This window comes from Pseudomonas sp. MDT2-39-1 (genome assembly GCF_054898085.1).
This window is the reverse complement of the sequence record NZ_CM142716.1, coordinates 112,426-341,360: the sequence shown is the minus strand read 5'-3', so window position 1 is coordinate 341,360 and position 228,935 is coordinate 112,426. Positions and strand designations below refer to the sequence as shown.

Annotated in this window: 212 protein-coding genes, 1 tRNA gene and 5 pseudogenes (2 of these 218 only partly in view); 112 read left to right on the top strand and 106 right to left on the bottom strand. The window is 58.2% G+C overall.

What is annotated here, in order from left to right:
- From ACYZTM_RS01685 to ACYZTM_RS01510, 36 genes and pseudogenes are all read left to right on the top strand, one after another.
- Positions 1-309 carry the 3' portion of a hypothetical protein gene (locus tag ACYZTM_RS01685; RefSeq protein WP_461986612.1) on the top strand. Its footprint begins 237 nt before the window's first position, so only the last 309 of its 546 coding nucleotides appear in the window; the start codon falls outside the window, past its left edge; it ends in the stop codon at positions 307-309.
- 194 nt (positions 310-503) lie between these two features.
- A pseudogene (locus tag ACYZTM_RS01680) lies at positions 504-695 on the top strand (hypothetical protein); the annotation flags it as partial.
- Positions 696-1,564: 869 nt separating this feature from the next.
- Positions 1,565-1,882, top strand: a complete 318-nt coding sequence (locus ACYZTM_RS01675; protein WP_461989282.1) for a phage holin, lambda family — start codon at positions 1,565-1,567, stop codon at positions 1,880-1,882.
- Positions 1,879-2,256 carry a hypothetical protein gene (locus ACYZTM_RS01670; protein ID WP_461986610.1) on the top strand — a complete coding sequence of 126 codons (378 nt, stop codon included), beginning with the start codon at positions 1,879-1,881 and terminating at the stop codon, positions 2,254-2,256. The genes ACYZTM_RS01675 and ACYZTM_RS01670 overlap by 4 nt, the downstream gene beginning before the upstream one ends.
- Positions 2,225-2,419 carry a hypothetical protein gene (locus ACYZTM_RS01665; protein WP_461989297.1) on the top strand — a complete coding sequence of 65 codons (195 nt, stop codon included), beginning with the start codon at positions 2,225-2,227 and terminating at the stop codon, positions 2,417-2,419. Before ACYZTM_RS01670 ends, ACYZTM_RS01665 begins: the two co-directional genes overlap by 32 nt.
- A 58-nt stretch (positions 2,420-2,477) precedes the next feature.
- The gene (locus ACYZTM_RS01660; RefSeq protein ID WP_461986608.1) at positions 2,478-2,666 is read left to right on the top strand and encodes a hypothetical protein; all 189 of its coding nucleotides are present in this window, start codon (positions 2,478-2,480) and stop codon (positions 2,664-2,666) included.
- Positions 2,667-2,831: 165 nt separating this feature from the next.
- The gene (locus ACYZTM_RS01655; RefSeq protein WP_461986606.1) at positions 2,832-3,305 is read left to right on the top strand and encodes an Ntn hydrolase family protein; all 474 of its coding nucleotides are present in this window, start codon (positions 2,832-2,834) and stop codon (positions 3,303-3,305) included.
- Entirely contained in the window at positions 3,271-3,894 is a 624-nt protein-coding gene (locus ACYZTM_RS01650) for a putative metallopeptidase (RefSeq protein ID WP_461986604.1), read from the top strand. The genes ACYZTM_RS01655 and ACYZTM_RS01650 overlap by 35 nt, the downstream gene beginning before the upstream one ends.
- A gap of 31 nt (positions 3,895-3,925) precedes the next feature.
- Positions 3,926-4,387: a DUF2280 domain-containing protein gene (locus ACYZTM_RS01645; protein WP_461986602.1), complete on the top strand. Its 462-nt coding sequence runs from the start codon at positions 3,926-3,928 to the stop codon at positions 4,385-4,387.
- Positions 4,374-5,675 carry a terminase large subunit domain-containing protein gene (locus ACYZTM_RS01640; RefSeq protein WP_461986600.1) on the top strand — a complete coding sequence of 434 codons (1,302 nt, stop codon included), beginning with the start codon at positions 4,374-4,376 and terminating at the stop codon, positions 5,673-5,675. The genes ACYZTM_RS01645 and ACYZTM_RS01640 overlap by 14 nt, the downstream gene beginning before the upstream one ends.
- Positions 5,672-7,132 carry a DUF4055 domain-containing protein gene (locus ACYZTM_RS01635; protein ID WP_461986598.1) on the top strand — a complete coding sequence of 487 codons (1,461 nt, stop codon included), beginning with the start codon at positions 5,672-5,674 and terminating at the stop codon, positions 7,130-7,132. The genes ACYZTM_RS01640 and ACYZTM_RS01635 overlap by 4 nt, the downstream gene beginning before the upstream one ends.
- A complete protein-coding gene (locus ACYZTM_RS01630; protein WP_461986596.1) occupies positions 7,107-8,198 on the top strand; it encodes a minor capsid protein in 1,092 nt (363 codons plus the stop codon). Before ACYZTM_RS01635 ends, ACYZTM_RS01630 begins: the two co-directional genes overlap by 26 nt.
- A gap of 20 nt (positions 8,199-8,218) precedes the next feature.
- Positions 8,219-8,536: a hypothetical protein gene (locus ACYZTM_RS01625; RefSeq protein WP_461986594.1), complete on the top strand. Its 318-nt coding sequence runs from the start codon at positions 8,219-8,221 to the stop codon at positions 8,534-8,536.
- An 86-nt stretch (positions 8,537-8,622) separates the two neighbouring features.
- Positions 8,623-9,330, top strand: coding sequence for a hypothetical protein (locus ACYZTM_RS01620; RefSeq protein WP_461986592.1), 708 nt, complete (start codon positions 8,623-8,625; stop codon positions 9,328-9,330).
- A gap of 11 nt (positions 9,331-9,341) precedes the next feature.
- Positions 9,342-10,310: a major capsid protein gene (locus ACYZTM_RS01615; RefSeq protein WP_461986590.1), complete on the top strand. Its 969-nt coding sequence runs from the start codon at positions 9,342-9,344 to the stop codon at positions 10,308-10,310.
- 53 nt (positions 10,311-10,363) lie between these two features.
- The gene (locus tag ACYZTM_RS01610) at positions 10,364-10,579 is read left to right on the top strand and encodes a hypothetical protein (RefSeq protein ID WP_046047652.1); all 216 of its coding nucleotides are present in this window, start codon (positions 10,364-10,366) and stop codon (positions 10,577-10,579) included.
- Between the two features lie 3 nt (positions 10,580-10,582).
- Positions 10,583-11,083 carry a DnaT-like ssDNA-binding protein gene (locus tag ACYZTM_RS01605; protein WP_461986588.1) on the top strand — a complete coding sequence of 167 codons (501 nt, stop codon included), beginning with the start codon at positions 10,583-10,585 and terminating at the stop codon, positions 11,081-11,083.
- Between the two features lie 356 nt (positions 11,084-11,439).
- The gene (locus ACYZTM_RS01600; protein ID WP_461986586.1) at positions 11,440-11,808 is read left to right on the top strand and encodes a hypothetical protein; all 369 of its coding nucleotides are present in this window, start codon (positions 11,440-11,442) and stop codon (positions 11,806-11,808) included.
- The gene (locus ACYZTM_RS01595) at positions 11,805-12,401 is read left to right on the top strand and encodes a hypothetical protein (protein ID WP_461986584.1); all 597 of its coding nucleotides are present in this window, start codon (positions 11,805-11,807) and stop codon (positions 12,399-12,401) included. The genes ACYZTM_RS01600 and ACYZTM_RS01595 overlap by 4 nt, the downstream gene beginning before the upstream one ends.
- Positions 12,398-12,814 carry a phage tail terminator-like protein gene (locus ACYZTM_RS01590; protein WP_461986582.1) on the top strand — a complete coding sequence of 139 codons (417 nt, stop codon included), beginning with the start codon at positions 12,398-12,400 and terminating at the stop codon, positions 12,812-12,814. The genes ACYZTM_RS01595 and ACYZTM_RS01590 overlap by 4 nt, the downstream gene beginning before the upstream one ends.
- A 69-nt stretch (positions 12,815-12,883) precedes the next feature.
- Positions 12,884-13,531, top strand: coding sequence for a phage tail protein (locus ACYZTM_RS01585; RefSeq protein WP_461986580.1), 648 nt, complete (start codon positions 12,884-12,886; stop codon positions 13,529-13,531).
- A gap of 9 nt (positions 13,532-13,540) precedes the next feature.
- The gene (locus tag ACYZTM_RS01580) at positions 13,541-13,924 is read left to right on the top strand and encodes a phage tail assembly chaperone (protein ID WP_461986578.1); all 384 of its coding nucleotides are present in this window, start codon (positions 13,541-13,543) and stop codon (positions 13,922-13,924) included.
- 47 nt (positions 13,925-13,971) lie between these two features.
- Entirely contained in the window at positions 13,972-14,244 is a 273-nt protein-coding gene (locus ACYZTM_RS01575) for a DUF1799 domain-containing protein (RefSeq protein WP_461986576.1), read from the top strand.
- Positions 14,245-14,271: 27 nt separating this feature from the next.
- Positions 14,272-17,286: a phage tail tape measure protein gene (locus tag ACYZTM_RS01570; RefSeq protein WP_461986574.1), complete on the top strand. Its 3,015-nt coding sequence runs from the start codon at positions 14,272-14,274 to the stop codon at positions 17,284-17,286.
- On the top strand, positions 17,286-17,624 hold the full coding sequence (locus tag ACYZTM_RS01565) for a phage tail protein (protein WP_461986572.1): 339 nt from the start codon (positions 17,286-17,288) through the stop codon (positions 17,622-17,624). Before ACYZTM_RS01570 ends, ACYZTM_RS01565 begins: the two co-directional genes overlap by 1 nt.
- A 9-nt stretch (positions 17,625-17,633) precedes the next feature.
- Positions 17,634-18,383: a phage minor tail protein L gene (locus ACYZTM_RS01560; protein WP_461986570.1), complete on the top strand. Its 750-nt coding sequence runs from the start codon at positions 17,634-17,636 to the stop codon at positions 18,381-18,383.
- Positions 18,384-18,385: 2 nt separating this feature from the next.
- Positions 18,386-19,141, top strand: coding sequence for a C40 family peptidase (locus tag ACYZTM_RS01555; RefSeq protein ID WP_461986568.1), 756 nt, complete (start codon positions 18,386-18,388; stop codon positions 19,139-19,141).
- 32 nt (positions 19,142-19,173) lie between these two features.
- The gene (locus ACYZTM_RS01550) at positions 19,174-19,518 is read left to right on the top strand and encodes a hypothetical protein (RefSeq protein WP_461986566.1); all 345 of its coding nucleotides are present in this window, start codon (positions 19,174-19,176) and stop codon (positions 19,516-19,518) included.
- 82 nt (positions 19,519-19,600) lie between these two features.
- Complete coding sequence (locus ACYZTM_RS01545) at positions 19,601-20,161, top strand: tail assembly protein (RefSeq protein WP_461989280.1); 561 nt, start codon at positions 19,601-19,603, stop codon at positions 20,159-20,161.
- Positions 20,162-20,218: 57 nt separating this feature from the next.
- Positions 20,219-23,785, top strand: a complete 3,567-nt coding sequence (locus tag ACYZTM_RS01540; RefSeq protein WP_461986564.1) for a TipJ family phage tail tip protein — start codon at positions 20,219-20,221, stop codon at positions 23,783-23,785.
- 8 nt (positions 23,786-23,793) lie between these two features.
- Entirely contained in the window at positions 23,794-24,105 is a 312-nt protein-coding gene (locus ACYZTM_RS01535; RefSeq protein WP_461989278.1) for a hypothetical protein, read from the top strand.
- Positions 24,105-24,782 carry a hypothetical protein gene (locus ACYZTM_RS01530; protein ID WP_461986562.1) on the top strand — a complete coding sequence of 226 codons (678 nt, stop codon included), beginning with the start codon at positions 24,105-24,107 and terminating at the stop codon, positions 24,780-24,782. Before ACYZTM_RS01535 ends, ACYZTM_RS01530 begins: the two co-directional genes overlap by 1 nt.
- Positions 24,783-24,805: 23 nt before the next feature.
- On the top strand, positions 24,806-25,762 hold the full coding sequence (locus tag ACYZTM_RS01525) for a phage tail protein (protein WP_461986560.1): 957 nt from the start codon (positions 24,806-24,808) through the stop codon (positions 25,760-25,762).
- A complete protein-coding gene (locus tag ACYZTM_RS01520) occupies positions 25,762-26,097 on the top strand; it encodes a hypothetical protein (protein WP_461986558.1) in 336 nt (111 codons plus the stop codon). The genes ACYZTM_RS01525 and ACYZTM_RS01520 overlap by 1 nt, the downstream gene beginning before the upstream one ends.
- On the top strand, positions 26,094-26,459 hold the full coding sequence (locus ACYZTM_RS01515; protein ID WP_461986556.1) for a phage tail protein: 366 nt from the start codon (positions 26,094-26,096) through the stop codon (positions 26,457-26,459). Before ACYZTM_RS01520 ends, ACYZTM_RS01515 begins: the two co-directional genes overlap by 4 nt.
- 63 nt (positions 26,460-26,522) lie before the next feature.
- Entirely contained in the window at positions 26,523-26,948 is a 426-nt protein-coding gene (locus ACYZTM_RS01510) for a cell wall hydrolase (protein WP_461986554.1), read from the top strand.
- A 37-nt stretch (positions 26,949-26,985) separates the two neighbouring features.
- Here the strand turns inward: ACYZTM_RS01510 and ACYZTM_RS01505 are convergent, their stop codons facing one another.
- The 3 genes from ACYZTM_RS01505 to ACYZTM_RS01495 all read right to left on the bottom strand — a co-directional run bounded on the left by ACYZTM_RS01505 (position 26,986) and on the right by ACYZTM_RS01495 (position 28,620).
- Complete coding sequence (locus tag ACYZTM_RS01505; RefSeq protein ID WP_461986552.1) at positions 26,986-27,348, bottom strand: hypothetical protein; 363 nt, start codon at positions 27,346-27,348, stop codon at positions 26,986-26,988.
- A gap of 254 nt (positions 27,349-27,602) precedes the next feature.
- Entirely contained in the window at positions 27,603-28,190 is a 588-nt protein-coding gene (locus tag ACYZTM_RS01500) for a hypothetical protein (RefSeq protein ID WP_461986550.1), read from the bottom strand.
- A 220-nt stretch (positions 28,191-28,410) separates the two neighbouring features.
- The gene (locus tag ACYZTM_RS01495) at positions 28,411-28,620 is read right to left on the bottom strand and encodes a hypothetical protein (RefSeq protein WP_282314828.1); all 210 of its coding nucleotides are present in this window, start codon (positions 28,618-28,620) and stop codon (positions 28,411-28,413) included.
- A 192-nt stretch (positions 28,621-28,812) separates the two neighbouring features.
- Here ACYZTM_RS01495 and fleN point away from each other — a divergent pair, with 192 nt between their 5' ends.
- Positions 28,813-29,634 (top strand): flagellar synthesis regulator FleN, encoded by an 822-nt coding sequence (fleN, locus tag ACYZTM_RS01490; RefSeq protein ID WP_461986547.1) that lies wholly within the window; start codon positions 28,813-28,815, stop codon positions 29,632-29,634.
- A gap of 527 nt (positions 29,635-30,161) precedes the next feature.
- Positions 30,162-30,239, top strand: a tRNA-OTHER gene (locus tag ACYZTM_RS01485).
- An 84-nt stretch (positions 30,240-30,323) separates the two neighbouring features.
- Here the strand turns inward: ACYZTM_RS01485 and ACYZTM_RS01480 are convergent.
- Positions 30,324-31,160 (bottom strand): NAD(P)H-binding protein, encoded by an 837-nt coding sequence (locus tag ACYZTM_RS01480; RefSeq protein WP_461986545.1) that lies wholly within the window; start codon positions 31,158-31,160, stop codon positions 30,324-30,326.
- 180 nt (positions 31,161-31,340) lie between these two features.
- On the opposite strand from ACYZTM_RS01480, the gene ACYZTM_RS01475 reads away from it, so the two are divergent.
- Entirely contained in the window at positions 31,341-32,006 is a 666-nt protein-coding gene (locus tag ACYZTM_RS01475; protein ID WP_131058713.1) for a TetR/AcrR family transcriptional regulator, read from the top strand.
- A gap of 150 nt (positions 32,007-32,156) precedes the next feature.
- Here the strand turns inward: ACYZTM_RS01475 and ACYZTM_RS01470 are convergent, their stop codons facing one another.
- The 8 genes from ACYZTM_RS01470 to ACYZTM_RS01435 all read right to left on the bottom strand — a co-directional run bounded on the left by ACYZTM_RS01470 (position 32,157) and on the right by ACYZTM_RS01435 (position 38,228).
- Positions 32,157-32,441, bottom strand: coding sequence for a hypothetical protein (locus ACYZTM_RS01470; protein ID WP_131058712.1), 285 nt, complete (start codon positions 32,439-32,441; stop codon positions 32,157-32,159).
- A 307-nt stretch (positions 32,442-32,748) separates the two neighbouring features.
- A complete protein-coding gene (locus ACYZTM_RS01465; protein ID WP_010460746.1) occupies positions 32,749-32,979 on the bottom strand; it encodes a hypothetical protein in 231 nt (76 codons plus the stop codon).
- A gap of 115 nt (positions 32,980-33,094) precedes the next feature.
- Positions 33,095-33,316: a hypothetical protein gene (locus ACYZTM_RS01460; RefSeq protein WP_131058711.1), complete on the bottom strand. Its 222-nt coding sequence runs from the start codon at positions 33,314-33,316 to the stop codon at positions 33,095-33,097.
- A gap of 73 nt (positions 33,317-33,389) precedes the next feature.
- Positions 33,390-34,430: a DNA topoisomerase IB gene (locus ACYZTM_RS01455; protein ID WP_131058710.1), complete on the bottom strand. Its 1,041-nt coding sequence runs from the start codon at positions 34,428-34,430 to the stop codon at positions 33,390-33,392.
- A gap of 77 nt (positions 34,431-34,507) precedes the next feature.
- On the bottom strand, positions 34,508-35,587 hold the full coding sequence (gene modC, locus ACYZTM_RS01450) for a molybdenum ABC transporter ATP-binding protein (RefSeq protein ID WP_461986542.1): 1,080 nt from the start codon (positions 35,585-35,587) through the stop codon (positions 34,508-34,510).
- Positions 35,588-35,590: 3 nt separating this feature from the next.
- Positions 35,591-36,271: a molybdate ABC transporter permease subunit gene (gene modB, locus ACYZTM_RS01445; RefSeq protein ID WP_461986540.1), complete on the bottom strand. Its 681-nt coding sequence runs from the start codon at positions 36,269-36,271 to the stop codon at positions 35,591-35,593.
- On the bottom strand, positions 36,272-37,039 hold the full coding sequence (gene modA / locus ACYZTM_RS01440) for a molybdate ABC transporter substrate-binding protein (protein WP_461986538.1): 768 nt from the start codon (positions 37,037-37,039) through the stop codon (positions 36,272-36,274). It lies immediately after the preceding gene.
- A gap of 124 nt (positions 37,040-37,163) precedes the next feature.
- On the bottom strand, positions 37,164-38,228 hold the full coding sequence (locus ACYZTM_RS01435) for an NAD(P)H-dependent flavin oxidoreductase (RefSeq protein WP_461986536.1): 1,065 nt from the start codon (positions 38,226-38,228) through the stop codon (positions 37,164-37,166).
- Positions 38,229-38,467: 239 nt separating this feature from the next.
- Here ACYZTM_RS01435 and acuI point away from each other — a divergent pair, with 239 nt between their 5' ends.
- Positions 38,468-39,451: an acrylyl-CoA reductase (NADPH) gene (gene acuI, locus ACYZTM_RS01430; protein ID WP_461986534.1), complete on the top strand. Its 984-nt coding sequence runs from the start codon at positions 38,468-38,470 to the stop codon at positions 39,449-39,451.
- Here acuI and ada read toward each other — a convergent pair whose 3' ends face one another.
- The 6 genes from ada to ACYZTM_RS01400 form a co-directional block, all read right to left on the bottom strand.
- On the bottom strand, positions 39,452-40,516 hold the full coding sequence (ada, locus tag ACYZTM_RS01425; RefSeq protein ID WP_131058704.1) for a bifunctional DNA-binding transcriptional regulator/O6-methylguanine-DNA methyltransferase Ada: 1,065 nt from the start codon (positions 40,514-40,516) through the stop codon (positions 39,452-39,454).
- Positions 40,517-40,603: 87 nt separating this feature from the next.
- Positions 40,604-41,284: a DNA oxidative demethylase AlkB gene (alkB, locus tag ACYZTM_RS01420; RefSeq protein ID WP_461986532.1), complete on the bottom strand. Its 681-nt coding sequence runs from the start codon at positions 41,282-41,284 to the stop codon at positions 40,604-40,606.
- A complete protein-coding gene (locus ACYZTM_RS01415) occupies positions 41,274-41,978 on the bottom strand; it encodes a 2OG-Fe(II) oxygenase (RefSeq protein ID WP_461986530.1) in 705 nt (234 codons plus the stop codon). The genes alkB and ACYZTM_RS01415 overlap by 11 nt, the downstream gene beginning before the upstream one ends.
- Positions 41,975-42,481 (bottom strand): methylated-DNA--[protein]-cysteine S-methyltransferase, encoded by a 507-nt coding sequence (locus ACYZTM_RS01410; protein WP_131058701.1) that lies wholly within the window; start codon positions 42,479-42,481, stop codon positions 41,975-41,977. The genes ACYZTM_RS01415 and ACYZTM_RS01410 overlap by 4 nt, the downstream gene beginning before the upstream one ends.
- Positions 42,482-42,612: 131 nt before the next feature.
- Entirely contained in the window at positions 42,613-42,789 is a 177-nt protein-coding gene (locus ACYZTM_RS01405) for a hypothetical protein (RefSeq protein ID WP_165557411.1), read from the bottom strand.
- A gap of 29 nt (positions 42,790-42,818) precedes the next feature.
- Positions 42,819-43,121, bottom strand: coding sequence for a DUF1883 domain-containing protein (locus ACYZTM_RS01400; protein WP_007946189.1), 303 nt, complete (start codon positions 43,119-43,121; stop codon positions 42,819-42,821).
- A gap of 212 nt (positions 43,122-43,333) precedes the next feature.
- Here ACYZTM_RS01400 and ACYZTM_RS01395 point away from each other — a divergent pair, with 212 nt between their 5' ends.
- Positions 43,334-43,690 carry a hypothetical protein gene (locus ACYZTM_RS01395; RefSeq protein ID WP_131058700.1) on the top strand — a complete coding sequence of 119 codons (357 nt, stop codon included), beginning with the start codon at positions 43,334-43,336 and terminating at the stop codon, positions 43,688-43,690.
- A 72-nt stretch (positions 43,691-43,762) separates the two neighbouring features.
- Entirely contained in the window at positions 43,763-43,993 is a 231-nt protein-coding gene (locus ACYZTM_RS01390; RefSeq protein WP_109631864.1) for a hypothetical protein, read from the top strand.
- Between the two features lie 11 nt (positions 43,994-44,004).
- Here the strand turns inward: ACYZTM_RS01390 and ACYZTM_RS01385 are convergent, their stop codons facing one another.
- Together ACYZTM_RS01385 and ACYZTM_RS01380 are read right to left on the bottom strand one after the other, a co-directional pair.
- Positions 44,005-44,286: a hypothetical protein gene (locus tag ACYZTM_RS01385; protein ID WP_165557410.1), complete on the bottom strand. Its 282-nt coding sequence runs from the start codon at positions 44,284-44,286 to the stop codon at positions 44,005-44,007.
- Positions 44,287-44,430: 144 nt separating this feature from the next.
- A complete protein-coding gene (locus ACYZTM_RS01380) occupies positions 44,431-44,619 on the bottom strand; it encodes a hypothetical protein (protein ID WP_094467303.1) in 189 nt (62 codons plus the stop codon).
- A gap of 258 nt (positions 44,620-44,877) precedes the next feature.
- Here ACYZTM_RS01380 and galU point away from each other — a divergent pair, with 258 nt between their 5' ends.
- The 3 genes from galU (at position 44,878) to gorA (ending at position 48,943) form a co-directional block, all read left to right on the top strand.
- Positions 44,878-45,717, top strand: coding sequence for a UTP--glucose-1-phosphate uridylyltransferase GalU (gene galU / locus ACYZTM_RS01375; protein ID WP_010460715.1), 840 nt, complete (start codon positions 44,878-44,880; stop codon positions 45,715-45,717).
- Positions 45,718-45,948: 231 nt separating this feature from the next.
- Entirely contained in the window at positions 45,949-47,478 is a 1,530-nt protein-coding gene (locus ACYZTM_RS01370; RefSeq protein ID WP_461986525.1) for an MFS transporter, read from the top strand.
- Positions 47,479-47,584: 106 nt separating this feature from the next.
- Positions 47,585-48,943: a glutathione-disulfide reductase gene (gene gorA, locus ACYZTM_RS01365; protein ID WP_461986523.1), complete on the top strand. Its 1,359-nt coding sequence runs from the start codon at positions 47,585-47,587 to the stop codon at positions 48,941-48,943.
- On the opposite strand, the gene ACYZTM_RS01360 is transcribed toward gorA, so the two are convergent.
- Entirely contained in the window at positions 48,940-49,959 is a 1,020-nt protein-coding gene (locus ACYZTM_RS01360) for a DNA-binding protein (protein ID WP_461986521.1), read from the bottom strand. The genes gorA and ACYZTM_RS01360 overlap by 4 nt on opposite strands.
- Positions 49,960-50,137: 178 nt before the next feature.
- Between ACYZTM_RS01360 and ACYZTM_RS01355 the strand changes: the two genes are divergently transcribed.
- The 3 genes from ACYZTM_RS01355 (at position 50,138) to ahpF (ending at position 53,489) form a co-directional block, all read left to right on the top strand.
- Positions 50,138-51,076, top strand: a complete 939-nt coding sequence (locus tag ACYZTM_RS01355) for a site-specific integrase (RefSeq protein ID WP_461986519.1) — start codon at positions 50,138-50,140, stop codon at positions 51,074-51,076.
- A 150-nt stretch (positions 51,077-51,226) separates the two neighbouring features.
- Entirely contained in the window at positions 51,227-51,790 is a 564-nt protein-coding gene (gene ahpC, locus ACYZTM_RS01350) for an alkyl hydroperoxide reductase subunit C (RefSeq protein WP_010460707.1), read from the top strand.
- A 136-nt stretch (positions 51,791-51,926) separates the two neighbouring features.
- A complete protein-coding gene (gene ahpF, locus ACYZTM_RS01345) occupies positions 51,927-53,489 on the top strand; it encodes an alkyl hydroperoxide reductase subunit F (protein ID WP_461986517.1) in 1,563 nt (520 codons plus the stop codon).
- 88 nt (positions 53,490-53,577) lie between these two features.
- Here the strand turns inward: ahpF and gloA are convergent, their stop codons facing one another.
- Positions 53,578-54,099, bottom strand: coding sequence for a lactoylglutathione lyase (gene gloA / locus ACYZTM_RS01340; RefSeq protein ID WP_461986515.1), 522 nt, complete (start codon positions 54,097-54,099; stop codon positions 53,578-53,580).
- A gap of 145 nt (positions 54,100-54,244) precedes the next feature.
- Here gloA and ACYZTM_RS01335 point away from each other — a divergent pair, with 145 nt between their 5' ends.
- Positions 54,245-54,769: a DUF4946 domain-containing protein gene (locus ACYZTM_RS01335; RefSeq protein WP_461989276.1), complete on the top strand. Its 525-nt coding sequence runs from the start codon at positions 54,245-54,247 to the stop codon at positions 54,767-54,769.
- Between the two features lie 176 nt (positions 54,770-54,945).
- Here the strand turns inward: ACYZTM_RS01335 and ACYZTM_RS01330 are convergent, their stop codons facing one another.
- From ACYZTM_RS01330 to ACYZTM_RS01320, 3 genes are all read right to left on the bottom strand, one after another.
- Positions 54,946-55,308 (bottom strand): histone-like nucleoid-structuring protein, MvaT/MvaU family, encoded by a 363-nt coding sequence (locus ACYZTM_RS01330; RefSeq protein WP_461986513.1) that lies wholly within the window; start codon positions 55,306-55,308, stop codon positions 54,946-54,948.
- Between the two features lie 233 nt (positions 55,309-55,541).
- Positions 55,542-57,077, bottom strand: coding sequence for an EAL domain-containing protein (locus ACYZTM_RS01325; RefSeq protein WP_461986511.1), 1,536 nt, complete (start codon positions 57,075-57,077; stop codon positions 55,542-55,544).
- 115 nt (positions 57,078-57,192) lie between these two features.
- Positions 57,193-58,065, bottom strand: coding sequence for a LysR family transcriptional regulator (locus ACYZTM_RS01320; protein ID WP_461986509.1), 873 nt, complete (start codon positions 58,063-58,065; stop codon positions 57,193-57,195).
- A gap of 76 nt (positions 58,066-58,141) precedes the next feature.
- Here ACYZTM_RS01320 and ACYZTM_RS01315 point away from each other — a divergent pair, with 76 nt between their 5' ends.
- Together ACYZTM_RS01315 and hppD are read left to right on the top strand one after the other, a co-directional pair.
- Positions 58,142-59,080, top strand: a complete 939-nt coding sequence (locus ACYZTM_RS01315) for a DMT family transporter (protein ID WP_461986507.1) — start codon at positions 58,142-58,144, stop codon at positions 59,078-59,080.
- A 249-nt stretch (positions 59,081-59,329) separates the two neighbouring features.
- The gene (gene hppD, locus ACYZTM_RS01310; protein ID WP_131058682.1) at positions 59,330-60,406 is read left to right on the top strand and encodes a 4-hydroxyphenylpyruvate dioxygenase; all 1,077 of its coding nucleotides are present in this window, start codon (positions 59,330-59,332) and stop codon (positions 60,404-60,406) included.
- A 140-nt stretch (positions 60,407-60,546) separates the two neighbouring features.
- Here hppD and rarD read toward each other — a convergent pair whose 3' ends face one another.
- From rarD to ACYZTM_RS01275, 7 genes and pseudogenes are all read right to left on the bottom strand, one after another.
- The gene (gene rarD / locus ACYZTM_RS01305; protein WP_131058681.1) at positions 60,547-61,434 is read right to left on the bottom strand and encodes an EamA family transporter RarD; all 888 of its coding nucleotides are present in this window, start codon (positions 61,432-61,434) and stop codon (positions 60,547-60,549) included.
- Between the two features lie 110 nt (positions 61,435-61,544).
- Positions 61,545-62,498 carry a D-2-hydroxyacid dehydrogenase family protein gene (locus ACYZTM_RS01300; RefSeq protein WP_131058680.1) on the bottom strand — a complete coding sequence of 318 codons (954 nt, stop codon included), beginning with the start codon at positions 62,496-62,498 and terminating at the stop codon, positions 61,545-61,547.
- Between the two features lie 13 nt (positions 62,499-62,511).
- The gene (locus ACYZTM_RS01295) at positions 62,512-63,537 is read right to left on the bottom strand and encodes an alpha/beta fold hydrolase (protein ID WP_131058679.1); all 1,026 of its coding nucleotides are present in this window, start codon (positions 63,535-63,537) and stop codon (positions 62,512-62,514) included.
- Positions 63,538-63,621: 84 nt separating this feature from the next.
- Positions 63,622-64,056, bottom strand: coding sequence for a YqaA family protein (locus ACYZTM_RS01290; protein WP_131058678.1), 435 nt, complete (start codon positions 64,054-64,056; stop codon positions 63,622-63,624).
- On the bottom strand, positions 64,056-64,502 hold the full coding sequence (locus ACYZTM_RS01285) for a DUF411 domain-containing protein (RefSeq protein WP_131058677.1): 447 nt from the start codon (positions 64,500-64,502) through the stop codon (positions 64,056-64,058). Before ACYZTM_RS01285 ends, ACYZTM_RS01290 begins: the two co-directional genes overlap by 1 nt.
- A 147-nt stretch (positions 64,503-64,649) precedes the next feature.
- Positions 64,650-65,174 (bottom strand): annotated as a pseudogene (locus ACYZTM_RS01280) (methyl-accepting chemotaxis protein); the annotation flags it as partial.
- Between the two features lie 336 nt (positions 65,175-65,510).
- A pseudogene (locus ACYZTM_RS01275) lies at positions 65,511-66,641 on the bottom strand (HAMP domain-containing protein); the annotation flags it as partial.
- 319 nt (positions 66,642-66,960) lie between these two features.
- Between ACYZTM_RS01275 and ACYZTM_RS01270 the strand changes: the two are divergent.
- On the top strand, positions 66,961-67,494 hold the full coding sequence (locus tag ACYZTM_RS01270; RefSeq protein ID WP_131058675.1) for a hypothetical protein: 534 nt from the start codon (positions 66,961-66,963) through the stop codon (positions 67,492-67,494).
- Positions 67,495-67,540: 46 nt separating this feature from the next.
- Here ACYZTM_RS01270 and ACYZTM_RS01265 read toward each other — a convergent pair whose 3' ends face one another.
- A complete protein-coding gene (locus ACYZTM_RS01265) occupies positions 67,541-68,536 on the bottom strand; it encodes an aldo/keto reductase (RefSeq protein WP_461986503.1) in 996 nt (331 codons plus the stop codon).
- Positions 68,537-68,653: 117 nt separating this feature from the next.
- Between ACYZTM_RS01265 and ACYZTM_RS01260 the strand changes: the two genes are divergently transcribed.
- Positions 68,654-69,580, top strand: coding sequence for a LysR family transcriptional regulator (locus ACYZTM_RS01260; RefSeq protein WP_131058673.1), 927 nt, complete (start codon positions 68,654-68,656; stop codon positions 69,578-69,580).
- Here ACYZTM_RS01260 and ACYZTM_RS01255 read toward each other — a convergent pair.
- From ACYZTM_RS01255 to ACYZTM_RS01230, 6 genes are all read right to left on the bottom strand, one after another.
- Positions 69,569-70,504 carry a GNAT family N-acetyltransferase gene (locus tag ACYZTM_RS01255; RefSeq protein WP_461986501.1) on the bottom strand — a complete coding sequence of 312 codons (936 nt, stop codon included), beginning with the start codon at positions 70,502-70,504 and terminating at the stop codon, positions 69,569-69,571. The two genes, ACYZTM_RS01260 and ACYZTM_RS01255, sit on opposite strands and share 12 nt — an antisense overlap.
- Positions 70,504-71,793: a phenylacetate--CoA ligase family protein gene (locus ACYZTM_RS01250; protein ID WP_461986499.1), complete on the bottom strand. Its 1,290-nt coding sequence runs from the start codon at positions 71,791-71,793 to the stop codon at positions 70,504-70,506. Before ACYZTM_RS01250 ends, ACYZTM_RS01255 begins: the two co-directional genes overlap by 1 nt.
- 52 nt (positions 71,794-71,845) lie before the next feature.
- Entirely contained in the window at positions 71,846-74,248 is a 2,403-nt protein-coding gene (locus ACYZTM_RS01245) for an aldehyde dehydrogenase family protein (RefSeq protein ID WP_461986497.1), read from the bottom strand.
- Position 74,249: 1 nt separating this feature from the next.
- On the bottom strand, positions 74,250-75,380 hold the full coding sequence (locus tag ACYZTM_RS01240) for a LuxE/PaaK family acyltransferase (RefSeq protein ID WP_461986495.1): 1,131 nt from the start codon (positions 75,378-75,380) through the stop codon (positions 74,250-74,252).
- 16 nt (positions 75,381-75,396) lie between these two features.
- Positions 75,397-76,638, bottom strand: coding sequence for an MFS transporter (locus ACYZTM_RS01235; protein WP_461986493.1), 1,242 nt, complete (start codon positions 76,636-76,638; stop codon positions 75,397-75,399).
- A gap of 276 nt (positions 76,639-76,914) precedes the next feature.
- A complete protein-coding gene (locus ACYZTM_RS01230; protein ID WP_165557409.1) occupies positions 76,915-77,052 on the bottom strand; it encodes a hypothetical protein in 138 nt (45 codons plus the stop codon).
- Between the two features lie 157 nt (positions 77,053-77,209).
- Between ACYZTM_RS01230 and ACYZTM_RS01225 the strand changes: the two genes are divergently transcribed.
- Positions 77,210-77,398, top strand: coding sequence for a hypothetical protein (locus tag ACYZTM_RS01225; RefSeq protein WP_131058667.1), 189 nt, complete (start codon positions 77,210-77,212; stop codon positions 77,396-77,398).
- Between the two features lie 20 nt (positions 77,399-77,418).
- On the opposite strand, the gene ACYZTM_RS01220 is transcribed toward ACYZTM_RS01225, so the two are convergent.
- Entirely contained in the window at positions 77,419-77,790 is a 372-nt protein-coding gene (locus ACYZTM_RS01220) for a fe2+ zn2+ uptake regulation protein (RefSeq protein ID WP_461986490.1), read from the bottom strand.
- A gap of 244 nt (positions 77,791-78,034) precedes the next feature.
- Between ACYZTM_RS01220 and pvdQ the strand changes: the two genes are divergently transcribed.
- Positions 78,035-80,380 (top strand): bifunctional acylase PvdQ, encoded by a 2,346-nt coding sequence (gene pvdQ / locus ACYZTM_RS01215; protein ID WP_461986488.1) that lies wholly within the window; start codon positions 78,035-78,037, stop codon positions 80,378-80,380.
- 56 nt (positions 80,381-80,436) lie between these two features.
- Here the strand turns inward: pvdQ and ACYZTM_RS01210 are convergent, their stop codons facing one another.
- Positions 80,437-81,438: a FecR family protein gene (locus ACYZTM_RS01210; protein ID WP_131058664.1), complete on the bottom strand. Its 1,002-nt coding sequence runs from the start codon at positions 81,436-81,438 to the stop codon at positions 80,437-80,439.
- A gap of 96 nt (positions 81,439-81,534) precedes the next feature.
- Entirely contained in the window at positions 81,535-86,403 is a 4,869-nt protein-coding gene (locus ACYZTM_RS01205) for a dermonecrotic toxin domain-containing protein (RefSeq protein ID WP_461986486.1), read from the bottom strand.
- Between the two features lie 223 nt (positions 86,404-86,626).
- On the opposite strand from ACYZTM_RS01205, the gene ACYZTM_RS01200 reads away from it, so the two are divergent.
- Entirely contained in the window at positions 86,627-87,667 is a 1,041-nt protein-coding gene (locus ACYZTM_RS01200) for an Ldh family oxidoreductase (RefSeq protein ID WP_461986484.1), read from the top strand.
- A gap of 79 nt (positions 87,668-87,746) precedes the next feature.
- Here the strand turns inward: ACYZTM_RS01200 and ACYZTM_RS01195 are convergent, their stop codons facing one another.
- Positions 87,747-88,064 carry an ElaB/YgaM/YqjD family protein gene (locus tag ACYZTM_RS01195; protein WP_131058661.1) on the bottom strand — a complete coding sequence of 106 codons (318 nt, stop codon included), beginning with the start codon at positions 88,062-88,064 and terminating at the stop codon, positions 87,747-87,749.
- 163 nt (positions 88,065-88,227) lie between these two features.
- Here ACYZTM_RS01195 and ACYZTM_RS01190 point away from each other — a divergent pair, with 163 nt between their 5' ends.
- Positions 88,228-88,479 (top strand): hypothetical protein, encoded by a 252-nt coding sequence (locus ACYZTM_RS01190; protein ID WP_461986482.1) that lies wholly within the window; start codon positions 88,228-88,230, stop codon positions 88,477-88,479.
- Between the two features lie 8 nt (positions 88,480-88,487).
- Here the strand turns inward: ACYZTM_RS01190 and ACYZTM_RS01185 are convergent, their stop codons facing one another.
- The gene (locus ACYZTM_RS01185) at positions 88,488-89,396 is read right to left on the bottom strand and encodes a LysR family transcriptional regulator (RefSeq protein ID WP_461986480.1); all 909 of its coding nucleotides are present in this window, start codon (positions 89,394-89,396) and stop codon (positions 88,488-88,490) included.
- An 85-nt stretch (positions 89,397-89,481) separates the two neighbouring features.
- On the opposite strand from ACYZTM_RS01185, the gene ACYZTM_RS01180 reads away from it, so the two are divergent.
- Positions 89,482-90,405: a carbon-nitrogen hydrolase family protein gene (locus tag ACYZTM_RS01180; protein ID WP_461986478.1), complete on the top strand. Its 924-nt coding sequence runs from the start codon at positions 89,482-89,484 to the stop codon at positions 90,403-90,405.
- A gap of 176 nt (positions 90,406-90,581) precedes the next feature.
- On the opposite strand, the gene ACYZTM_RS01175 is transcribed toward ACYZTM_RS01180, so the two are convergent.
- The 3 genes from ACYZTM_RS01175 to ACYZTM_RS01165 all read right to left on the bottom strand — a co-directional run bounded on the left by ACYZTM_RS01175 (position 90,582) and on the right by ACYZTM_RS01165 (position 93,603).
- Positions 90,582-91,055, bottom strand: coding sequence for an LEA/WHy family protein (locus ACYZTM_RS01175; RefSeq protein WP_461986476.1), 474 nt, complete (start codon positions 91,053-91,055; stop codon positions 90,582-90,584).
- Positions 91,056-91,113: 58 nt separating this feature from the next.
- Positions 91,114-92,586 carry a nucleobase:cation symporter-2 family protein gene (locus ACYZTM_RS01170; protein ID WP_131058655.1) on the bottom strand — a complete coding sequence of 491 codons (1,473 nt, stop codon included), beginning with the start codon at positions 92,584-92,586 and terminating at the stop codon, positions 91,114-91,116.
- Between the two features lie 123 nt (positions 92,587-92,709).
- Positions 92,710-93,603, bottom strand: coding sequence for a LysR family transcriptional regulator (locus ACYZTM_RS01165; protein ID WP_131058654.1), 894 nt, complete (start codon positions 93,601-93,603; stop codon positions 92,710-92,712).
- A 101-nt stretch (positions 93,604-93,704) separates the two neighbouring features.
- Between ACYZTM_RS01165 and ACYZTM_RS01160 the strand changes: the two genes are divergently transcribed.
- The gene (locus tag ACYZTM_RS01160; RefSeq protein WP_461986473.1) at positions 93,705-94,796 is read left to right on the top strand and encodes a polyamine ABC transporter substrate-binding protein; all 1,092 of its coding nucleotides are present in this window, start codon (positions 93,705-93,707) and stop codon (positions 94,794-94,796) included.
- A gap of 17 nt (positions 94,797-94,813) precedes the next feature.
- On the top strand, positions 94,814-95,773 hold the full coding sequence (gene speB, locus ACYZTM_RS01155; protein ID WP_461986471.1) for an agmatinase: 960 nt from the start codon (positions 94,814-94,816) through the stop codon (positions 95,771-95,773).
- A gap of 78 nt (positions 95,774-95,851) precedes the next feature.
- Here the strand turns inward: speB and ACYZTM_RS01150 are convergent.
- Together ACYZTM_RS01150 and ACYZTM_RS01145 are read right to left on the bottom strand one after the other, a co-directional pair.
- Positions 95,852-96,274 (bottom strand): annotated as a pseudogene (locus tag ACYZTM_RS01150) (aldo/keto reductase); the annotation flags it as partial.
- Complete coding sequence (locus tag ACYZTM_RS01145; protein ID WP_461989295.1) at positions 96,228-96,362, bottom strand: hypothetical protein; 135 nt, start codon at positions 96,360-96,362, stop codon at positions 96,228-96,230. The gene ACYZTM_RS01145 and the pseudogene ACYZTM_RS01150, both read right to left, overlap by 47 nt.
- A gap of 262 nt (positions 96,363-96,624) precedes the next feature.
- Here ACYZTM_RS01145 and ACYZTM_RS01140 point away from each other — a divergent pair, with 262 nt between their 5' ends.
- The 6 genes from ACYZTM_RS01140 (at position 96,625) to chrA (ending at position 101,287) form a co-directional block, all read left to right on the top strand.
- A complete protein-coding gene (locus tag ACYZTM_RS01140; protein ID WP_131058651.1) occupies positions 96,625-97,341 on the top strand; it encodes a helix-turn-helix transcriptional regulator in 717 nt (238 codons plus the stop codon).
- A gap of 52 nt (positions 97,342-97,393) precedes the next feature.
- Entirely contained in the window at positions 97,394-97,735 is a 342-nt protein-coding gene (locus tag ACYZTM_RS01135) for a nuclear transport factor 2 family protein (RefSeq protein ID WP_131058650.1), read from the top strand.
- A 27-nt stretch (positions 97,736-97,762) separates the two neighbouring features.
- A complete protein-coding gene (gene zapE / locus ACYZTM_RS01130; RefSeq protein WP_131058649.1) occupies positions 97,763-98,881 on the top strand; it encodes a cell division protein ZapE in 1,119 nt (372 codons plus the stop codon).
- 18 nt (positions 98,882-98,899) lie between these two features.
- Positions 98,900-99,481 carry a DinB family protein gene (locus ACYZTM_RS01125; protein WP_131058648.1) on the top strand — a complete coding sequence of 194 codons (582 nt, stop codon included), beginning with the start codon at positions 98,900-98,902 and terminating at the stop codon, positions 99,479-99,481.
- Between the two features lie 96 nt (positions 99,482-99,577).
- Complete coding sequence (locus tag ACYZTM_RS01120; protein WP_131058647.1) at positions 99,578-100,075, top strand: GNAT family N-acetyltransferase; 498 nt, start codon at positions 99,578-99,580, stop codon at positions 100,073-100,075.
- Between the two features lie 42 nt (positions 100,076-100,117).
- Complete coding sequence (chrA, locus tag ACYZTM_RS01115; protein WP_461986467.1) at positions 100,118-101,287, top strand: chromate efflux transporter; 1,170 nt, start codon at positions 100,118-100,120, stop codon at positions 101,285-101,287.
- Positions 101,288-101,343: 56 nt separating this feature from the next.
- Here the strand turns inward: chrA and ACYZTM_RS01110 are convergent, their stop codons facing one another.
- From ACYZTM_RS01110 to ACYZTM_RS01095, 4 genes are all read right to left on the bottom strand, one after another.
- The gene (locus ACYZTM_RS01110; RefSeq protein ID WP_131058645.1) at positions 101,344-101,553 is read right to left on the bottom strand and encodes a hypothetical protein; all 210 of its coding nucleotides are present in this window, start codon (positions 101,551-101,553) and stop codon (positions 101,344-101,346) included.
- 97 nt (positions 101,554-101,650) lie between these two features.
- Positions 101,651-103,888, bottom strand: a complete 2,238-nt coding sequence (locus ACYZTM_RS01105; protein WP_461986465.1) for a TonB-dependent siderophore receptor — start codon at positions 103,886-103,888, stop codon at positions 101,651-101,653.
- A 298-nt stretch (positions 103,889-104,186) separates the two neighbouring features.
- Positions 104,187-105,932 (bottom strand): phosphoethanolamine transferase CptA, encoded by a 1,746-nt coding sequence (locus tag ACYZTM_RS01100; protein WP_131058643.1) that lies wholly within the window; start codon positions 105,930-105,932, stop codon positions 104,187-104,189.
- A gap of 201 nt (positions 105,933-106,133) precedes the next feature.
- Complete coding sequence (locus tag ACYZTM_RS01095; protein WP_461986463.1) at positions 106,134-106,316, bottom strand: DUF6026 family protein; 183 nt, start codon at positions 106,314-106,316, stop codon at positions 106,134-106,136.
- Positions 106,317-106,586: 270 nt separating this feature from the next.
- Between ACYZTM_RS01095 and gnd the strand changes: the two genes are divergently transcribed.
- Genes gnd through ACYZTM_RS01080 form a run of 3 tightly spaced genes read left to right on the top strand, consistent with a single transcriptional unit; the run spans position 106,587 to position 109,908 of the window.
- The gene (gene gnd, locus ACYZTM_RS01090; protein ID WP_461986461.1) at positions 106,587-107,567 is read left to right on the top strand and encodes a phosphogluconate dehydrogenase (NAD(+)-dependent, decarboxylating); all 981 of its coding nucleotides are present in this window, start codon (positions 106,587-106,589) and stop codon (positions 107,565-107,567) included.
- Positions 107,564-109,087: a glucose-6-phosphate dehydrogenase gene (gene zwf / locus ACYZTM_RS01085; RefSeq protein WP_131058641.1), complete on the top strand. Its 1,524-nt coding sequence runs from the start codon at positions 107,564-107,566 to the stop codon at positions 109,085-109,087. The genes gnd and zwf overlap by 4 nt, the downstream gene beginning before the upstream one ends.
- On the top strand, positions 109,084-109,908 hold the full coding sequence (locus ACYZTM_RS01080) for an HAD family hydrolase (RefSeq protein WP_461986458.1): 825 nt from the start codon (positions 109,084-109,086) through the stop codon (positions 109,906-109,908). Before zwf ends, ACYZTM_RS01080 begins: the two co-directional genes overlap by 4 nt.
- 154 nt (positions 109,909-110,062) lie before the next feature.
- Here the strand turns inward: ACYZTM_RS01080 and nhaB are convergent, their stop codons facing one another.
- The 3 genes from nhaB to ACYZTM_RS01065 all read right to left on the bottom strand — a co-directional run bounded on the left by nhaB (position 110,063) and on the right by ACYZTM_RS01065 (position 113,473).
- Positions 110,063-111,565: a sodium/proton antiporter NhaB gene (gene nhaB, locus ACYZTM_RS01075; protein ID WP_461986456.1), complete on the bottom strand. Its 1,503-nt coding sequence runs from the start codon at positions 111,563-111,565 to the stop codon at positions 110,063-110,065.
- Positions 111,566-111,618: 53 nt separating this feature from the next.
- On the bottom strand, positions 111,619-112,932 hold the full coding sequence (locus ACYZTM_RS01070; RefSeq protein WP_461986454.1) for an NHL repeat-containing protein: 1,314 nt from the start codon (positions 112,930-112,932) through the stop codon (positions 111,619-111,621).
- Positions 112,933-113,206: 274 nt separating this feature from the next.
- Positions 113,207-113,473: a hypothetical protein gene (locus ACYZTM_RS01065; protein ID WP_131058637.1), complete on the bottom strand. Its 267-nt coding sequence runs from the start codon at positions 113,471-113,473 to the stop codon at positions 113,207-113,209.
- A gap of 343 nt (positions 113,474-113,816) precedes the next feature.
- Between ACYZTM_RS01065 and ACYZTM_RS01060 the strand changes: the two genes are divergently transcribed.
- Positions 113,817-115,142 (top strand): sigma-54 dependent transcriptional regulator, encoded by a 1,326-nt coding sequence (locus ACYZTM_RS01060; RefSeq protein ID WP_131058636.1) that lies wholly within the window; start codon positions 113,817-113,819, stop codon positions 115,140-115,142.
- A 168-nt stretch (positions 115,143-115,310) separates the two neighbouring features.
- Here ACYZTM_RS01060 and ACYZTM_RS01055 read toward each other — a convergent pair whose 3' ends face one another.
- From ACYZTM_RS01055 to ACYZTM_RS01015, 9 genes are all read right to left on the bottom strand, one after another.
- Positions 115,311-116,591 (bottom strand): coiled-coil domain-containing protein, encoded by a 1,281-nt coding sequence (locus ACYZTM_RS01055; protein WP_461981991.1) that lies wholly within the window; start codon positions 116,589-116,591, stop codon positions 115,311-115,313.
- 42 nt (positions 116,592-116,633) lie between these two features.
- Positions 116,634-117,404, bottom strand: coding sequence for a hypothetical protein (locus ACYZTM_RS01050; protein WP_131058634.1), 771 nt, complete (start codon positions 117,402-117,404; stop codon positions 116,634-116,636).
- 33 nt (positions 117,405-117,437) lie between these two features.
- Positions 117,438-118,118, bottom strand: a complete 681-nt coding sequence (locus ACYZTM_RS01045; protein WP_461986451.1) for a C39 family peptidase — start codon at positions 118,116-118,118, stop codon at positions 117,438-117,440.
- 61 nt (positions 118,119-118,179) lie between these two features.
- Positions 118,180-119,601, bottom strand: coding sequence for a heme utilization protein (locus ACYZTM_RS01040; protein ID WP_461986449.1), 1,422 nt, complete (start codon positions 119,599-119,601; stop codon positions 118,180-118,182).
- Positions 119,602-119,653: 52 nt separating this feature from the next.
- Entirely contained in the window at positions 119,654-120,226 is a 573-nt protein-coding gene (locus ACYZTM_RS01035; protein ID WP_461986447.1) for an adhesin, read from the bottom strand.
- Position 120,227: 1 nt separating this feature from the next.
- Positions 120,228-120,665 (bottom strand): hypothetical protein, encoded by a 438-nt coding sequence (locus tag ACYZTM_RS01030; protein ID WP_131058630.1) that lies wholly within the window; start codon positions 120,663-120,665, stop codon positions 120,228-120,230.
- Between the two features lie 331 nt (positions 120,666-120,996).
- Positions 120,997-121,521 (bottom strand): AAA family ATPase, encoded by a 525-nt coding sequence (locus ACYZTM_RS01025; protein ID WP_131058629.1) that lies wholly within the window; start codon positions 121,519-121,521, stop codon positions 120,997-120,999.
- Positions 121,518-122,081 carry a nicotinamide riboside transporter PnuC gene (pnuC, locus tag ACYZTM_RS01020; protein WP_131058628.1) on the bottom strand — a complete coding sequence of 188 codons (564 nt, stop codon included), beginning with the start codon at positions 122,079-122,081 and terminating at the stop codon, positions 121,518-121,520. Before pnuC ends, ACYZTM_RS01025 begins: the two co-directional genes overlap by 4 nt.
- 125 nt (positions 122,082-122,206) lie before the next feature.
- Positions 122,207-123,841: a methyl-accepting chemotaxis protein gene (locus ACYZTM_RS01015; RefSeq protein ID WP_461986445.1), complete on the bottom strand. Its 1,635-nt coding sequence runs from the start codon at positions 123,839-123,841 to the stop codon at positions 122,207-122,209.
- Between the two features lie 289 nt (positions 123,842-124,130).
- Here ACYZTM_RS01015 and ACYZTM_RS01010 point away from each other — a divergent pair, with 289 nt between their 5' ends.
- Together ACYZTM_RS01010 and ACYZTM_RS01005 are read left to right on the top strand one after the other, a co-directional pair.
- The gene (locus ACYZTM_RS01010; protein WP_131058626.1) at positions 124,131-124,961 is read left to right on the top strand and encodes an undecaprenyl-diphosphate phosphatase; all 831 of its coding nucleotides are present in this window, start codon (positions 124,131-124,133) and stop codon (positions 124,959-124,961) included.
- Positions 124,958-125,377 carry a DUF1294 domain-containing protein gene (locus tag ACYZTM_RS01005; RefSeq protein ID WP_131058625.1) on the top strand — a complete coding sequence of 140 codons (420 nt, stop codon included), beginning with the start codon at positions 124,958-124,960 and terminating at the stop codon, positions 125,375-125,377. The genes ACYZTM_RS01010 and ACYZTM_RS01005 overlap by 4 nt, the downstream gene beginning before the upstream one ends.
- Positions 125,378-125,388: 11 nt before the next feature.
- Here the strand turns inward: ACYZTM_RS01005 and ACYZTM_RS01000 are convergent, their stop codons facing one another.
- Together ACYZTM_RS01000 and ACYZTM_RS00995 are read right to left on the bottom strand one after the other, a co-directional pair.
- Entirely contained in the window at positions 125,389-125,748 is a 360-nt protein-coding gene (locus tag ACYZTM_RS01000; RefSeq protein WP_131058624.1) for an MmcQ/YjbR family DNA-binding protein, read from the bottom strand.
- The gene (locus ACYZTM_RS00995; RefSeq protein ID WP_461986442.1) at positions 125,745-126,653 is read right to left on the bottom strand and encodes a LysR substrate-binding domain-containing protein; all 909 of its coding nucleotides are present in this window, start codon (positions 126,651-126,653) and stop codon (positions 125,745-125,747) included. The genes ACYZTM_RS01000 and ACYZTM_RS00995 overlap by 4 nt, the downstream gene beginning before the upstream one ends.
- Before the next feature lie 129 nt (positions 126,654-126,782).
- Here ACYZTM_RS00995 and ACYZTM_RS00990 point away from each other — a divergent pair, with 129 nt between their 5' ends.
- On the top strand, positions 126,783-127,394 hold the full coding sequence (locus ACYZTM_RS00990) for an FMN-dependent NADH-azoreductase (protein WP_077747806.1): 612 nt from the start codon (positions 126,783-126,785) through the stop codon (positions 127,392-127,394).
- A 169-nt stretch (positions 127,395-127,563) separates the two neighbouring features.
- On the top strand, positions 127,564-128,601 hold the full coding sequence (locus ACYZTM_RS00985; RefSeq protein WP_131058623.1) for an alpha/beta hydrolase family protein: 1,038 nt from the start codon (positions 127,564-127,566) through the stop codon (positions 128,599-128,601).
- A 119-nt stretch (positions 128,602-128,720) separates the two neighbouring features.
- Here ACYZTM_RS00985 and ACYZTM_RS00980 read toward each other — a convergent pair whose 3' ends face one another.
- Together ACYZTM_RS00980 and ACYZTM_RS00975 are read right to left on the bottom strand one after the other, a co-directional pair.
- Complete coding sequence (locus tag ACYZTM_RS00980; RefSeq protein ID WP_131058622.1) at positions 128,721-129,908, bottom strand: MFS transporter; 1,188 nt, start codon at positions 129,906-129,908, stop codon at positions 128,721-128,723.
- Positions 129,909-130,437: 529 nt separating this feature from the next.
- Positions 130,438-132,027, bottom strand: a complete 1,590-nt coding sequence (locus tag ACYZTM_RS00975) for an ABC-F family ATPase (protein WP_010460520.1) — start codon at positions 132,025-132,027, stop codon at positions 130,438-130,440.
- A 495-nt stretch (positions 132,028-132,522) separates the two neighbouring features.
- On the opposite strand from ACYZTM_RS00975, the gene lpxO reads away from it, so the two are divergent.
- A complete protein-coding gene (lpxO, locus tag ACYZTM_RS00970; RefSeq protein WP_131058621.1) occupies positions 132,523-133,422 on the top strand; it encodes a lipid A hydroxylase LpxO in 900 nt (299 codons plus the stop codon).
- A gap of 120 nt (positions 133,423-133,542) precedes the next feature.
- On the opposite strand, the gene ku is transcribed toward lpxO, so the two are convergent.
- A complete protein-coding gene (gene ku / locus ACYZTM_RS00965; RefSeq protein WP_131058620.1) occupies positions 133,543-134,403 on the bottom strand; it encodes a non-homologous end joining protein Ku in 861 nt (286 codons plus the stop codon).
- Positions 134,404-134,596: 193 nt separating this feature from the next.
- On the opposite strand from ku, the gene ACYZTM_RS00960 reads away from it, so the two are divergent.
- The gene (locus tag ACYZTM_RS00960; protein WP_131058619.1) at positions 134,597-134,956 is read left to right on the top strand and encodes a hypothetical protein; all 360 of its coding nucleotides are present in this window, start codon (positions 134,597-134,599) and stop codon (positions 134,954-134,956) included.
- Between the two features lie 50 nt (positions 134,957-135,006).
- Positions 135,007-136,158, top strand: coding sequence for a PQQ-dependent sugar dehydrogenase (locus tag ACYZTM_RS00955; protein ID WP_461986438.1), 1,152 nt, complete (start codon positions 135,007-135,009; stop codon positions 136,156-136,158).
- A 130-nt stretch (positions 136,159-136,288) separates the two neighbouring features.
- On the opposite strand, the gene rimI is transcribed toward ACYZTM_RS00955, so the two are convergent.
- Positions 136,289-137,383 carry a ribosomal protein S18-alanine N-acetyltransferase gene (rimI, locus tag ACYZTM_RS00950; protein WP_131058617.1) on the bottom strand — a complete coding sequence of 365 codons (1,095 nt, stop codon included), beginning with the start codon at positions 137,381-137,383 and terminating at the stop codon, positions 136,289-136,291.
- A 92-nt stretch (positions 137,384-137,475) separates the two neighbouring features.
- Here rimI and ACYZTM_RS00945 point away from each other — a divergent pair, with 92 nt between their 5' ends.
- Positions 137,476-139,050 carry a RimK family protein gene (locus ACYZTM_RS00945; RefSeq protein WP_131058616.1) on the top strand — a complete coding sequence of 525 codons (1,575 nt, stop codon included), beginning with the start codon at positions 137,476-137,478 and terminating at the stop codon, positions 139,048-139,050.
- A 7-nt stretch (positions 139,051-139,057) separates the two neighbouring features.
- Positions 139,058-139,981 carry a magnesium transporter CorA family protein gene (locus ACYZTM_RS00940; RefSeq protein WP_131058615.1) on the top strand — a complete coding sequence of 308 codons (924 nt, stop codon included), beginning with the start codon at positions 139,058-139,060 and terminating at the stop codon, positions 139,979-139,981.
- 118 nt (positions 139,982-140,099) lie between these two features.
- Here ACYZTM_RS00940 and ACYZTM_RS00935 read toward each other — a convergent pair whose 3' ends face one another.
- Positions 140,100-140,435: a DUF2834 domain-containing protein gene (locus tag ACYZTM_RS00935; RefSeq protein ID WP_131058614.1), complete on the bottom strand. Its 336-nt coding sequence runs from the start codon at positions 140,433-140,435 to the stop codon at positions 140,100-140,102.
- Between the two features lie 248 nt (positions 140,436-140,683).
- On the opposite strand from ACYZTM_RS00935, the pseudogene ilvA reads away from it, so the two are divergent.
- A pseudogene (gene ilvA / locus ACYZTM_RS00930) lies at positions 140,684-141,679 on the top strand (threonine ammonia-lyase, biosynthetic); the annotation flags it as partial.
- Positions 141,680-141,709: 30 nt separating this feature from the next.
- On the opposite strand, the gene eco reads toward ilvA, so the two are convergent.
- Positions 141,710-142,192 carry a serine protease inhibitor ecotin gene (eco, locus tag ACYZTM_RS00925; RefSeq protein WP_131058612.1) on the bottom strand — a complete coding sequence of 161 codons (483 nt, stop codon included), beginning with the start codon at positions 142,190-142,192 and terminating at the stop codon, positions 141,710-141,712.
- A 385-nt stretch (positions 142,193-142,577) separates the two neighbouring features.
- On the opposite strand from eco, the gene ACYZTM_RS00920 reads away from it, so the two are divergent.
- A complete protein-coding gene (locus ACYZTM_RS00920) occupies positions 142,578-142,847 on the top strand; it encodes a DUF1652 domain-containing protein (RefSeq protein WP_131058611.1) in 270 nt (89 codons plus the stop codon).
- On the opposite strand, the gene ACYZTM_RS00915 is transcribed toward ACYZTM_RS00920, so the two are convergent.
- Together ACYZTM_RS00915 and ACYZTM_RS00910 are read right to left on the bottom strand one after the other, a co-directional pair.
- Entirely contained in the window at positions 142,844-143,239 is a 396-nt protein-coding gene (locus tag ACYZTM_RS00915) for a hypothetical protein (RefSeq protein ID WP_461986433.1), read from the bottom strand. The genes ACYZTM_RS00920 and ACYZTM_RS00915 overlap by 4 nt on opposite strands.
- A 90-nt stretch (positions 143,240-143,329) precedes the next feature.
- Positions 143,330-143,596, bottom strand: a complete 267-nt coding sequence (locus tag ACYZTM_RS00910; RefSeq protein WP_461986431.1) for a DUF2790 domain-containing protein — start codon at positions 143,594-143,596, stop codon at positions 143,330-143,332.
- A 512-nt stretch (positions 143,597-144,108) separates the two neighbouring features.
- Between ACYZTM_RS00910 and ACYZTM_RS00905 the strand changes: the two genes are divergently transcribed.
- Positions 144,109-144,405, top strand: coding sequence for a hypothetical protein (locus ACYZTM_RS00905; RefSeq protein WP_131058608.1), 297 nt, complete (start codon positions 144,109-144,111; stop codon positions 144,403-144,405).
- Between the two features lie 139 nt (positions 144,406-144,544).
- Here ACYZTM_RS00905 and ACYZTM_RS00900 read toward each other — a convergent pair whose 3' ends face one another.
- The 17 genes from ACYZTM_RS00900 to ACYZTM_RS00820 all read right to left on the bottom strand — a co-directional run bounded on the left by ACYZTM_RS00900 (position 144,545) and on the right by ACYZTM_RS00820 (position 168,297).
- A complete protein-coding gene (locus ACYZTM_RS00900) occupies positions 144,545-145,438 on the bottom strand; it encodes a hypothetical protein (RefSeq protein ID WP_461986429.1) in 894 nt (297 codons plus the stop codon).
- Between the two features lie 542 nt (positions 145,439-145,980).
- Positions 145,981-146,796 carry a hypothetical protein gene (locus ACYZTM_RS00895; protein WP_131058605.1) on the bottom strand — a complete coding sequence of 272 codons (816 nt, stop codon included), beginning with the start codon at positions 146,794-146,796 and terminating at the stop codon, positions 145,981-145,983.
- 74 nt (positions 146,797-146,870) lie between these two features.
- The gene (locus ACYZTM_RS00890) at positions 146,871-147,866 is read right to left on the bottom strand and encodes a DUF2515 family protein (protein WP_131058604.1); all 996 of its coding nucleotides are present in this window, start codon (positions 147,864-147,866) and stop codon (positions 146,871-146,873) included.
- On the bottom strand, positions 147,863-150,073 hold the full coding sequence (locus ACYZTM_RS00885) for a type VI secretion system Vgr family protein (protein WP_461986426.1): 2,211 nt from the start codon (positions 150,071-150,073) through the stop codon (positions 147,863-147,865). The genes ACYZTM_RS00890 and ACYZTM_RS00885 overlap by 4 nt, the downstream gene beginning before the upstream one ends.
- Before the next feature lie 393 nt (positions 150,074-150,466).
- Entirely contained in the window at positions 150,467-151,411 is a 945-nt protein-coding gene (locus ACYZTM_RS00880; protein WP_461986424.1) for a carbohydrate kinase family protein, read from the bottom strand.
- A gap of 13 nt (positions 151,412-151,424) precedes the next feature.
- A complete protein-coding gene (xylB, locus tag ACYZTM_RS00875; protein WP_461986422.1) occupies positions 151,425-152,921 on the bottom strand; it encodes a xylulokinase in 1,497 nt (498 codons plus the stop codon).
- A 156-nt stretch (positions 152,922-153,077) separates the two neighbouring features.
- Positions 153,078-154,550, bottom strand: coding sequence for a mannitol dehydrogenase family protein (locus ACYZTM_RS00870; RefSeq protein WP_461986420.1), 1,473 nt, complete (start codon positions 154,548-154,550; stop codon positions 153,078-153,080).
- Between the two features lie 15 nt (positions 154,551-154,565).
- Positions 154,566-155,669 (bottom strand): ABC transporter ATP-binding protein, encoded by a 1,104-nt coding sequence (locus tag ACYZTM_RS00865; RefSeq protein WP_461986418.1) that lies wholly within the window; start codon positions 155,667-155,669, stop codon positions 154,566-154,568.
- 148 nt (positions 155,670-155,817) lie between these two features.
- Positions 155,818-156,648: a carbohydrate ABC transporter permease gene (locus tag ACYZTM_RS00860; protein WP_131058594.1), complete on the bottom strand. Its 831-nt coding sequence runs from the start codon at positions 156,646-156,648 to the stop codon at positions 155,818-155,820.
- A 10-nt stretch (positions 156,649-156,658) separates the two neighbouring features.
- Positions 156,659-157,558: a carbohydrate ABC transporter permease gene (locus ACYZTM_RS00855; protein WP_461989274.1), complete on the bottom strand. Its 900-nt coding sequence runs from the start codon at positions 157,556-157,558 to the stop codon at positions 156,659-156,661.
- 171 nt (positions 157,559-157,729) lie between these two features.
- A complete protein-coding gene (locus tag ACYZTM_RS00850) occupies positions 157,730-159,040 on the bottom strand; it encodes an ABC transporter substrate-binding protein (protein ID WP_461986416.1) in 1,311 nt (436 codons plus the stop codon).
- A gap of 343 nt (positions 159,041-159,383) precedes the next feature.
- Positions 159,384-160,289: a helix-turn-helix domain-containing protein gene (locus tag ACYZTM_RS00845; RefSeq protein WP_461986414.1), complete on the bottom strand. Its 906-nt coding sequence runs from the start codon at positions 160,287-160,289 to the stop codon at positions 159,384-159,386.
- 81 nt (positions 160,290-160,370) lie between these two features.
- Positions 160,371-161,258: a phospholipase gene (locus ACYZTM_RS00840; protein WP_461986412.1), complete on the bottom strand. Its 888-nt coding sequence runs from the start codon at positions 161,256-161,258 to the stop codon at positions 160,371-160,373.
- Positions 161,259-161,415: 157 nt separating this feature from the next.
- Positions 161,416-162,315, bottom strand: coding sequence for a phospholipase (locus tag ACYZTM_RS00835; protein ID WP_461986410.1), 900 nt, complete (start codon positions 162,313-162,315; stop codon positions 161,416-161,418).
- Positions 162,316-162,452: 137 nt separating this feature from the next.
- Complete coding sequence (locus ACYZTM_RS00830; protein WP_131058588.1) at positions 162,453-163,754, bottom strand: glycosyltransferase; 1,302 nt, start codon at positions 163,752-163,754, stop codon at positions 162,453-162,455.
- A gap of 161 nt (positions 163,755-163,915) precedes the next feature.
- Positions 163,916-167,755, bottom strand: a complete 3,840-nt coding sequence (locus ACYZTM_RS00825) for a hypothetical protein (protein ID WP_461986408.1) — start codon at positions 167,753-167,755, stop codon at positions 163,916-163,918.
- Between the two features lie 182 nt (positions 167,756-167,937).
- Complete coding sequence (locus ACYZTM_RS00820) at positions 167,938-168,297, bottom strand: response regulator (protein ID WP_131058587.1); 360 nt, start codon at positions 168,295-168,297, stop codon at positions 167,938-167,940.
- A 258-nt stretch (positions 168,298-168,555) separates the two neighbouring features.
- Between ACYZTM_RS00820 and ACYZTM_RS00815 the strand changes: the two genes are divergently transcribed.
- From ACYZTM_RS00815 to ACYZTM_RS00795, 5 genes are all read left to right on the top strand, one after another.
- The gene (locus ACYZTM_RS00815; RefSeq protein WP_461986406.1) at positions 168,556-172,047 is read left to right on the top strand and encodes a response regulator; all 3,492 of its coding nucleotides are present in this window, start codon (positions 168,556-168,558) and stop codon (positions 172,045-172,047) included.
- A gap of 17 nt (positions 172,048-172,064) precedes the next feature.
- Positions 172,065-172,880 carry a CheR family methyltransferase gene (locus tag ACYZTM_RS00810; RefSeq protein WP_131058738.1) on the top strand — a complete coding sequence of 272 codons (816 nt, stop codon included), beginning with the start codon at positions 172,065-172,067 and terminating at the stop codon, positions 172,878-172,880.
- Complete coding sequence (locus tag ACYZTM_RS00805; RefSeq protein WP_131058585.1) at positions 172,877-173,470, top strand: chemotaxis protein CheB; 594 nt, start codon at positions 172,877-172,879, stop codon at positions 173,468-173,470. Before ACYZTM_RS00810 ends, ACYZTM_RS00805 begins: the two co-directional genes overlap by 4 nt.
- A complete protein-coding gene (locus ACYZTM_RS00800; protein ID WP_131058584.1) occupies positions 173,464-174,645 on the top strand; it encodes a hybrid sensor histidine kinase/response regulator in 1,182 nt (393 codons plus the stop codon). The genes ACYZTM_RS00805 and ACYZTM_RS00800 overlap by 7 nt, the downstream gene beginning before the upstream one ends.
- 77 nt (positions 174,646-174,722) lie before the next feature.
- Positions 174,723-175,100 (top strand): response regulator, encoded by a 378-nt coding sequence (locus ACYZTM_RS00795; RefSeq protein WP_131058583.1) that lies wholly within the window; start codon positions 174,723-174,725, stop codon positions 175,098-175,100.
- Positions 175,101-175,131: 31 nt separating this feature from the next.
- Here the strand turns inward: ACYZTM_RS00795 and ACYZTM_RS00790 are convergent, their stop codons facing one another.
- The 8 genes from ACYZTM_RS00790 to ACYZTM_RS00755 form a co-directional block, all read right to left on the bottom strand.
- Positions 175,132-176,784 (bottom strand): ATP-binding protein, encoded by a 1,653-nt coding sequence (locus ACYZTM_RS00790; RefSeq protein ID WP_371928398.1) that lies wholly within the window; start codon positions 176,782-176,784, stop codon positions 175,132-175,134.
- 14 nt (positions 176,785-176,798) lie between these two features.
- Complete coding sequence (locus ACYZTM_RS00785; RefSeq protein ID WP_461986403.1) at positions 176,799-178,301, bottom strand: ATPase domain-containing protein; 1,503 nt, start codon at positions 178,299-178,301, stop codon at positions 176,799-176,801.
- A 127-nt stretch (positions 178,302-178,428) separates the two neighbouring features.
- Positions 178,429-179,484: a HEAT repeat domain-containing protein gene (locus tag ACYZTM_RS00780; RefSeq protein WP_131058580.1), complete on the bottom strand. Its 1,056-nt coding sequence runs from the start codon at positions 179,482-179,484 to the stop codon at positions 178,429-178,431.
- 167 nt (positions 179,485-179,651) lie between these two features.
- Positions 179,652-179,792: a hypothetical protein gene (locus ACYZTM_RS00775; RefSeq protein ID WP_461989293.1), complete on the bottom strand. Its 141-nt coding sequence runs from the start codon at positions 179,790-179,792 to the stop codon at positions 179,652-179,654.
- 238 nt (positions 179,793-180,030) lie between these two features.
- On the bottom strand, positions 180,031-181,452 hold the full coding sequence (locus ACYZTM_RS00770; RefSeq protein WP_131058579.1) for an efflux transporter outer membrane subunit: 1,422 nt from the start codon (positions 181,450-181,452) through the stop codon (positions 180,031-180,033).
- A complete protein-coding gene (locus ACYZTM_RS00765) occupies positions 181,449-184,631 on the bottom strand; it encodes an efflux RND transporter permease subunit (RefSeq protein ID WP_131058578.1) in 3,183 nt (1,060 codons plus the stop codon). Before ACYZTM_RS00765 ends, ACYZTM_RS00770 begins: the two co-directional genes overlap by 4 nt.
- Positions 184,632-184,646: 15 nt before the next feature.
- Entirely contained in the window at positions 184,647-185,900 is a 1,254-nt protein-coding gene (gene mexE, locus ACYZTM_RS00760; protein ID WP_131058577.1) for a multidrug efflux RND transporter periplasmic adaptor subunit MexE, read from the bottom strand.
- Positions 185,901-186,210: 310 nt separating this feature from the next.
- Positions 186,211-187,128, bottom strand: coding sequence for a LysR family transcriptional regulator (locus tag ACYZTM_RS00755; protein ID WP_257605177.1), 918 nt, complete (start codon positions 187,126-187,128; stop codon positions 186,211-186,213).
- 268 nt (positions 187,129-187,396) lie between these two features.
- Here ACYZTM_RS00755 and ACYZTM_RS00750 point away from each other — a divergent pair, with 268 nt between their 5' ends.
- The 4 genes from ACYZTM_RS00750 (at position 187,397) to pgm (ending at position 193,692) form a co-directional block, all read left to right on the top strand.
- Complete coding sequence (locus ACYZTM_RS00750) at positions 187,397-188,419, top strand: zinc-dependent alcohol dehydrogenase family protein (protein WP_131058575.1); 1,023 nt, start codon at positions 187,397-187,399, stop codon at positions 188,417-188,419.
- A gap of 558 nt (positions 188,420-188,977) precedes the next feature.
- Positions 188,978-190,456, top strand: a complete 1,479-nt coding sequence (locus ACYZTM_RS00745; protein WP_461986400.1) for a hypothetical protein — start codon at positions 188,978-188,980, stop codon at positions 190,454-190,456.
- A 67-nt stretch (positions 190,457-190,523) separates the two neighbouring features.
- A complete protein-coding gene (locus ACYZTM_RS00740; protein WP_461986398.1) occupies positions 190,524-191,924 on the top strand; it encodes an aminotransferase-like domain-containing protein in 1,401 nt (466 codons plus the stop codon).
- A 121-nt stretch (positions 191,925-192,045) separates the two neighbouring features.
- Positions 192,046-193,692 (top strand): phosphoglucomutase (alpha-D-glucose-1,6-bisphosphate-dependent), encoded by a 1,647-nt coding sequence (pgm, locus tag ACYZTM_RS00735; RefSeq protein ID WP_461986396.1) that lies wholly within the window; start codon positions 192,046-192,048, stop codon positions 193,690-193,692.
- Between the two features lie 187 nt (positions 193,693-193,879).
- On the opposite strand, the gene ACYZTM_RS00730 is transcribed toward pgm, so the two are convergent.
- A complete protein-coding gene (locus ACYZTM_RS00730; protein ID WP_461986394.1) occupies positions 193,880-194,575 on the bottom strand; it encodes a pirin family protein in 696 nt (231 codons plus the stop codon).
- A 280-nt stretch (positions 194,576-194,855) separates the two neighbouring features.
- Between ACYZTM_RS00730 and ACYZTM_RS00725 the strand changes: the two genes are divergently transcribed.
- Entirely contained in the window at positions 194,856-197,330 is a 2,475-nt protein-coding gene (locus ACYZTM_RS00725) for a UvrD-helicase domain-containing protein (RefSeq protein ID WP_461986392.1), read from the top strand.
- A gap of 58 nt (positions 197,331-197,388) precedes the next feature.
- On the opposite strand, the gene ACYZTM_RS00720 is transcribed toward ACYZTM_RS00725, so the two are convergent.
- Positions 197,389-197,664 (bottom strand): DUF1652 domain-containing protein, encoded by a 276-nt coding sequence (locus ACYZTM_RS00720; RefSeq protein WP_109631085.1) that lies wholly within the window; start codon positions 197,662-197,664, stop codon positions 197,389-197,391.
- Positions 197,665-197,925: 261 nt separating this feature from the next.
- Between ACYZTM_RS00720 and ACYZTM_RS00715 the strand changes: the two genes are divergently transcribed.
- The 15 genes from ACYZTM_RS00715 to ACYZTM_RS00645 all read left to right on the top strand — a co-directional run bounded on the left by ACYZTM_RS00715 (position 197,926) and on the right by ACYZTM_RS00645 (position 219,750).
- A complete protein-coding gene (locus tag ACYZTM_RS00715; RefSeq protein WP_461989272.1) occupies positions 197,926-198,741 on the top strand; it encodes a helix-turn-helix domain-containing protein in 816 nt (271 codons plus the stop codon).
- Between the two features lie 50 nt (positions 198,742-198,791).
- Positions 198,792-200,198, top strand: a complete 1,407-nt coding sequence (locus tag ACYZTM_RS00710) for an NAD(P)/FAD-dependent oxidoreductase (RefSeq protein WP_461986390.1) — start codon at positions 198,792-198,794, stop codon at positions 200,196-200,198.
- Positions 200,199-200,241: 43 nt separating this feature from the next.
- Complete coding sequence (locus tag ACYZTM_RS00705; RefSeq protein ID WP_131058566.1) at positions 200,242-200,583, top strand: cupin domain-containing protein; 342 nt, start codon at positions 200,242-200,244, stop codon at positions 200,581-200,583.
- A 95-nt stretch (positions 200,584-200,678) separates the two neighbouring features.
- On the top strand, positions 200,679-201,764 hold the full coding sequence (locus ACYZTM_RS00700) for a polyamine ABC transporter substrate-binding protein (protein ID WP_131058565.1): 1,086 nt from the start codon (positions 200,679-200,681) through the stop codon (positions 201,762-201,764).
- Between the two features lie 71 nt (positions 201,765-201,835).
- Positions 201,836-202,282, top strand: a complete 447-nt coding sequence (locus tag ACYZTM_RS00695) for a hypothetical protein (RefSeq protein ID WP_461986387.1) — start codon at positions 201,836-201,838, stop codon at positions 202,280-202,282.
- Between the two features lie 380 nt (positions 202,283-202,662).
- Positions 202,663-204,120 (top strand): serralysin family metalloprotease, encoded by a 1,458-nt coding sequence (locus ACYZTM_RS00690; RefSeq protein ID WP_131058563.1) that lies wholly within the window; start codon positions 202,663-202,665, stop codon positions 204,118-204,120.
- A 75-nt stretch (positions 204,121-204,195) separates the two neighbouring features.
- Positions 204,196-204,621: an AprI/Inh family metalloprotease inhibitor gene (locus ACYZTM_RS00685; RefSeq protein WP_461989270.1), complete on the top strand. Its 426-nt coding sequence runs from the start codon at positions 204,196-204,198 to the stop codon at positions 204,619-204,621.
- Positions 204,622-204,795: 174 nt separating this feature from the next.
- On the top strand, positions 204,796-206,583 hold the full coding sequence (locus ACYZTM_RS00680; protein WP_131058562.1) for a type I secretion system permease/ATPase: 1,788 nt from the start codon (positions 204,796-204,798) through the stop codon (positions 206,581-206,583).
- Positions 206,580-207,929 (top strand): HlyD family type I secretion periplasmic adaptor subunit, encoded by a 1,350-nt coding sequence (locus ACYZTM_RS00675; protein ID WP_131058561.1) that lies wholly within the window; start codon positions 206,580-206,582, stop codon positions 207,927-207,929. Before ACYZTM_RS00680 ends, ACYZTM_RS00675 begins: the two co-directional genes overlap by 4 nt.
- A 2-nt stretch (positions 207,930-207,931) precedes the next feature.
- Positions 207,932-209,299 carry a TolC family outer membrane protein gene (locus tag ACYZTM_RS00670; RefSeq protein WP_461986384.1) on the top strand — a complete coding sequence of 456 codons (1,368 nt, stop codon included), beginning with the start codon at positions 207,932-207,934 and terminating at the stop codon, positions 209,297-209,299.
- A 105-nt stretch (positions 209,300-209,404) separates the two neighbouring features.
- Entirely contained in the window at positions 209,405-212,362 is a 2,958-nt protein-coding gene (gene eprS / locus ACYZTM_RS00665; protein WP_461989268.1) for an autotransporter serine peptidase EprS, read from the top strand.
- A 75-nt stretch (positions 212,363-212,437) separates the two neighbouring features.
- Positions 212,438-215,509 carry an autotransporter domain-containing protein gene (locus tag ACYZTM_RS00660; RefSeq protein WP_461986382.1) on the top strand — a complete coding sequence of 1,024 codons (3,072 nt, stop codon included), beginning with the start codon at positions 212,438-212,440 and terminating at the stop codon, positions 215,507-215,509.
- 24 nt (positions 215,510-215,533) lie between these two features.
- Complete coding sequence (locus tag ACYZTM_RS00655; RefSeq protein ID WP_461986380.1) at positions 215,534-217,222, top strand: polyurethane esterase; 1,689 nt, start codon at positions 215,534-215,536, stop codon at positions 217,220-217,222.
- 96 nt (positions 217,223-217,318) lie between these two features.
- Positions 217,319-219,172 carry a polyurethane esterase gene (locus ACYZTM_RS00650; protein ID WP_461986378.1) on the top strand — a complete coding sequence of 618 codons (1,854 nt, stop codon included), beginning with the start codon at positions 217,319-217,321 and terminating at the stop codon, positions 219,170-219,172.
- A 215-nt stretch (positions 219,173-219,387) separates the two neighbouring features.
- Complete coding sequence (locus ACYZTM_RS00645) at positions 219,388-219,750, top strand: hypothetical protein (protein WP_131058556.1); 363 nt, start codon at positions 219,388-219,390, stop codon at positions 219,748-219,750.
- 117 nt (positions 219,751-219,867) lie between these two features.
- On the opposite strand, the gene ACYZTM_RS00640 is transcribed toward ACYZTM_RS00645, so the two are convergent.
- Positions 219,868-220,092, bottom strand: a complete 225-nt coding sequence (locus ACYZTM_RS00640) for a YgdI/YgdR family lipoprotein (protein ID WP_109631133.1) — start codon at positions 220,090-220,092, stop codon at positions 219,868-219,870.
- 235 nt (positions 220,093-220,327) lie between these two features.
- On the opposite strand from ACYZTM_RS00640, the gene ACYZTM_RS00635 reads away from it, so the two are divergent.
- The 3 genes from ACYZTM_RS00635 to ACYZTM_RS00625 all read left to right on the top strand — a co-directional run bounded on the left by ACYZTM_RS00635 (position 220,328) and on the right by ACYZTM_RS00625 (position 225,233).
- Positions 220,328-221,932 carry a VRR-NUC domain-containing protein gene (locus tag ACYZTM_RS00635; protein WP_461989266.1) on the top strand — a complete coding sequence of 535 codons (1,605 nt, stop codon included), beginning with the start codon at positions 220,328-220,330 and terminating at the stop codon, positions 221,930-221,932.
- The gene (locus tag ACYZTM_RS00630; RefSeq protein ID WP_461986376.1) at positions 221,929-224,208 is read left to right on the top strand and encodes an ATP-dependent DNA helicase; all 2,280 of its coding nucleotides are present in this window, start codon (positions 221,929-221,931) and stop codon (positions 224,206-224,208) included. Before ACYZTM_RS00635 ends, ACYZTM_RS00630 begins: the two co-directional genes overlap by 4 nt.
- Before the next feature lie 128 nt (positions 224,209-224,336).
- On the top strand, positions 224,337-225,233 hold the full coding sequence (locus tag ACYZTM_RS00625) for a zeta toxin family protein (RefSeq protein WP_461986374.1): 897 nt from the start codon (positions 224,337-224,339) through the stop codon (positions 225,231-225,233).
- On the opposite strand, the gene ACYZTM_RS00620 is transcribed toward ACYZTM_RS00625, so the two are convergent.
- Positions 225,214-225,624: a hypothetical protein gene (locus ACYZTM_RS00620; protein WP_461986372.1), complete on the bottom strand. Its 411-nt coding sequence runs from the start codon at positions 225,622-225,624 to the stop codon at positions 225,214-225,216. The two genes, ACYZTM_RS00625 and ACYZTM_RS00620, sit on opposite strands and share 20 nt — an antisense overlap.
- A 160-nt stretch (positions 225,625-225,784) precedes the next feature.
- Here ACYZTM_RS00620 and ACYZTM_RS00615 point away from each other — a divergent pair, with 160 nt between their 5' ends.
- A complete protein-coding gene (locus ACYZTM_RS00615) occupies positions 225,785-227,707 on the top strand; it encodes a hybrid sensor histidine kinase/response regulator (RefSeq protein ID WP_461986370.1) in 1,923 nt (640 codons plus the stop codon).
- 12 nt (positions 227,708-227,719) lie between these two features.
- On the opposite strand, the gene ACYZTM_RS00610 is transcribed toward ACYZTM_RS00615, so the two are convergent.
- Complete coding sequence (locus ACYZTM_RS00610) at positions 227,720-227,953, bottom strand: hypothetical protein (RefSeq protein ID WP_131058551.1); 234 nt, start codon at positions 227,951-227,953, stop codon at positions 227,720-227,722.
- 163 nt (positions 227,954-228,116) lie between these two features.
- Between ACYZTM_RS00610 and ACYZTM_RS00605 the strand changes: the two genes are divergently transcribed.
- Positions 228,117-228,653 carry a hypothetical protein gene (locus ACYZTM_RS00605; protein WP_131058550.1) on the top strand — a complete coding sequence of 179 codons (537 nt, stop codon included), beginning with the start codon at positions 228,117-228,119 and terminating at the stop codon, positions 228,651-228,653.
- 129 nt (positions 228,654-228,782) lie between these two features.
- Here the strand turns inward: ACYZTM_RS00605 and ACYZTM_RS00600 are convergent, their stop codons facing one another.
- Positions 228,783-228,935 carry the 3' end of a hemerythrin domain-containing protein gene (locus tag ACYZTM_RS00600; protein ID WP_461986367.1) on the bottom strand. It continues 324 nt past the right edge of the window, so the window shows 153 of its 477 coding nt (coding positions 325-477); its start codon lies off the right edge, out of view; the stop codon is at positions 228,783-228,785.

Here is a 228,935-nt window from a genome sequence, read left to right as displayed (position 1 = left end):
AAGCACGTCGCCATTGCCGAGCTGACGAAGGTCATGCGCTCGCCGGCGCCTGAGCGGTTCCTGCATTGCGCCATTGTCACTTGGGCGATGCCAAAGCTGCCGGGGTCGGACGGGAAGCGCTCGACCAACGTGCTGCCTGCTGGGTGGTATGAAATGGACAACTGGTCGAACGAGCCTCATCCGATCAAGACGCAGGAGCGGTGGCGGAGGGATATTCGCAAGGCTCTAGAGAGCAGTGTGGACATGGCTCTGATGGAGGCTCAGCACATACTTGAGCATGAAGGCCTAATGATGTCAGAAGTCGCTTGACTGGCATTGAGCCAATGAGCCATTATCTACCCATCCTGTCATCCCTGCGCACGTAGAAGGTGACAACGAAAAGCCTGGCCTAACCGCCGGGCTTTTTTGTTCCTGCCATTCGTCCATTGCTCGGCACTTGCAAATCCTTTGCCCTCTCTCATGTACAAGCACGGACTTCCCGCGCATCAGAACGGAGAGCCAGCATGGACATTGACGAGAATGCCCCTGGAAACAAATCTCAGCAGGGCGTAACGGGCGGCACTGATAACGAAACAGGCCATAATCCTAAGGGGAATGAACCTGAGGTTCCGCTGCCTGCGGACGACGAAGCGCCTGTCGATGAAGATATGACAGACGTGGATGCCAACAACTCGGTGTCGAGCGAGCATCCAGAAGCTGGAAAAAGCGGTCGCGTCGATGATCCGGACGCTGACCCACAGATGAACGATCAGGGCGAAGATGATAAGGAGCCTCGCGGCATGCCTGCGAGCGACCCTGAATCAGGCGCCTGAACAAGTTCGAATCGTCCTATAGCCCGCACAGCGCGGGCTTTTTTACACCTCGAATTCACCTGTAGCCAGGGCAGCCTTCGGGAAGGCCTGGACGTCGATAGCCGGACAGTGCGACGTACGGAATCAACACCGGCAGCCCGCGCAACCTGACCATCAACGCTTACAGGTGGCGCGAGACTGAATCTGCGAGATCGATGCAATAGGGTGTCGACGCAGTGAAGGTCTTTGGCGGACAGCGGGAAAGACTGCGAACCTATTCAGGGCCTCGCATTGAGCGAGGCCTTTCGCGTCAGTCAAAATCTACAAAGATCGGTGCCAAGTAACTTCGGTGACGCCGCTTGATCTCACGAAATCTCGCATCGCTCTGATTGTTCCGCCGCATGGCGGACCTGAACCAAAATTGCTGCCAGAGTGAAGCAAGGAGAGGTAGCAAGCATCCGCCTCTGTCATGGTTGTCGAGGGATGGGCGAACACGACGCGGTACCCGTTGAAGCTGTAGCAGATAATAAAATTCGAGAGCTTCACGGCGGACCTCGTGGCTACTGGCCATCACCTGCTGACCTTAGTATGGGTGCGAGTAAATTGCCCTTGCCTCCGGTCTGAATGATTCAAAACTCTTTATTTGAGCCTCGCCATCGTGCCGGGCTTTTTCGTTTTCGGCTCCACCACACCCATCGCTCTGAGCTGGGAGTGCTGCTGGAGTCGGACCTATCACGCTCCCCGAAAGGGAGGACAGCCGGATGTCCAAAAACATGCCTGATAAAAACCCCGACTTCTGGGCCCAGGTTTGGCTTGTCCTGAGCAATCCGCTTTGGCAGGGCGCAATCATGGCCTCTACTGTCTCGTTTTTGCGCGTGCTGTATGAGGGCAAAGAAGCCAACAAGTGGCGCGTAGTCCTTGAGGCGCTCATCTGCGGATCATTAAGCCTTTCTGCCAGCAGCGTAATTGAATGGATGGCTTGGCCCTCCAGTCTGTCTGTCGCGGCCGGCGGCACTATCGGATTCATCGGCGTTACAGCGATTCGAGAGCTGATCATCAAGTTCCTCGGACGCAAGGCGGACTCAGCATGAAAGCGTTCGCTGCTGCAGCAATCATCGCGCTCGTTGCCTGCCTATTGCTGGGCATCCAGCACTACCAGGTCATTGCCCTCGAAGGGCAGGTGACGATCGAGGCCAAGGGCAAGCAAGACGCCGTCGACGCCAATAAAGAAAGCCAGGCGACGATCACCACCCTTCGCGCCGAAGCCCAGCGTAACGCCGCCTACACCGCCGACCTCAACAAGCGAATCAAGGCCAGCGAAGACAAAGCCAAAAAGGCGAGGAAAGACTTTGAAGATCTCAAGCGCAACAGCAAGCCTGTTCGTGATTGGGCTGCTCAGCCTCTGCCTGACGGCCTGCGCGGGAAAGCCGGCAGTGGTAACAAAGACCCAGGCAGTAAGAACTGAAGCGCCCGAACTGATCCCCTGCGAGCGGATCGACGCGGCTGAATCTGAGGCTGGCCTTCGCCTGAATGGCGATGTGTGGGAGCTCAAGGACCAAGCCATCAAGCTGCTGGACACGTGTGCCGACCAGGTGGACGCCCAGATCAAGCGCAGTCAGAGCAAGTAACCGAATCCGCGACACGTTTCGCGAATCAGCAAATTGTGTCGCGACATTGGAGAGGGGCATGACCAGCGTCACCCGCCTGCATCACGCATTATCGCTGAGCCCCGCCATCAATCAGGCGATTACTGAGCTTGATAGCGCCATCGCCAAAGCGGTAGACGCTGCCAAGGCAGCCGGCCTTCCTCAAGGGTTGGTCGTGTCTCTCTTGCACGGGCACGCCCAGGTGCAGACCAACATCATGGTGAGTTGAAGCGGGAAACAGCAGCAGGGTGATGAAGATGATTGCTCGAATGGAGTTCCGCATAGGTATTGCCTGAAAAGTGGATTCCTATTCAGCATCTAGCATCATGGTTTTCAGTTCAGCTCAAGTCGGTGTAGTTCCCCTCACCACCCCGAATTTAAAGGGCTCCAGCGCATGACAACCATTGCCTACAAAGACGGCGTAATCGCCTACGACTCCCGAGTAACTCGCGGCTCTCTTATCGATCACGATGATTTCGAGAAGCTTATCCATAGACAGGGGCATCGCTTCCTCTTTACTGGATCTGGCCCCGATTTCTCGGCCCTGATCGATGAATTCCTCGGCGTGAAGCTTGGCGATAAGCCGCTGGATGCGAATGGCCTAGTTGTCACCAATGGCAGGCTCTGCCAGATAGGTCACGACGCCGAGAGCGGATTCTGGATGGATGATGTCTGGGCTGAGCGTCCATTCGCTATAGGTAGTGGGCGTGACTTCGCACTCGCTGCCATGGATATGGGCGCAACTGCAAAGGAGGCTGTCGAGATGGCGGCCAAGCGCGATATCTACACTGGCGGAACGATCCGCACGGTGATCATTGACGAGGGAATGGCTGATGCAAAGACCACTCCCTCCGCCGTCACTGCTTGAGCTGTCTGAGCTTTCCAGTTTCGGTATCCGGCTCACTCCAGCTCCAGACGTGTGGGAGTGGCTACAAGCTGAGATCCTTGCCGACACCGGCAGCATTCACAACGAAGACCATGCCCATCTGATCGACGCTGACATCCGTGTGATGTGGGCATCGGCCGCATTCAGCAAGAAGGGTCGCACGGTCGTAGGTCAGGCCGAGCAAGTGGCGTTCCGTGCGGGTGGTTGGCAGAAGGCCCGGATGGAGCAGCAGATGATGGATTGGTTCGGCGATGTGCCGGCTTACATCATCACGCTGGCAGCTGATTACTGCACACAGTGCTCCGATGCAGACTTCTGCGCGCTGGTAGAGCATGAGCTGTACCACATCGCCCAGGCCAAAGATCCGTACGGCGCTCCCAAGTTCACACAGGAAGGATTGCCCAAGCTTGAGATGCGCGGCCATGACGTCGAAGAGTTCGTCGGTGTGGTACGTCGCTACGGTGCGAGCCCTGATGTGCAAGAGCTGGTGGATGCTGCAAACAAACCTGCTGAGGTAGGGAAATTGAACATATCGAGGGCCTGCGGAACCTGTCTGCTCAAGTCGGCCTGATTCTGGACAGGCATTGGACGGATGAGAATTTATGGCTGCCCTTCAAAATGACGTGAAGGCCTTTATCGTTCAGGCCCTGGCGTGCTTTGACACGCCCTCACAGGTTGTTGAGGCTGTCCAGAAAGAATACGGGGTATCGATCACCCGCCAGCAGGTTGAAACACACGATCCCACGAAGACCTCAGGGAAGTGCCTGGCAAAGCGCTGGGTGACGATGTTCGAAGACACTCGGAAGCGTTTCCGCGAAGAGACGGCTGAGATCCCGATCGCCAATCGTGCCTTCCGTCTCCGCGCTATGAACCGCTTCGTGGAGAAGGCCGAGACGATGAAGAACATCGGCCTCGCCATGCAGATTCTGGAGCAGGCCGCGAAAGAAACCGGCGACATGTACGTCAACCGTAATCGGAAGGATGAACCTGACGATGAGCCGGCGATCCCGACCCGCATCCAGGTCGATGTAGTGGATGCGAGGAAGCCGAATGCCGAGCCTTAACGTTCCGCAGGCTCACTTCCTCACGCTGCCTCACAAATTCCGCGCATTCGTTGCAGGGTTCGGCTCAGGTAAGACCTGGGTTGGATGTTCGGCACTGTGCAAGCACTTCATGGAGTGGCCCGGCGTCAACGCTGGCTACTTCGCTCCGACTTACCCGCAGATCCGGGACATCTTCTATCCGACAGTGGAAGAAGTGGCCTTTGACTGGGGGCTGAAGACCAAGATCAACCAGGCGAACCATGAGGTTCACATCTACAGCGGCCGGCAGTATCGCGGCACTGTGATTTGCCGGTCGATGGAGAAGCCGCAGACGATTGTCGGTTTCAAGATTGGCCATGCTCTGGTGGATGAGCTGGACGTGCTGACGTCGATCAAGGCGCAACAGGCTTGGCGCAAGATTATTGCCCGGATGCGTTACAACTTGCCGGGGCTGAAGAACGGCGTGGACGTAACCACGACGCCGGAAGGCTTCAAGTTCGTCTTCCTCCAGTTCGTGAAGCAACTGCGCGACAAGCCGAAGCTGAATGAGATGTACGGTCTGGTACAGGCCAGCACGTTCGACAACGAACTGAACCTGCCAAGTGACTACATTGAATCGCTGATGGAGTCGTATCCGCCGCAGCTGATCCTCGCTTACCTGAACGGCCAGTTCGTCAACCTGACGTCCGGCTCGATCTACCACACGTACGACCGCAAGCTGAATCAGTGTTTCGACACTGTGCAGGCGGGCGAGCCCCTATTCATCGGCATGGACTTCAACGTCGGCAAGATGGCGGCGATAACGCACGTCAAACGGGAGCAGGGTCTTCCTCGGGCAGTCGATGAGTTGATGGATGGCTACGACACGCCGGACATGATCCGTCGCATCAAGGCACGCTACTGGGAGCACACCGGCAACGACTACAAGAAGACCTGCGAGATCCGGATCTATCCGGACGCCTCTGGTGATTCGCGCAAGTCGGTCAACGCCAGCGTCACCGATATCGCCATGCTCAAGCAGGCGGGCTTCACAGTCATCGCGCCGGCGGCCAACCCGCCAGTCAAGGATCGGATCAACGCCATGAACGCCATGTTCTGCAACGCGCAGGGCGAACGGCGTTACCTGGTCAACCCGTTCACATGTCCGACCTATGCCGACGGCCTTGAGCAACAAATCTGGGCACCCAACGGCGAGCCGGACAAGAGCCAAGGCAACGACCACGCCAACGACGGCGGCGGTTACTTCATCCATCGCGAGTACCCGATCATTAAACCGGTCACCTCAATGAAAATGGGAGTCGCCCGATGACGGACGTCACTTTTACCCGCCCCGAGTACACAGCGGCGCGATACCGCTGGCGCTTGGTGCGCGACGTCTGCAAAGGCTCGGAAACCATCAAGACTGCCGGTGATTATTATCTGCCGCGGCCGAACGCATCGGACACTAGCCAGGACAACAAGGATCGCTACGACGCGTACAAGAAGCGCGCCGTGTTCTACAACGCAACGGGCCGGACGAAACACAGTCTGGTGGGGGCAGTGTTCCGCACCTGGCCGACGCTGACCATCCCCGGCGCACTCGACTACGTGTCGAAGGACATCGACGGCCAAGGCGTGAGCATCTACCAGCAGTCGCAGTCGGTCATCGGGCATCTGCTCGAAGTAGGTCGTCACGGATTGCTGGTGGATTACGCGGCTGTCGTTGCCGGCTCGGTGAGCAAGGCAGATGAACAAGCAGGTCGGGCCCGGGCGAACATCGCCAGCTACCCGGCCGAGGCGATCATCAACTGGAAGACTCGCCAAGTCGGCGGCCAGCATCTGCTGAGCCTGGTCGTGCTGCGCGAGACGGTCGATGTCGACACCGATGACGGGTTTGGCAGCGAACAGGTTGTTCAGTTTCGAGTGCTGCGCTTGGATGCCGCCGGAGTCTATACGCAGGAAGTGTGGGAAGAGGGCTCCAGCCAGACGGCAATGATCATCGCGCCCTTCACTCCGCTGAATGGTCTCGGTCAGCCTTGGCGGGTGATCCCGTTTCAGTTTCTGGGTAGTGAGAACAACGACACCAGCATCGACGATTCGCCGCTGTACGACATGGCCGAAGTGAACATCGGCCATTACCGCAACAGTGCTGACTACGAAGAGGCGGCCTACCTGGTAGGTCAGCCTCAGCCGTGGATGGCGGGACTCGATGAGCAGTGGCGCGATCACATGGAGAAGGGCGGCATCTTCCTCGGCTCCCGTGCGCCTTGGCTGCTTCCGGTCAACGGTTCTTGTGGCGTGTGGCAGGCTCAGCCGAACACCGTTGCCAAAGAGGCAATGGACGGCAAGAAAGAGGACATGGTGTCGCTCGGCGCGCGGCTGATTGAGCGAGGCAGTGCGGTGAAGACCGCGACCCAGGCCGACAACGACAGCGCCGCGGAACACAGCGTCCTTTCTCTGGTTGTGAGCAACGTCAGCGAGGCTTACAGCCAGTGCTTGGTCTGGATGGCTGAGTTCGTGAACGCTCCCGGCGAAACGCTCTACAAACTCAATCAGGACTTCAGCCAGGTCAGCCTGGACGCGACGATCCTTTCCGCACTGTTCAACGCAGTGCAGGGCGGCAAGCTGCCGGCGGGCGACTTCTGGCAGTACCTGCGCGATCGCGGGGTTATCGATCCCGAGAAGACCGACGACCAGATCCGCGACGAGCTGGAAACGGAGAGCCCATCGCTCGACCTGGATGACGACGAGGTAATCCCGAATGGCGGCAAACCAAGCGATCCTTGATGCCACTATTCGGCACGCCGTTTTCCTCGAGCAACTGAAGTCGGGAGAGGTCGCCAAGTTCGGGCCTTTCCTCAAGGAGATCGACCGCTCGATCCGTGAGCGGCTGACCCGGACTGATCTGACGGATTACACCGTCGCTCGGTTGGAGCGGTTGCTGAGTGAGGTCGATAGCCTGCTGCTGGGCATCTTCAACCGCTACAGCGACAAGCTGAACCTCGACCTAATCGACATTGCGAACTACGAGGCCGAGTTCGAAGCGACGAGCCTCACACGGGCGGCACCGCCGGGGGTCTCGTTTGATGCGGCGGTGCCTGGCGCTACCGCGATCAGGGCGGCAATCCTCACCAACCCGCTCAGTGTGCGCGGTGCGGATGGCGGCAAGCTGCTCAAGTCGTTCATTGATGGTTTCACCAGCACTGAGCGGCAACGCCTCACTGGCGCGATCAGGCAGGGCTTCTTCGAAGGCCAGACGAACTTCCAGATCATCAAGAACATCCGGGGCACCAAGGCGCTTCAGTACAACGACGGCATCCTGGCCACGACCAACCGGAACGCCGGCGCCGTGGTGCGAACCGCAGTGCAGCACGTTGCCACCCAGGCGCGCATGGAGACGCTGAAAGTGAACTCCGATGTCGTGCAGGCGGTGGAGTGGGTCAGCACCCTAGACACGAAGACCACCAGTCAGTGCCGAACTCTCGATAAGCGCCGGTTCAAACTGACGGAGGGGCCGAGGCCGCCAATCCACATCAACTGTCGCTCTACGGTGGTGGCAGTGACTCGCTTCAGCGCTCTGTTCGCCAAGGACGCCACTCGGGCATCCATCGGTGACGGCGGCGCCCAGCAGGTGAGGGCAGACCTCAGCTATTACGACTGGCTCAAGCAGCAGCCAGCGGCATTCCAGGACAAGGCCATCGGCCCGGTCCGCGCCAAGCTGTTCCGCGAAGGCGGCCTGAGCATCGAACGATTCTCCGAGCTACAGCTTGATCGCAACTTTTCACCTCTGACCCTTGTGCAGATGAAAGCGCTTGAACCCCTTGCATTTGAAAAGGCAGGATTGTCCTCCTGATTATCACGGAGGGATTTTGCATGCTGGGCCAGATGAGCGCGAGCGAGACCATTGCCATATCTGCGCGCTACAAAGAGGCCGCTGTTGCGGTGAATGAAAAACAGGATCCAGCGCCATTCATGGATCGGTTACTGCGGATTCTTGTGAACGCGAAGGAAGGAGGGCGGCTTCAAGATCCTCAACGTCTGTATCAAATCCTTGATTTGATTCTTCACGCCGATAAAGCTGCGCCCCACATAGCCAGTACTTCCGAGCCAATCTCCTTGGCGCTTGAACTTAGTGCGATGGATCCACGTCGACAACGAGGCAAACTTCTTGAGTTTGCTATGGGCCTCTAAATTAAAGCCAAACAGAAACCTCGGTTAATCCGGGGTTTTTTTATGTCCGCAGACAGGGTCTGCACCAAGTCTCTGGGAGACAACAAATGCTGAAATTCCAACTGGACAGCCTGGATGGTGTCGACGAAGCCGTGCGCGCTCTTTACACCGAGAAGGACGGCAAGTTCGTGCTCGGCATTGAAGGTCTGCCTCAACCTGAAGACGTTTCGGGCTTGAAATCCAAGGTTCAGGAACTGCTGGACGAGAAGAAGGCCGCCGACAAGGCTCGCAAGGACGCCGAAGACCAGGCCCGCTTGGAGCGCGAAGAGAATGCCCGGAAGTCCGGCAACGTCGAAGAGCTCGAGCGCTCCTGGTCCGAGAAGTACAACCGCCGTGAAGCTGAGCTGAACGGCACGCTGGAGCAGGAGCGTGGAACGCTGAGCGCGCAGATCCGGGATCTGACCGTCGGCCGTACCGCTACTGACATCGCGTCTGCCTTGGCAATCCCAGGCAGCGCCAAAGCCCTGTTGCCGCACATCGAACGCCGTCTGAGCGTCGAGCAGCGCGACGGGAAGCCTGTTGTGGTCGTACTCGACCAGCAGGGCAAGCTCTCGGCGGCAACGCTGGATGAGCTGAAAGCAGAATTCGCAAACGACACGGCGTTCGCGCCGTTGATCGCGGGTAGTAAGGCATCTGGCGGCGGGGCCGGGGGTGCTGGAGGTGGCGGCGGGGCCGCAAAAGGCAATATCGGCGGCACCAAGGAAGAACGACAGGCAGCGATCGCTAGCCGGTTCTCTGATCTCCCTCTCAAGTAAGGAAATAATACATGTCCCTGTCTCAAATGCAGGTTTTCAACGATTACATCATGCCGGCGACTCTCGAGACGCTGGACCAAATGCTGGAGGCGTTCAACGCAGCCAGCAACGGCGCGATTGTGCTGTCGCCAAACGGCTTCACCGGTGACTTCCTGCAAGAGTCGTTCTTCCAGAACCTCGGTGCAGCTCAGCGTCGCGTGAATCGCTACGGTGCCAACGCCGCGGTGACTCCGGTCGACCTGACCGAACTGCAAGACACCACCGTGAAAGTGGCGGGTGGCTTCGGTCCGATTCGCTACGAGCCGTCCCAAATGACCTGGCTGCAGCGTCCAACCGCTCAAGGCGTTGAAGTCGCTAGCCGCGCGTTCGCTGAAGTGCTGCTGAAAGATCAGCTCAACACCGCGATCGCTGCGCTGGTGGCGGCCATCACTGCGCAGGCAGGTGCGGTGAACGATGTGTCGGCCACTCTTGGAATCTCCCAGGCCGGCCTGAACAGCGCGCATGCGAAGTTCGGCGATGCCAGCCAGAACCTGGTGGCGCAAGTCATGCAGGGCACCACCTGGCACAAGCTGGTCGGTCAGGGCCTCGCGAACCCGAACAACCTGTTCCAGGCCGGCAACGTTCGTGTTGTCGACATCCTCGGCAAGACCTCGATCGTCACTGATGCGCCGGCTCTTGCTCAAGCCGGTACGCCGAACAAGGAGATCATCCTGGGTCTGGCGGCTGGTGCCGCGCTGGTGCACGACAACCGAGACATCATCTCGAACGTGCAGACCAACAACGGTAACGAGCGCATCACCACGACCATCCAGGTGGATTACACCTTCGGCCTGGGCATCAAGGGCTACACCTGGGATGTCGCGAACGGCGGTAAGTCTCCATCCAGCGCCGCGCTTGCCACCGGCACCAACTGGGACAAAACCGCAGCCAGCATCAAGGACACCGCCGGTGTTGCTCTGATCGGCGACGCCTCCAAGTAACCACCTGATGACTGCTCCGGGGCATAATGCCCTGGCGCAGCGGAGTGACAGTGATGACTGATAACATCTGGTATCTGCCGGGCCCGTTTCACCGCTACGAAGATGACGTGAAGGCAATCGCCAAAAAGGAAGGCCTGATCATCATCGATGCCAATGTCACGGAAGACCGTGGCGGCGAAGTTGAGAAGCCGCCGAAGGCTACGCTGAAGGCTGAGTACCGCGCTGCACCTGCGAAGGCAGGCGCTGACCTGAACAAACCCAAGGACTGACCCATGCTCATCATCGAGGACGGTACCGGCAAGCCAGACGCCGAAAGCTACGCGAGCGCCGCGGACCTGGTCATGTACGCCGGCAAGTTTGGCGTGACCATTCCTGCGGGCGAGCCAGCACAAGAGGCACTGCTTCGCCGGTCCGCCTTGGCGATGGATGGCATGACCTGGAAGGGTCGCAAGATGGACAGTGATCAGGCTTTGGCCTGGCCGCGTCGAGGGGTTGAGCTGGATCAGCAGATCAAGCCCGACAACTACCTGCCAGCGCGGATTCAGTACGGCCAGATGGCGTTGGCAGCTGAAATCCACACCGACGACATTGACCCGATCGACCAGCGCAAGGGTGCAATCACCCTGGACCGTGTTGAGGGCGCAGTAACTCGCGAGTACGCGACGATCTCGAACACTTGTGGCCGACTGTTACCGGCGGCGCCTGATCGGCCAAGTGCCACTCAGTTTGCTGACTATTTGCAGAAGCGCGGATTGTTTGCTGTTCGTGCCTGACCTAGGCTCACCTTTTCTCACGGGTACTCACGAATGCGCGGGCTAGGGCCAATTGGTGATTTAGTTTTACTCGTACTCGCCGGTTTGAGCATGCTTGGCTGGATGTATCTCTGGTACTTGTGTGTGTTCGGAGCGGAGAAGTTTCTATCGCGGATATTTGGCGACTACGCTCTCGCGATATCCGCAATCGGTTTTCCCTTCGTTGCGTGCTTTGCTCTTGCACTGGCTCTGAAAATATTCGGTCGTCATAACTTCGGATGGGCGATGCTCTTATTCGGCATTGCGTTGCCATTAATGGGCATCCTGTATCTTCGAAATGAGTCGGGCGGTAAGCGACACTAATCATTGGAGCCCTCATGGCCTTCTACGACGAAATGGCCTTGATGGCTCTGGAGATGATCACAGAGTTCGGCCAGCCCGTGACCATTCGGGCGTTCACTGTCGGTGAATACGATCCCGACACAGGAACCGCACCGCCTGACACCGTTATCGAGCAGACCGCCCAAGGCATCCTGCTCGACTTCACTGGCCAAGAATTCCAGAACAACAGCCTCATCAAGCAGGGCGACAAGAAGCTGAAGATCGCCGCGCAGGGGCTTGAGTGGGCGCCCAGTCTCCTGAACAAGGTGTTCGTTCAGAATCGCACCTGGTCAATCGTTCCACCGCTGAAAGAGATCAACCCGGCCGGCACACCGATTTTGTATGAGCTGCAGGTGCGGTCATGAGTCGCGCCGGCGCCGGCCAGTCTGGAAGCTTCGCGCTGAGCCTCGCCGAGTTCGCGGCTCAAGCCACGGAAGCCATTGATGCAAGCTTGCGCGAGATCATCATCGAGGTCGGTAGCAGCGTTATCCGGATGTCACCGGTGGGAAACCCTGAGATCTGGGCGCAGAACACTGTGGCCCATCAGTACAACAAGGCCGTGGACGATCACAACAGCGATTTGCGCAGCGATCCGGCCAACCTGACTAAGGCGGGACGGCTCAAACCTGGGCGCAAGCTGAACGACGGCATGGATATCGCTGCCCCTGAAGGCTATGTAGGCGGGCGGTTCCGAGCGAATTGGCACCTCTCGATCGATGTGGTGGAGAACGTGACCTTTGATGAGGTTGATCCAGGCGGGCAAGCAACAATCGCTGCATTGGTTTCGGCTGTCAGCGACTTCACCGCCGGACAGACTGCCTACCTGATCAACAACCTGCCGTATGCCATCCCGCTCGAGTTCGGACATTCGACCCAGGCGCCGGGTGGCATGGTCCGCATCACCGTGGCCCGCTTCCAGCAGATCGTGCAGGAGGCCATCAGGAACAACCAGATATGAGCCACAACATCATCGCCTCGATCTATGAGGCCAAGCTGATCAACTGGGCGAAAGCCTTGCCGGTGCCATTGAAGGTCGTCGTCGAGAACGAGGCCTATACACCTGTGAACGGCGCGACCTACCTGAAAGCATTCACTCTGCCAGCGGACACCGCCAGCAACACGCTTGGCGGTGACCATAAGCTGTACACCGGCGTTTTTCAGGTCAGCATAGTGACGCCTTCGGGCAAGTACCGCGGTGCGGCCGGCGCGCTGGCCGATCAAATCGCCGCACTGTTCCCGCTGTACGAGCGGAACACCAAGGGTGCGCTGACCGTCGTGACCATGACACCGGTTGACCCGGGCCCCGGCATTCCAGACGACACGACCTTCACTGTGCCGGTCTCATTCCTGTACCGCTCTGACACCAACTAATTCGCCCGTTGGGCAAACCCAGAACCCGCCATTGAGCGGGTTTTGTCATTTCTGCAAAGAGGAAAACCCATGAGCGTCAAGATTCCCAACGGCACTACGTTCGAGATCGCGGCCATCCTGAGCACTGCCAAAGCGTTCACTGCTATCAGTAACGCCAAACCGGCGGTGCTGACCGCTGCCGCCCATGGCCTGGCCGATGGCGACGTGATCGTAATTGATTCCGCCTGGGCGAAACTGAACGGTCGACCGGCTCGCGTCGTCGACTCCGAAATCGGCACCTTCGCGGCTGAAGGAGTGGATACCACCAGCGTGAAGAACTACCCGGCCGGTTCTGGTGCGGGCACTGTCCGTGCCGCTTCTGGCTGGACGCAGATCGCGCAGATCACTGAGCCCGCTGCCAACGGCGGCGAACAGCAGTTCCTCACGTACGGCTTCCTCGAAGACGATGATGACCGTCAACTGCCCACCACCAAGTCGGCCAGCAGCATGACGCTGCCGGTTGCTGATGATCCGGCTCAAGCCTATGTGGCTCTGGTCGAGGCTGCCGACGAAGACAAAGAGCCGCGCCTAGTCCGCGCAAACCTTCCGGGCGGCGCAACCATTTATTACTACGCGTACGTGTCGATCACCGCGACTCCGACGCTGAGTCGCAACAACATCATGACGCGGACCATCACTCTGTCGTTCGCCTCCCGCCCAACTCGCTACAACGCCTAAGGGGTTCCCATGGCAAAGTTTTCGATTGCGCCAAAGCCGACGTTCACCGTCGATGTGGCCATCCCGCAGGTTGGCGACAGGCCGGCAATGGTGCCGTTCACGTTCAAGTACCGCGACCGCACCGCACTGGCTGAGCTGTTCGATGCCTGGAAGGCAAAAGCGGAAGAGCTCGGGGAGCGCTTCAAAGGGACTGAGCCAACACTCACGGAAATCACTGCGGCTGAGGTCGAGCAAGGTGTCGACCAGATCAGGGATCTGGTTGTTTCGTGGGGCTTTGGCGAAAAGCTCAACGATGAGTCGATCACTGCTCTGGTGAAGAGCTGTATCGGCGTGTCAGATGCCGTGGTGAAGGCCTACAGCGAAGCCTTCGGCAAGGCCCGCCTGGGAAACTAACCGCCGCTGCCCGTGCGCTCTATGAGTCCGACGGTTCCGCCGAACAGATGGCATTGTTCGGGTTTTCGCCCGAGGACTACGACAAAACAGTCGAAGTCTGGCCGGACAACTGGAAGTCGTTCCTCGTCATGGATTCGATGTGGACTCAGTGGCGTACAGGTGTAAGCGGCGCGACCGGCCTCGATTACGGCGTGCTGCCGAACGTGATGAAACTCGTCGGTGTTTCGGCGAAGGATCGCCCCGGCGTGTTTCAGGATATCCGCATGATGGAATCGGAAGCCATCGCGGTCATGTCCGAAGCCCGCGAAAAACGCCCGTGAAGACGGGCACTTATTCAAGGTGAGTCGATGAACATTGCAGAACTCGGCATTAAGGTCGACTCCGCTGATGCTGCCCAGGCTGCGACCGATCTCGACAAGCTGACCAAGTCCGGCGAGCGGGCAGAGCAGTCTGCCGTCGGCCTAATGAAAGAGATGGAGGCGCTGGAGAAGTCGCTGTCGAAAGGCGCGACCACCACGCAGGAACTGGCCAAGCAGCGCGAGAGTCTGGCGAAACTAACCAAGACCGGCGCTTATGGCGAGGCCGAATTCACCAAGATCACCGCGCAGCTCGATAAGCAGCAGGTGGCCCTGGCCAAGTCGACGCTGGATGAGCAGAAGGCTTTGAACAGCCTGCTCGGCGCAATTGACCCTGCTCGCGCGGCCATGGGCAAGCTCGACACCCAAATCGAGCAGTTGGGCAAGCACCTCGACGCCGGCCGGATCAGCCAGGACCAGTACAACGCGGCCCTGGGCAAGATCGACGGCAACTATGCGGCGCTGGAGAAAACCGCCACCGGATTTGACCGACTGAAGCTGGGTACCCGCCAGGCGCAGGAAAACGTCGTACAGCTCGGCAACGCGTTGTCGTCCGGTGATTGGGGCAGTGGCGTGCGCGCCGTCGCTCAGCTGGGTGCAGGGGCTGGCGCTTCTGCTGCCGGCCTGCTTGCTATCCTTGCCCCGATCGCCCTGGCCACTGCGGCCGTCGGCGCCTTGGGATACGCCTATTACAAAGGCAGCGAAGAGCAGGATGCGTACAACAAGTCACTGGTTCTGACCGGGAATTTCGCTGGTGTGAGCTCTGAGCAGTTGGGCGAAATGGCGCGGCAGGTCAGCGCGACCGTGGGGACTACAGGCCAAGCTGCTGCTGTCCTCGCGCTGCTGGCTGGCAATGGCAAGATCGCAGGCGAGAGTTTCACCGGCATTACCCAGGCCGCCGTTTCCATGCAGGAAGCGACCGGCAAGGCTGTCAGCGAAACCGTCGCCGAGTTCTCGAAGCTGGCTGACGACCCGGTAAAGGCATCTGCCGCGCTGAACGAGCAATACCACTACCTGACAGCCTCGGTTTACTCGCAGATTGCCGCATTGGAAGAGCAGGGCGACCACGCGGGCGCCGTGAAGCTGGCGACCGAGCAGTACGCGGACGCGATCAATGAGCGTACGCCGAAGATTCTCGAAAACCTGAGCTTCTGGGAAAAGGGTTACAACGCTGTCGCGCGTGCGGCTGATAACCTGAAAAACATCGGTCGCAACAACATCGGCTCCGATATTGAGCAGGCTCAACGTGATCTGACCCGGGCCGAGTCTGGGGACGTTGGCCTGTTTCAAAACAAGCAGGAAATGATCGACCTCTACCGCAACCGGCTGAATATGCTGGAGGACCAGAAGGCCGCTGAAGCAGACATTGCCAAATACGACGGTGAGCAGGCAAAGGCACAGCAAAGCGCAGTTGTTGCGATGGCAAAGGTCGATGCGCTCACAAAGTCTTCTTGGACGAATGAGCAAAAGCGCGCAGATGCGCTGAAGGAATATCGCCGGCAACTCGACGATATCCGTAAGGCTGACCCCAAGGACAAGCGTCTTGATCAGTCAGTCGTTGACAAGAACCTGGCGAACATCAACGACAAGTTCAAGGACCCGAAGGCCGCCGCAGGCAGCGCTGATCTGACCGGCTTCAACAACGCGAAGAACGCCTTGGCTGAGACCCTGGCCTACTACAAAAACGCTGACAAGGAATTGGAAGCGTCTCAGCGTGCGGGCGTGATCAGCCAAGCCAGCTACACCGAGCAACGCATCAGCCTACTGAAGCAACAGTCGGAAGAGGTTGCGCAGAGTTACCAGTCGGAAATCGATTCGCTCGAAGCGGCCAAGGCCAAAAAGGGCGCGACCGCGGCGCAGGTCATCCAGATAGATCAGAAGATTGCCGATGCCCGCAGCGCCATGGTCAAGGCGCAGCAGGATAGCGATAGCGAACTGTCGATCATCGCCACCAACGAAGAAGGCCGCCTGCGCAAGCAGACTCTGGCGGTCAGCACGTACACCAGCGCACTGCAGCAACAGGTCGAGACACTTCGGCAGCAGGGCCTGCGTGCGGCTTCAGGCCTTGGTCAGGGTGATCGCCAGCGCGGGCTGACGGATCAGCAGAACGGCATTGATGATCGCTTCAACCAGCAGAGCCTTGAACTGGCCAACCAGTACGGTGATGGCTCGCGAGGCATGAGCCTTGACGAGTACACCCAGAAGCTGGCGGCACTGAAAACCACCCAGCAGGATCTGCACGACACCGTGCAATCCAACTACGACGAGATGACCGCTGCTCAGGGTGACTGGAGCGCAGGCGCATCGTCGGCGTGGCAGAACTACCTGGAATCGGCGCGGGATGTTGCCGGGCAGACCAAAAGCCTGTTCACCAACGCCTTCAGCTCGATGGAAGACGCAATCGTCAACTTCGCCATGACTGGGAAGGCCTCGTTCGGTGATTTCGCGAAGTCGATCATTGCCGACATGGCGCGCATTGCTACTCGGCAGGCCAGTTCGGCGCTGCTGGGTAGCTTGGTCGGGGCCGCCACCAGTTATTTCACTGGCAGCGGTACCGCCGCTTCGGCGGGGTCTACCCAGGCGGGCTACAGCGGCGACCTTTCGGGCTTCACGCCGGTCGCTAGCGCCAAGGGCAACGTCTTCGATACGCCCGGTCTGAGCGCCTACTCGAACAGTGTGGTCAGTTCCCCGACCATCTTCCCGTTCGCCAAGGGCGCAGGACTGATGGGCGAGGCCGGACCGGAGGCGATCATGCCGCTGACCCGGACTTCCGGCGGTCAGCTCGGCGTGCGAGCACTGAGCAGTGGTAGCGGTGGATCAAGCATCAGTATCAACGCACCGGTCACCGTAGCGATTCCGGATCGCAGCTCTGAAGGGATGCAGATCGACCAGCAGGCACTGTCGCAAAACCTCAAGACGCAGATGAAGGCAGCGGCAGAGAGAGCTGTTGCCGAGTCCTGGCGCGCTGGCGGTGTCAGTTTCCGCAACGTTAACGGGAGGGCCTGATGGCGATCGAGACGTTCACTTGGCCAACGCAGCACGGCGACTCTCCCGAGATTACCTATCGGGTGCGCACCGCGCAGTTTGGTGACGGCTACAAACAGGAGTCCGGCGACGGGCCGAACAACAAGGTGGACGCTTACCCGGTTACCTACAGCGGGTCACAGGCGCGCGTAACGGAAATAATGGCGTTCCTCGATCGGCACGCCGGGGCCAAGGCTTTCGCCTGGACAACGCCGCTCGGCCAGCTCGGACTGTTCACCTGCAAAAATCCAGTCCCCACTCCGGTGGGCGGCGGTGTATTCAAACTCACCGCCACCTTTAACCGTGCTTTCCAGCCATAAGGAACACCCATGCCGCTGATCAGTGACATCCAGGTCCTAGAGCCTGGCAGCGAAGTGCTGCTCTTTGAATTGGACGGTACGGATTATGGCGCGGACATTCTGCGCTTCCACGGGCACGCCATCCCGCATACGCCGGCCGAGATCATTGCCGCCGGTGGCGATGCGGAGCTGTTGCCGGCCAAGGCCATTTGGTGGCAGGGCAACGAGTACGGGGCCTGGCCGATGCAGATCGACGGCATCGAGGCGAACGGCGACGGCACAGCGGTACGGCCTTCGCTGTCGGTCGGCAACGTCAACGGACGCATCACCGCGCTATGCCTGGCGTTCGACGATCTACTCGAGTTCAAGCTGACCATGCGCCACACCTTGGGCACGTACCTGGATGCGCAGAACTTTCCGAGCGGGAACCCCGCGGCTGACCCAACCCAAGAGACGATTGAGGTCTGGTACATCGACCAGAAAACGAACGAGGACGGGGAGACGGTCAGTTGGGAGCTGGCCAGCCCGGGCGACGTCGGTGGTGAGTCCATCGGTCGTCAGGCCACAACCCTGTGTCACTGGTGCCTCACGGGCGGTTACCGGGGGCCGAGCTGCGGCTGGACTGGCCCATATTTCACCAAGGACGGTGTGCAAACCGATAACCCGGAACTGGACGAGTGCGATGCCACGCTGGGTCGGGGCTGCATCCCGCGCTTCGGTGAGGGCAGTCCGCTGCCGTTTGGTGGCTTCCCTGCTGTTTCCCTGATCGCTCGGAGTTGACCATGCGCAAGCACATCTTGAACGCGATCCAGGCTCATGCAGCCGCCGAGTACCCGAAAGAGTGCTGCGGGCTGCTGCTGGGCATTGGGCGCAAACAGCAGTACTACCCCTGCCGCAATATCTCGACCGAACCGAATGAAGAGTTTCGAATCGATCCGGAGGAGTACGCCGCGGCGGAGGACATCGGCGAAGTGATCGGCATCGTTCATTCGCATCCGGACGCCACCAGCCGACCTTCCCCGCGCGACCTCGCCATGTGCGAGGCGACCGCGATGCCGTGGCATATCCTCAGCTGGCCCGAGGGTGACCTGCGGACGGTGATGCCGACCGGCGCCGTTCCGCTGCTAAAGCGCCCATTCGTGCACGGCGCCTGGGACTGTTGGCAGGTCTGCGCCGATTGGTACAAACGCGAGTGGGGGTTGGAGTTCGAAGCCTTCAAGCGCGCTGATGGCTGGTGGGAAAGCACCGAAAACACCAGTCTGTACGAGGCGAACTACGAGGCGGCCGGCTTCTATAAGGTCGACCAGCCGCAACGCGGCGATATGATCGTCATGGAAGTAGGGCGGACGGTTTACCCGAACCATGCTGGGATTTTCCTCGGGGCTGATCCCGTACTGCCAGGTGAAGATGCCGCAACCTTCGGCCCAGGGCCTTTCCTGCTGCACCACCTGTACGGAAGGCCAAGCGAGATCATTGTCTTCGGCGGGCCCTGGCTCCAGCGCACCCGCTTGGTGCTGCGCCACAAGGATGCTCGGTGATATCGTGCGGTCTTTCCACAGGAGTGACCTGCATGAAATTATTCGTAGGGGCGTTGGCTGTTGCGCTATTGGCTGGGTGTGTTTCACCTGGCGACTTGCAAAAGAACGAGCCAAGCCTAAAGGCATCGACTGCGAAAGACCCGAAGCGTTATGCGCTCTGCGTCTTCCCGAGGTGGCAGGATGCACGCAGTGACGCTTCGATGTCAGAAACCGAGAACGGCTACCGCCTTGTTGTTGCCAGTAACAATATGACCGACGAACTGCTCGACATCCGTAAATCGTCGAAGGGAAGCACGGTCACGCTGTATCAGCGAATGGCCTGGTCGCCCGGATATGGTCGTGGTGATATGAAGCAGGCGATAAACGAATGCCTCTGACCATGATCAAGTGAGCCGCCTTCGGGCGGTTTTTTTATGCCTGGAGAAAACTGTGACAGCACTCGCACACGCTAATCAATCGATGACAACCATTTTGCTGTCTGGCCCGCTGATCAAATTATTCGGGCGCGAGCACTACAGAGATCTGGGCAGCAAGTCAGTCGGCGAAGCATTTAAGGCCTTGAAATGCACGCTCGAAGGTTTCGAGACCGCAATCAAGGACCTAGAACGACGCGGCATGCGTTTTGCTATTTTCCGCAACCGGAAGAACGTGCCCGAAAAGGACTTTGCACTCGGTGGCGCACAGGAGATTCGTATCGTACCTGTGATTTCTGGCAGCAAGCGGGCAGGGATTCTTCAAACCGTCATCGGGGCCATTTTAATCGCCGCGTCTTTCATCCCAGGCTTTCAAGTATTGTTACCAGTTGGTATTGCTATGGTCGCCGGCGGGGTTGTTCAGCTGCTCAGCCCGCAGGCATCAGGCCTGAAGCAAAGCGCATCACCTGAGAACTCCCCGTCCTACGCCTTCGGCTCCGCCAAAAACACCACTGCCAGCGGCAACCCGGTACCGATCTGCATCGGCGAACGCCGGTGGGGCGGCATGATCATTTCCGCATCGATCCTCGCCGAAGACAAAGCGTAAACCGCACGTAGCAAGCAGGCCGCCCATGAGGCGGTTTTTTTTCGCCTGGAGGAAAGCATGGGCGCAGCACAGAAAATCGACATCCACGGCGAGAAGGGCGGCAGCAGCAAGCCGAAGTCGCCGACCGAGGCCAGCGATAGCCTGCGCTCGACCAACCTGGCCAAGCTGCTGATCGCCGTGGGCGAGGGTGAGTTCGACGAAGTCCCAACCGATTACGACATCTATCTGGACAACACCCCGATCCGGGATGCGAGCGGTAACTACAACTTCCCCAATGTGAAGTGGGACTGGCGCTCTGGTTCGGTCGACCAGACCTATATCCCTGGCATTCCATCGGTAGAAAACGAAACCTCGCTGAACGTTGAACTGCGCAGCGATGCACCCTGGGTGCGCTCAATCAGCAACATCCAGCTGTCTGCCGTGCGCGTGCGCCTGGCCTGGCCGGCGATTCAGCAGCAAGACGATGAAGGCAACGTCGGCGGTTACCGTATCGAGTACGCCATCGACGTGGCCACTGACGGCGGAGCCTATCAGCAGGCGCTGGTCGACGCCGTGGACGGCAAGACGACCACGCGTTACGAGCGCTCGCCCCGAATCAACCTGCCGGACGCCACCACTGGCTGGCAGATCCGTGTCCGTCGCCTGACGCCGAACCAGAACAGCAACAAGATCGCTGACACCATGTTGATTGCCGGTTACACCGAGGTGATCGACGCCAAGCTTCGCTACCCGAACACCGCGTTGCTCTACATCGAGTTTGATGCCGAGCAGTTCACCAACATTCCCGCCGTCACCGTGAAGTGCCGTGCGCGCAAGTGGCAGGTGCCGAGCAACTACGACCCAATCGCCCGGACCTACACCGGCACTTGGGACGGCTCCATGAAACAGGCCTGGACCAATAACCCGGCCTGGATCACGTACGGCATCTGCACTGAAGACCGTTTCGGCCTGGGCAAGCGCATCAAGTCGTTCATGGTCGACAAATGGGAGCTCTACCGGATTGCGCAATACGCTGACCAGTTGGTGCCGAATGGCCTCGGCGGGGTAGAGCCGCGCTTCCTCTGCGACATGAACTTGCAGGGCAAGGCCGATGCCTGGTCACTGCTGCGCGATATCGCCGGCATTTACCGGGGCATGACTTACTGGGCGCAGGGCCAGCTGGTGATGCAGGCCGACATGCCGCGCGCGCAGGACTTCGACTATGTGTTCACTCGGGCCAACGTCATCGACGGGAAGTTCTCCTACGGCAGCGCCTCGGCGAAGACCCGCTACACTCGAGCTCTGGTCAGCTACGACAACCCGGTGAACAACTACGACACCGACGTCATCCCATTCGCCGATCTGGATCTGCAACGTCGCCTGGGCGACAAGCCGACCGAGCTCAGTGCCATCGGTTGCACGCGCGCTTCCGAAGCCCAACGTCGGGGCAAGTGGGCGATCCTTAGTAACAATCAGGACCGCACCGTTTCGTTCAAAACAGGCATGGAGGGCGTGATCCCGCTTCCTGGTCACATCATCCCGATAGCGGATTCGCTGCTGGCTGGCCGCGAGGTCGGCGGGCGCATCTCTGCTGTCGCTGGCCGTGTCGTGACGCTGGACCGCGACACCCAAGCCAAGGCTGGTGATCGTCTGATTATCAATCTGCCAGGCGGGCGGGCCGAAGGTCGCACCGTGCAGAGCGTGAATGGCCGCGCTGTGACCGTCACCACCAATTACAGCGAGGCGCCGCAGCCCCAATTGCAGTGGGCACTGGACGCTGACGATCTGGCGATCCCTCTGTACCGCGTGTTGCGCACCAAGCGCACCACGGAAGGTGATTTCGAGATCAGTGCGCTGCAGTACGACCCGAGCAAGTTCGCCTACATCGATACCGGAGCGCGCCTGGAAGAGCGTCCGATCAGTGTGATTCCGATCACCGTGGTTCCGGCACCGGCCAGCGTCACCGTTACGTCAAACTCGGTTGTCTCTCAGGGCATCGCCGTCGCCACCATGACCATCACTTGGCCTGCGGTGAACGGCGCAGTCGGGTACGACGTTGAGTGGCGCAAGGACAGCGGCAATTGGATCAAGCTGCAGCGCACCGGGATGACCAGTGTCGACGTGGTGGGCATCTACGCCGGCGCTTACGTGGCCCGCGTCCGTGCGGTGAGTGCTTTCGATATCTCGTCGATCTGGCGCAACTCGATCCTGACCAACCTGAAGGGCAAGGAGGGCCTGCCGCCGGCGCTCAGCTATCTGACGGCCACGCCGCTGCTGTTCGGCATCTACTTGAAGTGGGGCTTTCCGGCTGGCGCTGAGGACACGCAGCGGACAGAGGTCTGGTACGGCCCGACGACCAGTCTGGAAGCCGCGACCAAGCTGTCAGACTTGTCGTACCCGCAAAGCGATTTCTCGATGCTGGGCCTGGCCGCAGGCGTGACCTTTTACTTTTGGGCGCGCCTGGTGGACCGGATCGGCAACATCGGCCCGTGGTACCCGATTGGTATCGGCGTTATGGGGCAGTCGAGCGCGGACGCATCGGACATCTTGGAACTGATCGCTGGCAAGATCACCGAGACGGAACTTGGCCAGGACCTGCTGGACGAGATCAACAAAATCCCCGGCCTTCAGGAACAGATCGACGCGCTGGACGGACTGACCGCTTACAAACCGGATCAGGTCTACGAGAAAGATCAGATGGTTGTGGAGGACGGTCATATCTTTCATGCAAAGGGCGAAGTGCCAATCAACACCCCGCCGCCGAACACCGTCTACTGGCTGGATGTCGGCGAGTCGCTCGAGACGGCGAACGGGCTGGCGCAGCAGGTAGCGTTCAACACTGCCGATATCACTGAGCTCGACGGCGTGGTAACCGCCCAGGCCACCGCGTTCGAGGCGTTGCGAGCGTCTTCCCGGGACGACAACGGAGAAGGTGACCTGGCGGATGCGCTGAAAGGCTGGACCAGCACCGCTGCTATCGCCTCGGAATCGAAGGTGCGCACCTCCGAAAATGAAGCCATGGCGCAGCGGATAACCACCTTCGACGCGAAGATCGGCGAGAACGCGGCAAACATCACTGAGCTGGAACAGGTGGTGGCCACGAACGAATCCGCGACGGCCACGAAGATCGATCAACTGAATGTTTCGGTGGGACAAAACACCGCCGCGATTCAGCAGACGTCGACGGCCTACGCCGACACCGCCGGCAAGCTCTCGACCATGTGGTCGGTGAAGATGCAGATCACCGCGGGGGGGCAGTACGTCGCGGCCGGCATTGGCCTTGGGATCGAGAACACAGGCGCCGGCCTGCAAAGCCAGTTCCTGGTCAGTGCGGACCGTTTCGCCATCGTCAATACCATTGCAGGCGGTGCCATCTCGGTTCCGTTTGCGGTGCAAGGTGGACAGGTGTTCATGAACTCAGCGTTTATCCAGGACGGCAGTATCACCATGCTGAAGATCGGTCAGTACCTGCAATCCGACAACTACATTGCCGGAACCTTGGGCTGGCGATTGGATAAGGCGGGGAATCTGGAATTCAACGGCCCGGCGCCTGGCGGCGGACGACTAACGATGACGAACCGAGCCATCAAGGTCTATGACGCCAGCGGTGTGAAACGCGTTCAACTGGGGGATCTAGACGCATGAGTTGGGGTATGCGGATATGGGGCGGTGATGGAGTGCTTCAGGTAGATGAGAACTCCCTCACGATGCGCGTGGTGCTATCGACCTTGGTCACCTTTGCAACCAGCGACAAGACGAATCAGGACTTCTCTGTCACGGGTAGCGATGCGTCGAATTCAGTCGCCATCGTGATTCCTACTGGCCCTTACGCCGAAAGTACTGCTCGGCAATTTGAAACCGAAATGCTGTCGGGGGTTGCGCGTGTCTACAACTACACACGCACCTTCGCCGCCAGCCTCTCCACCAACGGGACCATGCGACTGATGGTCATAAGGTTCGCCTGATGAGTTATGGACTGACCTTCATCAACAACAGCAACCAGGTTGTGATCGATTCCGAGTTCGCCCGGCTGAACGTCATTTGCAGTGGCCGTTACGCGCCGACGCAGGAGTCGGGACTGGGGTCCACAACCTCTTTCCCTCGCGTTATCACCAGTCAGGAGCCGCCTTTGGTGTTCTGTCGGCCAGATACTGGCGGTGTGGCGGGGCTCACTGCAATGCAAGTAGTTGGATCGGCAGGAAGCTGGACGGGTTTCTATGTCAGGGCTTACGACGTGAATACCAATCAACCGAACGGCCGTTACTTCGCGGCAACGTTCGGTGCACAACCGGTCGCCGCGTTCGGCCTGAGATTGTGGGACGGCGCTTCGAAGTTGCTGTTTGACTCCGGGACGCCGACGGCTTTGTTCACCAGATCATTTCAGAATTGGTCCTATGTCCGATCCGAGACGACAACTACCGGCAGTACCCGGAGTTTCTACACCGTTCCATTCAACTTCCCTGAAAACGAATACCTGCTGATCAACACCTTTGGCATGAACATGCTGACAGGCGCCGGGTCTGGTCGGCTCGTTAAAACGCTGTGGGACTTCTCGACCGGTACTTTGTACGCCGTCACTGACGGCTTCACGAACCCATTTGCTTTCTTTATGCCGGCCGTCTTCGCAAAGCTCGCCGTCTAATCCACCTCAATTAGGGAGTTGTCATGCCTTGGTATAAAGCCGGGACGGTTTCTGTTACCCAAAATTCCAATGCCGTGATCGGCACGGGTACCGCATTCATTGCCAACAGCCGTGTCGGTGATGCGTTTCGCGGACCTGACGGCGGCTGGTATGAAGTCACAAACATTGCCAGCGACACGGCGTTGTCGATCTCGCCGAACTACCAAGGTGCGACGAATGCAGCCGGGGTCTACGCGCTGGCGCCGATGCAGGGCTACGTCAAGGACTCGGCCGACGCACTTCGCGCGTTGGTTAACACTTACGGGACAAAGCTGGCAGCATTAGGCACCACCGGCAACTACGACGTGCTGCCAGCGAGTAAGGGCGGCACGGGAATCTCTGATCTGTCCGTATTCATCCAAACCCTGCTGAATGATCAGGATGCTGCGGCTGGTCGCGGCACCTTGGTCGCTGCGCGCAGCGGTCCGAACAGCGATATCACTTCCCTTGCCGGATTAACGACAGCGCTCAGCGTAACGCAGGGTGGCACTGGGGTTGCGACGATTGCAGCGCTGCTGGCAGCACTACAAGCAGCAGGCGCTTACGGAAAGTCCAATGTCGTCGGCACAGTTTCACAGAGCGGTGGAGTTCCGACCGGTGCGATCGTAGAGTCAGGAAGCAATACGAACGGAACTTATACAAAATTTGCAGATGGCACCATGATCTGCAAACACGACTTATATGTAACTGGAGCCTGGGCCATTAACGCCGCGATCGGGCCGTTGTTTTATAATTCGACACCGCTGGGTCTAAGCTATCCAATTAACTTTAGTACGCCACCAATCGTTCAAATGACGTTATCGACATCTGGCGGCGCGCAATGGTTATTTGTAGGCTCTGCCGCCACAACAAGCAGCACGCCTTCGTACCACACGATCTCCGCAGTGTCCACTACGGCGGCCGTTCGGCTTTCTTATATCGCAATCGGCAGGTGGTATTAATGATAATCAAACTTTCGCCTCAGCGCCGTGACGACTCATTGCAAGTGATTAAAGCAGGAAGCGTTCTAACGGTGAATGGGCAGGTCTTCGACTTCTCAAGGATGGGCGATGGAGATACCTTGCCTAATTCGGCAATCAACTCCGAATGGTTCGCGGGCGACGTAGACAAAATGGAAGGTGAACTTACGCTCACGCTCTTGCTCCCAAACCCGTGGAACTTCAGTCCGGAACAGGCATTTCCAGCTCCGCTGGAAAACGTCCCGGATGGCCCGGTGGCTTTCCCCGGCCCTCTACCTGATTTTGGATTCGATATGGTATTGGAGGGTGAAGCATGAACATCGACTGGTCCAAGCTCATTACCAAGGCCATGAAGGACGCCGCTGCGCAAGCGGTGCAACTTGCCGCAGCGAAGGCAGAGTTATCCGCCAGGAATCTGAAGGCGGTGACGCAGATTGCCCGTATTCAGGATCGAATCGACACTCTCGGCTACGGTATCGATGCCGGCGAGGCGACGGAAGAAGACGAGGCGGAGCAAGCAGCTTTGCTGATCAATCTCAAAGCGTGGAAAACCTACAAGTTTGCGCTGGGCAAAGTCACCGTACAGCCGACCTGGTACGCCGCGCCGGTTTGGCCAGTTGAGCCGGTGGTGCCGGTAATCGTTGCAGACCCCCAAACTGTGGCTGTCGAACTGATCTGACGCGCCACCGCAGCACAACGCAACCCGCCATCGAGCGGGATTTTTTTTGCCTGGAGAAAAGCGATGCCAGTTACCGACAAAGACCGAGACATCCTCGCGCGCACGCTATGGGGTGAGGCGCGGGGTGAATCCCTGGCTGGCCAGATTGCCGTGGCCTGGACGATCCGCAACCGTGTAAACGACGGCAAGGATCGGTCATGGTGGGGGGAGGGCTACGCGGGCGTGTGCCAGAAGCCGTACCAGTTCAGCTGCTGGAACAGGAACGACCCGAACTTTGCTTCCCTGAGCGGTGCAAAGCCGATTCCATTCCGGGAGATTGCCCAGGCGCGGATCGCTGCTGACCAGGTGATCGGCGGAAAAGTGCCGGATCCAACCGGCGGCGCCACGCACTACTACGCGACCACCATGCCGCGACCACCAGCTTGGACTGTGGGTGCCAAGCAAACGCTGAAGCTTGGTCACCACGTCTTCTTCAAGGATGTGCCGTAAGCGCGCGGCGAGGCGGATATCCGCCCGTGGCTGGCGCTCATTGAGAGGCTGTAAGTGAGCTAGAAACTTCCTGGCATACTTCGGACCAGATGAGCGTACTCAGAGTCGTTACATCGACGCTAGAGAAATATTTATCCTCCTGGCGAGAATCAAATCGGATTGGATTGTTGCTTGAGCCAAGATAACGAACCTTTGAATTCAAACAGTCGAACTCTCTTTTGACGTAGGTAGTGAATGAAGTGCGCGCAATTTTCAGAACAACGATACGGTTGGGGCTGACGCCTTCAACCGACACTATTGAATACTCTGCTTCTAAATCGGCTGGATACGCTACTTTTATTTCAGCTGCATTACACGTCAGGCACAGAAGCGCCGCCGCAAAAATAAATAGAACCTTCATTTTTTCACCGTCCTTGGCCCACATGGGCGTTGCGAATTGGATCGTAAGGCAAATGTTGCCTTCCTGATACACCTTTAGGTGTTACAGCTTTATTTAGTCGAAGACATCGGGCTTATGCTCGGGGATGTGTTCTGTCGGCAGGACGCCGGAGGAAGAGCGGTTTGCTGATTGATCTACCAGTGCAAGCCGCTTAACTACGGGCTGGACAAAGTCAAACTGGTGATGGCTTACGAAGCATCGCCCGTCGCTGAATATTATGGTTTCGAAAAGAACGTTCTTTCCACATCCTTCACGAAATCCAGATAGAACCTCAAGCCGAGGGTAGCGAGTTCAGTAGGATGTTGGGTTACCAAAGTCAGCCCGAGATGCGAGGTGGGCGGGTTGTACCAATCGCCGTGATTTTTTACTGGAAGGGCAACAGGCTGAGGCGGCGTATTCGTCACGACTAACGGATTATCAGTGTGGATGACTACCTCGCCGTCCTTGATTTGCATTCGGCAAGAGCGAATTCCTTCATCCTCGGCGAAGGATACTGATAGAGATCCATCCCGCATTGTTGCGAGGTCTTGGATTGAGTGATTATCGGCATCGCGCGCAGCCTTCAGGTAGCGCAGCAACATGTCTTTTCGCCTCAGAGCCTGAAACTTACCTTGCCATGGTTGAAATTTTGCTTGAACGGAGACACAGGCGCGCTCGGTTTTGACCCATACCTTTTCGATGTGAGTAAGGTAGTCCCTCCATTCCGATTCGTACCCCTCGAATGTTACCGAATTTTTCATCGCTTCGATTGCCTGCCCGGCGGCAATGAGATTCGATTTAGGGTGCTTCAAGTTATCGATCATTTCGCACCTGCTGGCTGGCTGTCCTTGGATCGCCATTCTCCCATCCTTCATTCTCGCGCGCAAAACTACCTCTGCAAGCCACGGTTTCCCGTTTGCATAAGCAAAAAAACGTATGTTTTGCCACGCTTTAAAGTGGCTGTATCCGTTACAAAACAATAGGTTAGTTCGCTACAGTCCCCAGCATGGGGTGCTAGGGACTTAGCGTGGCGATCGATTGCTGTCACTCAGGAGTCATCAGCACTGCAAGCGTAAGCTTGATGAACTCCTCGTTCTTGTCGATGGTGTCCAAGGCACCGCGCACGTTGTCGGCGACGTCAGCTGAGCCGCGGGCCTCGACCCAATTGGAAAGCTCCAGGATGGCGGCCTCAAGGGCGAGCTGGTTTTCGTTGATCTTGAAGAGCAGGGAAGGGAGCAGGTCTGAGTTTGGCATAGCGATTCCTCCGTGGAGAGGTCAGCGTAGCAGTGGCAGTTCTGGTTCGCGTGATTGCCATGTAGTGGGTTACAGCGTTTCTGGTGATCCTGCGATATGGCTAGGGGCCATGCGTCTGCACTTTCAGTTACCATTACGCATCTAGGATTAACTACTACTCGCAAGCGCGGCACATGGAAGGGAATCAACAACATGGATGATGTGCATTCTGTACAAATTATCGCCGTGACCGGCGGTAAGGGCGGCGTCGGCAAGACGACTGTGGCTGTGAATCTTTCAGTGGCGTTGGCGAAACTTGGAAGGCGAGTCGTATTGCTTGATGGCGATCTTGGCTTGGCGAATATCGACATCCTGTTGGGGCTTTCCCCGCAGTACACACTTGCCGACTTAATCGAAGGTCGCTGTGAGCTATCCGACGTACTTGTGCACGGTCCGGGCGGGGTACGAATCGTCCCGGCCGCGTCCGGCACACAGAGCATGGTTCATTTGTCTCCGGCTCAGCTCGCCGGCCTGATCCAGGCCTTCAGTGAAATCGGTGACAGTCTCGATGTGCTGGTGATTGACACGGCTGCGGGCATCGGCGCATCGGTGGTCAGTCTCGTCCGGGCGGCCCATGAAGTCCTGCTGGTGGTCTGCGACGAACCGACCTCGATCACCGATGCCTACGCACTGATCAAACTGCTGAACCGCGATTACGGCATGAACCGCTTCCGCGTCCTGGCCAACATGGCCCAGAGCCCGCAGGAAGGGCGCAACCTGTTCGCCAAGTTGACCAAGGTCACGGATCGCTTCCTTGACATCGCCTTACAATACGTCGGCGCGGTGCCTTACGACGAAAGTGCGCGCAAGGCTGTGCAGAAGCAGCGAGCGGTCTACGAACACTTTCCGCACTCGAAGTGCGCCCAAGCATTTCAGAAAATCGCTTTAAAGGTCGACGCTTGGCCTTTGCCGGTTACCCCTAGAGGGCATATGGAGTTCTTCGTTGAGCGACTTGTCCATAATTCGAGAAGGTGACATGTCTCAGGCCTTATAAATGGTGCGATTGGGCGTCCGCTTACGCCTGGTAAGCATGGAGGCGCTCATAGGGAGGCCACTTCATACGTCAAGATCTTCGTGCTGATCGGCGTTGAGGAAATCGAAGGCTGCCCGTATGCGCAGTCGTGTTGGTGCAGGGAGGTGTGATTGTCGGCAGGACGCCGGGGGGGGAGGGTGCGTGACTTTTGCGTGACTCTCTCATGCACGTGTAAGCACTTGTGGGCATTCGATTGCAGCGAGCGCCAGTAAAAACGGCCATTTCACAAGGACTTACAGGGGTACTGCGTGCATGGGGTGCTAGGGGTCGTTGCGATACCAGTAGAGCGCGTGGATGTATGCATTATTGGCATAGTGTAAATTTGTTTCGACTCGCGCTGAGCGGGCATTTTTTCGCTTTGAACATGGGTTTTTCCGGGCCGCAATCATTTAGAGGTATGCGGAAACATTGGGTTGCATGGCACCCTTTTTTGCATGATTGCGACCCGGAAAAGCTATTGGAAGGCACGGCCTGATTGATTTTCCCTTGGGACTTAAAATCCCCCGCTCGTAAGGGCGTGCCGGTTCGATTCCGGCTTCGGGCACCATATATATCAAAGGCCTGCATGAGGAAACTCATGCAGGCCTTTGTCGTTTCTACTCCGCAATTTGGCAGACGATCCTCGTCGACCTCAACCCTGGTTCTGCCAGACCCCCGCAGCAACCGTACGCCGAACATAATCGCTGAAGTCTCGCGCGGGCCGACCTAGTGCACGCTGAACGCCATCAGTCAGTGGCGTGTTGCGACCATCGAGCATCGTTGTGAAGAGATACAGCACCAGGTCGATAAACTCGGCAGGAAGTTGTGCCTGTTCCAGCGCCTGACGATAGTCTTCCGATGGCACGGCAGTGAAACGGATATCGCGCCCGGTCCCCTTGGCGATCTCCTCGACCGCTTCGGCAAACGTCAGCGCCCGTGGCCCGGTCAATTCATAGAGTTGGCGTGAATGGCCGGGTTGGGTCAGCGCCTCAACGGCGATTTCGGCAATGTCCTCCGCATCGACGAAGGGCTCCGCGATACTGCCGACGGGGAGGGCCAGTTCTCCCTGAGCAATGGGCTCCAGAAAATGCGCTTCGCTGAAGTTCTGGAAGAACCAACTGGCCCGCAGGATCGTCCAGTCAACGCCGCTGTTCTGTATGACGCGTTCGGCTTGTTCCGCTTCGATCTCGCCGCGCCCGGACAGCAGCACCAGTTTGCTGACGCCACTTTTGACGGCCAGGTCGGTAAACGCCTGAACTGTCTCGAGGGCGCCCGGTACGGCAAGGTCCGGTTGATAGGAAATATATACGGCGTGAACGCCATCAAGCGCTGCATCCCAGGTCGTCCGGTCTTCCCAGTCAAAGAGTGGATTCGCCTCGCGCGATCCAAGGCGCACAGGCAATCCCGCCGCTTTGAGATGTTGAGTGATCCTGCGCCCTGTTTTTCCGGTCGCACCGAGAACGAGGAAAGTGTCTTGAGCGGTTTTCATCGCGTTCATCTTCATCGGGTTATGTGAGTGATGCTCACGTTTAAAAGATGATAAACGCTCATGTTGTGCCGTCAACCAACGTAGTGACGGAAACCGACGTACGGACGCAACCTCTTGGGGGCGTACGTTGGGGGGTGCTAAGGTGAGTGCTTGTCATGTTACTAATCGGGAACCACTCCAGTGCGAAAGAAGGCCGCCGCCGGGCTAGAGCAACCTGTTTCAGAGCCGAGCCGACGCAATCCCACGCAACAGCGCAGTCGCGAGCGGCAGGAGCGAATTCTTGCCGTGGCGACTCAGTTGATCGCGACCAAGGGCAGCGATCAGGTCAAGATGAGCGAAATCGCTGAGCGCTCTGAGATCTCGATCGGGTCGCTTTATCAATACTTCCCAGACAAGAGTTCAGTCATTCGCACGCTGGCCGAGCGCTATAACGCTGCAAGCCGTCGCTGTATCGAAGAGGCTCTGGTCGCGGTGCAGGATGCCCAAGGGTTGGCTGATGCCTATTCGGACTTGCTGGATCAGTATTACGAGATCGTTCAGGCCGAGCCTGCGATGCGCGATATCTGGTCGGGCATGCAGGTAGACAAGCAGCTGCTGGCGTTGGAGCTGGAGGAGAGTCGTGTGGCGGGCGGGTTACTGGCCGATGCGATGCTTCGGGTGTATCCAGGCAGCGATACGCAGCGGGTTGCTGATTCTGCCTTTCTGATCTGGCAGCTCGGTGAGGCAACCATGCGGCTGGCCACTTCTTGTGCGCCCGAAGAGGGGCGGCGGTTGTTTGAAGCGTTCAAGCGCATGTCGCTCGCGGAGATCATGGAGCCCATGTGCATGAAAGCGTCCGAGTCATGACAGGAACGGGTTGAGCTGAGCAAGTCGCCCCAAACGCAATCCACTGTGGGAGCGAGCCTGCTCGCGATGGCTGAGTATCAGTCAAATCAATGTTGAATGTACCGCCCTCATCGCGAGCAGGCTCGCCCCCGCATTGGCTCTTCATCGCCTTTAAACAAAAGGCTGACCGGTAAAGCCACGAGGTAGTCTTTGCAACCCGGCCATGGCAGTAAGCCGTTCTACCCAGGCTGCGCGCCAGTCATTGGCGGTGTGGGTGACTTTGGCCTTGCGTGCGGCACGGCGTGATGCGTTGCGTTCGGCTTTTCGCGCGTCCTTGAATGCGTCGGTGTTTCGGCAGCTTCTGCACTTTACGCGGGTCAATTCGGTGCTTGAGGTGAGATTGCTGCCTTTGTGGCCGCAGGCCAGATGCCCGCTGACTTTGAAGTGAGTGACCATGGAACGTCTCCTTCGCGACGTGTGATCGTTTGACCTCCCAAGAGCGATGGCGTTCGCTGGCTGCCTGGCGGGCAAAAAAAAAGGCCTGCATGCGGGCAGGCCAGGGGGTGTTTCTCAAAGGAGTGACTCACTGTAAGGCGTGGGTTGTGAACGTTACGTGAAAAGAGGGCGGCAAAAAAAGCCCAGCGCCAGGCCGGGTGGGTGTGTAACGCAAGATAATCAGGCAGGCACAGGCGCGGTGACGATGGAGTCGCCGTTCATGCGTCCTGAATCAGGCCCTGTTCTCGAATCGCGCGTCCAGATGGGATCATCTGAACCGCGGAAGAGGCGGGTCGACAGGTTTTAACGAAGACAGGGTGTTTCGAATCAGTGGCGCGTCTTTCTCGATGTCGTTCAGGCGGTCACGGATTCTGAGGGCTGTCGGGTGCCCTCCTTGATGATCTACCCAGTCGGCAATCTCTTTGCAAGCAGCGGCAAGTCGAGCCTGGCGGGAGTCGAGCAGGGTGAGCAGGGTGGTGATGGACTCTTTTTCGGACATGGCAAACACCTCCGTTCAAGAAACCTGACAAATAGCAGCAAAAAGCCCGCGTGGTGCGAGCTTTCTGCCGATGGGGTCGCTGGTCCTTCAGCTGTTTTCAGTATAGACCCGGACTTCAGGCTTGTCGGGCCGTCACTTGTGAGGTGAGATTGAGCCGCAGGCATTCACGCTGGGCATCTTCTTCAAGATCATAACCGTCACCGATGAAACCATGGGTGCGGGTATCGAAGATTCGATACCAGACTTCGGCTTCAGGTGGCGGGTGACTAACTTCTCCGGCCCGACGGCCATGAATGATGATCTTGTTGCAACGTTGCACAACGAAAATGTCTTCCATGGCGTCACCGCGGCTGATTCATGTCCACATCAACTATAGAAGTTCTTTGTGATCGTGCAAAAAAATGGACGGGTCATTTCGTCGATTCGGCCGCCGCGATCATTTTCTCCAGATACATGGCGAGCCCGACTTCCTCTGCCCTGAGCCCTTTACGCAGCCTCGGCCGAGGCAATTGGGCCAAGGCGCCGAGCATGAAGCCTTCAAGCACCGCCGGGTGGATGTAGCACTTGCGGCACACCGCCGGGGTGTTGCCGAGTTGCCTGGCGACGTTCTTGACCATCTCCACCACATGCCGTTTCGCATCCGACTCCGGTTCCCACTGCAATTCGCGCAGCACCGACAACGCCAGAGCGCTACCCGCCCAGGTGCGGTAATCCTTGGCCGTGAAGTCGGCGCCGGTGAGGGTTTGCAGGTAGGCATTGACGTCTGAGGAGCTGACGGTGTGCCGCTCGCCATTTTCGTCCAGGTACTGAAAGAGGTCTTGTCCGGGAATCTCCAGGCAGCGCTTGATGATTCGCGCCAGGCGTCGGTCTTTTACGGTGATCTGGTGTTCGACACCACTCTTGCCGCGGAACTGGAACAGGATCGCACTGCCGTTGACCTCTACGTGACGGCTGCGCAGAGTCGTCAGGCCGTACGAGCGATTTTCCCGCGCGTATTGAGTGTTGCCGACCCGGATCAGCGTTGCATCGAGCAAGGTAATGACGGTGGCCATGACTTTGTCTCGGCTGAACCCCGGAGCGTCCAGCAGTGCTTCAAGCTGTTTGCGCAGTTTCGGCAGTGCCAGGCCAAAGTCCCGCAGCCGCGAGTATTTGTCGGCATCGCGTACTTCGCGCCAGCGCACGTGGTAGCGGTATTGTTTGCGACCGCGAGCGTCACGTCCGGTGGCTTGCAAATGGCCGCGCGGGTCGGCGCAGATCCACACATTCGTATAGGCCGGCGGCACCGCAAGGGCGTTGAGGCGTTTGATTTCGTCGGGATCGGTAATGCGCTGGCCCGCGGGATCGAAGTAGCAGAATTTGCCACGCAATAGTTTGCGGGTGATTCCAGGCTGCGTGTCATCGACATAATGCAGGTCGGGTGGCAGCACATCGGGCAGCGCGGAGTCGGACATGGCGAAAATCCTTGGCGTTCAAGTCAGGGGGCCTGTACAGCCATTGACCGCGGCCATTCGCCGTGGTGCCGACGAATTTACGCCAGAACGGCCACCGCTTTGATCTGCGCCCAGAGTTGCTGGCCGGGGTGCACACCCAGTTGATCCCGGGAGTAGCGGGTGATGCGTGCCAGCAGCGGCGTGCCGGCAGCATTCAGGCGGATCAGCACGTGGGCGGCGTTATCGGCGCCAATTTCACTGATCACCGTCACCGGCAAGCGATTGAGAATGCTGCTTTGCTCCACGCCTTGCAGGCTCAGGCTGACATCACGTGCCTGGACCTTGCAGCGCAGCGCCTGGCCTTGGGTCATCGGAGCGTGCGCCACGCGAATGCTCAGGTCGGTATCGGGCAGTTGCAACGTCAGCAATTGATAGTGGGAGTCGTAGGCGCTGACCTGTCCTTCAATCACCACGCCGGCATCGTCGCCCAGCGCCAGGGGCAAGTCGAGACGCGCCAGCGTTTCGCCGATAGGGCCGCTGGCCAGCGCCTTGCCGTTGCTGAGCAGGACGATGTGGTCGGCCAGACGGGCAACCTCATCCTGAGAGTGGCTGACGTACAGCACCGGGATGTCGAGTTCATCGTGCAGGCGTTGCAGGTAAGGCAGGATTTCGTTTTTGCGCTGGCTATCCAGCGCCGCCAGCGGTTCGTCCATCAGCAACAGCTTCGGGCTGGTGAGCAGCGCGCGCGCGATGCCGATTCGCTGCCGTTCGCCGCCGGAGAGGTGCTGCGGATGACGGTCCAGCAGATGACCGATTCCCAGTAGCTCAGTGGCATGCGCCATGTCGACCCGTCGTTGCTGCTTGGGAATGCGCTTCAGGCCGAATTCCAGGTTGGCCAGCACCGACAGATGGGGAAACAGACTCGCTTCCTGGAAGACGTAACCCAGCGCGCGTTTATGCGGGGGAACGAAAATCTTCTTGTCGCTGTCCTGCCAGACTTCATCGTTGACCTGAATAAAGCCCTGTTCGGCCTGTTCCAGACCGGCAATACAGCGCAGGCATGTGGTCTTGCCTGAACCGGAATGACCATAGAGTGCGGTGACCCCACGGCCGGGCAATTGCAGATCCACCTCCAGGGCGAATCCCGAATAACTCAGTTTCAGACGCGTATGAATCATTGATCAGCTCCAGCCCGCTTTGGTTTTACGGCTGGAGTAGAGCGCCAGCAATACGGCGAAGGAGAACACCAGCATCGCCCCGGCCAACCAATGGGCCTGTGCGTACTCCATGGCTTCAACGTGATCGTAGATCTGCACTGAGACCACGCGGGTCTTGTCGGGAATGTTGCCGCCGATCATCAGCACTACGCCGAACTCGCCGACAGTGTGGGCAAAACCGAGAATGGCAGCGGTGATGAAGCCGGGTCGAGCCAGCGGCAGGATCACGCTGAAAAACGTGTCCCAGGGATTGGCGCGCAAGGTAGCGGCCACTTCCAGTGGGCGAGTGCCAATGGCGGAAAAAGCGTTTTGCAGCGGCTGGACCACGAACGGCATTGAGTACAGCACCGAACCGATCACCAGCCCTGCAAAACTGAATGTGAGCGTGCCGAGCCCCAGCGACTGGGTGAAATGGCCGATAAAGCCGTTAGGGCCGAGCGCCAGCAGCAAATAAAAGCCGATTACCGTGGGTGGCAAGACCAAGGGCAGGGCGACAATCGCCCCGACCGGGCCGCGCAACCAGGATTGGGTGCGCGACAGCCATAACGCAATCGGAGTGCCGATGATCAGCAGGATAACCGTCGTCAGGGACGCCAGTTTCAGGGTCAGCCAGATGGCGGAAAAGTCGGCGTTCGTCAGCGACATTTAGAGTTGGTAACCGTAGGATTTGATAACAGCGGCGGCTTTCGGCCCCTTGAGGTAGTCGACCAGCGCCTTGGCAGCCGGGTTGTCCTTGCCCTTGTTGAGGATCACCGCGTCTTGTTTGATCGGGTCGTGCATGTCGGCCGGAACGATCCAGGCCGAACCGCCGGTGACTTTGCCGTCTTTGTAGATCTGCGACAAGGCCACGAAGCCCAGTTCGGCATTGCCAGTGGAAACGAATTGATAGGCCTGGGTGATGTTCTGGCCTTCAACGATCTTGTCTTTGACCTTGTCGGTCAGGTCCAGCTTGGCCAGCACTTGAGTGGCGGCCAGGCCATAAGGTGCGGCCTTCGGGTTGGCGATGGAGAGATGCTTGTAATCGTTGTTTTTCAGCACATCGCCCTTGGCATCAACGTAACCCTCCTTGGCTGACCACAGCGCCAGCGTGCCGATGGCGTAGGTGAAGCGCGAACCCTTGACGGTATCGCCCTCGGCTTCGAGTTTTTGCGGGGTGGTGTCGTCCGCCGAGAGGAACACTTCGAACGGCGCGCCATTCTTGATCTGGGTGTAGAACTGGCCGGTCGCACCAAACGAAGTGACCAGTTTATGCCCGGTGTCTTTCTCGAAAGCTGCAGCGATGGCCTGAATCGGCGCGGTGAAGTTAGCGGCAACAGCGACCTGGACTTCGTCCGCCTGAGCGGACCCGAAAGCGAACACAGCGAGAAGACTTGCGAGGCAAGTGGGGGCAAAACGTGAGGCACGAATGGTCATGAAACGGCTCCGTTATAGGCAAATGCAACGATGGGGGGAAACGCTATATATCGGAATATATAGCGAAATGCCTGCAAGCGGAATGTGTTGGTACTGGGTTTGCGCACGGCTACAAAAGCGTGCGTTAGCGACGGAGCAACTTGGCCAAACCTTCCTCCGCCAAGCGCCGAGTCAACTCCGCCGTGGTCATTTCAGCGCCCAGCGTGAACGCCTGCCCAGCCCAAAGATTGCTGAAATCCGCTTCACCCTTGGCGCGCAACGGCATCAACGCACCGCCGGCCAATGGGAAGGCCGGGGCTTTATCGCTCATGGGCCCGAGTTCACGCATCACCCGATTGAGAATCCCCCGCGCCGGGCGGCCGGTGAAAAGGTTGGTCACCGCGGTCTCGCTTTCCTTGGCCGTGCGCAACGCTTTGTGGTGAGACGCGCTGACCTTGGCTTCCGGCGTGAACAGGTAAGCCGTCCCCACCTGCACCGCCGAAGCGCCCAGCAGAAAGGCCGCCGCAACGCCCCGGGCATCACTGATCCCGCCCGCTGCAATCACCGGCACTTTCACCGCATCCACGATTTGCGGCACGAGGGCGAATGTGCCCACCTGGCTGCTCAAGTCATCGCTGAGAAACATCCCGCGATGGCCGCCCGCCTCGTAGCCCATGGCGATGATCGCGTCGCAGCCATGTTGTTCCAGCCAGATGGCTTCTTCGACCGTGGTCGCCGAGGAGAGAATTTTCGCCCCGGTGGCTTTTACTCGATCCAGCAGCGATTTGTCCGGCAGGCCGAAGTGAAAGCTCACGACTTCTGGGTGAAATTCTTCGAGCACTTCGCAGGCGGCGTTATCGAAAGGCGCGCGATTGGACACCAGCGTGGGCGCCTCGAAATCGACACCCAGTTCCCGGTAGTACGGCTCCAGCAAATTCTTCCAGTCCCGAGCGCGTTGCTCATCGGCGGCCGGTGCCTGATGGCAAAAATAGTTGATGTTGAACGGACGCCGGCTGTGTTGACGGATCGTCTTCAGCTCTTCGCGCAACTGTTCGATGCTCAGCATTGCGGCGGGCATCGAGCCCAGGCCGCCGGCGTTACTCGCCGCGATGACCATGGCCGAGCCGGTCGCGCCGGCCATGGGAGCCTGGATGATCGGCAATTCGATGCCGAACAGGTCAAGAATGCGGGTGTCTGGCCATTGGCTCATTTGAATGATTCTCCGACGGGTAGAACCGGTTTTTTACCAGCAATGGCTGCCGCATGGCCAGCCGACTTTTGTATCCGGGACGTTTTCCAGTGTTCCAGAAACGCGAAAAAAAAGCGTAGCCGCACATCATGGAAACGCTCGGCGCTTTGGCGGATTAGCTTAAAGTCTTGTACGGCGAGATGTTTCTTTGTGGTATTTCAATAGCCCCACCACGTGATTGATTCCATTGAGAGGCAATGATGTTCAAAGGTATTTTGATCGACAAAGACGACAGCGGTTACCGGGCCACACTGCGAGAGATCAATGACGATCAACTGCCTGAGGGCGATGTGACGGTGCGCGTGGCGTACAGCACGCTGAACTTCAAGGATGGCCTGGCGATCACCGGCAGCAGCCCGGTGGTCAGGAAATTCCCGATGGTGCCGGGGATCGATCTGGCCGGTACGGTCGAAGTCAGCGGTCATCCGGACTATAAGGTCGGTGACCAGGTTCTGCTCAATGGCTGGGGCGTGGGCGAAGGCCATTGGGGCGGACTGGCGCAAAAAGCGCGCCTCAATGGCGACTGGCTGATCCCGCTACCCAAGGAATTCACCGCGGCCCAGGCCATGGCAATCGGCACCGCCGGTTACACGGCAATGCTGTGCATCCTGGCGCTGGAACATAACGGCGTAACGCCTGAGCAGGGCGAAGTCCTGGTCACCGGTGCCAATGGCGGTGTAGGCAGTTTCGCCATCGCGCTTTTGAGCAAACTCGGCTATCGAGTCGTGGCGTCCACGGGCCGTACCACCGAGCACGATTACCTAAAACAACTGGGTGCCAGCGAGATCATCGATCGCGCCACGCTTTCCGAGCCGGGCAAACCGTTGGCCAAGGAACGCTGGGCAGCGGTGATCGACTCGGTCGGCAGCCACACGTTGGCCAACGCCTGCGCCAGCACCAAGGCCAATGGCACGGTTGCCGCGTGCGGTCTGGCACAAGGCATGGACTTTCCGGCCTCCGTCGCGCCGTTCATTTTGCGCGGCGTGACATTGGCCGGGATCAACAGCGTGACCCAGCCCAAAGCCAAACGGGTACAGGCCTGGAGTCGCCTGGCCAAGGATCTGGACTTCGCGTTGCTGCCGTTGATCAGCCATGAAATCGGCTTGAGCGAAGCCATCGACGCTTCGCCGCGTTTGCTTGCCGGGCAATTGCGTGGGCGGGTTGTGGTCGATGTGAATCGCTGATTAGCGAGTCTCGCGCTCCAACAACTGGCGCTTGCGCTCCACCCCCCAGCGATAGCCCGACAGGTTGCCGTCGCTGCGCACCACGCGGTGGCACGGAATCGCCACCGCAATACTGTTCGCGCCGCAGGCCTGGGCCACGGCGCGCACGGCTTTGGGAGCGCCGATACGCAGAGCGATATCGGCGTAGCTCGCGGTACTGCCCGCAGGAATCTCCCGCAGCGCCTGCCAGACCCGTTCCTGAAACGCCGTGCCGCGCACGTCCAGCGGTAAATCCAGGCCAATCGCGGGGGCTTCGATAAAACCCACAACCTTGGCAATCAACTGTTCGAACTCGTGATCGGCGCCAATCAGATTGGCGCGCCGAAACTTGTCCTGCAGATCACAGACCAGTTGATGCGGATCATCCCCCAACAGAATCGCGCAAACGCCGCGCTCACTTTGCGCCACCAGAATCGCCCCCAGGGAACACTGGCCGACGGCAAAACGGATGTCGTTGTTCTGGCCCGCCGCGCGGTAATCGCCAGGCTTCATGCCCAGCAACTGATCGGCCGATTCATAGAAGCGACTGTTGGAGTTGAAGCCAGCGTTGTACAGGGCGTCGGTGACCGAGGCGCCATCGGCCAGGCGTTCGCGAACCTTGCGTGATCGATGGGCGCTGGCGTAACCCTTGGGTGTCAGCCCGGTCACGGCTTTGAACACTCGATGAAAGTGGAAGCTGCTCAGGCCCGCAGCGTCTGCCAGTTCGGTCAAAGCAGGTAGATTTTCGGCGGACTCAATGTAACGGCAAGCGGCGGCCACGGTTGCCGCGTGCTGTGCGGCGACGTCGCTTTGATCCTTTGTGGCCCGTTTGCTCGGACGATAACCCGCCGCCTCGGCTTGTTCTTCTGTGTCGAAAAATTCGACATTCTGCGGGTTCGGCAGACGCGCCAGGCTACTGGGGCGGCAATAAATTCCGGTGGTTTTCACGGCATAGACAAACTGCCCGTCGGCGCCGGGATCCCGTGCAACGACGGCGGCCCAGCGAGGATCGTTCTCGGTGGCAAGTTTTGTCGAATGAGTTGTCATGGCTTCATGTCCGTTGGACCGTTTCCTTCAGATTAACCAGCCCGCAAACCCGCTGCACCCCGAGTCTTGCGGTTGAATTCGAGGGCTTCATCCGGCGGTTCGAAAGGTGAAGTTGATCCGTTGTTCGCCCAGGCGCGGGTGATGGCCGTCCTTGATTGGCAAGACGCCGTGATAACGCAAGCGATCAACGCCGCCCCAGACCACGATATCGCCATGTAGCAGCGGTACGCGTTGGCTTTTATCGCTTCGTTCAAAACCGCCGAACAGGAAGGTGGCAGGCAACCCAAGCGACACCGAAACGATCGGTGCTGCGTAGGAACCTTCGTCCTTGTCCTGGTGCAATGACATTTTGGCCCTGGGGATATAGCGGTTGATCAGGCAGGAATCCGGAACAAAATCCGCAAATCCTGCTTCCTGTGCCGCCGCCTGTGCCAGTTCGAAAAACACCTGGGGCATCTCGGGCCAGGGTTGCCCGGTCTGTGGGTCGTTGCGCGTGTATTTGTAGCCGCTGCGGTCAGTGGTCCAGCCCCAAGTGCCGCAACTGCTCAGGGCCACCGACATGGTAAAGCCACCGGGCGTGACCATCTGCCGAAACGGCGCGGCCGTCAGAACCGCTTCCAGTGCGGGCAGCAACTGATCCAGCCGGGGCAGGGCAAAGCCGCGCAAGACGTAGGACTGTTCGCCGATCTGCTCGCGCCTGGGCGCTTGCTCGGGCTCGGCGTCGGCAAACAGATCGAAGGGGATCGGGCTCATGGGGTCATAACGCATCGTGAAAGATGATTCCAAGGGTATGCCGTTTTCCGCTGTGCAGGCGACTCACGCCATGACGCATCGTCACTCGGTAATAGCCGCGAACGCCTCTGACCGGGCGTTGGCTGACCGCAAAGATCAAGCCATCACCTTTTTTCAGGCCGACAACCTGAGGGCGTGACTGCATCCGCGGGCGTTGTTCAGTCAACACAAACTCGCCGCCGGTGAAATCTTCGTCCGGTTCTGACAGAAGAATCGCCACTTGCAGCGGGAACACGTGTTCGCCGTACAGGTCCTGATGCAAGCAGTTGTAGTCCAGCGGGCCATATTGCAGCAATAACGGAGTCGGGCGCTCCTGACCAGCGGCATGGCAGCGTTGCAGAAACGCTTCATGGGTGTCGGGGAAACGGGTCGGCATGTCCATGCATTCGTACCAGCGATTGGCGATCGGCACCAGGCGAGGGTAGAGCGCGCTGCGCAAACGGGCGACCGGTTCAGGCAACGGGTATTTAAAGTACTTGTACTCGCCACGGCCAAAACCGTGACGCGCCATCAGCACTTGAGATCGAAAGGGCGCTGGCTGGGCGTAGAGGGCGCTGAGTTCGTCGCACGCCTCCACGCTTAACAGCGACCTGATGACGGCGCAGCCATCCTGATCGAGCTTTTGTTCCAGGGTTGCCCAGTCCAGCGCGTCGAAGGTTTGCTCGCTCATCGTTGAACCTCACGATCCAGCAACTGCCGTTTGCGCTCCAATCCCCACCGATAACCGCCAAGGCTGCCGTCCTGTCGCAGCACCCGATGGCAAGGCACGACAACGGCCACCGGATTGGCACCACAGGCATTCGCCACCGCCCGAAAAGCGCTGGGCTGACCGAGGCGTTGGGCGATATCGCGGTAACTGGCGGTTTCGCCGACGGGGATTTGCCGCAGGACTTCCCAGACCCGCCGTTGAAATACGCTGGCGGTCAAATCCAGTGGCAGATCGAGCGCGGTGTTCGGGTCTTCGAGGTGGCGCAGTGTTTGCTCCAGGGCCGGCATCAAACCTTCATCGCGCTGCCGGGTGGGTTGGCCAGGGAAACGCCGTGCCAGATCCCGCTCGAGCGTGATCAAGTCGTCACCGAGCAGCAACGCGCACACGCCCTCGGCGCTGAACGCCAGCATCAAGACGCCAAGGCTGGAAGTGCCGCTGATGTAGCGAATCGGGGAAGTAAGCATGTTCTGACTCCTTAACCAAAGGTCGAGGTGGCCAGACTAGGGAGCGCCAAGGGAGTGAACACTCCGGCGCTTGCGGTCGAACTCAAATCGGGCGCGGAGCATGACGTCCTTGTTGTCGCTCCGGGTCGCGTTTACAGCGCTTTGCTGACACTGATTTCGCTGATGACGTCTTCACTCGTACCATGAATGGCGTCCAGCGCGGCTTTGGCTTCTTCTTCGGTGCCTTTTTCGAGCTGGGCAAATTCGAAGCGGCGTTCGCCGTTGAGTTTGTATTTGATGACGTACTTGGTCGTCTGGGCCACGGTCATACCTGCCTTTCTTGGTGTGAGAAGGTCACTCAGCTCAGTTTCGTGCTGGAGCGACGGATGATCTTGATCGAGTGCGTCAGGGTCGGTTTGCGGGTCACGCTGATCGGCCGGCGGTTGACCGTGTCGATGGTGATGTTCCAGAAACCGGTGCTTGGCGCAGTGATCCGGGCCGGGAAGGTGTCGAAAGCACCGCCGTGATAAGTGTGACGGCCGCCGTTCTTGAAGCTGCGGAAGTTGGCGTCGTTCATCAAGCGGATGTTGCACGTTTGGGAGCACTGGATGACGACGATGTCGTCTTCGTTGAGGTGCTCGCGCTGGTGGATAAATTTCATGAGGCGCCTCCAGAAGGGCTTTTTCTACAAAATCAAAACGATAGCATGGGCGATTGGCGCAGTTTATCAGCCCGAACAGGTTATTATCCGGTCGTCGGGGTTCGCTTTGACAATTTAAAACAGTTATTCGGAATTCTATGAGCGATAAACGCAGTGAGCCTCGGAGAAAATTGGCATTTGTGCTGTCGGAGGGTCTTTATCGGAGGTTATATATGAAGTGGGGTTCGTTGGTCTTGCCGTTGGCATTGGTAGTGAGTGGTTGTGCGAGTGTCTCGGAGATTAACGAGACGCTGCCTACCATGAACGTGATCTCAGGCAAAAAGCCCAATGAGTACGCGCAATGCCTGGTTGAAAAACTGGCCGACAGTCGTGGTGCCCTGCAAGTGGAGTCGCACAAGGACGGGATGCGCGTGATCGTGCCGGCAAAATTCTCGACGGCCCCGGCAGCCGTGTTCGACATCGAAGATCGCTCGGGTGGCAGCGGTATCAAGCTGCATGAGCGTATGTCCAATGTGCCGGTCCGTCCAAAGGACGTACAGAAAGCCGCCAATGCGTGCATTTCCGGCTGATAGGCTGGCCACCGTTCATACCGATGCCGTCAAAGTCATGCTTTGGCGGCATTGTCATTTCTGGAGTCGAGCATGAAGCGAGAGCAGGTACGGGAACGCCATGCAGAGGGTCTGATCTCTGCCACCCACGTCATTCAAAATCCGGCGAACCCCGGGGAATGGATTGTGTTTTTCAAGAAAAGCGCCGGGCGCAGTTATTTCCTGGTGGATGATAATGACGAGGTCGAATCGTTTGGTCGTCTCGACGATTTGATCGAGACCGTGCGCGGCCTCGGGATCAAATTCGCGGAAATTCACATGTAGGGCAGGGCGTATTACTTGCAGACCACCACGACGCTGCGGTTCTTGAAGTTGCCGACATCGACGCCTAGGGTCTTGTCGCTTTCCTTGGTGGAAGGCGTGCCGTCGGTGCCAACGATCCGGTAGCCGGTGCCGGCGCAAGAGGCATCGGCTTTTTCATAGCACGTAGCCCAGGAGTTGGCTTCGCCGGAGCAATCGATCGCCAGGCCTTGTTCGCCGTTGTTCAGGACCGTCTTTTCGGAAGTGGCGCAGCCGCTCAGGGCCAGGATCGCAATCAGGGGCAAAAATCTGTTCATGTTCATAGTGTCGTCTTCAGCGAGGGGGGGGCTAGACGCTCTGACAGCGCCAGTGTGAAAAGGTTATAGCGATTGGCCACTTGTTTGCACCCGACCACAAAAAAGCCCTGCTCGATGGCAGGGCTCTGCGAGTGCCGCAGGAGATCAGTCCTGACTCTTGCCGCGTCGCTTCGGCGCGGGAGGTGTGTAGTCGAGCACCGACGCCACTTCAATCGCCATCGCTTCGCTGGGTAACGGCCCGGAAACATCTTCGCCATTGGCGGCGGTAATGTGCCACTGGCCATCTTTTCCTTTGTCGACCGTGTACCCGTTGATGATTTTTGCTACGGTCATCTATCTGTCTCGTTCACTGGTTCAAAGTCGCCATGATACCGGCAAATGCTCGCATCGGGGGACGATAAGCGTATGGTAGTCCAGTTTGCCGGCCTCTTTGAGCTACGCTGATTTGACCGCGCAAAAATGCGGATGGAACTATCCGCGGGAATATTTCTCTATGATGGCATCGGTTAGCCAGCGCGGGGCATTGTAAGGTGCACGCCGCCTGATTAGACTGCGCCGAAACTCGTACACACAGCCCTTTCAAGGACTTATATGATCAAGAAATGCTTGTTCCCAGCAGCCGGTTACGGTACTCGCTTCCTGCCAGCGACTAAAGCCATGCCCAAAGAAATGCTGCCGGTGGTAAACAAGCCACTGATCCAGTACGGCGTCGAAGAAGCACTGGACGCTGGTTTGACTGAAATCTCCATCGTCACCGGCCGTGGTAAACGCGCCCTGGAAGACCACTTCGACATCAGCTACGAGCTGGAAAACCAGATCAAAGGCACCGACAAAGAGAAGTACCTGGTCGGTATTCGCAAGCTGCTCGACAACTGCTCGTTTTCCTACACCCGCCAGACCGAGATGAAAGGCCTGGGCCACGCAATTCTGACCGGTCGCCCACTGATCGGTGACGAACCGTTCGCCGTGGTACTGGCGGATGACTTGTGCGTCAACCTCGAAGGCGACGGCGTACTGACCCAGATGGTCAAGCTGTACAAGCAGTTCCGCTGCTCAATCGTTGCCATCCAGGAGGTCGATCCGCAAGAAACTCACAAGTACGGCGTTATTGCCGGTGAGATGATCCGCGACGACATCTACCGCGTTCACAGCATGGTCGAGAAGCCAAAGCCAGAAGATGCACCGTCTAACCTGGCGATTATCGGCCGTTACATCCTGACCCCGGACATCTTCGACCTGATCGAACAAACCGAGCCAGGCAAGGGTGGTGAAATCCAGATCACCGACGCCCTGATGAAACAAGCCCAAAACGGCTGCGTCATGGCCTACAAGTTCAAAGGCAAGCGGTTCGACTGCGGTGGCGCTGAAGGCTACATCGATGCGACCAACTTCTGCTTCGAGAACTTCTACAAGACTGGCAAGGCTTACTGATAGTGCTTGGCTGACTTGTACTCAAATGAAACCCCGACTTGTTCGGGGTTTTTTTTGATCAACGTAAAGGCAGATTGTTACCGCCAGGAAATACTTTTCCTGTTGCTCGATTGATTCGGCATTGTCATTAATAAAACTGACTAAATCTTGGTAAGGGAGTGCGCAAGGTGGTCCGCGGCAGCATTGCTGAATGCTCCGTGAATTTTTTTGCGGTGACAGGGAGTTTGGCTAATGAGTTTGATGGATGAGGGAATTCATAGCGGCGCAAGATCAAAGCGTTGGTTAAGCCTAAGCGTGCTGATGCTGCCTGTATTGCTGGTGACAGTTGACAATACGGTGCTTGGATTTGCGTTACCAAAAATTGCCGAGGCCCTGCATCCGAGCGCTAGCCAGCAGTTGTGGATGATCGATGCTTACTCGCTGGTATTGGCGGGATTGCTGGTGTCGATGGGTAGTCTGGGAGATCGAATCGGTCATCGGAAGTTGTTGCTGGCCGGGTCCTTGGGGTTTGTCATTGTGTCGGTGCTAACCGCGTATTCCGATACCGCCACGCAACTGATTGCCGGGCGAGCTTGTATGGGCGTTTTCGGTGCAACGCTGATGCCCTCAACATTGGCGTTGATACGTTCGGTGTTCGAGGACAGAGAAGAACGCAGACTAGCAGTCGCGATCTGGGCAACGACTTTGACGGTCGGCTCTGCACTCGGTCCTTTGGTAGGCGGGGTGTTGCTGGAGTTCTTCAGTTGGGGGGCGATTTTCCTGTTGGCGATGCCCGTGTTGGTGCCACTGCTGGTATTGGGGCCACTGTTGTTGCCCGAATCCGAGCGAGATGCTTCAGGATCGTTGGATCCGGTAAGCATCCTGCAATCGATGGTAGCCCTTGGTGCCATTGTTTATGGCATTAAACACAGCGCCAGTAGTGGTATCGACTGGATGGCGCTGACAACATTTGCAGTAGGCGCAGTTGCAGGCTGGATGTTTGTGCGTCGACAGTTACGACTGCCAGTGCCGCTGATGGACCTGAGTCTGTTCCGCAATGGCACCTTTAGCGGGTCTGTCGCGATCAATTTGATGAGTCTTGCGTTCCTCGTCGGCTTCGTATTTTTTACCACTCAGTTCCTGCAGATCGTTCTTCTGATGTCGCCCTTGAGTGCTAGCCTCGCGTTGGTCCCAGGTCAGATCATGGCGATTGTAGTGGGGATGGCGGTCGTGCCTGTTGCACAGCGATTACAGGTGCATGTGCTGATTCCGATGTTGATGGCGTTTGCTGGAGCGGCGTTTTTGCTGGTCGCCAGCATTGGCAGTAGCCTGACCGTTCTAGTGGTGTCTTTTGCCTTGCTGAACATTGGCGTGGGCGCGATCGCGACGGTGTCCAATGATGTGATTTTGTCAGCCGCACCACCGACAAAGGCGGGCGCTGCGTCGGCCATTAGCGAAACGGCCTATGAAGTGGGCGTAGTTTTGGGGACGACAGTGCTCGGCGGTCTCGTCACTGCCTACTATCGCGGTGCATTGCAGCTTCCGGGGTTTCTGAGCGAAGTGCAGATGATGCTGGCGAGTGAGACGCTAGCTGGCGCTCATCATGTGGCGGCAGACTTGTCGGGTGATCAAGCAAGAGAATTGATGACGCAGGCGGGAAGGGCATTCGAAGGTGGAATCGGTTTGGTTTCGTGGGTGACGTTCGGCTTGGCACTCATGGCGATTTTGATTGCTCGGCGCACTCTCCGGACACCGAAAACGCAATCTGCAAAGGGGCATTGAAAAAAACGCAGGTTGGGCTGCGTATCGCACGGCCCGAACATTTCAGCGTAATGCTTGCTCAACGGCAGCCCGCAGGTATGCTGGTTGCCTGCCGAGGAGATTGAAAATGGCCTACGATTTTGACCTTTATGTGATTGGCGCCGGTTCCGGCGGTGTGCGGGCTGCGCGTTTTGCCGCTGGTTTTGGCGCGAAAGTGGCGGTGGCCGAAAGCCGTTACCTGGGCGGTACGTGTGTGAACGTCGGCTGCGTGCCGAAGAAGTTGCTGGTCTATGGCGCGCACTTCGCCGAAGACTTCGAGCAGGCTTCGGGCTTTGGTTGGACACTGGGCGAAGCGAAGTTTGATTGGGCAACGCTGATCGCCAACAAGGATCGCGAGATCAATCGACTGAACGGTATTTACCGCAACCTGCTGGTCAACAGCGGTGTAACCCTGCATGAAGGTCATGCCAAAATCGTCGACCCGAACACGGTCGAGATCAATGGCGAGCGCTACACCGCCAAGAACATCCTGATTGCTACCGGTGGCTGGCCGCAGATCCCGGAGATTGCGGGGCACGAGCACGCGATCAGTTCCAACCAGGCGTTCTTCTTAAAAGAACTGCCGAAGCGCGTTGTGGTTGTGGGCGGTGGTTACATCGCTATCGAATTTGCCGGGATCTTCCACGGGGTGGGTGCCGAGACCACATTGTTGTATCGCGGTGAGTTGTTCCTGCGCGGCTTCGACGGTGCAGTGCGCAAGCATTTGCAGGAAGAGCTGACCAAGCGCGGCATGAACCTGCAGTTCAACGCCGACATCGAGCGCATCGACAAGCAGTCCGATGGCAGCCTGAAGGTGACGCTCAAGGACGGTCGCGAGCTGGAGGCGGATTGTGTGTTCTACGCCACCGGTCGCCGTCCGATGCTCGACAATCTCGGGCTGGAAAACACCGGCGTCAAACTTGACAAGAAAGGTTTCGTCGAGGTCGATGACCAATATCAGACCGCAGAGCCGTCGATCCTGGCGCTTGGCGATGTGATCGGCCGTATTCAGCTGACCCCCGTCGCCCTGGCTGAAGGCATGGCTGTGGCGCGTCGTTTGTTCAAGCCTGAGCAGTATCGCCCGGTGGATTACAAGATGATCCCGACCGCCGTGTTCAGCCTGCCGAACATTGGCACTGTCGGCTTGAGCGAGGAAGAGGCGCGCGAAGCCGGCCACGACGTGCAGATTTTCGAAAGCCGTTTCCGCCCGATGAAGCTGACCCTGACCGAATGCCAGGAGCGCACGCTGATGAAGCTTGTCGTCGATGCCAAGACCGACAAGGTTCTGGGCTGCCACATGGTCGGGCCGGATGCCGGCGAGATCGTTCAGGGGCTGGCAATTGCCTTGAAGGCTGGCGCGACCAAGCGCGACTTCGACGAAACCATCGGCGTGCATCCTACTGCCGCCGAAGAGTTCGTCACCATGCGTACGCCGGTTGCCGGTTAATCGCTCTTTTCGCTCTCTGATGCGTCTGGTGCTGTTGCAATGACAGCCGCCAGGCGCAGGCTTTCATCGAGGCTCGCCTGAGTCTTGAGCAATTCCATCTTCAGCATTTTGTTTATCTGCGACTGCTCGTCGACGTTCTGCTTGAGCGACTGACTTTCCAGCAGGGCGGCGCGCAAGCGTTCCTGGAGGAGGGTGCGTTCGCTGTCGATGCGGTTGACCTGCTCCAGCAGTTGATCCTGACGGCCGTTAGTGTGTTTCAGTTGCTCCTGCAATAGCCCCAGCTCTCGTAGCGTTCCGCGGTTCTCGGTGAGCAGGCGCTCGTTGTCGCGGTGCAATTGAGTAATCTCATCCTGACGCACCAATGCGCTTTGCTGGGCTTGGCGCAGTTCCATCTGAATTTGCTGCACCTGGCCTTCGTGGCGACTTTGCTCCTGCTCGCGTTGTTCCTTGACGGCGTTGCGGTAGTGTTCCAGGGCATCGCGCGTGTGCAGGTGCTTTTCTTCCAATGAGCGGATCTGCTCATCCTTGTCTTGCAAGCGCAGTTCGAAATCGGCCAGCGCCTGGTTCAGTCCGGCGTTGCGGGTTTGCTCGGTCTGCAGCATGGAGCGGGTTTCTTGCAGGGCCTCGGACTCTTGAGTCAGTGCCAGGCTTTGAATCTCGTATTGCTGGTGCAATTCAGTATTGGCTTGCCGGGCTTCGGTCAGCTGGATTTCCAACTCTTTTCGTTGCTGATCGAACTGCGCGCGTGCCTGGTCGATGGGTTCTTGCGCCTGCTCCTTGAGGCGTTGCGCCAAGCGCGAAACCAGCCCTGCCAGCTCATCATCGATGGGCTCTGAAGGCGTTTCGGTGCGTTCGCTGCCGTCATCCAGCTCCTTCAGGTAGCGGTGGATGGTGGTTTTCGAGCCGGTATTGCCCATTTCGATCCGTACTGCATCGATGCTGGGGTTTTCGCCACGGGCGAGGATTGCCAAGCGTGCCGCCTGCACCACTGCTTTATTTACGCCGCCACGAGCCATGTGTTCTCCTACGATTTCGTACTGTGGTACATGCCACCAAAGTACGCAGTGTACCATCTTGTTTGAGAAGATAAAAATTGTGAGTTATTGATACGGGATATACTGGTACTACCCCGTGTGATACGCCGTGCGGCAGGTTTTATCCCGCGAAAGCGGTACGTTTTAGAGAATTGAGCCCATGACTGATCTGGATCGCTACCTGCAAGCCGCCACCCGCGACAACACTCGTCGCAGCTACCGGGCGGCCATCGAGCACTTCGAAGTCAGTTGGGGTGGTTTCCTGCCTGCAACGAGCGACAGCGTGGCGCGTTATCTCGTGGCCCATGCGGGCGTGCTGTCGATCAATACGTTGAAGCTGCGGTTGTCGGCGTTGGCGCAGTGGCATAACAGCCAGGGTTTTGCCGATCCCACCAAGTCGCCGGTGGTGCGCAAGGTCTTCAAGGGCATACGGGCGCTGCACCCGGCTCAGGAGAAACAGGCCGAGCCTTTGCAGCTTCAGCATCTGGAGCAGGTGGTTGCCTGGCTGGAACTGGAGGCGCAAACCGCCAAGGCGCACAATGATCAGCCGGGTTTGCTTCGCGCCAGACGCGACACCGCGCTGATCTTGCTGGGTTTTTGGCGTGGCTTTCGCAGTGATGAGTTGTGCCGCGTACAGATCGAACACGTGCGGGCGAGCGCCGGTTCAGGCATCACCCTTTACCTGCCGCGCAGCAAGAGCGATCGCGAGAACCTCGGCAAGACTTACCAGACCCCGGCCTTGCAGCGACTCTGCCCGGTGAACGCCTACATCCAGTGGATCACCGAAGCCGCGCTGGTCCGCGGACCGGTGTTCCGCGGTATCGACCGTTGGGGCCATTTGAGTGAGGAGGGCTTGCACGCTAACAGCATCATCCCCTTGCTGCGCCAGGCCCTGGAGCGTGCCGGCATTTCAGCTGACCACTACACCAGCCATTCCCTGCGACGCGGTTTTGCCAGTTGGGCCCATCAGAGCGGTTGGGATTTGAAATCGTTGATGAATTATGTGGGCTGGAAGGATGTGAAGTCGGCCATGCGCTATGTTGAAGCCAGCCCGTTTCTCGGGATGGCCCGAGTCGCTGAAAAGCCATTGGCGCGCTAGATACCGTTTTCTTCTATTAATACTGTCCGCTAATAGCGAAAACCAATCAGCAGCATGAGCTTTGCCAATGAGCCAGGCGGCGATCGAGTGGGTAGGATTCACCCCATCAACTTCTCAACCGAACTTTTCAACCCTGACGGAGAGTCATCGATGCCTATCATCAACAGCCAAGTTAAACCGTTCAAAGCAGACGCCTTTAAAAATGGCGACTTCGTAAAAGTGTCGGACGCTGACCTGAAAGGCAAGTGGTCTGTCGTGTTCTTCTACCCAGCCGACTTCACCTTCGTTTGCCCGACCGAACTGGAAGACCTGGCTGACAACTACGACGCGTTCCAGAAACTGGGCGTCGAGATCTACAGCGTTTCCACCGACACCCACTTTGCCCACGCTGCCTGGCACAACACTTCGCCAGCCATCGGCAAAATCCAGTACACCATGATCGGCGATCCTACTCACGCCATCTCCCGTAACTTCGACGTGCTGATCGAAGACGCTGGCCTGGCTGACCGTGGCACCTTTGTGATCAACCCTGAAGGCCAGATCAAAATCGTTGAACTGAACGATGGCGGCGTTGGCCGTGACGCTTCCGAGCTGCTGCGCAAAATCAAGGCTGCTCAATACGTCGCTGCTCACCCAGGCCAGGTTTGCCCAGCCAAGTGGAAAGAAGGCGAGGCCACTCTGGCGCCGTCCCTGGACCTGGTCGGCAAGATCTAAGTCTGTGAAAGCATCATCAGGGCGGGTTTCCGCACCTAAGTAAGCTGCTACCGCCCTCAAAAACGCCCGGGCGAGATTCGCTCGGGCGTTTTTTTATGTCTACGTCTCTTCACCAAACTGCATGGAAATCGCCCGTATGTTGGACGCCAATCTTAAAGCCCAGTTGAAATCGTACCTGGAACGGGTCACCCAGCCGATCGAGATCGTTGCCTCCCTTGACGACGGTGCGAAATCCGAGGAAATGCTCGCATTACTCAAAGACGTTGCCAGTCTTTCTACCCAAATTACCTTGCTCGATAACGGTGACGATGCACGCAAACCATCGTTCTCGATCAACCGCCCGGGTGCCGATATCAGCCTGCGTTTCGCCGGCATCCCGATGGGCCATGAATTCACTTCGTTGGTGCTGGCATTGCTGCAAGTCGGCGGCCACCCATCGAAAGCCAGCGTTGAAGTGATCGAACAGATCCGTTCGCTCAAAGGCGAGTTCAGCTTCGAGACTTATTTCTCGCTGTCCTGCCAGAACTGCCCGGACGTGGTCCAGGCGCTTAACTTGATGGCGGTACTGAACCCGAACATCCGCCACGTCGCCATCGACGGCGCGCTGTTCCAGGCTGAAGTCGATGATCGTCAGATCATGGCCGTGCCAAGCATTTACCTGAATGGCGTTAACTTCGGTCAGGGCCGCATGGGCCTGGAAGAAATCCTCGCCAAGATCGACACCAGCGGCATCGAGCGTCAAGCCGAGAAGATCAGCGCCAAGGACGCCTTTGACGTATTGGTCGTCGGTGGTGGTCCAGCGGGTGCTTCGGCCGCGATCTACGCTGCTCGTAAAGGCATTCGCACCGGTGTGGCGGCTGAACGTTTTGGTGGTCAGGTCCTCGACACCTTGGCCATCGAGAACTTCATCTCCGTGCAGGAAACCGAAGGGCCGAAACTGGCGGTGGCGCTGGAAGAACACGTCAAGCAATACGACGTCGACATCATGAACCTGCAGCGCGCCGACAAGTTGGTGCCGGGTAAAAGTGGCGAGCTGCACGAAATCCACTTCGCCAGCGGCGCGACCCTGAAAGCGAAGACAGTGATTCTCGCGACCGGTGCGAGGTGGCGTGAAATGAACGTCCCGGGCGAGCAGCAATACCGCAACAAAGGCGTGGCGTACTGTCCGCACTGTGACGGTCCGCTGTTCAAGGGCAAGCGCGTGGCGGTGATTGGCGGCGGTAACTCCGGTGTCGAAGCGGCCATCGACCTGGCGGGCATCGTGTCACACGTCACCTTGCTGGAGTTTGACGTGCAGCTGCGTGCCGATGCGGTGTTGCAGCGCAAGTTGCACAGCCTGCCGAACGTCACCGTGATCACTAGCGCGCAAACCACTGAAGTGTTGGGCGATGGTCAGAAGGTTAACGGCTTGCGTTACAAAGATCGCCAGTCTGATGAACTGCGTACCGTGGAACTGGAAGGGATCTTCGTGCAGATCGGTTTGCTGCCCAACACCGACTGGCTCAAAGGCACCATCGACCTGTCGCCTCGCGGCGAGATCATCGTCGATGCCCGCGGTGAAACGTCGATGCCGGGCGTATTCGCTGCCGGTGATGTCACCACCGTGCCGTACAAGCAGATCGTGATTGCGGTGGGCGAGGGCGCCAAGGCTTCGCTGAGCGCATTCGATCACCTGATCCGCACCTCCGCGCCGGCATAAACGTCGTCGCTGAAAACACAAAAACCCCATGAGTGATCATGGGGTTTTTTGTGCCTCACACCTTCCCACCGGGGAATGGTGGTGGAGGTTACATCGGGGCTGGCTGGATGATCTCAACCCAGTACGCATCCGGGTCTTTGATGAACGCCAGGCTCTTCATGCGACCGTCGTTCAGGCGTTTCTGGAAATCGCAGCCCAGCGCTTCAAAGCGTTCGCAAGCGGCACGGATGTCCGGCACAGAGATGCAGATATGGCCGAAGCCGCGCGGGTCGGTGTTGCCGTTGTGGTAGGCGAAATCTGCATCGTTCTCGGTGCCGTGGTTGTGGGTCAATTCCAGAATGCCCGGGATCGATTTCATCCATTCGGTACGGGCGGCAGCGTCGGCCGGAATCTGGGCTTTATCGACCCGCGCCAGGAAGTACAGGCTGAATTCGGCTTCCGGGAAGTCGCGTTTTTCCACCAGCGAAAAACCCAGGATGCGCGTGTAGAAATCCAGGGACTTGGTGATGTCTTTGACCCGCAGCATGGTGTGGTTGAAGACGAACTTCTGGGTGGCGGTGTCAGGTTGCGCGGTCACGCCGGGGAAAGTGTTCAATTCGTGCAGGCTCATGGGCCCTCCGGAAAATAAGTGGGGCTAACGAATGGCGACAATGATACGCAAGGGCTGGGACATCACCAAACGCAAACAGTCGGCTATTGCCTGACGGACGGGCGAGGCTCAGACTTTACGGTTCAATCCGTGAGTGTTCATTGCAATGATCCGATTCTGTAAATCGACGCTGGTCCTGTTTTGCCTGCTGTCAGGTGCTACTAGCGCTCATGCGGATGCGCCGGTGGTGACCTGGCCAAATGGCTGGGAGGTTGAAGCCGTGCCGCAAGATGACGCCAAACCAGAGGTTGTCCGGCAGCGCGCGGTGAAAGTCGACCAGGGCGGAACACCGGTGCTGGTAATGGAATTGACCATGACTCCAGTAGAAAGCAGTCATCAGGTCAATCTGGAAGGCGTGATGCTGGAAATGCGCAAGTCGGTGCAGAAAGACTTTTTTCAAAGCGGCTATCAAAGTGTCTGCAACAAAATTCATCCAGCGCCCTTGAGCCGCTTATCGGGGTTGGAAACTACCTGCACGATTACACAGAATGGTCGACATGTGCTGTCGCAAACATTGGTCGCGGCGGTGGATGCCGATAAGGCCTATGTTCTTTCCTACGCGGGGCAGTCCGAGGCTTATAAGGCAAGTCAGGACGAAATAGCAGCAGCTCGTAACAGCTTGAAACTTTAGCTGACGGTTTGCATGACTGCAGATTTCAGCGCGATCCGAAATTTTTAGATACCCAAACGGATTAAGCACAAAGTTGAGTCGGCAAGTAGCGAGTTGATCGTCTCCTTTCGTTGCATTTAGAAGGCGTTTATAAAAAAGCCATGCATTGGCAGGGCTTCTTTTATCACCGCGAGTGCTTAGCCTCGCAGCCAGGAATCAACGGTAGCGGCACCGTACTGTTCCTTCCAGGCTTTCAAACCGCGGTGGTTGCCACCCTTGGTTTCAATCAGTTCGCCGGTGTGCGGGTTATGGTAAACCTTGACCACGCGAGCGCGGCGGGTTTTAGGGGTTGCTGTCTGCAGGCCGGATTTTGCCGGGTTCGGATCGAGGATGGCGATGAGGTCGCGCAGGCTTTTGCCGTAGGTTTTCATCAGCCCCTGGAGCTTTTCTTCGAACTCGATTTCTTTCTTGAGCCCGGCATCATTCTTCAGCGATTCCAGCTGCTTGAGCTGTTCTTGAAGGGCCTTTTCAGCGGCACGAAATTCAGCGAGTCTGGACAAATTCATTACTCCAATAGTGTGTTTGGCTGATACCAACCGCAAACAAAGCTATAAGCCAAGAGCCTTGAAGCGACTCGGTGATAGTGGCTCACCTGCCAATCTTGCACAGGCATGAAAAATTGTAGTAGTTAATTGGCCAAGAGTAAATCCTGTCTTTTTCTTCATGTAACAACAGTAGACTTTTGATTCAATTTGGTGCGCTGTTTCGTTGTCTCGTCGCTTAAAACCGCCGGTTAATGGTGCCTTAATGCATTAATGAACTCTGCACCGGGCATCGGTCGACCGAACAAATAACCTTGCAGGAAGTTCACGCCATGGGCGGCCAGATAGTCACTTTGCGCCTCGGTTTCCACGCCTTCGGCGACGATCCCCAGATCAAGCTTGGCCGACAGTTCGATAATGCTGTCCAGAATGTGCCGGGAAAGCGCGTCAACGCCGATCATCGCGACAAAACTCTGATCGATCTTTAGGAAGTCCACATTGAACTGACGCAGGTAACCGAGGCTTGAGTGGCCGGTGCCAAAGTCATCGATGGCGATCATCACGCCCAATGCGTGGAGCTGCTCGAACAATTGGTGCGTGATGGCTGTCGGCTCGATCAGTTCGCGCTCGGTCAACTCCAGCACCAGATTGATGGCGCCCGGCGCAAAGGCACTGAGAAACTCACGGCAGTCCTCGACCAGATCCAGGTCCTTGCAATGGCTGGCAGTGATGTTGATGCCGATGTGGAACGGACCGTCGAACGACGACGCAGCAGGCGCCAACAATGCTGCGGTCTGTCGCATCAACGAGCGGGTCATCGGCACGATCAACCCGGAATGCTCGGCAAAAGGAATGAACAGGTCCGGGCGCACCAGGCCTTCCTTCGGATGGTTCCAGCGCATCAACACTTCGGCCCCGGACCAGGTTTTAGTATCGCCATGCACCACGGGCTGAAAATACGGAACGAACTCGGCAGACTCCAGCGCACGCTGCATTTCGTGACTGGGGGATGACGAGCGTTTCTGCAGGACATGTCCGATAGCGCCCGACACCATCCCGAAGAAGATAAGCAAACTGAACAGCGGTGGATACTCGCTGCTCATGTAGCGCCAGGTTTCACCCTCGGGGAAACCGGCGGCGACCTCAAAGGCATAACGCGAAGATGTCAGTTCAATTGGCGCCACTGGCGAGGCCATCAGAACACCTTCATGAAACGCGCCATCGGCAGATAACCAGCTGGGACCGACTTGCAGCAACAACACGGTTTTGCGGCCGATCATGCGCAGCACGTTGCTCAGGTGATAGCCGTCCAGGGTACTCATCGCGCCCTGTTTTCCTTCACTGAGTCGATACACCAGTAACGCAGTATCGGGCGTGACCGGGTTGCCTTTCATCAGCAGCAACTGGCCTTTGGGGTAGTCGCCGGCACTGATCTTTTCCTGGTAGTCACCGAACAACGAACTGCAATAAATGTTGTTGTCCCACACCAGGTTCGTCGAGCGCACGAACGGTCGGCGGGTAACCTGCTCGCGCAGGGCCAGTTTGACGTCATTGCAAGGTTGGCCGGCCAGCGGCAGCAGTTCGCGCGCAGCCTGGGCGGTATTGTCGAGTATCAACTCGAATTGGCGGACGGCTTCTTCGGCCGTCAGCTCGGTACTTTGCTGGAGCGTGCGCTCAGCCTGCATATAGAGGATGACGCCCCCCAACAATACTGGGAGCAAGCCGCTCAGCAGCGTTACAACCAGTCGTTTGCCGCGCTTGCTGCGGGTTTTGGCGTTCAGTGGCATTTGCGAAGCCTGTGACGATGAGGTACGGCTCTCAAATGCTGGGAGGATAACGGCACGTCCCCCAAAAAGAGTTCATGTAGTGGGCATGATAGATGGTCGTCGATCCTTTTGCCGCTCAACGATAGCTCAGGCTTGAAGCCAGTTGAATAAACGCCAGCGTTGCGGGCGACGACTGACGCTGGTCGAGCACCGCCAGGCACACCTGCCGAGTAACGGGTGGCGACAGCGGTTTTTTCACGTAGCGGCTGTCGTTGTCGTCGGGCAACGAGCCTTCGGCGACAACGGTCACGGCATCGCCACGGCCCACGGTGTCGAGGGTGCTGAGTAGCTGCGAGCAGCGATAACGGATGTTGGGTGTCAACCGGGCAGCACTGAACAGCCGTGAAACCAGCTCCGAAGATCCGGCTTCGGTCAGCACGAACGGGTCGTGACACAAGTCGCTCAAGCTCAGGCTGTCGCTTTCCGCCAGCGGATGACCGGCTGGCAGCAGCGCGACCATCCGGTCTTCGATCAGTGGGAAGGTGTCGAAACGATCTTCGGGCAGCACCACGAAACCGATATCGATTCGCCGCTCTTCCAGCCACTGGAGAATCTGCCGGTCCGGACCTTCGTCGATGTGGACTTCAATACCGGGGTGAGCGGGGCGGTAGTGCTGCAGGATCTGTGGCAGCAGTTTGATCGATGAAGTCGGGCCGAACGAGCCGATACGCAGGGTGCCATGCTTCATTCCGCGGGCGTCGGCGGCTTCCTGGCGCAAGGTGTTGGCCAACCCGAGCATCGCCCTGGCGCGCGATAAGAGCTGTTGGCCGATGTCGCTCAGTTCGATTTGAGACTGGTGGCGCCTGAACAACTCGACCCCCAATTCCTGTTCCAGCGACTTCAGGGCGTGAGACACCGCCGATTGGGAAATCCCCAACCGATTGGCCGCCATTGTGAAGCCGCGCAGTTCGGCGACCAGCGAGAAAATCTCGAGTTGTGTCAGGGTCATGAGTCTTTACTCATTTTACGATGATCGCGCATTAATCCAATGATACATCTACCCCCGATTAAAGTCCTGACGCCTTATGAATAGCTATGCGCAAACCATGTCATCGGATGTCCCGGTGTATCTGAAACTCGCTGCCGTCACCATGATCTGGGGCGGGACGTTTGTGGCCGGCCGGTTTCTCGCCGACAGCCTCACCCCGTTGTTCGCCGCCAGTCTGAGATTCCTGCTGGCCAGCGTGGCGTTGCTGGTGTTTTTGCTGCTGGCCCGCGTGCCATTGGCGAAACCGAGCCCCAGGCAATGGCTGCAACTGACACTGTTGGGGTTCTTCGGGATCTTCTTCTACAACCTGTGTTTTTTTTACGGGCTGCATTACATCAATGCTTCGCGAGCGTCGTTGATCGTGGCGCTGAACCCCGCCGTGATCGGACTGGCGTCATGGCTGCTTTTCAAGGAGCGCTTGAGCCGGACGAAGGTCGTCGGGATCGCGGTGTGCATAGCCGGGGCGAGTCTGGTGATCGTCAGCCGAAACCCGCAACTGCTGGCCGGCAATGCTAACGCCTGGATCGGTGACCTGCTGATTTTCGGATGCGTGCTCGGCTGGGGGATTTACTCGCTGTTCTCCAAGGACCTGAACCAGACGCTGGGGCCGGTGCAGACGGTGACGTATTCGATTCTGCTGGGCACGCTGATGCTCTGGGTGGCCAGTGCGGTGCGCGGTGAACTGAGTGTCAGCGCGCTCCTCGGCCTTGGTCCGCAACAATGGCTGAGCCTGATGTACCTGGGCGTGTTGGGCTCGGCGCTGGCCTACATCGGCTATTACGACGGCATTCGCCAAATCGGCGCGACACGTTCGGGGGTGTTCATTGCCTTGAATCCGCTGACTGCCGTGATCCTCGGCGCGTTGCTGTTGGGCGAGCAGTTGACGCTGGCGATGTGCCTGGGAGGAGGGCTGATTCTCGCCGGGATTTTCCTGTGCAACAAACCCCTTGCGCGAGCAGGGAAAAAGGGGATTTGATACAGAAGGCGGACAAACCTATTTACGCTGTGTAGAATCGGGTTACGCATACAATAATAATCGTCTTCTGGAAGCAGAAGCCTCGCCCGCATCAGCCTTGGGTCGACAATGAAAAGTTTCGGGTTTCAATTGATCTACGGTGACTTCCTCGCCCGCAGCGTGCGGGGCATCTCCTGCGCGCCACCCGCCGGCTTCAGCATTATTAGCAACTAACGTTCCGTTAATTCTAAAAAATGATGAGGCGCCAAAATGGCAGATTTATACGAAAACCCAATGGGCCTGATGGGCTTTGAATTCATCGAGCTCGCATCGCCGACCCCGAACACCCTGGAGCCGATCTTCGAGATCATGGGCTTCACCAAGGTCGCGACCCACCGCTCCAAAGACGTGCACCTGTATCGCCAGGGCCAGATCAACCTGATCCTCAACAACGAACCGCACAGCGTCGCTTCATACTTCGCGGCCGAACACGGCCCGTCGGTGTGCGGGATGGCGTTCCGCGTCAAGGATTCGCAGCTGGCCTACAAGCGCGCACTGGAAATCGGCGCCCAGCCGATCCACATCGAAACCGGCCCGATGGAGCTGAACCTGCCAGCGATCAAAGGCATCGGCGGCGCGCCGCTGTACCTGATCGACCGTTTCGGCGAAGGCAGCTCGATCTACGACATCGACTTCGTGTTCATCGAAGGTGTGGACCGTAACCCGGTCGGTGCTGGTCTGAAAATCATCGACCACCTGACCCACAACGTTTATCGCGGTCGGATGGCGTACTGGGCCAACTTCTACGAGAAGCTGTTCAACTTCCGTGAGATCCGTTACTTCGACATCAAGGGTGAATACACCGGCCTGACCTCCAAGGCCATGACCGCGCCGGACGGCATGATCCGCATCCCGTTAAACGAAGAATCGTCCAAGGGTGCCGGGCAGATCGAAGAGTTCCTGATGCAGTTCAACGGTGAAGGCATCCAGCACGTGGCCTTCCTCAGCGATGACCTGATCAAGACCTGGGATCACCTGAAGAGCATCGGCATGCGCTTCATGACCGCGCCACCGCAAACCTACTACGAAATGCTCGAAGGCCGTTTGCCGAACCACGGTGAGCCGGTCGATCAGCTGCAATCGCGAGGGATCCTGCTGGACGGTTCGTCCGAGTCGGGCGACAAGCGCCTGCTACTGCAGATCTTCTCGGAAACCCTGATGGGCCCGGTGTTCTTTGAGTTCATCCAGCGTAAAGGCGACGATGGTTTCGGCGAAGGTAATTTCAAGGCGCTGTTCGAATCGATCGAACGTGATCAGGTTCGTCGTGGTGTACTCGCCACCGAATAAGCCGCATCAGATGTAAGAAAGCCCGGTCAGCAACAATGCTGGCCGGTTTTTTTTGGATCATGCAAAACCAATGTAGGAGCGAGGCTTGCCCGCGAAGGGGCCGATGAAGACGCTAAAAGCTTCGCGGGCAAGCCTCGCTCCTACATTGGTTTGCGTCGTTGTCGCACCAGGTGTTTGAAGCCTTCAAACACCAGCACCACTACCGCCAACCAGATCGGAATATAAGTCAGCCATTCCCCAGGCTTGATGCTTTCCCCGAGCAGCAACGCAACGCCCAGCAGCAACACCGGTTCCACATAACTCAACAGCCCGAACAGGCTGAACGGCAACAGCCGGCTGGCGATGATGTAGACCACCAGCGCCGACGCACTGATCACCCCGAGTATCGGGATCAGCAGCGACAACCACGGATGTTGATCAAACACGCCGAAACCCTGCTCACCACTCTGCACGAACCAGAACGCCACCGGCAGCGTCAACGCCATGTCCAGCCATAAACCGCCAAGGTTGTCGGCTGCCAGACGCTTGCGCAGGATGAAGTACAGGGGATAGCCGATGCAGACCAGCAAGGTCGCCCAGGAAAAACCACCGACCTGATACACCTCGTTGATCACGCCGAGGCAGGCCAGCATCACGGCGATTTTTTGCAAATAGGACAGGCGCTCGCCATAGGCAATCCGCCCGGTCAGCACCATGGTCAGCGGCAACAGAAAATACCCGAGCGACACATCCAGGCTGTAGCCGTTGAGTGGCGCCCACATGAACAGCCAAAGCTGTACACCGAGCAGGGCCGAAGAGGCGACCAGGCCGGCGATCAATTTCCGATTGCCAGCGATGCGCCGGAAAATTTCGAGCACACGCTTCCATTCGCCGGAGACCACCATGAACACGGTCATGCACGGCACGGTCAGCAGCATGCGCCAGCCGAAAATCTCCACGCCGCTCAGGGGCGTGAGCAACGAGGTGTAGTAATACATGACGGCAAACAGCACCGAGGCCGAGACCGATAAAGCGATACCTTTAGACAAACTGCCCTCGCGAGGTTGGACGTGAAACGGGCGCAGAGGATACGTGGTTTTCGCGTTCAGTATTGACGAACTGATCAACATTGATCGAGTGCGAGAGCGGCGCTGCGGTCTTAGCTCAGAAGCCGAATCGGCTCACCGGCAGACCACGCCTGGACATCCTCGATCATCTGCGAAAAGAACTGATGGTAGTTCTGTCGACTGACGTACCCGACATGGGGCGTCGCCAACACATTGTCCAGCGTTCTGAACGGATGATTCACCGGCAATGGCTCGACGTCGAACACATCCAGCGCAGCCCCCGCCAGCCGATTCTTCTGCAACGCCTTGATCAGCGCGGCCTCATCGACAATCGGTCCGCGGGCGGTGTTGACCAGCAGCGCCGAAGGTTTCATCCAGTTCAGCGCTTGGGCGCCGACCAATCCCCGGCTGCGATCACTGAGCACCAAGTGAACCGACAGCACATCGGCCTGCTCGAACAGTTCCTGCTTACTGACGTAGGTCACGCCCACCTCGGTGGCACGTTCGGCCGTGAGGTTTTCGCTCCACGCGATAACCCGCATCCCGAACACCTGACCGAACTGCGCGACGCGTTTGCCGATGCTGCCGAGGCCGAGGATCGCCAGCGTCTTGCCGTGCAAGTCGCCACCCAGGCCTTGCTGCCATTTTCCTGCGCGCAAGGCATTGGTTTCGACCACGAGATTGCGGGTCGCGGCCATGATCAGCGCCCAGGTCAGCTCCGGAGCGGCATGTTTGTAGCTGTCGGTGCCACTGACCTGGATGCCCAGAGCAGCAGCGGCCTTGAGGTCCAACGCGGCATTGCGCATGCCGCCAGTGACCAGCAGTTTGAGCTTGGGTAACTGGCGCAGCAGGTCTTCATCAAACCGGGTGCGCTCGCGCATAACGCAGATCACCTCGAACTTGCCCAGACGCTCAGCCAGGGTTTCGTTGTCGGCAGGATAGTCATGGATAAAACGCACTTCGCCGAGGCTGTCCAGCACTGACCAATCGACCACGTCACGGGCCACGTCCTGCCAATCATCGATCACCGCAATCTGCACAGCCATCAGCCTTACCTCATCAACGAACGGGATTGGATTTGTTCAGCCAGTCGAGCAGTGCCTGGTGGAATTGCGCCGGTTCTTCCATCTGCGGCGCGTGGCCCATGCCAGGGAATTCAACCAGTGTGGACTGCGGAATCAGTTTCGCCACTTGCTTGCCGAGCACGTCGTAGTGACCGAGCTTCGCCTTGACCTCCGGTGAGGCAATGTCACTGCCGATGGCCGTGGTGTCGGATGTGCCGATCAGCAAAAGCGTCGGCATCTTCAGGTCCTTGAATTCGTAATACACCGGTTGGGTGAAGATCATGTCGTAGATCAACGCCGAGTTCCACGCCACTTGCGTGTGCCCCGGGCCTTTATTCAGGCCGGCAAGCATATCGACCCAGCGATCGAATTCAGGCTTCCAGCGGCCACCGTAATAGGTGTTGCGTTCGTATGTGCGGATGCCGTCGGCGCTGAGTTTCAGTTCGCGCTCGTACCATTGATCGACGGTGCGATACGGCACCCCGAGGGCTTTCCAGTCTTCCAGGCCAATCGGATTGACCAGCGCCAGTTGCTCGACCTGATCGGGGTATTGCAGCGCATAGCGCGTGGCGAGCATGCCGCCGGTGGAGTGCCCGAGCACGCTGGTCTTCTGGATGCCAAGGGCTTTGAGCAGTTGCTGGGTATTGGTCGCCAATTGCTGGAACGTGTATTGATAGTTGTCCGGTTTGCTGGAGGTGCAGAAACCGATCTGGTCCGGCGCAATGACCCGGTAACCGGCTTCGCTCAGGGCTTTGATCGAGCTGTCCCAGGTGGCGCCGCAGAAGTTTTTGCCGTGCATCAACACCACGCTGCGCCCGTTGGCCTTGCCGTGGGCGGCGACGTCCATGTAACCCATCTGAAGGGATTTACCCTGGGACTCGAACGCGAAGTGCTTGACCGTGTAGGGGTACTCGAACCCTTGCAGTTCCGGCCCGTATTCCGGGCCTTCAGCATGAGCCAGAACCGGCAATGCCGCTGTCAGAAACAGGCCGGGCAACCAGCGCGAAAGAGCAAGGGGCATGGGTGGACTCCGTTGGAAAACAGCGATGCTGGATCGGCATGATTAGGGCGACATTAAACACAGGCAATTGCCGCACCTGATCGTTCAACCGATCCAGCCCAGCGTGGCTAGGGCCAGCACCCCATAACGAGCACCCTTGGCGAGGGTTACGATCAGCAGGAACCGCCCAAACGGCTCGCGCATGACGCCTGCCACCAGCGTCAGCGGGTCACCGATGATCGGCACCCAGCTCAGCAGCAATGACCAGTGACCATAGCGTTGATAGTGTTTTCGGGCCTGTTCGAGATGGCGCGGGCTGACCGGAAACCAACGCCGGTCGCGAAACCGTTCGATGCGACAGCCGAGCCACCAATTCACCACTGAGCCAAGGACATTGCCCAGCGTCGCGACGGCCAGTAGCGACCAAAGCCAGTATTGCCCGCTGAGCAACAGCCCTACGAGCACCGCTTCGGACTGCAACGGCAGCAAGGTCGCGGCACCGAATGCCGAAAAGAAAAGCCCGATGTACGCACCGCCCATCAATGGGCAGGGTAGTCCGCCACCACCACATCAGTGCCGTCCTTTTTCAGGCCGATCACTTGATAAGCATCGCTCATGCCGTCCATTTCCATCCCGGGCGAGCCCATCGGCATGCCCGGTGCCGCAACACCCAGCAGGTCATCGCGTTTGCTCAAGGCAAGGACTTGATCCGCCGGAACATGGCCTTCGACGAATTTGCCATTGATGAGGCCGGTGTGACATGACGCCAGGCGCGGAGGCACGCCGTGCTGTTGCTTGAATTCGCTCATGTTGGATTCGACGTGGTCTTCAACCTTGAAGCCATTGGCCTCGAGGTGGCTGATCCATTTTTTGCAGCAGCCGCAGTTGGCGTCACGGTGGACTTCGATCGGGATCAGGTCGGCGGCCTGGACCAGGGAGGAGATAAAAAGGGCGCTCAGGGCGACCAGACGCAGGTGGGTTCGCATGGGGGGCTCGTCTCGGGGTTGCGGCCAAAAAGATACATTTTGACCATTTTTTGCCCCGGAGAGATACGAGGTTGTTTCGAAGTAATACCGCCAGCTCCTCACCAGACCAAGTTCCCTCGCCACAGGGAGCTTGTCAATCAGCAGCGGTCAACGCACCTTGAACCGCCCCATGATCGCGCTGACGCGAGTGTTGGCTTGCAGCAGTTGCTGAGTATTGAGCTCGCTGGCCTGACCGCTTTTCACCAGCTCATCCACCATGTGGCGGATCTGCACCATGCTGCGGTTGATCTCTTCGGTCACCGCGCTTTGCTGCTCGGCGGCGGTGGCGATCTGCGTGCTCAGGCTGTTGATGTGGCTGACCGAACCGGCCATTTCATCCAGGCCCGTGTTGACCCGCGCCGTGGCATCGGCAGCGGACTGGCAGCTGGCCTGGGTGTTTTCCATGGCGCTCACTGACGAACTCACGCCTTGGGTCAGGCGCTTGAGCATTTCATTGATTTGCGAAGTGCTGGCCTGCGTGCGGGCGGCGAGGGCGCGGACTTCATCGGCGACCACTGCGAAACCACGACCTTGCTCACCGGCCCTGGCGGCTTCGATGGCGGCGTTGAGTGCCAGCAAGTTGGTCTGCCCGGCAATGGCGCCAATTACCCCGAGAATCTCGGTGATGCGCTGCGCATCCTCCTGCATGCTTTCAACTTTATGGGTGGCGCTTGCCACTTCGTCGATCAAGGCGATCACGCTACTGGACGCTTCACCAACGACGACGCGCGAACGGTCAGCGTTTTCGTTGGCGCGCTGGGTGAAGGCAGCGGTTTCTGCGGCGTTCTGCGCGACACTTTCGGCGGTCGAGCTCATCTCGGTGATCGCCGTGACCGTCTGATCGGTTTCAGACGCATGGCGGACCAAAATCTGGCTGGTGTGGGCGGAGGTGCGCTGCAAGTTGTCGAGGCTGGACGCCATCGCGCCGGTGGCCTGGGTGACTTCGCCGATCATGTTCTGCAAGTAGACGATGAAGGCGTTGACCGAGTGCCCGATGGCGCCCAGCTCGTCTTCGGCGCGGATGGTGATGCGCTTGGTCAGGTCGGCATCGCCAGCGGACAGGGCGTCGATGTTGGCCTTCAGAATTCTCAAGCGCTGAACCAGTTGGCGAATCGCGTAGATCTGCAGCAACACCAGCAGGATCACCATCGGGATTTGCAGCAGACTCAAGGTGCTGAGCACATCGTCACGCTGGGCGGTGATCAGCTTGGTCGGCAGGGCAGTGGCGAGGAACCACGGTGTGCCCTCGATCGGGCGCATGAAGAAGGTGCTGGCTTCACCGTTGTTATCGAACTCGCCCCGCTGCGACTGATCACGGTTTTGCAGGCCGGCCTTCACTTGGCTGGCGAAGGGCGAGTTGCTGGCCAGTTCACTGATGCTCTTCAGCACGATCGGCCCGCTGATCCGCGAGCTGTTGCTGATGATCTTGCCGTCGGCCTCGACGATCAGCATTTCTGCGCCGAGGTCTTTTTCCTTACGCGCGATCAAGTCGTTGAAGAAACCCAGGGTCACGTCGATGGTCGAGACACCATACGCCGCGCCATTTTTCTGAATGGCCATGGCGCAGTTGGTCCGCGGCTCGGCGCTGGCGTCATCTTTATAGGCAGCAGCCCAGGCGCATTGGCCGCGCGGGGTTTGCATGCCGCCCTTATACCAGGTCTGGTCGTAATAGTTGGGGGCCGCATCACTGTTCCAGAACGTATTGACCGCGAGCTTGCCCGAGGCGTCGCGGTGCCAGAAGGTGCTGAACTTGTTGCGTCCGGCCTCACGCTGGCCGGGCAACGGCCAGATCCCGCCACCGAACACTTTCAACTCGCCGTACTGATCGACCAGGCCTGGCAGCACCGTATCGATGGCGGCGCTGTCGAGTAATGGGATGGTCTGGGTGATGCTGCGCTGTTGCGCCTGAACTTTGTTCAGCTCGCCCTGGATTTGCTCGGCCACTTCGGCGATGCGGTTGAGGGCCACCTGTTCTTCGGTGTGGCGAAGTTTAGGCGCGACCAACTGGCTGATGCCGACCACTGTCAGAACGAACAACAGCAAGATGAACAGGACCAGAAACAGCGTGTAGCGAGCCTGGATAGTGCGGAATGCGGGCATGGGACCGGTCCTTGTGCAGCGTTTTTATTGTGGTTTTCGATCGAAAGATCGGCGCTTCAAAGGGCTATCGGCCCGCAACAGGCGAGCTTTAGGTACGAACGTACAAGAATGGAGCTGGGTGACGGACGGTCAGCCCCTGAAGGGTGTCAATGTGGATACAAATGCACTGTTCAGGACGCATTACGAGCCGAATCAGTTGTGTCGACCAATGTTGGAAAGTTGGTCTAGACCAATGAATAAAGGCACTTGGTGCTTTGTATCTTAAATGTACGAAAATTGTAAAAACCGGAAATGGTTGTAGGCAGTCGGGAGTGCAGTCATGACTATCGGCTATGCCGGGGCTTGGACGTCCAAGGCAGGTTTACTGGTTAAAGATACGGGCGGCGGCAAGCCTGTAACGCAAAGCGCCAGGATCAAGCAGATGCTGGCACTGGTGTGGACCAATCCAAACGCGCTGAGCACGGCGAAAATGGATGCAATGAAAATCCACCGAAACGTAAAAGGTTTCGACCCGGAAAATGTCTCCGCCAAACAACTGGGCAAGCTCAGTGCCTTCCTTAGAGGTAAAGGCCTGATTTCCGATACTACGTGGATGACGTTAATGAATGCCGGTGACAAGTTTGACCGGTTCGGGGTTCAGAATGACCCGGATGCAAAATTCAATGCGCTGGAGTATTTCGCCACGCAACTGGACACCATCCAGAACAACAGTATCAGGGGCGACAAGTACGCCACTGGCCTGATCCCGGAATACAAGACGGCGATCTACGTATTGCAGAACTTGCAGACTTACGGCAAGGGCAATGGGACGACGGTGCCACCTACCGATGGTGGGGTCAGCGCCAAGGCCTGACATTCGGTAGTGCTGGCCCACTCAGACCGGGTGGGCCAGGCGTCGGTTACTGGTCAAGCAACTTCATCACGTCCTCTGGATAGCGCAATCCTGCGGTGGCATTGGCCGGGAAGATCGCTTCCAGCGCGTGCAATTCGTCGCGGCTGAGCTTTACCTCCAGTGCGGCAACATTCTCCTCAAGGTATTTACGCTGCTTGGTCCCTGGAATCGGGATCAGGTAGTCACCCTGCGCCAGCACCCAGGCCAATGCCAATTGGCCTGCCGTCACACCTTTGTCGGCTGCCAAGGCCGGAACTTGCTGCACCAGCAACAGGTTTTTCGCGAAGTTTTCCCCTTGAAAACGCGGGCTGAAGCGACGGTAATCGTCGGCGGCGAAGTCATCCGGGCTTTTCAATGCACCCGTCAGAAAGCCTCGACCCAATGGGCTGTAAGGGACGAAGGCAATGCCCAGGCGCTGACACGCGGCCAGGCAACCGTTCTCTTCCTGATCGCGGCTCCACAGCGAATACTCACTTTGCAGCGCGCTGATGGGATGGACCTTGTGCGCACGTTCCAGCGTGGTCACCGACGCCTCACTCAACCCCAGGTAACGCACTTTGCCGGCCTTCACCAACTCGGCCATGGCGCCGACGGTTTCCTCGATGGCCACCTGCGGATCGATCCGGTGCTGGTAATACAAATCCAGGGTTTCAACGCCCAAGCGTTTAAGCGTGCCGTCGATAGACTTGCGAATGTAGTCCGGTCGACCGTTGACGCCCCGTGCGTCGGGGTTGGACGGATCGCGGACGATGCCGAACTTGCTGGCCAGGAACACCTGCTCGCGCTTGCCGACAATCGCCTTGCCGATCAGCTCTTCGTTGGTGTGCGGGCCGTACATGTCAGCGGTGTCGAGCAGGTTGATCCCCAGTTCCAGCGCCCGATGCAGGGTGGCGGTGGCTTCGCGGGTATCGACACCGGTCGTGTAGAAATCGGTCATGCCCATGCAGCCCAGACCGATGGCAGAAACCTGCGGGCCATTTTTGCCCAATTGACGTGTTTGCATGAAATCAACTCCCTGTGGTGTAAGCCCCGAGTGTTGACCTCGACAGAAACAAGATAAACCGGCTAAAACTGCTTTCACTGTTCGTAATTTCTAAATAATCACTTGGATCACCTGACAATGGACCGTTTTAACGCCATGCGCGTGTTCACCCGAATCGTCGAGCTGGGCGGCTTCGCCAAAGCGGCGGACAGCCTGCAGTTGCCCCGCGCGTCGGTGAGCATCCTGATCAAGCAACTGGAGGCGCATCTTGGTGTGCAACTGTTGCAACGGACCACGCGGCAGATCAGCCTGACCCTCGACGGTGCCGCCTATTACCCCCGTTGCGTGCGATTGCTTGCTGACCTGGAGGAAACCGAAGCGGTGTTTTCCGCCGCCCACCACAATCCCAAAGGCTTGCTGCGAGTGGACATGCCGTCCGGGATCGGCCGCTTGATCGTGATCCCGGCATTGCCGCAATTCACCCGTCGTTATCCACTGATCGAGCTGGATATTGGCTTGAATGACCGACCTGTCGACCTGATCCGTGAGGGCGTCGATTGTGTGTTGCGCGGCGGTTCGGCGCTGGATGATTCGCTGGTGGCGCGGCCGCTGGTCATGCTGGACCAGGTGACCTGCGCGAGCCCGGAGTACCTGCAACGCCACGGCTCGCCTCAACATCTGGCCGACCTTGAGGGCCATCTGATGGTCGAGTATTTCTCCAGCACCACCGGCAAGCGTTACGGGCTGGAGTTCGTTGTCGACGGCCAGATTCAGTTGATCGATCTGCCCAAGCATGTGTCGGTTAACAGTGCCGACGGCTATCTGGCGGCGTGTGAGGCAGGCTACGGACTGATCCAGACGCCTTACTACCACGTTGCCCGACAGTTAAACGAAGGCCGTTTGTGTGAAGTGCTCAAAGCGACTCCGCCACCCGGGATGCCATTGACGGCGCTCTATCCCCCACACCGCCAGTTGTCCCGGCGGGTGAGGGTGTTTGTCGACTGGCTCGTGGAGCTTTGCGCGCAGCCGGGCAATGACTTTCACAGAAAAGACTCAAGCGGCTGAGCGCGCGCTGCCCAGTGATTCGGTGTTGCGCTGCAAGTCGTCGTGCAACTGTTGCATGTAGGGGCAATGCAGGTTGAGGTGCCGAGGCTGTGCCCCTCGATGAAACAGGGCGAACCATCCATGACTGCCGGGCTTGGGCATCAACCCGGTGAAGGTGAAACCAAGCCGCGTCAAGCTGTGCAGGTCCTCGGCAAAGTGCTGCGACAACGCCAGTTGGGTCGAGATCATCCAGTGTCCGGGTAATTGCCGTATCTGTTCGAGCAGGCGCTTGGTCAGGCGGTGAATGACTATGTCGAAACGGTGATGGTGTTGCGTGATCTGTAAGGGCATCGCAGGTGGTGTTGTCGTTCCCGGATGGGTCCCGAACAGCGAACACAGGTGTTGCATAAACCCCCGGTAACGCTCGGGCCAGGGAATGTCGGGGAGCGGGTGCGCGTGGCCTTCGACCAGGTAGCAACCCATCACGATGGTTTCCGGGTGCGGCTCGGCGAACGGCGAAGGAACGTAGTCGGGAAGCACTCCCGTGCTGTGGAAGCCAATGTTTGCGGCCATGCGTTGCGTGTAGGGATGGTGGGTCACTTGTTTTATCAAGACGCTTGTAAACCCCAGCGGCCCTGCCTGCAACAGTAACTCTCGGCCCAGCCGGGTCGCGATGCTGTGCCCCTGCGCGGCGGGATGCACCACGCTGAGGGCCAGTTCCGCATTCTGCGGGGACGCTTCACTGCACAACGCGGCATGCCCGAGAACCCGTACGTCGTCCACCGCCAGCATCGATTTCCAGCGGCCGTCGGCAATGTGCTGGCTGATCATGCTTGGCAGGTAAACATCCGGTTGAACGTAATGATCGCCATAGACCTCGCGAAACAACTGGCTCACGGCGCGGGCGTCGCAAGGACGATAGCGTCGAAAAATCAGATGAGACATCACGCAGTCTCCAGCGATGAAGCGTCATAGGTGCGCAAGTCTAGGACCCGCATCTGCTTGCCCGAACGAGGGTGAAGCTTCAGTTCGGTGACGGTGCAGGACAGCACTCGTAACTCCAGCAGCCCTTCGCGATTCAGATGCTCAAGCGCGGGGTGGTGCGCCACAAGCGCTTCATACAGCGCCAGGCACATCGTAGCGGTGGTCGCGACTTTAGCGTCAGGCACCCATTTCACACTCACGATGTCCTTGTAGCCGTCATGTTCGATGCGCAATTGCCATTGGTCAGTGTCAGCAACGCGCTGGACAATCTGCTGTATTTCGTCGATCAACAACGACATCGACCCCACCCGCACTCGCTGACTATGGGCACTGCGCCCCTTGAGGGCGAATTTGCGCATCGGGGTGGTTTCAGGCTCACGCCAGCAGGCGCGGTCGCCCACGGGATAACGCAGCAGTGGCATGAGCCGGCGTGTCAGATTGGTCACTACCAGCAATCCGGTGCGGTCGCATTCGTCGATGATTTCACCGGTGAGCTCATCGACGATTTCCAGCAGGGTCTGAGGTTCAAACACCCGATGCTCGCCCAGAGCGCAGTCGCGGCCGGTGGCCCCGATCAGGCCCGCATCGACGCTGGCATAGCCGATTGAGGCGATGCGCACGTTGGGAAACACCTGGTTGAGAATTGCCAACTGCGGGGCGAACAGGCTTTCGCCGCCGTACAGCAACGTATCAACCCCGCACAGCACCCGTTGATGCTGAGTCAGGTACGCCGCAAAGCGTAATAACTGAGCCGGTACGCCGACCAGCACATTGATCCGGTGCTGATCAATCGCATCGGCCAGGACGTCCATGCTGACTTCGCCGGTGAACGGAAACTCACAGATGGACCGTTTGACGTGCGCGAGCGAGTCGTGGATGAACAGAAAACTGGCGTAAAGATCGCCGGAAAAGAACAGGTTGGCGACCCTGTCGCCGTTCTCCAGTTGAGAGGAGACACTGTATCCAAAGGTACTGACCAAGGCCTGCCACTCGCTGGTCGAGTAAACCGTCAGTTTGCCGTGGCTGGTCGATCCGCCGGTTTTAAACACCAGCGCGTCATCGACATTGCCGGTCAGCACAGGCCAATGATTCAGGTCGTTACTGTCAGCCCAATAGTCGGCCACGTTGGTCAGCGGCAGGTCTTTTAAAGTAATACCCGCTGCCGGTAAGTGGCTCAGGTGTGTGCGGTAAAAGTTTGAGTGTTGCCTTATGTATGGCACGAGTTGTTCAAGCGAATAAGTTGTTTTCACTGTGATCTCTTTTTTATCAGGCGAGTTGATAGTTGAAAGACAAACGAGCTGTTTATTTTCTGTTGTCGATCACCAAAGGTGTTTTTCCGCTGTGTTTGTTTCTGGTGAACCCGGATTCAGCACACTCATGAACTTCCACTGTTAAAAGCGCAGCGTTCACGGCATTGGCCAGTGCTTCATGGGTCAATAACTTTTCATAAACCTTTTCGGCCGCAAGGCTCGCTAAAACCTTCAGCCGTTCCCTGCCATCGGGGGCGTGGTCCAGGACCAGTTGAACAGGCATTCCGACGCAATCCTGCAGCGCCAACGGTGAGATGAATTCCGTGCCCATGCGTATCAGCTTGCCGTGGCGCTGCAGCAATTCGAATCGCGGAGAGTCGAGTCCACAAGGGCAGGCTCCGGGTATCCAGCGCCCGGTGTCGCCAACGTCATACCGGCGCACGGCCTGGCCTTGCCGGGCCCGGGAAGTAAACAGCAGTCTGCCGATCTCATTGGCTTGCACTGGCACATCGTGTTCGAGATGGACGATTTCCAGATGCTGGGTATCGCACATCAAATGAAAGACGCCGTCTGCCGTTGCCGTGCAGGCATGCCCCAACGGGCCGGCGTCGACCGAGCCATAGATCGCCGAGCGGATCGTCGAGACTCCGCAGCTTTCCATCAGGCGCAGGCTGGCCTGGCCGGGGTGCTCCCCGCCAAGGAACACTTTGCCGATGCCGGCGTACGCGCGAAGTCGGCTTTGTTCGTTGAAAAACAAGCGATGCAACGTACTTGGCATGCCGATCAGCACGGTGACGCGGTGATCAACGATCATCTGCGCAATTTCGCTGAAGTCATCATGGTGCGGCGCCCCCATGGGGAAATGCGTGACGCCCATCTGTTCCAGGACCTTGGTGAAGCTGGAGAAGCCTCCATACAGGCTGCCGCCGTAAAACAGGTTCATCACCCGATCCGTTGACGGGTCGAGGCCGGCGGCAAACATCCCGTCAGCCGCAGCGCGCATCTGCTGTTGAAAGTCGAGATAGCTGAACCCGGCGAGGGCTGGCGTACCGCTGCTGCCCCCGGAGCGAAAATACAACTGTGCCGCGGCGTTGATCGGCTGGGTCGTGAACGCGTTTTTGTCCATGATCGGTTCATGACGTGTATCGGGCGCGGAGGGGAGCGCATCGAGCGTAGCCCGGCCAGATACAACCTCCGGTGCCAGACTCACCGAGAGGCGGCGACTGAAGCGTGACAGCGCGTAGACGCCGTCGTGGGGCTCGCCGGGGTAGCCGTCATGAATCAACCCGCACGGCGCGATACGCGTGACGCCGGCGTTGACCAGCGTCCGCACCAGCCCAGGCGTCTCTGCCGGAGCGCAAATCAACGCGCAGCTTTGCAGGACCGTGCGCCAAGGCAATAGCGTCTCGGCGATCAAGTGTTGCGGCACGGGTTTGAGCAGCAGCGTACGAAACAGCGGTGACGGTGCGAGCGTTTGGTGGTGATCCCAGATGACTCGCCATCCTTCGCCGGCCCAGACCTGGCCGGTCTGGTTCGCAAAGCAATGTTCCAGTTTCGCCATGGCGGTGCGGGTGGTGATCTCCGACGCTTCCTGGTCTGTCGGTACCAGCGCTGGCCATTGTGAGGCACGGCGTGTGAAGGCTTCAGCCAGACGTTCACCCATGTCCCGCAAAACCGCCGGATCGCTGCTGTCCACCAACAGCCATTGCGGGCTGGAACACGCTTGCTGATCGAGACTGCACACCTCATCCACCAACGCGTCCAGCGTCGAAGGACTCGCCGCGTCGGGCGACAGGTAAGCGAAACTGATCCTGTGGCCCCAATCGATCCAGCGACACCCGGCCGGGATTTGCTGACGAATCGCCTTGAGGGCCTTTTCACCGCCCCAGGCGGCGACGCCATCGGCGTGGGTGCAGAGTTGCGCGATCTGAGCAGTGCCGACTGGCAGCACCGCAATGAAATCAGCCAGCTTGCCGCTGGTGTCGCAGTGCACCAGCGCCGCGAGTAACCGGGCGGTCAATCCTTCATCGCTGGAGCTGGGGCGCAGCCAGTTGATGTTGCCGGCCAGCAGGCTTTCCAGGACTGCGCAGAACGCCAGCATCGGCGCATTGCCCGGCGTCACGTGCAACACCAGACCCAGCGGGTGCCAACTTTCAAAACGCGCTTGCCGGTAATCGATACGCCGCAGCGAACGCGGTTGCACACCCAGCTCTCGGTCAAGCTTGGTGCCAAGGTTGCTGCGCTGGCAGAACTCGACAAGCCCCAGTCGTTGATCGTTGTCGAGGGGCACATCCAGCCTGCCAGCCTGCAATTGCAGGATGAAACGGGCCGCTGCGTCGATCACGGTGTCGCTGTCGATCGGTGTATTCAGCAGTCGCGGCAGTTGTCGGTGCAGCTCATCGAGCGCTGCTTCGAGGGTGATATCGTCACGCAGTTCGCCATTGATCAGGTACATATCAGATCCCTCCAATCAGTTCAGACGCGGCCATTGCGCAGCTTCGGCTGGCGGTCGTGCCGGCGCGTCCATGCAGTTCAAACCAGTCGGTCTTCAAGCCGCACCCGCAGCTTGCACCGGGGTGCAACGTCGCCAGATCCCCCATGACCACGGCGTGCGCGGGGCTGGACGAAATGTAGGGCGACACGAACTCCAGCAAGCCGCGCCGGCCGTAGGGCTGGACGGTGAAATCGGCTGGATTGCGCACGAAGACCTTCGAATAAACCGGCACATGAAAATGCTGGTGAGCGCACTGGATGTAAGGCACTGCATGCTCGACAGCGCCGTAGCCGTCCCGGCTGCGGGCCAGGTCGATGCCCAGTTGGCGGTTGATCCGCTCATACAATTGCGACAATGGAATTTCCTGCGCCGCCTGGGTTTTCCAGCCGCCACCGAGAAACACCAGTGACTCGGCCGGCAGCTTCAGGTCCGCTACGCCGGTGTCTTCCATGTGCTGCAACGCGTGGGAAAGGAAGGCAGGGAAGCCAAGAATGCGAACGGGTAAACCTTCTTCGGCAAACGCCTGCAAGGCGTGGATCACCCCAAACAGATCAAACTCATGACCGTTGCCGGTCAGGCGCAATCCGTAGGCGATACGGTTGACCGGCGCATAGCTGCACAGAAACTGGTCGGTGTAGGCGGTGCCCAAGGTAATCGCAGCCTTGGGTTCATAGCTCAGGAGCAAGTAATTGCAGGGACTGTGCGGAGTGTCCCAGCCGTAATGGCGAAAAATGTGGCTCACCATGCCTTGGGCAGCGGCCATGCTGCGCGGGTCATAACGCAGGCGACTTTTCTGGCCGCTGGTGCCGGACGATGTCAGTTCCAGCGCGCCTTCGCCCGTGGGGCCGTACAACAGGTGACGCTTGAAATAGTTGGCGAAAATCGGCGGCAGTCTTGACCAGTCATCCAGCGTCTCCAGGTCCTGTGCATCAAGACCGTTGCTGTTGAGCCAGCGCTCATAGCCAGGCGTGTGGTGACAATGAAACAGGCTGATTTCCGCCATGGCCCGGTCGAACAGGCCTTCAGGCACGGAATCCAGGCAATAGGGTTGCGTTAACGCGCAAAGCGCATCGGTGTGGGGTAACTGGATCATCAAAGGACCTATCGGGTCAGGCAGCAAGCGGGAGGTGGGAACGCCGCAGAAACAGGCGCAAGGGCAGCAGGCACATGAGCCCTGCGATACCCGCCATCAGGGCGAAGGATTCGTGGCTGTCGCCGGCGCCGGCCGCCGCAATCAGTGACCCGCCGCCGCCCATGACGGCGATGGAAATCATGCCGATCATGGCCGAGACCAGCCCTTTACTGTCGTCACTTGAAAACAGCGCGAGCCGGTAGAGAGCGGCATTGCTCATGCCCAGGCCGACGGCGTACAGCGCCAGGACGCTGATCAGTACGGGTGTTGCAGCGCCATAGAAACCGATGACAAGCAAGGTGATGAGCCCGCCACAAAACGGCCAAAGCGCGTATCGAATCAGTTGCGGCAGTTCAGTGTTGGCAATCAGTCGGTTGAGTATCAAATTGCCGAGAATGACCGCTGCAAACACCGGGATTTGCCACAGGCCGTACTGCAGGGGTGAAAGTCCCTGATTGTGGATCAGCAGGAGCGGCGCCAGTCCGATCCAGGCAATCAGGGGCAGGCTCATGACCCCCAGCGCAACAGAGGCGCTGAGGAATCGCGGGTTGCCGAGTAACGCAGCATAACGGCGTAGGGTGCCGCGCCATTCAAACGGCACCGCGGTCAGTCGCTGGCCGTCATGGCGCAAAGTCCCCACGGTTTCTGGCATGAACACGTAAAGCCCGAGCCAGACCAGCATGCCGCCGATGCCCAGCAGCAAAAACAGCTCCCGCCAGGAGAGCCATTCCAGCAACAGGCTACCGAGCAACGGTCCCAGCAACGGAGAGAGCAGCGCAACGTTCCCCAGCAACGCCATGATTTTTACCGCGTCGGCTTCGCAGAACACCTCTTGCAAGGCCGGATAACTCACCGCGATAACAAACCCCAACCCCATGCCCTGAATCAGTCGCAAGCCGTTAAACGCATAGATGCTGTTCACGCTAAACGCTGCGCCACAGGCCAGGGCGAATACCGCGCAACCGATGAGCAGCATCGGGCGACGACCGAAGTGATCCGACAGCGGGCCAATCAGCCATTGCAGGAGAATGCCGCCCGCCAGATAGAGATTGAAGGCGTAGGGAACATGACGCGCGCTGGCATTCAGTTCATCCGTGACGGTCAACATCGCGGGCATGATCATGTCGCTGGCCATATAAGTCAGAAGTTCAAACAGCGTAATGGCAAGGCAGAAGCCGAACACATGATAGGAACTGATGTTTATTAGAGGTTTGTGCATGGCATCCCTGTTCTTCTTCCTGAAGTTAAATAACGGGTCTTATTGCGATGCGCCAAGATAATCAAACGAGTATGAATACCTCAAACAGACTATTAAGACTGAAAGCTTCAATAGTTTTCGCCAGGTTTCGATGTGGAGAGGGAAGAAAAACAGAAGTGAAATTGCACGTACGAAAATGCCCGCAACAGGGCGGGCATTTGTTCAGCTGTGATTGGATAAGTTTCTTTTCTTACGAGTGGATGTTCAATTAATTACGCTCTATGACCTGAGCAACCGTTATCGATGCTGGTAGTAACCCGGTCCACCGCGATCGTAATGGTGGTCGCCGTGCCAGCCGCCGTGGGGGAAAACGATGCAGCCGCTCAGGGTCAGCAGAGCGAGCAGGGGAATCAGCAGTGTGATTCGACGGAACATTTGAAAATCCTCATGGTTATCGCCGCAATAAAGCCAAATCTCTTCATCGGCTGTAACATGAGACCCCGTTTGCAGCGTCCCATTCCCGCACACAGGTAGGGGCTTGGCATGCTTTCGGATACAAGCCGGATACATTTTTCAGGTTCAGGAACTCGCAATGACTCAATCGCAACGTTTGAAATACTCGATTCTGATCTCCCTGGTGGTATTGGGGATCATGTTCGGTCTTTCGTATCTGCAAAACACAGGCGTCATCAGCGAGAAGCTGTTTCAGTACATCGCCATCGGCGTGGCGGTGGTCGTGGTGGTGATCAATGGCGTGATGCGTCGCAAGGTCAAAGCTTGAGCGACGCACCTTTGAGCTGATCAGTCGCGATGAAGCATGGCTACAGCGTCTGGATGCAGGCTGTAGCTTTTGTCCGCATTGAGCGTGATCACGCCTTCGCTGCACAAGCGTTTCAACACTTCTCGCACACTGAGAAAGGACAGGGGAATATCCAGGTCCAGCAAATGGCCGTGCACCCCACGCACGCCCAGGCTGCGCTCGCTTTCGGCGGCGGTCAGCAAGGCGTCGATGACTTTGAGGCGAATCAGGCTGGTTCGCAGACCAAAGCTTTTGAGCAGCAATCTGATCCGTTCGTTGCCATTGCGCTCGCCCCGTTGACTGAAGACGCCGGCGCCCATGGCTGAGCCCTTTGGCGCGTTACCACCGTCCGTTGGCAGTTGCGAGTTGTACATGCAAAAACTCCTTTTCCGAGCCGGCCAGGAAATGTGATGGGTGCTCTCATTCAATAAGACGTACGAGCACGACAAATAATGAAGGCTCGAATGTAGAAAATTCGTCACCGTCGCGTCACAGGCCTGTGAGATGGCCGGATAAAGCGCCTTTGCGGGCCTAAATTTTTGTCGTGGGTTTCGTTCCTAGGGGGAGGCGCGGTGCGTGTTTGACGCAGGGTGTTTGTCTTTTCGATCAGGAGCGAGCGTGATTATTTCCAGGCAATTAACCAGGTTGAGCCTTGCGGGCATGTTGGTGGGGCTGAGTCTTGGGGCAAACGCGCGCAGTACGCCCGAGCAGGCGAGCGCCGACATTCGCCGCACCAGTTTCGGTGTACCGCATATTCGTGCCGAAAACGAGCGTGGGCTCGGTTATGGCATCGGTTACGCCTACGCGCAGGACAACCTGTGCTTGCTGGCCAATGAGATTGTCACCGTCAATGGCGAACGTTCGCGCTATTTCGGCCCGGATCAGCTGACGGTCGAGGAGCGCGAGAACCAGGTCAGCGATCTGTTCTTCACCTGGCTCAACACCCATGAGGCCGTCGCCGGATTCTGGAAGGCGCAGACCCCGCAAGTGCGTGACCTGGTGGAAGGTTATGTCGCGGGGTACAACCGCTCGCTGCGCGAACGTCGCGCACAGGGTTTGCCGCAGCAGTGTCAGGGCGAATGGGTACGGGACATCACCTCGCAGGATCTGGTCAAGTTGACTCGCCGTCTGTTGGTCGAAGGCGGAGTAGGGCAGTTCGCCGAAGCACTGGCCGGCGCCACGCCACCACAAGACGTCGCCCAAGTGGCCGGCGACGCGTCGTCATTTGAGGTAGCGGCTTCGCGCATGCAGCGCTTTGCCCTGGATCGCGGCAGCAATGCGGTGGCGGTTGGCAGCGAGCGTTCGTTCAATGGCCGCGGGATGTTACTGGCCAACCCGCATTTCCCGTGGATTGGCGGGATGCGCTTCTATCAGATGCACTTGACCATTCCCGGCAAGCTGGATGTGATGGGCGCAGCGTTGCCGGGGCTGCCGATGATCAACATCGGTTTCAACCAGCACCTTGCGTGGACCCACACCGTGGACACGTCCAAGCATTTCACCCTGTATCGCCTGCAACTTGATCCCAAGGATCCGACCCGCTACCTGCTCGACGGCAAGTCGCTGCCGATGGACAAGCAGACCGTGACGGTGAGCGTGAAGCAACCCGATGGCCAGACCCAGGCGTTGTCCCATGTGGTCTACAGTTCGCAATTCGGCCCGATCGTGCAGTGGCCCGGCAAACTCGACTGGGACAAGCAATACGCCTACAGCCTGCGCGATGCCAACCTGGAAAACGACCGGGTGTTGCAGCAGTGGTACGCCATGAACCAGGCCGCCAGCCTCAAAGATTTGCAGGCCTCGGTGCAAGAGCTTCAGGGCATCCCGTGGGTCAACACCCTGGCGGTAGATAATCAGGGACAGACGCTGTACATGAACCTGTCGGTGGTGCCGAACGTCAGTGCCGACAAACTGGCCAAGTGCAGCGACCCGCACGCCGGGGTGCAGATGATCGTCCTCGACGGTTCCAACAGCGCCTGTGCCTGGGACAACGACCCGAACGCGGCGCAAAAAGGTATTTATGCGGCGGACCAGTTGCCGCAACTGCTGCGCAAGGACTACGTACAACACTCCAACGACTCGGCGTGGATGGCCAACCCGGCGCAACCGCTCACCGGTTTCTCGCCCCTGATCAGTCAGGAAGGCCAGCCACTGGGACTGCGCTCACGTTTCGCCCTGGACCGGCTGAGCACGCTGAGCAAGGCTGGCCCGGTCTCGGCGGCGGATTTGCAACGGATGGTGATGGATGATCAGGTGTACCAGGCCGGGCAGGTGATGCCGGACCTGCTGCAAGTTTGCGCCGGTGATCTGGGCGCCGATGCCGCAGCGCTGGCTCCGTTGTGTGCGAGCCTCAAAACGTGGGATCGCAGCGCGAATCTGGACAGCGGGCTCGGTTTTGTTCACTTCCAGAATGTGATGGAACCGTTGCAGCAAGTCCCGGGCATCTGGCGAGTGGCGTTCGACCCGAAAGACCCGCAGCACACGCCACGTGGGCTGGCGCTCGATAATCCGCAGGTCCTCAAGGCGATTCGCGAGGTGATGCTGGCGTCGGTGGAACAGGTGAAAAAACTGGGGCTCAAGGATGACAGCCGCTGGGGCGACATTCAGGTGGTCAGTAGCGGCGGCCAACAGACGCCGATCCACGGCGGGCCGGGCACGCTGGGCGTGTACAACGCTATCCAGAGTGTGCCGAGAACCGATGGCAAACTCGAAGTCGTCAGCGGCACCAGCTATTTGCAGGTGGTGACCTTTGATGACAAGGGGCCGCACGCTCAAGGTCTGCTGGCCTTCTCGTTGTCCAGCGACCCGACGTCGAAGTATTCCCGGGACCAGACCCTGGCGTTTTCGAAGAAGCAGCTGAGCCCGTTGCCATTCACCGAGCAACAGATCACCGCGGATCCGCAGTACCAGGCGCAGACGATCCGCGAGCAGGATGAAAAAGCCGGGAAGGTGGCCGCTCAGTAAGAAGAGTGTAGTTCAAGCAATAATAAGGCCGCATCCCGCTGAGGGTTGCGGCCTTTTCAGCTTTTGGGGGTTTGTTGCGGGATCGAATTGAGCACCGGATTACCTTCCTTGTTACGGGTCAGGTAGACCGGCAACACTTTGGGCAGGGAAGCCACCAGGTTGTTCAGTTCTTTGATGTTATAGATGCCACCCAGACGAATCGTGCCAGTGCTGTAGTCAGCGACCATTATCGGTTTGTTCAGATAACGGTTGATCAACGGCAGTGCGTCGTTCAGCGCCAGATCATCGAGCACCAGTTTGCCGCTGCGCCAGGCCAGGGAATTGTCGTTGGGGTAGGTCTGGTTGATCTGCGGCGTGAAGTCGCCGTGTTTATAGCGTGCCTGCATCGCCGGCCCGAGACGCAAGCCGTCGCCCGGAAGATCGTCGTTGCTGCTGACCAGCACCGACCCTTCAATCAGGTTAACGCGCACCTGATCTTCATACATCCAGACGTTGAATTTGGTCCCGGTGACCCGAATCCTGCCGTCCGCTGCCCTGACAATAAATGGGCGAGCCATGTTGTGGCTGACGCTGAAGAAGGCTTCGCCTTTTTCCAGCGTGACCCGGCGCTGATCCTTGTAGTTGCTGAAGGTCAGCTCGCTGCCCAGGTTCAGTTCCACCTGGCTGCCATCGCTCAGGGTGACCTGACGAACCGTGTCACTTGCGTCGAAGTGCTGATACGAATTCGGTAGCCAGCCCATGTTCCAGCCGCTGTACGCCGCCAGCGGCAACGCCAGGGCGCAAACGGCGGCGGCAATGCCGACCGTACGCCACGGCGTGGCAGGTTTGAAGCGGGCAACCGATGGGAAGGCTTCGGGGCGCGGCAAATCCCCCGCGACTTCCCAGATCTCCAGCATGGCCTCGTACTCGAACGCATGCAGCGGATGAGCTTCACGCCATTGTTCGAAGGCGATCCGCTCTTCGGCGGTGCAGTCGACGGCGTGCAGACGCATGCACCAGTGCGCAGCGGCATCGGTGATGGCGTCATATTCGGCTTGCGAGAGAGAATTGTCGGTCATTGACTCATCCTGATTTCCTGCATTCTAACCTTGAGGGGAAGCATGCGAGAACAGCCGTCATGGCAATTAACCATCAATTGAGAATTATTTTTGACATCAGGGCGTGCTGACGTGCAGTTGGCGCCCCAATTGACTGACCAACCAGGAGACGCTGTCAGCATTACTTAGCTGCACGGCCAGCCTGACCAGTGGATCTTTCTTGAAAGTGTGGCGGGCACCGCTCAGGTTTTCTGAGCCAGTCAACGCCAGAATATGCGCCTTCACCCGATCCGTATCTTCATAAGACGTACTGCCTGGATCCTCCCACACACCGGTATCAGGATCCTGGGTCATAAACAGCTGGGTCAACGGCGTCTTGATCGAGAGTGCCGTGGTCTGAGCGTCGGTTAAGGCGCGTTTGAGTTCAGTTGCCGGGGGAGTGGCTGTTCCAATCAGCTCGGTGAACGGTCTGCCGGGATCGAGATAAGAAATGTCCTCGGTTTTACAGGCCATGTGCGACAGCTCATGAATCAAGGTCACTGCTCGGGCATGGGTGTGGATAGGGAAGGCCGCGTCGGTCAGGTGTTGGCGGTAAAGTTCGAATCCGGGATCGAAGAATCTTTCCGCGAGGTGAATTCTCCGGTTGGCGTCTGAAGCCACGATGAAGGCAAATGTGTTATGTGCGTCTTCGGTCAGTCTGCCGACCGCAAAACGACTGGACTTCGGTTTTCTGAGTGATGGCTCCAGCAGCGCGGTGAAAACGTCGCCGACGACTTTTTCAATCTTCTCGACATGCGCCGGCAGCACTTCCTGCACACCCATGAAATCCATGACGAGTTGATGCACGGGAGTGACCTTGCCGTCGGAAGTCTTCAGCAGTTGCAGATTTCGATAGCTGTTCCACGCATAAGTCGTTGCCAGGTCCAGCGCTTCGTCGATCTGGCGGGCCTTTTGCGGAAACTTGCGACGAATGGCGGGCATTCCTGTGGCATCGACGTTCATGCCCTCAAAAACTGATCGCGCGGTCTCCCATCGTCCGAACAAGCTGAAGCGGGGCGCGGATTTCGGCCCATCAAGCACCCATTGTTTCGATCCGTTCTGGCGCAGAAGCGGGCCACGGGTGTTCGTGTCGCCGATGCGCCAGTGGGTACCGCACTTCATGACCGGATACACCTTTCCTTCAACCGGCCCGTACTGTTTTTTTGTCGTTGGATGGGTGTAGAGCCCAAGCTTTGCGTCTGATGTCAGCGAACCCAGATCGACATTAATACTTTCATGGCGTTTCAATTTCGTGCGTTCGGGGGCGGTGACGTCGATGTCCTGCCATTTGAGCCTGGTATCGGGTGTTTTTGTCTCTGTCTCTGTCTCCGGTGTGGCGGGTGTCGAAGGCAGCAATGTCTCATTCCCCAGTGATTGGCGCAGCGTAGAGAGTTCGGCCATGCCGCTGATGAACTCTTTAATGGCGCCGCCCCATTTATGGGTTTGCAGGTCTTCGGCGGATTGCTTGATATCGCGGTAACTGCGCCACACCGTCTCCGGGTAGGCGAGTTTGCCCATGAAATACGAATAGGCCGCGTGCAGGTCTTCGCCCAGTACATGCTTGATGGTTGCCCATTCTCCCTGTTTGTTGTCATCGGACTGGCAACCGAGCAATCGGCCCAGCAACGCGGCGTTGTCATTGAGCAGATGTTTGAACAGGTTCCCCTTGATCGGATTGGAGGCCAGCGTAGTCACGGTGGAGAGATGACCCGTGTTCTTCGGCTCGGCTCTGGCAACACGGCGATGGGTGGTCGCCATGCGGGTCTCCAGCAGTATCCGCTCGGGCTGCGGCAGATTCAGCAGTAGCCAGTCGAGCAACGGTCCGCGGGTCTTCAGTTCTGCCAGCAGTTGCGCTTCATTTTCATATTCCTTAACCCCGTGTCGAGGGCTGTGAGGTGCAACAAGCACCTGGGGTGCCGCGCGATCAGCCGATGAGCCGATCAGATAAACACCGGGCACTTTGATTGTCTGGTCACTCTTGATCCCCAAAAACTCAAGCGGACGGATGATCGCGTGAGCACCGTCGACGGCTGCGCGGGCAATAGCGTCTGGCATGTCCATGACTTGCCGGATCAGATCAAATCCGGTCTTGCTCAGACGTTCCTGCAGATGTTCTGCATGGGCGTAATGCATCAACTGCCAAGGTAATTGAGTGTAAAACCGCTTCCTGCGGTCCGCGTTCGCCTGGGTGTCAGCCAAGGCGTCGCTTACTAGTTTCTGCTGATGCTCGCCCGGTTTCAGATTTCGTATCAGGTCCTTGATGTAGCGTTCGTCCATGCCCTCGGGAATCACGGTGGTATCCAGCGACACCAGTTTGAAATGGAGGTGATCCAGCTCATTGAGGTGAGTCAATGCAAAGTCAGTCAGGGTTTGGGTTCTGGCGGCAGACGTGGGGCGAGCGCTGATCTGGACCTGGACGTTGTCCGGATTGATGTTGAAGGTGGCAGCCTTGAGTTGTTTTTCAAGTTCGTGGTGTGCCGTGCGTTGCAGTGACCGTATTCCGGTCAGGTAATCCTGGTCGTCTTTAACGTTGTTGAGGTATTGCTGAAGCAGCTCGGCATGCAGAATCAGATCGTTGACGGGCGCCTGGGCCAGCCATGCCGGCAGTTTTTGTTGCGTCGTCAGTGACCGCGCAATGTCTACCGCACGGTCGAGCCCTGTCATCGGCTTACGCAGCGCCACCAGATTCAGGAGACTGGTCAGCGGCGTGGCGGAGAGCTTGGTCGCCAGCGCGTTGGTCAGGCACGACTGGTCCAGGTGCACATAGGGTTTTTGCAGATAGTCAAGAAAATGCCCATAGACCCGCTGCAGGGGCGCCAACGTGTAAGTCTTGCCAGGCAATCGCTCGCTGCGGCCAAGGTTCTCCAGGAGCGTTGAGCGAAGGTTGACGTCTGCGAGGCGTCCTCCGAGTTCGGTCAGCAACGGTGTCAACGCCTTGAAGGCTTCAAACCCTAGCGCTGGCGTCCACAAAATCGCCTTGCCCGAATGCACCGGGTCCAGGCCACCTCGCTCAGTCAGCACAAAACAACTGGCCAGTTTCAACGGGGCCGTTGCGTCGCCGGCCTTCAGCACTAGGGAAAATACCTCCGGCAAAAAGCCGTTCAATGCCGCTCGCTGCAGGTGTATCGGGCTATCAAGCACGGTTTTGATGATGGCCTGTTCCGTCGCACCCAAGGTGCGCGTGACGGCACGCAGCTTCAATTCACTGCGCAATGCGGTTGACAGGGTGTGGGTGAAACTCGATTGCAAGCTCGCCACGGAGTGGCCCAGTACGCGCTGCGCGTCGGCGATCGAGCGGGTTGCCGTGGAGATGGCCGGGTGTTTTTCCAGAAGGAGATCAAGCGCCTGCTCGACAGCATTGAGCAGCGACAGCTCCTCTTTGGCCGACTCGGCACGCACGGTGGCCGGTCGTGCGCTCCCGCCCCGGTCCACGCGTATACTCCAGCGCCCCGAAGGTTCGGGAGTCAGCAGTCGATCATCGATCAATCCCCGTACATCCAGTGCGCTGTCGAGCAAGGCATGGGGGTTGATCGTACCTGCGCTTTCGCGCAAGCGGCTCAGCGCATGGGACAGGTTGTCCTGCTGCTTGCCAAGAATGTCGACCATCAAATGTTTAAACACCGGGCCGATGACCGGTTTGCCTTCAATCAGGCGCTCAACCGGCTCCAACGCAAGAAAGGTGGCGCGTTCGTCCAGCGACATGAAATTGAGTAGCGTGTCTTCATGCCCTTCGGTTTTCATCATCTCCAGCACGATTTTTTTGACCGCCGGCAGATTGCTCGTCGCTTCGATCCCTCTGGAGGGGGTGTAGAGAAAATCCAAGGTGTTGGTGCCCCCGATCATCAAGGTCGAGGCCAGCTCGGCAAAGTGCTTGAAGGGCGCAGTCACACGCACTTTCTCGACGCGAAGCGGATCGTGCGCGTCAGGCGAGAGGCTGACTTTCATCAGTTGCAGGTAGTCCTGCGTCGTTAAAATACCGTTCTGGCGCTGGTGTAGAAGCTTTGTGTGAAAGGTGTCGCGCAAGCCTTCGGTGAAAAAATCCAGACGTGACAAGCCAATGCTCATTGAGGTGTTCCAGAACAAGGCGAGCAGGCTGTGCAGATGAGGCGTAAAGCTTTGCGCGATCTCCTTCACCGCGCTTTCCCATGCCTGGTTATCAGCGTCGCTGCTCACGTTATGCTCGGGATTGGCGAAGACTCTTGAATCGCCAGCGGGCCAGTGGTTGGTCAGGTAGAAATGCAGAAGCGCATCGCTCAGCGGTATCGACGAAATCGTGTGCTGGTCTTCGTTGCCGTCGAAGGCTGAGACGGTCTTCATGAAGCTCTTCAATTTGGTCAGGCGCTGGTCCAGTGTGGGGAATGCTTTGTGCAACGCGTGCTTGAGGGTGTCGTCCAGCAACGATTGCAGCGTTGGCGTCTTGAGCAGCTCATCCTTCATCGTCTTGATGTTCTGTTCCTGATTGCGATCGAGGTTCTGTTGCTGGTCTTGAAATACCGCACCTTCGATATCTTTGGTGGAAACATCGGGTGCGGTGGCGGCGGGTAAAACGCTGCGTTGTTCGATGGAGAGAAAGCGCAACAGCTCCCGCTTCGCTGTAGCCTGCGCCAGCCATTCCTTGAGCTTGTTTTTGAGGTCGGTCATGTCCGCAAACTTGATCAAGCCTTTCCTCGGTGTGTAGAGCGTGACCTCTGCATCGTCAGGCCGGCTCATGGCAAAGGCGCCGGCCAATTGAATATCCGGTGTGCCCGTCACCTTCAGCAACAGTTGGTAGACGTGCATAGGGTCTTTTTGCGCAATGCGGGCAGCGTGGGTGGCCAGGTAAACGTGCTTCAACCATTTCAGGTCGGCGAGTGTGAAATTCAGTGCTTTTTCTCGGTCACCGGGCTGTTTGGCAGTGGACGCACGCTCCGCCTCGTCGAAAAAGTAAGGCTTTACAGGTTCAGTCATGGTTTTTCCTCATGTGCTGCGATCAGCGGCCTGGCGCAGGCTATTGCTTGAGGAAAAACACTAAGGTCAGTGGAGTGCTTCGGTGCGGTACATATTGCTTGAGCCGAACAGGCGAGACTTGACAGGACGCCGGTAAAACAGCGCTTAATCGACGTCTGCTTCAGGTTGCACTGCAACCTCGTTTCCCTGGTGCCCGTACTCAATAATAAAACTGGAGCTTCAGATGACCGCAACGCCCGAAGTGGCCGTCAGTTCGACCACCCCATCGCTCGATTTCGATGAGCTCGTTCTATTGCTTGAGCAAATTTTCCTGCGCCATGGCACTTCATCCGATGTCGCTAAAACCCTGGCTTTGAACTGCGCCGGCGCTGAACGCGATGGCGCCCACAGCCATGGCGTGTTTCGTATTCCAGGGTATGTATCGACGCTCAAGAGCGGCTGGGTCAATGGCCAGGCCGTGCCAGTGGTCGAGGACGTTGCCTCGGGTTTCGTCCGGGTCGATGCCGGCAATGGTTTTGCCCAGCCCGCGCTCGCGGCGGCCCGTGCACTGTTGGTGGAGAAAGCCCGCAGCGCCGGGATCGCGGTGCTGGCGATCCGTAATTCTCACCATTTCGCGGCACTGTGGCCGGATGTCGAGCCTTTCGCCTATGAAGGGCTGGTGGCGTTGAGCGTGGTTAACAGCATGACCTGTGTTGTGCCCCACGGCGCCGACCGGCCGTTGTTCGGCACCAACCCGATCGCCTTCGCTGCGCCCCGGGCTGACGGTGAACCGATTGTGTTTGACCTCGCCACCAGCGCCATTGCCCATGGCGATGTGCAGATTGCCGCACAAAAAGGTGAACGCTTGCCGACGGGCATGGGCGTGGACGGCCTTGGCCAGCCGACTCAGGACCCGAAGGCGATTCTGGAAGGGGGCGCGTTGCTGCCGTTTGGGGGGCACAAAGGTTCAGCGTTGTCGATGATGGTGGAACTGTTGGCGGCGGCACTGACCGGCGGCAATTTCTCTTTCGAGTTCGATTGGTCGAACCACCCGGGAGCCAAGACGCCCTGGACCGGTCAGCTGCTAATCGTGATCGACCCGAGCAAGGCGGCCGGGCAGAATTTCGCCGAGCGCAGCCAGGAACTGGTCCGGCAGATGCACGGCGTAGGGCTTAAGCGCCTGCCGGGCGATCGACGTCACCACCAGCGAGCCAAGTCCAACGCTCAAGGCATTCAGTTGAATGCTCAGACGTTGGCAAACCTGCGAGAACTGGCAGGGCTCTGAGACCTGCACCATACGCGGGCATGAAAAAGGCGAGCATTGAGCTCGCCTTTTTGCTGTGTTGCCAGCGAAGCGTGACCGTTTAACGGCGACCCAGCAACAACCCGACCACCAGGCCGAAACCGGCGGAGATGGCCACGGTTTGCCATGGATGACCACCGATGTACGTCTCGGTCGCGTCGACCACAGGTTTTGTGCGGTCGCGAACACTGGTGACCGAGTCCCGGGCCTGCTGGAGTTTCTGAGCGATTTGCGCGCGAAGGGTCTCTGCTTCCTCACCCACCAGTGAAGCACTGCTCTTGAGCAGTTTTTCCGACTCTTCGATCAGGGACTGAAGTTCGCTGAATGCCTGATCCTTGATCTGGTCATTGGCGATTTGTGTAGCGGTTTTCCGGGCCATTGGGTACTCCTTGCAGGTAAATGGGCAGTGAACAATGGAGTCTTGCACGACTGAAAAAGTTGCAGCGGGTTTGCGTATCGACTGTGCGCCGAGGAAAAATCCGGAGTCGGACATTTCCTCCTACAGTGTAAGATGTCGCCTATTTTACGCGCAGGTAATTCCCATGAGCTTCAATCTGGCCGACAAATCCCTGGCTGAGCGCGCCGCGCTTGAAGATGAGAAATCCCGTCTGTTCGACCTCTGGCAAAGCAACCTTGGCAAATCCAAGGGCGAGGCCGCGCGGTTGTTTGGTGAGCGCGCCAAGCGCAAAGGCAAATGGGCAGAATGGGTTCGCTCGGAACTCGACGGCATGTCGCCCCCGGAATTCGCGAACATGGTACGCAGTGAAGTGAATCGCTTGATGGCCGCCAAGTAAGGCCAGCCTCAGGCAAAACTTGCGACGATGGCCTCGCGCACTTTCAACACCACTGGATCGAGCTGCGTGCTGGTGCGCCAGCCGAGTTCGATCGGGTAGCGCGGCAAGGCCAAAGGGCAGGGCAGTAGCACCAGTCCGCAGAGCGCCGCAATACTTTCAGCGGCGTGGGCCGGAATGGTCGCCACCGCCTGACTGCCTTTAAGCAAGTACGGCAACGCCGCAAAGTGTGTCGTCGAGGCGCACACCCGCCGATTCAGACCCAGCGCCGCCAATCCTTCATCGGTGATCCCGATGAAACCGCCCGACGACACCAGAATGTGTTCGCGGGCCACAAATTCTTCAAGACTGATTTCCGTTTGCCCCGGTGTCAGGCTGAGCGGGTCCACCAGGCACAGATAACCGCCTTCACCCAGTACCTGACGGCTGAGCAACCGCTCGGTAAACCCGCCTGCGGTGATGGCCAGATCGATGCTGCGTTCCATCAACGCCTGAGCGACGATCTGGCTGTGAGTCTGCCGGAAGATCAGGCGCAATTTCGGCGCACTGAGCGCAATCGCCTCGATCAATCGCCGCCCGTAGGCAATCTCGAAATCATCCGACAACCCCACTGTGACCGAACGTCCGTCGTAATGATTGGCCGCCGGATCGACCATCGCCAGGCTCTGACGGCATTTGTTCAGCGCGTCGCTCACCACCGGTTTCAACTGGTTGGCCCTGAGCGTCGGTGCCAGGCCACGGCCGGTGCGCACAAACAACTGATCGCCATACATCTCGCGCAGCCGTCGCAGCGCCGCGCTGACGGCCGATTGCGTCACGCTCAGGCGCAGTGCCGCGCGGCTGGCGCTGGATTCTTCATGCAGCGCTTCGAAGACTTTGAGCAGGTTGAGGTCAACCGTGGCGATATTCATATGGCTCATATCATTCAGCAGTGAATCGGGCTTTATTCATGATCCCGTGGCGCATGAGAATGGGCAACACCTCATTGCTTTCGGAGTGACCGCCATGCCCAAGTCCATGGTTGCAGCGTTGCAAATCGGCGCCTTGCCCGGTGGCAAGGCCGAAACCCTTGAACAGATTCTCGCCTGGGAAAACACGATTATCGAATCCGGCGCCGCGCTGGTGGTCATGCCTGAAGCGTTGCTCGGTGGTTACCCAAAAGGCGAGAGCTTCGGCACGCAACTGGGCTATCGTCTGCCGGAAGGTCGCGAGGCGTTTGCCCGGTATTTTGCCAACGCCATCGACGTGCCCGGCGCCGAAACTGAAGCACTGGCTGGATTGTCAGCGCGCACCGGGGCCAACCTGGTGATCGGCGTCATCGAACGCGCCGGCAGCACGTTGCATTGCACGGCGCTGTATTTCGATCCGCAGGCCGGACTGGTCGCCAAGCACCGCAAGCTGATGCCCACCGGCACCGAACGTCTGATCTGGGGTAAGGGTGATGGCTCGACACTGCCGGTGATCGACAGCCAGGTCGGGCGAATCGGCGCGGTGGTGTGCTGGGAAAACATGATGCCGCTGCTGCGCACCGCGATGTACGCCAAAGGCATCGAGGTCTGGTGCGCGCCGACGGTGGATGAGCGGGAAATGTGGCAGGTCAGCATGCGCCACATCGCCCATGAAGGACGCTGCTTCGTGGTCAGCGCGTGCCAGGTCCAGGACTCACCGCAGGCCTTGGGCGTGGAGATCGCCAACTGGCCGGCGGATCGGCCGCTGATTGCCGGCGGGAGTGTGATTGTCGGGCCCATGGGCGACATTCTGGCGGGGCCGTTGCGAGACGGGCCGGGGTTGCTCACCGCTGAAATCGACACCGACGACTTGATCCGCGCGCGCTACGACTTCGATGTGGTCGGTCACTACGCGCGCCCGGATGTGTTTGAGCTGAGCGTCGACGAACGAGCCAGACCTGGCGTCCGTTTCAACACATAACCTCTCCCACAATTGGAATTGGGTCCATCACAATCTCCCGGCCGGCCAGGAACCCTGTGGGAGCGGGCTTGCTCGCGAAGGGGCCATAACATTCAACATCTATGCTGGATGTGCCGGCCTCTTCGCGAGCAAGCCCGCTCCCACATTGGGATCTCCAGCGTCAGGATCTTTCGGGATTACCAGGTGCCGGCAGTAGCCCCCGGCAAGCTCAGTTTGCCAGTGTCCACAAACCTCATCGTGCCAAACAAACCGCCGGCCAGTTTGCCGCGCAGCACGTAAGGCAGATTGTTCAGAGTTTGCGTCTGGCTCAGGCCCAGGGTCTGGCGTATCACCGAGAACGCCGAAACGCTCACCGGCACGGTCAGCACGGTTTCGGAAAAGCGTGCAATCGAGCCCGACTGATCGCTGACGCCGGAGGCAAGCGGCTGGCCATTGACCTCCAGATTCAGCGCCACGCCGTTGTAGTCGATCGGCGTTTCGTTGGGGTTCTGCACGCGTATCTTCACCGCAAAGCGCACTTCCATGTCCTGGCTTTGCAGCGGCTCGATGCCGACCACATTGATGTTCAACGGATCGCGATTGGGGAAGAGGGCGCAGGCGCTCAGGGAGAGCAACAGCAGGGAAAGGATTGTCGCGTGGACGCTGCGCATGGACAGGCTCTCGTGTAGAAAAGGGCTGAACCGCCAGCGGCTCAGCCCTTGAGCTTTTCTAGCGGTTCAACTGTGCGACCGCCGCAGGCCGTGCGGGTTCACCCTTGGCCGGGACATCCGGATTCTCCATGACCTGGAGGATCGAGGCTTCCGGATCGAAATCGTCCTCTTCCAGCTCGATGAATTCTTCGGGCAGGAAGATGTTCAGCACGATAGCGCACAACGCCCCGACGGTGATCGGTGATTCGAAGATGTTGTGCAGCGCCTTCGGCAGCTCGCGCAACACTTCCGGCACCGCGGCGACACCCAGGCCCATACCGATGGAAATCGCCACGATCAGCATGTTGCGTCGATGCAAACCGGCTTCGGCGAGGATCTTGATCCCGGCCACCGCCACGGTGCCGAACATCACCAGTTCAGCGCCGCCAAGCACCGGTTTAGGCATCAACTGCAGCACCGCGCCGATCATCGGGAACAGCCCCAGCAGCACCAACAAACCAGCAATGAAGAACGCCACGTAACGGCTGGCCACGCCGGTGAGCTGGATCACGCCGTTGTTCTGGGCGAAGGTCACCATCGGCATGCTGTTGAACACCGCCGCCATGGCCGAGTTGAGGCCATCAGCCAGCAGACCGGACTTGATCCGGCGGATGTAAATCGGGCCCTTGACCGGCTGCCGGGAAATCATCGAGTTGGCGGTCAGGTCACCGGCGGCTTCCAATGGCGACACGAGGAAAATCACCGCCACCGGCACAAACGCCACCCAATCGAAATTGAAGCCATATTTAAACGGCACCGGCACGCTCATCAGCGGTACGTCGGGCAGGCTGGCGAAGTTGACGTCGCCCATCAGCCAAGCGACGACATAACCGAGGGTCAGGCCAATGACAATCGCCCCCAGGCGCAGGAAGGGCACATCGACCCGGTTCAACACCACGATTGTGCCGAGCACCAGCGCCGCCAACGCCAGATGACTGGCCGCGCCAAGGTCCGCCGCGCCGAAGCCACCAGCGATGTCGGTCATGGCGACCTTGATCAGCGACAGGCCCATGAGGGTAATGATGGTGCCGGTCACAACGGGGGTTATCAGCATCCGCAGCTTGCCAATGAACTGGCTCAACACCACTTCGATGAACGCGGCGAAAAAGCACACACCGAAGATCGTCGAGAGGATTTCATCGGTGCCGCCACCCCGGGCCTTGACCATGAACCCGGCGCTGAGAATCACGCTGATGAACGAGAAGCTGGTGCCTTGCAGGCACAACAGGCCGGAACCGATCGGGCCGAACCGCCGCGCCTGAACAAACGTGCCCAGGCCCGAGACAAACAGCGCCATGCTGATCAGGTACGGCACTTCGCTTTGCAGCCCGAGGGCGCCGCCCATGATCAGGGTTGGCGTGATGATGCCGACGAAACTCGCCAGCACATGTTGCAGGGCAGCGAAGACCGTGGCGGTGAGATGCGGGCGATCGTTAAGGCCGTAAATCAGATCGTTGTGGCGCGGGGCAGGGGCTTTTTCAGAGGCGGTCATGGTTGTTTGCGGGCCGAAAGGCAGGCCGGGTCAGAAAATGGAGGCGCAGGATGCCAGAAAGACTATTTCGAGGCGAGCGATGAGCCCGATACCCAGGTCGCTCCCACGAGAATGTCGCTGGTCTCAGGCAAACGCCGCGAGTAGATCCTCTTCAAACGCCTTCTGCGCATCCCCCGGCACTTGAGCGCGATGGCGCGCCAGATGAAACGCCACGTCGAAGCTCATGTCATCCCGGCGCACAGCGCGCAGCAAGCCTTTGTCTTCCCAGCCGCGGGCAAAGTGATTGGGCAAATACCCGACGTGTTTACCGGACAGCACGAAGGCGAGGGTGCCTTCGACCTGCTCGGACCTTGCCGAACATAGCTTCCCTTGGAAGGGCTCATCCATGCGCAGAAAGCGATAAGGATGATCAACCCGGTCACACGCCTGCAACGCCAGATCATCCGGCGCATCGTCGGTGAACAGCGGATGCCCGGGGGCGCAGTACAGGTGTTGGGTTTCGGTGAACAGTTCGCGGTAGTCAAACGCGCTTTGCACCTGGGAGAAATAGCCGATCGCCAGGTCCAGTCGCTGTTGCAGCAGCAGGCGTTCCATCTCGCCGGGCATGGCGCTCATCAACTCGATGCGCACCGATTCGTCACGTTCACGAAAACGCCGGATGGCATCGGCCACTTTTTGCAGCACCGATTGATCCAATGCCTCGGACAAGCCCAGGCGAACTTCGCCGATCAAACGACCCGCCACGCCGTTGGATTGATGGCGGAACGCTTCGATGGATTCAAACAGCCCGCGTGTTGCGCTCAGCAACTGTTCGCCCTTGGGCGTGATCCTGAATCCACCCTTGCCGCGACTGCACAAGCGATAGCCGAGCCGGGTTTCGAGTTTGGCCATTTGCTGGCTGATGCTCGACTGGCTCAAACCCAGTTCACCTTGCGCCGCGCTGAAACCGCCGCACTCCACCACGCGGACAAATAAGCGCAGCAGTTGCAGGTCGAGGTCGTGGAGTTGACCGAGCATCAAACATTACTCCGCAATAAAGTCAGGTTAACAAACTTGATATTTCGCCAATGTATCCGAGCGCGCACGCTGCAACCACTTCCTCTGGTCAGGTGTTCGTCATGGCTCCCGCAATCAAGCTGTGTTTACCCGCGCTGTTCCTCACCATGGCCGTGTCGGCCCAGGCTGAGGAAAAGACCCTCAACCTCTACAGCTGGGCCGATTACGTGGCGCCTGAAACCTTGCAGCGTTTCGAAAAGGAAACCGGCATTCACGTGCGCTACGACACGTTCGATTCTTCGGAAGTGCTGGAAACCAAACTGCTCACCGGCGGCAGCGGCTATGACGTGGTGGTGCCGTCATCCAGCGTGTTGGCCCGTGGTTTGGCGGCCGGGGCGCTGAAGGAGATTGCTCACGAAGGGCTCAAGGGTTACGCCAACCTCGACCCGGACCTGTTGGAAAAACTCGCCGCCGTCGATCCCGGCAATCGTTATGGCGTGCCGTATACCTGGGGCACGCTGGGGTTGGGGATGAATGTCGAAGCGGTGCAACAACGCTTGCCGGGTGTGCCGCTCAACAGCCTCGACCTGCTGTTCAAGCCGCAATACGCCAGCAAGCTGAAGGACTGCGGCATTGCGATTCTCGATTCGCCGCAAGAGGTGATCGGCCTGGCATTGCACTATCTCGGTAAAGATCCCTACAGCACCGACAAGGCTGATCTGACAGCCGCCGAGGCGTTGTTGCATCAGTTGCAGCCCAATGTGCTGTACGTCGCCACCGGGCGGCAGATCAGCGATCTGGCCAATGGCAGTGTTTGCCTGGCATTGACTTACAACGGCGATGCCAGCATGGCCGCCGACCAGGCGCGCAAGGCCAACAAACCGTTTGAGGTGGCCTACCGGATTCCCAAGGAAGGCACGCTGGTCTGGCAGGACAACCTGGCGATTCCCAAGGACGCACCGCACCCCGAAGCGGCCCGGGCGTTCATCGAATTCATGTTGCGCCCCGAATCCGTGGCGGCGCTGACCAACACGTTGTTCTTTGCCACGGCCAACCAGGCGGCGACCCCGCTGGTGGATGAAGCCGTGCGCACCGACCCGGACATCTACCCACTGGCGGACACCCGCGAACGGCTGTACGCCGACCGCAGCATGAGCCTCAAGGACATGCGCTTGCGCACTCGTCTGTGGACCACTTTCCGTAGCCGCCAATAAATAATAAGGAGATCACCATGGACGTCCCGATGCAAAACGATCAGGCCATGACCCGCGACAGCCTCTTTGGTACTGCCGCCGAAAGTACCTACGCCGGTATCACCAGTTTCATGCGTCGTCGCTACAGCCGTGATTTGCGCGGCGTCGACGTGGTGGTCAGCGGTGTGCCCTTCGACACCGCCACCAGCAACCGCCCGGGTGCGCGTTTTGGACCGCGTGGCATTCGCGCCGCCTCTACGGGAATCGCCTGGGAACGCCACTGGCCGTGGACCTTTGATCCGTTCGATCATCTGGCGGTGATTGACTACGGCGATTGCGACTTCGATTACGGCTCGCCGCACTCGGTGCCGGAAAGCATCGAGGCCCACGCCGAGCACATCCTCAACGGCGGTTGCGCGATGCTGACGTTCGGCGGTGACCACTTCATCAGTTACCCGCTGCTCAAGGCCCATGCACGCAAACATGGCCCGCTGTCGTTGATCCACTTCGACGCCCACAGCGACACCTGGCCGGACGAAGAGGGCAAGCGCGTCGATCACGGCACCATGTTCTGGCACGCGGCCAAGGAAGGTCTGGTGGATCCGTCGCGCTCGGTGCAGATCGGTTTGCGCACCACCAATGACGATCACCAGGGCTTTGAGGTGCTGGATGCGCGGCAAGTGCATCGGCAAGGGTGTGAGGCGATTGTCGAGGCGATCCGTGCGCGGGTGGGGGATAACCCGGTGTACCTGACGTTCGACATCGATTGTCTCGACCCCGCTTTCGCACCCGGCACCGGAACGCCGGTATGCGGCGGTTTGAGCACGATGCAGGCGCTGGAAATACTCGGCGGGTTGCGCGGGATCAATCTGGTGGGGATGGACGTGGTGGAAGTGGCACCGGCCTACGACCATGCGGACATTACCTCACTGGCGGCGGCGACATTGGCGATGGAAATGCTGTGCCTGTATGCGGCCAGACATAAGGTCAACCGGTAAGACGCCTTCGCGGGCAAGCCTCGCTCCTACAAGGATCACATCGAACCTGTAGGAGCGAGGCTTGCCCGCGAAGCTTTTTCAGGCTACCGGGATAATTGGCAGATCGAGGGCCTCAGCCCCGGTATAGCGCGCCCCCGAACCGGTAATCGTTTCATGCGGAACACCCTTCGACACACCACTGACCTCATCAAGCCGCGACAATTGCTCAGCACTCAATTGCACGTTCAACGCACCCAATGTCGCATCCAGTTGCTCACGAGTACGTGAACCAAGAATCGGAATCAGCGCCGTCGTCGAACGCTTGGCCTTTTCCCGCAATCAGGCAATGGCCACGTGGGTCGGTGTGGCTCCAAGTTCAGCCGCCACCGCGAGCAACGTGTCGAGCAGGGCGGTTTCGTGGGCGCTTTTCTCAGTGTGAATCAGCATGCCGAGTTTGGCGGCGCGGTTGTTCTCATCATTGCTGCGGTACTTGCCCGTGAGGAACCCACCACCCAGCGGCGACGCCCCAGCCGGTGCCGAAGTTACCGGCGCCCAGCGCCAGTTCCGAAACCCGCAAACCGGTTTTGCGGCCGAAGACTTTGTAATGCACGAGGTAACTCCTGAAAAACGACGCCGGGGAGAGGATATAAATGTCCAGCAACATGTATTTAATATTATGTGAGCATTATGAGCCGTCAAGGCGCTTTTTCATTCGGGGCAAAAGGTCCGACCTGCGGGGCAATGCTTCTTCAGTCGACCCCTCGCCACAAAGTAGGTGTGACTGAGCGTCCGCGCAGCCTTTTGCTCCTGCCAGTTTCTGACAGCAGCCTCTGCTAAGCTCCGACGACTTTTCAGGAAAGAGCCTGCCGATCGTGTCGCGTACCACTCGTTTACTCACGTTGCTGCAAGTGCTGCGAGGTAAAAGTCGTCCGGCCACTGCTGCAATGCTCGCCGGTGAACTGGAGATTTCCGAACGCACGCTGTACCGCGACATCGCCGAACTGACCGCGCTGGGCGCACCGATCTTCGGCGAGGCGGGGGTCGGTTATGTGTTGCGCAGCGGTTTGTTTCTACCGCCCCTGATGCTCAATGCTGACGAAACCGAAGCCATCGTGCTGGGTTTGCGTTACGTGGATCAGCGTGGCGACGAGGTGTTGAGCAAAGCCGCGGCCGACGCTCTGGCGAAGATTGCGGCCGTGTTGGCCCCTGAAGCTCAAGATGCATTGCGCAATCCGACAGTGCTGCCGGGCCCGCGCGGTTATGGTTATCCGCAAAATGCAGTGCCGTTGAGCGTCTTTCGTCAAGCTATCCGCGATCAGTCCAAACTGAATATCGACTATGCGGACGCCCATCAGGTGCCCAGTCAGCGGTTGATCTGGCCACTGGCGCTGGGCTTTCTCAATGAGGTGCGGATCATTGTCTCCTGGTGTGAGTTGCGCAGTGCCTATCGCACCTTTCGCACCGACCGGATTTCCGCTGCCCATGAGCAGGGCGAACGCTATCCGGGGCGGCGCAGCGACTTGTTGCGCACCTGGCGCAAGCAAATGCAACTGGATGAGGCCGGGCGTTTCACTCCTGACAAGAACTGACACAGACCTGTTCTAGCATGGCTCCAGAATCAATAAACAAGGAGCCGCACCCATGTCCAATCCAGCCTCTTCACTGGCACCCGCCATCGCCGCTTACATTGCCGCCGCCAATGCTCGCGACACCTCGCGTGTTGGCAGTTTTTTCGCTGAGGATGCCAACGTGTTCGATGAGGGCCAGCACCGGATCGGCACGCAAGCCATCGCCCAATGGATGCAAGACACTGCGCAACGTTACGAACCACGGGTCGAAGTGCTCGACGTTCAGCTGCGCACCGGCAAAGTCCTGGTGCACAACCTGATTTCCGGGACATTTCCCGGCAGTCCCCTGGAACTGAGGTACATGTTCCGCCTCAATGAACAGGGCAAGATCGCCAGGCTAGACATCTCTCTGTAAATCCTGACGCGTGGCATACTCCCGCGCATGAATGTCGACTCTCCCTTAAGTGCCTGGCAACACGCCATCGAACAGAAGGGTTTCGTCCAGGACGAAGCCCAGGAACATGCCGTGTGGGCGCTGCAAAAATGCCACGAAGCCTTGCATGAAGGCCGCGCGCCGATCACTGGCGTTTACCTCTGGGGGCCGGTCGGACGGGGCAAGACCTGGTTGATGGACCAGTTCTACGAAAACCTGAAGGCCCCGGCCCGGCGTCAGCACTTTCACCATTTCATGGGCTGGGTGCATCAGCGTTCGTTTCAGTTGACCGGCACCGCCGACCCGTTGAAGGCATTGGCCCGTGAATTGAGCGAAGAAGTGCGGGTGTTGTGCTTCGATGAATTGTTCGTCAACGACATTGGCGACGCGATCATCCTCGGGCGTTTGTTTCAGGTGATGTTCGAGCAGGGCGTGGTGGTGGTCTGCACTTCCAACCAGCCGCCGGACCAGCTGTACGCCGATGGCTTCAACCGCGACCGTTTCGTCCCCGCCATTGAAGCAATCAAAAAGCACATGCAGGTGATCGCGGTGGATGGCGGCGAAGACCATCGCCTGCATCCCGGCGCTGCTCTGCAACGTTACTGGGTGACGGCGCCCGGGCAGCCCAGCGCGCTCGGTGAAGTGTTCAAGGCACTGACCGTTGGGCAGTCGCTGTCCGACGAGCCGATCACGGTCGGTTACCGTTCAGTCAACGTGGTGCAGGCCAGTGCCACCGTGCTCTGGTGCCGTTACGCCGACCTGTGCGAACAGCCGTTTGCCGCCATGGACTTCATGGCCCTGTGCGACACCTTCAGCGCTATTCTGTTGAGTGACGTGCCCAATCTCAGCGCGCAGAAACGCGAAGGACGCATCGCCCGAGGCACCGAAGACGGTGCCGAGCGGGTCGTGGCCGGTGATCGCGAGCTGCCGCAATTGTCAGTGCATGACGACGGTGTCCGGCGTTTCATTGCCCTGGTGGACGAGTGCTACGACCGTAAGGTGCCGCTGTACCTCGAAGCGCAGGTGCCGATGGCCGTGCTGTACACCGAGGGGTACCTGGAATTTCCGTTCCGCCGCACGTTAAGCCGTTTACAGGAAATGCAGCTGCAACGTTTCGCCGAAGCCTAATTACCGGGAGCCGCGAAGATGAATCAGCCCCTGTCTCATCATTTGCTGACCATGGCTTATCAGAATGCCTGGGCCAATTACCGACTCGCCAAAGCGTGGAATCGGTTGACCCCGGCCGAACTGGCGGCACCGCGCGTCAGCTTCTTTCCCAGCCTCATAGCCACCCTCAACCACATCCTGACCTGCGACTGGTTTTACGTGGATGCGCTGGAGCGGGAGTTGCGCGGCCACGACCCGCACCCTGATTGCTATGTGTTCTTCACCGAGGACGAACCGTTCACGACGGGCGACGAGCTGCAGCGCGAACAAGCGTATGTCGACCGCCGCCTGATTGCCTACTGCGAACAATTGCGCGACACCGACCTGGGGCGAATCGTGACCATCGCCCGGGACACGCCGCAACATGACAGCCGTTTGCGCTTACTGTCGCACCTGTTCGAGCACCAGCTTCATCATCGCGGTCAGGTTCACGCCATGCTCAGCGGCACTTCGGTCAAACCGCCGCAACTGGACGAATTTTTCTGCGCCGGTGAATCGCGGTTGAGGGCCGAGGATTTTACCGAACTGGGCTGGACCGAAACGCTGATCTGGGGCGTTTGAGAAAGGTTCGGGTTGTCGAAGACGGCGCCTCGCGATAATGTCCGTCGACCTCCCGGTGCGACAGACGTGCCGGGACAACTTGACGGGACGTTGACGATGGAAAAGGAATCCGCAGAAATTCTGGTACTTCAGGCCAGCTACACCAATCCACTGCATGCCGAAGCCATCGGCGTGGTGCTCAATGCCTACGCCGAAGACCCGATGGGCGGCGAGCAGCCATTGCCCGAAGACCTCCTGCAACAACTTCCGGGGGAGCTGGCCAAGCGTCCTCATGCGTTCAGCGTACTGGCGTTTGTCCGCGGCGAGCCAGCCGGGCTGGTCAATTGCTTCGAAGGTTTCTCGACGTTTGCGTGCCGGCCGCTGGTCAACGTGCACGATGTGTCGGTAGCGCCGAAGTTTCGCGGCTTGGGGTTGAGCCAGAGGATGCTGCAAAAGGTTGAAGACATCGCCCGTCAACGGGGTTGCTGCAAGATCACCCTGGAAGTCCTCGAAGGCAATGCTGTCGCGCAGGCGTCATATGGCAAGTTCGGATTTGCGCCCGGCATGATCGACCCGGCCCATGGCCGAATGCTGTTCTGGACCAAGAACCTTTAACGCCCCATGAATAGCCTCGATGGCACGCAGGGCAGGGCGCCCATGGCAGACAAACCGTGGGTGATTTTCCTGATCTTCCTGCGTCTGGGGCTGACCTCGTTTGGCGGCCCCGTCGCGCATCTGGGCTATTTTCGCAGTGAATTCGTTCAGCGTCGGCGCTGGTTGAGCGAAGCCGCTTACGCCGAATTGATTGCCCTGTGCCAGTTTCTACCGGGCCCGGCGAGCAGTCAGGTGGGCATGGCGCTGGGCTTGTCCCGTGCCGGCTATTCGGCGGCATTGGCGGCGTGGGCGGGTTTCACTTTGCCTTCGGCACTGATCCTGACGCTGTTGGCGTTCGCCATCACCCACGGTGGCTGGGCATTGCCGACCGGTTTGATTCACGGGCTGAAAATCGTCGCCGTCGCCGTGGTAGCCCACGCCGTGTGGGGAATGGCCCGTACGTTATGCCGAGGTCCGGTGCGCGTGGGCATCATGCTGGTGGCGACTGTCGGGGTGTTGCTCTGGCCTACGTCTGCCGGGCAGATGACGGTGATGGCCGTGGCGGCGTTGATCGGGTTGGTCTTGCTACAGAACGCAAATGGAGCGCAGCAGGAGGGCCTGTCGATTCGAGTCAGTCGACTGGCAGGCTGGCTGGCGCTCGGCCTGTTCGTGGCTCTGCTTCTGGGTTTACCGCTGATTTCGCACCGCTGGCCGGACTCGCTGATCAGCCTGTTCGACGGCTTCTACCGCACGGGTGCGCTGGTGTTTGGTGGCGGCCACGTCGTGTTGCCGCTGTTGCAAAGTCAGGTGGTGGGCACGGGATTGCTGAGCAACGACGTGTTTCTCGCCGGTTACGCCGCGGCTCAAGCGATGCCGGGGCCGTTGTTCACGTTCGCGGCGTTTCTCGGCGCGTCCATCAGCGGCTGGAGTGGTGCGCTGGTGTGCGTACTGGCGATTTTCCTGCCGTCGCTGCTGTTGGTGATCGGCGTCCTGCCGTTCTGGCAGCGCTTGCGTGGCAATGGCCGGGTGCAAGCGGCGCTGGCCGGGGTGAATGCCGGGGTGGTCGGATTGTTGCTGGCCGCGTTGTATCAGCCGTTGTGGACCACCTCGATCCTCGGCCCGCTGGATGTGCTGTTGGCGGTGCTGGCATTGATGGCGTTGCTGTTCTGGCGATGCCCGCCGTGGTTGCTGGTGCTGCTCGGCGGCTTTTGCGGTGTACTGCTGGGCGCTTGAAGCTTTTCAATCGGGCATGAAAAAGGGCGTCCATCAGGACGCCCGTCAGTCATCGTTTAGTTCGGCCGATAGGTTTCGGTCACCTGTGCCGTTTGATCGTTCGGAACCCGCAGTTCAATAGATCTGGTTTCGACGCCATTAGCCTGCTGTTGTTTGAGTCGCAGGGTTTCGAAGTAGTACCTCATTCGTTCGGCGCCGCCTTCGGCAAAGGCAGCGGTGGAACCGAACATCATCAGACTGGCGAGGATCAACGCGGTACGTTTCATGGTTTGCCTCCCACTACGGATATCGGGTGCCTTTCATCCATGAACCAATGTTGCCGGGACATTATCCGCCGATTCCGTTATTTGGGAATTAACCACCTCAGAGCTTCCAGTCCAGGCTCAGGGTGACCGTGCGCGGGTCGCCCCAATAGACGCCGTTGTAGAACCCGACGTTGTCGTAATACTTTTTGTCGAACAGGTTGTCGACGTTCAGCGAAGCCGACAGGTGCTTGTCGAACTGGTAACGCGACATCAGTTTGACCACGGTGTACGCCTCCTGGCGGATGTTGGTGCTGGCGGTGATGATTTCGCCATCGGCGCCACGGCCGACCGGGCGTCTGGCGGCGCGGTAGACGTCGCTTTGCCAGTTCACCGCGCCGCCCACGGTCAGTGCCTGCCAGTCGCCGGGCAGGCGATAGGCCGTGGAGAAGCGGAGCATGTTCAACGGCTGGTTGGTGTTGTTGCGCTGCTTCTCGCCATTGGCCGAGTGGGTGTAGGTGTAGCCAGCCGTCATGTTCCAGCCCGCCATCACCTCGCCGGATACCTCGGCTTCAAAGCCCTGGACCTTGTTGCCCTTGCCCCCCGATTTGAAGAATTCCTCGCCGGTGACCGGGTCCGGTGGCACCGAGTCGTCGCGTTCGGCGACGTTGTCCTGCTTGCTCCAGAACACCGCGGTGGCGAGGTTGAGTCGTTCTTCCAGCAGGCTGCCCTTGAGCCCCAGTTCATAGTTGCTGCCAACCACCGGCTCCAGGTATTGGTGATTGCTGTCGCGATCCTCCTGCGGCTTGAAAATGTCGGTGTAGCTCACGTACACCGTGTATTCAGGCGTGAGGTCGTAGAGCAGCCCGGCGTACGGCGTCCACATGTCGTTGTGCTGCTGGCTGATGGCTTCAACACCGGTCCGTTGCAGGTTGCTGTCGTATGTGTAGGTGTTTTTCGAGATCTCCCAACTGCCGTAGCGACTACCGAGTACCGCGTGCAGGTCGTCGGTCAGGGTCAGGCGCGTGGCCAGGTAACCGGCCTTTTGCCGGGTGCTTTCATCGGACCCTTTCAGGCTGGTGACGGTGTCGGGGAATTTGGGAATGCCGCCCATGTACTTCCAGTCAGGGACTTTCTCGTAATCCGACGACCGTGCGCCGTCTACCGTGTAAGGGTTGTCTTCGCTGCGTTCGGCTTCGCCATAGCCAATCATCATTTCGTGCTCGCGTCCGAACAACGAATATGGGCCGGACACGTTGAAGTCATAGGCCTTCATTTTTTGCGTGCCGACCATGTGGCTGACGTTGGCGAACATGCCGCTGCGATCCGCCTCGGGGAAACCGCCACCGCCATAGTAAATCTTGCCGTCGGTGTCACTCTCGCGGTGGGTGTAGGCCGCCTTGAGCTGCCAGCCGGCGCCCAGTTGCTGGTTCAGCGTGGCAAACGCGGTCTTGTCCTTCAGCGGCCACGAACTCCACGGCGTGGCCATGTTGGTGGAGCGTCCCAGGTTGGCTTTGCTGCCGTCAGCGTTCCAGTAGGGCACGGTGCCCCAGGAGGTGCCTTGCACCTGCTTGTCCTGATAGTCGTAACCCACGGCGAGCACGGTGTCGTCGGTCAGGTCGGCTTCGAGAATCCCGTAGCCGACTTCCCGTTGCTGCTGGTACTTGTCACGGTAGGAACCGCTGTCGCGATAGGCCAGTACACCGCGACCGCGCAGGCGCCCGTCGAAAGCCAGCGGTCCGCCAACGTCCACATAGCTGTAGTAATCGTCATAGCTGCCGCCGCTGACACCGGTCTGGGCTTTCCATTGCGCGGTCGGCCGTTTGCGCACCATGTTGATCGTCGCTGAAGGATCGCCGGCACCCGTGGTCAGGCCGGTCGCGCCGCGAACCACTTCGATGCGGTCGTAAATGATGGTGTCGGAATCAGACTTCATGTAGCTGAAGGTGTTGAGCATCCCGTCGATCTGGAAATTGTTGATCGAGTAACCGCGGGACGAATAGCTGACGCGGTCCGAGTCGTTGTGCTGAACCACCACGCCGGTGGTCTGGCTTATGGCTTCGGAGAGCGTGCCGAGTTTGAAATCGTCCATCTGCTGGCGCGTGACCACGGACACCGATTGCGGCGTTTCCTTGATCGACAGGTTCAACCGCGTCGCGGTGCTCATGGCGCCGGTGGTGTACGACTCGGTGTTTTCGGTGGTGCTGCCCAAACCCTGGGCGGTCACATTGGTGATGCCCAGTTCAAGGGTGCGGCTTGGCTCTTGATCGGGGACGGTTTCAGCCAGCAGATCGGGGCTCAGTGCAGCACTGCACAGGCCCAGGGTAAAGGTCATGGAACGGGTGATAGGCGCGAACATCGCGGCCGACTCCTTGTCTTCGAGGGAAAAATTCCGTTTGTTCAAAGACGAAGGGGGAGGAGGGGATTTAGTTCTAAACGAGAATAATTGTTATTTTAAGATGTTTCGGAGGTGGCTTTCATGCAGAAGAAAGCTGGAAACACTAGACCTGTGGCAGCTGGCGAAGCCCTGTGGGAGCGGGCTTGCTCGCCAAAGCGGTGTGTCAGTCAACGATGATGTAGAAGCTGGCGACCCCTTCGCGAGCAAGCCCGCTCCCACAGGGCTTCGCCAGCTGCTAGGTGTGCGCTGGAGCCATGGATTAATTATGCGCAACCTCCGGATCGCCAGGCTTGCCCTTGGGCTTCATCAGGCTGAAGTCGATCAACGGCCGCGACTGACGCTCGTACGGATTACCGATCATCAACGGACGCGGCTTGAAGCTGTCGCTCACAAGGCTCTTGCTGCGGTCCAGTTCGTCAAAACTCAAACCCGCCAGATCCGCCCAGGTGTGGATCAGGTGAGAGCTGCTGTACGGCCGCGCCAGGTCACCGGCAAAACTCCAGTCGTGGGTTTCACGCCATTTCGGCGAAGCCCAGGCCATGAACGGAATGGTATACATCGGCGACGTCGGCTTGGCCTCGTTGCGCCCCAGCGTGCTGTGGCCCGGGGAGTCGAAGACATCTTCACCGTGGTCCGAGAGGTACATCAGAAAGCCGTTCGGATCGGACTTGGCGTAGTCCTTGATCAGGCTCGACACCACGAAGTCGTTATACAGCACCGCGTTGTCGTAGCTGTTGTAGGTCGGCACCTGGTCGTCACGCACGCCCTCGGGCACACCTTTGCGATCGGTGAACTTGTTGAAGGTTGGCGGATAACGGTACTGATAGCTCATGTGCGTACCGAGCAAGTGCACAACGATCAGCTTGCGCGGCGCGGCGTCTGCCAGTGCCTTGTTGAACGGCGCGATGACGTCGCCATCGTACTGCGCGGCGTTCTGGTTGCGGTTGTTGTTCAGGTACACCTGCTCGTCGGCCTGTTCGGAGAAGGTCGTGAGCATGGTGTTGCGCTTGGTCATGGTTTGCTGGTTGGTGATCCAGAAGGTCTTGTAGCCCGCCTGTTTCATCATGCTGACCAGGGACGGCGTGGACAGGTAAAGGTCCGGGTTTTCTTCGTCGGCGAAGGTCAGTACCTGCTGCAACGCCTCGATGGTGTACGGGCGCGGGGTGATGACGTTGTTGAAGACCGCCATCTGATCCTTGAGCTTGTCCAGTTCCGGCGTGGTTTCACGCGGGTAGCCGTAGAGGCTCATGCGCTGACGGTTGGTGGACTCTCCGATCACCAGCACCAGGGTCGCTGGCTGGTTGGCCATCGTGTCCTTGAGGTTCTTCAGTGGTGGAATCTTGCTCGCGCTGTCGAGCATGTCTTGCATGCCGGCCAGCGTGTCTAGGTAACGGTGATACGCCACCGCCATCTGCCAAGGCACCGCCGGCTCGATACGGGTTTCGAATTTCTCGAAGCCGCCGGCCAGGCTACCGGTGCGCGCGGTTTGCTTGATCAGCGGGTAACCGACCACGGCTACCAGGATGGCGGTCGCGGCTACCAGCGCTCGACCGCGGGGCATGTACACCGGACGCAAGCGAGTCCACAGGAAATACGCGAACAGCGTGTGGGCGAGGAACGCCGCCACCATCCACCAGGCGAAATACTGGGTCATGTACTCGCCAGCTTCAGAGATGTTCGATTCGAACATGATGAAGATGACGCTCTGGGAAAATTCCTGCTGATAGATGAAGAAATAACCCAGGCTGGCCATCGAACAGGCCCACAGCACCACGCCAATCAGCGCGGCCAACACTCGTGTCTGTCTAGGGAACAGCAGCATCGGCGCGAGCCAGATGGCACTCATCACAAAGGCCTGGCGGAACCCGGTGAAACCCGAGGTGCCCGTCAGTTGAATCAGCAGTTGGGTAATGCCGGAAAAATACCAGAAGAACAGGAACAGCCAGAGAAATCCTGCCCAATCGAAACCTTTCGCAGTCGTAGTGCTGCGTTTAAACACAGTCATTCAGCGCTCCAGCCAAGAAATCGTCGACCCGTCGGGAGCCTCCATGTTGCCGACGAACGAAAACCGCGCGGATACCGAGCGGCCATAATGAGCCGGAGTATCAACAGGTCGGTGTGAAAACTTTGTGAGTTGCCGCAAACGGCAAGGCAGGGAAGCGGTGTCGGAAACAGCAGAGGGCTGTTTCCGAATCAAGCGAGGGGATCAGGCGTGGGGAGCACGCTGGGTGACGGGCAAAGGCTGAACCGAAGAGCTTTGTGTGAGTAAGCGCAGCCGCGCGAGTTCCTGCTTCAACAGGTCGCGCTCTTCTTTCAACTGGCGCAATTCATCACGACGGATCGTGACGTAAAGGGTTTGTGCTGGCCGTGCTGCTTGTACTGTGCCCATTGCTCACCTCGCAAATGGCTGTCTCAACTGTAAATCCGCCCCGACATCGGTGCTTATTTACTATCGGCGCCAATTTTGATTTCTTTTGCCCCTGAAGGGAACTTTTTTATTTTTCAGGGTCGTTGTGTCTTCAGTTCGATTTCTGACGTTATCAGTCAGGATCGGGCACAATGCCCGGAAACTTCACGCCAGCGCTCTGGACTAACCCACATTAGTCGCGTTGGGCTATAACCTTTGACACATTTTATTTGTAGTAGGGAGCATCAGCACATGCAACTCGGGATTATTGGACTGGGCCGCATGGGCGGAAATATTGCGCGTCGCCTGATGCTCAACGGGCATACCACCGTTGTTTACGACCGCAATACCGCCTTCGTCGACGCTCTGGCCGCAGAAGGCGCCAAGGGCGTCATCGACCTGCCGGCGCTGGTCGCAGGCCTGGCCAAACCACGTGCGGTGTGGGTCATGCTGCCGGCCGGCGCGCCGACCGAAGACACCATCGACACCCTGAGCACCTTGCTCGAAGCCGGCGATACCATCATCGACGGCGGCAACACCTTCTATAAGGACGACATCCGCCGGGCGAAAACCCTGTCGGAGAAAGGCCTGCACTACATCGATGTCGGCACGTCCGGCGGCGTCTGGGGCCTGGAGCGTGGTTACTGCATGATGATCGGCGGCGAAGCCGAGGTGGTGAAACGCCTTGATCCGCTGTTCGACAGCCTGGCACCGGGCATGGGCGATATCCCTCGCACCAAGGACCGCAAGTCGGAAGACGATCGCGCCGAGCGCGGTTACATTCACGCCGGTCCAGCAGGCTCTGGCCATTTCGTGAAGATGATCCATAACGGCATCGAATACGGAATGATGCAGGCCTTCGCCGAAGGCTTCGACATCCTCAAGACCAAGGCCAGCACCAACCTGCCGGAAGATCAGCGTTTTGACCTTAACGTGGCCGACATTGCCGAAGTCTGGCGCCGTGGCAGCGTCGTGTCGTCCTGGTTGCTCGACCTGACCGCCGACGCACTGGCCAGCGATCCGAAACTCGACGGTTACTCAGGCTCGGTCGCTGACAGCGGTGAAGGTCGCTGGACCATCGAAGCCGCCATGGAACAATCGGTGCCCGTACCCGTGCTGTCGAACTCGCTATTCTCCCGCTACCGTTCGCGCGGTCAAGGCACCTTTGGTGACAAGATCCTTTCGGCCCAGCGCTTCGGCTTCGGCGGCCATGTGGAGACTGCGAAAAAATGACCCGTCTGATCCGCAATAAATCCAAGGCAGAACCCGCACCACCGACCACGCTGTTTCTGTTCGGTGCCCATGGTGACCTGGTCAAGCGCTTGCTGATGCCGGCGCTGTATAACCTGAGTCGCGACGGTCTGCTTGGCGATGGACTGCGGATCATTGGCGTTGACCACAACGCCATCAGTGACGAAGCCTTTGCGCAGAAGCTCGAAGATTTCATTCGGACCGAAGCGGCCACCAAAGTCGGCAAGGGCGACGCAGCCCTTGACCCGGCGCTGTGGGCCAAGCTTGCCAAAGGCATCAGCTACGTCCAGGGCGACTTCCTGGACGACAGCACTTATCAAGCGCTGGCGGCAAAAATCGCCGCCAGCGGCACCGGCAACGCGGTGTTCTATCTGGCCACCGCGCCGCGTTTTTTCAGTGAGGTGGTGCGCCGTCTCGGCGCCGCCGGCTTGCTGCAAGAAACACCCGAAGCCTTCAGAAGGGTGGTGATCGAAAAACCATTCGGCTCCGATCTGCACACCGCTGAAGCGTTGAACGCGTGTTTGCTCAAGGTGATGTCGGAAAACCAGATCTACCGGATCGATCACTACCTGGGCAAGGAAACCGTGCAGAACATCCTGATCAGCCGGTTCTCCAACAGCCTGTTCGAAGCGTTCTGGAATAACCATTACATCGACCACGTGCAGATCACGGCCGCCGAAACCGTCGGCGTGGAAACCCGTGGCAGTTTTTATGAACACACCGGCGCCCTGCGGGACATGGTGCCCAATCACCTGTTCCAGTTGCTGGCGATGGTGGCGATGGAACCGCCGGCAGCCTTTGGCGCCGATGCGGTCCGTGGCGAGAAAGCCAAAGTGGTCGGCGCGATACGTCCGTGGTCCACGGAAGAGGCGCGGGCCAACTCGGTGCGTGGCCAATACGCGGCCGGCGAACTCGATGGCAAACCCTTGGCCGGTTATCGTGAGGAAGGCAACGTAGCGCCGGACAGCAATACCGAAACCTACGTCGCGCTGAAAGTCATGATCGACAACTGGCGTTGGGTCGGCGTGCCGTTCTACCTGCGCACCGGCAAGCGCATGAGCGTGCGCGACACCGAGATCGTCATTTGCTTCAAGCCTGCGCCGTACGCGCAGTTCCGCGATACCGAGGTCGATGAGTTGCAACCGACCTACCTGCGCATCCAGATTCAACCCAACGAAGGCATGTGGTTCGACCTGCTGGCCAAGCGGCCCGGGCCGGCCCTGAAAATGGCCAATATCGAGTTGGGTTTTGCCTACAAGGATTTCTTTGAAATGCAGCCGTCCACCGGCTACGAAACGCTGATCTACGATTGCCTGACTGGCGATCAGACGCTGTTCCAGCGCGCCGACAACATCGAAAACGGCTGGCGCGCCGTGCAGCCATTCCTCGATGCCTGGCAACTGGACGCGAGCGTGCAGCGCTATCCGGCCGGCGAAAACGGCCCGAAGTCGGCTGATGAGCTGCTGGCCCGCGACGGTCGCGTCTGGCATGGTCTCGGATGAGTGACGTCACGCAACAACCCATCCGTTTTCTGCTGAGCGACATGGATGGCACATTGCTGCTGCCCGATCACACGCTCAGCCAGCGCACCATTGAGGCCGTCCGATCCTTGCGCGAGGCTGGCGTGCTGTTCAGCCTGGCCACCGGGCGTCCACCGAAAGCCATGTTGCAGCAGATCGAAGCCCTCGGCGTCGATCTGCCAACGGCGGCGTTCAATGGCGGCACGATCGTCAATCCCGACGGCAGTTTGCTGGTCGCGCATTATTTACCGGCAACGGCTGCGCTGACGGCGTTGGCACTGTTTGCCGATCAGCCGGACGTTGAAGTCTGGGTGTTCAGTGGCGGCGACTGGTTGCTGAAAGACCCGAGTGGGCCGATGGTCCCGCGCGAGCAGCACGGCCTCGGTTATCCGCCGGTGGTGGTCGAGAGTTTCGAGCCGTTTCTGACGCGCATCGACAAGATCGTTGCCACCAGCAGCAACACACAACTGTTGATCGAACTGGAAGCGCAGTTATTGCCGAAAGTGGAGGGCCAGGCACAGGTCTCGCGCTCGCAACCGGTGTATCTGGACGTGACGGCAATGCAGGCGAACAAGGGCGCTGCGTTGGCGACACTGGCCGAGTTTCTCGGTGTGCCGCTGGAGCAGACCGCTGCGATGGGCGATGGCGGCAATGACCCGGCGATGTTTCATCGCGCCGGATTGTCAATTGCCATGGGGCAGGCGGAAGAAGCGGTGAAGCGCCAGGCCGATGTGGTGACAGGCACCAACACCGAAGACGGCGCGGCCCAGGCGATTGAGCGGTACATCCTCAACGCAGGTTAAACCGCGTTATCGTTCTTCGCGGGCAAGTCGGATCGCCGCACCGCTCGCTCCTACAGGTCTTGTGTCGATTGCAACATTTTCATCCGACATGGACCCTGTAGGAGCGAGCGGTGCGGCGATCCGACTTGCCCGCGAAGGCGTCAAACCTGTCGACTCAAAGCCAGAAACTCACCGCGTACCAACCCAGCACACCCATCACCACCGTATACGGCAACGCCATCCACACCATCCGCCCATACGACAGGCGAATCAGCGGCGCAATCGCCGACGTCAGCAAAAACAGAAACGCCGCCTGGCCATTAGGCGTCGCCACGCTCGGCAGGTTAGTGCCTGTATTGATCGCAATGGCCAGCGTTTCGAAGTGCTCACGGCTCATGTGGCCGGAGATGAACGCCTGTTTCACTTCGGTGATGTAAATGGTCGCCACAAACACGTTATCGCTGATGGCCGACAGCAATCCGTTGGCAATGAACAACATGCCTGGCTGCTGATCGGCCGGCAGCGCCAGCACCCACTGGATCAGCGGCGTGAACAACTGCTGATCGTGGATCACCGCGACCACCGCGAAGAACACCACCAGCAATGCCGTGAACGGCATGGCGTCCTTGAACGCGTTGCCGATACGGTGCTCGTCGGTGATGCCCGTGAAGGCGGTGATCAACACGATCACCATCAAACCGATCAAACCCACTTCAGCCACGTGAAACGCCAGGCAGCCAATCAGAATCAGTGCCGCCAACCCTTGAACGATCAGGGCTGCACGCTGGCGCGAGGTGCGTTTGACGTTGTCTTCGGCAGCGTAATTGGCCAGTACGGTGCGCACGTTGTCCGGCATCAGCGTGCCGTATCCGAACCAGCGCAATTTCTCCAGCAGGACGCAGGTCACCAGACCTGCGACCAATACCGGCAATGAAACGGGCGCGACTTTAAGAAAGAACTCGAAAAAGTGCCAGCCCATTTCGTGGCCGATCAGCAGATTTTGCGGCTCGCCAACCAATGTGCAGACGCCGCCCAATGCCGTGCCCACGGCGCCGTGCATCAGCAGACTGCGCAGGAACGCACGAAATTGTTCGAGGTCGTCATGATGCAGTTTGGGTAGGTGCTGATCATCGCTGAACTCACTGTCCTGACGCGGATCATTGCCCGAGGCGACGCGGTGATACACCGAATAAAACCCCACGGCAGCACTGATGATCACCGCCGTCACCGTCAAGGCATCGAGGAACGCCGACAGAAATGCCGAGAGGAAGCAGAACATCAAGGCCAGCAGGGCCTTGGAGCGAACCCCCAGCAACAGGCGCGAGAACAGAAACAACAGCAGGTCTTTCATGAAGTAGATGCCCGCTACCATGAACATCAGCAGCAGGATCACCGGGAAGTTGTGCACCAGTTCGTCATAGAGCGCTTGCGGCGTGGTCATTTTCAGCAGCAGCGCTTCAATCAGCAGCAACCCGCCGGGCATCAGCGGATAACATTTGAGGGCCATGGCCAGGGTGAAGATGAATTCCAGCACCAGCAGCCAACCGGCCGCCACCGGACCTACTGTCCACAACACCAGGGCGTTGAGTATCAGGAAGCCGACAATGCTCGCCTTGTACCAGCGGGGTGAGTGGCCGAGGAAATTGTGCGCGAAGGCGTGGGCCATTGAACCGGACATCGGCTACTCCTTGTATTAAGAAGCGCGCAACTTGCCGTAAGCCGAAGGGAAGATCAAGTGTGGGAAAAGTGGTTGTCCTGACCGAGATAGCGCACCACAACCGCCCGATAGTTGCCATCCAGCGAATAACCGCCTACGACAATCCCTCCATCCGCCTGAACGGCCATCGAGGTGGCGGTGTCCAGGCTGCGGCCCAAACGGGTGCGAACCCAGCAGGTGCCCTCGGCAAAGCCGGGATCCAGCTGCCCGCCAGGTAAGTACCGGGCCAGGAGGAAGTCGGCTTCGACTCCGCCAATGGTGGCGCCAACCGTCAGCACGCGGCCGTCTGGCTGGAGTTGGGCGGCGGTCCACTGACAGCCGCTGAGACCGACTTTCAGCAGATGTGGCTGGCCACCGTTGCAACGAGCGTCCGGGCGACCGTTGCTTTGCAGTTTCAGCGCCAGGCAATGCATCGGGTCGCGGCTGGTGCCAAAACACTGCAAGTCGCCATTGTCCTGCTGGACGATCTGGCTGACTTGGGCGCTGTGCCCCTGAACGCTGAAGGTCATGAATCCATCCACGGCGAAGCTATCATCCAGGCTGCCGTCGGGCAGGTAGCGCGCCAGCAAGCCTTCTTCAGGGAAATTGATCGAACCGCCGACCATGATCCGACCGTCCCGCTGCACCATCAGGCTGCTGAGCCAGGAGTTCATCAGCAAATGCCTGACGATGACAAAGCCGCGGCCATTGAAGGCGCTATCCAACTCGCCATTGCAGGTAAGGCGAATCAGCAGGCCAACGTGATCGGCCAGTTCGAAATGGTGATTGGCCAGTAGGAGGATTCGGCCGTCAGCCTGAACCTTAACGTCGCAGGCTTCGGCCCCCGGCACCCCGGGAGGGAGCCAGGCGTCGCGCATGCCCAGTGACAGATTTCCCGGCAGGCGTATGACGCAGCGTCCATTGTCGCCAAAATCCCTGACCGGGTGACCTTGAGAGTCGAACAGCGCCAGGGCCGGCAACGTCTGGTGAGCGTCTTGATAGTGCAGGCCGGCGACCAGAATATTCCCGTCGGCCAGGACAAGGACTTTGCCCGCCATTGCCTCATAACCGCGCTGGAATTGCCCGATGACGCTGCCGCGAGTGCCGAATGCCAGGTCCGCCGAGCCGTCTTCAAGCAAGCGGGCCAGGCCAAAGCAATGGCCGTCGCGAGTGCCGACCTTTGCCGCCACCAGCACGCGACCGCTCGAGTCGATCGCCACGCTGTTGGCGATGCTCGACGTACTGCCGGCGAAATACACTTGGGTTTTGCCGTTGGAGGCAAAACTTTTATCGAGATGACCGGCCGTGTACTGCGCTGCAGGTCGGGCAAAAGCAGTCTGGTCTGGCATGCGCGCATCTCCTTGCGAGCTGACCGAAACCCGGGTACCGGGAGGGCAACTGCGTGTGCAAAACATTCAATCCCTGAATGATCGATTGCACAACTGTCACAACTAACGGATGGAGGGTCGTTTTGTGCCAGAACAGTGTCTTTTCGAACCATTGACAAGCCTGCCAAGTAATTCGTGGCAGGCAAGCTGGAAGACGGGGGCAATGACTACCGAAAACAGCCACTAAAAGAATGGCGAGGGGGGCGGATCACACTTGAGTAATCCGCCAAAACCCTTAGTGCGGCATGGACCAAGATTGCAGCGTGTAACCATCCTCGCTCAGTACGGCGCGAGCTTCTTCCAGGATGTGTTCAAGTTGCTCAGGATCAGAGTACGCACTGCTTGGAATCTGTGTGCGGCCGATGTGGGCATTGGTGCGATCGATAATGGTCAGGCTAAGTTCGCCATTGCCGTCTTGTGGGGCCCAGGCCACGCATTGGAAAGGTTCAAATGCACGGCCGGCAATCAAAAGAGCTTCGTTGATACGGAGCGGGGCGGTCATGGGGTCTTCTCTCTTTATGCCCAATCAAGTGACAGGCCGTCGGTTGGGCTTACCGTTCGGCTGGTTACTTGTACTGATGCCCTCAACCGGGGGTCAGGTCACACACAATCAAAAGAAATTTCAACTTTCTTTCATATACTCAATGCAGGGGCAGGTTTTGAAAGCTGAATGAAAGGTTGAACTCGTTAGGTAACTAACAAACTTGTTCTTATAACTAATAACGCGACGTTCCTATAGTCAAACGGTACAAGGGTGCGTCAAATTCTTGCTAATGTTACAGCCAGATTCGCCAAACGACTGTTTTTTAATAATATTTCCTAAAGTTTGGCGTCAAGGAACAGTCATGATCGAAACGCCTGCGTTACGACGTCTGTTAGTAGTTGACCCCTGTGATGACTGCCATCGTCTGTTGCCGGGTCTGCGCTCTGTGGGCTGGGATGTTGACAGCTGTTCCCTGGAGAATGCCGCCGACCGAACGTGCGACGTTGGCCTCTTGCGATTACAACCCTTTCATCTGGAACGCCCGGAAGCCGTCAAAGAGTTGATCAGCCGCAGCGGCACCGAGTGGATTGCCGTACTCAACCAGGAAGTCCTGCGCCTGCAAAATGTCGGTGATTTTGTTTGCGAATGGTTTTTTGACTTCCATACCTTGCCGTTTGACGTTTCCCGGGTACAAGTCACGCTGGGACGAGCGTTCGGCATGGCGCGCCTGCGTGGGCAGGGCACCGTTCACATTGATCAGCCTGAGCACGAGCTGCTGGGCGACAGCAAACCGATTCGTGAACTGCGTAAGTTACTCAGCAAACTGGCGCCCACCGAATCTCCGGTCCTGATCCGGGGCGAAAGCGGTACCGGTAAAGAACTGGTCGCCCGCACGCTCCATCGACAATCCCAGCGTCACAGCAAACCTTTCGTAGCGATCAATTGCGGGGCCATTCCCGAACACTTGATCCAGTCCGAACTGTTTGGCCACGAGAAAGGCGCCTTTACCGGCGCCCACCAACGTAAGGTCGGCCGGATCGAAGCGGCAAATGGCGGCACACTGTTTCTCGATGAGATCGGTGACCTGCCACTGGAGCTGCAAGCCAATCTGCTGCGCTTCCTGCAGGAAAAACACATCGAGCATGTCGGCGGCAGTCAGCAGATTCCGGTGGATGTGCGGGTATTGGCGGCGACTCACGTCGACCTTGAGGCGGCGATCGAGAAGAAACGCTTTCGTGAGGATTTGTACTATCGCCTGAACGTACTGCAAGTTGTCACCGCGCCCCTGCGTGAGCGTCATGGCGACTTATCGATGCTGGCCAATCACTTTTCTCACTTCTACAGTCATGAAACCGGCCGCCGTCCTCGCAGCTTCAGCGAAGACGCCTTGATTGCCATGGGCAAGCACGACTGGCCGGGCAACGTTCGCGAGCTGGCCAACCGGGTACGTCGCGGGTTGGTGCTGGCCGAAGGGCGGCAGATCGAAGCGCGAGACCTGGGGCTGATCAGCCAACAGCCCTTTGCCGCGCCGATGGGCACGCTGGAAGACTACAAGACCCGCGCTGAACGCCAGGCCTTGTGCGATGTTCTTAACCGCCACAGCGATAATTTGAGCATCGCCGCCAAGGTGCTGGGGATCTCCAGGCCTACCTTCTACCGTTTGTTGCACAAGCATCAGATACGATGAGCGATTGCAGACCCGTAGGAGCGAGCGGTACGGCGATCCGACTTGCCCGCGAAGAACGCTACGCAGTTTAACTGAATCACCGCGCTATCGTTCTTCGCGGGCAAGCCTCGCTCCTACAGGATCAACAAAAAAACCCGCCGAAAAAGCGGGTTTTTTGTGGGTGCCGGATCAGAAGTAGTACGGGAATTTCAGACTGAAGGAAAAGTCTGGCGAGTCGTCGGTCAGGCCGATGGCCAGGTTGGGCACGATCGTCAAGTTATCGGTTGCTGCCAGGGTCATGCCGATGTTGAAGTTGGCAGAGTTGTAATCGCTGTTGGTGATCGATTGCCAGTCGCCACCGTCAGGCCTGATCTTGCTCTTGCGGGCGAACTGATCGGTGAACGAGAACGACATACTCATCTTCTCGTTCAAGGCGAATGCAATGCCGGCGCCGACCTGCCAGGAATCGCCCAGCTTCACGTCCCCTTTCACCTTGGAGCCGACCTGAGGGCTGATGTCGCTGAAAGAGTCCTGCACGTTGTAGGTGTAGGACAGGCTGCCGAACAGTACGGCCGGGTCGAACGTCTTGACCAGCGAAATCCCCGGGGTGATCGACCAGATACCATTGCCGGTAGGCAAGTCCTCGGGTACCGCGAGGTTGTCGTTGTTCGGGTCTTCGATCAGCTTGATGCCGTAAGGGTCGTCACCGGTTGGTGCCTTGACGCGCAGTGTAACGACCGCGTCGGGCAGATTTGCCGACTCGTCCAGAAACTTGTAGGCAATGCCAACGTTCACGTCGCCGATGGTCGGATCCCGCGTAACGGTTGCGTCCGACGTCACCGGACCTGCGCCTCCGGCGCCACCGGAGGAATACGTCGATTCGCGATAAACCACGGGGACGTTAATGTCGAACTGCCAGCGTTGCGCCACGTTGTAGCGGGCGGTCAGGTCCAGTGTCCAGTTGTCGGCCTTGATGCGGTCGAGGTTGATGTTGCCGAGAAAAATCGAGTCCAGTGCCAGAAAGCCGTTGAGCGTTAATGCACGGGTATCGTAATGCGTGTAGGTCAGGCCGGTTTCGACGCTGAACTTGCCGCCACCGAAGAAGCCGCTGGCTTCGTCATAAAGGTTGGAAACGCTTTGCGCAGGCTCCGAATCATCCTTGAGCGATTGGCCATAGGAACTGCCTGTGGTTCCCGGCGCACCGGCGGCCACCGCCTGGCCACCCCTGGCCGGTTCGGCGGGGGATTTGGTCAGGCGTTTGGGAGCGGGTGTCGCCGGTGTTTCTTCGACTTGGCGAACGCGTTGCTCAAGGACCATCAGCGCGTTCTGTTGTGCTTCGTAACGCTGTTTCAACTCCATGAGTTCTTGTTTTAGGATTTCGACCTGGGGGTCCGGTGCTGCGTATAGCAAAGTGGCCGGGGCCAGACTACTCAAACAGACAAAAGCTCTGAACGTTAAAGATCGGTGCATGGGTTAGTCGTCCCTTCTGACTCTGATGAGACTGAGCGTAGATCAGAATCCGATAGTGCGAAGACCTTTAAGCTGGTCCAGGTTGCCGCTCACCGATCCGGCTGTCGGCACGTTGTCACGCAGCACGACATTGAAGGAAGTGAGGTTGCGGACCTGATTGCTACTGCCGAGCAAAGTCGTATTCTGCATCAGCCCACCCTGAGCCAGGCGTTGTACGGTACTGCCCTGATTGTTGTTGGCTACGATGTTGAGTTGCACACCAGTCCCGGTTGAGGAAATGCTCAGCGAGCCGGCGCCATTGTTGCCAACCAACGTTGAGCCTGCGGTCAATGCCTGGCCCTGCTGTTGCGTTTGTTGTGGTTGTTGCGTGGCTGTCCCCTGGCTAGCCTTTGAGACGTTGATATCAACGTTGTTGTAGGCAGTATTATTGTCGCCGGCAGCACGCACGACTTGAGTGACGCCCTCGGTGGTGTTGAGGCCGCTGCCGCCAGTGACGGTGCCCGTGCCCGTGCTCGCGCCTTGCGAGCGCGCTGAGCCATTACCTTTTTCGTCGATCATTGACACATAGAACTGTGGCTTGATGGTCGATTGTTGAATTTGCATCGTGGACGTTGCGCCGATCACTTCACCGTTGGCATTTTGCCAAGTGCTGGTCATCGCAATGCCGAAGCTGACAATCCGTCCCGGCATGACATAGCGGCCACGCAGGGTTGCCAATTCCTGGTCTTTCAGTTCGATGGGTTTGAATGTCTGTGCCTCGGTCGGCAGGCTGGCGGCCAGGCAAAGCACGGCCAGCCAGATTGGAGTCTTCATGGGATGCTCCCGGAGCGTCGTGCTCCTTTGTTATTAGAAGAAGTCGCTTTGGATGAATCCGAAATCCATCAACTCTGCGTCTTGCACCGGGCTGAAGGCGTTTATGCGGTTCCTGGCGGTCAGCGGCATGGGTGGGTCGAGCAATGCATTGGTTTTGTCGTAGCCCTGGCCGATGACGGCAAAGATGATGCCGTTCCAGCCTTTGACGAAGTCATCGACTTTGTAACGTTTATGACCGAGTACCGGATCTCCGATATAGACCCAGCCGTTATGGATTCTTTGCATGACCACAAAGTGTTTGTAGCCACGAATATCCATGAGTACCACCACCGGAATTCTGATGTCGCTCAACGTTTCCGGCGCTACCCGATAGCCACGGGCCCGCATGCCGATACTTTCCACGTAACGCTTCATGTCGAGCATGGAGAAGCCCTGTACGCGGACGAGATCTTGATCGGAGTGTGCAAGCATGCCTTCGATGATCTGCTCTTCATTCACGTCCAGCCAATAGGCTTGGCGCAAGATGGTCGCCAGCGCAGCCGCGCCGCAACTGAAGTCGGTTTTCTGTTGTACCAGGTCCTCAAATTTACGTTCGCGAACGCTCTGGATCGGCTTGTACACCAGCGCGCCACCCGGCAGGACGGAAAGCGGCATTTGTGCAGCCTCGATCACACTGGCCACGCAAAGCAAAAATGCCAAGGCAATAATGCGCATGATGGGACGCCCCAAGAGGTGTTGAAAAAGGCCCCCGTAAGGGGGCCTCCAAAGACAGCCATTAGAACGAGTTGTTGGAAATGGCCAGCGAGTTGCTTTGTTGGTTGCCCACACCAGCAGCCACGTTGACGCCCAGGTTGCCGCTGCCGCCATTCACCGAACCACTCAGGGTTGCAGTGTTGGTCACAGGGTTGGCCCAGCCAGTTGGAGTCAGCACTTGATAGGAGTAGGTGTTGCTCAAATCATAAGAGCTGCTTTCACTGTAGCTTTTCGCTTTGTCGTATGCAGACTCGGACGATTTACTGCCCGATTCTTCGTACGAGGAGTCAGACGACTTCGTATACGATTTATCGTACGATTTTTGGAACGAGGAATTGCGCGATTTGTCATACGACGAGTCGCGAGATTTGTCGTACGAGGACTCGTGCGATCTGTCATACGATTTGTCTATCGATACATCAAGCGTTGCGTCGAGCGATGCGTTAAACGATGCGTCGGAAGAACTGCTGCGGGTGCGGTCGCCCCAGCCATTATTGACGGTAGTGGAGTTGGAAGCCGCCGCAGCAGCGTCCAGCGTAGCGCTCAAGGAAGCACTCAAAGAAGCGTTCGAAGAACCGCTAGCACTACTGCTGTTGGAACCGCTGGCATTACTGCTGTTGGAACCGCTCGCATTACTGGCGCTAGAACCGCTTATATCAACGCTTTTGGAACCGCTGGCGTCATAGCTCTTGGCGCCGGCCGCGTTCCAGCTCGAAGAAGCGCTTTGACTGCCGCTCGCCTCAAATGACTTATCTTTAGAGAAACTGCCGCTCGCCGTATTGGTAACGGTGATTGTATCCACGCGATAAGTCCGATCGGCGGCGTTGTTCACAACCAGGCCAGGACCGTTTTGATCTGCAGAGGCGGTGGCTGTTGCGTTACCGAGTGGAGCATTGGTATTGGCAATTGCCATGGTGTTTTTCTGCTGGTTCAGGTCGCCGCCAGCAATGTTGATGCCCATGTTGCCGCTGCCGCTATTACCCGATCCACTCATAACGGCAGAAGATGTGCTGCCGTAGTTGTCGACCCGGTTATTGTTGCTGTATTGCCGCACGCTAGCGGTAGCGGAAGCAGTGCCGAACACGAAGCTGTTGTCGATACTGGAGTCAGAAGCAGCGTTTGCAATGGCGGCCGCGTTGTCTTGTTGGTTGCCATTGCCTGCAGCCACGTTGACACCAACGTTGCCACTGGTGCCTGTGGCAGAGCTGGTCATCTCGGCTTCGTTGACAGTCCCTTCGTTACGGATGCGGTTGTTGGTACTGCTTTGGTTATCCCAAGCATTGGCAGTCGCGTAAACAGGGATCTTTGTTGGAGGAGGGGTGTGATGACCACCGTTGTGGTGGCCCCCATTGTAGTGGTTGTCACGCTCCCCAGCTTGTACAGCAACAGCCATGACCGCAGCAATTGCGAATACCAGAGGCTTTATTGCCATCGAAGGTTTCATGGTGATTCTCCGTGCTTATTTTAGGTTAAGTGTTGTTTCTTACCTTTTTGGGTCAATTCGCGACCCGTACGCTCAGGGTGTTGGCCGTTCGGTTTCCCACCCCGGCGCTCTGATTCAACTGAATCACCCCACGGCTACCGGTGAAAGCCTGGTCACTGGTAGTGACCTGGCGATAGCCTGGTGCAGAGTCAGTCGGATCGGAGTTGTTGAGCAGCGCCACGTTCTGTTGCATGAGGACGCTGTCGTCGATACTTTGCGGCTGTGTACTGATGCTTATCCGCAGGGCATTGGCTTGCTGGTTGCTCGCGCCCGTGCTCTGGTTGACACCCAGTACGCCATTGCCGTGACTGAATGAGTCGCCTTGAATGCTGGATCGGGCATCGATCCCTGGGTCGACTTGCGTACGCAGCCGTTGGCGAATCTGTGTGGTTGCACTGGCGTTGGTGCCAATGGCGATGGCCCGGGCATTGGCCTGTTGCTGATAATCGCCCGCCGCCTGGTTGACCGTGAGGTTGCCTTGGTACTGCATGCCCGAACCGTCGATGTCGGCGTTATTGATGACGGGAGGTTGGGCAAAGATCGATGCACTGCAAAACATGGCGATAAAGAGCAGCGTACGATTCATCTTAACGGTCTCCCGTTATGATTTTCAGAGCACCCAGGCCCTGCTGGACGTTTGAATTGACCATGTTGGCAATACCGTTGCCCGAGTTTCCGGAACGTCCAGCGGGGAGGTTGGAAAGCTGGGTCTGGTTGCTGACATTGCCGCCCATGTTGTTGGTGTTTTGAGTGATCAGGCGGTTGATGCCTGCACCACTGGCGACGTTGGCAAAGTCGCCGTCGCTCAACTCGTTCGTTTGCTTGAGGATTTGTTTGGACGGGTTGGCATTGACGGTCGTGGGGTTAGGATCGGGAATCAACGGTGGAATCGTTGCGTTGCGCGGTTGGACATCACGTTTGATAAGAATGATGCCGTTTTCAGCCTGTACAGGCAGGCAGACACTTGAGCCCAGTGCGCATCCGATCAGCAGGAGGCTATAGATGCGTTGATCAAATTTCCCCACGGCGGCAATTCCTTCTGTAGTTGGAACGCTGGCCCTTATCAGCGTTGTGAGGTAGAGAGCAGAAGGTGTGCCGCTTTTGGTTTTTCGTTTAAAAACAGTGGGTTGGATTTAATTGTCGAGTTAGTCAAAAAAAAATTGTAACGCCACTGAGACAGACCCACGCCAAAGCGCAGCCCATGCGGGCGGCATTGCTCGTCGAGGGCACTGAATGCAGGTTGTATCAGTGGCTTAACATATTATTGCAGGAGTGCTCGGGCCGCTTTAGCTTGCGGCTCTGCACAGGGGAGGGTGTTTCAGGAATGGAACATCGGTGACGGGTAGGGCAACCCTGTCAGGCCTTGAGCAAGCGCGTGACAGCCTCGAATGCCGCGTCCCTTCGCTCTTGCCAATCACCTTGCACTACCTGGCAAGGCTGGCGGTGCAGGTCAAGCCATTGGCGGCTGGCCTGGAAAAACGCCTGGCGTTCTGCCAGTTGCGGTTGGCAACGTTGCCCGTCGTCATGCCAGGCTACGGTTTCAGGGCTCAGCAGCAAATGCAGGTCGTAGTGACGTGACAGCAATGCTTGCTCGATCCATGTCGGGCAATCGCCAAACAACGTGCGACTCCAAAGGATGTTGCTCAAGAGGTGTGTATCGAGAATCAACAGTGACGGTTGTCTGGCGCGTGCTTCATCCTCCCAAGTCAGCTGGCCATTGGCAATGGAGGTGATGTCATCGTAGCGAGTTTCGCGGGCTTCGCTGTCGATGAAATGCCGAACGTACTCATTGACCAATATGCCGCCAAAGTTGGCGTGAATCTCGTTCGAAAGCCAGCTTTTGCCGCTGGATTCCGGACCTGTTAGCACCAGAACTTTCATGCGCGCAATGCCGGGTCGGCGCGCCACTCACGCCAGCCTTGCACGGCCAGCAACAAGAACAGCGCGTAGAGGGCGGCGGTCAGGTACATGTCCTTATAGATGAACAGCCCGACGAAAATCACATCAACGGCGATCCACAGCGGCCAGCATTGCACGCGTTTTTGCGCCATCCATAATTGCGCCACCAGGCTGAACCCGGCCAGCGCAGCGTCGAGCCATGGCTGGGCGGCATCCGTCCAGTGCGCCATGGCGGCGCCCAGCAGCAGACTGCCAATGGCGCCGGCCAGAAGGCCCAATGCGATCGATTTTCCATCGAGCCGGCTGACCTGCCGACCGGTATTCGCCTCGCCCGCGCGGGTCCATTGCCACCAGCCGTAGAGCTGCAGCCCGGCGTAGACCACTTGCAGGAGCATGTCCGAATACAGCTTCACTTCAAAAAAGATCCAGCTGTAAAGCAGCACCATGACCAAGCCGATCGGCCAGCACCAAGGGTTCTGTTTGACCGTCAACCAGACGGCAATCACGCCGAGGGTGGCGGCAAACAGTTCAAGCCCGGACATGGAGGTTCCTTGGGAAAACGAAAGAGGGGGGCGGATTGTACCGGCAGGCGCCGCCAAGTAGAACCGGCTCGCGCGGCCCGTAGCAGCTGCCCCTCGCCACGGGGCAGCTGCTACAAGAGGGGGTTTTACACGCGGAACTGTTTGAGAAGGCCGTTCAACTGCTCGCTCAAGTCCTTGAGCCGGACACTGGCCACGCTCGACTGCTCCGCCGCCAGCGCGGTGCTGTGGGACAACCCCGCGGCCTGGGTGACGTTCTGATTGATGTCTTCCACCACATGGGCTTGCTGCAGGGTCGCGCTGGCGATAGACGCGTTCAACCCGTTGAGGTTGCGCAACGCCTGGCCGATTGCATTCAGGCTGGCGCCCGCAAGACCGGCCTGTTCGATGGTCAGTTGCGAGGCTCTGCTGCTGTCGCCGATCACTTTGACCGCCGCTTCGGAGTGCGTTTGCAGGCGTTCGATCATCGACTGGATCTCCGCCGTGGACTTCTGGGTGCGTTGAGCCAACAGGCGTACTTCATCGGCCACCACCGCAAACCCTCGACCTTGCTCGCCGGCCCGAGCGGCTTCAATAGCGGCGTTGAGCGCCAGCAAATTGGTTTGCTCGGCGATGGAGCGGATAACCTCCAGCACGCTGCCAATCTGGTTGCTTTCAGCCGCCAGGGTACGAATCACTTCAACGGCTTGATCGATGGTGCCGGACAGTTTGTCGATCTGCTGCAAGCTGCCATCAATGTTGACCTGCCCCTGTTGCGCCTGAGATTCGGCATCGCGCATTTCGCTGGCCGCGTGCTCGGCATTCTTGGCGACATCCTGCACGCCGTAAGTCACTTCGTTGATCGCGGTCGCCACCAACTCCATTTGCTGGGACTGTTGCTGACTGCGTTGCTGAGCCTGGGCGGCGTCGTTCCCCAGTTCGCTGGAAGACTGGCCCAAGGCGCTGGCGGACACTTGCAGCTCGCTGATCACCCCGCGCAGTTTGGCGGTGAAGGCATTGAAGTGACGGGCCAACTGAGTGACTTCATCCTGGCCATGGGTGTCGAGGCTGCGGGTCAGGTCGCTTTCACCGCTGGCGATATTGGCCATGGCGGTCACGGTAGCCTGGAGCGGACGCACGATGCTGCGAGCGATCATGATCACCAGCAGCGCCATGATCAGCGCAATCACCAGGCCGACGAAAGAAGCCTTCCACACCTGACCATAGAACTCGGCCTGCATGTCATCGATGTACACCCCCGAGCCAATCACCCAACCCCAAGGCTCGAACAATTTGACGTAGGAGGTTTTCTCGACCGGGGCGCTGGCACCCGGTTTAGGCCAGCGGTAGTTGACCGTGCCGGCACCCTTGGCCTTGGCGACGGCCACCATTTCGTTGAACAGTGCAAAACCGTCCGGGTCGCGGATTGCCGAGAGGTTCTGGCCATCGAGTTTAGGGTTGGCGGGGTGCATCACCATCACCGGCGTCAGATCGTTGATCCAGAAATAATCGTTCTGGTCATAACGCAGACCGCGCACGGCCGTCAGTGCCTGCTTCTGTGCGGCATCGCGGGTGAGTGTGCCGGCGGTTTCCAGGCCGTGGTAGTAATTCAGAATGCCGCTGGCGGTCTGCACCACGTGCTGGGTTTTCTGGGCCTTTGCCTGGTAAAGGTCGTCATGGATCTGTTTGAGCATCAACACGCCCAACGTCAATAACATCACCACCGACACGATCAAGATGAGCCACAAGCGTCGGCTGATCGACACACTGCGCAAGCTGTTCATAACGCTGTCACTCCGATTTCTTTTTCTTGTAATAAACGATTGCCAGCATCCAACCACGCTTTGCCGGTCGGGCATATGCGACCCAAGTCTCATTACGCGGCAGCGTTATCGAGGCTTGTCTGATAGGATTTCGGCCCCGCGCGGAAAAACCTGAACCCAAGTTGATTTTTCACGGAGTTTTTACGGCTCCGTCTGGATCCTTTGCGCGCGGGACTTCAGCTACGCTTGGCGCGATGAACGCTTAAAAAATTAATGGGGCATGCCTTGGCGCATCGCCTTTGGGGGATTGATGGAACTTTGGACCGCCTTGCAGGCATTGATTCTTGGAGTTGTAGAGGGGCTGACGGAGTTTTTGCCCATTTCCAGTACCGGTCACCAAATTATCGTGGCGGACTTGCTCAACTTCGGTGGCGAGCGAGCCATGGCGTTCAACATCATTATCCAGCTCGGGGCGATCCTGGCGGTGGTATGGGAATTTCGCCGCAAGATCTTCGACGTGGTCATCGGCTTGCCGACGCAACCGAGTGCCCGACGCTTTACCGCAAACCTGTTGATCGCTTTCCTGCCTGCGGTGGTTTTGGGGGTGATTTTTGCCGATCTGATCCACGAATATCTGTTCAACCCGATCACCGTCGCCACGGCATTGGTCGTGGGCGGGATCGTGATGCTGTGGGCGGAACAGCGTCAGCATGAAGTGCATGCCCACACCGTCGACGAGATCACTTGGAAAGATGCCCTGAAAGTCGGCTTTGCCCAGTGCCTGGCGATGATTCCCGGGACCTCTCGTTCCGGCTCGACCATCATTGGCGGTTTGCTGTTCGGGTTGTCGCGCAAGACGGCCACCGAGTTCTCGTTCTTCCTGGCGATGCCGACCATGGTCGGTGCAGCGGTGTACTCGGGCTACAAGTACCGCGACCTGTTCGTGCCGGCTGATCTTCCGGTGTTTGCGATCGGCTTCGTCACCGCGTTCATCTTCGCGATGATTGCCGTCAGAGCCTTGCTGGTGTTCATCGGCACTCACAGCTATGCGGCATTCGCCTGGTATCGCATCGCGTTCGGTCTGCTCATTCTGGCCACCTGGCAGTTCGGTTGGGTCGATTGGGCAGCAGCACGTCCATGAATGACTCCAGCGCGCGCAACAATCCCGGACGCGAGAAAATCCAGCATCTACGGCTGAAACTGCTGGTGCTGGCGATCCTGTGCGCGCTGCCGCTGACGGGCTCGGTGTCGTTGTGGCTGCGCGGGATTTCGCTGATTCCGCTGGCGGCCTATGGCATCGTCAGCGTGCTGGCGTTCTTTCTGTACTGGAGCGACAAGCGCAAGGCTCGCGCCGACAGCTGGCGGACCCCGGAGAACGTCCTGCACGCGGTCGAACTGGCGGGCGGCTGGCCCGGCGCCTTGCTGGCCCAGCAAGTGTTTCGGCACAAGACCCGCAAGCTTTCGTTCCAGCTAGTGTTCTGGCTTATTGTGCTGATGCACCAGGTGTTCTGGATCGATCAGCTGTTTCTTGGCGCGCATCTGTTTGCATTGTTCTAAAACAAAGAGTTTTAAAGCAGCAAACTGATCTGGGTGCGCTTGGGCAGCTTGCTCACCACCAGTTGGTGAGAGCGTTGCAACAACCCTTGCAACTCTTCGCTGCCCAGCGGGTAGGGCGTTTGCATGATGATCCACTGAGCCCGCGCCAGATATGGCGCCGGGTGAATGCCCGGGCGGTCGCAATGTCCAAGGAACAGATCCTTGTCGACCTTGAAGGCCAGGGAATCGCCGCGCAGATTCTGCAAGGCGAACATCTTGTTCCCGGCAATCGAAAACACCCGAACGCCTCCCCATTTATAGTCTTCCCGCGCGCCGGGCAACGCGAGACAGAATTGCGCGACGTCCTCTTCGCCCATGCGTCCAGCCTTCATATCAATCGGTCCCCACAGGCATTGAATGATTCGATCAAATGGTCGATCCAGGCGCGCACGGCCGGCATCACCCCGCGCCGATGAGGGTAGACCGCTTGCAGCCAGCCGCCAGGCAATGACCAGTCGGGCAGCAACTGCACCAGCGAGCCATTCTCCAGTTCCGTTTCGCAATACATCATCGGCAGCATCGTAAAGCCTTGGCCGGCGAGCGTGCAGGCCTTGCGCACAATGAAATCGTCGATGCCCAATCGTGCTTCCAGGCTCAAGTCATAGCTTTTGCCCTGTTGATCGAGCATGCGGATGTGCACCATTCGGTCGGCTTCCAGCGCGCCGAGCACCGGCAAGGCTTTCAGGTCTTCGGGGTGGTTGATCTCACGTTCGTGCAGGAAGGCCGGGCTGGCGACCATCGCCATCTGCGCCTGGCGCAAGCGACGGGTCACCAGCAGCGGATCCTCATCGCCCAAATCACGGACCCGCAGCGCGACATCGACACCTTCAGTGACCAGATCAACACGGCGATTGATCAGCATGACTTCCAGTTGAACCTGGGGGTATTTTTCAAGAAATCTGCTGATCACCATCGGCAGCATTTCGTGGGCCAGGCCGACGGGGCAGGAAACCCGCAAGCGTCCCCGGGGCTCGCTGGACATACTGGCCACGGCCTCATCGGCCATCTCGGCTTCCAGCAGCATCGCCTGACAGTGCCGCAGGTAACGTTCACCCACCGCCGTCAGCTTGAGCTGTCGGGTGGTGCGTTGCAGCAGGCGCGCGCCGAGGCGTTCTTCCAGTTCGGCAATGCGGCGTGACAGCCGGGACTTGGGAATCCCCAGCAAACGCCCGGCCGCTGCGAAGCCGCCGGCTTCGACCACCTTGGCGAAATAGTAAAGGTCGTTGAGGTCTTGCATGATGGGAATCCGATTGTTCTATCAGTGGGACGAACTATCGCATTGTTGCGGGCTAATCAGCTATTGGTTTCATCTGTAGGATCCTCCCCATCAGATCGCCCGGTGGCGATCCTCACCTGGAGATCCCTTATGAAACTGTTGCATATCGATTCGAGCATTCTTGGTGACAACTCGGCTTCCCGTCTGCTGAGCAGCGAAGTCGTCAAAGCCTGGCAAGCCGCCGAGCCAACCGCCGTGGTGACATACCGCGACCTGGCCGCTGATGCCATCAGCCATTTCTCCGCCACCACCCTGGTTGCCGCCGGCACCACCGCTGAACTGCGCAACGCCGCGCAACAGCACGAAGCCGAGCTGAGCGCCACCACCCTGGCCGAATTCCTCGCTGCCGACGCCGTTGTGATCGCAGCGCCGATGTACAACTTCACCATCCCGACCCAACTCAAGGCCTGGATCGACCGCATTGCCGTTGCCGGTCAGACCTTCCGCTACACCGAAGCCGGCCCTGAAGGCCTGTGCGGCGGCAAGAAAGTCGTGATCGTCTCGACTTCCGGCGGTCTGCATGCCGGTCAGGCGACTGGCGTTGCGCATGAAGAGTACTTGAAAGTGCTGTTCGGCTTCATCGGCATCACCGACATTGAGTTTGTTCGTGCCCATGGCCTGGCCTACGGTGACGAAGTGCGCACCAAAGCCATGAGCGACGCTCACACGCAAATCAGCGAGCAGTTGTTCGCCGCTGCGTAAAGACTTGCGTAAAGAGTTCAAACAGCTCAGGCACCACCCAAAAAACTCTGTATTCTGATCACGCAAGGGTCAGATACGGAGTTTTTTGTTTCTGGCTATTTCGTATTCTGGCCCGAGTTATGCAGTCGAGGGTTACCGTCTCCGGTCAAGTAACAAGGTGGGGCATCCCATGGTGCGTCTTTGTGCAACGTTACTGATTTGCCTGCTCAGCAGCCTGAATTCAGTGCACGCCGCGCCTGCGCCGCATCCTCACTGGAGCGTCGGCTTCCATGAGATGAGTTTTCTCGACCCTCTGGATTTGCAGCCGATGCGCGCCATCGCGTTCTATCCCTCCAGCGACCGGGAGCACACCAGCAAAATCGAGGGTTACACCGTCGAAGCCGGCGAAGACACCCGAGTTGCCATGGGGCGTTTCCCGATGCTGATGCTGTCTCACGGCAACACCGGAACCCCGCTGGCCCTGCACGACCTTGCCACCTCGCTGGCACGCAAAGGGTTTGTGGTGGTGGCGGTGATCCACCCTGGTGACAACTCCAAAGACCACAGCCGCCTCGGTACTTTGAGTAACCTTTACGGCCGGCCCATCCAGATTTCCGAAGCCATTACCGCGACCCTGAGTGATCGCATGCTCGCGCCTTTCGTCAATGCCGATCAGGTCGGCGTGATTGGTTATTCGGCGGGTGGCGAAACGGCGCTGATCCTGTCCGGGGCGACGCCTGACCTGGATCGTCTGCGCCGCTACTGCCAGGAACGCCCGGACGACCGCGATGCCTGCAACACCAAAGGCGAGTTGATCGTCGACCGTGATGACTTGCAACCCGTGGCGGATCCCCGTGTGCATGCGTTGCTGCTGATGGCGCCGCTTAGCCTGAAGTTCGGCCGCCACACACTGGCCGACGTGCATGTGCCGGTGCTGCTCTACAGCGGGGATGGCGACAAACTGGTGGCATTCGACAAAAACGCCGCCGCCCTGGCGCGCAAACTGCCGATCGCACCGGACTTCAAATTGCTGGCCGGGGCAGGGCACTTCGTGTTCATGGCGCCTTGCAATGAAGAGCAGATCGCCGCCATGCCGGCGCTGTGCACCGACGCTGACGGCGTCGACCGCGAAGACATCCATCGCAACATGGTGTCCGAGGCCGGGCGGTTCTTCTCTCATGCGCTGGGCAAGCCTACCCGGGCCGGGATGCAAACCGCTGATCAGTGATTCCACCCGAACCCTTGTGGGAGCGGGCTTGCTCGCGAAGGCGGCGTTACTGTCGATACTTTAGTCGTTTGACACACCGCCTTCGCGAGCAAGCCCGCTCCCACAGGGGATCACACGCGTCAGGCTGTAGCGCGGCGTTTCAGCAATAAGGTCAAACCGAGTCCAGTCACCGACAACATCGCCGCGCTGAAGAAAATCCACGAATACCCCAGATTCAACGCGACAGCGCCCATCAACGGCCCGGCAATCGCCAGTGCCAGATCGAAAAACACGGCATAGGCGCTCAAACCCGCGCCACGACTGGAGTTGGGCACCTGCTTGATCGCTTCCACCCCCAGCGCCGGGTACACCAGCGACAGACCAAACCCGGCCAGGCCGGCGCCGATCAGCGTATAAGCGGTCGAGGGCGCAAGCCACAGTAGCACCAGGCCCACGGTTTCAATGCTCATGCAGGCAATCGCCGAGGTGAAACCGCCGAAGCGGCTGATCGCGGAGATAAACAGCAATCGCGACAAAATAAAGCAGATGCCGAAGACCGTCAGGCAGTAGGCCGCGCCGGTCCAGCCACGGCTGACGTAATACAAGGTAATAAAGGTTGTCAGGGTGCCGTAACCGATGGAGGCCAGGCTCAAGCTCGCACCAAACGGTGCAATGCGTCCGAACACCGCCCAGAATGGCAGGCGCTCACCGCGAATCACCGGCACCGAGGGTTTATTTCGGATCAGCAACAGCGCGGCCAGGGCCAGCAGTGACAGCGCGATGCCCAGGCTGGCAAAGCCGTATGCGGCGACCATCACCACGCCCAGCGGTGCACCGATCGCAATGGCGCCATAAGACGCAATGCCGTTCCACGAAATCGAGCGCGCGGTGTGCTCCGCACCGACCTGGCCCATGCACCAACTGATCGTGCCCACGCCGATTAAGCCCTGGGCGACGCCAAGCAACAAGCGTCCGACAATCAGGATCGACAGGCTCAGCAGTGGAAAGCTTTGCAGCATTGTTGAAATCAACGTCAGCACGCCACTCAGCACGATCCCCGACAGGCCGTAGACAATCGCCCGTTTGGTGCCAATGGTGTCTGACATGCGCCCAGCCATGGGGCGGCTGAGCAGGGTGGCCAGGTACTGGGAACCGATGGTCAGCCCGGCGACGATCGCGCTGAAACCCAGCTGCTCATGGACATAGCCCGGTAACACCGCAATCGGCAGGCCGATGCAGAGGAACGCAATAAAGGTATAGAAAACGATGGAGACGATCTGCAGGGTAATCGCCATGGAGCTTTGCGGTGGCAGTTGCTGCGCAGACATGAGGGCTCGTTCGCGGGCGGCGGTGGGAGAGCTGCATCATGGCGTGGGTTGGAAATAAAAGGAAGCAGGCTAACTATGCTCGTCGAGTTTGAGGGCCTCTTCGCGGGCAAGTCGGATCGCCGCACCGCTCGCTCCTACAGGATTTGCGTCGTGCGCAATGATTGTGGACGACATCGATCCCGTAGGAGCGAGCGGTGCGGCGATCCGACTTGCCCGCGAAGAGGCCTTCAGCACCAAAACATCCCTCGGCCCTGAAATGCAAAAGCCCCGTCACAAGGACATAATGCTGTTCACTTAAGCGCGGGCACTCATTTGTGGCGAGGGGATTCAGCGAAACGTCGCACCGCCCCGTTCGGCTGCGAAGCAGTCGTAAATCCACACAACTCGGTCTGTCTGAACGGGCGCAGGGGGCCGCTTCGCAGCCCAACGGGGATGAATCCCCTCGCCACAGGTTCTCGCTCGACTGATGATTGTCTTAAGTGAACAGCATTACGTCACAAGGACAGGGCTTTTCATTTATAGCGAACGCTTAGAACACAACGCCCTGGCTACGCAGGTAGTCATCATAAGTACCGCTGAAGTCGATCACGCCGCTAGGGCTCAACTCGATAATGCGGGTGGCCAGGGACGATACGAACTCACGGTCATGGCTGACGAAGATCAGCGTGCCCGGGTAGTTTTCCAGCGCCAGGTTCAGTGCCTCGATGGATTCCATGTCCAAGTGGTTGGTCGGTTCGTCCATGATCAGCACGTTCGGCTTTTGCAGGATCAGCTTGCCGAACAGCATGCGACCTTGCTCACCACCGGAGATGACCTTGACCGACTTCAGAATCTCGTCGTTGGAGAACAGCATCCGGCCGAGGGTACCGCGAACGATTTGCTCGCCGCCCTGAGTCCATTGGCCCATCCAGTCGAACAGGTTGCAGTCGTCTTCGAAGTCGTGTGCGTGGTCCTGGGCGTAATAGCCCAGTTCCGCGGCGTCGGTCCACTTCACGGTGCCGGCATCCGGGGTCAGTTCGTTGACCAGGGTGCGCAGCAGGGTGGTTTTACCGATACCGTTCGGGCCGATGATCGCCACGCGCTCGCCAGCTTCAACCTGGAAGCTGAAGTCCTTGAACAGTGGCTTGCCGTCGAAGCCTTTGGCCATGCGCTCGACGATGACCGCTTGACGGTGCAGCTTCTTGGTTTGTTCGAAACGGATGAACGGGCTCACACGGCTCGAAGGCTTGACCTCAGCCAACTGGATCTTGTCGATCGCCTTGGCGCGGGACGTGGCCTGCTTGGCTTTCGAGGCGTTAGCCGAGAAGCGGCTGACGAACGATTGCAGTTCCGAAATCTGCGCTTTCTTCTTGGCGTTGTCCGACAGCAGTTGCTCGCGGGACTGGGTCGCCACGGTCATGTACTCGTCGTAGTTGCCCGGGAACAGACGCAGCTCGCCGTAATCCAGGTCAGCCATGTGAGTGCACACGCTGTTCAGGAAGTGACGGTCGTGAGAGATGATGATCATCAGGCTGGAGCGCTGGGTCAGAATGTTTTCCAGCCAGCGGATGGTGTTGATGTCCAGGTGGTTGGTCGGTTCGTCGAGCAACAGCACTTCAGGATCGGAGAACAATGCCTGCGCCAGCAATACGCGCAGTTTCCAGCCTGGGGACACTTCACTCATCGGGCCGAAGTGCTGCTCGATGCCGATACCCAGGCCCAGCAGCAATTCACCGGCGCGGGATTCGGCGGTGTAGCCGTCCATTTCGGCGAATTCGGTTTCCAGCTCGGCCACAGCCATGCCGTCTTCTTCAGTCATTTCCGGCAGCGAGTAGATACGGTCGCGCTCGGCTTTGACCTTCCACAGCTCTTCGTGACCCATGATCACGGTGTCGATGACGGTAAATTCTTCGTAGGCGAACTGGTCCTGGCGCAATTTACCCAGACGCACGTTCGGCTCGAGCATGACCTGGCCGCCGGACGGCTCGAGGTCACCGCCGAGGATTTTCATGAAGGTCGACTTGCCGCAGCCGTTGGCGCCGATCAGACCGTAGCGGTTGCCCGCGCCGAATTTTACCGAAACGTTTTCGAATAGCGGCTTGGCGCCGAACTGCATCGTGATGTTAGCTGTAGAGATCAAAGGTTTTTCCTGCGAAGCATTCAGAGTAGCTAGGGTTGCGGCAGTACCGATTCAGTACCCGTTTCCGGTATCCGAACCACGGAAAATGCATCCCGGTCAGAAGCGGAAGGTCCATCTGGCAATAAGTGGACAGCAGCATATGGAGCGCTTGGCCCGAGTCGAAGTGCGCTGAGGCGGGTTCATTCCCGTCATCAACCAAGGGGGGCGCGTAATGTTTGGCGGCGATTGTACTGGTCTGGCTCTTTAAACGATAGGGCGTTGAGGCCACGCGGGCGCTTTGGCGGCACCAGCGGACAGATTTTCACATTTGAAGGTTAACTATTGGTTACAAAATGAGACTAAAATCCCACTTTTTCACCTGACGCCGACTATCGGCACAGGCTCAAGGACGCGCCACCGGGACCGCTGTTTCGTATTCAGACACTGCACTAGACCCCTGGGCCGCTGGGTTGGCGGGGGAAACAGTTTGTTCACTTCTGACATGTGACGATTTCTGTGAAACTGATTATTGCCGCTATATATGTAATATCCATTGCCTACGTCCACCTGCGCGGTCGGGTGCGTCACAAGCTGGGCCGCCAATTGAGCGATCACTCGTCCTTTCTGGCGCCAATCAATTGCTTCCTTTATATGTTCTCGAAAATCCCCAACAAGCCTTACCTCGACCCGGCCGATTTCCCAGACCTGAGTCCGTTGCAGGAGCATTGGGAAGAAATTCGCGCGGAAGGCCAGAACCTGCTTCGGGCCGGGGAGATCAAGCGCTCGAACCAATACGACGACGTCGGTTTCAACTCGTTCTTCAAGACGGGCTGGAAGCGCTTCTACCTGAAGTGGTACGGCGACAGCCATCCCTCGGCGACGAAACTCTGCCCGCGCACCACTGAACTGGTGCAAAGCATCGGTTCGATCAAAGCCGCGATGTTCGCCGAGTTGCCGCCGGGTTCCAAACTGGTCCGCCACCGCGATCCGTATGCCGGCTCTTACCGTTATCACCTGGGCCTGGAAACGCCGAATGAGGCCGGTTGCTATATCAACGTCGATGGTGAGAACTACCACTGGCGCGACGGTGAAGCGGTGATGTTCGACGAAACCTTCATTCACTACGCCGAAAACACCACCCAGCAGAACCGCATCATTCTGTTCTGCGACGTCGAGCGGCCGATGAAGTACCGCTGGGCGGCGGCGTTCAACGGCTGGTTCAGCCGTAACGTGATGTCGGCGGCGGGCGCGCCGAATAATGCGGGGGACAAGACCGGTGGCATCAACCGTTTGTTCGCCAAAATCTACAAGATTCGCCTGCGCGGCAAGGCGCTGAAGAAGCGTAATCGCAAACTTTATTACCTTGAGAAGTGGGCGATTTTTGGTGGGTTGCTGGCGGTTTTTGTTCTGATCTGAATGTTGTGTTGTTACATATGGCCCCATCGCGAGCAGGCTCGCTTCCACATTAGAACTCGGTCAACTGTAGGAGCGAGCCTGCTCGCGATGGGGCCCTGACAGACACCGCAGAACCATCAATCAGCCACGAGAAGTCTTCGTGGCTTTTTTCTGCGCAGCGGGTTTAGCCGCCGGTTTGGCCTTAGCGGCACCCTTGCCCCCAAGGCTACGTTTAAGCAACTCAGTCAAATCAATCACATCAGCGGTTTTACGTTCCTCTTCGCCCGTCGCCGTTTCCACATCCTCAATCTTGCCTTCATTCGCTTTCTTCTCGACCAGCGCCATGATCTTGTCTTCAAAACTGTCGCGGTAATCCTCGGGTTTCCAGTCGGCGCTCATGTCTTGCACCAGACGCTTGGCCATGTCGAGTTCGCCTTTGGCCAGTTCAGGCTTGGTCACTTCAGTGCCCAGCTCCAGCGTCTCCAGACTGCGCACTTCGGCGGGCCAACGCAGCATCACCAGCACCATCGCCGATTCGAGCGGCATCAACGCAGCCAAATGCTGACGGGTATGCAGGACAACATGGGCGAGTGCGACCTTGTTGGTCTTGCTCAGGGTTTCGCGCAACAGCGCATAGACCTTGCCGCCGCGTTTGTCCGGCGCCAGGTAATAGGGCGTGTCGATGTTTTGCAGGGGGATCTGTTCGGCGTCGACAAAGGAAAAGATGTCGATGGTCTGCGTTGATAATGGGTGCGCCGACTTTATTTCGTCCTCGCTGAGCACCACGTAACGGCCTTTTTCGTACTGCACACCTTTGACGATGTGTTCCTTGGTGACTTCCTTGCCGGTGACCTTGTTGACGCGCTTGTAACCCACCGGGTCCATGCTGCGGCTGTCGAGCCAGTCAAAATCCACGCCTTGCGAGGAGGTCGCCGAGACCAGCGCCACAGGGATATGCACCAGCCCGAAACTGATTGCGCCTTTCCAGATTGCCCGTGCCATGGTCGTCTACTCGCAAGTGATGTGTTCAGGTGACCCGCGGCGCGGCGCAAAAGTTTCAGCGGGCTGCGGCCCGGTCCTGCGGGGTGGTCAACTGGTGTTACATCTTATGAAAGAGGTTTTAGTTAACAAATCCGAACCCCGGGCGTAGCGTGCTATCGAAGACCCTATCCACGCTGACGCCCGGAGGCCTCCCATGAACAGATTCGTGCTCGCCTGCACCGTACTGGCATTCAGCGGCCTGTTAAGCAATCTGGCCCAGGCCGACGTCGCAGTGCCGTCGTCTTCTTTACTGCTAGCCCAAAGTCCAACGGGCAGTAGCAATAACAACCCTTACAACAGCCCGATTCGCCGGGCCAATCCCAATAGCATGCAAGGCACGCAACCGAGTGCCCCGGCCATTCGCGGGCCGAACACGGTGCCGGTACCGCGTCCACCGACCCTCGATAATGGCGGCATCGGCAATCGCTATCCGCAGGACCGAACCGCTCCCGCCACTCCACCCAAATTCATTCCCAATCCGCCTCATCGAGACGCAGACACCAGCAACCGTTGAACGGCAGGACAGGTTCTTGCCAGCCATTCGAACGACAAAAGGAATCGTGCATGTTGCGTAAAACCCTCTTGGCCACCTTCTGCGCCAGCGTACTGATCACCGCCACGGCACCCGTTTTCGCGGCACCGCCCCAGGACATGAACAGCGAACAGGGCACCCTTGAGGTCTGGCAAGTTGCCAAGGGCCTGGAACATCCTTGGGCCTTGGCGTTCCTGCCCGACCGCAAGGGCATGCTGATCACCGAACGGCCCGGCAATCTGCGGGTGGTCGATTACGACGGCAAACTGTCGGCGCCGATCAATGGCGTGCCAAAGGTCTGGGCCAAGGGGCAGGGCGGCTTGCTCGACGTGATGCTGTCGCCTGACTTCAAGCAGGACCGCACGGTTTATCTGGCATACGCCGAGGGCGGTGGCGCGGGCGACAAGGCCGGCACAGCGGTGGGGCGAGGGCAACTGTCCGAAGACCTGAAAACCCTCAAGGATTTCAAAGTGATTTTCCGTCAGGAACCCAAGCTTTCGGTCGGCAACCACTTCGGCTCACGATTGGTGTTTGATCGCGACGGCTATCTGTTTATCACCCTTGGCGAAAACAATGACCGAGCCACGGCCCAGGACCTCGACAAGTTGCAAGGCAAGGTCGTGCGGATTTATCCCGACGGCAAGGTGCCGGACGATAACCCCTTTGTCGGGCAGGCCGGTGTGCGCCCGGAAATCTGGTCCTATGGCCAGCGCAATCCGCAAGGCGCGGCGCTCAATCCGTGGACTGGTGTTCTCTGGGGGAACGAGCATGGCCCGCAGGGCGGTGACGAAATCAACATCATCGAACGCGGCAAGAATTACGGCTGGCCGCTGGCGACCCACGGCATCAACTATTCCGGCCAACCGATCCCGGAAGCCAAGGGCAAGACCGCTGAAGGCGCCGTAGCGCCGCACCATTTCTGGGAAAAATCCCCCGGCCTCAGCGGCATGGCGTTCTACGACGCTGATCGCTTCAAGGTCTGGCAACACAATGTGTTCATTGGTGCGCTGGTCAGCCAGGAGTTGATCCGCTTGCAGTTTGATGGCGACAAAGTGGTTCACGAAGAACGCTTGCTCGGCGAACTCAACAAGCGCATTCGCGATGTGCGCCAGGGGCCGGATGGGTACTTGTATGTGCTGACCGATGAGGACGAGGGCGGGCTGTACAAGATCGGCTTGAAGTAACTGGTTCCTGAAACCACCACTTCCCCTGTGGGAGTGAGCCTGCTCGCGATAGCGGCATATCAGTCACCAACAGTGTCGGATGTGAAACTGCCATCGCGAGCAGGCTCGCTCCCACCCAAGATAGGTGGCGTCACCGGGCATACAGGATAACCGCCGCCCGAAGCTTGCCCCGGCCAAAGCTGCACATCTTGTCGAATTCCCCATGGCTGACCGGCAAATGCTGGCAGTCCATCGGTTGGCGATGTTGGCTGTGGTCCACGTCCGGGTCGTGCAGGTAAACGAACTCGTCATCGCAATCGGTGACGATCACCCAATGGGGCGCCTTGGAGCGGGTCAGTCTATAGCTGCTGATCAGCACCAGCGGCTGTCCGCCATCGCCCAGTAACCGTGGAAGGTTCAGCGGGCCGCCGATGACTTGCTCCACATCAGTTTCGAGTAGCTGCGCGGTGAACTCTTCGTGCACCAAGCGCATTACGTCTTTTTTATGCTCATCGCGCACGCCATCGAGAAACAACGGCCCGTCCATGCTCAGTTGCAAACGCACTCGAAAACCCCGGCGCCATGCCGCCAGTGCCAGGCCTTGAGGGCTGCATCCACCATGGCCTGCGGTCATGAACACCGTCGTCGCCTCACGCCATATCTGCAATTCCTCGCGGCGTTCCAATACCCGGTCCGCTTGCAGCGCCCCCATGGCCATCAGCAGGCAGGCCGGGCCGCAGGTGAAATCGGTGGTTTGCCGATACCAGGGCACCTTGATGCTGCGCGAATCGCGGTGCTCAAGGATGCGTTTTTCCAGGCGCAGCGCGTCGGCATGGTCCTGGTAATAGTCATGGATCAGCGCGAAACGCCGGTAGCCGTTGCGCTCATACAAGGCAATCGCCGCCGGGTTGTCGATACGCACTTCAAGCCGCAGGTAGGCACAATCATGTTCAAGGGCGCAGGACTCGACGCGTTCGAGCAACTGCTTGCCCAGTCCGCTGCCGCGCGCCCCGGTCGCGATCGCAATCGAATAAAGCCGCGCCAGCGAAGTGCCCCGGTGAAACAGCACCACCGCGTAACCAACCAATTGCTCGCCACGCTGGGCCACCAGCAGCTGACCGTGAGCCCGCGTGATCATCCACAGAAAGCTGCGACTGTTGAGCCGGTCCGTGGTGAAACATTGCTGTTCCAGTTCCAGGAGCGCGGGTAAGTCTTCAACTACCGCCAAGCGAAAGACAGTATTCATATGACCGCCGTAAAAGTTGCGTAACGAAACGGGACTTTCGAAAAAGTTCGTGCTTAATAGGAAAGGTCTTGTTCTCCAACGGATCAATCACTATGTCAGCGGTACAAGGTCATTGGCGCGAAGTATCCGAGCAAACTTTGCCGGCAGCAACTTATTTAAATGACGCAGGCAGAACTTCAAGTCAGTTGATTATCATCGTCGAACGCAAGGAAGACTGGGCCTCGTATTTCCCCAGCGAGGACATTGTCAGCGCTCAGGAATACCTTGAGCAGACGCGGGACAACGAACAGGGCAAACGGGTCCAAGTGATCAACCTGTGCCGCAGCTACAAGTACCTGGGGCACGGTTATTACTGCTCATTGCTGGCCGAGGCCCGGGGGCACAAGGTCATTCCGTCGGTGCGAACCATCAGCGAACTGACAAAAAAATCCCTGTACGGCCTGGCGCTGGACGACCTGGATAAACCCCTGGAAAAAGCCCTCAGCAATCATCTTTACAGCGACACCGAAGGCTTTACCCTGACGTTGTACTTCGGCAAAACCAATATAGAACCCTTGCAGGATCTGGCGCGTCAGTTATTTGAAGTTTTTCCGTGTCCGATATTGTTAGTTGAGTTTCGCAGAACCAATGGTTGGCACATCGAAGGTATCAAGTCCGGCACCTTGCACAAGTTGCGCGAAGACCAGGAAGATCAATTCGCCAACTCCTTGGACAGTTTCAGCCGCAAGATCTGGCGTGTGCCACGCTCACGGCGCCTGGCCCGTTATGACTTGGCCATCCTGCATGACCCGCAGGAAGCCTTACCGCCCTCCAACCCGAAGGCACTGGATAACTTCGTACGTGTCGGCAAGACCTTGGGCATTGATGTCGAGCTGATCGAGCGCAAGGACTACGCGCGCATTGCCGAATACGACGGCCTGCTGATCCGCGAGACCACAAGTGTCGACAACCACACCTATCGCTTTGCGAAAAAAGCCGAGAGCGAAGGGCTGGTGGTGATGGATGATCCGGCGTCGATCCTGCGCTGCACCAACAAGGTGTACCTGACCGATCTGCTCAAGAGTCATCAGCTCGGCATGCCCGCCACCGAAATTCTCTACAAGGATCGACCGGAAGATTTCGAACGGGTCGGCGAACGGCTGGGCTTTCCCTTGGTGTTGAAGATCCCCGACGGCTGTTTCTCCCGGGGCGTGATCAAGGTCGAAAGCCAGCAGGCCTTGCTCGAAGCGACGGCCGAACTGTTCGAACACTCGGTGCTGCTGCTGGCTCAGGAGTTCTTCTACACCGAATACGACTGGCGCATCGGCGTACTTAACCGCAAACCGATCTTCGCCTGCCAGTACTTCATGTCCAAGGGCCATTGGCAGATCTACAACCACAAGGCCAAGGGCCAGGACATCAACGGCGAATGCCGCACCCTGGCAGTCCACGAAGCCCCGCGAGCCGTGGTCGACCTGGCCGTGAAAACCGCCAACCTGATCGGCGATGGCCTGTACGGCGTGGACCTCAAACAATCCGGCGACAAGGTGGTGGTGATCGAAGTCAACGACAACCCCAACATGGACGCCGGCATCGAAGACGCCTACTTGCAGGACGATCTGTACTCGCTGGTGCTGGAAGAGTTCGTCCGTCGGCTGGAGCTGAAACGTCGCGGTCAGGCCTGGTGAGCGGCCGATGATCAAATGCTTTCAACTGGCCGGCGGCGCCCTGCAATCGGTCGAACGCCTGGATGCCGAGGTGATGCTGTTCAGCAACCCCGATGCCGCCGAGCGAGATTTGCTGCACAGCCACTTCAAGCTCGATGAGCATGCCCTGGCCTCGGCCTTGGACCCTGACGAGGTGTCGCGCATCGAATTCCACCCCGACAACCTGTTCCTGATCTGGAAGCGCCCGGAAAACTATTCCGGCGCGGGCAGCCTGGCCTTTGAAGTGTCGTCCTGTGGCTTGCTGTTTTCAGCGGATCGCCTGCTGGTGATCGCCACCGACGATGCGCCGCTGCACGGGCTCGGCACCCGGCAGCGGTTGAACACGCCGCTGGATGTGTTGCTCGACCTGCTGTCCAACAACATCCATCACTATTTGGGGCACCTGAAGGTGATCAAGATGGTTGCCCGGGAGTTGCAGCAGAAATTCAACGCATCGATGCAGAACCAGCATCTGATCCAGATGTTCAACCTCAGCGAAAGCCTGATCTATTACATCAATGCGATTCACAGCAACGGCGCGGTCCTGACACGGCTGCGCAACCACGCGGCCAAGGAACACTTCAGCACCGAAGCCATCGGCCTGATCGACGACCTGATCATCGAAAACAACCAGTGCTACAAACAGGCGGAAATCTACTCCACGGTGTTCTCCGGGCTGATCGACGCCCGCGGCAACCTGATGAACAACAGCATGAACAACCTGCTGCGCAAACTGACGTTAATCAACGTGGTGTTTTTGCCGCTGAACCTGATTGCGAGCATTGGCGGCATGTCCGAGTTCAGCATGATGACCGGGGACACGCCTTGGTGGGTTTCGTATCCGTTGTTTCTGACGGCGATGATGATCGGGGCGGGGGGAATGGTGCTTGGGCTCAGGCGCTTGGCGAAATAGTTTTTGCGGTTGTCAGATCGCTTTCGCGGGCAAGCCTCGCTCCTACATTGGAATGCATTCGATTGTAGGAGCGAGGCTTGCCCGCGAAGACTTAATCAGCATCACAACAACACCTGAATCAGGCTTGCTGCCGTGCATCAACGCAACTCTTGCGGTCTTTAAGCCCACGGACCACGAGGTACAACAATGGCCCGACCGACACGAAAACCGCTGTGATCAACAAATACGGAATCACCGACACCCCCGACTGTCCACGCTTGCGCGCATCCTGATACATCCAGATTCCCGCCAGCGTCGCCAACAGGTAAAGATCAATCACCACCTGCGCAGTATCCGGGCGCGACATCAGGCTGATGCCGAATTCGATCAGCGACTGCTCCGCCTGAAGCATCACTGAAACGGTGTAACCGGCAAAGGCGATCAAGGCAACGAGGGGCAGGGCGACAGACTTCATGGTTTCCTTCCTTGGGACAATGAGTGGTGTCGCCAGCCTACAGACGCCGAAAAAAAATGGCCATTGACTTGCCATCAATGCCCGGCTAATTTCCAGCCATGACTTCCACCGTATTGCGCTGCCAGCCAAGCATTATTACCGCCATTCCTTATCTGGCGGGCTAGCTCACGACTGCAGCACCCAACCCGCCCTAGAGGCGGGTTTTTACTTTCTGTCTCCCGGGCTCCGATCAACGTCAGGAGACGACCATGAGCAGCACCCCCGCCCAGCAGGCTTTGCTTGAGCACTACGTGAAAAAAATCCTCGCCGCGCCGGTGTATGAACTGGCCGTGTGCACACCGTTGCAACCCGCGCCAGCGCTGTCCGAAGCCTTGGGTAATCAGATCCTGCTCAAGCGCGAAGACTTGCAGCCAACCTTTTCCTTCAAGATCCGCGGCGCTTACAACAAGCTGGTGCAACTGAGCGATGAGCAAAAGGCTCGCGGCGTGATCACGGCGTCGGCGGGCAATCATGCCCAAGGCGTGGCGTTGGCGGCGCGTGAATTGGGGATCGCCGCAACCATCGTCATGCCCTGCACGACGCCAGAATTGAAGGTGCTCGGGGTACGCAGTCGCGGTGCTGACGCCGTGCTGCACGGCGAGAGTTTTCCGTTCGCCCTCGACTACGCGCTGCGTCTGGCCGAGCAAACCGGTCGCACCTTCGTCTCGCCGTTCGACGACCCGGACGTGATCGCGGGGCAAGGCACCGTCGCCATGGAGATCCTTCGCCAGCATCAAGGCCCACTGGACGCAATTTTCGTCCCGGTGGGTGGCGGAGGTTTGATCGCCGGCATCGCGGCGTACGTCAAATACCTGCGACCTGAAGTGTGCATCATCGGCGTCGAGTCAGAACATTCCGCGTGTTTGAACGCCGCGTTGCAGGCAGGTGAGCGTGTTGTACTGCCCAATGTGGGCACCTTCGCCGATGGCGTGGCCGTTGCGCAGATCGGCGCTTACGGTTTTGAGGTCTGTCGGTTTTGTGTCGATGAAGTGCTGACCGTCAGCAACGACGAACTGTGCGCCGCGATCAAGAATATCTACGACGATACCCGCTCGATCACCGAACCCTCCGGCGCCTTGGCGGTGGCCGGAATCAAGAAGTACGTCGCTCAGACCGGTGCGCGCGGTCAAACCCTGGTGGCGATCGATTCGGGCGCCAATATCAATTTCGACAGTTTGCGGCATGTTGCCGAGCGCGCCGCGTTGACCGGCGCTTCAGCATGAGGAGGGGCGAGGTTATTCCTGGACCGCTTTCTCGACCTTGCTCGACGCCGACCAGATCCGATAGCGGACTTCGACGTCCTTGGGCACGTAGAGCACGATCGGCAACTTGCTGTTGTAACGAAGCATGAAGCCGTCACCGACCACCGGCACGAACTCCTTTTTACCCTTGCCGTCGGGGCAGGCCATCATCGTGCTCATCGGGCCGATGACTTTTTCCAGGCGGTAGAAGGGATAGCCCCAGCCTTCAAGGTTTTTTTCTTCAAGGATACCGCCAAGACGCTGGCGATTGCAGTCCACGATCAGGGTCTTGCCGGCCAGCACCTCAACCTCGAAGTTTTCTTCCTGTGGCTGCGGCGCCACATGAATGACCTGGCGGGTAAAACCGCTCTCAGGCTTGGGAAATGGCGCGACAGTTTCGAGCTTTGCGGCATGAGCCACGCTCGAAAGACTGGCAACAATCAGCCCGACGGTAGTGACAAAGGTCAATGAACTCATGGTGCCTCCTTGCGTGTGAGTAGGGTCAGCGGATACTGGAATGACAGGCGCATTCTTACTGTCGGTCTCCGCTAATGCAAACCCGCTCGGGTTGTATGCAAATTGCAGGGCTGAAGCGGCCCTTTGTTGCAAATTGCATGAGGCCGTTTATAGGCATGTCCGTTAAATCGTTGATTTACCGATGAGCTGCACGGCGAAATTTGCGGCATGTTTTATGCTCATTCAGGTCTTGAGTTGACCGGGACAGTATTGAGTCAGCTTGGAACGCGAGGACGGTCTAGTGTTTGAGACGTAGAAACCCCGCCTGAGGAACAAAAGCGGGTGATTTCAGCACGGACCAACGCTTGAATTTATTTGGCAATCTCACAATTAGGAGAGGGTCGCCATGTTTCTTTCTGCCCTGGAACTTCGCAATATCGTTGAAAGCAGTTTTCTCCCGAAACGCTGCCAGTGCACGTTGTCACCGGACTTGTCGATGACGGTCAAGGTGTATTCCGACCGTAGAACCGATCATCTCGATCTATCCGTGACCGGAATAGATGCCAAACAGCTCAATGGATGCCGGGAAATCAGCGACCTGATTGCAGGTCTACGCTCTGAGATGCAGCATCAGGAAGCGATTCAGACACTGCATCCCGACAAAAAAGCGCTTTAACCCGCAGTTTCGAGTTCCACTGAAACGCGCCGGGTCTGGACAAACCCCAGTCCCAGCGCCGACTCGACCACCACAGCCAGCAAAATGCCTGGCCCGGCATGGCCGTTGAGCCATTCGCCAAAACCCAGAATGGCCAGTCCGAAACAGCCGACGATAAACCCGGTGCTCAGCGCATTGCGGGTGCCGGACGGCGCCTCGTTTCGAACCAGATAAAACATCACGCCCAACGCCGCGAACAGCACCGCACCGCGCCGCGCAACAAAACCTGCCGCAGACGAATACTCAATACTCCAGAGCGCCAGCAATACGTCCGGCATCAAACCCCAGACCAGGGCCAGTAAAAAACACAAAAGGGAAGTGAAGGTCGACAGGGTGCGAAACGATAACTGCATGGCGGATCCTTGCGGCAGTGAGGGACGCGCCAAAGCATAGCGCCTGATCCCTCACAGGAATACCGTAAAGTGCAAAATCAGACCTATCCGTCAGTTCTGATAACTGCAAGCGTCAGAAAGCTTCCGGTAGCTGATTTCTTCAGGCTTGCCTGACGTATCGATGTACTTCATGTCGGCCGTGATCACTTTGCATTCCAGCGTGCTCGGCTCAGTCAGGGCGACCACTTTGTCGATGTTCAGCGGCATGCCGTAGTGATAGGGCACGGCCTGCGAGGGCGAAGTGTCGTTGGCCTGGGCAAGCCCGGTAAACGCGGTGCAGGCGAGGGCGGAAGTGATCAGCAGCGTGCGGATGTTCATGTGACGATCTCCAGTGCAGACGTAAAGTCAGCTCGACGGATTGGGCGTCGAACCTGCCGCACTGGGCGTCAGAGGAACCTGAGGGCGTGCGGTCCAGTAAAGTTTTGGACCGCGGGGTTAACGTTTGGTTAACCCGGCTGAACGCCGCCTGTCGCGAGGGCGTTTCTGTCAGAAGTTTCATGTGGGAAACGATCTACGGGATCTTCGGCCTGGTCCTACAAGGTCAGATGCCTTGTCGACTTTCGCCTGATGGGGGGCAGCGTTTACTGTTTGGGCTCGCTGCAAAATCAGCGGACAGGTTTGGTCACCTGTAAGAACAGTGCACATATGTGTGCCATGATTCGCCCTGCGGACATCTACGTCCTTTCGGCGCATTGTTATGGCGGCTGTGTGCAGGACGCCTTCGGGCGAGCTGAGTTACTGTTCTCGGTTGACCAAGCCTGTATACAGTCCGCCTCCCACCGTTTGGTCACGGTGGCGGTGGTTACTTCAAAACAGATGAGTAACTTACTATGCCTACGCTTAACCCGTTTCCCGATCGCTACCGTTCAATCAACAGCAGCGTTGCCGACTCAAGTCCTTTGGTGATCGACACCGAAGCCAATCCCCAAGACATTCTCGAAGCCGCCTTACAGCGAGTCCGGGCCGCCAGCCAGTTACTTGAAACTCTTCATTGCCAATGCTTCAAGCACGGCGACGTTCAAGACATTCCGCACATTACCCATGCGCTTTACCTGCTGACTCAGGATGGTTTTGATCTGTTGCAGGTGGCTCAGCAGCGGATGATGGGGTGGAAGGCGCCTGCTTGATGTTTCATCTTCTTTACAGAAAATCCAGCGTCACTTGACGCTGGATTTTTATGTTGAAGTGTTCTAATAGTAATAAAAATTTGAAAGCGTTATCGTGTCATGTGTTAGACCGCATAACGCTATGCGAGCAAGCGTGAGGTTACTGCTCAAAAGCTTTAATCGATGGGTCATGATAAGATTCGTCGATTTCGATCCCCGCGGCGCGGGCTTTTTGCTCGATAATCAATCTTGTTTGATGAAAACTGTTTAATTTTTCCGGTAACAAGTCTGTCCCGCGATTCCTCTCATTCTCAGGGATGCTGGACTTCCAAAATTCTCTTTCTGATAGAAATTCCAGCGTAATCAGATAAGTTCCTGTCTTCGTAGGGTTATCTTTTGAATCATGGCGCCACGCTTTTAGATTTAAGTGAACCCCGTCATTGTAGAAGTACCAGTTGTAGAAAGGGCTGATTTTTAGCCAGCAGTCGATATCTATAGGGTACTCAGGGTCTAGCCAAGGGTGACTTGAAACATGGTAGCCCAATACGTTGTCTGGGGAGTCTATCTTAAGAACTTGTGATCCAGGGATTCGTGGGTCTTCTACAAAGTAATAATGTTCCCAGCCTGATGATTTGATGCTTTCGATTAGCTGGTAAATAAATGTTTTGTATTGTTCGTGCGTGCTGTTGTCTGGGAGGCCTCGAAGTGTGACGTCGATATCTTCGACCTGATTTCCAACTCTTTCATCGACAACAATAGTGATATTGGTAGTTTGGTTGAGGTGGAGTGAGCTGGAGTCGGTTGTAATGATAGTGTCAGGAAGACATTTGTCGTTTGCCGATTTGTTTATTTTGTACCAGCACAGCTCAAGATCTTTCATACATGCTGATGAGAATTTATTGCTGTTTTTATCTAATGTATTTTGAATGGTTGCATTAAGAGTTATTTCAGTTGGGGGTATTTTATTATTCATGTTTGAGTCGCTGTCATTGCAGGCAGAAAGAAAAACACAGGCAATGATAAGCCAATTAAATTTCATTGGGCGTTCGCCCAAGTCGAAATCGTGCGTATTTTTCCTTCCTTGTAGGATTTACGTGTCTTCATAAGTCCGTGATATCCGTTAGCAATATTGTCGATAAATTTCATAAGGTCGACCTCGTTTTAAAGTTCGCCCTCTGTCATTTGTACCTTGAGTTCCAAATCGCAGTCAGGGAGGCTGACGCTTCTGGTGCGGGTTTCCAAGCGCAGATTGAAGCGCTTGATGACCGGTTTTGTGACGGCTATGCCGGAGTCTTGCTGGTGGGGCACGAACGAGAGTTTGCGGAATATTGTGTGGTGAGTTTGGCGTGCATGCGAGTACGGAGGTAGCGCAGCATCCGACCTGAGATACACCACCAGAACAGGACGAAACCACCCTGAATAGAATCGTCAAGATGACTTTTTCGGCAGTGAGTTACCGTTTGGGGAAGATCGCCACCGCGCCTGCTACCAAGCACATTGCAAATAGCAACGTGGGTAGCAGACCATCCTGCATATGGTAGCCCGGTAATTGGGCCAGTAGATAATTCAGGTACAGTCATCATGCTCAAACATGGGCTATTGTTCTAGTGCGTGAATCGGTGGATCCCGATAGGACTCATCGATTTCGATCCCTGCGGCGCGGGCTTTTTCTTCCAGTTCAAGTCTAGTCTTGTGGTAGGTATTCAACCTTCCTGGCAAGAGCTCCTTCCAATGCTGCCTCTCTTTATTGTCTGTAATGCCGTCGAGCCAGAACTCACTCTCTGATTGAAAATTCAGCGTAATAAGGTAAGTCGCCTTTTCGGTTGGGGCTTCTGAATCGTTTTGCTTCCACGCTTTAAGGTTGAGATAGATGCCGTCTTTGTAAAAATACCACCTGTAGAAAGAGCCAACCTGAAGCCATCTCTTCAGATCCAGTTGGTAATTAGGGTCCAGCCAAGGGTGGCTGCTGACGTATCGCCCGAACACCTCGTCAGGACTACTGATTTTTCCCGCCTGCGAGCCAGAGATCCTAGGATCTTCTGGAAAATAAAAGTGTGACCAGCCAGATTTTTTTATTTTTTCTATCAGACTGAATATCAAGTCCCGATATTGTTCGTGTGTGCTTCCTTTTGGGAGCCCACGTAATATTACGTTTAGGTTTTCGATGTTTTCTGTCGTGTCTTTGTCTAATGCAACTGTAATATTTACAGCCTGCTCCAGGCTCAAAATGCTGCCGTTATTTTTTACGTTGATCGTTGGTAGGTCGGTGTCATTTGCCGATTTTTGTATTTTATACCAGCAGGTATTTACCTGGGGCATGCAGCTTTCCGTGAATGGAGTCGGTGTGTTTGTTGTGATATTTTTTATAGAAGATAAAAGTTCGATTTCAATGATTTCTGATTGATTGGTCATGGTAGGGGTCTCTGTCGAGTTGCTAACGTCATCGCATCCACTGATCAATATTAAAATGGCGATTAGGATTTTTTTCATTGTTGATTTGACCAGCTTGAAATCTTTTTGATCTCGCCTTCCATGTATTCGGCTTTTTTACCCATTAGCAAGTGGTACTGATTGGCTATTTCAGTGATAAAAACCATTCTGTCAGTTTCGTCATAAAGATCACCTTTCTTCATTTGAACTCGTAATTCAGGCTGTTCAACGTCACAGGCGGTGCTAAAAGCGGCTACTCTGACCGGAACAAATGGAGCCCACTCAAATCCAGCTTGCATCTTAAGCGTGGTTTGAAATGCCTTGCCATCATAAATAAGGGGCTGAAGAATTTTTCGTTGCTCATGGTTTGCAATATCCATTAGTGACGAAAGTTGCATTTCGCGCCTAGCCGTGCCTTTAGATAGATTTTCCGTGTTTTGAATGGATTTGAAACCTGATTTTATTTCGTCGGTAACATGCAAGTTTCCAAGTGTACTGAGCGCATCATCCGCCCAAGGCAGACTATCAATATTTGTCTTTATCTGCCCCTCACAACTACGCGCATTACGCTCCGGCGCGCACTCATCGAATTGATCTTTATATTTACTGTAAAACCAATGCCAGACAAAAATATCCTGAAACAGCCAGAAATTGCCTTTGCCCAGTTCGTTCTTACCAATACGCAGAGGGGGCTGAATGGCGAGGGGGGTCAGTGTCAGGTAGGGTTCACTCGGAATAAAATCCAACCCGCATTTGACCTGCTTGCTGGCAAATGCCGCAAGCCCCATCCAATAGAAGCGACCCTTGAGTTCCGGTTTTCCATCTTCACCTTGTTCGAGATAGAAACTGGCGTAAGCGGCGGCAATTCTTGCGGCGCGAGCGCCAAAGTCAGAAATCAGTTCATATTTGCTAGAGGCAGATGAGCGTTTTTTGCTCAAGCGGCGTATGGCTTCTTCCTGGCCCATGGCCCACAACTTGTCGCAGCCGAGGACAACCTCGTGGACGGAGCATTCTTTGGCATTTGTTTTAAAGGTTGTTATTGGCGCACTCATTTCTTTCTGCTCGCTTCATAGTCGTCCGCACCGGAAGGCACGACCAGTTCATCCCAGACAAGGTGAGCTTTTACCGGCTCTTCGGCTTCTGTCTGGACTCGCGGGTGGAGGCCCTCAGCATTACTTCTCGATATTTGGGGAGCGGTTTCCGATGGCACGATCAGTGCCGCCTTGACTGACTTAACAGGTTGCCCACGCCGTGTAACAAACTTGAGTTGTTCGTCATAGCTTTCACTGATTTTCTTCGCATTCAGCAAGCTTCCTGCCCGCGCTTGATCTGCAATGACTGGAATAAGGGGAACGAGAATACCAATCCCGGAACCGGCCCCCGGCGAGCCCCCGGTGTTCACTTTCACCTCAGCCCCACTAATCGTCACCCCCCCCGCATCAACCTTGACGAAACTCCCGCCAGCCTTGGCCGTCAGTTCCATCCCGCCTTCAACCACCACCTTCTCGCCAGCGTGGTAATGAATCTCCTGACCCGCCTCGACAAACTGCGCCGTCCCCACTTTCACATGCTGGGTCACCGCCACCGTCAGGTGATCATCCGCACGCGTTTCAGTCTTGCGATCCAGTTGCGTAATCCGATGTTCTTCAACCTTGAACTCGCTGAAAACATTAGCCTCGACCGTGTCATGGCGTTCATTGCCGATGCGGATCTTCTGGTCGTGTTCGATGTTTTCATCCCAGTCGCGCTGGGCGTGCAGGTAGATTTGTTCCGCGCCTTTCTTGTCTTCGATGCGGAACTCGTTGTAACCCTTGCCGCCCGGTGAGCTCAGGGTCTTGAAGGTGCTGCGGGTCTTGTTCGCCGGTAGGTCGTAAGGGACGACGTTTTCCTTGTGGAACAGGCAACCGGTGATCAGCGGTTGGTCGGGGTCGCCTTCGAGGAAGGTGACGAGGACTTCCATCCCGACGCGCGGGATGGCGATGCCGCCGTAGGCACTGCCGGCCCAGCCGGTGGCGACGCGCAGCCAGCAGCTGGTTTTGTCGTTGGCTTGGCCGTCGCGGTCCCAAAAGAATTGCACTTTGACGCGACCGTATTCGTCGCAGTGGATTTCTTCGCCCGGCGGACCGGTGACGATGGCGGTCTGGCTGCCCAGGACCTTCGGTTTCGGGTGTTCGAGGGCCGGGCGGAAGTGCGCGTCCCACGGGGTGGCGAGGAAGGTGTTGCGGTAGCCCTGATGGAAATCGTCTTTGTTGTGGGTGACGTCGCTGGTGACGTTTTTGCCGAGCACTTGCGGCTGCTTGCCTTCGTGCACGACTTCGAGCAACAGCCAGAGGTCGTTCCACTCGGCGCGCGGGTGTTCGCTCAGGGCCATGAAGTGGCCGCTGACCAGGGTGGGCTCGTCGCCTTTGCCTTCGGCCAGTTGGTAATCGCTGCGATGGCGTTCCAGCGCGCGGGTCGCCAGTTGTTTACCGCGTGCGCGGTCGGTGAAGCGGCCAGGGTAGTCGTAGTCTTCCAGGTCCGGCGTGAAGGTACTCTTGGCGGCGCCTTCGGGCAGGATGCGCGGTTTTTCGAAGTCGTAATCGCGGCGGCTGACGCGGGAGGTGCGGGTTTCCAGGCGCAGGTTGAAGCGCTTGATCACCGGTTTCGTGGCGGCCATGCCGGAGTCTTGCTGGTAGGCCACGGGCGAGAGTTTGCGGAACACCGTCTGGTCATCGCCGAACACCAGTGTGTGGTCGCTGGCGCTGTGCTGGAAGTGGAAGTGAATGCCTTCCTCTTCACACAGGCGCTGGATGAAATGCAGGTCGGATTCGTCGTACTGCACGCAGTAATCGCGCTCGGGGTAGATCGCGCCGAGCTGGAAACTGTAGGCGTCAGCCAGGATGCCGCGCGCCTCAAGTACCTGAGCGATGATTTTCGGCACACTCAAATGCTGGAAAATCTGCTGGTCATGGTTGTGACGCAGGTAGGCGAGTTGCGGGACCAGGCTGATGCTGTAGCGCGTCAGGCTTTTGCCGGAATCGCCTTGCTCGATGCGATAGACCAGACCGTGGATGATGCCCTTGCCGGTAGCGCCGAAGGTCAGGCAGCCAGGCTTGTGCAGCAACTCTTCGAGTTTCAGGTCGGGACGGGCGCTGACCAGTTCGATGTCGAAACAGAACGGCTGGTTGAGGGTTTCGCGACCGACGAAGCTGAGCACTTGCAGGTCAACGGAAACGCCTTCCAGCGTCAGGGAAATATGGGTTGCGTTCGCGTCCAGCATGCCTTTAATTCCGTCCTTTGAATAAGCTGGTGCGGATGGTGCAGGATTAAACCGCCTCGTTCAAGGCGCAAATGCCGTAGGCGTGGATGCGTTGTGCTATCGGGAAAACCCCTAGATATGGGGTTTCGGCTAATGAATGCGGGGGATGCTTCGTCATCCTTTGCAGAACTTCACCGCGTCACACCCTTGCGGTGACCAGGAATCCATAGTCATTTTCAGACTCCAGTCGTTCAAAGCACTTAAAACCCCTTAAAACCCCTCTGCCGTCATTGCCTACTGATCGTTCCCACGCTCCGCGTGGGAATGCTTCATTGGACGCTCCGCTTCCGCTTTTGGGCCGCAGAGCGTCCCGGGCTGCATTCCCACGCAGAGCGTGGGAACGATCTGTCAGATTCAGCGCATTTCCAACTGCTGCCGATACGGCAAATCCGGCCCGGTCTTGCTGCACGTCAGCGCCGCCGCCTGCACCGCAAATTTCAACATCCCGTCGATTTGCTCGCGCTCCAGCGATTGCACGCCCGCAACCGAATCCAGCCGCTGCTCCGTCAACCAGGTAATCAACGCCGCCTGGAATGTATCGCCAGCGCCCACGGTGTCAGCGATTTTCACTGAGCTCGCCGGCACCGACCACGAACCATGAGTGCGGCTGAACACCGTCGCACCCTCGCCACCAAGGGTCAAAAACACCAACTGGCAGCGATGTTGCAGCCAACCCTCGATCACCCGCTGCGGATCCTGCTCGGGGTACAACAGGCTCAAATCCTCATCACTGACTTTGATCAGGTCAGCCAACTCAACCAGCGTCGCAATCCGCGAGCGCCACAGGTCGATATTCGGCTCAGGATTGAGTCGCACATTCGGATCAAGGCTGATCAAGCGTTTACCGCTTTCCCGCTGCACCAACGCCAGCAGCGTGTCGGCAATCGGCTGCACCACCAGCGAATACGAGCCGATGTGCAAACCGCGCACTTCAGGCCCCAGCTCAGGCAGATGCTCAGGTTTGAGCTGCCGATCCGCACAACCTTCACCACGGAAGCTGTAGTGGGGCGAGCCATCGGCACCGACGGCAACCATCGCCAAGGTCGTCGGCGCAGCGAAATCGACCAAATAGTCGGGACGCACGCCTTCATCTGAAAGCACTTGCTGCAAACGTCGGCCAAGGTAGTCGGTCGATAACCCGGCAAACAGCGCCGACTCGACTCCCAACCGCCGCAGTCCAACCGCGACGTTGAACGGCGAACCACCGGCAATCGCCTTGAAATTCACTTTTGAAGCCAGGCCGCTGGCGTCGTCTTCACTGAAGAAATCGAACAGCGCTTCGCCACACACCAGGTACATAGTTGTTCACTCTTTAAAGGGTTGCGACATGCTGTTGATAGCGTTCATAGGCCTGCTGACAGGCCGCTACATTGTCGGCAATCGGCAAGGTTTCACTGGCTGGATCGAATTTTACGCAACGCTCGCAAAGGTCCGCCAGACTGTCCTCGTGGCCGTTTGCCCAGGACTTGCACCACGCCGCCTGTATCGCCGCGCCGAGGGCGGCGGCTTCGCTTTGTTCGGTGCAGATGACCGGGGTGTTCATGATGTCGGCGACCATCTGCCGCCACACCGGGCTTTTCGAGCCGCCGCCGATCAGGCAAATGCTGCGGCTTTGTAAGCCATTCTGGCGCAGCAGGTCCAGTCCGTAACGCAAACCGAAGGTCGTGCCTTCCACCACCGCGCGGCACAGGTTGGCCTGGGTCAGGTTGGTCATCGTCAAGCCTAGCAGGCTGCCAGTGGCGTGGGGCAGGGCGGGGACGCGCTCGCCGTTGAGAAACGGCAGCATGCACACGCCTTCGGCCCCGATGGGCGCTTGTGCCACCAGTTTGTTGAACTGCTCGATATCGAGGTCGAACAGCTCGCGGATGCCCCCCGTGGCGTTGGTCAGGTTCATGGTGCAGATCAGCGGCAGCCAGCCACCGCTGGAGGAGCAAAACGTCGCGACCGACGCATCCGGGCTGACTTTCGGCTGGTCGGAATAGGCGTACACCGTCCCCGAAGATCCGAGGCTCATGGTGATCGCGCCGGGCTTGATGTTGCCGGTGCCGAGGGCGCCCATCATGTTGTCGCCGCCTCCGCTGGAGACCAGCGCCTGCGGGTTGATGCCCAGGTGTTCGGCGATACCCGGCAGGATCGTGCCGACCGCTTGATGCGCATCGATCAACTCCGGTAACGCGGCTTGCAGGCGTCCGCTCGGGTCGATGTCGCGCAGCAACTGCCAATCCCACTGGCGGCTGCGCACGTTGAAATACCCGGTGCCGGACGCATCGCCGTACTCGCTGCAACTGCGGCCGGTGAGCCAGAAGTTGAGGTAGTCGTGGGGCAGGAGGATGCGGGCGATTCGGGCGAAAATGTCCGGGTGCTGTTCTTTGGTCCATAGCAGTTTGGAAACGGTGTAGCCCGGTGCAATGACCACGCCGAGGCGCTCCAGCGAACCCTTTTCGCCGCCGAGGTGGTCCAGCAGACGGTCGTTTTCCGGCGTGGACTCGGTGTCGCACCAAAGCTTCGCCGGACGTAGCACCTGGCCCAGATCATCGAGCAGCACCAGACCGTGTTGCTGGCCGGAGACACCGATGCCGAGGATGTCCTGACCTCCGACTTTCGCGGCGAGCAACGCACGGCGGGTGGCCAGGGTGAACGCTTCCAGCCACTGATTGGTGTCTTGCTCGCGACGACCGTTTGCGCCGCTGAACAAGCTGTGCGTCGCGGCGCCCTGACCGAGGACCTGGCCGCTGTGGGCGTCGAGGATCACGGCTTTGGTGCCTTGGGTGCCGCAGTCGATGCCGAGGAAGAGGTGTTGGTTTGTCATGGAAAATCCTTGGATCGTCAGGTCAATCTAGGTGAAGCCATTCGCGGGCAAGCCTCGCTCCTACAAGGTTAGTGTCGAGCGCGGATCAGATGGTTGACCCCGGACCTGTAGGAGCGAGGCTTGCCCGCGAAGACGGCGGTGGTCTCACCGCCGCACTTACGCCAAAACCCGCTCCAACGTCCGCGTCACACCCACTTCCCGCAAGCTGTTGCAGCACCATTCAAACGCCGCCACAAACTCCGGCGAATTCGGAATTGCCGTGCCAAAGATCTCCTCAACCTCCAACAACCGCTGCGTAATCAACACATCATCCGCCACCAGTGCCTGGCAGAACGTCGCCCGCGGATCAGGAATCGAGTAGGTGTCCCCGTTCTCATCCACTGCCTTCAAATACAACGCCCAGGCCGCCACCACCAGCGCGGCACGCTTGGGATCCCGGCCATCGGCAATCAGGCGATTGATCGTCGGAATGGTGAACTTGGGAAACTTCGACGACCCGTCCGAACACACGCGTTCCAGCTGATCGGCAATCGCCTGATTGGAGAAACGCGCGACCAGCGTGTTCTTGTAATCCGTCAGGTCAATCCCCGGCACGGGCGACAGCTGCGGCGTGACATCCAGGTCCATGTAGGCACGCATGTAACGCACAAACAGCGGGTCATTCATGGTCTCGTGCACGAAGCGATAACCCTTCAGGAACCCCAGATACGTCAGGGCCAGATGACTGCCGTTGAGCAGTTTGATCTTCATCTCTTCATACGGCGTGACGTCGTCGGTAAATTGCACGCCAACCTTTTCCCAGGCCGGACGGCCGTTGACGAACTTGTCTTCCAGCACCCACTGCACAAAAGGTTCGCAGACCACTGGCCAGGCATCATCCAACGCATGTTTGTCGGCCAGTTGCAGGCGATGCTCGGTGCTGGTTATCGGGGTGATACGGTCAACCATGGCGTTGGGGAAGCTGACATGGCTGTCGATCCAGTCGCGTAGATCGGCATCGCGTAAAGCGGCGAAGGCCAACAAGGCTTTGCGGGTGACCGCGCCGTTGTGCGGCAAGTTATCGCACGACATCAAGGTGAAGGCCGGCGTGCCGGCGGCGCGGCGTTTGGCCAGCGCGGCGCAGAGAAAGCCGAACACGGTTTTCGGTGCGTCCGGGTTCGCCAGGTCATGCTGGATTTGCGGCAGGTGCGCCATGAACTCGCCGTTGCTGTCGTCGATGCAATAACCGCCCTCGGTGATGGTCAGCGAGACGATGCGGATCTCCGGGCTGGCGAGTTTGTCGATCAAAGCCGCCGAGCTGTCTTCGGCCAGCAGCATGTCGCGAATCGCGCCGATGACCCGGACTTCGGTGTCGTCGGTGTCGCCCAGCTCGAACAAGGTGAAGAGGTAATCCTGCTCTTTCAGATCGTCCCGGGCGCGGCGGTCTTCGGCGCGCAGGCCGACCCCGCAGATCGCCCAGTCCAGGCCTTCACCGGTGTTCATCAGTGCGTCGGTGTAATACGCCTGATGGGCACGGTGAAAACCGCCGACGCCGATGTGTGCAATGCCCTGGCGCGTATCGCTCAGGGTGTAGGCGGGCAGGACCACCTCGGGGGCGAGGCGGTTGAGGTTCTGCTTATTGAGTTTCATCACAGGCTCTCTAAATCAGGCCGCTGCGCGCAGCGGACGCGTCAGCGCCACGCCGTCGGCATCGAATAAATGGCAGTGTTCGGCGTCAAGGTTCAGGCTCAAGACTTCGCCGTAACGGCTGGCCAGGTCGCCACGAACCCGCATGGTCAGCGCTTCACCGGAAGAGGTCACGACGTGGCAGAAGGTGTCGCTGCCCAGGCGTTCGCTGACGTCGGCGGTGACCTGCAAGGTGCAGTCGCCGGTTTGCGCGAGGTTGAGGTGTTCCGGACGAATGCCCAGGGTCACCGCGCCGCCGACGTTCAGATTGGCGCCGGTTAGTGGCAGCGTGATGCGGGTGCCGGCGTCCAGCATGACTTCACAGCTTTGAGCCTCGACGCGGGTAACTTTGCCCTTGAGGAAGCCCATTTTTGGCGTGCCGAGAAAGCCTGCGACGAACAGGTTGGCCGGCTGGTGGTACAAGTCCAGCGGCGAGCCGACTTGCTCGATTTTTCCACCGTTGAGGACGACCACTTTGTCGGCCATGGTCATGGCTTCGACCTGGTCGTGGGTCACGTAAATCATCGTCGCTTGCAGGTCTTTGTGCAGACGCAACAGTTCCAGGCGCATCTGCACCCGCAGGGCGGCGTCGAGGTTGGACAGCGGTTCGTCGAACAGGAAGATTTTCGGGTTACGCACGATGGCGCGGCCGATGGCGACCCGTTGACGCTGGCCGCCAGACAGTTGCTTCGGCTTGCGCTCCAGCATCGGCCCCAATTCAAGGATGCGCGCCGCTTCGCCGACTTTTTTCTCGACTTCAGCTTTCGGCACACCGGCGAGGTCGAGGGCAAACGACATGTTTTTGCGCACGCTCATGTGCGGGTACAAGGCGTAAGTCTGGAACACCATCGCCAGGTCGCGTTTGGCCGGGCTCACTTCGGTGATGTCGCGACCGTCGAGTTCGATGGTGCCGCCGCTGACTTCTTCCAGCCCGGCGATCAGCCGCAGCAGCGTGGACTTGCCGCAGCCTGATGGGCCGACGAAGACCACGAATTCCTTGTCGTTCACTTCCAGGTCGATGCCTTTGATGATGGAAAAGCCTTCGAAGCCTTTTTGCAGATTCTTGATTTTCAGGTTGGCCATGATGATGGGCCTCCACTTGTTGTTATTCAGTTGAGCCTGGCGGGCTTTTCTGTAGGAGCCAGCGGTGCGGCGATCCGACTTGCCGGCGAAGGCGTCCGGGAGATCGCCTTCGCCGGCAAGCTTGGCTCCTACAGGGGTTGTGCCCGTTTTATTTCACGGCACCGAACGACAGGCCGCGGACCAATTGTTTCTGGCTGATCCAGCCGAAGATCAGGATCGGCGCACAGGCCAGCGTCGACACCGCCGACAACTTGGCCCAGAACAAGCCTTCGGGACTGGAGTACGAAGCGATCAACGCGGTCAGTGGCGCGGCTTTCGACGAGGTCAGGTTCAGCGACCAGAACGCCTCGTTCCAGCACAGGATCAGCGACAGCAACACCGTGGAGGCCAAGCCACCCTTGGCGATCGGCAGCAGCACCCGGACCATTTCCTGCCACAGCGTGGCGCCATCGAGGCGCGCGGCTTCGAGGATGTCCTTGGGGATGTCCTTGAAGTAGGTGTAAATCATCCAGACCACGATCGGCAGGTTGATCAGCGTGTAGATCACGATCAGCGCGATGCGTGTGTCGAGCAGGCCGAAGCTCTTGGCCAGCAGGTAGATCGGCATCAACACGCCCACCGGTGGCAGCATCTTGGTGGAGAGCATCCACAGCAGCGTGCCCTTGGTGCGCTGGGTTTCGTAGAACGCCATCGAGTAGGCCGCCGGCACCGCGATCAACAGGCACAGGGCTGTGGCGCTGAACGAAATCACCACCGAGTTCCAGGCGAAGCTGAAGTAATCGCTGCGCTCATTGATGTGCAGGTAGTTCTCCAGCGTCGGGGGGAAGATGAACTGAGGCGGCGTGGCGAAGGCGTCGATTTCGGTTTTGAAACTGGTCAGCACCATCCAGAAGATCGGGAAGAAGATCAGGATCGCGATGGCCCAAGCCAGGGTGCCGAGCAGCAGACTTTGCAGACGGCGGGATTGTTGAAGAGTCATGGCGCAGGCCTCAGGCTTTGTCTGTCAGGTTTTTGCCGATCATGCGCACCAGCACGATGGCCGCGATGTTGGCGATCACCACCGCGATCAAGCCGCCGGCGGACGCCATGCCGACGTCGAACTGCACCAGCGCCTGGTTGTAGATCAGGTAGGCCAGGTTGGTCGAGGCATAGCCGGGACCACCGTTGGTGGTGGTGAAGATTTCTGCAAACACCGAGAGCAGGAAGATGGTTTCGATCATCACCACCACCGCAATCGGCCGCGCCAGGTGCGGCAGTGTCAGGTGCCAGAAGATCGCGATCGGACCGGCACCGTCGAGGCGCGCGGCTTCCTTCTGTTCCTGATCGAGGGACTGCATGGCGGTCATCAGGATCAGGATCGCGAAGGGCAGCCATTGCCAGGACACAATGATGATGATCGACAGCAACGGGTAATGCGCCAGCCAGTCCACCGGCTGCGCGCCGAACAGCTTCCAGACGTAGGCGAGAATCCCGGATACCGGATGGAAAATCAGGTTCTTCCAGATCAATGCACCGACGGTGGGCATGATGAAAAACGGTGAGATAAGCATCACCCGCACGATGCCACGACCGAGGAACTCACTGGCCTCCAGCAAGGCGCTGATCAGCACACCCAGCACCACACTGATCAGCAGAACGCTGCCGACCAGCAACAGGGTATTGGTGGCGCCGGGCATGAACCCGGAGTCAGTCAGGAAGTAAGTGAAGTTCTCCAGCCCGACGAACTGGTTTTCGCCGGGGTACAGCAGGTTGTAGCGGATCATCGAAAAGTAAACGGTCATGCCCAGCGGCACGATCATCCACAGCAGCAACAACGCCACCGAGGGGCTGACCAGAAACCAGCCGGGATTGGCCAACCGGTTTTTACGCACCGGTTGGGGAATGTCCATGTGAGCTTTAACAGTTGAAATATTCATGGCATTAAACCGATTAGGACAGACAGACGAAGATCAACATGTGGGAGCGGGCTTGCTCGCGAAAGCGGTGTTCCAGTCACTGAAGATGCATCGGATGTACCGGCCTCTTCGCGAGCAAGCCCGCTCCCACATTGGTTGCGTGGGTTACTTGGGATAACCGGCGCGCTTCATCTCACGTTCGGTGGTTTGCTGGGCGGCCGTCAGGGCCTGGTCGACCGTGGTCTGGCCGATCAGCGCCGCCGAGAACAATTTACCGACCTGGGTCCCCACCGCCTGGAATTCAGGAATGGTCACTAACTGAATGCCGATGTAGGGCACGGGCTTGAGGGTCGGCTTGCTCGGGTCCGCGGCTTTCAGCGATTCAAGGGTCACCTTGGCGAACGGCGCAGCCTTCATGTACGCCTCGCTGTAGGTCGAGGCCCGAGTGCCGGGCGGCACGTTGGCGATGCCGTCTTTCTCGGCAACCAGCGCACCGAATTCCTTGGACGTGGCCCAGGCACTGAAGGTTTTAGCCGCATCCTTGGCCTTGGAACTGGTCGGGATCGCCAGCGCCCAGGAGTAGAGCCAGGCCGAACCTTTGTCGGTGGTCTCGTGGGGGGCGTAGGTGAAGCCGATGTGCTCGCTGACCTTGCTTTGGGTCTTGTCGGTGACGAAGGAGCCGGCGACGCTGGCGTCCACCCAGATCGCGCATTTGCCGCTGTTGAACAGCGCCAGGTTTTCGTTGAAACCGTTGCTGGAAGCACCCGGCGGGCCGGATTTCTTCATCGTGTCGACGTAGAAATTCAGGGCGTTTTTCCACTCGGGGCCGGTGAACTCCGGTTGCCACTGCTCATCAAACCAGCGCGCACCGTAGGCGTTAGCGACGGTGGTGATCAGCGCCATGTTCTCGCCCCAGCCGGCCTTGCCACGCAGGCAGATGCCGTACTGTTCTTTGTCTTTATTGGTGAGTTTGCTGGCGAATTCGCCGATCTGCGTCCAGGTCGGGTGCTCAGGCATGGTCAGCCCGGCGTCCTTGAACAGGTCGATGCGGTAATAGGTGATGGAGCTTTCCGCGTAAAACGGCAGGGCATAGAGCGAGCCCTTGACCGACAGGCCTTCACGCACCGAAGGGAAGACATCGTCGAGGGCGTAGGTGGCCGGCAAGTCCTTCATCGGCTCCAGCCAGCCCTTGCCCCCCCAGAGTGCGGCTTCGTACATGCCGATGGTCAGCACGTCGAACTGCCCGCCTTGTGTCGCGATGTCGGTGGTCAAGCGTTGGCGCAGGACGTTTTCTTCCAGTACCACCCAATTGAGCTTGATGTCCGGGTGCTCGGCCTCGAAGGTTTTCGAGAGCTTTTGCATGCGGATCATGTCGCTGTTGTTGACGGTGGCGATGGTCAGGGTTTGAGCGCCGAGGCTGACGCTACTGAGGGTCATGCAGGTGAGGGCAAGCAGAGCTTTTACAGAAGGTTGCATCGTGCACTCCTTTTCTGCACCCGATGGGGGACAGAAGGACGGTTATTGTTTTTGTGTCTTCCGAGGGCAGGAAGAATGTGCACTGATTACAGCGTTCAATTGCGGTTCAGACAAATCATCCGTCGCACTTGAATCGATACTATTTTGCACTGGGATTAAAGGAGGGAACTGCAAGGACAGGCTTCGCGGAGGTGAATGGTCATCGAATTTGTACAGGTTTTCGGGCCTCTTCGCGGGCAAGTCGGATCGCCGCACCGCTCGCTCCTACAGGGATATACGTAAACCTGTAGGAGCGAGGCTTGCCCGCGAAGGCGTACTCAAGATCACCCCATGACCAAGACGATCAACCCAGATTTTGTTCGGTCAACCGCTGCACCGCCAGCCGCCGGTAATGCGAAGGCGTCATGCCCTTGAGCTGCTGAAAACGTCGATTGAAGTTGGAAATATTGTTGAAGCCCGATTCGAAACACACATCGGTCACTGGTTTGTCGCCATCGGCCAGCAACTCGCAGGATTTACTGATGCGCAGGCGATTGACGAACTCAATGAAGCAACGCCCGGTGGCCTGTTTGAACACCCGGCTGAAGTAAGTCGGTTTCATGCCCAGATGCTCAGCGACTTCCTCGAGCGGCAGATCCCGGGCGTAATGCGCAAAAATGTAATCCACCGCCCGGTTGGTGCGATCGATATTGTGTTCATCTGCCAGTTGCGGCGTGGTGGCACCCGACAGCAATTGAAAATCGTCTGAAGCGGCGAGCAGCTCCAGCAGAATAAAAAAGTGACCCAGCCGGGTGATGCTTTTGGTATCGGCGATGCGTTGCATCAAGGTCATGGCCTGGCGGATGGTGCGCTTGCAACGAAATTCGATGCCGTACTGCGCGCGCTCCAGCAGTGGTGCCAAGGTCTTGAGTTCCGCGAATACCTGATGACCGCTCTCGAACAACTCATCGGTGAAATTGACCAGCATGTCGCGTTTGGGCACTACCTCGTCTTCGGCCACCTGGCTGATCCAGTTGTGGGGCAGATTGGGGCCGGTCAGGAACAGGGATTCCGGGTAAAAGTTGCCGATGTAGTCGCCGATGAACACCTTGCCGGAACTGGCGACGATCAGGTGCAGTTCGTATTCCTTGTGGAAATGCCAGCGTACCAAAGGGCAGGGGAATCCATGCTGGCGATAGATGATCGACAACCCGTTGTGGTCGTCCATCAGTTCGTAGGAAGGATCGGTGACTCTGGCGGTTCGGGTCATGTCAGGGCGCTTTTTATTGTCATTGCACCCTGATCATGCCTCTTTCCTGGCCTGTAATGCCAGCTTGCAACGCTTCGGGCGTTACGCCGGTTCCCGAGTATGCAAGGCATAACCGTAAACGGCTTTCATGCTGGTGGCCGTCCAGCAGTAACGTACGATCTCTGACTCATCAAAAAAGTCGGTACTGATGATGCAGCAGCGCGTCACCCAGTCCCGGGTGGGATTGAACCAGTCATTGATCTGGTTTTTGATGTCTTGAGGACCTCCCAGAAACGCGTAGCTGGTGGCCGATAATGACCATAGAAATGTTCCGAAAGGCGGGTTTTCGAGTGTGTTGGAAACATGGGTCTTCAGATCCTCAGTGTCGGTAAATCGCCTGCTGCTCCACTTGTGTGTAATGCGTGGCCAGAAGTAATCCTCATTCAGTTCCCGATGTGCGAGTGCCGACAACACCACCCTGCGGCGAGTGCTGATCCGCTTGAGCTCGCCGATGGTTTTTGTGTCGTTGTCGGGCGGTATGACCCGCTGTCCGAGTCGACTCACCAGAAGATCATTGAGTTTTCGATAGTCAAAGGGTTTGGACCCGTCTGCGAGTTGGTGAAAATCCAGCACAATGAATTCATCCGGATTTCGGTCAAGGAACGCTAATACCGCCGTGATCAGTTCATCGAGGACGCGATGGGACTGGTGTCCATTGTGATGAAAATAGAAGATCGACTGGTCAGCACCCTCGGTATAGCCCAAGCGGATATCAAAGGCCCGTGCGCCATTGGACAGTTGCCAGGCAAATGAACCGTTTTGACACGTCGTCCAATTGCCGATGACCACTTCATAATTAGGTGCTTGTTTATCCATGCCGGCGTTATGGGCACCAGGCCAGACGACATCGGTCAGTTTTATACGATCGATGTCGAGGACATTACTCATCCACTTCTGTTTATCGAGATTCCCTTCTATAGGTCGTGTCATGTCTATTCCCGTCGGTTACCTTCGCCCCATCCATGAGGTGAGTTAATTGATATGTATGGCAAAGCATAGAAGGGCATCAGGACAATGCCAGCAACGGAAATATCTTCATAAATATAGCTAATTAATGGCGCGCGACAGTTGCACTTTGATCCAGGTATTAGCGGCGCTTGGCGTTCGCCTTGATGGTGTTGGCGTTTCGACAATGGTGCACCAACTTTGATGCTTCCAAAAAGTCAATATTGATAATGCTGCTCTTTAGTACCCAATCGTTAACAGCAGGATCAAACCATTGATCAAGGTATTCCGCGATATTCACTGGCCCTCCCACTGCATGGTAACTGGTGGCGGACAGTGACCATGGCGAGCCACCAGGCGGGTACTTCATCACCTGTGTGATATGGGCGTCCAGTTCGCTTATGCTGGTGGTCGCGATACCGCTCCATTTGTGTTCAATTTGCCGACAAAACCAGCGCCAGTCGAGGTCCGGATCGCTGTTGGTGGCCACCAGCACTCGCTGAGCATCACTGACCTGCTTCAGTTGCCCCAGTGTCAGATGAGCATTGCCAGAAGGGATCATCCGATCACCCAGATGGGTCAACAGGAGCCTGCTGAACTCCTTGAAATTGAAAGGTATGCTGTCGGACTTCAGCTCATGAAAATCGAGCAGGATGAATTCGTCAGGATTCTCCTGAAGAAAACGGATAACGCTCGTGATTACATTCTCCAGTGAACGAGAGGACCTGAAACCATTGTGTTGAAACCAGAATACAGAGACGCCGTTACTTTTGACTTCATACTCCAGTCTTAAATCAAGTGCGCGAGCGCCTTTGGTTAGCTGGAAGTAAAAGGAATTGTTTTGGCAAGCTGCCCAATGACTCACGCCGGGTGCCACGTAAGAGGCTTTTTTGTCGACGCCTGCATTGTGAGCGCCTGGCAGGGTAAGTTCCGCGAGCGTTAAATGATCCAGGGCGGGCGTGTTGCTCATCCAGTTATTAAGTGTGAGGTCTTGGTTTTCGTATGGAGAATATTTCAGATTGTTTATAAGGGCGTTAGGCATGGTGCATCCTTGCATGTTTAGTAAGTAGTTAGTGCAATAATCGCTTGTGCGTAAAGTTAAGCGATTCAGTGCCTATTTATAAACATGCGCCCATAAAAAACAACTAAGGGTTGATGCAAAACGTATCTTGCTTAGTGTCAGGCGTCTTCTTGGTAGCGATTCTTCGCTTCAATCCATTGCGACATGTACTGAGTGCTCTTGTGCTGATGATGCCGCAACATGCTGCCGGTGAAATTATCTCGGCGAACAGTGGACAGACGTTGTCGGCAGTCCTCGAGCCTGGCAATCAGCGCCGGACCATGAATGCCTTGCTGGTAACGATTCGTCAGTAATTCCAATCCAAGCGTCTGCGCCTTCAACCACTGGGTTTTGTCCGTATAGAGTTGCACTGCGCAATCAGCGAACACCTGGGCCGATCGGGTGACCGATCCCGGCCACGGCTCGTTGCCGTGCATGGCCTCCGCGCCTATCGGTGTGGTGACGTTCGGCGTGCCGCAGATCATTGCATCAATGATCTTGCCTTTGATCCCGGCGCCGAACCTTAGCGGCGCCAGACACACGCGCGCCGCCGACATTACTTGCAAAGCATCTTCCGCCCAGTTCATGACATGAAAACCCTGGGCCGGGTTATGCAGTGCAGTGGCCTTGGGCGGCGTGTAGGCGCCATAGATGTGCAACTGAGCGCTGGGCAGCTGCTCGCGGATCAACGGCCAGATCGCTGTTTTCATCCAGAGCACCGCATCCCAGTTCGGTGCATGTCGAAAATTACCGATGCTGAGAAAATGTGCCCGATCTTCAAAGGCGACCGGTGGCACGCTCGGCGGTTCGACCATCAGCGGACACCAATGCAGCAAGTTGCGCGGCATTTTGAACTGCTCGACCAGCAACTTGATCTCCACTTCAGAAATCATCAGGTTCAAATCGCAACGATACAGCGCAGCAATCTCCCGTTTAGCCAGATCGGTATCGGCCATCAAATCGAACTCTTCACGCAACGCTGGCGCGAACAGGTCGCTGAAATCATTGTTGTCATCACTGGCCTTCAAGCGGTCCTTGAGGCGCTGATGCCGGGCATGTCGCAAGCTTTGCAAATCAGAGGTTTCAAGCACGCGCAACGCGTCAGGACAGTGCTTCTCTACACGCCAGCCGAACTGCTCTTCCATCATGAACTGGTCAAACAGCACGATATCCGGCGCCAGTTCACTGATAAACGCGTCGAAACTGCTGTTGTTCAACTCGATCGGCACTTCGCGGATGCCCAGTGCCGTCAGGTCAGCCCGATGTTCACCGGTGCCGGCCGGGCTGCTGAAAGTAATGTCCCAGCCCTCTTGCAAAAACGTATCCAGAATCTGCATCACATGCCCACTGGCGGCGGAAGAACGAGGCTCGGGCCAGACGTAACCGATGACCAGGACTTTGGTGGCGGGAGGAGGAGTCATGAAGGGGATCCTTTGCTGCAAGCGGCAGGGCGCGAAAAGGGCGTAATTAAACCACAGCGCTAGATAGTTTTAATCGGTGATGCATAAATGCCAGCCCTGAGCGGGACTGGCATTTTTTATCTGCCAATCAATTTAATTGATCTTTGCATTGAGAGCAAAAATCAACTCGATCCTCTGCCAAGATTGATTTCCAGTGAGCCTAGGAATTGGTCGGCTGCGGTGTTGTTTAGCGCCGTCTCGATGGTAGTCATGTTTTTGGCAAATCCAGCAGGGTCGGATTTGATTTGGTCAATCAAGGAAACTGCTACTTCATAAGAATCCGCGTTGTATAAGGCTGGATGCTTCTGAACCAACGTCGGAAGGCTGGGGCGAATGGATTCAAACTGGTGCAGATGGGTAAATTTTTGCGTGTCCACTGTCTTGTAAGGGTTCGAAAAAGACGGGTCAACCATGCGAGGGTTACGCGCGAGATCAATTAACGGTGCAGCGTCGAATTCAACGCGATTCAGAGTTTTTCCGTAATACAAATCGAGCGTGCCAGGCGCGCCATGTGACATCTCATGGATCAAAACATCCGCAATTCTGGATTCATCGTATTTGGTTGTGCGAAAAAAATCATCCAGGTGTTCGGGGTAAATCTTGATGAATCTCTTGATTGATTCTTTATGTGCAGTCCCATTAGTTACCGCCTGCTTCCACCGCTTGTAATCAGGCACGTCCAGTGCCGCCACCGCGCTGACATCGGCTTTTCGGAACGACACATTAGTGAGCGTGAAGGCATCGAGATCCTTGCGTATGGCTCGCAGTTTAAGCCCGATATGTTGAGCGGCTTCGTCGGATCCCGTCCCAAACAGATAGTTGAGAACCTTGCGAACTTCGTTGTCTGACTCTATATCGGCCAACAAATGGATGGCACGGTCCAGTTTGGCTTTGGCGGCGGGAATAGCTTTCTTGATGTAACGTTGGGTGTAGCTTTTCGGCATGATCCTGTGCCACGGCAGGGTAGGCAGTTTGAATTTGTAATTGAAATTTTCCAGTTTGGCTCCCCAAGGCTGACCCAATCGGTTCAGGGCGTACCATTCGTCATTGTGGCGTATTCCCCATACCTGGAAGACATCCTGGGAAGTTTGCGCGGGACGCCAGGTTCCCAGGCGAATAGTGTCAGGGTCGACGGTTGCGGCCAGTTGGCTGTGTGGCGTTACGCCCGCCCATTTGCGCGCATCGACAATCGCGTTATCCAATGCGACCACGCTGTTGCGCCACGTTTTGCGCAACAGTTTTGCGCCATGTAAAAATAGGTCGGATGCTCCGTCCAGCGGATTGATCAGGCTGCCCACCAATCCGAGTCCCGTCGAAGCGAACTTGCCGGCCTTGGTCGCAAGGCTCATGCTTTTGGCGGCAAGACTGGCAATCTGAGCAACGGCTCCGACGACTAACAGAACGGTCATCGTGGCTTCTAACGTACAGGCCGCTACCCCTTGGAATTGTCGATCCAGATCGTCTGAGTTCAGGTCTTCGATGCAGGATTTGAAGGGCACGACAAAGTTGAGAAAGGTATCCAGATCCTTTTCCCGTTTTGCGCGCAATGCCTCCAGTTTTGTCTGTCCCCAGCACTCTTTCACCAATTCATCGAAGGTCGCGACGGGTCTGTGCTTGAGTACGAAGTTCACCAATGGGTCGAACTCTGTGGAATAGAAACTCTGGTAGTAACCGTTGATACCAAGCGCCGGTGGAGGCGCTGACAATTCACCGAGTTTTTCGATCACACCCGGACTGACGTTGACGAGGCCGGGTGTAACCCCATGGGTATAACACTCGATGTCCGTGGGCAGCTGAAGCACCTTCGCCGGAGGAGAGTAGTTTTTTATTTCACTGCTGCGAACGGTTGTGTTTAAAAGGTTTTCCTCTTGGATAAGCCCTGCCAGCCTGGTGTTCTCGCGACAGGTTCCGTGCAAGGTGAATAATTCGTAACACGTCACTCGGCCTTCATAGTGTGAACAGATGACGACACCGTAGCGACCCTTTGCCTCATCGATGTCCTTATGACTTTCAGTGGGTTTGCGCCCGGTCACTTTCAGGACCGTTTCAATGGTCGACGCTATGGGATTCGTGGGAAGGCTGGTGATCGAGTGGAGTTTCGCGACTGGCGGTCTTACCGTGAACATCGTCACCTTGCCTTTTAGCAGGCGTGTCCGATCAGGCAGTGGCATTGATGAAAAAGCCTGCTTCAAATGCATGTTCATTGCTTTTACATGCGTCACATAGTCGCGATTGAACTGACGGTGGAACTCACCGTCAGGAGGAATCAGGTTGGGGAGCATTTTGGGAAACGCTTTGTAAATACTTTCGCCATTCTTCAGATCCCAGTCACCGGTCCGCAGATCATTGGACATGTGCAGTTCTACAGGCGATACGGGAAACGGGTCGGCGTAAGCGTCCTCCAGCGGTCGATTTTTCCGTTGGTGAAGGACGTCACTTTCAAGATAGGTACATCCTTTGGCGACCTGTTTGAGCATGTCCAGTGCGACGCTTTTGCGAGTCGGCAGGGGGCGAGACAATGTTTCAGCGGTTTCGGCAAGCGTCTTGGCATGTCGGGCGTACGCGCCTAATGCCACTTCAAGCGAGTCCGTGACCGACTTCTCTACGTCATCCGGCGTGATGATTTTGTTGAGCAGCCCCCAATCAATCACCGGGTCCACGGCAGCCAAAGCGTCAAGCGTCTTTCGCGACTCGGAGACCGAGTCAAACTTCGACAGATGGTGTAGCTCTGCATAAGTCATCGAGCGCGTCGATCCCGGCGCAATGATTTCATGCACCGAGACGATCCGGCAAAATTCGACCCATTGCGGCGTGCCCAGTAACAGGGTGGAAGGCAGATCTCTTAGCAGAAATTCCGGAGCGGCCTCTGCCAACAACAGGTGAGCGGCCAGTGCCGCATTTCTTTCGGTAATCCGGTGGTTCTCGATCAGGTGCCTTTCGAATTCCGTTTGAATGTCGGCGAAGGATTTTTCCATGTGCTCGACAGCATACAAGTTGAAACCTGCCACATGATTGCGAGGCTCTTGTTCGCCGACGCCCGGATGCAGATCGAGCAAGAGCGAAGTCAGCATTATTTGCTTAAGCGACTCATCTGATTGGGGTTGGTTTTCTTGCGCCCCATACCAGCCCAGATCCCGCACGTAAGCGTTGGCCCAGTCAAAAGCGATGGGACTGGAAACAAGTTTTTCAAGAACGCGCTCAGCCTCCGAGCGTTTGAAAGGGGTAGACCGTCCGCCCAAAATGCTATTGACCAGATGCTCCAGTAACGACTGATCCTTGATGTAACTGGTGATGAGTTTGCGGAATTCGCTGCGCTGAACGGCAGAAAGAGTGACTGAGTTGTCTCCCCCGTCTTTGATCATTTCCCAATAGTTACCAAGCGGTGGACTCACTGGAGGCTTCAGTTCCATGAATTTTGTCAGCCTGGAACCTTCGGCGGCGGTTCGGGGAATGATGTAACCATGAAATTTCAGCCATTGCGCCAACTCGACATGATCAGCGAGAGAGATGACGCCACCGGTCAATTGCGCCATTTCAACCAATGCATGAAGATCATCTGTCAGATCCGGTGCAAGTTTGAATGCGTTCGCAAAGCCAACTGTTTTGCCAGAGTATCTTGCGTTTACTTCGCCTTCGGAAGTTACTTCGAACAATGAGTGCTCGGGAATATTGAAGGTGGCCATTAAGTTTTTGAAAGAGTTTTGTTCGGACATTTTCTGCAGCAGGTCCCTACCGGGTTGCAGAGCGTCATCAAGCGTCGACCCTGATTCCAGGGAGATGACGGAACCTTTCAGGTTGATGGCTTGCGAAGGGCTAAGTTCTTCTCCTCGCTGATTTAGTTTGTATACAACTTCCATTTGTTCATTGAGGTCGCATTGAGCATGGCGATATTGAATGGTGGTGTCGGGGACGGCTCGGGATAAGTAACGTTGAGCTGGAAAGTTTGCATATTTGAGGGTCATGATTAAATTCATCGTTTTTGGTTGTTGTTTGAGAGATCCTCTTTTGTTATCTTGCATTAATCAAGAGTTGGTATGTAAGTGCGTTTTGCTAGTGTTGTTAGTTCTGAGCTGTGTTATTTATAACTTGCCCATGGAAGACAATCCCTTCATTGCCATTTGAAGGGGTTTTATTGTCGATATACTTATTTAATAATGCTCTTTACTTTGTCCCGCAACTGATCAATGGAAAACGGCTTGCCGATCACCTGCATGCCCGCCGGCACATCAATGCTCTCTGCATACCCACTGGCAAACAGAATCGGCAATTCAGGACGCAGCATCCGGGCCTGTGTCGCCAATTCACGGCCGTCCATCACCGGCAAACCCACATCGGTCATCATCAAATCGATGTGCTGGTCTTCATCGTTGAGAAACTCGAGCGCCTGTTCGCTGCCATCGGCCTCAAGGACCTTGAACTCCAGTTCCTCCAATACGTCGACGATCAGCATGCGCACGATGGCATCGTCTTCTACTACCAGGATGATGGACGGGGCGGAGGACATAAGAGGGCTCTCAAGTGAAATTCAGGGTCGCCGGTCGATCGAAATCGCCGGGCTCTAGCATGAGTAAGTGGCAGATCCCGACAAGTTCCCAACGCTGTGCAAAAAAGAATAGCTGTACAAGAGGCGGCAGGATAACCGCTCCTTTGACCGAGAGCAGCTAAATGCAGGGATTTGCCCGTATCCACGTCAGAAAAATGGATCAATGTGCCAGTTTTGGGGCAAACTCCTTGGTTTTGAACAGTTCGACAAGGCCTTCCCATGACCCCTGCGTCTTCGGTTGATGAGCAACGATTCCGTAAACTCCTGAGCCGCAATATCAGCCTGCCGTTGGGTGTCGGTGTGCTCAGTGCAGTGTTTTTTGTCGCGCTGATCACATACCTGCTGTCGGTGATCCAGTGGGTCGAACACACCGACCGGGTGATCAATAACGCCAACGAAGCCGTAAAGCTGACCGTTGATCTGGAAACCGGGATGCGCGGTTTTTTGCTCAGCGGCGACGAGCATTTCCTCGACCCCTATGAAACGGCCAAGCCGAGAATCGCGGTCGCCCTCAAAACCTTGCTCGAGCTCACTGCCGACAACCCGGTTCAAACCGACCGTCTGCACCGGCTCCAGGCCTTGCAGCAGGAGTGGGCCAACTACGCGCAGTCGCTTATCGATCTGCAGCGCGCCAGCGGCGATTATCGCAGTGTCGTCAAGGCCGGGCGGGGCAAGCGGCTTACCGATGAGATCCGCAAGCAATTCGAAGACGTGATCGACATGGAGCAGCAGTTGCGTACCACGCGCAACGAGGACGTGCGCCGCACCACGATCTGGAGCATCACCCTTTACCTGTTGTTCATTCTCGGTATCAGCGGTTTGCTGGCCTATATCGGCCGTCGTGATTTGCTCAACCTTTCGCAAAATTACAGCGCCAACCTCACTGCGCAACTGGCCAGCGCCTCGCGTCTGGAACAGCAAGCTTGGTTGCGCAATGGCCAGACCGAATTGGCCGAGCAAGTGTTGGGGCAACTGTCCCTCAATCTGTTGGGGCGCAACATCCTGCAATTCTGTGCTCAATATCTGGGCTCGGCCGTCGCTGCTATTTATGTGCGTGAAGAACATGGTGGCCTCAAACGTGTGGCGTCATACGGTTTTTCTCGCGAGCAGGAAGAGCGCGACCAGCAGATTTACAGTGATGAAGGAATTGTCGGTCAGGTGGCGCAACAGGCTTGTCTGATTCGTCTCGATAACGTGCCAAGCGACTACTTCAAAGTCAGTTCCGGCCTGGGCGAAGGCCTGCCGCATAGCGTGCTCGTGGTGCCAACCAGCGACGATGACCGTGTCAACGGTGTGATCGAACTGGGCTTCCTGCGCCCCCTGAGCGACCGCGACATCGAGTTGCTTGAGTTGATTGCCGGCAACATCGGTACGTCGATCGAGGCCGCTCGTTATCGTCAACGTTTGCAGGAAGTACTGGCCGAAACCCAGCAACTCAACGAAGAGCTGCAAGTTCAGCAAGAAGAACTCAAGACCGCCAACGAAGAACTCGAAGAGCAGTCGCGGATTCTTAAAGAGTCACAGGCTCACCTGGAAACCCAGCAAGTCGAGTTGGAGCAGACCAACGAACAACTCGCCGATCAGGCTCAGATCCTCGCCGACCAGCGCGATGCGATGGACCTGAAGAACACCGAGCTCAATCAAGCCCAGGTCCAGCTTGAAGAACGCGCCGAAGAACTGCAGCGCTCGAGCAAGTACAAGTCCGAGTTCCTCGCCAACATGTCCCACGAACTGCGCACGCCGTTGAACAGTTCGTTGATCCTGGCCAAGTTGCTGGCAGAAAACCCTCAGGAAAACCTCAGCGCCGAGCAGGTGAAGTTCGCTGAGTCGATCTACTCCGCCGGCAATGACTTGCTCAATCTGATCAATGACATTCTCGATATTTCCAAGGTCGAGGCCGGCAAACTGGAGATGCGTCCTGAAAACACCAGCGTTGCGCGCCTGGTGGACGGGCTGCGCGGGATGTTCGAACCAATGGCCGCTGACAAGAAGTTGAAGTTCGAGGTCGACCTCCAGCCAGGTTCGCCGATGATGCTGTTCACCGACCGTCAGCGTCTGGAACAAGTCATCAAGAACCTGCTGTCGAACGCGGTGAAATTTACTGAAAAAGGCACGCTCAGCCTGACGGTGGCGTCCCAGCCAAACGACGGCATCGCCTTTATCGTCCGCGATTCCGGGATCGGCATCGCCGCCCACCAGCAGGAAAGCATTTTTGAAGCGTTCCGCCAGGCCGACGGCACTACCAATCGCCGTTATGGCGGCACGGGTCTGGGCTTGTCGATTTCCCGGGATCTGGCAGCGTTGCTAGGCGGTTCGATCAGCGTCACCAGCGAACCGGGGCAGGGCAGTGTGTTCACCCTGGTTCTGCCGCAGCAATACGTTGAACCGGGCGATGTGCCGGTTGCGCCGATGCTGGTCACTCCGGTCGCCTTGGCGCCGAGAGCGGCAACGCCCGCGCTGGTGCCATTGATTGCCGAAGTCGACATACCGCGTTTCGACGATGACCGCGGCAAGGCGCCATTTACCACCCGTTGCATTCTGGTGGTGGAAGATGAGCCGAACTTTGCACACATCCTCTACGATCTGGCGCACGAACTGGGTTACCAGTGCCTGGTTGCCCATGGCGCTGATGAAGGTTACGACCTGGCCAAAGAGTTCATTCCCGACGCTATTCTGCTGGACATGCGCCTGCCGGATCATTCCGGGCTGACGGTCTTGCAGCGTCTGAAAGAGCATGCCGAAACCCGCCATATTCCGGTTCATGTGATTTCCGTCGAAGACCGGGTCGAGGCCGCCATGCACATGGGCGCCATCGGTTATGCGGTCAAGCCGACCACGCGAGAAGAACTCAAGGACGTGTTTGCCCGCCTCGAAGCCAAGCTGACCCAGAAGGTCAAGCGGGTGCTGCTGGTGGAAGACGACGATTTGCAGCGTGACAGCATTGCTCGCCTGATCGGCGACGAAGACATCGAGATCACCGCCGTCGGCTTCGCCCAGGAAGCGCTCGATCTACTGCGCACGACCATTTTCGATTGCATGATCATCGATCTGAAGCTGCCGGACATGCTCGGCAACGACCTGCTCAAGCGCATGTCGACCGAAGATATTTGTTCGTTCCCGCCGGTCATCGTCTACACCGGACGCAACCTGACCCGGGATGAAGAGGCCGAACTGCGCAAGTATTCACGATCGATTATCATCAAGGGCGCTCGCTCACCGGAGCGCTTGCTGGATGAGGTCACACTCTTTCTGCACAAAGTCGAATCCAGGTTGTCCCATGAACGCCAACGGATGCTCAAGACCGCGCGCAGCCGCGACAAGGTCTTCGAGGGCCGCAAGGTGCTGCTGGTGGACGACGATGTTCGCAACATCTTCGCCCTGACCAGCGCGCTGGAGCAAAAGGGTGCAGTCGTGGTCATCGGCCGGAACGGCCGTGAAGCGATTGAAAAACTGAATGAAGTCGAGGACATCGATCTAGTGTTGATGGACGTGATGATGCCGGAGATGGATGGTTTCGAAGCCACCATCGAGATCCGCAAGGACCCGCGCTGGCGCAAGCTGCCGATCATTGCGGTCACGGCCAAGGCCATGAAGGACGATCAGGAGCGCTGCCTGCAAGCCGGCTCCAACGATTACCTGGCCAAGCCCATCGACCTGGATCGCCTGTTTTCGCTGATTCGCGTGTGGTTACCGAAGATGGAACGCATTTAGTGGAACGCATTGATTCAATGGAGCGAAACAGCGAAATCGAATTGCGGTTGTTGATCGAGGCGATCTACCTCAAATACAGCTACGACTTTCGCGACTACTCCGGCGCTTCGATCAAGCGCCGGGTCAAGCATGCGTTGGTGCAGTTTGAGTGCAACACCATTTCCGCCCTGCAAGAGAAGGTGCTGCACGATCCGACCGCGTTCATGCAGTTGCTGCAATTGCTGACGATTCCGGTCAGCGAAATGTTTCGCGACCCTTCGCATTTCCTGGCGATCCGCAAGGAAGTGGTGCCACTGCTCAAGACGTATCCGTCGATCAAGATCTGGATTGCCGGTTGCAGCACCGGCGAAGAAGTCTATTCAATGGCGATTCTGCTGCGCGAAGAAGGCTTGCTCGATCGCACCATCATTTACGCCACTGACATCAATCCGCGCTCGCTGGAGAAGGCCAAGCAGGGGATTTTCTCCATGGAGAACGTCCGCGCCTACACTCATAACTACCAGCAGTCAGGTGGCCAGCGTTCGTTCGCCGACTACTACACGGCAGCGTATGGCTACGCGATTTTCGACAAGACCTTGTGTGAGAACGTGACCTTCGCCGATCACAGTCTGGCGACCGATAGCGTGTTCTCCGAAACCCAATTAATTTCGTGTCGTAATGTTTTGATCTACTTTAATAAAAAGCTTCAGGATCGTGCGTTCGGTTTGTTCCATGAATCCCTTTGCCATCGTGGATTTCTGGTGCTGGGCAGTAAGGAAACCCCGGATTTTTCGGCCTTCGGCAACCAGTTTGTGCCCTTGGTCAAACAAGAACGGATCTACCGTAAATCATGAGTAATGCAGAGGAATTGCCTTCTTTGGAGGCTATCGTGATCGGTGCTTCGGCCGGTGGCGTGGAGGCGTTGTTGGGTATCCTCAGCCCACTGCGCGAAGGCTTCGCACTGCCGATCATTGTGGTGCTGCACCTGCCTGACGAGCGTCGTAGCCACTTGGCCGAAGTGTTCGATCGGCGCGTGGCCATGCGAGTTCAGGAGGCCCGTGACAAGACGCAGGTCGAAGCGGGAACGCTGTATTTCGCGACGCCCGGCTATCACTTGTCGGTGGAGCATGACCGCACCTTTTCCCTGAGCCTAGAGGACCGCGTGCATTATTCGCGGCCCGCCATCGATTTTCTGTTCGAGTCGGCCGCCGATGCTTACGGCAAGCACCTGGCTGCCGTGCTGCTGACCGGCGCCAACCGCGACGGCGCCAGCGGTCTGGCTCAGGTAAAACGTCGCGGGGGCCTGACCATCGTGCAGGACCCGGGCGAGGCCCAGGTCGCAACCATGCCTCGGGCAGCGTTGGCTTTGCATCACCCGGATCACATTCTCCCTATACGCGGCATCGGCCGTCTGCTTGTCGAGCTGGAACGAATAGCATGCTGAGTAACATCCAAGCCAAACTGCTGATTGTCGACGATCTGCCGGAGAACCTGCTGGCGCTTGAGGCATTGATCAAGCGTGAAGACCGCATGGTCTATAAAGCCTTGTCCGCTGACGAAGCCTTGTCGTTGCTGCTGCAACACGAATTCGCCATGGCCATTCTCGACGTGCAGATGCCGGGCATGAACGGCTTCGAACTGGCCGAATTAATGCGCGGCACGGAAAAAACCAAGAACATCCCGATTGTCTTCGTCAGTGCCGCTGGCCGCGAGCTGAACTACGCGTTCAAGGGCTACGAAAGCGGTGCCGTGGACTTCCTGCACAAGCCGCTGGATATTCATGCGGTCAAGAGCAAGGTCAACGTGTTTGTCGACCTGTATCGCCAAAGCAAGGCGATGAAGCAGCAGGTCGAAGAGCTGGAACAGGCTCGCCGCGAACAGGAAGCGCTGCTCAAGCAATTGCAGGCCACACAGAATGAGCTGGAACAAGCGGTGCGCATGCGTGATGACTTCATGTCGATTGTCGCCCACGAAGTCCGTACACCGCTCAATGGCCTGATCCTCGAAACCCAGTTGCGCAAGATGCACCTGGCCCGGGACAACGCGTCAGCGTTCACCCTCGACAAGATGCACGCCATGGTCGACCGAGACGAGCGGCAGATCAAAAGCCTGATCCGTCTCATTGAAGACATGCTGGATGTTTCACGCATTCGCACCGGCAAGCTGTCGATCCGCACGACCCGATTTGACCTCGTGCAATTGGTCAGCAATTTGTTGCAAAACTTCGCGCCGCAGGTCGACGCCGCCGAGTGTTCCGTTGCGTTTACGGCTGAACAGCCAGTGGTCGGCAACTGGGACGAATTTCGCATCGAACAAGTGATTTCAAATCTGCTGACCAACGCCTTGCGTTATGGTGGCAAGAGCCGAATCGATGTGAGGGTCTACTGTCACGAGGGTCAGGCACGGGTCGAAGTGCAGGATCGCGGGATCGGTATCAGTGAAGAAAACCAGAAGCGTATTTTTCAACAGTTCGAACGGGTGTCAGCCAAGACCGTGATCGCGGGGCTGGGACTGGGGCTGTTTATTTCCGAACAGATCGTCGCCGCCCATGGCGGCTCCATCGCCGTCGAGAGCAAGATCAACGAGGGCGCCTTATTTCGCGTTTGTCTGCCGCTGTAGGAAAACAGCCCGATAAACGCAACCTCTGATCGACCCTATGGTCGTATCAGCAGCTATTGACCGAACAAAGGCTTCCCATGAGTGAAGATGCACAAGATGTAGTACTCATCGTCGAGGATGACCCCTCGATTCTGATGGTATTGTCCGCTTACTTGTCGGGTGAAGGTTACCGGGTGCTGCAGGCCGAAAACGGCGAGCAGGCTTTTGAAATACTGGCGAGCAAGCCACACCTGGACATGATGATCACGGACTTTCGCCTGCCCGGCGGGATTTCCGGCGTGCAGATCGCCGAGCCTGCCGTGAAGCTGCGACCGGAACTCAAAGTGATTTTTATCAGCGGTTATCCGCAGGAAATCCGCGAGACCGACAGCCCGATCACGCGCAAGGCGCCGATCCTCGGCAAGCCGTTCGATCTGGATGTGTTGCAAGAGATCATGCAGGAAATGCTGTCGTAAAAGGCCCCGCAGCCCCCAGTTGTGGGGGCTTTCAGATTCGGATCATCTCCCGCACCTTGGCCGTCAACAGGTCGAACGTGAACGGCTTGGTGATCATCTGCATGCCAGGGTCAAGGAAGCCGCCGCGCACCGCCGCGTGTTCGGCATAACCGGTAATGAACAACACTTTCAGATCAGGCCGGTACTGCCGACCGATTTCTGCCAGTTGCCGGCCATTCATTCCAGGCAACCCCACATCGCTGATCAACAGGTCGATACGCTGGCCCGAGTCGAGAATCGGCACTGCGCTATCGGCATCGCCCGCTTCGACGAAGGCATAGCCCAACTCACTCAATACTGCACTGACCAGCACGCGTACCGCCGGATCGTCCTCGACGATCAGCACGGTTTCACCGTTCTGGGCGTAAGGCGCGTGTGCGATATCGATCAGTGTGTCCTCGACCAGATCACCGTTGTAGCGCGGCAAATACAGACTCACCGTCGTGCCGTTACCCACTTCACTCTCGATGGACACGTGACCGTGGGACTGCTTGCTGAAACCGTAAATCATCGACAAGCCCAAACCCGTGCCCTGGCCGATCGGTTTGGTCGTGAAGAATGGATCAAAGGCCCTGCTGATAGTGCCCTCCGGCATACCGCAGCCGGTATCGGTCACGCTCAGTACCACGTAATCACCCGGTTGCAGGTTGCTGTGGACCCGGGTGAAGCCATTGTCCAAGTGTTGATTTGAGGTGTTGACCACCAGTTTTCCGCCTTCTGGCATGGCATCTCGGGCGTTCAGCACCAGGTTGAGCAGGGCGCTTTCGAGCTGATTGGGATCGGCCTCGGCCACCCACAGGTCTTCGCTTAGCTGCATGTCCAGATGAATGCTTTCGTTGATGCTGCGCTGCAAGAGTTCACCCATCGATACGACCAGGGTGTTCATTTCCACGGGTTTGGAATCCAGCGACTGGCGTCGGGAAAAGGCCAGCAGGCGATGAGTCAGGCCTGCTGCACGATTGGCGGAGGTCACCCCCAGATCGATCAGACCGTCCAGGTCATCGGTGCGACCCCGGGCCAGGCGGCGACGCAGCAGCTCCAGGCTGCCGATGATGCCGGTCAGCATGTTGTTGAAATCATGCGCGATGCCGCCGGTGAGTTGGCCGACCGCTTCCATTTTCTGCGACTGCCTGAGGGCTTCTTCGTTGTGTCGCAGTTGGGCGGTGCGTTCCTCGACCTGTTGCTCGAGGGTTTCCAGCGTGTTTTGCAGGCGCAGTTCGCTTTGGCTCAGGTCAATCAACCGGTCCCTGGCTTCATACTGTCGTCGTCGTCCACGCAACGCGGTGGTGACGAGGCTGATCAACGTCACCGGATGAAACGGGCGCTCGAGGAAGGTTACGTTGCCCAGTTGCGGGCCGAGACGTGACGCGGGGTTCTGTTCCGGGCCGCCGTGGTGAGTCAGCAGTACGATCGGCAGGTCTGACCAGGTCGGTTGTTGCTCGATCAAACCCAGCAGAGGCGCGATATCACAACCCATCAACGCTTCCGAAGAAATCACCAGCAGGCCGGCGCCTTGCGCGAGTTCGCCGCACAGCGTGACCAGATCCCGGGTAACGAGGCCTTCGAATCCCGCCTCATTGAGCATCATCAGCGCAATCTGGCTGTCGCGTCCCAGCGGCGCGAGAATGATCGCGCGCTCGGACATCGCCTCGATAACCCTCACCGGACATTTTCCTTAAGGAGTGGCTGGCTGGCGCCCAGATAAGTCGGCACGCCGCGCAACACGCCCTGGAAAGCATCCAAAGGCTCACCGATCTTCATGCCCGTGTTGCCGATGCGGTATTCGCGAATAGTCGATTCGTGGCTGCCGGTGCGTTTCTTGATAATTGAAATGGCCCGGCGAACTTTGCCCAGGGCTTCGAAGTAACGCAAAAGAATCACCGTGTCTGCCAGATAAGTAATGTCGACTGGCGCCTGCATGTCCCCGACCAGCCCATGTTGGGCCACCGTCATGAACGTCGCGGCACCTCGGCGGTTGAGGTACAGCAGCAACTCGTGCATGTGCAGCACCAGCGCGTTTTCCTCGGGCATCGCGGCCTGATAACCGTTGATGCTGTCGATCACCACCGTTTTGATCTCGCGCTCATCGACACAACGACGAACCCGGTGAGAGAACTCGCCGGGGGACAACTCGGCGGCGTCGACTTGCTCGATCAGCAGGTTGCCGGTGTCTTGCAGCGCTTGCAGGTCGATGCCCATGTTTTTCATGCGCTCGAACAGCAGCCCCAGTTCCTCGTCGAAGATAAACAGCGCGGCTTTCTCACCCCGGGCGACGGCGGCCGCAGCGAAGATCATCGAGATCAGCGACTTGCCGGTACCGGCCGGGCCGAGAATCAGCGTGCTGGAACCGGTCTCGATGCCGCCGCCGAGCAGGGCATCCAATTCGTCGATGCCGCTGGTTAACTGCCGGCGCGTGTAACCGCCGCGGTGTTCAGCCGCGACCAGACGAGGGAACACGTGAACGCCGTCGCCCATGATGGTGAAGTCATGAAAACCGCCACGGTACTTCTGACCGCGGTATTTCACGACGCGGACCCGCCGGCGCTCGGCGCCATAGTTGGGCGTCAGTTCTTCGAGGCGAACAACACCGTGCGCCACGCTGTGGACGGTCTTGTCGAGGGATTCGGTGGTCAGGTCATCCAGCAAAAGAACGGTGGCGTCGTAGCGCACGAAGTAGTGCTTGATCGCCAGAATCTGCCGGCGATAACGCAGTGAACTCTGGGCCAGCAATCGGATTTCGGAAAGGCTGTCGAGGACCACCCGGGTCGGCTTGACCCGTTCGACCACTTCGAAAATCTGTTTGGTCGCTTCACCCAGCTCAAGGTCCGAGGAATACAGGAGGCTCTGCTGATGGTCGGCATTGAGCAGGCTTTCTGGCGGGGTCAACTCGAAGATGTGGATGTGTTCATCCAGCTCCCAACCGTGGGACAACGCCCCTTGGCGCAGTTCGCGCTCGGTTTCTGAAAGCGTGATGTACAACGAGCGCTCGCCGGCACGAGCGCCGGCCAACAGAAAATGCAACGCGACGGTGGTTTTGCCGGTTCCGGGTTCACCCTCCAGCAAAAACACATGCCCGCGGGACAATCCACCGGCCAGGATGTCATCCAGACCTTCGATGCCGGTGGCGGCTTTTGCACTGAACAACTCGTTAGATGTAGACAAAAAAAACCCTCTCATGACTAGGGGAAGCGAGGCTGCAGGCCTGAAGTGCCTGAATGGACTGCCTGATCACTTGACCTTTTGACGTTGCGACGGTTCAACCTTTTTGTTGGCGTGATGGAGGGGGCCGTTACAAGCCTTGCTGCAACGCCGGATCATCGGGATTGAGCTGTTCCAGCTGCGCCAGAAGGATCTGCACGTTCTGCAGTTGTCCGCTTTCCTTCCAGTAATTGATCAACAGCACCCGCGCCTTGCGGTCGGCGGGATGGCGCTGAACGATCTCCTGCAGCTGCTTTTGCGCTGCTTCCAGTTCTTGCTCGCCATGCAGGGTAGTCGCCAGGTCATAGCGGTAATCCTTGTTGTTCGGTTCAATCTCGACCGCTTTGGACAGACCGAGCAGGGCGAACTCACTTTGCCCGTGATGCAGCAACCAAAGCCCCAAGGCATGTTGCAGGTAGGCCGAGTCGGGTTGCGCCTTCAGCTGTTTCGCCAGCAACTGCCGAGCGGCGTCGCTTTGGCCTTGCTTGTCCAGCACTTCAATCTGCATGACCAGCGCCGGTAAATTGACCGGGGCCAGCTGCAACGAGCGTTCCAGCGCCTGCTGTGCCTCTTTCAGTTCGCTGTTGTGCAGGTGCAGGCGGGCCAGTTGGTATTGGGTTTCGGCGCTTTCCGGCTGGCTCTTCAGGACCTGTTCCCAGGCATCGATGGCTTGCTCCAACGGCCCGAAATACAAGCCCAGGTCATCCGGCGACAAGCCCAACAGCGCGTTGATCGCGGCAGACCGGACGCTTTGTTCGCTGTCATCCAGCAACGGCCCGATCAGCAGACTGCGCTGCCCGCTGGGCACCAGTCCGCCGATGCTCTTGATTGCCGCAATGCGCACGTCGGCCGAGGAGTTTTGCAGGTCTGCGGCCGCCAGTTTCAGGGCTTGTGGGCTGGGGTAATTAGGCAGTTCGGCGTGCAGCCAGACACGACGTTTGGGCGACAGGTCGGGGCGAGCCAACTGTTGGTACAGAACTCGTGCGGCCCCCGGTTGCCCGGCGCGAGCCTGGGTCAATGCTTCGCTGTAACCGCGCTTGATGGCTTCCGGCACCACGGGTGTCGTGCTGCGCAGGAAAAACCAGGCAAGAGCGAAGGCGAACAGGACACAGAGGCTGATGAGCAAGTAGCGGCGGGACTGGGGCATGCAGGAATCCGGGGGCTGGCGGCTTTTGCAAAGCTGTCAGCTTCGGTCAGGTGGGCGTGTGAGTCAAACCCTGACTCAGTTCAATGCCGGTGAATTTGCCTACAGTTCGCGTCGACATTGAAACCCATCGAAGCCATGAAGCAGTGACTACGCTTGCTGGAGATGACTCAAAGAGTATTCCCATGCAACCGCTGCTCCAGTACTTCAAGGCAATACTCAAACCCGGACAAGGGGTGCTGTTGTTCGCCTAGGCCGATTTGCTGCGCAACCAGGCCAACCTGATAGCTGCGGGCGGGGACGACGGCCACGGTGACGGTCCAGGAAACCAAAAAATCTCAAGATCGCCGGTAACCCTATGGGAGCGAGCTTGCTCGCGATGGCGGTGAGTCTGTCGACAATAATTCTGAATGATCCACCGCTATCGCGAGCAAGCTCGCTCCCACAGGGGATTCAGAATTGTGCAGGCAAAAAAAGCCCCGCGACCGAATGAGGCGCAGGGCTAAAAAATTGGTCGGTTGCGGCCAACCAAAGGAGCTCTTTAAAAACTTACTTGCTGGCGACCGTCTCTGGTTGCCAGCCACCGCCAAGGGCTTTGTAAATCGCGACAATGCCGCGATAAAGATCGGTTTCGGCCAAGGCTTGGGTATCTTCGGCTGCCAGGCGTTCACGTTGGGCATCCAGCAGGACGAGGAAGTCCACGGTGCCTTCGCGGTAGCGAATTTCGGCCAGGTCCGCGGCGGCACGACTCGCTTCGCTCTGACGGATCAGCGAGATCAACCGTTGCTGACGTTTGCCGTAGTCGCTGAACGCGTTTTCCGACTCTTCCAGCGCCAGCAACACTTGTTGCTCGTAGGTCGCCAGCGCGCCTTCGGCATCGGCATCGGCGCCGCGCAGACGGGCCCGCACACTGCCCAGGTCAAACGCTGCCCAAGTGATGCTTGGGCCGAGCGCCCAGGCATTGGCCGCCGCCGAACCGATTTGCGAACCACGGCCGGCGGTGAAGCCAAGGAAACCGCTGAGGCTGACCCGAGGGAACAAATCAGCCTTGGCCACGCCGATACGGGCGGTGGCGGAGGCCAGTTTGCGCTCGGCGCTGAGGATGTCCGGACGACGTTGCAGCAATTCACCCGGATCACCGATCGGCAACGCCTTGGCGATAGCCGGCAAGTCTTTTGGACTCAGGTTGACGGTCAGCTTGTCCGGACGCTCACCCAGCAGGGTGGCGATACGGTTTTTCTGCCGAACCTGTTCAGCCTGCAACTGCGGCACGCTGGCTTCGACCGAAGCGAGGCGTGCATCGGCACGCTCCACGTCCAGTTGATCGCCGACGCCGGCATCACGCAGGCTTTCGGTGATCTTGCGCGATTCCTGCTGGTTGTTCAGGTTGGCCAAGGCAATCTTTTCACGCAGTTGTGCACCGCGCAGTTGACCGTAGGCGTCGACCAGTTCGGCAATCATGGTGACTTGCAGTTGGTACAGATCGGCTTCGGCCGCTTGCTGTTCGGCGTCACTGGATTCCAGGTTGCGCTGGATACGCCCAAATAAGTCCAGTTCCCAGGCCATGTCCAGGCCCAGGTCGTAGCGTTCGCTGTTAACCCGCTTGGTGGTCTGGCCTGGAATCTGACCTTTACCCAAATCACTGCTGGCGCGGCTGGTGATGGTTGGCATGGCGTCATTGCTGACGTCATCGCGGATCGCCCGGGCCGCTTTCCAGCGGGCGAAGGCTACGCGCAAATCACGGTTGCCTTGCAGCGATTGAGTCACCAACTGGTTGAGGGTCGGGTCTTCGAACTGCTGCCACCAGATGCCTTCGAAACGCGTACGGTCGAAGTTCTTCTGGCCGGCTGCACCATCGGTAGCGGTGGTGATGTTCGCCGGCTCAGTGGCTGGGGTCTTGTAGTCCGGGCCGACGGCACAGGCGCTCAGGGCCAGTACCAGAAGGCTCGGCAGGAAGGCTTTCAGGCTCATTGTTGCGCCTCCAGTTTCAGGGCCTTGGCCGCTTTGCGTTTTTCACCGCGCTCCACAAAGTTACGAATCAATACGTAGAACACTGGTGTCAGCAACAGACCGAAGAAGGTCACCCCGAGCATCCCGGAGAACACCGCCACACCCATGGCATGACGCATTTCGGCACCGGCACCGCTGGAGAACACCAGAGGCACGACACCCATGATGAACGCGAAGGAGGTCATCAGGATCGGCCGCAGACGCAGACGGCAGGCTTCCAATACCGCGGCGAGCGGGCTGAGGCCTTCGTCCTGCTGTTTATCCTTGGCAAACTCGACGATCAGAATCGCGTTCTTACACGCAAGTCCCACCAGTACGATCAATCCGATCTGGGTGAAGATGTTGTTGTCGCCTCCCGAAGCAATCACACCGGTGATGGCCGACAGCAGGGTCATCGGTACGATCAGGATCACCGCCAGTGGCAGGCTCCAGCTTTCGTACTGAGCCGCGAGCACCAGGAACGCCAACAATACGCAGAGCGGGAACACAAACAGCGCGGTGTTGCCGGACAGAATCTGCTGGTAGGTCAGGTCGGTCCATTCGTAGGTCATGCCGTTGGGAAGTTCTTCCTTCAGCAGTTTCTCAATGGCTTTTTCGGCTTGGCCGGAGCTGTAGCCGGGGGCTGCCGCACCGTTGATTTCAGCGGTGATGAAGCCGTTGTAGTGCATCACGCGGTCCGGCCCCGAGGTGTCGCTGACCTTGATGAAGGTCGCCAGCGGGATCATCTCGCCTTTGTTGTTACGCACTTTCAACTGACCGATCTGGTCCGGTTCGAGACGGAACTGCTGTTCAGCCTGAACGTTGACCTGGTAGGTACGGCCGAAGCGGTTGAAGTCGTTGGCATACAACGAACCCAGGTAGATCTGCAGGGTGTCGAAGATGTCGCTGACGGCCACGCCGTGGGTCTTGGCTTTTTCCCGGTCGATGGCGGCATCGACCTGCGGCACGTTCACGGTGTAGCTGGTGAACAGGGCGGCCAGTTCCGGCACGTTGTGGCTTTTGTTGATGATGTTCATGGTTTCTTTGTACAGCTCGTCATAGCCCAGGTTGCCCCGGTCTTCGATCTGCAGGCGGAAACCACCGATGGTGCCCAGGCCTTGTACCGGCGGCGGCGGGAAGATCGCCATGTAGGCTTCTTGAATCCCGGCGAACTGGCCGTTCAGTGCACCGGCAATCGCACCAGCGGACATGCTCGGGTCTTTGCGCTCGTCGAACGGTTTCAGGGTCACAAACACGATGCCGGCGTTAGGACTGTTGGTGAAGCCGTTGATCGACAGGCCGGGGAAGGCCACCGCACTTTCCACGCCAGGCTGTTTCAGGGCCAGGTCGGACATGCGTTTGATCACGTCTTCGGTACGGTCCAGGCTCGAGGCGTCCGGCAGTTGCGCGAAAGCCACCAGGTATTGCTTGTCCTGGCCGGGTACGAAACCGGTCGGGGTGCTGGAGAAACCGAAGAAGGTCAACACCATCAGGCCTGCGTACAGCAGCAGGGCAATACCGCTGCTGCGGATAACCCGGCCTACAGTGCCGACATAACTATGGCTGGCCTTGTCAAAGAAACGGTTGAACGGACGGAACAGCCAGCCACCGAAGATCTTGTCGAGGACCCTGGAGAAACGGTCTTTCGGTGCGTCATGGCTTTTGAGCAACACAGCAGCCAGTGCAGGCGACAGGGTCAGCGAGTTGAACGCCGAGATCACGGTCGAGATCGCAATGGTCAAAGCGAACTGCTTATAGAACTGACCGGTCAAGCCGGAGATGAACGCCGCCGGGATAAACACCGCACACAGCACCAGCGCGGTTGCTATGATCGGGCCGGTCACTTCACGCATGGCCCGCTTGGTCGCTTCGACCGGTGTCAGTCCCAATCCGATGTTTCGCTCGACGTTTTCCACCACCACGATGGCGTCATCCACCACGATACCGATGGCCAATACCAGACCGAACAGTGACAGGGCGTTTAACGAGAAGCCGAACAGGTGCATCACGGCAAACGTACCGATCAGCGAAACCGGTACCGCCACCAACGGAATGATCGAGGCGCGCCAGGTTTGCAGGAACAGGATCACCACCAACACAACGAGGATCAGCGCTTCGAAGAGGGTGTGAACCACCGCCTCGATGGAGCCGCGCACGAAGATCGTCGGGTCATAAACGATGCTGAAGTCCATGCCTTCCGGGAAGTTCTTCTTCAGTTCGGCCATTTTGTCGCGAACTTCGTTGGAGATCTCGATCGCGTTGGAACCAGGGCGCTGGAAGATCGGGATCGCCACCGCCGGCTGGTTGTTCAGCAGCGAGCGCAGCGCGTATTGGCTGGAACCCAGCTCAATGCGAGCAATGTCTTTCAGGTGCGTGATTTCACCGTTGTCGCCGGAGCGAACGATGATGTTCTCGAACTCTTCTTCAGAAACCAGACGGCCCTGAGTGTTGACCGACAGCTGGAACGCAGTGGCATTCGGCGCTGGCGGCGCACCGAGGGCACCGGCAGCGACCTGACGGTTCTGTTCACGGATCGCGGTCACTACATCGGTCGCGGTCAGGTTGCGCGAAGCGGTTTTGTTCGGATCAAGCCAGACCCGCAGTGAGTAGTCGCCCATACCGAACAACTGCACGTCACCGACACCGCCCAGACGCGCCAGCTCATCCTTGATGTTGAGCAAGGCGTAGTTGGACAGGTAGAGCATGTCGTAGCGTTTGTCCGGCGAGGTCAAGTGCACAACCATGGTCAGGTCGGGCGAAGCCTTGTCAACGGTGATACCGATGCGCGTCACTTCTTCTGGAAGTTTCGGCTCGGTACGGGTCACACGGTTCTGAACCTGCACCTGTGCGTTGTCTAGGTCGGTACCCAGGGCAAAGGTGATGGTCAGGGTGATCTTGCCGTCAGCGGTAGACTGCGAGGACATGTACAGCATGTTCTCGACGCCGGTGATGGCTTGCTCCAGGGGAGCGGCCACGGTTTCACCGATGACTTTCGGGTTGGCGCCCGGGAAGTTGGCGCGAACCACAACGGTCGGTGGCACGACTTCCGGGTATTCGCTGATCGGTAACTGGAACAGCGAGATGGCACCGGCGATCAGGATCAGCAGCGACAGTACCGCTGCGAAGATCGGCCGTGAAATGAAGAATTGGGAAAAATTCATCGGAGTCGTTGTCCCTTAACCGCGTGGAGACGCAGCAGCCAGTTTCACAACCGAACCCGGCGCGACCTTGGCAGGTGCGACTTGGGGCAGGTTGCTGGCTTCCAGCGCTTGTCGTTGTTGAGCGAGTGCCGCGATGGTTTGTTCGCTGGCCATCGGGATCACTTCAGGGGTGACTGGCGAACCGGGACGTACCCGTTGCAGACCCTTGACGATGATCGTGTCGTCCTTGTTCAGGCCGTTGCGCACAATGCGCAGACCTTCGATTTTCGGACCCAGCTCGACGGCGCGGTACACAGTCTTGTTGTCGGCATCCATCACCAGCACGAACTTTTTACCCAGGTCGGTGCCGACGGCTTCGTCGTTGATCAGCACGGCGGAGTAGGTGCCGCTGCCGACCAGCTTCAAACGGGCATACAGGCCCGGGGTGTAGGTGCCGTCGGTGTTGTCGAACACGGCGCGACCACGAATGGTGCCGGTTTGCGGATTGACCCGGTTGTCGACGAAGTTCATCACGCCCTGGTGCGGGTTGCCGTCTTCGTTGGACAGACCTAGGTAAACCGGGGTGGTGGCGCCGCGTTTGCCCTGACGAGCGAGCTGGGTGTATTTGAGGAACACACGTTCGTCGGCATCGAAGTAGGCGTAGACCTTGTCGGTGGAAACGACGCTGGTCAGCGCGGTGGTATCGGCGGTCACCAGGTTGCCGGCGGTGATTTCCGCACGGCTGACGCGACCACTGATTGGCGCGGTGACACGGGTGAAGCTCAGATTCAGCTTGGCCAGGTCCAGTTGAGCCTGGATCGCACCGACGGCCGCGCGGGCTTCCTGGGAAGCGCTGGTGCGCGAGTCGGCGAGTTCAGCAGAGATTGCGTTGCTGGTGCGCAAGCGTTCGCCGCGCTGGGCTTCATTTTCGCTGCGGGTGGCGTTGGCGCGACCTTGGGCAACCAGTGCTTCGAGGCGGCGGACCTCGGCCTGGAAGGGACGTGGGTCAATCTGGAACAGCAAGTCGCCTTTCTTGACCAGCGCACCTTCAGTGAAGGCCACTTCATCAATCTGGCCGGAGACCCGTGGACGAATTTCTACGGTTTCTGGCGCTTCAAGGCGCCCGGTGAATTCGTCCCACTCGTTGACCGGTTGTTCCAGTACCTTGGCGACACTGACTTTCGCCGCAGGCATGGTAGCGGCAGACTCCGGAGCCTTGCCGCAGGCGCTCATCACCAGTACGGCCAACATGGCCAACGGGAAGCGCAAATGTTTGAGTGACTGTTCCATGGATGCATCCGCCAATGTATTGAGATGGGCGGATGATGAGCGGCGGGGTGGTATCGCACGAATCGAATGAAGCGAAGGTAACTATCATTCGGAATGATATGAGTCTGAAGCAAGCCCTCTAGCATGCACCTTGCGTTGAGGAGCAATCAATTGATTCATGACAATTCAGTGTTGCAGGTAATGCAAAGGAATGGCTTGAAACCGAGTTGCGCCCTTCGCGGGCAAGCCTCGCTCCTATAGGTGGGCGCGATCGACTGTAGGAGCGAGGCTTGCCCGCGAAGGGGCCATCAGCCCCAACACAGGGTCAGGATCAGGCCAAGCTATCCGGGTCACCAAAAAACATCTGAATCCTGGACCGCAACCAACGCTCACCCGGATCATTGTCCTGCGACCCACGCCACGCCATGTGCAATTCAAAGCTGCGCACCGGCAACGGTGGGTCTTCAGCCCGCACACCGCCAGCCGCTGTCAACGCGTCAGCCGTGTAATCGGGCACCGTCGCGACAATGTCGGTGCCGCTGATGAGCGTGCTGAGCCCGTTGAACTGCGGCACCGCGAGCACCACATGACGCTTGCGCCCGAGCTTCTCCAGTTCTTCATCTATAAAGCCGCTCAGGTCGCCGGCAAACGACACCAGCGCATGGGGGCGGGCGCAGAAGTCATCCAGGCTTAACGGCCCTGGTACCGTATCGGCACGCAACAGCTTCGGCATGCTGCGACGCAGCACTTTGCGCTTGGCGTTGGCCGGCAGGTCGGCGGTGTAGCTGACGCCGATGGAAATCTCGCCCGAGGCCAAAAGGCTTGGCATCAGAATGTAGTTAGCCCGACGCACCACCAGTACGATTCCCGGCGATTCGGCGCGCAAGCGTTTGAGCAGCATCGGCAACAACGCGAACTCGACATCGTCCGACAGGCCAATGCGGAATACCGCCGTACTGGTCGCCGGGTCGAATTCCGCCGCACGGCTGACCGCGGTGGAAATCGAATCCAGTGCCGGAGAGAGCAGGGCGAAGATTTCCACCGCGCGGGCCGAAGGCTCCATGCTGCGCCCGGTTCGCACGAACAACGGATCATCGAACAGCCCGCGCAGGCGCGAGAGCGCCGCACTGATGGCCGGCTGACCGAGGAACAGTTTCTCCGCAGCACGGGTCACACTGCGTTCGTGCATCAATGTTTCGAAAACGATCAACAGGTTCAGGTCGACACGACGCAGGTCATTACGATTCATCTGGAGTCCTGGCAGAGTCATCAAGCTTGACGAGAGCGGCCATATGAGAACAATGGCCGGCATGAATCTTACGGGGAAAGGCTGCTACTCTGCACCGAATAATTCAGTTTCCCTGGAACGGCTACCCGGATTTTTACGACAACCGTTGATCCTGTGGATGCTGCGGAATCAATGACAGGCATGTCGACTATTAATAGCCACTGATAGTCTTGGGTAGAAAGCCCAGATAGAGTTCAGGGCATTAGAGGTTTCTTTGACGAGGTTTGCGATGTCCCGCACGATTCGTTTTCACAAGTTTGGTCCAGCCGAGGTGCTCAAATGCGAAGAGCATGCGGCCGCTCTCCCTGCACCGGGCGAAGTGCAGGTGCGCGTCGAGGCGATTGGCATCAGCTGGTACGACATTCTCTGGCGCCAGAATCTGGCCTCATCACACGCTCGTCTGCCTTCTGGCCTTGGCCATGAAATGTCCGGCGTCGTAACGGCGGTCGGCGAGGGTGTCGATGACCTGGCAGTCGGTGACAAGGTCGCCAGCTTCCCGGCTGAAAGCCCCAACGACTATCCGGTCTACGGCGAGCAGATTGTTTTGCCGCGCTCGGCACTGACCCGTTATCCGGACGTGCTCAGCCCGATTGAAGCCAGCGTGCACTACACGCCACTGTTGATCGCCTACTTCGCTTATGTCGATTTGGCACGGGTCAAACCCGGGCAATTTGCCTTGGTGACCGACGCGAGCCACTGTGCCGGTCCATCCTTTGTGCAACTGGGCAAGGCGCTGGGTATTCGGGTCATTGCCGCGACCAAGACGTCGGAGGAGCGCGAATATCTGCTGTCCCTCGGCGCCGAGAAAGTCATCGTCACTGAAGAGCAGGATCTGCTGATGCAGATCAACAAGATCACCGACAACCGCGGCGTGGACGTGGTGTTCGATGGCCTTGGCGGCCCGCAGATGTCGCTGCTTGGTGATGTGCTCGCGCCTCGTGGCAGCCTGGTGTTGTACGGCCTGCAAGGCGGTAACCAGACGCCGTTCCCGGCCTGCGCAGCGTTCCAGAAGAACATTCAGTTTTTCGTTCACTGTATCGGCAACTTCACCGGCAAGCCGGAACTGGGCATCATTCAGGACCAGGTCGCACTGCAACGTGCCTTGCGTGACATCAACCAGCTGACCGCTGACCGCGTGCTGCTGCCGCTCAAGACTCGGGTCTTCCCGTTTTCCGAGTTTGTCGAGGCGCACCGTTACATGGACGAATGCCCGTGTCGCGAACGGGTCGCCCTCCAGGTCGAACCGGCCTGATACCCCTGGAACAGTCCGTGCTTGCACGGACTTTTTCATTCCCCCTCCGAAAATCCGAGACGTCCCGTCCACCTGCGATGGGTCAGTTCAGCAACTGAACTGGTTTTTGCTCTCAATCTGTATCTTCTAATCATTATGTAAGCCACGATAATTGAATGATTACTTTCATCTCAAGGAATGAGCTATGGCTGGGTATCGGATAGATACTGTTCATCGCGCTCCGGCAATACAAACTCAACAAATAGTGCGTTATCGATCAATTGCCGAAAAACTAAAGACGACTTCTTTCTTTATTTCTCGTGCTACATGTCTGTGGGACGCTGTCGGATATTTCCTAGGATCTCGCGGATGGTCGCAAGACGCCCGCTCTGCGGGGCTTTGCAGCGATCGCGCATTGGCGGGATCACAAGTAAGCTCGATTCATTTCAAATAATTACCAAAAACTAAGTGTTAGCATTTGAAATCAAGCACAACACTTTAATCATGACAGGCGGCCGTTTGCGCAATGCATACAGTTGTTTGCGTGACATCGAACCTATGCGTAACAGGTAAACAATGATGACCCATACCCATGAGCAGGCAATGAACTATGTTTATCAGCAAGTACTGCAGCGTTTGCTGAGTTTTTTCTCACGCGCCGAGCGCACCGCATTGCAGCTGATGATTCAGCGCCTGGTGGTCGCCGCGGGTGGCATGGAGCGTATCGGCGAATACAAGGTGTTGGCGATCCAGTCAGGAAGCCGCGACAGTTGCTACACGCTTGCGCTGCTGCGTGCCGCGCAATTGAGCATCGCCGGTCGGGCGCCTGCGACGTTCCAGCTGCGAGTGGCGACCTTGCGCACGAACGGGGCAAGCGCGACGGCCCTTGAAAACATCCATCACAGTTGCAGTGCGTTGTTTCTCTACGACGATCCTCGGGTCGAAGTGGTGATGGTCGATAACCGGGAAGTCCTGCCGTTCAGCCACCTGACGCCGGTTTCCGAAGCCGGTCGCGAGTCGAATCGCCTGAATCTATTGATGGTTGGCCACCGTCGAGCCTGGAACGGACCGCTCGACCTATGGGATGACGGGTACCTGGCAGCCGGCGAGTTTTATGGGCAAATCTCCCGTTGGGAGCGGGGCGTCGATGCGTTGGTCAGCAGCGATACCCCTCGTCAGCAAAAGCAGTTCATGGATGGGTTGAACCGTGCGGCTCGAAAGGCTGGTCTCAAGGCGTCGAGTTACCCTGAATCCGGTTACGAGGCGCTGTTCGCACGACTGGATGAACTGGGCAGTGATTGCTACCGCGAGTTTTATCCTGAACATACACAGGCCGAGTGGCGCCCGGCCGAATGTTTTGAGGCGTGTCGGCGCACGACCTTCATCGATATTCACGACATGCTGGTCAGCAACCTGGAAGATCGCTGGCCACTGCTCACCGAGTTTCTCGGGTTTAAACCTGACGAACTGGCGGCTCAGCTCAGCGATAACGAATTCGTCAGCCTTTCGATTTTCGCGCACGTTCGGGGGCTGGAAGCCTGTTTTGTTCATGGCCGCACGTATGAAGCGGGCGTTGCCGAATACGTGCAGCGAGCCTTGGTCATGATGCGTCGCAAACAGATTCCCGAGCGCTTTTGCGAGCAGGCAATGGAGGCGTTCGGCATGCCGTCGCCAATGTCCGATCAGCGTGCATTGGTGACGGCCGAGGCCCAGAAGCACCTCGGTTTGAGCGAGGCTCAACTGGTGTGCTTGTTGTTTGCACCCTTCGTCGAGAACGGCGCCTCGCTTGAGCGTTTTCTACGCCAGTGCCATCCCGGGATGCTCGTGGCGTTGCCTGACCTGCACCGAGCGATGCAGGGCAACCCGGCGCCCGAGCAAGTTCTGCAATGGATGGTCGACGTCAGCGGGTTACCCGTCAGTTTGATCGGCACGCTTTACCGCATGGGGCCGGTGGCCAGGGGCGAGGAACCTGGCACGGCAATCGATGATGCGGGAATGCAAGCGTCGGACATCGACGCGGGTGCCGCCGCGAATGGCGAACGGTCAATGGGTCGTTGAAAGTGCCCGGTTTTACTGCGTTCACCCCCAAACGCCGCGCCGTGCGTAGCGTATTCGGTCATTGTCCATGAAGGGCCCACGCGAAACCGACTTCGCATATCAGGCGGTGTACCGTTACCTGACCAACCTCATCAACGAGCCGGTCAGCGACACGCGAGTCCGTCTTCCTTCGTTGCGCCAGTTGGCGGACCGTCTGAGTGTGTCGATTTCCACTATCCAGTACGCCTACTCGCTGCTGGAAAAGGAAGGTCGGGTGTATTCGGTCGCCAAATCCGGTTACTACGCGCTGCCCGTGTCGTCCATTCGCCCGCTCAGCAGCGGCAATGACCTGCTCGAGACGGTCTATGTGAATGCCAGGCGTCCAGGAATGCTGGTGTTGAGCGCGGATGAGCCGGCGTTGTTACAGCCCCTGGACAGTCCGTTGCTGCTACTGGAAAGAGAACTGCTGCGTCAGTATCCGCGCCAGCCGCAACCGACTTCACAACCTTGCGGCGAACTGGAGCTGCGCGCCGCCCTGGCCGCGCGCTATACCTCCTCTCCGTCACGCTGCTGGCACGCCGATGATGTCTATATTGGCGCCGATTTGCGTGGGGTGCTGGAGATACTGATCGCGGTGCTTTGTCTCAAAGACGCCAAGGTTGTCGTCGAATCGCCCTGCGACTGGACGATTCTGCGCTTGCTCCAGGACGCTGACGTCCACGTCATCGAGCTGCCCTTGCAAGCCAATGGCAGCCTGGACCTTGAGCAACTGACGCAACTGCTGGAGACCGAGCCGGTGCGACTGGTCATGCTTTCATCCGGTCTCAATATGCCGCGCGGAAGTATGGCTTCCCAGAGCAACAGGCAGTCAACCTCTCAGCTACTGGAACGTCATGGCAGTTGGGTGTTGGAGAACGACTGCTACGGCGAACTCGAATTCGAGCCAGACGGCGTGCGGTTTCGCGATCTGCTGAACCCGGATCGACTGATTGTTTTTTCCACCTTTGAAAAATCCATCGGGCCGGAGGCGCCCTATGGCTATCTGCTCTCGCGGCAACTGAGCGTCGAACTGCAGCGGCATTTCCTGTTGCGTTCGTTCCGGTTGTCGCCGATTCGCCAGAAAGCCATCGCACGGCTGTACAGCAACGGGCGAATCGATCAGCACCTGGTGGTCTTGCGACGGCTGCTCAGGGATCGCAAAGTGCACATGACTCAGCTGTTGCAGGAGCGTCTGGGCGATGCCTTGCACTTCGTCGAACCCTTGGGCGGTGCGACGATCTGGGCCCGGTCATTGCGCCAGGTCGATGTACGCCGGGTGTTCCATCGCCTGCTCAGACACCATGTGGTGATCGCGCCAGGAGAGCTGTTCAGCCTTCAGGGGTTACACGCGCAACACCTGCGCCTGAGTCATACCTTCGGCGGCGACCACGATCTCGCGGCGGCCATGGGTTTATTGGGGGATGCGTTGCGACTGGAATCAATCGATTGAGCAGGGCCGGGGACTCTGGAGATTGATAACATTTCGCTCGGGATCGATAACGTCGCGCTGCGGTCAAACTGCCAGTAAACTGCGTTCCTATTCCTGAACCACTCTATTCCAGAGGTTTTGCATGACACTCAGTCCTTTTGCGGGCAAACCGGCACCGGCAGAACTGTTGGTCGACATCCCGCGACTGGTAACGGCCTATTACACCGGCCAGCCTGATGCCGCCATCTCTACCCAGCGCGTCGCCTTCGGCACGTCCGGACACCGAGGCAGCTCGTTCGACCTGAGTTTCAACGAATGGCATGTTCTGGCGATCAGCCAGGCGATCTGCCTGTACCGCGAAGCACAGGGCATCGACGGCCCACTGTTTGTCGGCATCGATACGCACGCGCTGTCCACTCCGGCCGGCGCCAGCGCCCTGGAAGTGCTGGCAGCGAACGGCGTCACCGTCATGATCGCCGAGGGTGACGAATACACGCCGACCCCGGCGATTTCCCACGCGATTCTTTGCTACAACCGTGGCCGAACTTCGGGCCTGGCGGACGGTATCGTCATCACCCCATCGCACAACCCGCCGCAAAGCGGTGGCTACAAATACAACCCCACCAACGGTGGCCCGGCCGATACCCACATCACCAAGTGGATCGAGGCCAAGGCCAATGAGTTGCTGGGCAACAAGCTGGCCGGCGTCAAACGCATCAGCTACGAGCAGGCGCTGAAGGCCAGCACGACCCATCGTCACGATTACCTCAATACCTATGTCGCCGACCTGATCAACGTGATCGACTTCGACGCCATCCGTGACGCCAAGCTGCGTCTGGGTGTCGATCCGCTGGGCGGAGCAGGGGTGCGCTACTGGTCGGCGATTGCCGAGCATTACCGTCTGGACCTGGAAGTGGTCAACAAACAGGTCGATCCGACGTTCCGTTTCATGACGGTCGACTGGGACGGGCAAATCCGCATGGACCCATCGTCGAGCCATGCCATGCAAGGCCTGATCGGTCTGAAAGATCGCTTTGACGTAGCGTTCGGCTGCGACCCGGATCACGATCGCCATGGCATCGTGACCCCGTCCGGTGGATTGTTGGCACCGAACAGCTACCTCGCCGTGTCTATCGACTACCTGTTCCAGAACCGTCCGCAGTGGCGCGCCGACGCTGCCGTGGGCAAAACCGTGGTCAGCAGCGGCATGATCGATCGTGTGGCCAAGCGGCTGGGTCGTCGCCTGTACGAAGTGCCGGTCGGCTTCAAATGGTTTGCTGACGGTCTGTTCGACGGTTCTCTGGGCTTTGGCGGCGAAGAAAGCGCCGGTGCCTCGTTCCTGCGCAAGGACGGTGGCGTCTGGAGCACCGACAAGGATGGCTTGATTCCGGCACTGCTGGCCGCAGAAATGACCGCACGCACTGGTCGCGATCCGAGCCAGGTCTACCGTGCGTTGACCGATGAACTCGGCGAACCGTTCTCGGTACGCGTTGACGCCAAGGCCAATCCTGAACAGAAAGCCTTGCTGAGCAAGTTGTCACCGGACCAGGTCACCTCGACCGAACTGGCCGGCGAAGCGATCCAGAGCATCCTCAGCCATGCACCGGGCAACGACCAGGCCATTGGTGGTTTGAAAGTCATGACCGAGAACGGCTGGTTCGCGGCACGGCCTTCGGGCACCGAGGATATCTACAAGATCTACGCCGAGAGTTTCGTCAGCGATGAACACCTCAAGCAGTTGGTGGCAGAGGCTCAAACTTTGGTGGATGGCGCGATTTCTGCCAAGTAAGTGACGGCCCCTTCGCGGGCAAGCCTCGCTCCTACAGGATCCGCGTTGAGCACATAATTGTGACCGACGCATATCTTGTAGGAGCGAGGCTTGCCCGCGAAGGGGCCAGCACAACCCACTAAAATTTGGGTGTAAAAAAGGGGCGACCATTAACGGTCGCCCCTTTTTTTCCCCTGCGTTTACTGCATCAAGCCAGATCCACCAATACGATCTCACTGTCCTCAACCGCAGTCACCCGCAACACCTGCTCATCAGCCACTGCCACACCGTCTCGAGCGTGTGCACGCAGGCCATTGACTTTAATGACACCGGTGGCCGGAACCAGGTACGCGCGACGGCCACTGTCCAGGCGATATTCGGCGGACTCACCAGCCTTCAGGTTCGCCGCCACCAGTCGTGCATCGGCACGGATGCGCAGGCTTTGATCGTCCCCCGTCTTGCCGCTGGCCAAGGTCACGAAACCTTCGCGCTGGCCTTTCGGGAAAGGCTTGGCGCCCCAGGAAGGTGCCAGACCGGACTCGTTCGGAATGATCCAGATCTGGAAGATCCTGGTTTCGCCCGCTTCCAGGTTGTGTTCGCTGTGGGCGATCCCGGTACCAGCGCTCATGACCTGAACATCGCCCGCTTCGGTGCGACCCTTGTTGCCAAGGTTGTCTTCGTGGGTAATTGCACCTTCACGAACGTAGGTGATGATTTCCATGTCCCGGTGCGGGTGTTTCGGGAAACCGGTGCCCGAGGCAATCACGTCGTCGTTCCAGACTCGCAGGTTGCCCCAATTCATGCGTTTCGGGTCGTGGTACTCGGCGAACGAAAAGTGGTGATGGGCATCCAACCAGCCATGGTGGGCACCGCCCAGAGAGTTGAAAGGTCTGAGTTCAAGCATGATCGTCTCCTGAAAAGGTTCGTCATGGGGCAGAGCGCCTGGGCCACGAAACGAGAACCGGTGGTTGATGGCGGGCATCATCTATCAGGCACCAATCGATAAAAAGCGTAAAAAACGCCTCAATACAATCGAATTAGTTGATATTAAATAACCTCGAAACGTTCTCATCTAGCCTTCACTTCATCGTATAAGCCAATGACCTGTAAGCATTTCACTAGAACTCAACGGCAAATACGGACACCATAGCCCTCAACAGCCTCACACCCTGGAGTCAGTCCGAGTGCCGCAACACACCCCCGATCTTCCTCCCGAACTTCGTCCCCTGGCCGAGATGCCATTGCTCAAGCGCCTGGCCGCCCGGTTCTTCGGTCATGGCCTTACCCGACTGCGCGCGCAACACCGTGCGTCGTGGCTGCACGGGCAAGCCGACGGTTTTCGCAGTGGTCACAGTGCCGGGGTCGATTACGGCTATAAGGAAGGGAAAGCCGAGGGGTTGGAAGAAGGTCGGCAGGTTTTGTTGATCCGCGATTCGCGCTCAACCGAGCACCGGCCACCTAACGTTGACGACAACTTGTTCGACGATTGGCGCCTGCCATTGAGTGCCGAGTTGAAGAAGCGCATAAAAGCCGATGTCGCCCGACTGCTGCCACCGCACGCCCAGCCCAGCGCTGCCCAGTGGAAGATGATTTTCAGCGACACGCCTTCGACGTCAGTGATTGCCGGGGCCGGGGCGGGCAAATCGACGACTCTGGTACTGCGCATCTTGCTGCTGACCCATTACCTGGGGTTCGAGCTGAGTTCGATGACCGTGGTGACCTTCACCCGCGAGTCGCGCAAAGACTTCATTAATAAGCTGATCGAGTTATTTGCAATGTGGGGCCGTGCGCTGAGCCTCAAAGAGGCACGGGACCTGGTGCGCACCTTCCACTCCCGAATTTTGCCAATGGTTCGCAGTCTGCCGGGCTTCGAGCGTCTGCAAGCGTTCGAAAACCTCAGCAATCGCGCGCAGAACGGCGATGAGGAGGTCGACAGCAATCCCTTCGACCTGCGCATCAACGACGCCCAGCGTCAGCAACTCAATGCCTGTTTTCACAGCCTGCACACCCGCGATGAGCGTTTTCGCGAGCTGATCAAGCCGTTGTCCCGTCACGCTTTGCAGCTCAAGGAGTTGGAGCGCGATCACCCCGACGTGCAGAAGCGCATGGCAGTGACCGAGTTGGCGGCCAAACGTGACGAAGAGCTCTGCGACACTGTTGAAGATCTGTGGTTTCGCGCCGGCGCCTGGCCGATCAAAGGCATCGAGCCCAATCGGCAGTCCTTCGACATCAATGGTGCGACCTTCCATTGTCACGGCTACATTCCGACGCTGGACGCCTGGGTGGTGCTGGGATTTGATCCTCGGGAAAGTCCGCAAGTCAGCCGCCCAAATGCCAAGTTAACCGTTCGCGCGGAATGGGCTGTCAAGCGCACCCTGTTTCAAGCTTTCTGTCGTAAACCATTGATATGGTTAGATAGTTACGAGTCATCCAAGCGTGTATTGGCCTCCTTGGCGGGCGATGCCAGTGCCGGGCCTGGCTTCGATTACAAGGTCAAAGGAGAGCTGGGGTCGGCTCCCTTGCTGGACTGTTTTGTGGCTGCCGCCGGGTTTATCGAAAACCTGGGCCTGGATGTGCCGAATGCTGTCGGTCAGATGAGTTTCGCCAAGGATGACCCGGACCGGTTTTTCTTCGAGGCCTTGAGCCTGTTCTGGCGCGCCCTGGAAGATCACTTGCTTGACCAAAAACCACCGGTAATGACCTATAACCGGATGTTTGCCTTGTTCAGCGAGCATTCCCCGGAAAACCTGAAATTGCTGGGCGATGAACTGCTGAGGCCTTTGTCTCATCTGATGATCGACGAATTTCAGGACGTATCGCCGCAGATTGTCTCCTGGATTCGTGCCAGCCTGGCCGAGATCCGCAGTCGCGGCCCGGGAATGCACGTGGGGCGTGGCGCGCAACGGTCATCCTTGCTCTGCGTCGGCGATGACTGGCAGTCGATTTATGGCTGGCGCGGCAGTTCCCCGTCGTACTTCATGGAGTTCAACAAGGAATTCCCGTCTCCGAGCACGACGAAGGTGATGCTCAGCGACAACTATCGAAGTCATCAGCACATTATTGATGCTGCCGAGCATATCGTCCGCGCAGCACCATCGATCGCAGGAAAGAAGGCCAAGGCCAGCGGTGAACCCAAGGCACTGTTGCCGGTGAACGTCATGGATAGGGACGATCAAGGAATGGCTCAGCGTTTGATCCAGCATTACAGACAGGGCGATTCAATCTTGATGCTGTATCGAAAAAGCAGCGATAAGTTATTGATAGAACAGCATATTCAATCTGTAGTTAATGTAGATTCTAGCCTGCCGTACGAAGCGCGCCGGATCAAACAACTGACCTATCACAGCGCCAAAGGCCTGCAAGCTGACGCGGTGTTTTTGCTCGGTGATTGCCAGCACCTGACCAGTTCTCCTTACAAGAACCAGGTCTATCGGATGGCCGGACTTGGCAAGTCGGGCGACAACGAGCCGTACGACAACGCGCAGAAAGACGAAATCCTGCGACTGGCTTACGTCGGCATCACTCGGGCGGTGAGTCATTGCTATTGGTATGTCGAGGGGCAGGACACTCAGGCTGCGAACATGCCCAAGGCTTCTGACCGGATTGGCAAGGACAAGCCGTTTTTCGCCGATCACCGCCAGGGTCAGAAACTGGCTTGAACCCGAGCCCCACAAAAAAGCCCACAGGATGTGGGCTTTTTTGTGGGGCGGTTGGCCTTCAGGCATAACTCTTGAGGGCCACTGGAGGAATGAAAGACTCAAGTTCGTCTTCCACGGCTTCGATTATTCGTTCTACGTCCGCAGCATTCATCACGGTAGCGCAAGGAATGCCTGCAATGGCGATCATGGTCTCGCCACTGGCGCGGTCAAACAGGCGGGCAATCATGCTGCCCGGTGCGTCCATGCTCGCCTCGAATCCCATGGGATGAAAATGCCAGCGCATCAGCTGGCAGGCGTTTGGAAACGTAACTTTACTGAAAGACCCTTTATTCATGTGTTGCCCGCCTTCTTCATCGAGCGCTTCCTTTAGCTCATGTTAGGAGGGAAGAGCCTTCAATGGCTCAACCGGTGACTGCTTTTAAAAGTAGCATCCAGATGTGAAAACCATGTGATTTTTTTCAGTCCGTTTGGCGATTGCTTGCGTTTTTTTGATGTGGATCACTTGCCGGGCCTCGCTCGGCGTTGCGCCGATTCGTTCTGGTCATTGAAGCCGTGGCCGAACTTGGGCAAGCTCGATTTTTTTGCCGAGTCCTTTATGCGCGCCGATGATGATGGCCCCCTGCAAACCCAGGCCACGGGCGAGACGGTCATGCGTTACCACCTGTGCTGGAAACACCGGGATCTGGACGGGGTCATGGCGCTGTATCACCCGGACATCCAGTACAACGATTTTTTCCAGAACCGGGTCATGGGCCTGGACGAGTTGCGCGAATACGTACGCGGCAGCATGCCGCGTAACCCGGACGAAGCGCTGGAGCATTCGGATCGCATACGCCTGGACGGCAATACCGCGTTCATCCAGTACCAGATGACGTTGCGCGGCGGCGAAGGGCTGGTGTCGTTCCGTTCCAGTGAGGCGATCACGGTGCGCGACGGGTTGATCTGGCGTGTCAACGAATATGCGTCCCTGGTGCGCGAACAACCGCAAACGAGCACTGCCACGAACCTGCGCCCGGCCGTCAGCCGTCTCGGGCTTTCACCACGGCAGCTCAGTTTCATGGCGCAAGACCTGCAACAGTACTTCCAGTGTCAGCAGCCCTATCTGGACCCCGAACTCGACCTGCAACGGGTGGCGAAGGAGTGCGGGTACAGCCGCAATCAGATTTCCTATCTGCTGAATCAAGTGTTGGGCCAGAGTTTCTATCGCTACGTGAACCAGGCTCGACTGCAGCATTTACTCGCGGCTCTGGAAGCCGCCACGCCACCGTTGCGCATTGATGAACTGGCGTTTGCCGCCGGTTTCAATTCGTTATCGGCGTTCTACAGCTGTTTCCGCCAGCACACGGGGCTATCGCCCAAGGCTTACGTCAAACAAATTTCTTTGCGTGCACGCGCGCACGACAGTCCCTGAGCCCACGCACTAGGATCGACGCCAACGAAGTTTGAGTGGCGGAGTCTTGCATGTCGGCGTGGCGCACTATCAGTTTGTGGATGGATCAACTCGACGAGCCCCTGTTGCCGCGCCCGGCGCTGGAACACGACCTGGACGTCGATGTCGCCATCATCGGCGCGGGATACACCGGGCTCTGGACCGCGTATTACCTCAAGCGCCTGGCGCCAGGCCTGGACATCGCCATCATTGAAGCGCAAACCGCCGGTTTTGGCGCTTCGGGCCGTAACGGCGGCTGGCTGATGGGCAACCTGTTGGGCGAAGACCGTTTATTGGCCGGTTTGCCGGCGGACCAACGCCGCGAATCCTTCGATCTTCTGCACAGCATTCCTGATGAAGTAGAGATTGTCATCGAACGTGAGGGCATCGACTGCGATTACCGCAAAGGCGGCGTGCTGTATTGCGCCGCGCGCTATCCCGAGCAGGAAGCCAGTCTGCGGAGCTACCTCGACAAGCTCTACAGCCAAGGCCTGACCGAAAGCGATTATCGCTGGCTCAGCCCCGAGCAGTTGGCGCAACAGATCAGAGTTGCGAAGCCTTATGGCGGTATCTATGCACCGCACGTCGCGACCATCCACCCGGCAAAGTTGGTGCGAGGACTGGCCAGGACGGTGGAGCGCATGGGGGTCAATATCTATGAAAACAGCGCCGTCACTCAGTGGCAGTCGGGGAGTTTGCGCACTGCCAAGTCTCAGGTTCGCAGCCGCTGGATCGTGCCGGCGGTAGAGGGTTACTCAGTCACTCTGCCGCCACTCGGCCGCTATCAGTTACCGGTACAAAGCCTGATCGTGGCCACTGAACCGCTGTCTGCCGCGACCTGGGATGAAATCGGCCTGAGCCGCGGCCAGGCGTTCAGCGAAAGCAGCCGGCAGGTCACCTACGGCCAGCGCACGGCGGACAACCGCCTGGTATTCGGCGCCCGGGGCGGCTATCAGTTTGCCGGCAAGTTGCGCCATGACTTTGACTTGACCACCAGCGAAGTGGAATTGCGGCGTTATTTGTTCGGGGAACTCTTCCCGCAACTCAAGAATGTGCGGATTACCCACGCGTGGGGCGGCAATCTCGGCATGTCCCGCCACTTCAAGCCACACATGATTTGCGATCAGGCCAGCGGTATTGCCTTGTCCGGTGGTTATGGCGGGGAGGGCGTGGGTGCCAGCAATCTGGGCGGCAGAACCCTGGCTGATCTGATTCTCGAGCGCGATACCGAATTGGTTCGCCAGCCTTGGGTCATGCCCCAGGGCGGTCTCGACAGGCTCAGGGCCTGGGAGCCGGAGCCCTGCCGCTGGCTCGGTTACAACGCGATCATCCGCAGCTTCGTCCACGAAGACCAGACCCTCGCCAACCCGGCCACGGCCCCCTGGCGCCGCAAACTGGCGAGCAAGGTGGCGGGGTTCATGGAAGGTTTCATGCAGTAAACGGCGCGCTCTTCATCTATTGGCTCAATCGACAGGTACTCCCATGGGCATCACGCAATTCAAGAACACCGCAGCATTGGAACTGGAGGAGTCGAACCCCGTCGCCGTGCCGCTGGGAACGCCGGTGGCGGTGGCTTCGACCACCAGCGTCGAGCGCGACGATGGCGTCGAAACCGGCGTCTGGGAATGCACGCCCGGCCGCTGGCGCCGGCAGATCGTTGCGCAGGAATTTTGTCACTTCATCCAGGGCCGCTGCACCTTCACCCCGGACGTCGGTGAAACACTCTACATCGAAGCCGGCGATGCACTGATGTTGCCGGCCAATAGCCTCGGCATCTGGGACATCCAGGAAACCGTGCGCAAAACCTACGTTTTGATTTTTTGATTTTTGATTTTTGATTTTTGATTTTTGATTTTTGATCCTTTGATTGCCTGCCAGCCCTCCAATAAAAAGCACCAACCGCATACAGGAATCGACTCATGATCCGAAAGACATTCACCCTGGCACCCCTTGCGCTCATCGCGTCCCTCAGCCACGCGGCCGAGACCGTCAAGATCTACAACTGGTCGGACTACATCGCCCCGGACACCACCAAAAACTTCCAGAAAGAAACCGGCATCGCCTTCAGCTACGACGTCTACGACAGCAACGAAACCCTCGATGGCAAGTTGATGACCGGCAAATCCGGTTACGACGTGGTATTCCCGTCCAACCATTTCATGGCGCGGCAGATTCAGGGTGGGGCGCTGAAGAAGCTCGACAAGAGCCAGTTGCCGAACTGGAAGAACCTCAATCCGGTGTTGCTCACCGCGTTGCAGACCAACGATCCGGGCAACGAGCACGGTTTCCCGTACCTGTGGGGCAGCACCGGCATCGGCTACAACATCGCCAAGGTCAAAGCTGTACTCGGCGACAACGCGCCAGTGGATTCCTGGGACTTGATCTTCAAGCCCGAGAACATGGCAAAACTGCAAAAGTGCGGCGTCGCCATCCTCGACAACGGCCCCGAACTGCTGCCAGCCGCGCTGAACTACCTGGGGCTGCCGCATCACAGCAAGAACCCGGAAGACTACAAAAAGGCTGAAGCGCTGCTGATGAAAGTCCGGCCGTACGTGAGCTATTTCCATTCGTCCAAATACACCAGCGACCTGGCCAACGGCGACATCTGCGTGGCCGTCGGCTTCTCTGGCGACATCCTGCAAGCCGAGACCCGTGCCAAAGAAGCCAAGAACGGTGTCGACATCGGTTATGCCATTCCCAAGGAAGGCGCCGCGATCTGGTTCGACATGGTCGCCATGCCCGCCGACGCCCCGGACGAAAAGGCCGGCTACGCCTTCATGAACTACCTGCTGCGCCCGGACGTCATGGCCAGCATCAGCAACTACGTGCACTACGCCAACGGCAACCAACAAGCTGACAGCTTGATTGACCCGGCCATAAAGAACGACACGAAGGTTTATCCAAGCCCGGAAATGATGGGCAAGCTGTTCGCGCTGGAGGCGATGCCGCTGAATATTGACAGGATTCGGACGCGGGTCTGGAACAAGATTCGGACGGGGAGTTGACAGCAAAATCCGCGCTGGATGGCATCGTGGCGTCTGGCTCCTGACATTTCATCATGAGAGGCAGGTTGTTCATGCCTGTCATTTCTGACAGGTTAAAGCCTTCCGGTTTTCTTGCTAAATGCGAGCGTTATTGGCGTCGATTCCAGACGCCAAGCGGTACGGAATTCCAGTTCACGACCGAAGCGGTTTTCCTTGATCATCAGCACGGTACCCTGCGCATATACGGGATATTCAAGGATCCCGAGTCCCCGGGTAAAGACGTGGGCATTGCGGTTACCTTTAATACAAAAAATGAAGACAGCGGTAAATATGAGTTCGATCACGCTGCGGTGAAGCTCCTTACCTACCTCAAATATGACTGCGGCAACCCCAGCACGTGGTATTGGCAAGCCGCAATTGGCACGGTTCAGCTCAACAATGGCTATCCAGCGCTCGCGGCAAGCGGACGTCTTGTCTTCGAAACGAAATCTCTTACGCAATCCCGATATGCAGTAATCGTCACCTTCGATATTTCATGATTAAGAAAAGTCTCTGTTCGTGGCGACCGGTTCATCGAGCCGGTCGGCGCGATGTCAATCCAATGGCACTCATACTAATAAGTCCGAAAAAACGAGACGCCTTCGACAAAATACAACTTACCTCTATTTAATATTTAAATACGCAATTGTCAGACAATTAGTCCGAAACCCTCAACTTGAAACTATATTTCGACAGCGCAGGCATTGTTTTCGGGTACTTGCTGGAGTTGCACAATTTGACGTCAAAAAAAATGTAGACGTTTGATTTCGAATTGTGTCAGCTTTCTTTCGCCTTCATTGGGCGAGTGATAGGACGATCTCGCCAGAGATTGTCGCTATCAGACAAAAACTGTTCCATTGCTAAACAAGGAAGTGTGTTTATGTCGAAAGTTAAAAATAACGCTATTGATCTTGCCGAACAGGCCTTTTCGCCATTGCAAGCATTGGCTGCGCCCAGTTCTGCGTACAACCAGATCGACAGCTTCAGCCATCAGTATGACCGGGGTGGCAATCTCACGGTCAATGGCAAACCCTCCTTCTCCGTCGACGAGGCAGCGACCCAATTGCTGCGTGACGGCGCTGCCTACCAGGACAAGGACGGCAGCGGCAAAATCGAACTCACCTACACGTTCCTGACCTCGGCGTCGTCGAGCACCATGAACAAGCACGGGATTACCGGCTTCAGTCAGTTCAGCGCACAACAGAAAGCCCAGGCCGTGCTCGCCATGCAATCCTGGGCCGATGTGGCCAAAGTCACGTTCACCGATAAGGCCACGGGCGGCGACGGTCACATGACCTTCGGCAACTACAGCGGCGGCCAGGACGGCGCAGCGGCATTCGCCTACCTGCCTGGCACCGGTGCTGGTTATGACGGTACTTCCTGGTACCTGACCAACAGCAGCTACACGCCAAACAAGACACCGGACCTGAACAACTACGGTCGTCAAACCCTGACTCACGAAATCGGTCACAGCCTGGGCCTGGCCCACCCCGGCGACTACAACGCCGGTGAGGGCGCGCCGACCTACAATGACGCGACCTACGCGGAAGACACCCGCGGTTACAGCCTCATGAGCTACTGGAGTGAAAGCAATACCGACCAGAACTTCAGCAAGGCCGGCGTCGAAGCCTATGCGTCCGGCCCGCTGCTGGACGACATTGCAGCGATCCAGAAGCTCTACGGTGCCAATACCACCACCCGCACCGGAGACACCACCTACGGTTTCAATTCCAACGCCGGTCGCGATTTCCTGAGCGCGTCTTCGTCGTCGGACAAGGTTGTGTTCTCGGTGTGGGATGCGGGTGGCAAGGACACGCTGGACTTCTCCGGTTTTACCCAAAACCAGAAGATCAACCTCAATGAGGCCTCGTTCTCCGACGTTGGCGGCTTGGTGGGCAACGTGTCCATTGCTAAAGGCGTCACTGTCGAGAACGCGAATGGCGGTTCGGGCAATGACCTGTTGATCGGTAACAGCGTATCGAACGAACTGAAGGGCGGTGCCGGCAACGACATCCTCTTCGGCGCGGGCGGTGCGGACAAGCTGTGGGGCGGTACTGGCTCGGACACCTTTGTGTTCGCGGCCAGCAGCGATTCCAAGCCGGGTGTAGCCGATCAGATCCTCGATTTTGTCAGCGGCCTGGACAAGATTGACCTGACCGCCATCACCAAAGGCGCGGGCCTGCACTTCGTGAGTTCGTTCACCGGTGCGGCAGGCGATGCAGTGTTGACCTCTTCTGGCGGTAACAGCCAGTTGTCGGTGGACTTCTCCGGGCACGGCGTGGCTGATTTCCTGGTCAGCACCGTTGGCCAGGCGGCGTTCTCGGACATTGCTGCGTGATGTAAAGCGACAAGGAGGGTGGCGCCGATGCGCCGCCCTCTGTGCCAAAGGCCGCAAGCCGGAGTAAAACAAGCGATGGTTCAAAACGCTTTTACCCACCGAACAACCGCGTGGTTCCTGGCGACGTTGATGATTTTTTTTGGAGAGACAGCCATGGCGAGCAGCCTGAAATTAGCAGATCCCTCGGAACTGGCCGGCAAATGGCAGGCGACCCTGAGCGCCAAAGGCGACTCGCCAGAGTCTCAAGCGTTGCAGGACAAACCGTCCAATGTATGCGTCATCGACTTTCAACAAACCCAAACACTGGGTGAGGGCGCCAGTTGCTTCAGCGCCTGGCTGAACGGCGAAACCGCTATCGGTTGGTTCCCGGAACCGGACGGCATTGCGATTACCGGCAACGAAGGTTCGAAGATTCTGTTTCTCAGCCGCCAGCGTGATGGCTCTTATAAAGCCGCATTGAAATCCACCCTGGTCATAACACTTGTGCGCCAGAAGCGGTAATTAACAGGCCGCGGCTAAAAGAGTGACGGTCATTATCGTTATAAGCACCAAACCAGATTAAAAGTTGTTATTGGTTTGTAAGCGCTAGTGCGCCAAACCTATATCCGCCTCTGCGCGGACAGTTAATGGAAACTTCGTCAGGTATGACGAGGAATAACACCTCAGGAAGAACCCATGAAGATGGCAAAGAGCCCGGCCACCGCACCGTTATTCAAGGCATTGGGTGACTATAAAAGCATCCTGATCAGCGTCGGTTGTTTCACTGCGTTAATTAACGTGCTGATGCTGGTCCCGTCGATTTACATGCTCCAGGTCTACGACCGGGTGCTGTCTTCGCAAAACGAAACCACCCTGGCCATGTTGTCGCTGATGGTGGTCGGATTTTTCGCCTTTATCGGTTTGCTCGAGATTGTGCGCAGCTTCATCGTCATCCGCATCGGCAGCCAACTGGAGCGCCGTTTCAACCTGCGGGTGTATCAGGCCGCGTTCGAGCGCAACCTGCTCAAGGGCGAGGGCAACGCCGGGCAGTCCCTCGGGGACCTGACCCACATTCGCCAATTCGTCACCGGTCCGGCGCTGTTCGCGTTCTTCGATGCGCCGTGGTTTCCGGTCTACCTTTTCGTGATTTACCTGTTCAATGTCTGGCTGGGCGTGTTTGCGACCGTGGGCGCATTGGTGCTGATTGGCCTCGCTTGCCTCAACGAGGCGATGACCAAAAAACCCTTGGGCGAAGCCGCCGGGTTTTCCCAGAAGTCCAGCCAACTGGCCACCAGTCACTTGCACAACGCCGAAACCATTCAGGCGATGGGCATGCTCGGGGTGTTGCGCAAGCGCTGGTTCCAGGTGCATTCGCGTTTCCTCGGCCTGCAGAATCAGGCCAGCGACACCGGTGCCATCATCAGTTCCCTGAGCAAAACCTTGCGTCTGTGCCTGCAATCCCTGGTCCTGGGGCTGGGCGCGTTGATGGTGATCAAGGGCGACATGACCGCCGGGATGATGATCGCCGGTTCCATTCTGATGGGCCGGGTCCTGAGCCCCATCGATCAGTTGATCGCGGTCTGGAAACAGTGGAGCGGCGCCAAGCTCGCTTACCGTCGTCTGGATTCGCTGCTGCAAGCCTTTCCTCCAAGTGACGAGGCCATGACGCTGCCGGCGCCGAAAGGCCAGATCACCTTTGAACAAGTCAGCGCCGGTCCACCGGGGCAACGTGCGGCGACCCTGCACCTGGTCAATTTCAGCCTGGGTGCCGGCGAAGTGTTGGGCGTGCTTGGCGCCTCCGGCTCCGGCAAGTCGACCCTGGCCCGGGTGCTGGTCGGCGTCTGGCCAACCCTCGGCGGCACCGTCCGGCTCGATGGCGCGGACATCCATCGCTGGAACCGCGACGACCTCGGTCCGTACATCGGTTACCTGCCCCAGGACATCGAATTGTTCAGCGGCAGCATCGCCGAAAACATCGCCCGGTTTCGCGAGGCCGACCCGCAAAAAGTCGTCGAAGCCGCGCAACAGGCAGGCGTCCATGAATTGATCCTGCGCATGCCGCAAGGCTACGACACGGTGCTGGGCGAGGACGGCAGCGGCTTGTCCGGCGGCCAGAAGCAACGAGTGGCATTGGCCCGCGCGCTGTACGGCAACCCGAGCCTGGTGGTGCTGGATGAACCCAATTCCAACCTCGATACCGTGGGCGAAGCGGCGCTGGCCAGCGCCATCGCGCACATGAAAGCCCAGGGCACCAGTGTGATTCTGGTGACCCATCGTTCCTCGGCGCTGGCCCAGGCCGACAAATTGCTGGTGCTCAACGACGGTCGCTTGCAGGCTTTCGGCCCAAGCCAGGAAGTGCTCAAGGCGCTTGCCGGTAACCCGTCAGGCGCCCAGGAACAGCAACGTGAAAAAACGCCGCAAGCACCGGGCGGGCTCAGCATGAGTCGCCAGTATCAGCCCACGACAAGGAATTCGGGTGTATGAGCAGCGCTCGCATGAACACTGAAAACGAAGCGACGATGGAGCACGATTACATCGCCGAACGCCCCGAGCGTGATGCGCGTTTCTTCGCCCGCATGGGCTGGATTCTGGCGATCGTCGGCGCCGGCAGTTTCTTCACCTGGGCCAGCCTGGCGCCACTCGATCAAGGCATTCCGGTGCAAGGCACGGTCGTGGTTTCCGGCAAGCGCAAAGCCGTGCAATCGATGAGCAACGGCGTGGTCAGCCGGATTCTGGTGCGCGAGGGTCAAGTGGTAAAGCAGGGCCAGCCGTTGTTCCAGCTCGACCAGACCCAGGTCGCGGCCGACGTGCAATCGCTGCAAGCGCAATACCGCATGGCCTGGGCCAGCCTGGCGCGCTGGCAGAGTGAACGGGACAACCTCAAGCAGGTGAATTTCCCCGCTGAACTGAGCAACGATCCCGACCCACGCTTGGCGCTGGTGCTCGAAGGCCAGCGGCAATTGTTCAGCAGCCGCCGCGAAGCGTTTTCCCGCGAGCAGGCCGGCTTGCGCGCCAGCATTGAAGGCGCCAGCGCGCAATTGGCGGGCATGCGCCGCGCGCGGACGGACCTGACGGCTCAGGCCAGTTCGCTCCAACAACAACTGAGTAATCTCCAGCCACTGGCGGACAACGGCTACATCCCGCGCAACCGCTTGATGGAGTTCCAGCGGCAACTGTCGCAGGTGCAGCAGCAATTGGCGGAAAACAGCGGTGAAAGCGGCCGGGTCGAACAGGGCATTCTTGAGTCGCGCCTGAAGCTGCAACAGCACATCGAGGAATACCAGAAGGAAGTCCGCACGCAACTGGCCGACGCGCAACTCAAAAGCGTGACGCTGGAAGAGCAACTGACCTCCGCCGGGTTCGATCTGCAACACAGCGAAATCATCGCCACCGCCGACGGCATCGCGGTCAACCTTGGGGTTCACACCGAAGGGGCGGTGGTCCGCCAGGGCGAAACCTTGCTGGAGATCGTGCCTCAAGGCACTCGCCTGGAAGTGGAAGGGCACCTGCCGATCAACCTGATCGACAAGGTCGGCACCCACTTGCCCGTGGACATTTTGTTCACGGCGTTCAACCAGAGCCGTACACCGCGCGTGCCCGGCGAAGTCAGCCTGATCTCCGCCGACCAGATGATCGACGAGAAAACCGGCGCGCCGTACTACGTGCTGCGCAGCAGCGTCAGCGACCAGGCGATGGAAAAACTCAACGGCCTGGTGATCAAGCCCGGCATGCCGGCGGAAATGTTCGTGCGGACCGGTGAACGTTCACTCCTCAACTATTTGTTCAAACCGCTGCTCGACCGGGCAGGCTCCGCATTGACCGAGGAATAAGGATGTTCGGTTGTATGAATAAGCTTTTAATGCTCGCCGCCACCCTGGCGTTGCTGACGTGCAACAGTGTGATGGCCGTCATGGGGCCGTTCGATATCTACGAGCAAGCGTTGCGCAATGACCCGGTGTTCCTGGGGGCGATGAAGGAGCGGGACGCCGGCCTGGAAAACCGCATCATTGGCCGGTCCGGGCTGTTGCCCAGGATCGGTTACACCTACAACAAGGGGCGGAACACCTCCAAGGTGACCCAAATCAATGAAGGTCGTCCGGACTTCACTGAGGACCGCAACTACAGCAGCTATGGCTCGAACCTGACCCTGCAACAGCCGTTGCTCGATTACGAAGCCTACGCGGCCTATCGCAAAGGCGTGGCGCAGTCGTTGTTTGCCGACGAAGCCTTCCGCGGCAAAAGCCAGGAACTGCTGGTCCGTGTGCTGGAAAACTACACCAATGCGCTGTTCGCCCAGGATCAGATCGACATCGCGCTGGCGAAGAAGAAAGCCTTCGAACAGCAATTCCAGCAGAACGAACAGATGTTCCGCCAGGGCGAGGGCACGCGCACCGATATTCTCGAGGCCGAGTCCCGTTATGAACTGGCGACCGCCGAGGAAATCGAGGCGCGCAACGAGCAGGACGCGTCCTTGCGTGAACTGGGCGCGCTGATTGGCGTGCCGGCCGTCGACATCTCGGACCTGGCGCCGCTGGACCAGAACTTCCAGACCTTCAGCCTGCAGCCCGCCAACTACAACTCCTGGCACGAGATGGCCGTGGCCAATAACCCGAACCTGGCCTCGCAGCGCCAGGCAGTGGAAGTTGCGCGTTATGAAGTCGAACGCAACCGCGCCGGGCACCTGCCGAAAGTCAGTGCCTACGCTTCGGTGCGTCAGAACGAATCGGAAAGCGGCAATACCTACAACCAGCGTTATGACACCAACACCATCGGCATTGAAGTCAGCGTGCCGTTGTATGCCGGCGGCGGGGTGTCGGCGTCGACCCGTCAGGCCAGCCGGACCATGGAACAGGCCGAGTACGAACTGGATGGCAAGACCCGGGAAACCCTGATCGAGTTGCGGCGGCAATTCAGTGCCTGCCTGTCGGGTGTGAACAAACTTCGGGCTTATCAGAAAGCCCTGACATCGGCCGAAGCGCTGGTGGTCTCGACCAAACAAAGCATCTTGGGTGGCGAGCGGGTGAACCTGGATGCGTTGAATGCCGAACAACAACTATTTACCACCCGCCGGGATCTGGCGCAGGCAAGGTATGACTACCTGATGGCCTGGACCAAGTTGCATTACTACGCCGGGACCTTGAGCGAGCAGGATCTGACAAAGGTGGATGAGGCATTCGGCCAGGGCCCAAGGAGTCAATGATTTCCTCAAGAAACACCACATTTTTACCAACTGCTACAGATTCATTGCGGCCCTTAATGGGCAACCAGAATTCTAAAAACGCCAAAAAAGCGAGAAGTGATGAACATGGATGTACAGATCAAGCCGATGTCGGTCGGCACGTTGTTGCTCTGGATTTCAGTAGTGCCCGGCTCGGCTCAGGCGCTTTATCAGGAAACCGGCACTCTGGGTGATGCGGGCAGTTGGCGTACCACAGAATTCCAGCGTGACTGGGGACTGGCCCGCATGCAGGCCGACCAAGCCTACGCCGCCGGCATCACTGGCAAAGGCGTGAAAATAGGCGAGCTCGATTCAGGCTTCGATGCGGCCCATCCAGAATTCGCCACCGACCGTTACCACGCGGTGCTGGCCAGCGGCAGTTACGTCGACGGTTCACTGTTCAAAGTGGATGGTACCCTCAACACAAACAACGATTCCCACGGCACCCACGTCGCCGGCACCATCGGCGCCTCCCGCGATGGCACCGGCATGCACGGTGTGGCGTACAACGCGCAGGTCTACGTCGGCAACACCAACAAGAACGACAGTTTTCTGTTCGGCCCCCATCCCGATCCGCGCTACTTCAAAGCGGTCTATAACGCCTTGGCCGACGCTGGCGTGCGGGCGATCAATAACAGTTGGGGCAGCCAGCCACCGGATGTCAGCTACCGAACCCTCGGCGATCTGCACGCCGCTTACGCGCAGCACTGGAACAAAGGCACCTGGCTCGACGAGGCGGCGGGCGTTTCCCGACGCGGCGTGATCAACGTGTTCAGCGCCGGCAACAGCGGTTACCCCAACGCCAGCGTGCGTTCGGCCTTGCCGTATTTCCAGCCGGACCTGGAAGGTCACTGGCTGGCGGTGTCGGGGCTGGATCAAAGCAACCAGCAGAAGTACAACCAGTGCGGGATCGCCAAGTATTGGTGCATCACCACCCCCGGCGCGAAGATCGACAGCACCATTCCCGACGGCGGTTATGCGATAAAGTCCGGCACGTCCATGTCCGCGCCGCATGCCACCGGCGCCCTGGCGCTGGTGATGGAACGCTATCCGTACATGACCAACCAGCAGGCGCTCGAAACCCTGCTGACCACTGCCACCCAACTCGACGGTTCAATCACCCAGGCACCGAATACCCGCGTCGGCTGGGGCGTGGCCAACCTCGAACGGGCGATGCGTGGGCCGGGGCAATTGCTCGGGCGCTTCGACGCCAATCTGGGGGCAGGGCAGAGCGATGTCTGGAGCAACGACATCTCGGACAACGCGCTGATCCAGCGTCAGAGCGAAGACGCGGCCGAACGCAGTGCCTGGCAACAGACCTTGAGCACCAAAGGTTGGCAGAACGGTGTGCCTGCCGGTGCCAGCCAGCAGGATCAGACGGATTACGCCGTCGGCATGGCTCGCGATTCAGCCGCCGCCAGCCGGATCTACGAAGGCAGCTTGATCAAGTCCGGTGCCGGACGGTTGATGCTGACCGGTGACAACACCTGGCGCGGCTCGACCGCGGTGAATGGCGGACTGCTGTCGGTCAACGGTTCGTTGGCATCCAGTGTGACCGTGAATGACAGCGGCACGCTGGGTGGGTCGGGCCGAATCGGCGCTCTGACGGCCAACCGCGGCGCTACGGTTGCGCCCGGCAATTCCATTGGCACCTTGCAGGTCAGCGGCGACGTCACGTTTGCGCCGGGCTCGACCTACGCGGTGGAGCTGTCGCCGACCGCTAGCGACCGGATCATCGCGGGTGGCACGGCCACGGTCAGCGGCGCGACGGTCAGCCTGTCTCTGGAAAACAGCCCGACCTTGCTCAGCGCTCAACAAGTGCAAAGCCTGCTCGGTCATCAATACAACATCCTGCAAGCGGCCGGCGGAATCCAAGGTCAGTTCGGCGCGGTGCTGCCCAATTATCTGTTCATCGGCGGCAGCCTCGATTACGCCGCCACCGGCATTCAACTGAGTGTGGAGCGCAACGACACGACCTTCGCCAGCGTCGGCCAGACGCCGAATCAGCGAGCCGTCGCCTCCGCCGTGGAAGGGCTTGGGGCGGGTAATCCGGTTTACGAAAGCCTGTTGCTGTCGCCGTCTGCGGGTACCGCGCAGCAAGCGTTCCAGCAGTTGTCGGGGGAAATTTATCCTGCATTGGGCTCGGTGCTGATCAACGACAGTCGTTACCTGCGTGACGCGGTCGGCGAGCGACTGATTGACGCCAAAGGCACTCAAAACAATGGCTGGATCAAGGCGCTGGGTGCCTGGGGCAAGACCGATGACCGCCATGACACCGCCGGTTACACCACCTCGATTGGCGGCTTGCTCGCCGGTGTCGATGGCGTGATCGACGAGCAAACCCGGATCGGCCTGGTCACCGGCTACAGCGACAGTTCGGTGAGCATGGGCTCGGGCACTCATTCATCGGCCAAGGTCGACAGCTATCACCTTGGCGCTTATGCCGGCCGCGAGTTGGGCGCCTGGCGCCTGAGTGCCGGCGGTGCCTACAGCTGGCATCGCGCCGACGTCAAGCGTGACCTGCAATACGGCGACGTCAGCGCCAAGCAGAAGGCCAAGGTTGATGCCGGCACCACTCAAGTGTTCGGCGAGGCGGCGTATCGCCTGAACCTGCAACCGCTGGCGCTCGAACCCTTCGTCAACCTGGCCTACGTACACCTCGACACCGAAGGCTTCACCGAGAACGGTGATGCCGCCGCACTGAAAAGCAGCGGCGACACGCGTGACGCGGTGCTCAGCACGTTGGGTGTGCGCGCATTGAAAACCGTGAACCTGTCCGCTCAGCAGCAACTCGACCTGAGCGGTAGCCTCGGCTGGCAGCACAACCTGAGCAATACCGATGCCGAACAGCACCTGGCGTTTGCCAGCGGCAGCACGGCGTTCTCGGTGGAGGGTTCGCCCATGGTGCGTGATGCGGCGCTGGTCGGCGCCCATGCCAGCCTGGCCCTGAGCCGCGACATTCGCTTGAACCTTGATTACACCGGCCAACTGGCCAGCCGCGAGAAGAGCCATGGCGTAGGGCTGAGCCTCAATTGGCAGTTCTAACGCGTGTTTCACAACATAGAAGTGTGCTTTTTAAGGCACAGGGATTTTGGCAAGACAACTAAGGATGGTCGCTGGATGAAAGTTAAGAACAACAACCTATTCGCCTTGAAAACCCTCAACCGCGCTCTGCTCTGCGCATTAACCTCAATAGGTACCGCACAAGCAGCGCCCTACGTGGAAAACGGCAGAGCAGGCGACCCCAACAGTTGGCGCAGCGCTGAGTTCAACGCTGACTGGGGCCTGGGCGCCATCAACGCTCAGGAAGCCTACGCCGCCGGTTACAGCGGCAAGGGCGTGAAGCTGGGAATCTTCGATCAACCGGTTTACGCCCAGCACCCGGAATTTTCCGGTGCCAACAAAGTGGTGACTCTGGTCACCAGCGGTATCCGCGAATACACCGACCCGTACATCCCGGTCAAAGCCGGCGATGCGTTTTTGTATGACGGTTCGCCCTCGGTCGGCTACGACGGCAAGCTCGGTTCCCACGGCACTCACGTCGGCGGGATTGCCGCAGGCAGCCGCGACGGCAACCCGATGCACGGCGTGGCGTACAACGCGCAAATCATCAGCGCCGACAACGGCGACCCGGGCCCTGAAGACGGCATCATCCTCGGCAACGACGGTGCGGTGTACAAGGCCGGTTGGGATGCGTTGATCGCCAGCGGTGCGCGGATCATCAACAACAGTTGGGGCATCGGCATCACCGATCGCTTCGATCTGGGCGGGCGCGACCCGGCGTATCCGCATTTCACCGTGCAGGACGCGCGACTGCAGTTCAATCAGATCCAGCCCATCCTCGGCACCCGCCAGGGTGGCGCGTATGACGGTGCGATTGCGGCCGCTCGCAGCGGCATCGTGACGATCTTCGCTGCCGGCAACGACTACAACCTGAATAACCCGGACGCCATTGCCGGCCTGGGCTATTTCGTCCCGGAAATCGCGCCGAACTGGATGACCGTCGCGGCCTTGCAGAAGAACCCGGACCTCAACAGCCCGGACCTCTACAACATCAGCATCTTCTCGTCGCGCTGCGGCTACACCGCGAGTTTCTGCGTGTCGGCACCGGGCAGCAAGATTTTCAGCGCGGTGATCGGCGGCACCAATGCCGATAACATGACCATCGGCTACGCCAACAAAAACGGCACCTCCATGGCAGCACCGCACGTCGCGGGTGCGGTGGCGGTGTTGATGGAACGCTTTCCGTACATGACCGGTGCCCAGGTTGCCAGCGTGTTGCGTACCACGGCCACCGACATGGGCGCACCGGGTGTCGACGCGCTGTACGGCTGGGGCATGATCAACCTGCGCAAAGGCATCGATGGCCCGGGGATGTTTGTCACCGAGCAAGACATTCCCGAGGAGTTCCGCATCCAGGGGGCCTACGGTTCCAGTCAGTTTGTGGCGGACTTGCCGGGCATCGGCGCGATTATCGACGCGGGCAAACCGACCGAACGGGTGTGCAACGATGTGCATTGCGGACTGGACGTCTGGCGCAACGACATCTCCGGCCATGGCGGCCTGACCAAGCAGGGCGTCGGCACGCTGGTGCTGACCGGCGCCAACACCTACGCTGGCCCGACGCTGGTCAATCAGGGCCGATTGGCCATCAATGGCTCGCTGCTCTCGGCTGTCACCGTCAACGACGGCGGGATCCTCGGCGGTAACGGCCGCATCGGCGCATTGACCGCGAAAAGCGGCGGCACCGTGGCGCCCGGCAATTCCATCGGCACCCTGCAGGTAGCGGGCGACGTGACCTTCGAGCGTGGCTCGACTTACGCCGTAGAGTTGTCGCCAACTAGCAGCGACCAGATCATCGCGGGCGGTAAAGCGGTGATCGACGGCGCCACCGTCAGCCTGTCCCTGGAAAACAGCCCGACCTTGCTGACCACCAGCGAAGTGCAATCCCTGCTTGGCAACCAATACAACATTCTGCAAGCGGCCGGCGGGATCGAAGGCCGTTTCGGTGCGGTGCTGCCGGACTACCTGTTCATCGGCGGCACGCTCGACTACTCGGCCAATGGCATCCAACTGGCGGTAGAACGTAACGCCGCGTCCTTCGCCAGCGTCGGCCAAACCCCGAACCAACGCGCTGTCGCGGCTGCCGCCGAGCAATTGGGCGCGGGCAATCCGCTCTATGAAACCCTGCTGCTTTCGCCGACCGCCGCCGTCGCGCAACAAGCGTTCCAGCAACTGTCCGGTGAGATTCATCCGGCGATCGGCACGTTGCTGATCAACGACAGTCGTTACTTGCGCGACGCTGTTGGCGAACGTCTGCGTGAGCGTGAGCTGTTCGATGCCGCGGCACCGACCGATGACCGCAGCAACGCTTGGGTCAAAGTCCTTGGCGCCTGGGGCAAGAGCGATGGAGGGCATGACAACGCCAGTTCCAACAGCTCCATCGGCGGCTTGCTGGCCGGTGTTGACGGTCTGATTGCTGAAGATACGCGGTTGGGTTTCGTTACTGGATATAGCGACAGCTCGTTGAGCATGGGCGATGGCACGCATTCATCGGCCTCCGTCGACAGCTACCACTTGGGTGCCTACCTGGGCCATGAAATCGATGCACTGCGCTTGAGCGTCGGCGGCGCTTACAGCTGGCATCGCATCGACGTGAAACGTGACCTGCAATTCGGAGACGTCAGCGGCAAACAGAAATCCAAACGCGATGCGACCACCGCTCAACTGTTCACCGAAGCCGCGTATCGCCTGGACCTGCAACCGCTGGCACTGGAACCGTTCGCCAACCTGGCTTACGTGCACCTCAACCGCGACAGCTTCACCGAGAAGGGTGATGCCGCAGCGCTCAAAGGTGGCGAAGACAACCGTGACGCCGTGCTCTCGACCCTCGGTGTGCGGGCGAGCAAAGCCATTGCGCTGTCGGATAAACAGCAGCTGGAACTGTCCGGCACCCTGGGCTGGCAGCACAACCTGAGCAACACCCGTTCCGAAGATCATCTGGGCTTCGTGAATGGCAACACCGGGTTCAGCGTGCAGAGCGTGTCCCTGGATCGAAACGCCGCCGTCATTGGTGCGCGCGCGGGTCTGGCGGTGGCTCAGGATGTGCGGGTGAGCCTGGATTACAACGGACTGCTGGGCTCCAACGAGAAAGACCACGGTGTAGGTCTGACACTCGACTGGCAGTTCTGATTTCACGCAAAGGAAGCAAACAACATGGGACTGTTTGATTACAAAAATGCGGACGGCAAAGCGTTGTACAGCGACGCCATCGCGCTGACGCTGTATGCGTACACGCCAACCGGCCAGCCGCTGCCGGCCACCGGTTGGGCGCCGATTGGCGCCAAGCAGCTGGGTTATCAAGGCAAGGTCGGCGCTCAGGGCACCTTCTATGGCGAGAAGGACGGCTTCACCAGCGCCGAAGCTGAAGTCCTAGGCAAGTACGACGCGGCGGGCAAGCTGATCGGTATCGGCATTGCCTTCCGTGGCACCGGCGGCCTGGGTTACAGCGACACCTTCGGCGACATGAAGAACAACCTGCTGGCCGCCGTCGGCCCGGTGGATTACGCGACGAACTATGCGAAAAACGCCTTCGACAACTTGCTCAAGGACGTTGCCGCGTTTTCGATCGCCCATGGTCTGAGCGCCAAGGAGGTGATGGTCAGCGGCCATAGCCTCGGTGGGCTGGGGGTCAATAGCCTCGCCGAACTGAGCGGCAGCAACTGGGGTGGTTTCTTCAAGGACGCCAACTACATCGCGTTCGCCTCACCAACCCAGAGCGCCACCGGCAACAACGTGCTGAACATCGGCTACGAAAACGACCCGGTTTTCCGGGTGCTCGACGGCACCACGTTCAGCAGTGGTTCCCTGGGCAAGCACGACGGTCATCAGGAATCGGCGACCAACAACATCGTCAACTTCAATGACCAGTACGCGTCCCCCTCGCAGAACCTGGTGCCGTTCAGCATCCTCAATCCGCTGAACTGGTCGGCTCATGGCTCGTTGGGCTATGCCGACGGTTTGAACCGGGTGATCGACTCGCGTTTCTACGACCTCACCGACAAGGACTCGACGCTGATCGTCTCCAACCTGGCGGAATCGTCCCGGGGCAAGACCTGGGTCGAGGACCTGGGTCGCAGCGGCGAGCCCCACACCGGCAGCACCTTCATTATCGGCACCAACAGCAACGACTTGCTCAAGGGCGGTGCCGGCAATGACTTTATCGAAGGCCGCGACGGCGACGACCGGTTCCGCGATGACGGTGGCTACAACCTCCTGCTGGGCGGCAAGGGCAGCAACACCTTCGAATTGCAGAAGCCGTTGCAGAACTTCAGCGTTGCCAACGATGGCGACGGCACGCTGTACGTGCGGGATGCCTATGGCGGCATCAGCATGACCCGCGACATCGGCGCGCTGGTCAGCAAGGAGTCGGGTTCGTGGTGGGGAAGCAAGGAGGTGACTTACAGCGTCACCGCCAACGGTTTGCTCAATGGCGGTGAACTGACCCACTACAACCACTCGCTCAACGGTGACGCCTACGGCAACACATTGGCGGCGAGCGTCGACGGCGACTGGTTGTTCGGCAACGCCGGGGACGATTTGCTGCGCAGCGACAAAAGCCAGGTGACCTTCGTCGGTGGCGCAGGCAATGACGTGATGCACGCCTCGGGTGGCAACAACACGTTCCTGTTCAGCGGCGCCTTCGGTTTCGACGCGATCAATGGCTACCAAGGCAGCGACAAACTGGTATTCCTTGGCGTTCAGGGCGCGGGGCAGGGTTATGACTACAAGCAACACGCTTCGCAGTCGGGCCATGACACGGTGCTGAAGGTGGGCGATTTTGCCGTGACCCTGGTCGGGGTGGGACTGGACAGCCTGTCGGCTTCAGGCATTACGTTTGCGTAAAGGCTGCATGCACTAAATGCTCCGGGGCGCCTCGGGAACGAGGCGTTCTGGCTGTGAGCTATCTCTGACAATTCCAACAAAAGAGAGGCAATACCCATGGGTGTGTATGACTACAAGAACTTCGGCACAGCTGATTCCAAAGCGTTGTTTACCGACGCGATGGCAATCACGCTGTATTCCTATCACAACCTCGACAATGGCTTTGCCACGGGTTACCAGCACAACGGCTTCGGCCTTGGCTTGCCGGCCACCCTGGTTACCGCGTTGCTGGGCGGCACCGATTCCCAGGGCGTGATCCCCGGCATTCCGTGGAACCCCGATTCGGAAAAAGCCGCATTGGAGGCCGTGCAAAAAGCCGGCTGGACGCCCATCACGGCCTCGCAACTGGGCTATGACGGCAAGGTCGACGCCCGCGGAACGTTCTTCGGCGAGAAGGCCGGGTACACCAGCGCGCAGGTCGAGATCCTCGGCAAGTACGATGCCCAGGGGCACCTCACTGAAATCGGCATCGCCTTTCGCGGCACCAGCGGCCCGCGGGAAACCTTGATCAGCGACTCGTTCGGCGACGTGATCAACGATCTGCTGGCAGCGTTCGGCCCCAAGGATTATGCGAAAAACTATGTGGGCGAAGCCTTCGGCAATTTGCTCGGCGACGTCATGGCATTTGCCCAGGCCAATGGCCTGTCGGGCAACAACGTGCTGGTCAGCGGCCACAGCCTCGGCGGGTTGGCGGTCAACAGCCTGGCGGACTTGAGCACGGACAAGTGGTCCGGGTTCTACAAGGATTCCAACTACATCGCCTACGCGTCCCCGACCCAGAGTAGCACCGACAAAGTGCTCAATGTCGGCTATGAAAACGACCCGGTGTTTCGAGCCCTCGACGGTTCATCCTTCAACCTGTCGTCGGTGGGCGTACACGATGCCGCCAAGGCCTCGGCGACCGATAATATCGTCAGCTTCAACGACCACTACGCCTCGACGGCGTGGAATGTGCTGCCGTTTTCCATCCTCAACATCCCGACCTGGATCTCGCACCTGCCGACCGCCTATGGCGACGGCATGAACCGGGTGATCGAATCGAAGTTCTACGACCTCACCAGCAAAGATTCGACGATCATCGTCGCCAATCTCTCGGACCCGGCGCGCGCCAACACCTGGGTTCAGGACCTCAATCGCAACGCTGAAACCCACAAGGGCAGCACGTTCATCATCGGCAGCGACGGCAACGACCTGATTCAGGGCGGCAAGGGGAATGACTACCTGGAGGGGCGCGACGGTAACGACAGTTTCCGTGACGGTAGCGGCTACAACATCCTGTTGGGTGGCAAGGGCAGCAACGTGCTGGACTTGCAGCAGTCGGTTAAAAGCTTCGGCTTTGCCAATGACGGTGCCGGCAACCTCTACGTCCGGGATGCCAACGGCGGCATCAGCATCACCCGGGACATTGGCAGTATTGTCACCAAGGAACCGGGGTTCTTGTGGGGGCTGTTCAAGGATGACGTGACGCACAGCGTCACGGCCAATGGCCTTGCCGTCGGCAACAACCTGACCCAGTACGCGTCATCGGCGAAGGGCGGCGCGGGGGCCGATACGCTCAAGGCGGATGCGACGGGCGATTGGTTGTTCGGCCTGGACGGCAACGATCATTTGATCGGCGGCCAGGGCAACGATGTGTTTGTGGGCGGGGCAGGGACTGACCTGATGGAATCGGGGGGCGGGATTGATACGTTCCTGTTCAGCGGTGCGTTTGGTCAGGACCGGGTGCTGGGGTACCAGGCGAATGACAAACTGGTGTTCCTTGGGGTTCAGGGCGTAGCGCCGAATGATGACTATCGGGCCCATGCCACCGCGGTGGGGCAGGATACGGTGCTGACGTTTGGCGCGGATTCGGTGACGTTGGTGGGGGTTGGGCTGGATAGTCTGTCTGGCTCAGGGATTGTTATTGCCTGACAGTGATGTGGCGCCGGTAAGGGCCTCTTCGCGGGCAAGCCTCGCTCCTACAGGGGTGTGCGATTCCTTGTAGGAGCGAGCGGTTCGGCGTCCCGACTTGCCCGCGAAAAACGATAACGCGGTAAACCTGCCTGAACACGTGACCCGACAGTCACCTGCGGACTCCAATACCTTGCAACAACAGGATTGAGTACTGGATCAGGAGATTAAAGAACGTGAGTAACAGCAAGAGGCACATCATCGGTTTGGCACTGGCTCTGTTATCCACAAGTGCCGCCGCAGAATTGCCTCACAGCTCGATTTTGAGCCGCTATGGCATGACGCCAGATCAACTGCCGGCACCTGCATCGCCGGAAACCGTTGAACCCCTGGAAGAGAAAAGCCGTTTCCAGCTCCAGCCGGAAGAACCCTTTTTGACTTTGCGTTCGGGGGAAAAGCAACCGGAGATCACTGGCAACATCAGCATCGATCACGCGATGCAGCAGGATTACGAGCGCTGTAAGAAGATTCATGAAGAACTGAGGTTGCGGGGAGGGAAGTTCATCTCCTGCGATAACACTACGCCGTGGATGCCGTAGATTTCCGGTGTTTGTGAGGGCCTCTTCGCGAGCAAGCCCGCTCCCACAGGGATTTTGTAAACGCTGAAAATCCCCCTGTGGGAGCGGGCTTGCTCGCGAAGAACGATGACGCGGTCCTCAGTCTTCCTCGCGAACCGTGGCCACGTCGTTGGCATTGACCTTCACTTTCGCGCCAGAAATATCCTCAAACTCGTAAAACCCGTCCTTGGTCTTGGTTTTCGGCATGTCCTTGGTCAAATACTGGGTGCCGTTCTGCAGGGTCACGACCGTTGGCGTCGAGCAACCGGCCAGGGCCAGGAAGGCCGCCGCTGCCAAGGGCAAACCCAGAGTCTTGATATTCATACCCACCTCTCAAAAATGCTAAAAAAAGCCGCTATGCCGGTTGGTGCCATGGATCGGCAGAAAGTTCGATGGCCACGCGAAAATAGCCAAATAGCGTCGCCGCTTATCCTTTTCCGTTTGCACCGGATGCGCCGTAGCTGGTATCTGTACGCATAACCAGTACTCGCTGCCATGGCCCTTTTTTCCTGTGACTGTAAATCCTCTCGACGACCCGTTCTACTACTTGAACAACTTCATGCAAGTACTTGATTGGCTTGAGCATCGCTATGCCGATGTGCTGAGCGTCGAGGAACAAGCCTTCATCCGCGATTTCAGTCAGCAACCCCGTGAGTCCCGGGCACTGCTGGTCAGGATGGTGATGCGCAAGGGTTTGCATTTCAGGGCCGGTAAATTGAGTTACGTCGAGATCGGGGACATCGCCAGCGCCGCCGAGCCGTTGCGGGCGGCAGGCTGGATCTCTGATCAGTCGCCGCTGCAGATCGAGGAACTGTTCGACGTTCTGCTCAAGGCCGAGATTCTTCACTGCTTCGGTGCTGCCATCGAGCAACCGAAAGGCAAGAAGACCGAATGGCTGGCGTCCCTCAGAGAGCAATTTTGCGAGGCACAAAGCTTCGCGCAATGGTGCCCGCAACTGAGCGACCGGCTGTTCACGCTGACCATCAAGGAGCTGTGTGACCGCTTGCGTCTTATGTTCTTCGGCAACCTTTACCAGGACTGGTCGGAGTTCGTGCTGGCCGATCTTGGCATCTTCACCTATGAGAAAGTCGAATTCTGCGCCGAGTCCCGGGGCTTGCGCTGCCGCGAAGACGTGGAGGCCTGCCTGTTCCTGCACCACTGCCAGCAGCGTTTCGAGGCCGGCGAGGCGGTGGCGACCATCGTCGAACAGATCAACGGGCTGGTACTCGACAACCCGTGGCTGCAACGACGTCGGGGCAAGTTGTTGTTCCAGATCGGTCAGCACTGCGAACGCATGGCGGATTTCTCCACGGCGCTGACTATTTATCGCGATTGCGCCTACCCCGGCGCACGCGTGCGCCTTATTCGTGTGCTGGAGCGCTGCGGTGAATATCAGTTAGCCCTGCATCTGGCCACGCACGCGGAGCAATCGCCGGAAAGTGCCACCGAGCATCAGCATGTGCTGCGTGTGTTGCCCAGACTGCGGCGCAAGCTGGGCGGCCCGGCGATGAAGCGGCCATCCCCTCGGGAAATGCTGCGACTGGACCTTCAATTGCCCAGGACCGATCTGGCGTTGTCGGTTGAGTTTTACGTCCAGGCGCATCTGGCGGAGGATTCGGCGCCCGTGCATTACGTCGAGAACAGCCTGATCAACTCGCTGTTCGGGCTGCTGTGCTGGCCGGCGATCTTTGCACCGTTGCCGGGGGCATTTTTCCACCCATTCCAGCGCGGACCGGTGGACCTGCTCAATGAAGATTTTCATGCACGTCGGGCGGATGTGTTTCAGGCTTGTCTGGCCGAACTCGATGACGGTCGCTATATCCAGACCATCCGCGAACGTTATCTCGCCAAGTGGGGCGTGCAGTCACCCTTCGTGTTCTGGGGCGCGCTGAGCGAAGAACTGCTGGACCAGGCCCTCGATTGCCTGCCGGCCGAACACCTCAAGCACTGGTTCAATCGCCTGCTGCTGGATATCAAGGCCAACCGTGCCGGCATGCCGGACCTGATCCAGTTCTGGCCGCAGCACAAGACCTACCGCATGATCGAAGTCAAAGGCCCCGGCGATCGCCTGCAAGACAACCAATTGCGTTGGCTGGAGTTCTGTCACGAACATCAGATGCCGATCGCCGTCTGCTATGTGCAATGGGCGGAGCAGAGCGCTTGAGCTACAGCATTGCGGTGCGGGCGCTGTGTGAATTCACCGCCAAGGTCGGCGACCTCGACCTGCGATTTACCCCGTCGCCGACCGCCCTGGAGGGCATCGTCGGGCACCGCACCGTTGCCTCGCGTCGATGTGAGGGTTATCAAAGCGAAGTCGCCCTCGAAGGCCTGTACAAAACCTTGAAGGTCAAGGGCAGGGCGGACGGCTATGACCCGGCGCAAAACTGCCTGGAAGAAGTCAAAACCTATCGCGGCGACCTGAGCAAGCAACCGGCCAACCACCGACAACTGCACTGGGCGCAGGCGAAGGTCTACGGCTGGCTGATGTGCCAGAAGCTGGAGGTGGCACAAATCAATCTGGCGCTGGTCTACTTCGATATCGTCAGCGAAAAGGAAACCTGCCTGGTCGAGGCCTTCAGCGCCGGCGAGCTGGAGCAGTTCTTCGAGCATCATTGCGGGCTGTTCCTGCAGTGGGCCGAGCAGGAAATGGTTCATCGCGAAGGCCGTAATCGCGCGGCGCAGCAATTGGCGTTTCCCCATGCCGACTTCCGTCCAGGGCAACGGCACTTGGCGGAGTCGGTGTTCAAAGCGGTCAGCACCGGTCGTTGCCTGATGGCCCAGGCGCCGACCGGCATTGGCAAGACCATTGGCACGCTGTTTCCGATGCTCAAGGCCCTGGCGTCGCAGCAATTGGACAAGGTGTTCTTTCTCACGGCGAAAACGCCGGGGCGCAAACTGGCACTGGACGCCGCGCAAGTGATCCTTGAAAGCGCCAATGCGCCGCCGCTGCGGGTGTTGGAGATGATCGCCCGGGACAAGGCCTGCGAGCACCCGGACAAAGCCTGTCACGGCGAATCGTGCCCGTTGCCCCAGGGTTTTTATGATCGTTTGCCGGCCGCCCGTCAGGCCGCCAGTGAGCTGAGCCTGCTTAACCAGAACGCTTTGCGCGAGGTGGCATTGGCGCATGAGGTTTGCCCTTATTACCTGAGCCAGGAAATGGCCCGTTGGGCAGACGTGGTGGTCGCCGACTACAACTACTATTTCGATTTCAGTGCGCTGCTGTTCGGGTTGGCTCAGGCTAATAACTGGAGGGTCGCGGTGTTGGTGGATGAGGCGCATAACCTCGTGGAGCGCGGGCGGCAAATGTACAGCGCCACGCTCGACCAATCGACCCTCAACGGGGTGCGAAAAACCGCCCCGGACGCGCTGAAAAAACCGTTGCAGCGGGTCAATCGAGAGTGGAATGCCCTGCACAATCTGCAACTCGCCGCGTATCAGGCTTATGACAAGGCCCCGGAAAAACTCCTCCAGGCCCTGTCTTCGTGCAGCGCGAGCATCGGCGATTATCTCAACGATCATCCCCAGGGCCTGGACAGCGCCTTGCAGAGTTTTTACTTCGACATGCTGCAGTTTTGTCGCGTGGCCGAGCTCTTCGACGAGCAGTTCCTGTTCGACATCAGCAAGCGCGACCTCGAACGCAAACAGAACCTGTCGCAACTGTGTCTGCGCAACGTAGTGCCGGCCGGTTTCATCCGCCCGCGCCTGATCGCTGCGCGCAGCACGGTGCTGTTTTCTGCGACGCTGAGCCCTCGGCATTACTACGCGGATCTGCTGGGTACGCCGTCGAACACGGTGTGCATTGATGTCGAATCACCGTTCCATGCCGACCAGTTGAAAGTGCACATCGTCAGCCAGATATCGACCCGATTCGTTCACCGCCAAGCGTCCCTCGAACCAATTGTCGAACTGATCGCCCGGCAATTCAGCCAACGCCCCGGCAACTACCTGGCGTTTTTCAGCAGCTTCGATTATTTGCAGCAAGTGTCACAGTTACTGGCCGAACGACACCCGCAGATCAACCTGTGGTCGCAGTCCCGGGGAATGGACGAGGGGCAGCGACAGGCCTTTCTCGATCAGTTCACCGCGCACAGCCAAGGCGTTGGTTTTGCGGTACTGGGCGGAGCGTTCGGTGAAGGCATCGACTTGCCCGGCGCCCGCCTGATCGGTGCGTTCATTGCCACCTTGGGGCTGGCGCAACTCAATCCGGTCAACGAGCAGTTGAAGCATCGAATGGCGGCGATTTTCGGCGCCGGTTATGACTACACCTATCTTTATCCAGGCGTGCAGAAAGTGGTGCAGGCGGCAGGAAGGGTGATCCGCACTCAGCAGGATCAAGGGGTGGTGATGTTGATTGATGACCGGTTTGGCGACAGCAAAGTCAAACAATTGCTGCCGCGCTGGTGGTCGGTTGAGCAGACGCATTTTCACTCAGTTACGTAGGATCTTTTACTTTTTAAAACAGTGACATACCTTGAAAAACACGCTCATTTGAACAACTGGCGAAACACCGCTTTATTAAAAGGACAGGCAGTCACTTTCTGCCAGTTCTTTGATAAGGAAATCAAGGCATGTCCCCCGCACCGAATTACGCTTACACCCCTGAGCAGGTCACTGCAGCGTTCAATGAAATCAAAACCACGCTGTTCCGTGGTATCGCGGCCGAGGTAACGCCCAAGATTCTGGTGGTTGCCGGGCTGCAAGGGTCGGGCAAAACCTTTTTGCTGGAAAACAAACTCCTGCCGACCCGGCGCTACGACAAATATGTTCGTCTCTACCTGCCCGAATACCGACAAAAACACCCCCAATACGCGGAGATGATCAAACTCGGCGTCCTGCATGCGTATGAACATACGGAAGCCTTCGTCCGAGAAGTCAGCGCCAAAATCTTCACCGAAGCCTTTACCCTCAAATACAACATCATTATGGAGTGTGCGTTCGACAGCCTCGATTTCGCTGCGTTTCCACCGCTGGCGACAGCGGCCTGTTATCAATTCGAGACGCATATTGTCGGCTGCACGCTAGAGTTTGCTCACGTATCCAGCATCAAAAGAGCCTTCAAAAGCCTGGAAAATTGCGAACTCGAGAGGTTTGTCCCGTTATCGGCGCTGGAGGCCGGCATGAGTAATGTGCAAGCGATCATCCTGGCCTTCGAAACCGCCTCGAAAGCCGTCAATGGTTCGCAAATCACGGTGTATGAACGTGGATTCGGCGCGCTGAAAGAGCGAGTCTCCCGTGCTCATATCTCCTACACCACAACCGCTGACGTGACGCCATCAACGGCGCCGACGGTATACAGCGCCTATGGCAGCATCATCAATAATCAGGTCGACACCCTGAATGATCGTGATGAGGTGGTAAAAGAATGCCACTTGGCGTTATTCAAAACTCAAACGTACGCCCAGGTTGTCCCTGACTTTGTCTACAACGATCTGTACGCCTACATCGTCAAATACGTGAACCGCTAAGCAGGCGTACCCATTCGGCGGCGAAGCGATGACAGTCTCCCGGCCAGCGAGCGGTCAGCAACTGGCCATCGCGGACGACGAAACCTCGTTGTGGCTGTTCCGCCGAATCACGTACCGCCAGGGCGGGACCTCGCAGGAAATCCATCGGGCTGGACAGGGCGGCGGTGACTTCCGCTTCGACGGTTTGAGGATAGGTTCGGTAGTAGCGCCCGAGCCAGGCGGCGGTAGTTACCCAGGCTGGCAGCTCCATGGTGTTGGCCACCAGTGCGGTGACCTTGCGACCTTGCAATACCGAAAGCCCGAAATCGGGGTCGAGCGTGCCGATGCCGGCCTGGCGCATGGCTTGCCATGGAACGCTGCTCTCAGTGGGATCGTAGTCAGAGGTGGGCAACAGAATCAGGATCATGGGCGCCTTGAATCGGCCAGAAATGGCGATTGGCGTCGAGAATAGGTGGTCTGAGCGTTATGCTCCAGTGCACGACCGTTTTCTGGCTTTCCAAACCGACGGTTTGTCGCATACTCCATAAAAACAACAATCACAGGTGTGATCGATGAGTGATAACAAGTCCAAAACCTACTCCATCGAGGAAATGCGTTTTCGCCTGCTGATTGATGCCGTGGTGGACTATGCGATCTACATGATTGATCCCGACGGCATCATTACCAGTTGGAACTCCGGCGCCAGGCGTTTCAAGGGGTACGAGGAGGCGGAGATTCTCGGTGAGCATTTTTCACGCTTCTATACCGAAGAGGATCGCCGCGCCGGTAAGCCCCAGTGTGCGTTGGATACGGCGATTCGCGAGGGTCGTTTCGAGGGTGAAGGCTGGCGGGTTCGCAAGGACGGTACGCACTTCTGGTGCCATGTGGTGATCGATCCGATTATCGATCCGTCGGGCAAGTTGCTGGGTTTTGCCAAGATCACCCGGGACCTTACCGACCGCAAAATGGCCGAAGAAACCCTCAAGCAAAGCGAGCAGCAGTTTCGGTTGCTGGTTCAAAGCGTCACTGATTACGCCATCTACATGCTTGCCCCGGATGGACGCCTGACCAACTGGAATCTGGGGGCCCAGCGGATCAAGGGCTACCGTCCCGAAGAAGTCATTGGTCAGCATTTTTCGATCTTCTACACCCCCGAAGACCGCGAAGCCGGTGAACCGCAACGCGCGTTGGAAACGGCTATGCGCGAGGGGCGCTTTGAAAACAAGGCCTGGCGCGTGCGCAAGGACGGAACGCGGTTTTTTGCCCATGTCATGGTCGATCCGATCTGGGGCGAAACCGGCACGTTGTTGGGCTTCGCCAAGATTACCCGTGACATCACCGAGGCCACGCAAGCTCAGAAGGATCTGGAAAGAACTCGAGAGGCGCTGTTCCAGGCGCAGAAGATGCAGGCGATTGGACAACTCAGTGGCGGGATCGCCCACGACTTCAATAATCTGCTGACCGTCATCCTTGGCAACCTGGAAATCGTGCGCAAACGCGTGGGAGAGGATCCGAAAGTCACTCGATTGGTGGACAACGCCACCCAGGGTGCCTTGCGCGGTGTATCGCTGACCCAACGCATGCTAGCGTTCGCCAGGCGTCAGGAACTCAAGTCCGAATCCGTCGAGATACCCGCGCTGGTAGAGGGGATCACTGGACTCTTGCGCAGCTCCCTCGGACCTGCCGTGCAGCTCGAAACACGCTTTTTCCCTGACCTCGTACCGGTCATGGCTGATGTCAATCAACTCGAACTGGCGGTGTTGAACCTGGCCACCAACGCCCGGGATGCCATGCCCAACGGCGGTAAAATCGTCATCAGCGCCAGGACAGAAGACGTCCTCGACCAATCAATTTTGCTGCTGCCGGCTGGCCAATATGTCTGCCTGAGTGTCACCGATACAGGCGAGGGCATGGATGATCTCATCTTGGCTTCGGCGATGGACCCGTTTTTCACCACAAAAGGGGTCGGCAAAGGCACGGGGTTGGGGTTGTCGATGGTTCATGGCTTTATCGAGCAGTTGGGCGGGCGATTCATTCTCAAGAGCCAGAAGGACATCGGCACTGTCGCCGAACTGTGGATACCTGTCGCTACGGCTGCTTCGGTCGCCAAGCCCGCTGCAGCGGAAGTGGAAGCGCCGCCGGTGCCTCAGTTGTGCGTATTGGTTGTGGACGATGACACCCTGGTGTTGACCAGTACCGGCCTGTTGCTGGAGGACCTCGGCCACCGGGTGATCAGCGCGGTGTCCGGTGCACAAGCGCTTGAGCAGTTTGACGTCGAGCAGAATATTGACCTGGTCATCACCGATATGGCCATGCCACAAATGAACGGCGCGCAATTGGCGCAGGCCATCCGGACCTTGAAACCCGACCTGCCGATTGTCCTCGCCACAGGCTATGCCGAGCGCCTGGAAGGTTTCGCCACCAAGCTCCCGCGCTTGTCCAAACCCTTTACCCAACTCAATCTGGTGGAAGTCATTGCCTTGGCCATGAAGTGAGCGGCGTTTCGCTCAACCGTCCGCGTTCTTCTTGAAACCGCGCAGGTTCATGGCACACAGGCAAAACTGCAACACGATCAATGCATAGGCGTTGGTGTGATAACCCCAAATCACCCACAAAAGGTTGCTGACGATAAAGCAGCTGAAGCCCCATACCCTGCGCGAAGGTTTTTGCGAGCCGATCAGCCACGCCGCCAGCACTGTGATCAGCATCGCTGGCCATTGCACCCAATCGAGATGGTCCATGCGCAGTCCTTGAAATCTGCCTCTGTCTCTGGAGGACCACGGCGGTGGGGCGCCGTTCGAGGTTTTTTTCTCCGACCGGAAGCCATTGGAGGCGCATTAAATCCAGCTGAACTTTGCCCAGAAAGGTTTCGTCAGATGCTTTCCCAGTCCACGTGTGATGCTTGTGCCCAGAATACTGACCGAACACCCCGCCGAAGAAGCCATGACCGAACACAACGCCAAGATGTTCGGATCGCCCAAGGAGCGCCTGGATTTCTACCGTCGTGAAATCCAGTACGAAACCAGCATCCTCGCAAATCGAACAGATGCTTACCTGGCCGCGCAATCGTTTTTGGTGATTGCCTTCGCCTCCTGCATGTCCAACCTTAATCCCGAGTGGGGAAAACTCTTCACTCTGGTGGTGCCACCGTTCCTCGCGCTGCTTGGGTTGCTCAGTTCGCTGAACGCCTGGCCGGGTATTCGTGCGGCCTACGACATCATCGATCACTGGCACTTCAAACAGAGTGAGTTATTGCGCAGCGAGCCATGGATGGGGCTGGCGTACGATGAATCACCGCTGTTCAGTGAGATGGAATCGTCCCACAAGGGTTACCGTAAATCGCTGCTGTTTTCGGTGCGCACGCCGTGGATTTTCGCAACCTTCTGGGTATTGCTGGGCAGCTACGCGGTTTACATCCAGGTGACCAACCCGGGCGGCTGACACGCAAAAATAAAAAGCCAGGCACCAGGCATCTGCCGTAATGCTGTTCCCTTATCTTCAGGCGAACATCTGTGCCTAAGTGAACAGTGTTGCGGCATTTGCCGGGCTTTTTTACATCAGCCAACCGAATCAAGCCGCCATATTGGGTCTGCTCATTTCTTTCTTGTACTGCGCCTTAAGCGTTTCCATCTGCGCCCCCAACTCTTCCAGCGTGGCTTTGCCCAGCAGCTTTTTGGCTTGAGGGAACATTTCTGTTTCCTCTTCTTCGATGTGGTGTTCCAG

Coding starts and splice junctions, on each gene's coding strand:
- ACYZTM_RS00610 (WP_131058551.1), bottom strand. CDS start 227,953: ATGGACCATCTCGATTGGGTGCAATGGCCAGCGATGCTGATCACAGTG.
- ACYZTM_RS01080 (WP_461986458.1), top strand. CDS start 109,084: ATGAGTGACGTCACGCAACAACCCATCCGTTTTCTGCTGAGCGACATG.
- ACYZTM_RS00885 (WP_461986426.1), bottom strand. CDS start 150,073: ATGCTGGACGCGAACGCAACCCATATTTCCCTGACGCTGGAAGGCGTT.
- ACYZTM_RS01410 (WP_131058701.1), bottom strand. CDS start 42,481: ATGCTTACTTCCCCGATTCGCTACATCAGCGGCACTTCCAGCCTTGGC.
- eco (WP_131058612.1), bottom strand. CDS start 142,192: ATGAGTTCATTGACCTTTGTCACTACCGTCGGGCTGATTGTTGCCAGT.
- zapE (WP_131058649.1), top strand. CDS start 97,763: ATGAATGTCGACTCTCCCTTAAGTGCCTGGCAACACGCCATCGAACAG.
- ACYZTM_RS00745 (WP_461986400.1), top strand. CDS start 188,978: ATGACCCATACCCATGAGCAGGCAATGAACTATGTTTATCAGCAAGTA.
- ahpC (WP_010460707.1), top strand. CDS start 51,227: ATGCCTATCATCAACAGCCAAGTTAAACCGTTCAAAGCAGACGCCTTT.
- ACYZTM_RS00660 (WP_461986382.1), top strand. CDS start 212,438: ATGAAAGTTAAGAACAACAACCTATTCGCCTTGAAAACCCTCAACCGC.
- ACYZTM_RS01220 (WP_461986490.1), bottom strand. CDS start 77,790: ATGTACAACTCGCAACTGCCAACGGACGGTGGTAACGCGCCAAAGGGC.
- ACYZTM_RS01355 (WP_461986519.1), top strand. CDS start 50,138: ATGACTGATCTGGATCGCTACCTGCAAGCCGCCACCCGCGACAACACT.
- modA (WP_461986538.1), bottom strand. CDS start 37,039: ATGACCATTCGTGCCTCACGTTTTGCCCCCACTTGCCTCGCAAGTCTT.
- ACYZTM_RS01600 (WP_461986586.1), top strand. CDS start 11,440: ATGGCCTTCTACGACGAAATGGCCTTGATGGCTCTGGAGATGATCACA.
- ACYZTM_RS00855 (WP_461989274.1), bottom strand. CDS start 157,558: ATGGACATTCCCCAACCGGTGCGTAAAAACCGGTTGGCCAATCCCGGC.
- ACYZTM_RS01135 (WP_131058650.1), top strand. CDS start 97,394: ATGTCCAATCCAGCCTCTTCACTGGCACCCGCCATCGCCGCTTACATT.
- ACYZTM_RS01530 (WP_461986562.1), top strand. CDS start 24,105: ATGAGTTATGGACTGACCTTCATCAACAACAGCAACCAGGTTGTGATC.
- ACYZTM_RS00910 (WP_461986431.1), bottom strand. CDS start 143,596: ATGAACATCCGCACGCTGCTGATCACTTCCGCCCTCGCCTGCACCGCG.
- ACYZTM_RS01455 (WP_131058710.1), bottom strand. CDS start 34,430: ATGTCCGACTCCGCGCTGCCCGATGTGCTGCCACCCGACCTGCATTAT.
- ACYZTM_RS00650 (WP_461986378.1), top strand. CDS start 217,319: ATGGGTGTGTATGACTACAAGAACTTCGGCACAGCTGATTCCAAAGCG.
- ACYZTM_RS01625 (WP_461986594.1), top strand. CDS start 8,219: ATGCTGGGCCAGATGAGCGCGAGCGAGACCATTGCCATATCTGCGCGC.
- ACYZTM_RS01040 (WP_461986449.1), bottom strand. CDS start 119,601: ATGAAACCTTCGATGGCAATAAAGCCTCTGGTATTCGCAATTGCTGCG.
- chrA (WP_461986467.1), top strand. CDS start 100,118: ATGGCAGACAAACCGTGGGTGATTTTCCTGATCTTCCTGCGTCTGGGG.
- ada (WP_131058704.1), bottom strand. CDS start 40,516: ATGACAACTCATTCGACAAAACTTGCCACCGAGAACGATCCTCGCTGG.
- ACYZTM_RS01560 (WP_461986570.1), top strand. CDS start 17,634: ATGCCGCTGATCAGTGACATCCAGGTCCTAGAGCCTGGCAGCGAAGTG.
- ACYZTM_RS01265 (WP_461986503.1), bottom strand. CDS start 68,536: ATGCAAACACGTCAATTGGGCAAAAATGGCCCGCAGGTTTCTGCCATC.
- ACYZTM_RS01360 (WP_461986521.1), bottom strand. CDS start 49,959: ATGGCTCGTGGCGGCGTAAATAAAGCAGTGGTGCAGGCGGCACGCTTG.
- fleN (WP_461986547.1), top strand. CDS start 28,813: ATGGATGATGTGCATTCTGTACAAATTATCGCCGTGACCGGCGGTAAG.
- ACYZTM_RS01460 (WP_131058711.1), bottom strand. CDS start 33,316: ATGGAAGACATTTTCGTTGTGCAACGTTGCAACAAGATCATCATTCAT.
- ACYZTM_RS01120 (WP_131058647.1), top strand. CDS start 99,578: ATGGAAAAGGAATCCGCAGAAATTCTGGTACTTCAGGCCAGCTACACC.
- ACYZTM_RS01585 (WP_461986580.1), top strand. CDS start 12,884: ATGAGCGTCAAGATTCCCAACGGCACTACGTTCGAGATCGCGGCCATC.
- ACYZTM_RS00635 (WP_461989266.1), top strand. CDS start 220,328: ATGCAAGTACTTGATTGGCTTGAGCATCGCTATGCCGATGTGCTGAGC.
- ACYZTM_RS01185 (WP_461986480.1), bottom strand. CDS start 89,396: ATGAGCCATATGAATATCGCCACGGTTGACCTCAACCTGCTCAAAGTC.
- ACYZTM_RS01065 (WP_131058637.1), bottom strand. CDS start 113,473: ATGACCGCCCCGCTCCGTATCAACGAAGCTCTTTTGATTGCCGGCCGT.
- ACYZTM_RS01415 (WP_461986530.1), bottom strand. CDS start 41,978: ATGAGCGAGCAAACCTTCGACGCGCTGGACTGGGCAACCCTGGAACAA.
- ACYZTM_RS01005 (WP_131058625.1), top strand. CDS start 124,958: ATGAATGACTCCAGCGCGCGCAACAATCCCGGACGCGAGAAAATCCAG.
- ACYZTM_RS00935 (WP_131058614.1), bottom strand. CDS start 140,435: ATGAAGTCTGTCGCCCTGCCCCTCGTTGCCTTGATCGCCTTTGCCGGT.
- ACYZTM_RS01240 (WP_461986495.1), bottom strand. CDS start 75,380: ATGATCCAGTTACCCCACACCGATGCGCTTTGCGCGTTAACGCAACCC.
- ACYZTM_RS01500 (WP_461986550.1), bottom strand. CDS start 28,190: ATGATCGATAACTTGAAGCACCCTAAATCGAATCTCATTGCCGCCGGG.
- ACYZTM_RS01180 (WP_461986478.1), top strand. CDS start 89,482: ATGCCCAAGTCCATGGTTGCAGCGTTGCAAATCGGCGCCTTGCCCGGT.
- ACYZTM_RS00990 (WP_077747806.1), top strand. CDS start 126,783: ATGAAACTGTTGCATATCGATTCGAGCATTCTTGGTGACAACTCGGCT.
- ACYZTM_RS01670 (WP_461986610.1), top strand. CDS start 1,879: ATGAAAGCGTTCGCTGCTGCAGCAATCATCGCGCTCGTTGCCTGCCTA.
- ACYZTM_RS01605 (WP_461986588.1), top strand. CDS start 10,583: ATGCTCATCATCGAGGACGGTACCGGCAAGCCAGACGCCGAAAGCTAC.
- ACYZTM_RS01225 (WP_131058667.1), top strand. CDS start 77,210: ATGACTCAATCGCAACGTTTGAAATACTCGATTCTGATCTCCCTGGTG.
- ACYZTM_RS00920 (WP_131058611.1), top strand. CDS start 142,578: ATGTTTCTTTCTGCCCTGGAACTTCGCAATATCGTTGAAAGCAGTTTT.
- ACYZTM_RS00700 (WP_131058565.1), top strand. CDS start 200,679: ATGATCCGAAAGACATTCACCCTGGCACCCCTTGCGCTCATCGCGTCC.
- ACYZTM_RS01580 (WP_461986578.1), top strand. CDS start 13,541: ATGGCAAAGTTTTCGATTGCGCCAAAGCCGACGTTCACCGTCGATGTG.
- ACYZTM_RS00955 (WP_461986438.1), top strand. CDS start 135,007: ATGTTGCGTAAAACCCTCTTGGCCACCTTCTGCGCCAGCGTACTGATC.
- ACYZTM_RS01095 (WP_461986463.1), bottom strand. CDS start 106,316: ATGGGCACAGTACAAGCAGCACGGCCAGCACAAACCCTTTACGTCACG.
- ACYZTM_RS01645 (WP_461986602.1), top strand. CDS start 3,926: ATGGCTGCCCTTCAAAATGACGTGAAGGCCTTTATCGTTCAGGCCCTG.
- ACYZTM_RS01405 (WP_165557411.1), bottom strand. CDS start 42,789: ATGACCGTGGCCCAGACGACCAAGTACGTCATCAAATACAAACTCAAC.
- ACYZTM_RS00870 (WP_461986420.1), bottom strand. CDS start 154,550: ATGAAACTCAATAAGCAGAACCTCAACCGCCTCGCCCCCGAGGTGGTC.
- ACYZTM_RS00765 (WP_131058578.1), bottom strand. CDS start 184,631: ATGAATTTTTCCCAATTCTTCATTTCACGGCCGATCTTCGCAGCGGTA.
- ACYZTM_RS00980 (WP_131058622.1), bottom strand. CDS start 129,908: ATGTCTGCGCAGCAACTGCCACCGCAAAGCTCCATGGCGATTACCCTG.
- pnuC (WP_131058628.1), bottom strand. CDS start 122,081: ATGTCCGGGCTTGAACTGTTTGCCGCCACCCTCGGCGTGATTGCCGTC.
- ACYZTM_RS01540 (WP_461986564.1), top strand. CDS start 20,219: ATGGGCGCAGCACAGAAAATCGACATCCACGGCGAGAAGGGCGGCAGC.
- ACYZTM_RS00680 (WP_131058562.1), top strand. CDS start 204,796: ATGAAGATGGCAAAGAGCCCGGCCACCGCACCGTTATTCAAGGCATTG.
- ACYZTM_RS01515 (WP_461986556.1), top strand. CDS start 26,094: ATGAACATCGACTGGTCCAAGCTCATTACCAAGGCCATGAAGGACGCC.
- ACYZTM_RS00835 (WP_461986410.1), bottom strand. CDS start 162,315: ATGCCTAACGCCCTTATAAACAATCTGAAATATTCTCCATACGAAAAC.
- ACYZTM_RS00985 (WP_131058623.1), top strand. CDS start 127,564: ATGGTGCGTCTTTGTGCAACGTTACTGATTTGCCTGCTCAGCAGCCTG.
- ACYZTM_RS01195 (WP_131058661.1), bottom strand. CDS start 88,064: ATGGCCCGGAAAACCGCTACACAAATCGCCAATGACCAGATCAAGGAT.
- ACYZTM_RS01370 (WP_461986525.1), top strand. CDS start 45,949: ATGAGTTTGATGGATGAGGGAATTCATAGCGGCGCAAGATCAAAGCGT.
- ACYZTM_RS01660 (WP_461986608.1), top strand. CDS start 2,478: ATGACCAGCGTCACCCGCCTGCATCACGCATTATCGCTGAGCCCCGCC.
- ACYZTM_RS01675 (WP_461989282.1), top strand. CDS start 1,565: ATGCCTGATAAAAACCCCGACTTCTGGGCCCAGGTTTGGCTTGTCCTG.
- ACYZTM_RS01190 (WP_461986482.1), top strand. CDS start 88,228: ATGAGCTTCAATCTGGCCGACAAATCCCTGGCTGAGCGCGCCGCGCTT.
- ACYZTM_RS00845 (WP_461986414.1), bottom strand. CDS start 160,289: ATGACCCGAACCGCCAGAGTCACCGATCCTTCCTACGAACTGATGGAC.
- ACYZTM_RS00895 (WP_131058605.1), bottom strand. CDS start 146,796: ATGACCAATCAATCAGAAATCATTGAAATCGAACTTTTATCTTCTATA.
- ACYZTM_RS00780 (WP_131058580.1), bottom strand. CDS start 179,484: ATGCCCCAGTCCCGCCGCTACTTGCTCATCAGCCTCTGTGTCCTGTTC.
- ACYZTM_RS01170 (WP_131058655.1), bottom strand. CDS start 92,586: ATGACCGCCTCTGAAAAAGCCCCTGCCCCGCGCCACAACGATCTGATT.
- ACYZTM_RS00995 (WP_461986442.1), bottom strand. CDS start 126,653: ATGCAAGACCTCAACGACCTTTACTATTTCGCCAAGGTGGTCGAAGCC.
- ACYZTM_RS01025 (WP_131058629.1), bottom strand. CDS start 121,521: ATGAAAGTTCTGGTGCTAACAGGTCCGGAATCCAGCGGCAAAAGCTGG.
- ACYZTM_RS01435 (WP_461986536.1), bottom strand. CDS start 38,228: ATGAGCCAATGGCCAGACACCCGCATTCTTGACCTGTTCGGCATCGAA.
- ACYZTM_RS01525 (WP_461986560.1), top strand. CDS start 24,806: ATGCCTTGGTATAAAGCCGGGACGGTTTCTGTTACCCAAAATTCCAAT.
- ACYZTM_RS01650 (WP_461986604.1), top strand. CDS start 3,271: ATGCAAAGACCACTCCCTCCGCCGTCACTGCTTGAGCTGTCTGAGCTT.
- ACYZTM_RS01565 (WP_461986572.1), top strand. CDS start 17,286: ATGGCGATCGAGACGTTCACTTGGCCAACGCAGCACGGCGACTCTCCC.
- ACYZTM_RS01235 (WP_461986493.1), bottom strand. CDS start 76,638: ATGCACAAACCTCTAATAAACATCAGTTCCTATCATGTGTTCGGCTTC.
- alkB (WP_461986532.1), bottom strand. CDS start 41,284: ATGCGTTATGACCCCATGAGCCCGATCCCCTTCGATCTGTTTGCCGAC.
- eprS (WP_461989268.1), top strand. CDS start 209,405: ATGGATGTACAGATCAAGCCGATGTCGGTCGGCACGTTGTTGCTCTGG.
- ACYZTM_RS01335 (WP_461989276.1), top strand. CDS start 54,245: ATGATCCGATTCTGTAAATCGACGCTGGTCCTGTTTTGCCTGCTGTCA.
- ACYZTM_RS01385 (WP_165557410.1), bottom strand. CDS start 44,286: ATGAACAGATTTTTGCCCCTGATTGCGATCCTGGCCCTGAGCGGCTGC.
- ACYZTM_RS00640 (WP_109631133.1), bottom strand. CDS start 220,092: ATGAATATCAAGACTCTGGGTTTGCCCTTGGCAGCGGCGGCCTTCCTG.
- ACYZTM_RS01260 (WP_131058673.1), top strand. CDS start 68,654: ATGGACCGTTTTAACGCCATGCGCGTGTTCACCCGAATCGTCGAGCTG.
- ACYZTM_RS00830 (WP_131058588.1), bottom strand. CDS start 163,754: ATGACTCCTCCTCCCGCCACCAAAGTCCTGGTCATCGGTTACGTCTGG.
- ACYZTM_RS00915 (WP_461986433.1), bottom strand. CDS start 143,239: ATGCAGTTATCGTTTCGCACCCTGTCGACCTTCACTTCCCTTTTGTGT.
- ACYZTM_RS01105 (WP_461986465.1), bottom strand. CDS start 103,888: ATGTTCGCGCCTATCACCCGTTCCATGACCTTTACCCTGGGCCTGTGC.
- ACYZTM_RS01510 (WP_461986554.1), top strand. CDS start 26,523: ATGCCAGTTACCGACAAAGACCGAGACATCCTCGCGCGCACGCTATGG.
- ACYZTM_RS00615 (WP_461986370.1), top strand. CDS start 225,785: ATGAGTGATAACAAGTCCAAAACCTACTCCATCGAGGAAATGCGTTTT.
- ACYZTM_RS00860 (WP_131058594.1), bottom strand. CDS start 156,648: ATGACTCTTCAACAATCCCGCCGTCTGCAAAGTCTGCTGCTCGGCACC.
- ACYZTM_RS01255 (WP_461986501.1), bottom strand. CDS start 70,504: ATGTCTCATCTGATTTTTCGACGCTATCGTCCTTGCGACGCCCGCGCC.
- ACYZTM_RS00815 (WP_461986406.1), top strand. CDS start 168,556: ATGACCCCTGCGTCTTCGGTTGATGAGCAACGATTCCGTAAACTCCTG.
- ACYZTM_RS01320 (WP_461986509.1), bottom strand. CDS start 58,065: ATGACCCTGACACAACTCGAGATTTTCTCGCTGGTCGCCGAACTGCGC.
- ACYZTM_RS01110 (WP_131058645.1), bottom strand. CDS start 101,553: ATGAAACGTACCGCGTTGATCCTCGCCAGTCTGATGATGTTCGGTTCC.
- ACYZTM_RS00690 (WP_131058563.1), top strand. CDS start 202,663: ATGTCGAAAGTTAAAAATAACGCTATTGATCTTGCCGAACAGGCCTTT.
- ACYZTM_RS01050 (WP_131058634.1), bottom strand. CDS start 117,404: ATGAAGACTCCAATCTGGCTGGCCGTGCTTTGCCTGGCCGCCAGCCTG.
- ACYZTM_RS01015 (WP_461986445.1), bottom strand. CDS start 123,841: ATGAACAGCTTGCGCAGTGTGTCGATCAGCCGACGCTTGTGGCTCATC.
- ACYZTM_RS01010 (WP_131058626.1), top strand. CDS start 124,131: ATGGAACTTTGGACCGCCTTGCAGGCATTGATTCTTGGAGTTGTAGAG.
- ACYZTM_RS00905 (WP_131058608.1), top strand. CDS start 144,109: ATGCCTACGCTTAACCCGTTTCCCGATCGCTACCGTTCAATCAACAGC.
- ACYZTM_RS01035 (WP_461986447.1), bottom strand. CDS start 120,226: ATGAATCGTACGCTGCTCTTTATCGCCATGTTTTGCAGTGCATCGATC.
- ACYZTM_RS00940 (WP_131058615.1), top strand. CDS start 139,058: ATGATCAAATGCTTTCAACTGGCCGGCGGCGCCCTGCAATCGGTCGAA.
- modB (WP_461986540.1), bottom strand. CDS start 36,271: ATGTCGCTGACGAACGCCGACTTTTCCGCCATCTGGCTGACCCTGAAA.
- ACYZTM_RS00720 (WP_109631085.1), bottom strand. CDS start 197,664: ATGAATAAAGGGTCTTTCAGTAAAGTTACGTTTCCAAACGCCTGCCAG.
- gnd (WP_461986461.1), top strand. CDS start 106,587: ATGCAACTCGGGATTATTGGACTGGGCCGCATGGGCGGAAATATTGCG.
- ACYZTM_RS01210 (WP_131058664.1), bottom strand. CDS start 81,438: ATGACCGACAATTCTCTCTCGCAAGCCGAATATGACGCCATCACCGAT.
- ACYZTM_RS01590 (WP_461986582.1), top strand. CDS start 12,398: ATGAGCCACAACATCATCGCCTCGATCTATGAGGCCAAGCTGATCAAC.
- ACYZTM_RS01205 (WP_461986486.1), bottom strand. CDS start 86,403: ATGACTGAACCTGTAAAGCCTTACTTTTTCGACGAGGCGGAGCGTGCG.
- ACYZTM_RS01615 (WP_461986590.1), top strand. CDS start 9,342: ATGTCCCTGTCTCAAATGCAGGTTTTCAACGATTACATCATGCCGGCG.
- ACYZTM_RS00790 (WP_371928398.1), bottom strand. CDS start 176,784: ATGTCCGAGCGCGCGATCATTCTCGCGCCGCTGGGACGCGACAGCCAG.
- ACYZTM_RS00740 (WP_461986398.1), top strand. CDS start 190,524: ATGAAGGGCCCACGCGAAACCGACTTCGCATATCAGGCGGTGTACCGT.
- ACYZTM_RS00805 (WP_131058585.1), top strand. CDS start 172,877: ATGAGTAATGCAGAGGAATTGCCTTCTTTGGAGGCTATCGTGATCGGT.
- ACYZTM_RS00960 (WP_131058619.1), top strand. CDS start 134,597: ATGAACAGATTCGTGCTCGCCTGCACCGTACTGGCATTCAGCGGCCTG.
- ACYZTM_RS00675 (WP_131058561.1), top strand. CDS start 206,580: ATGAGCAGCGCTCGCATGAACACTGAAAACGAAGCGACGATGGAGCAC.
- ku (WP_131058620.1), bottom strand. CDS start 134,403: ATGGCACGGGCAATCTGGAAAGGCGCAATCAGTTTCGGGCTGGTGCAT.
- ACYZTM_RS01315 (WP_461986507.1), top strand. CDS start 58,142: ATGAATAGCTATGCGCAAACCATGTCATCGGATGTCCCGGTGTATCTG.
- ACYZTM_RS01070 (WP_461986454.1), bottom strand. CDS start 112,932: ATGCCAGACCAGACTGCTTTTGCCCGACCTGCAGCGCAGTACACGGCC.
- ACYZTM_RS01175 (WP_461986476.1), bottom strand. CDS start 91,055: ATGCGCAGCGTCCACGCGACAATCCTTTCCCTGCTGTTGCTCTCCCTG.
- ACYZTM_RS00840 (WP_461986412.1), bottom strand. CDS start 161,258: ATGACACGACCTATAGAAGGGAATCTCGATAAACAGAAGTGGATGAGT.
- ACYZTM_RS01480 (WP_461986545.1), bottom strand. CDS start 31,160: ATGAAAACCGCTCAAGACACTTTCCTCGTTCTCGGTGCGACCGGAAAA.
- galU (WP_010460715.1), top strand. CDS start 44,878: ATGATCAAGAAATGCTTGTTCCCAGCAGCCGGTTACGGTACTCGCTTC.
- ACYZTM_RS01535 (WP_461989278.1), top strand. CDS start 23,794: ATGCGGATATGGGGCGGTGATGGAGTGCTTCAGGTAGATGAGAACTCC.
- ACYZTM_RS01595 (WP_461986584.1), top strand. CDS start 11,805: ATGAGTCGCGCCGGCGCCGGCCAGTCTGGAAGCTTCGCGCTGAGCCTC.
- ACYZTM_RS00655 (WP_461986380.1), top strand. CDS start 215,534: ATGGGACTGTTTGATTACAAAAATGCGGACGGCAAAGCGTTGTACAGC.
- ACYZTM_RS01655 (WP_461986606.1), top strand. CDS start 2,832: ATGACAACCATTGCCTACAAAGACGGCGTAATCGCCTACGACTCCCGA.
- ACYZTM_RS01520 (WP_461986558.1), top strand. CDS start 25,762: ATGATAATCAAACTTTCGCCTCAGCGCCGTGACGACTCATTGCAAGTG.
- ACYZTM_RS01550 (WP_461986566.1), top strand. CDS start 19,174: ATGAAATTATTCGTAGGGGCGTTGGCTGTTGCGCTATTGGCTGGGTGT.
- ACYZTM_RS01295 (WP_131058679.1), bottom strand. CDS start 63,537: ATGCCCCTTGCTCTTTCGCGCTGGTTGCCCGGCCTGTTTCTGACAGCG.
- ACYZTM_RS00705 (WP_131058566.1), top strand. CDS start 200,242: ATGGGCATCACGCAATTCAAGAACACCGCAGCATTGGAACTGGAGGAG.
- ACYZTM_RS01125 (WP_131058648.1), top strand. CDS start 98,900: ATGAATCAGCCCCTGTCTCATCATTTGCTGACCATGGCTTATCAGAAT.
- speB (WP_461986471.1), top strand. CDS start 94,814: ATGGACGTCCCGATGCAAAACGATCAGGCCATGACCCGCGACAGCCTC.
- ACYZTM_RS00710 (WP_461986390.1), top strand. CDS start 198,792: ATGTCGGCGTGGCGCACTATCAGTTTGTGGATGGATCAACTCGACGAG.
- ACYZTM_RS01290 (WP_131058678.1), bottom strand. CDS start 64,056: ATGGGCGGTGCGTACATCGGGCTTTTCTTTTCGGCATTCGGTGCCGCG.
- ACYZTM_RS00865 (WP_461986418.1), bottom strand. CDS start 155,669: ATGGCCAACCTGAAAATCAAGAATCTGCAAAAAGGCTTCGAAGGCTTT.
- pgm (WP_461986396.1), top strand. CDS start 192,046: ATGACACTCAGTCCTTTTGCGGGCAAACCGGCACCGGCAGAACTGTTG.
- ACYZTM_RS01055 (WP_461981991.1), bottom strand. CDS start 116,591: ATGCACCGATCTTTAACGTTCAGAGCTTTTGTCTGTTTGAGTAGTCTG.
- acuI (WP_461986534.1), top strand. CDS start 38,468: ATGTTCAAAGGTATTTTGATCGACAAAGACGACAGCGGTTACCGGGCC.
- ACYZTM_RS01495 (WP_282314828.1), bottom strand. CDS start 28,620: ATGCCAAACTCAGACCTGCTCCCTTCCCTGCTCTTCAAGATCAACGAA.
- ACYZTM_RS01545 (WP_461989280.1), top strand. CDS start 19,601: ATGACAACCATTTTGCTGTCTGGCCCGCTGATCAAATTATTCGGGCGC.
- ACYZTM_RS01400 (WP_007946189.1), bottom strand. CDS start 43,121: ATGAAATTTATCCACCAGCGCGAGCACCTCAACGAAGACGACATCGTC.
- ACYZTM_RS01470 (WP_131058712.1), bottom strand. CDS start 32,441: ATGGTCACTCACTTCAAAGTCAGCGGGCATCTGGCCTGCGGCCACAAA.
- ACYZTM_RS01325 (WP_461986511.1), bottom strand. CDS start 57,077: ATGCCACTGAACGCCAAAACCCGCAGCAAGCGCGGCAAACGACTGGTT.
- ACYZTM_RS00890 (WP_131058604.1), bottom strand. CDS start 147,866: ATGAGTGCGCCAATAACAACCTTTAAAACAAATGCCAAAGAATGCTCC.
- ACYZTM_RS01270 (WP_131058675.1), top strand. CDS start 66,961: ATGACTATCGGCTATGCCGGGGCTTGGACGTCCAAGGCAGGTTTACTG.
- ACYZTM_RS01575 (WP_461986576.1), top strand. CDS start 13,972: ATGGCATTGTTCGGGTTTTCGCCCGAGGACTACGACAAAACAGTCGAA.
- nhaB (WP_461986456.1), bottom strand. CDS start 111,565: ATGTCCGGTTCAATGGCCCACGCCTTCGCGCACAATTTCCTCGGCCAC.
- mexE (WP_131058577.1), bottom strand. CDS start 185,900: ATGGAACAGTCACTCAAACATTTGCGCTTCCCGTTGGCCATGTTGGCC.
- ACYZTM_RS01630 (WP_461986596.1), top strand. CDS start 7,107: ATGGCGGCAAACCAAGCGATCCTTGATGCCACTATTCGGCACGCCGTT.
- ACYZTM_RS01245 (WP_461986497.1), bottom strand. CDS start 74,248: ATGTACCTGATCAATGGCGAACTGCGTGACGATATCACCCTCGAAGCA.
- gorA (WP_461986523.1), top strand. CDS start 47,585: ATGGCCTACGATTTTGACCTTTATGTGATTGGCGCCGGTTCCGGCGGT.
- modC (WP_461986542.1), bottom strand. CDS start 35,587: ATGATTCATACGCGTCTGAAACTGAGTTATTCGGGATTCGCCCTGGAG.
- ACYZTM_RS01060 (WP_131058636.1), top strand. CDS start 113,817: ATGATCGAAACGCCTGCGTTACGACGTCTGTTAGTAGTTGACCCCTGT.
- ahpF (WP_461986517.1), top strand. CDS start 51,927: ATGTTGGACGCCAATCTTAAAGCCCAGTTGAAATCGTACCTGGAACGG.
- ACYZTM_RS01395 (WP_131058700.1), top strand. CDS start 43,334: ATGAAGTGGGGTTCGTTGGTCTTGCCGTTGGCATTGGTAGTGAGTGGT.
- ACYZTM_RS00850 (WP_461986416.1), bottom strand. CDS start 159,040: ATGCAACCTTCTGTAAAAGCTCTGCTTGCCCTCACCTGCATGACCCTC.
- xylB (WP_461986422.1), bottom strand. CDS start 152,921: ATGACAAACCAACACCTCTTCCTCGGCATCGACTGCGGCACCCAAGGC.
- ACYZTM_RS00625 (WP_461986374.1), top strand. CDS start 224,337: ATGTCCCCCGCACCGAATTACGCTTACACCCCTGAGCAGGTCACTGCA.
- ACYZTM_RS00730 (WP_461986394.1), bottom strand. CDS start 194,575: ATGCTTGAACTCAGACCTTTCAACTCTCTGGGCGGTGCCCACCATGGC.
- ACYZTM_RS00945 (WP_131058616.1), top strand. CDS start 137,476: ATGTCAGCGGTACAAGGTCATTGGCGCGAAGTATCCGAGCAAACTTTG.
- ACYZTM_RS00795 (WP_131058583.1), top strand. CDS start 174,723: ATGAGTGAAGATGCACAAGATGTAGTACTCATCGTCGAGGATGACCCC.
- ACYZTM_RS01635 (WP_461986598.1), top strand. CDS start 5,672: ATGACGGACGTCACTTTTACCCGCCCCGAGTACACAGCGGCGCGATAC.
- rimI (WP_131058617.1), bottom strand. CDS start 137,383: ATGAATACTGTCTTTCGCTTGGCGGTAGTTGAAGACTTACCCGCGCTC.
- ACYZTM_RS01640 (WP_461986600.1), top strand. CDS start 4,374: ATGCCGAGCCTTAACGTTCCGCAGGCTCACTTCCTCACGCTGCCTCAC.
- ACYZTM_RS01555 (WP_461986568.1), top strand. CDS start 18,386: ATGCGCAAGCACATCTTGAACGCGATCCAGGCTCATGCAGCCGCCGAG.
- ACYZTM_RS00715 (WP_461989272.1), top strand. CDS start 197,926: ATGCGCGCCGATGATGATGGCCCCCTGCAAACCCAGGCCACGGGCGAG.
- ACYZTM_RS01200 (WP_461986484.1), top strand. CDS start 86,627: ATGACCGCAACGCCCGAAGTGGCCGTCAGTTCGACCACCCCATCGCTC.
- ACYZTM_RS01285 (WP_131058677.1), bottom strand. CDS start 64,502: ATGCGAACCCACCTGCGTCTGGTCGCCCTGAGCGCCCTTTTTATCTCC.
- gloA (WP_461986515.1), bottom strand. CDS start 54,099: ATGAGCCTGCACGAATTGAACACTTTCCCCGGCGTGACCGCGCAACCT.
- ACYZTM_RS00755 (WP_257605177.1), bottom strand. CDS start 187,128: ATGAATCGTAATGACCTGCGTCGTGTCGACCTGAACCTGTTGATCGTT.
- ACYZTM_RS01045 (WP_461986451.1), bottom strand. CDS start 118,118: ATGCGCATTATTGCCTTGGCATTTTTGCTTTGCGTGGCCAGTGTGATC.
- ACYZTM_RS00750 (WP_131058575.1), top strand. CDS start 187,397: ATGTCCCGCACGATTCGTTTTCACAAGTTTGGTCCAGCCGAGGTGCTC.
- ACYZTM_RS01505 (WP_461986552.1), bottom strand. CDS start 27,348: ATGAAGGTTCTATTTATTTTTGCGGCGGCGCTTCTGTGCCTGACGTGT.
- ACYZTM_RS01000 (WP_131058624.1), bottom strand. CDS start 125,748: ATGAAGGCTGGACGCATGGGCGAAGAGGACGTCGCGCAATTCTGTCTC.
- ACYZTM_RS00695 (WP_461986387.1), top strand. CDS start 201,836: ATGCCTGTCATTTCTGACAGGTTAAAGCCTTCCGGTTTTCTTGCTAAA.
- ACYZTM_RS00820 (WP_131058587.1), bottom strand. CDS start 168,297: ATGTCCTCCGCCCCGTCCATCATCCTGGTAGTAGAAGACGATGCCATC.
- ACYZTM_RS00800 (WP_131058584.1), top strand. CDS start 173,464: ATGCTGAGTAACATCCAAGCCAAACTGCTGATTGTCGACGATCTGCCG.
- ACYZTM_RS01465 (WP_010460746.1), bottom strand. CDS start 32,979: ATGTCCGAAAAAGAGTCCATCACCACCCTGCTCACCCTGCTCGACTCC.
- ACYZTM_RS01165 (WP_131058654.1), bottom strand. CDS start 93,603: ATGCTCGGTCAACTCCACGACCTCGACCTGCAACTGCTGCGCTTATTT.
- ACYZTM_RS00825 (WP_461986408.1), bottom strand. CDS start 167,755: ATGACCCTCAAATATGCAAACTTTCCAGCTCAACGTTACTTATCCCGA.
- ACYZTM_RS01100 (WP_131058643.1), bottom strand. CDS start 105,932: ATGACTGTGTTTAAACGCAGCACTACGACTGCGAAAGGTTTCGATTGG.
- ACYZTM_RS01380 (WP_094467303.1), bottom strand. CDS start 44,619: ATGACCGTAGCAAAAATCATCAACGGGTACACGGTCGACAAAGGAAAA.
- ACYZTM_RS00810 (WP_131058738.1), top strand. CDS start 172,065: ATGGAGCGAAACAGCGAAATCGAATTGCGGTTGTTGATCGAGGCGATC.
- ACYZTM_RS01570 (WP_461986574.1), top strand. CDS start 14,272: ATGAACATTGCAGAACTCGGCATTAAGGTCGACTCCGCTGATGCTGCC.
- ACYZTM_RS00670 (WP_461986384.1), top strand. CDS start 207,932: ATGTTCGGTTGTATGAATAAGCTTTTAATGCTCGCCGCCACCCTGGCG.
- ACYZTM_RS00770 (WP_131058579.1), bottom strand. CDS start 181,452: ATGAGCCTGAAAGCCTTCCTGCCGAGCCTTCTGGTACTGGCCCTGAGC.
- ACYZTM_RS01610 (WP_046047652.1), top strand. CDS start 10,364: ATGACTGATAACATCTGGTATCTGCCGGGCCCGTTTCACCGCTACGAA.
- ACYZTM_RS01300 (WP_131058680.1), bottom strand. CDS start 62,498: ATGGCTGTGCAGATTGCGGTGATCGATGATTGGCAGGACGTGGCCCGT.
- ACYZTM_RS00685 (WP_461989270.1), top strand. CDS start 204,196: ATGGTTCAAAACGCTTTTACCCACCGAACAACCGCGTGGTTCCTGGCG.
- ACYZTM_RS00880 (WP_461986424.1), bottom strand. CDS start 151,411: ATGTACCTGGTGTGTGGCGAAGCGCTGTTCGATTTCTTCAGTGAAGAC.
- ACYZTM_RS01620 (WP_461986592.1), top strand. CDS start 8,623: ATGCTGAAATTCCAACTGGACAGCCTGGATGGTGTCGACGAAGCCGTG.
- ACYZTM_RS01390 (WP_109631864.1), top strand. CDS start 43,763: ATGAAGCGAGAGCAGGTACGGGAACGCCATGCAGAGGGTCTGATCTCT.
- hppD (WP_131058682.1), top strand. CDS start 59,330: ATGGCAGATTTATACGAAAACCCAATGGGCCTGATGGGCTTTGAATTC.
- zwf (WP_131058641.1), top strand. CDS start 107,564: ATGACCCGTCTGATCCGCAATAAATCCAAGGCAGAACCCGCACCACCG.
- ACYZTM_RS01160 (WP_461986473.1), top strand. CDS start 93,705: ATGGCTCCCGCAATCAAGCTGTGTTTACCCGCGCTGTTCCTCACCATG.
- ACYZTM_RS01230 (WP_165557409.1), bottom strand. CDS start 77,052: ATGTTCCGTCGAATCACACTGCTGATTCCCCTGCTCGCTCTGCTGACC.